We start from the raw sequence: 230,686 nt of genomic DNA, 5'->3' as shown, positions 1-230,686 counted from the left end.
AGCGTTGCCGCGGTGGCGCAGCCGAACAGCAACAGACAGGTCAAGCTTGTGTTGATAGTCCCCATGACTTCGTTCCTTCTGCACTTGGCGCTGGCCCTAGTCAGCGTTGCGAGGAGCGGAGCAGGTGTTGTGCCGGATTTGGAAAAGCGCGGGTTTTCAGTAAGTTGCGGGAATGACCAGGCGAGCGTCAGGCAGTCTGTTTCATCGATGAAACATGCCTGCCGACGGGCTACCGGCCACAGGCCACTGTTTGGCCCCAGAATCGGGGTTGGGAGAAGGTGTATCAGTGACTTGACAGTCAGGCTGCCAAACCCTTGAGGCGGCGGTGGATCCGCGTTTGGCGAGAGCGGGATGTATCAGGGATGAAACATCACGCTTGGAGCAACCGGGAGACGGCAGCCAGAACTTGCTCGCGGCGCTGCGCCCAGTCACCTTCGATTTTCAGGAAGGGTTGCCGGTGGCGAACCAGCCAGTCTTCAATGGCATCAAAAAAAATCACCCGTTCGGCGAGGGCAGGCTGACAGCGCAAACCGTCGCCGATCCATTCGACCTGTTCGGGGCTGAGGAGCAGGTGTAAGTCGTAATGGCGTGCCAGCAGGGCCGGTTCGAGCCAGGCCGGGCAGTCGCCGAACAGCGTCTGGCTCCAGAGGATATTGCTCAACAGGTGCGTGTCGAGGATCAACAAGGCCGGTTGTCGCGCCCGGGCCGCATCTTCCCAGGCCAGTTGCCCCGTGGCGATAGCGGTAATGTCGTCCAGGGACGTCTCGCGTTGGGTCTGTTCCATGAAGTGGCGCACGTATTCATCCACCCGCACGCCGCCGAAATAAGTCTGCAACTGGGCCGCCAACCAGCTCTTGCCGCTGGATTCCGGACCGGTCAGCACCACCACCTTCATGTGCGCAGCGCCGGGTCGGCACGCCATTCCCGCCAGCCTTGCACCGCCAGCAGGGTAAACAGGGCGTAAAGGGCGGCGGTCAGGTACAGATCCTTGTAGATGAACAAACCCACGAAAGTCACGTCGAGGACAATCCACAACGGCCAGCACTGCACGCGTTTCTGTGCCATCCACCACTGGGCAACCAAGCTGAACCCGGTGAGCGCCGCGTCGAGCCAGGGTTGCGCGGCGTCGGTCCAATGGGCCATCGCACCGCCCAACATCAAGCTACCCGCCGCACCGATGGCAAGGCCGAGCCACACCGACGGCGTGCCCAGGCGAGTGACCTGGCGTCCCTCGTGATCGCGCCCGGCGCGGGTCCACTGCCACCAGCCATACAGCTGCAGAACCGCGTAGACCACCTGCAACAACATGTCGGAATAAAGCTTCACTTCGAAGAAAATCCAGCTGTACAGCAGCACCATGACCAGGCCGATCGGCCAGCACCAGGGGTTCTGCTTGACGGTCAACCAGACAGCGATCACGCCGAGGGCTGCGGCAAACAGTTCAAGCCCGGACATGGCGATTCCTTGGGGAAGTCGGAGAGGGCGGGGATTGTAAACGCTATGGGGCGCAGAGCTCCAACTTCAGCGCTGAAAGCCTTGGCGCTATCGCGAGCAAGCTCACAAGGGATTACGGTGTAAATCCGCACTCCAGATCATCTCGCAACCCTGTGGGAGCGAGCTTGCTCGCGATGGCGCCGGGTCAGCTGGCATCCATGTTGGATGTGCTAGCGCATCGCGAGCAGGATGCATCTCAGACCCGGAACTGCTTGAGCAACCCGTTCAGCTGTTCGCTCAAGTCTTTCAGGCGCGCGCTCGCCAGGCTCGACTGCTCGGCGGCCACGGCGGTGCTGTGGGAGAGGCCGGCGGCCTGGGTGACGTTCTGGTTGATGTCTTCCACCACATGGGCCTGTTGAAGAGTGGCGCTGGCGATGGAAGCGTTCAGGCTGTTGAGGTTGCGCAAGGCTTGGCCGATGGCGTTGAGGCTGGCACCGGCCAGGCCCGCTTGTTCGATGGTCAACTGCGAGGCCCGGCTGCTGTCGCTGATGACTTTCACCGCGGCTTCGGAGTGGTTTTGCAGGCGTTCGATCATGGCCTGGATTTCCGCCGTGGATTTCTGCGTGCGCTGGGCCAGCAGACGCACTTCGTCGGCCACCACGGCAAAGCCGCGGCCTTGTTCGCCGGCGCGGGCGGCTTCGATCGCGGCGTTGAGCGCCAGCAGGTTGGTTTGTTCGGCGATGGAGCGAATCACCTCCAGCACGCTGCCGATCTGGGTGCTTTCACTCGCCAGGGTGCGGATCACTTCCACGGCCTGGTCGATGGTCTGCGAAAGCCGGTCGATCTGTTGCAGGCTGCCGTCGATGTTGACCTGGCCTTGCTGGGCCTGGGATTCGGCGTCGCGCATTTCGCTGGCGGCATGTTCAGCGTTCTTGGCGACGTCCTGCACGCCATAGGTCACTTCGTTGATGGCGGTCGCCACCAGTTCCATCTGTTGGGATTGCTGCTGGCTGCGCTGCTGCGCCTGCGCGGCGTCGTTGCCCAGTTCGCTGGATGATTGCCCCAGCGCGCTGGCAGAGCTCTGCAACTGGCCCACGACTTGCCGCAGTTTTGCGGTAAAGGCGTTGAAGTGTCGCGCCAACTGGGTGACTTCGTCCTGACCGTGGGTGTCGAGGGTGCGGGTCAGGTCGCTTTCACCGCTGGCGATGTTGGCCATGGCGTTGACGGTGTCCTGAAGCGGACGGACGATGCTGCGCACGATCAGCGTCAGCAGCAGGCCCATGACCAAGGTAATCGCCAAACCGATCAACGCGGCCTTGATCACCTGGGACTGGAATTCTGCCTGGACGTCATCCACATACACACCGGAGCCAATGATCCAGCCCCACGGTTCGAAAAGTTTGACGTATGACGTCTTGCCGACCGGCGCGTCGGCGCCCGGCTTGGGCCAGAGGTAGTCGACCATCCCGGCGCCCTTGGCCTTGGCGATGGTGACCATCTCGTTGAACAGCGCAAACCCGTTGGGGTCGCGGATCGCCGAGAGGTTCTGGCCTTCGAGTTTGGGATTGGTGGGGTGCATGACCATGACCGGCGTCAGGTCGTTGATCCAGAAGTAGTCGTTCTGGTCATAGCGCAGCCCGCGGACCGCGCTGAGGGCCTGCTTCTGCGCCGCATCGCGCGTCAGCGTGCCGGCGGTTTCCAGGCCATGGTAGTAGCTCAACACACCGCTGGCGGTCTGGACCACGTGTTGGGTCTTCTGCACCTTGGCCTGATACAGGTCCGTGTGGATCTGCTTGAGCATAAACGCGCCCAGCGTGAACAACATCACGATGGCCACGACCAGGATGAGCCACAAGCGTCGGCTGATCGATACACTGCGCAAGCTATTCATACGCTGTCACTCCGGTTCTTATTCTTGTCATTTTTAACGACGGCCGGCACTTTAACGCTCGGCAGGTACGCGTGATGGACCTGGGTCATGACGCGGCAGCGTTATCAGGGCTTGTCTGATAGGATTTCGGCCCCGCAGCGTAAAACCTGAGCCGGTTCTGCTTTTTTCATTGGTTTTTTTTGCAAGGTCGCGGTTATCGTGCAGCCCGCTGCGCTCGCCGCGTAATGTTTGAATATAGATAAGGCCTGGATAGACAGGCTTTTTTTTGGGGGATGAATGGATTTGTGGACTGCCTTTTCGGCATTGATTCTTGGCGTGGTAGAGGGCCTGACGGAGTTTCTGCCGATTTCCAGCACGGGGCACCAGATCGTTGTTGCGGATTTGCTCGGGTTTGGCGGCGAACGTTCGATGGCGTTCAACATCATCATCCAGCTCGGCGCGATCCTGGCGGTGGTCTGGGAGTTTCGGCGCAAGATTTTTGATGTGGTGTTGGGCCTGCCGACCCAGCCCGGCGCCCGTCGATTCACCGCCAACCTACTGATTGCCTTCTTTCCCGCGGTGATATTGGGCGTGCTGCTCGCCGACTGGATCCATCATTACCTGTTCAACGCCATTACCGTTGCGACGGCGCTGGTAGTGGGTGGGTTGGTGATGCTGTGGGCCGAGAAGCGCCAGCACACGGTGCACGCCGAAACCGTCGATGACATGACATGGAAGGACGCCCTGAAAGTCGGCCTGGCCCAGTGCATCGCGATGATTCCCGGCACCTCCCGCTCCGGGGCAACCATCATCGGAGGGCTGCTGTTCGGCCTGTCGCGCAAGACCGCCACGGAATTCTCTTTTTTCCTGGCGATGCCGACCATGGTCGGCGCGGCGGTTTACTCCGGCTATAAATACCGCGAATTGTTCGTTCCGGCGGATTTCCCCGTGTTTGCCATCGGCTTCATCACCGCGTTCATCTTCGCCATGATCGCGGTCAAGGGCCTGCTGCGCTTCATCGCCAGCCACAGCTATGCAGTCTTCGCCTGGTATCGGATTGCGTTCGGCCTGTTGATCCTGGCGACCTGGCAGTTTGGCTGGGTGGACTGGACAGCGGCCAAGCCATGAACGATTCAGGCCGGCGCGGCGCGCGTCACCCCAGCGGGGCCGTGCAGAACCTGCGGCTCAAGCTGGGCGTGTTCGCGCTGCTGTGCGCCTTGCCGCTCGCGGGTTCGCTACTGCTGGGGCTGCAAGGCGAGTCCTGGGTGCCGATGACGGCTTACGGCGTCGTCAGTGTCGTGGCGTTTTTGCTCTACTGGAGCGATAAGCGCAAGGCGCGTTCGGACGCCTGGCGCACGCCGGAAAATGTGTTGCACGCCGTCGAGCTGGCCGGTGGCTGGCCCGGTGCGTTGCTGGCTCAACAGGTGTTTCGCCACAAGACCCGCAAGGTTTCGTTTCAGGTGGTGTTCTGGTTCGTCGTGTTATTGCACCAGGGGTTCTGGGTGGATCAGTTGTTCCTGGGTGGGCATCTGCTGGCGTTGTTCTAGGACGCTACAGCAACAACCCAACCTGCGTCCGCTTCGGCAATTTGCTGACCACCAGTTGATGGGAGCGTTGCAGCAACCCCCGCAATTCGTCATCGCCCAGCGGGTAGGGCACGTTCATGATGATCCACTGCGCCCGGGCCAGATAAGGCGCGGGGTGAATGCCGGGCCGGTCGCAGTGGCCTAGAAACAGGTCCTTGTCGACCTTGAACGCCAACGAATCACTGCGCAGGCCCTGCAAGGCGAACATCTTGTTTCCAGCGATGGAAAATACCCGCACGCCGCCCCACTTGTAGTCTTCCCTGACCCCAGGCAGGCCCAGGCAAAACCGTGCGACATCCTCTTCGCTCAAGCTCATAGCGTTTTCTCTCCACATTGTTCAAACGCCGCCACCAAATGATCGATCCAGGCGCGCACCGCCGGCAGCATACCGCGCCGGTGAGGATAAACCGCCAAGAGCCAGCCATCGGGGGATGACCAGCCAGGCAACAACTCCACCAACCTGCCGTCGCGCAATTCCTCTTCGCAATACATGCTCGGCAGCAGGGTAAAGCCCAGGCCGGCGAGGGCGCAGGCGCGGCGCACGATGAAATCATCGATGCCCAGGCGCGCTTCCAAGGCCAGTTCGGTGCTTTGGCCACGGCGGTCAAGCAGGCGCAGGTGAACCTGTCGATCTGCTTCCAACGCCCCCAGCACCGGCAGTTGCCGTAGATCCTCCGGAGTTTCGATTCGCCGCCCCTCGGTAAAGGCGGGGCTGGCGACCATGATCAACCGGGCCTGGCGCAAGCGGCGGGTCATCAACAGTGGGTCCTCGTCACCCAGGTCTCTCACCCGCAGCGCCACGTCGATGCCTTCGCTGACCAGGTCCACCCGCCGATTGAGCAGAATCATCTCCAGTTGGACCTGCGGGTATTTCGCCAGGAAAGTTTCGATGATCGATGGCAAAAACTGGTGCGCCAATCCCACCGGGCTCGACACCCGCAGCCGTCCACGGGGCTCGCTGGACATGCTCGCCACGGCCTCGTCGGCCATCTCCGCTTCCAGCAACATCGCCTGGCAGTGGCGAAGGTAGCGTTCACCCACGGCGGTCAGCTTCAGTTGGCGAGTCGTACGTTGCAACAGGCGAGCATTGAGACGCTCTTCCAGCTCGGCTATACGCCGTGACAGCCGCGACTTCGGTATGCCGAGCAAGCGCCCGGCCGCCGCGAAGCCACCGGCCTCGACCACCTTGGCGAAGTAATAAAGATCGTTGAGGTCCTGCATGGCCAGCTCAATTGTCCTGTCAGTGGAACAAACTATCGCATTGTTGGTATCTTATCGGCTATTGGTTTCATCGATAGGATTGTTCTCAATTGATCGCCTGGTCGCGATCCTCACTTGGAGAGCACTCACATGAAACTGTTGCACATCGATTCGAGCATCCTCGGCGACAACTCCGCTTCGCGCCAATTGAGCCGTGAACTGGTCCAGGCTTGGACGGCCGCCGAGCCGGGCATCACCGTCACTTACCGCGACCTGGCGACCGACGCCATCAGCCACTTTTCCGCCCAGACGCTGGTCGCCGCCGGCACCAGCGCTGAGCTGCGCGATGCTGCCCTCAAGCACGAAGCCGACCTCAGCGCATCGACCATGGCCGAATTCCTTGCGTCAGACGCCGTCGTGATTGCAGCCCCGATGTACAACTTCAGCATTCCGACCCAGCTCAAGGCCTGGATCGACCGCATCGCCGTGGCTGGTCAGACGTTCCGCTACACCGAAGCCGGCCCCGAAGGCCTGTGCGGCGGCAAGAAGCTGGTAATCGTCTCGACCTCCGGCGGCCTGCATGCCGGGCAACCAAGTGGCGTAGGCCATGAGGACTACCTGAAGCAAATGTTCGGGTTCCTGGGCATCACCGACATCGAATTCGTCCGCGCCGAAGGCTTGGCCTACGGTGATGACATGCGAAGCAAAGCGATAAGCGAAGCCAAGCTGCAGATCGGCCAGCAATTCGCTGCCGCGTAAGGCTTGCGTAAAGGCGCCAGGCGCTTCGGGCAACCTTTGCAAAACCCTGTATTCTCGTCGTCATGAAGCGGCTGGAATACGGGGTTTTTTCGTATGTCGGCGCTGGGCTGGATGGCGCAGGATATGCACGGCCAGAACGCTAACGACGGGGCCTTCCCCGTGCGTGCGAAGGTGGAAGATTCGATGACACGTGTTGGTGCAGCATTACTGCTTTGTCTGTTTGCCAGCCTCGGTCCGGTGCAGGCCGCGCCGGCGCCGCATCCGCATTGGAGCGCCGGTTTCCATGAGTTGGATTTTCTCGATCCGCTGGACCAGCAGCCGATGCATGCCATCGCGTTCTATCCGTCCACCGCCAAGGATCAGTCCAGCTCCCTGGGCGGCTATCAGATCGACGCGGCGCAGGATGCTCAGATCGCCATCGGCCGGTTTCCATTGCTCATGCTCTCCCACGGCAACACCGGCACGCCCTTGGCCCTGCATGACCTGGCCACGTCGCTGGCACGCAAGGGGTTCGTGGTGGTGGCGGTGATACATCCGGGGGACAACGCCCAGGATCACAGCCGACTCGGTACTTTAAGCAATTTGTACGGGCGGCCGATCCAGATCTCCAAAGCCATCACCGCAACGTTGAACGACCCCATGCTCTCGCCATTCGTCAATGCCGGACAGGTGGGCGTGATCGGTTATTCGGCGGGCGGTGAAACCGCCTTGATTCTTTCCGGCGCCACGCCGGACCTCAATCGCCTGCGGCGCTATTGCCAGGAACGGCCCGATGACCGTGACGCCTGCAATACCCAGGGTGAGCTGATTGCCGATCGCGATGACCTGTCACCGGTGGCTGATCCCAGGGTTCGCGCATTGTTGCTGATGGCGCCATTGAGCCTGAAATTCGGCCGTCACACGTTGGCCGACGTCCATGTGCCGGTGCTGCTCTACAGTGGCGACGGCGACAAACTGGTGGCGTTCGACAAGAACGCCGCGGCCCTGGCGCGCAAGCTGCCCACCGCGCCGGACTTCAAGACATTGGCCGGCGCCGGCCACTTCGTCTTCATGGCCCCATGCACCGACGAGCAGATCGCGGCAATGCCGGCGCTGTGTACCGATGCCGATGGGGTCGATCGCAAGGACATCCACCGCACCATGATCTCCGAGGCCAGTCGCTTCTTCAGCCAGGCACTGGGCAAGCCGACCCGCGCGGGCATGAGGACGGCCGATCAGTGATCGCTACGCTCGGCCCGCCGGCGCAGCAGTAGCGCCAGGCCCAGGCCGATAAGCGACAACAAGGCCGCGAAGAAAAAGATCGACGAGTAGCCGAGGTTCAACGCCACCGCGCCCATCAGTGGGCCGGCAATCGCCAATGCCAGGTCGAAGAACACCGCATAGGCGCTCAACCCGGCACCTCGGCTGCTGTTGGGCACCTGCTTGATGGCTTCCACGCCCAACGCCGGATAGACCAGCGACAAGCCGAAACCGGCCAGGCCCGCGCCCACCAGGGCAAACGCGGTGGAGGGGGCGAGCCAGAGCATCACCAGCCCCACGGTCTCGATGCTCATGCAGACAATGGCCGAGCTGAAGCCACCGAAACGGGCGATGCTGGAAATGAACAATAGCCGCGACAGGATGAAGCAGATGCCGAAGACCGTCAGGCACCACGCCGCGCCGGTCCACCCGCGGCTGACATAGAACAGCGTAATGAAGGTGGTGAGCGTGCCGTAGCCGATCGAGGCCAGGCACAGGCTCGCGCCAAAGGGCGAAATGCGCCCGAACACGGCCCAGAAGGGTAGGCGCTCGCCACGCACGACCGGTACCGACGGCTTGTTGCGAATCAGCAGCAGCGCCATGCCGGCCAACAAGGACAAGGCGATGCCCAAGCTGTCGAAGCCGAGGCTGCCGACCATCACCACCCCCAGCGGCGCACCGATGGCGATGGCGCCGTAGGAAGCAATCCCATTCCATGAAATCGAGCGGGCGGTGTGCTCCACGCCGACCTGGCCCATGCACCAACTGATCGTCCCGACACCGATCAGCCCTTGGGCGACCCCCAAGAGCAAACGTCCCGCGATCAGGATCACCAGGCTTGGTAGCGGGAAATCCTGCAGCAATGTCGAGATCAGCGTCAGCACGCCGCTGAGCAGAATCCCTAGCAAACCATACACGATGGCCCGCTTGGTCCCGACGCTGTCCGACAGCCTTCCGGCCATGGGGCGGCTGAGCAGGGTCGCCAGGTATTGCGAGCCGATGGTCAGCCCCGCGATGACGGCGCTGAAGCCCAATTGATCGTGGACATAGCCTGGCAACACGGCGATGGGCAGTCCGATGCAAAGAAAGGCGATAAAGGTGTAGAAAACGATGGAGACGATCTGCAAGGTGATCGACAAGGAGCTGGGAGCGGGCTGGGCTGTTGGCATGGTGGCTCGTTCGCGGGCAGCGGCAGGAGTGCTTCATCATGGCGCGTGGCGGGGAGAAAAGGAAGCTGGCTAACGGTTGTTGAGCGGGATGGCTGTGCCAACGCCATCGCGAGCAGGCTCGCTCCCACAGTGTTTGGGTGTACTTGAGCCTTGGGGCAGGCCACAAGTGCCCCGTGGGAGCGAGCTTGCTCGCGATGGCGGTGGGTCAGGCAATGGGATGCTGGCAGGAGTGGCCATTCCGCGAGCAGGCTCGCTCCCACCGGTTTTTGGGTTTAGAACGAAAAAGCCCCGTCACATGGACAGGGCTTTCGCTTGCAGCTTGAGGCTTACGGCTTGTGGCTGTTCTTAGAACATCACGCCCTGGCTGCGCAGGTAGTCATCGTAGGTGCCGCTGAAGTCGACCACGCCATCGGCGCTCAGCTCGATGATGCGGGTCGCCAGGGACGATACGAATTCGCGGTCGTGGCTGACGAAGATCAACGTGCCCGGGTAGTTCTCCAGCGCCAGGTTCAGCGCTTCGATGGATTCCATGTCCAAGTGGTTGGTCGGTTCGTCCATCACCAGTACGTTCGGCTTTTGCAGGATCAGCTTGCCAAACAGCATGCGGCCCTGTTCACCACCGGAGATGACTTTGACTGACTTGAGGATCTCATCGTTGGAAAACAGCATGCGACCCAGGGTGCCACGGATCATCTGTTCGCCCTGAGTCCACTGGCCCATCCAGTCGAACAAACTGACGTCGTCCTCGAAGTCGTGGGCGTGGTCCTGGGCGTAGTAGCCCAGTTCCGCGCTTTCGGTCCATTTGACCGAGCCGGCGTCCGGTGTCAGCTCGCCCATCAAGGTACGGAGCAGGGTGGTCTTGCCGATGCCGTTGGGGCCGATGATCGCCACGCGCTCGCCGGCTTCGACGGTGAAGCTGAAGTTCTTGAACAGCGTCTTGCCGTCGAAGCCCTTGGACATGCGCTCGATGGTCACGGCCTGGCGGTGCAGCTTCTTGGTCTGTTCGAAGCGAATGAACGGGCTGACGCGACTCGATGGCTTGACCTCGGCCAGCTGGATCTTGTCGATCTGCTTGGCGCGGGAAGTGGCCTGCTTGGCTTTCGAAGCGTTGGCCGAGAACCGGCTGACGAACGTCTGCAATTCGGCGATCTGGGCTTTCTTCTTGGCGTTGTCCGACAGCAACTGCTCGCGGGACTGGGTGGCCGCGATCATGTATTCGTCGTAGTTGCCCGGGAACAGGCGCAGCTCACCGTAGTCCAGGTCGGCCATGTGGGTGCAGACGCTGTTGAGGAAGTGCCGGTCGTGGGAAATGATGATCATGGTGCTGTTACGCGCCGTGAGGATGTTTTCCAGCCAACGGATGGTGTTGATGTCCAGGTGGTTGGTCGGTTCGTCGAGCAACAGCACTTCCGGATCGGAGAACAATGCCTGGGCGAGCAACACACGCAGCTTCCAGCCTGGGGCGACTTCGGTCATCGGGCCGAAATGCTGTTCCAGGGGAATGCCCAGGCCCAGCAGCAGTTCACCGGCGCGGGATTCGGCGGTGTAGCCGTCCATCTCGGCGAACTCGGTTTCGAGCTCGGCCACGGCCATGCCGTCTTCTTCGGTCATCTCCGGCAGCGAATAAATGCGGTCGCGCTCGGCCTTGACCTTCCACAGCTCTTCGTGGCCCATGATCACGGTATCGATCACGGTGAATTGCTCGTAGGCGAACTGGTCCTGGCGCAGTTTACCCAGGCGCACGTTCGGCTCCAGCATCACCTGGCCGCCGGATGGCTCGAGGTCGCCTCCGAGGATTTTCATGAAGGTCGACTTGCCGCAACCGTTGGCACCGATCAGGCCGTAGCGGTTACCCGCGCCAAATTTGACAGAGACGTTTTCGAACAGCGGCTTGGCGCCGAACTGCATCGTGATGTTAGCTGTAGAAATCAAAGGTTTATCCTGCGGAACATTCAGAGTAGCTAAGGGTGCGGCAGTACCTGTTCAGTACCTGTTTGCGCCGATCCGCACCGCGCTGGAAGCTTCGCGGTCGCAAGCGCAAGGGTCCATCCGGCATAAGAGGACAGCTGCATACGGAGCGCCTCGCCCGAATGGATAGGCGCCGAGGTCGGTTTTCCGGCATCGGCCAAAAGGGGGCGCGTGATATTGGGCGGCGATTGTACTGATCTGGACGCGTTAACGATAGGGTATTGCCCGGGCGAGACAGTTTTTCACAACTGAGGATAACTTTCAGTTACAAAGTCTGGCTAAAATGCCATCTCACTCGACGCCCTCTACCTCGCCGCTTGGCTGGCCAGGAGACGCCGCCTGTCAACTCTTGCATTGTGACGGACTCCGTGAAGCTCATCATCGTTGCGATCTATATCCTCTCCATCGGCTATGTGCATCTGCGTGGGCGCGTGCGGCATAAGCTCGGACGCCAGCTGAGCGACCACTCGTCCTTCCTCGCGCCGGTCAATTGCCTGCTCTACCTGTGCTCGAAATTCCCCAACAAGCCGTTCCTCAGCCCAGGCGAGTTCCCGGACCTGAGCCCGTTGCAGGCCCATTGGGAAGAAATTCGCGCCGAGGGTCAGAACCTGTTGCAAGCAGGCGAGATCAAGCGCTCGAACCAATATGACGACGTGGGCTTCAACTCCTTTTTCAAGACCGGCTGGAAGCGTTTCTATCTCAAGTGGTATGGCGACAGCCATCCGTCGGCCATGAAGCTGTGCCCACGCACCACCGAGCTGGTGCAGGGCATCGGCTCGATCAAGGCGGCCATGTTCGCTGAACTGCCGCCGGGCTCGAAACTGGTCCGACATCGTGATCCGTACGCCGGCTCCTATCGCTACCACCTGGGCCTGCAGACGCCCAATGATGCCGGTTGCTACATCGATGTCGACGGCCAGTCGTATCACTGGCAGGACGGCGAGGCGGTCATATTCGACGAGACGTTCATCCATTACGCCGAAAACACGACGCCAGATAACCGCATCATCTTGTTCTGCGACGTGGAACGGCCCATGAAGTACCGTTGGGCCACGGCGTTCAACCGTTGGTTCAGCCGTACCGTGATGTCCGCCGCTGGAGCGCCGAACGATGCCGGTGACAAGACTGGCGGCCTGAACCGGGCGTTTTCACGGTTGTACAAGATTCGTCTGCAAGGCAAAGCGCTGAAGAAACGCAACCGCAAGTTGTACTACTTGCAGAAATGGGCGTTCTTCGGCGCTCTGCTGGCTATTTTCGTCTGGATCTGAAAGGTTCAGGAACCGGGCTTTTCAGCCTCCAGCTGTGTCCACATCCTGGTGGTGATCCGCTGGCGATGGCTATAACCTTCCCACGGATCGGCGCCCAGGCCCTTGGCCCGCTCCAGCGCCGTCTGGATGTCCCATTGCTGGGCGTTGCGCAGGCCGTCCAGTTCGTCCCGTGCTATCGGGACCGAAACCGGCAGGCCTGGTCTTGCGCGCACCGAGTAGGCGGCCACGGTGCTGGCGCCACGGGCGTTGCGCAGATAGTCGACAAACACCTTGCCCACTCGGTTCTTCGGCCCCATGGTCGCGGTGATTCGTTGCGGCATCTGCCGGGTCAGGAATTGTGAGATGGCCTTGGCGAAGGCTTTGGTGACATCCCACCCCTCGCTGCGCGCCATCGGCACGATGACGTGCATGCCTTTGCCACCGCTGGTCTTGAGAAATCCTTGCAAGCCCAGTTCGTCAAGCACCGACAAGGTCATGCGTGTCGCTTCCAGCATGGCGCTCCAGGGCAGCGACGGGTCGGGGTCCAGGTCCAGGACGAACAGGTCGGGTGTCTCGATCCGGTCATGGGTCGCCGTCCAGGTGTGCAACTCCACCGCACCCATCTGCGCGGCGCCGACCAGCGCATGGACGCTGTCGATCTCCATCAGCGCCGCGTGGCCTGGGTCCAGGTCCGGGTCCAGCTGTTTGATATGAGGGATCTCCAGGCGGTCGGCATGTTTCTGGAAGAACAGTTCTTCGCCGATCCCCTCCGGTGCCCGCACAAGCGCGACCGGGCGCAACTTGAGGTGGGGCAGGATCCACGGGGCGATGTCCAGGTAGTATTGCGCCAGCTCTGCTTTTTGCACGCCGCTGACGCTGTCGACGACGCGGTCGGGGTGGGTGATCACCACGCCGTCGACCTTGGCGGCGTTGGCCTTGGTCCGACGCTTGGGCTTGGGGGCCGCCGCTTTTATCGGCATGGGCTGTTCGCGCACAACGCGACTGGCTTGCCCGTCGCCCGGTAGCTCAAGGAATACCGCCTGGCGGACCAGGCCGTCGCCGGTCCATTCAGCGAATTCGACTTCGCAGACTTGCGTCGGCTCGACCCAATGCACGCCGCGTGCCTGTGCGCCGCTGAGCGGTTTGTCCAGCGGTGAGGTTTCGCGCTCCTGGGCGCAGAGTTGTTCATGCAGTTGCTTGAGTTGGGACTGGCTGAAGCCCGTGCCGACCCGACCGGCGTACACCAGCCCCGACGGCCCGTTGACCGCCAGCAACAGTGCGCCAAAACCGCTGCGTTTGCCTTGCGGACGCGTGAACCCCACGATAACGAAGCACTGGCGCAGCCGACACTTGAGCTTGACCCAATCGGGATTGCGGCCGGAGACATAGGGGCTGCCCAGGCGCTTGCCGACCACACTGTCCAAGGAAAGGGCGGTGGCACTTTCGAAGATGTCGTGTTGGCTGGCGGAGAATGCCTCTGAAAACCGCAGGCGCTTGCTGGTGTTGTTCTTCAGGGCGTTCTTGAGTGCGGCGCGGCGTTCTTCCAAAGGTTGTTGGCGCATGTCGATGCCATTGAGAAACGGCGCGTCGAAAAGAAAGTAGACCATGTCGACGCTACGACCGATCTCGAAGGCCTGGCGCAGGGCAGGGAAGTCGGAATGGCCGGTGTCGTCGAGCAGCACCAGTTCCCCATCGAGCCAACAGTCACCCAGGTCCAACTTCGCCAGGGCGTCGGCGTGCAGCCTGAGCCGTTCGGTCCAGTCCGTGTGGCTGCGATTCAACAGGCGTACTTCGCCGTTCTCGATTCGCGCCAGGAGTCGATACCCGTGGAATTGGACTTCATAGCGCCATTCCCCCGCCGGTGGGTGCTCCACCGGCGTGGCCAGCGGTGGTGACAGACGTTCCGGGAGCCGGCCGTTGTCCACCTGTTCGCCCCGTCGGGCACGGGTACGAGTCGTTATTGGGTCCGCTTCCACATCGGACAGACGGGCAGATTCACTCTCGGCCTTGGCCATGACAGATTCCCTTGTATTGCAGGCGCCCGGGGTTTAGCCCTGGGAGGCCTTGGTGGCTTTTTTAGCTGGAGCGGATTTACGCGTCTTGGTCGATTTTGCCGCAGTCTTTTCGGCTGGTTTTTCCGGGGCCTTGCCCTTGCCGCCAAGGCTGCGCTTGAGCAGTTCGGTAAGGTCGATGACGTCGGCGGTCTTGCGCTGTTCTTCGCCAGGGTCGGTTTCCACCGCTTCGAGCCGGCCTTCGGTGGCCTTTTTCTCCACCAGCTCCATGATTTTTTCCTGGAAACTGTCGCGGTACTCCTGGGGCTCCCAGTCACCACTCATGTCTTGCACCAGGCGTTTGGCCATCTCCAGTTCGCCTTTCGCCAACGTGGGGTTGGTCACTTCGTCGCCCAGTTCCAGTACATCGAGTTCGCGGACTTCGGCAGGCCAGCGCAGCATCACCAGCACCAGGGCCGATTCCAGCGGCATGAGCGCCGCCAGGTGCTGGCGGGTATGCAGCACCACATTCGCCAGGGCGACTTTGTTGGTCTTGAGCAGGGTCTCGCGCAGCAGCGCATAGACCTTGCCGCCGCGCTTGTCCGGCGCCAGAAAATAAGGCTTGTCGATGTTCTGTAGCGGGATCTTCTCGCTGTCGACAAAAGAGAAAATGTCGATGGTCTGGGTGGACTTGGGGTGGGCTGCGCGAATTTCCTCCTCGCTGATCAGCACGTATTGACCCTTCTGGTACTGCACGCCTTTGACGATGTCATCCTTGGTCACTTCCTTGCCGGTGACCTTGTTGACACGCTTATACCCCACCGGATCCATGCTGCGTTTGTCCAGCCAGTCGAAATCCACGCCTTGGGACGCTGTGGCCGACACCAGCGCCACGGGAATGTGGACCAGTCCGAAACTGATTGCGCCTTTCCAGATTGCCCGTGCCATGGTGCATTTTTCCTTACCGGTGAGTGGTCTCTCTGGTGACCCCACTGGCTTGGGAAAAGTTTCCGCCGGGCGCCGGCTGGCTGCGGTTGACGTCCATGGGAGGCCGCAGGCGGAGATGCCTCGTTACATCTTCAGTGGGATATTTCGCTTAACAACAACGAACCTGCGGCGTAGCGTGCTTTCGATATGCCGGTATCGTCTCGTGTTGCAGGGAGGTTTCCATGAACAGGCGGGTGCTCGCCTTGATAGCGCTTTTCATGAGCGCTACGGCCCAGGCCGTTACCCCGGTCACCGGGCCCGTGTTGCTAGCGCAGAACGTGCCGGGCTACAACAATCCGTACAACAGCCCGATCCGCCGGGCCAACCCCAACAGCATGCAGGGCACCCAGCCCAACGTGCCAACCATTCGCAGCAACCCGACGGTGCCGGTGCCGCGGCCCCCGACCCTGGAAAATGGCGGTATCGGCAACGGCTATCCTCGGGCTGGCTCGCCAGCCGGTTCGCCACGGCCGACGATCGAATCTCCGACACCCCCCAGGAACACGAACAACGGCAATCGCTGAGGCGCCGTCCTGATCCATGTCACCACAGAAGGAAGTGTGCATGTTGCGTAAAACATTCCGGGCCACCCTGTTTGCCAGCGCGATGGTGGTCTTCGCTACACCGGTCTTCGCCGCGCAAGTCCAGGCATTGAAGAGCGAGGAGGGCACCCTCGAAGTCACGACGGTAGCAAGGGGGCTCGAGCACCCTTGGTCCGTGGCGTTCCTGCCTGACCAGCAAGGCATGCTGGTGACGGAGCGCGCCGGCAACCTGCGGTGGGTTAGCACCGATGGAAGATTGTCTGCACCGCTGAACGGTGTTCCGCGGGTCTGGGCCAAGGGACAGGGCGGTTTGCTGGATGTGGTGCTGTCTCCGGACTTCAAGCAGGACCGCACGATCTACCTGTCCTACGCCGAGGCCGGGGAGGACGGCAAGGCCGGCACTGCCGTGGGTCGGGGGCAATTGTCCAAGGACTTGAAAAGCCTTGACGGCTTCGACGTGATTTTCCGACAGCAGCCCAAGCTCTCCACTGGCAACCACTTCGGTTCCCGCCTGGTGTTCGACCGGGATGGCTATCTCTTCATTACGCTTGGGGAGAACAACGACCGTGCCACCGCCCAGGACCTGGACAAGCTGCAGGGCAAGATCGTGCGGGTCTACCCCGACGGCAAGGTGCCTGACGACAACCCCTTCATCGGCCAGAAAAACGTACGCCCGGAGATCTGGTCATACGGCCTTCGTAACCCCCAAGGCGCTGCGCTGAACCCCTGGAACGGCACGTTGTGGGAAAACGAGCACGGCCCCAAGGGTGGTGACGAGATGAACATCATCGAGCGAGGCAAGAACTATGGCTGGCCGTTGGCGACCCATGGCGACAACTATTCCGGCGCGCCGATTCCCGAGGCCCAGGGCAAGACTGTCGAAGGCACCGTAGGGCCGCACCACGTCTGGCAGGTATCGCCGGGGCTCAGCGGCATGGCGTTCTACGACAACGATCGTTTCAAGCCTTGGCAGCGCAACGCGTTTATCGGCGCGCTGGTGTCCAAGGACCTGATTCGCCTGGAGTTCGAAGGTGACAAGGTCGTTCATGAAGAGCGCTTGCTGGGTGAGCTCAAGGAGCGCATCCGCGATGTTCGCCAGGGCCCGGATGGTTTCCTCTACGTATTGACGGACGAAGATGACGGCGCGTTGTACAAGGTCGGACTGAAGTAATCGCGATGCGATGAAACTAAAGTTGTGGCGAGGGGATTCACCCCTTCGCCACAAGATTGCAGCGACTTGATTTCCGTTGACTTACCGCTTCGTCGCGGCTAATTTCCAGCCATGACTTCCACCGTATTGCGCAGCCAGCCAAGCATTATTACCGCCACTCCTGATTGGCGGGCTAGCTGACGGCTGCACCGAACCCGCCCTAGAGGCGGGTTTTTTCTTTCTGTCTCCAGGGCTTCTTCAGAACCAGGAGACCGCCATGACCCCGACCAGTGCCGAGCTGGATTTGCTGGAACAGTATGTAAAAAGGATCCTTGCCGCCCCGGTCTACGAGCTGGCGGTGGCCACACCGTTGCAGGCGGCACCCGCGCTATCCCAGGCCCTCGGCAATCAGATCCTGCTCAAGCGTGAAGATCTGCAGCCGACCTTTTCTTTCAAGATCCGCGGTGCTTACACCAAGTTGGTGCAACTGACCCCGGAGCAGCGCAGCCGTGGGGTCATCACCGCCTCGGCGGGCAATCATGCCCAGGGCGTGGCGCTGGCGGCGCGGGAGCTGGGCATTTCGGCCTGCATTGTGATGCCGCAGACCACGCCGCAATTGAAAGTGACAGGTGTACGCAGCCGAGGCGCCGAGGCGTTGTTGCACGGTGGAAGTTTCCCGTTTGCCTTGGCGTTCGCGTTGGAACTGGCTCGCCGCAGCGGGCGGGAGTTCGTTTCACCGTTCGACGATCCGGATGTTATCGCCGGGCAGGGAACCGTTGCGATGGAGATCCTGCGCCAGCATCCAGGCCGATTGGACGCGATTTTCGTTCCAGTGGGCGGCGCAGGGCTGATCGCCGGGGTGGCGGCATACGTCAAATATCTACGCCCCGAAGTCCGCATCATCGGCGTTGAATCAGAACACTCCGCCTGTCTTCAAGCCGCGCTGGCAGCGGGTGCGCGGGTGACGCTCCCCAGCGTGGGCACTTTTGCCGATGGTGTGGCGGTGGCGCAGATCGGCGCCCACGGTTTCGATATCTGTCGCTTCTGTGTCGATGATGTGATCACCGTGACCAATGACCAGCTCTGCTCGGCGATCAGAGATATTTACGACGATACACGTTCGATCACCGAACCCTCCGGTGCACTGGCGGTAGCGGGAATCAAGCAACACGTGGCGCAAAGCGGAGCGCAAGGGCAAACGTTCGTTGCTATCGATTCTGGTGCCAACATTAACTTCGACAGCTTGGGCCACGTGGCGGAACGTGCTGCCGTGGAAATCGCTTGATGTTGAACCGTCAGGCGAACTTTTTTGAATCAGCCGACGGACGCCCGGCCATCAAGTCGAAACAGTGGCTACTCTGAGCGTGGCAAGTCGAACTGACTGATTGCAGTTTGCATGGAAGAAAGGCCCTCGCCATGCATTTTGCATGGTCCTTCCAGGGGCGTTACTGGCTAAGTCATTGATTTGTAACAGTCTGGAAGTATTCAGACATGGGCATATTAATTGCGGGTAAATACAGGAGCCCGATCTACGGGCCCCAACACCAGAAAACGCCAAAATGAACGAACGGCACGGCATTCACAGTCCAGTCCGCAGGGAAGAAACGGACGAAAATACCGCCGTCGTGAACATGAATTGGCTGGCTCAACAGGAGAGAGTTGCCATGTTTTTATCTGCCCTCGAAATGCGAAACATCATCGAAAGCAGCCTGCTGCCCAAGCGGTCGCAATGCACCTTGTCACCGGACTTGTCCATGACCGTCAAGATCTACGACGATCATGAAACCGATCGCGTAGCACTGGTCAAGAGCGACATCGATGCCACCAAGCTCACGGGCTGCCGGGCGATCAATGATCTGATTGCCGAGCTGCGAACTGAACTGGATCACGGTCACGGTTCAGGCAATTATTTTCATCAGCAGCACCGAATGAACGGGCGCTAACCCCAGCCCAACCTAAGCAAGCCTGACGCCCGGGTCCGATGTGTTCGAACCCGGCGTCGAGTCATTCCTTTCTAATCAAGCTGCTGGCGGTACGGCAAATCCGGTCCGGTTTTGGCGCAGGTCAACGCAGCAGCGCGCATCGCGAAGTCGAGCATCTTGCCGATTTGCCCAGCGTCCAGCGAATGCAAACCCTCCACATTATCCAATCGCTGTTCGGTCAGCCAAGCGATCAACGCCGCCTGGAACGTGTCGCCTGCGCCCACGGTATCGGCAATTTGCACCGGGCAAGCGGGGAGCGACCACACCCCATGCTGACGGCTGAACACCGTCGCGCCCTGGCCCCCACGGGTCAGGAACGCCAGTTGGCAGCGGTGTTCCAGCCAACCTGCGATGACATCCTGTGGATCGCGGTCGGGATAAAGAAGGCTCAAGTCCTCGTCACTGACTTTGATCAGGTCGGCGTACGGTACCAGTGTCGCTATTCGCGAACGCCAGAGCTCGATATCCGGTTGCGGGTTGAGCCGCACGTTCGGGTCCAGGCTGATCAGGCGTTTGCCGCTCTCGCGTTGCACGAGCGCAAGCAATGTATCGCCAACGGGTTGCACCACGAGGGAAAACGAGCCGACGTGCAAACCGCGCACCTCCGGGCCCAGGGTCGGCAGATGGTCGAGGCTCAGTTGGCGGTCCGCGCAGCCTTCGCCACGGAAGCTGTAATGCGGCGAGCCGTTGGCCCCGACAGCTACCATCGCCAAGGTCGTTGGCACATCGAAGTCGTGGGCGAACCGGGTGCTGACGCCTTCGTCGACCAGCACTTGGTGCAGACGACGACCCAGATAGTCGGCGGAAAGCCCGGTAAACAGCGCTGATTCGACCCCCAACCGCCGCAGCCCCACCGCCACGTTGAAGGGCGAGCCGCCGGCAATCGCTTTGTAATTCACTTGGGAAGCCGGGGTTCGTGCTTCATTTGCGCTGAAGAAATCAAACAGCGCTTCACCACACACCAAATACATAATTGCCTGCTCTCAAAGGGTTGCGACGTGTTGCCGGTAACGTTCGTAGGCGTGTTGCGACGCCGCGACATGCTCGATGACGGGGCGGGTTTCGCTGGCCGGGTCGAGCGTGACGCAGCGTTCGCACAGATCGGCCAGGGATTCTTGCGCGCCGCCATGGCACCACGCAGCCTGGATTGCCCCGCCCAGGGCCGCCGCCTCGCTCTGCTCGGTGCAGATGACGGTGGTGTCCATGATATCCGCGACGATCTGCCGCCAGACCGCGCTCTTCGAGCCGCCGCCGATCAGGCGGATGCTCTGGGCCTTGAGGCCATTGGCACGCAACAGGTCCAGGCCGTAGCGCAGGCCGAATGTCGTGCCTTCGACCACCGCGCGGCACAGGTTGGCCCGGCTCAGGTTGGTGGTCGTCAGGCCCAGCAGGGCGCCAGTGGCGTGGGGCAGGGCGGGGACACGTTCACCGTTGAGGAATGGCAGCATCCAGACGCCCTCGGCGCCGATCGGTGCCTGGGATACCAGGGTGTTGAAGGTGTCGATGTCCAGGTCCAGCAGCTCGCGCACGGCCCCGGTGGCGTTGGTCAGGTTCATGGTACAGATCAGCGGCAGCCAGCCGCCGCTGGAGGAACAAAAGGTCGCTACCGATGGCTGCGGACTGACGGTAGGCTCCGCTCCATAGGCGTACACGGTGCCGGAGGACCCGAGGCTCATGGTAATCACGCCGGGCTGGATGTTGCCGGTGCCGATGGCGCCCATCATGTTGTCTCCGCCACCGCTGGACACCACCGCCTCGGGGTTCAGCCCCAGGTGTGCGGCGATCTCCGGTAGGATCCTGCCGACAGGGTGGTGAGCCTCGATCAGTTCGGGCAAAGCCGATTGCAGCCGGCCGCTGGGGTCGATATGCCGCAACAGCGCCACGTCCCACTGACGGGTGCGTACGTTGAAATAACCCGTACCCGAGGCGTCGCCATATTCGCTGCAATGGCGACCGGTGAGCCAGTGGTTGAGGAAGTCGTGGGGCAGCAGGACGCTGGCGATGCGCTCGAAGACCTGGGGGTGCTGCTCTTGGGTCCAGAGCAATTTGGATACCGTATAGCCCGGCGCGATCACAACGCCGAGGCGTTCGAGGCTGCCGCTTTCACCGCCCAGGTGCGCCAGCAGCCGATCGTTTTCCGGGGTGGTCTCGGTGTCGCACCAAAGCTTGGCCGGGCGCAGGACCTGGCCTTGGTCATCCAGCAGCACCAAGCCATGCTGCTGCCCGGACACGCCGATGCCGAGAATCGCCTGGCCATCGACCCCGGCGGCGGCCAATGCCTGGTGCGTCGCCTGGGTGAATGCGTCGAGCCACTGCTGGGGCTCTTGTTCACGGCGGCCGTTGGCGCCGCTGATCATGCTGTGGGCCGCGGCGCCCAGGCCGAGTACCTGGCCGCTGGCCGCGTCGAGGATCAGCGCCTTGGTGCCTTGGGTGCCGCAGTCGATGCCCAGGAACAGTTGTTGGTTTGCCATGGAAATCCTCGGATCAGCATCACATTATCGTCGGGGACATACAGAACCTGTGGCGAGGGAGCAAGCTCCCTCGCCACGAAAGGCGGGCCGTACCTAGTCTTGATCCGCCAGCACTCGCTCAAGCGTCCGCGTTACCCCATGCTCGCGCAAGCTGTTGCAACACCATTCGAAGGCTGCCACGAATTCAGGTGAGCGAGGTATAGCCGTGCCGAAGATTTCTTCTACTTCCAACATCCGCTGGGTCACCAGGGCATCGTCAGCCACCAGCGCCTGGCAGAAAGCCGCGCGAGGGTCGGGAATTGAATAGACCGCGCCATTCTCGTCCACACCCTTTAGATACACCGCCCAGGCCGCCACCACCAACGCCGCGCGGCGGGTCTCGCCGCCGTCGGCAATCAGGCGATTGAGGGTCGGTACGGTGAACTTCGGAAATTTCGACGAGCCATCCGAACACACCCGTTCCAGTTGGTCGGCGATGGCCTGGTTGGAGAAGCGCTCCACCAGGGTGTCCTTGTACAGCGTCAGATCGATGCCGGGTACGGGCGCCAGTTGGGGCGTGACGTCCAAGTCCATGTAGGCGCGGATGTAGCGCACGAACAACGGGTCGTTCATGGTTTCGTGGACGAAGCGATAACCCTTGAGGAAACCCAGGTAGGTCAGGGCGAGATGGCTGCCGTTGAGCAGCTTGATCTTCATTTCTTCGTAAGGCGAAACGTCGTCGGTAAATTGCACGCCGACATTCTCCCAGGCCGGGCGACCGTTGACGAACTTGTCTTCCAATACCCACTGCACGAACGGCTCGCATACCACCGGCCAAGCGTCATCGATGCCATGCTCGTCATGCAACTGCAAGCGGTGGGCGCCACTGGTCATCGGGGTGATGCGGTCGACCATGGCGTTGGGGAAACTCACGTTGCGGTCAATCCATTGCCCCAGCGCCGGGTCACGCAGCGCGGCGAAGGCCAGCAGCGCCTTGCGCGTCACCGCGCCGTTGTGGGGCAGGTTATCGCAAGACATCAAGGTAAACGCCGGCGTCCCCTCGGCGCGGCGCTTGGCCAGGGCTGCGCACAGAAATCCAAACACGGTCTTCGGCGCGTCGGGGTGGGCCAGGTCGTGCTGGATCTGCGGCAGGTGGGCCATGAACTCGCCGTTGCTGTCGTCGATGCAGTAGCCACCTTCGGTGATGGTCAGCGAGACGATGCGGATCTGCGGGTCGGCCAGCTTGTCGATCAATGCCTGGGTGCTGTCTTCGGCCAGCAGCATGTCGGTGATGGCACCGATCACCCGGACTTCGGTGTCGTCGGTGTCGCCCAGTTCATAGAGGGTGAACAGGAAGTCCTGGCCGGCCAGGTCGTCCCGGGCGCGGCGATCTTCGGGGCGCAGGCCTACGCCGCAAATGGCCCAGTCGAGGCCTTCGCCGGTGTTCATCAATGCATCGGTGTAATACGCCTGGTGCGCACGGTGGAAGCCACCGACACCGATGTGGGCGATGCCTTGGCGCCGGTCGTCCAGGTTATAAGCGGGCAGGACGACCTCTGCGTTGAGGTTGTGCAGGTTCTGTCGGTTGAGTTTCATCGCAAAATCTCGGCAATCAGGCGGCAGCGCGCAGCGCGCGGGAAACCGCTACGCCCTCGGCATCGAATAAGTGGCAGTGTTCGGCGTCCAGGTGCAGGTCCAGTTGCTCGCCGAATCGGCTCGCCAGGTCACCGCGCACGCGCATGGTCAGGGCTTCGCCGGAAGCGGTGATGACGTGACAGAAGGTGTCGCTGCCCAGGCGCTCGCTGACATCGGCGGTCACCCGCAGCGTGCAATCGCCCGGCTGGGCCAGGTTAAGGTGCTCCGGGCGAATCCCCAGGGTTACCGCGCCGCCGATGCTCAAGTTCGAGCCAATTCGCGGCAGGCTGATGCGAGTGCCGGCGTCCAGCAGCACTTCACAACCCTGGTCGTCCAGGCCGGTGACCTTGCCCTTGAGGAAGCCCATCTTCGGCGTTCCGAGGAAGCCGGCGACGAACAGGTTCGCCGGCTGATGGTACAGCTCCAGAGGCGAGCCCACCTGCTCGACGCGCCCGCTGTTGAGCACGACGACCTTGTCGGCCAGAGTCATGGCTTCGACCTGGTCGTGGGTCACGTAGATCATCGTCGCTTGCAGTTCCTTGTGCAGACGCGCCAATTCCAAACGCATCTGCACCCGCAGGGCGGCGTCGAGGTTGGACAGAGGTTCGTCGAACAGAAAAATCTTCGGATTGCGCACGATGGCCCGGCCGATCGCCACGCGCTGGCGCTGTCCACCGGACAGTTGCTTGGGCTTGCGCTCCAACATCGGCCCCAGTTCGAGGATGCGCGCCGCTTCGTTGACTTTCTTCTCGACGTCGGCCTTGGGCACGCCGGCCAAGTCCAGGGCGAAGGACATGTTCTTGCGCACGCTCATGTGCGGGTAAAGGGCGTAGGTCTGGAACACCATCGCCAGGTCGCGCTTGGCCGGGCTGACTTCAGTGATGTCGCGGCCGTCCAGTTCGATGGTGCCGTCGCTGACTTCTTCAAGGCCGGCGATCAACCGCAGCAGCGTGGACTTGCCGCAGCCCGACGGGCCGACGAACACCACGAACTCGCGGTCGTTCACTTCAAGGTCGATGCCCTTGATGATGGAGAAACCTTCGAAGCCTTTTTGCAGATTCTTGATTTTCAGGTTGGCCATGATGATGGGCCTCCACTTCTGATAACTGTGTAAGGCGCGTTATTTCACCGCGCCGAAGGACAAGCCGCGCACCAATTGTTTCTGGCTGATCCAGCCGAAGATCAGGATCGGCGCGCAGGCCAGGGTCGAGACGGCGGACAATTTGGCCCAGAACAGGCCTTCCGGGCTGGAGTAAGAGGCGATCAAGGCAGTCAGCGGCGCCGCTTTGGACGAGGTGAGGTTCAGCGACCAGAACGCCTCGTTCCAGCACAGGATCAGCGACAGCAGCACGGTAGACGCCAACCCGCCCTTGGCGATGGGCAGCAGCACACGAACCATTTCCTGCCACAAGGTGGCGCCGTCCAGCCGCGCGGCTTCGAGGATGTCGCGAGGGATGTCCTTGAAATAGGTGTAAATCATCCAGACCACGATCGGCAGGTTGATCAGCGTGTAGATGATGATCAGCGCAAGGCGCGTGTCCAGCAGGCCAAATTGCTTGGCCAGCAGGTAGATCGGCATCAGTACGCCCACCGGCGGCAGCATCTTGGTGGAAAGCATCCACAGCAGCGTGCCTTTGGTGCGCTGGGTTTCGTAGAACGCCATGGAGTAGGCCGCCGGCACCGCGATCAGCAGGCAAAGAGCAGTGGCGCTGAAGGAGATCACCACCGAGTTCCAGGCGAAGCTGAAGTAGTTGCTGCGCTCGTTGATGTGCAGGTAGTTCTCCAGCGTCGGCGCGAAGATGAACTGCGGCGGCGTGGCGAAGGCGTCGATTTCGGTCTTGAAGCTGGTCAGCACCATCCAGAAAATCGGGAAAAAGATCAGGATCGCGATGGCCCAGGCCAGCGTGCCCAACAGCAGGCTTTGCAGTCGACGGGATTGTTGAAGAGTCATGGCGACGGCCTCAGTGCTTGTCGGTGAGGTTTTTGCCGATCATCCGGACCAGGATGATGGCTGCGATGTTGGCGATGACCACGGCAATCAGCCCGCCGGCCGACGCCATGCCGACGTCGAACTGCACCAGTGCCTGGTTGTAGATCAGGTACGCAAGGTTGGTCGAGGCATAACCAGGGCCACCGTTGGTGGTGGTGAAGATCTCGGCGAACACCGACAGCAGGAAAATGGTTTCGATCATCACCACCACGGCAATCGGGCGGGCCAGGTGTGGTAGGGTCAAGTGCCAGAAAATCGCGATGGGGCCGGCGCCGTCCAGGCGGGCAGCTTCTTTCTGTTCCTGGTCCAGGGACTGCATGGCGGTCATCAGGATCAGGATCGCGAAGGGCAGCCATTGCCAGCTGACGATGATGATGATCGACAGCAGCGGGTAGTGCGCCAGCCAATCCACCGGTTGGGCGCCGAAGAGCTTCCACACCGAAGCGAGGATCCCGGAGACTGGATGGAAAATCAGGTTTTTCCAAATCAGCGCACCGACCGTGGGCATGATGAAGAACGGCGAGATCAGCAGCACGCGGACGATGCCGCGCCCAAAAAACTCGCTGGCCTCCAGCAACGCGCTGATCAACACCCCGAGGACGATACTGATCAACAGCACGCTGCCCACCAGCAACAGGGTATTGGTGGCGCCGGGCATGAAGCCCGAGTCGGTCAGGAAATAGGTGAAGTTTTCCAGCCCGACGAATTCGTTTTCGCCGGGGTACAGCAGGTTGTAGCGGATCATCGAAAAGTAGACGGTCATGCCCAGGGGCACAATCATCCACAGCAGCAACAAGGCGACCGAAGGGCTGACCAGGAACCAGCCGGGGTTGGCCAGGCGGATCTTGCGGGCCGGCGGGGCTATTTCGATGGGGGCTTTGACTGTCGTTGTTGAAGTATTCATGAGTGCTTACTCTTATGCGACGCGTTTCCCTGTGGCGAGGGAGCTTGCTCCCGCTGGACCGCGTAGCGGACCCATATCGATAGGCAATCTTTCAGATCGCCAGGGCGGGCTTCGCCCGCCAGCGGGAGCAAGCTCCCTCGCCACAAATGGATACCTACAGGCCTTTACTTGGGATACCCGGCGCGCTTCATCTCGCGTTCGGTGGTGGATTGCGCGGCGGTCAACGCCTGGTCCACGGTTTGCTGGCCGGTCAGTGCGCCCGAGAAGAACTTGCCTACCTGGGTGCCGATGGCCTGGAACTCGGGAATGGTGACCAACTGGATGCCGATGTAGGGCACAGGCTTGAGGGTGGGGGCTTTCGGGTCGGCGACTTTCAACGATTCCAGCGTTACCTTGGCAAACGGCGCGGCCTTCATGTACTCGTCGCTGTAAGTGGAGGCGCGGGTGCCCGGTGGTACGTTGGCAATGCCATCAGTCTTGGCGACCAACTGGCCGTACTCCTTGGACGTTGCCCAAGTCGTAAACACTTTGGCGGCTTCCTTGGCTTTGGAACTGGCCGGGATCGCCAGCGACCAGGAGTACATCCACGACGTGCCTTTTTCGGTTTTCTCGTGGGGCGCGAAGGTGAAGCCTACGTGATCGGCCACCTTGCTCTGGGTCTTGTCGGTCACGAACGAGCCCGCGACGCTGGCATCGACCCAGACCGCGCACTTGCCGCTGTTGAACAGGGCCAGGTTTTCGTTGAAACCGTTGCTGGAAGCGCCCGGCGGGCCGGATTTCTTCATGTTGTCGACGTAGAAGTTCAGGGCATCCTTCCACTCGGGTCCATTGAATTGCGGCTGCCACTTCTCATCGAACCAGCGCGCGCCAAAGCCGTTGGCCAGGGTCGTGATCAGCGCCATGTTCTCGCCCCAACCGGCCTTGCCCCGCAGGCACAGGCCATATTGTTCCTTGGATTTGTCGGTGAGTTTTTGCGCGAACTCTCCGATCTGGGTCCAGGTCGAGTGCTCGGGCATGGTCAGCCCGGCGTCCTTGAACAGGTCCGTGCGGTAGTAAGTGATCGAGCTTTCGGCATAGAACGGCAGGGCGTATAGCGAACCCTTTACCGACAAGCCATCGCGCACGGACGGGAAAATGTCGTCCAGGTCATAGGCGGCCGGCAGGTCTTTCATCGGTTCCAACCAGCCTTTGGCGCCCCAGAGTGCGGCTTCGTACATGCCAATGGTCAGCACGTCGAACTGACCGCCCTGGGTGGCGATGTCGGTGGTCAGGCGCTGGCGCAGGACGTTTTCTTCAAGCACCACCCAGTTCAGCTTGATGTCCGGGTGCTCGGCCTCGAAGGTCTTCGAAAGCTTTTGCATGCGGATCATGTCGCTGTTGTTGACGGTGGCAATGGTCAGGGTTTGTGCGCCGAAACTGACGCTGCTGAGGGTCATGCAGGTGGAGACAAGCAGAGCTTTTACCGAAGGTTTCATCGCGCACTCCTTTTCCGCGCCCACGGGCTGCAGAAGGACAGTTATTGTTTTTGTGTCTTCCGGATGAGAGGAAGAATGTGCGCTGATTACAGCCCTCAATGGACGGCATGACAAATCATCCGTCGCACTTTTACTGATACTTTTTTGCACTGAGTGAAATTCGCGAAAAACCTGTGGCGAGGGAGCTTGCTCCCGCTGGGCTGCGCAGCAGCCCCATTTTGGGGCCGCTTCGCGCTGGAGCGCCAGCCCGGCCCAGCGGGAGCAAGCTCCCTCGCCACGGGGGGCGGTGAAAATTCAGCCCTGGTTCTGCTCGGTCAACCGCTGCACCGCCAGCCGCCGATAATGGGAAGGCGTCATGCCCTTGAGTTGCTGGAAGCGTCGGTTGAAGTTGGAAATATTGTTAAAGCCCGACTCAAAGCACACATCCGTCACCGGCTTGTCGCCGTCGGCGAGCAGCTCGCAGGATTTGCTGATGCGCAGCCGATTGACGAACTCGATGAAGCAACGCCCGGTGGCTTGCTTGAACACCCGGCTGAAATAGGTGGGTTTCATCCCCAGGTGCTCGGCCACTTCTTCCAGGGGCAATTCCCGGGCGTAGTGGGCAAAAATATAGTCCACCGCGCGGTTGGTGCGGTCGATGCTGTGCTCATCAGCCGCTTGTGGCGCGGTGGCGCCAGAGAGCAATTGATAGTCATCGCAGCTGGCCAACAGCTCCATCAGGATGAAAAAGTAGCCGAGCCGGCTCATGCCCTGCGCGTCGGCGATGCGCTGCATCAAGGTCATGGCCTGGCGGACGGTGCGCTTGCAGCGAAACTCGATGCCGTGTTGAGCGCGTTCGAGCAGCGGCGCGAGCGTCTTGAGCTCGGTAAATACCTGGTGCCCACTTTCAAACAGCTCATCGGTGAAATTCACCAGCATGTCGCGCTTGGCCACCACTTCGTCCTCGGCGACCTGGCTGATCCAGTTATGGGGCAGGTTGGGGCCGGTGAGGAACAGCGATTGCGGGGAGAAATTGCCGATGTAATCGCCAATGAAAACCTTGCCCGAGCTGGCGACGATCAGGTGCAGCTCGTATTCCTTGTGGAAATGCCAGCGCACCAGCGGACAGGGAAAACCGTGCTGGCGGTAGATGATGGACAGCCCGTTGTGGTCGTCCATCAACTCATAGGAAGGGTCGGTGACTCTGGCTGTGCGGGTCATGGGTTTGGCGCTTTTGTTGTTATCGCCGCTGGATAATGCCCCCTTCGCCGCCCGGGTTCCAGCCCTCGGAGCGACGATTGAGTCAGCTGTTGCGGTTCTTTTCCTCGATCCATTGGGACATGTACTGGGTGCTCTTGTGCTGGTGGTGGCGCAGCATGCTGCCGGTGAAATTGTCCCGACGGCGCCGCGCAAGGTCGACGCGGCAGGCATTGATACTGTCAATCAAGGCAGGGCCGTGGACCTGCCTGCGAAAACGTTCCGCGAGCAAGGCCAACCCGGCCCCCTGGGCATGGGTCCAGCGCGCCTGGTCGGTATACAGCTGTACGGCGGCTTCGGCGATGGCCTCGGCGCTTTGCGCGATCACCCCGGGCCAGGGCATGCCGCCGTGCATGGCTTCGGCACCTATGGGCGTGGTGATACTGGGCGTGCCGCATAGCATGGCTTCGATCAGCTTGCCCTTGATGCCGGCGCCGAAACGCAGCGGCGCCAGGCAGATACGTGCCCCGGACATGACCTGCAAGGCGTCCTCGGCCCAGTTCATGATATGAAACCCTTGGGCTGGATTATGCAGTGCCGCTGCCTTGGGCGGGGTGTAGGCCCCGTAGAGATGCAGCTGCGCACCCGGCAATCGTTGGCGAATCAGTGGCCATATAGCGTTTTTCATCCAGAGCACGGCGTCCCAGTTCGGTGCGTGGCGGAAATTGCCGATGCTGAGAAAATGCGCTCGGTCTTCGAAGGGCACGAACGGCTCGGTCGGCAAGTCCAGCATCAACGGGCACCAGAGCAACAGCTCGCGGGGCACCTTGAAGTGTTCCACCAGCAGCTCGATCTCGAACTCAGATACCATCAGGTTCAGGTCGCAACGCAAGAGGGCTGCAATTTCCCGCCTTGCCATGTCAGTGTCCGCCATCAGCTCGAATTCCTCGCGCAAGGCCGGGGCGAACAGGTCGCTGAAGTCCTGGGAGGACTCATCGGACTTCAAGCGGTCTTTCAGTCGCTGATGCCGTGCATGGCGCAGGCTTTGCAAATCCGAGGTTTCGAGCACGCGCAGGGCGTCGGGGCAGTGCTTTTCGACCCGCCAGCCAAACTGCTCTTCCATCATGAATTGGTCGAACAGGACGATGTCCGGCGCCAGCTCACTGATAAACACATCAAAACTGCTGCTATTGAGCTCGATCGGTACTTCCCGGATGCCCAGGCCAATCAGGTCGGCGCGGTTCTCACCGGGTCTGGCGGGGCTGCTGAAGGTGATGTCCCAGCCTTGTTCGAGAAAGGCTTCGAGCAGTTGCATGACATGCCCGCCGGCCGCCGATGAGCGTGGCTCGGGCCAGACGTAGCCGATAACCAGGACTTTGGTGGTGGGGTGAGGCATGACGGGCAATCCTTGGAGCATTTTCAGGCGCAATCGGCGCGCGGGGCGCCGATAGTGACCAACAATGCGTCCACGCTCAAGAAAGAATCTTTTGGACCTTGTCGCGCAATTGATCGATGGAGAACGGTTTGCCGATGACGCTCATGCCTTCTGGCACGTCGATGCTTTCGGCGTAGCCGCTGGCGAACAGGATGGGGAGTCCGGGGCGCACTTCGCGTGCTTTTGTTGCCAACTCGCGACCGTCCATGGGCAGCATGCTGACATCCGTCATCATCAGGTCGATGGAACGGTCCTTCTCCTCCAGGAGCTTAAGCGCCTCTTCGCCACCTTCTGCCTCCAATACCTCGTATTCCAGTTCCTCCAGCACGTCGACAATCAACATGCGCACGATGTTGTCGTCTTCGACGACCAGGATGGTGGGAGGGGTGACAGGGGCAGGGACGGACATAATGGACTTCTCGGAAGGTGGAATCGTAAGGGCTTGGTAATAACCGGCCGTAATGCATGAGTAAGTCGAGAGGCGGCACAAGTTCCCGAAGCTGTACAAGAAAGGATCTATAGTACAAGAGCTGACAAGGATAGTCGCATCCTTACAACCGGGGTACAGCGCCTTGGATTTGCGACCTTGAATCGTCAGAAATGTGGATCCAGTCCGTATTTTTGGGCAAACTCCATGATTTTCAACTGCTCACCAAGGCCTTTTCCATGACTCCTTCGTCTTCGGTCGACGAACAAAGTTTTCGCAAGCTTCTGAGCCGTAACATCAGCCTCCCCTTGGGTATCGGTGCGCTCAGCGCGGTGTTTTTCATCGTGCTGATCACCTACCTTCTCTCGGTGATCCAATGGGTCGGGCACACCGACCGGGTGATCAATAACGCCAACGAAGCGCTGAAGCTGAGCGTTGACCTGGAAACAGGCATGCGCGGGTTCCTGCTGAGTGGCGACGAGCACTTCCTCGACCCCTATGAAGTGGCCAAGCCCCGGATTGCGGTAGCACTGGACACATTGTTGGAACTGACAGCCGATAATCCGGTACAGACCGACCGCTTGCGCCGGATCGAGGCACTCCAGGTGGAATGGGCCAATTACGCCCAAGGCATGATCGATCTTCATCGCAGCGGCGGCGACTATCGCGGTGCGCTCAAGGCCGGGCGGGGCAAGCGGTTGACCGACGAAATACGCAAGACCTTCGAGGATGTCGTCGAGACCGAGCAACAACTGCGCGCCGAACGTAACGAACAGGTGCGCACCACCACGGTCTGGAGCATCGCTCTGTATCTGCTGTTCGTCGCCGCAGTCAGTGGGCTGCTGGCCTATGTTGGCCGTCGGGATCTGCTGACTCTGTCTGGCAACTACAGCGCCAGCCTGAAAGTCCAGCAGGAGAGTGCCTTGCACCTGGAGAAACAGGCCTGGTTGCGCAATGGCCAGACCCAGTTGGCGGAACAGGTCCTCGGTCAGTTGAGCTTGAATCTGCTGGGGCGCAACATCTTGCAGTTTTGTGCCCAGTACCTGGGCACCGTGGTCGCCGCCCTTTATGCACGGGAAGAAAACGGCACGCTACGGCGTATCGCCACCTATGGCATGTCCAAGGAGGATGACGAACTCCAGCAGGTCATCATCGATGGCGAGGGCATCGCCGGGCAGGCCGTGCGGCAGGGGCGTCTTATCCGGCTGGACGATGTGCCCCAGGATTATCTCAAGGTCAGCTCGGGGCTCGGCGAGGGACTGCCCAACTGCGTGCTGGTGGTGCCGACCCGTGACGATGACCGCATCAATGGTGTCGTTGAACTGGGCTTCCTGCGGCCGTTGACCGCGCGCGACATCGAGCTGCTGGAGCTGGTGGCCGGGAACATCGGCACGTCCATCGAAGCGGCCCGCTATCGTCAACGCTTGCAAGAAGTGCTGGCCGAAACCCAGCAGTTGAACGAAGAGTTGCAAGTGCAGCAGGAAGAGCTCAAGACCGCCAACGAAGAGCTGGAGGAACAGTCGCGCATCCTGAAGGAATCCCAGGCGCACCTGGAAGCCCAGCAACAGGAACTGGAGCAGACCAACGAACAACTGGCCGAGCAGCGCGACGCCATGGACCAGAAGAACAGCGAGCTGAACCTGGCCCAGATCCAATTGCAGGAACGCGCCGAAGAATTGCAGCGTTCGAGCAAGTACAAGTCCGAGTTCCTGGCCAACATGTCCCATGAGCTGCGCACACCGCTCAACAGTTCGCTGATCCTGTCCAAATTGCTGGCGGAGAACCCTCACAATAACCTCAGCGATGAACAGGTGAAGTTTGCCGAGTCGATCTACTCCGCCGGCAATGACTTGCTGAACCTGATCAATGACATCCTCGACATTTCCAAGGTCGAGGCCGGCAAGCTGGAAGTGCGGCCGGAAAACACCAGCGTGGCGCGTTTGGTGGAAGGGCTCCAGGATACGTTCAAGCCGTTGACGGCTGAAAAGGGACTGGACTTCGAGGTGCAGTTGCTGCCGGACGCGCCGTCGATGCTGTACACCGACCGCCAGCGCCTCGAACAGATACTCAAGAACCTGCTGTCCAACGCGGTGAAGTTCACCGAACGGGGTTCGGTCCAGGTGTCCGTAACCGGCCAGCCGGGCTCGGGCATTGCCTTCATGGTGCGTGATTCGGGCATCGGCATCGCCGCCGATCAGCAACAGAGTATCTTCGAGGCGTTCCGCCAGGCCGATGGCACCACCAACCGCCGCTATGGCGGCACCGGGCTGGGGCTGTCGATCTCCCGAGACCTGGCGACCTTGCTGGGCGGTTCGATCTCGGTGACCAGCGAGCCAGGGCAGGGCAGTGTCTTTACGCTGGTCTTGCCGGAGCGTTACGTCGAGCCCGGGGAAAATCCGGTGAATCCAGTGACCTTTACCCCGACCGCAACCGTGCCTGCAACGACCCGTGCCCCGGCACCCGTGCCGCTGATTGCCGAGGTGGACGCACCCCTCCCGCAATTCGCCGACGACCGGGACAAGGCGCCGTTCGATTCCCGTTGCATCCTGGTCATCGAGGACGAACCCAAGTTTGCCCGCATCCTGTTCGACCTCGCCCATGAGCTGGGCTACCAGTGCCTGGTGGCCCATGGCGCCGACGAAGGCTTTGATCTGGCCCTGCAACTGAGTCCCGATGCCATTCTGCTGGACATGCGCCTGCCGGATCACTCCGGGCTTACCGTTTTGCAACGCCTGAAGGAACAGGCCCAGACCCGCCACATCCCGGTGCACGTCATTTCCGTCGAAGACCGCGTCGAAGCGGCGATGCACATGGGCGCCATTGGTTACGCCGTCAAACCGACCACCCGGGAGGAGCTCAAGGACGTGTTTGCGCGCTTGGAGGCCAAGCTGACCCAGAAGGTCAAACGGGTGCTGTTGGTTGAAGACGATGACTTGCAGCGCGACAGCATTACCCGTCTGATCGGCGACGACGACATCGAGATCACCGCCGTAGGCCTGGCGCAGCAAGCCCTGGACCTGCTGCGCAATAACGTCTACGACTGCATGATCATCGACCTCAAGCTGCCGGACATGCTGGGCAATGACTTGCTCAAGCGCATGTCCAGCGAAGAGATCTGTTCATTTCCGCCAGTGATCGTCTACACCGGGCGTAACCTGACGCGGGATGAGGAAGCGGAGCTGCGCAAATATTCACGCTCGATCATCATCAAGGGCGCCCGCTCGCCGGAACGCCTGTTGGACGAAGTCACTCTCTTTCTGCACAAAGTCGAATCCCGGTTGTCCCATGAACGACAGCGCATGCTCCAGACCGCCCGCAGCCGCGACAAGGTCTTCGAAGGCCGCAAGGTGCTGTTGGTGGACGACGATGTGCGCAATATCTTCGCTCTGACCAGCGCCCTGGAGGCCAAGGGGGCGATCGTGGTGATCGGGCGCAATGGGTATGAGGCGATTGATCGCTTGAATGAAGTGGAAGACATCGACCTGGTGCTGATGGATGTGATGATGCCCGAGATGGATGGCTTCGAAGCGACCACGCTGATCCGCAAGGACCCCCGCTGGCGCAAATTGCCGATTATCGCCGTGACCGCCAAGGCCATGAAGGATGATCAGGAGCGTTGCCTGGCGGCGGGCTCCAACGATTACCTGGCCAAGCCGATTGACCTGGATCGCCTGTTCTCACTGATTCGCGTGTGGTTGCCGAATATGGAAAGAATCTAGTGGAACGAAACACAGACATTGAGCTTCGTTTGTTGATCGAAGCGATCTACTTGAAGTACAGCTACGACTTTCGCGACTACTCCGGCGCTTCCATCAAGCGCCGGGTGCTGCATGCGTTGAACCAATTCGAATGCAAGACCATATCGGCCTTGCAGGAACGTGTGTTGCACGACCCTGGCGCATTCATGCAACTGCTGCAGTTGCTGACGATCCCTGTCAGTGAGATGTTTCGCGATCCTGCGCATTTCCTTGCCATCCGCGAGGAAGTGGTGCCGCTGCTCAAGACCTACCCGTCGATCAAGATCTGGATCGCCGGTTGCAGCACAGGGGAGGAGGTCTATTCCATGGCCATCCTGCTAAGAGAAGAGGGGTTGCTGGATCGTACGTTCATTTACGCCACGGACATCAACCCGCGCTCCCTGGAAAAAGCCAAGCAGGGCATCTTTTCCCTGGAAAATGTCCGGGCCTACACCCAGAATTACCAGCTCGCCGGCGGTAAGCGTTCGTTTGCCGACTACTATACGGCCGCCTACGATTACGCGATGTTCGACAAGACCTTGTGCAAGCATGTGACCTTTGCCGACCACAGCCTGGCAACCGATAGCGTATTTTCAGAAACCCAATTAGTTTCATGTCGTAACGTATTGATCTATTTCAATAAAAAGCTGCAAGATCGCGCTTTCGGGTTGTTTCATGAGTCCCTTTGCCACCGTGGGTTCCTGGTGTTGGGGAGCAAGGAGACGCTGGATTTTTCGGCGTTCAGTGCGCAGTTCGAACCGCTGGTCAAACAGGAACGGATCTATCGCAAGTTATGAATCCACTGACGGACAGATCCAGCCACTTGATCGAAGCAGTCGTCGTCGGCGCATCCGCCGGCGGCGTCGAAGCGTTGCTCAAGATTTTCAGCCACTTGCGCAAAGGCTTCAGCCTGCCTGTGCTGGTGGTGTTGCATTTGCCCGATGAGCGGGACAGTCAGTTAGCCCAGGTATTGCGTCATCGCCTGGCGATACCCGTTGAAGAAGCCCGCGACAAGCAAGACATCCTTCCGGGCACCTTGTACGTTGCAACCCCTGGTTATCACCTCTCGATCGAGGCCGACCGTAGCCTGTCGCTGAGCCTCGAAGAGCCGGTTCACCATTCGCGGCCGTCGATCGACGTGCTGTTCGAGTCAGCCGCCGATGTCTATGGCCCTCGTCTGCTGGCGGTGGTATTGACCGGCGCCAACAGTGATGGCGCCCTAGGCTTGGCCAGGGTCAAGGCGCTGGGCGGCATCACGGTCGTCCAGGACCCGAAGGAGGCGCAGGTTTGCACCATGCCTGAAGCGGCCCTTAGCTTGCACGAGCCTGACCATATCCTAACTTTGCAGGGCATCGGCCAATTGCTGGCCGGGCTGGAATGAACTAAATGCCAAGAGATATTCAAGCCAAACTGCTGATCGTCGACGATCTGCCTGAGAATCTGTTGGCCCTGGAAGCGCTGATCCAGCGCGATGACCGCGAGGTGTTCAAGGCCTTGTCGGCGGACGAAGCGCTGTCGCTGCTTTTGCAACATGATTTTGCCTTGGCGATCATCGATGTGCAGATGCCGGGCATGAACGGTTTCGAACTGGCCGAGTTGATGCGCGGCACGGAAAAGACCCGCAGTATCCCGATCATCTTTGTCAGCGCGGCCGGCCGGGAGCGCAACTACGCGTTCACCGGCTACGAAAACGGCGCGGTGGACTTCCTGCACAAGCCGCTGGATACCCATGCGGTCAAAAGCAAGGTCAATGTGTTCGTCGAACTTTATCGCCAGCGAAAGGCGATGAAGGAGCAAGTGCTTGCCCTGGAGCAGAGCCGCCGGGAGCAAGAGCTGTTGCTTGAGCAATTGCAAGCCACTCGCGGCGAGCTGGAGCAGGCCGTGCGCATGCGCGATGACTTCATGTCGATCGTCGCCCACGAAGTCCGCACGCCACTCAACGGCCTGATCCTGGAAACGCAGTTGCGTAAAATGCACTTGGCGCGGGACAACGCCGCCGCCTTCACCCTGGATAAAGTGAAGGCGATGGTCGAGCGCGACGAACGCCAGATAAAGAGCTTGATCCGTTTGATCGAGGACATGCTGGACGTATCGCGGATCCGCACCGGCAAGTTGTCCATCCGTCCGACCCGTTTCAATCTGACGGCGCTGGTTCAAAACCTGCTGCACAACTTTCAACCACAGATCAGTGCCGCCGAATGCACCGTGACTTGTACCGCCGAACCTTCGGTGGAAGGGCATTGGGATGAGTTTCGTATCGAGCAGGTGGTTTCGAACCTGCTGACGAACGCGTTGCGCTATGGCTGCAAGAGCCCGATTGAGGTGCGCGTTTACCAGACGTCGGAGCATGCCTGTATCGAGGTCCAGGACCACGGGATCGGGATCAGCGAAGAGAACCAGAAGCGTATTTTTCAGCAATTCGAACGGGTGTCGTCCAAGGCCGCCGCCGCCGGCCTGGGCCTTGGGCTGTTCATTTCCGAGCAGATCGTCACCGCCCACGGCGGCATCATCACGGTCAACAGCCGCCTCAACGAAGGGGCGTTGTTTCGCGTTTGTCTGCCTTTTCAGAAAACTGGCGAACGGACGCAACCTCTGAGCGACCCCAGGGTCGTATCAGCAGCTATTGATTCAACAAAGGCTTCTCATGAGTGAAGATGCGCAAGACGTTGTATTGATCGTCGAGGATGACCCTTCGATCCTGATGGTGCTGTCGGCCTATCTTTCCGGGGAGGGGTATCGGGTGCTGCAGGCTGAAAACGGCGAGCAGGCGTTCGAGATCCTGGCGAGCAAGCCTCATCTGGACATGATGATTACCGACTTCCGTCTGCCCGGGGGTATTTCCGGGGTGCAGATCGCTGAGCCGGCGGTGAGGTTGCGTCCGGACCTGAAGGTTATTTTCATCAGTGGCTACGCCCAGGAAGTGCGCGAGACGGATAGCCCCATTACCCGCAAGGCGCCGATTTTGGATAAACCGTTTGATTTGGATGTGTTGCAGGGGATTATGCAGGGGATGTTGTCTTAGTTTTGTTTCTGCGGTTGACTGGGGTATACGGCTGATTGGGTACATATCCGTTTCTGTGGTAATTGCTGCTGGAGGTTCCGCCCTTACGGCGGCTTACTTTTTTTCAGACGCCAAAAAAAGCAAGCAAAAAAGGCTTCGCCCCACCACTCGGCACCTCGCCGAGGCTCGGTGTGCCCTCACGCAGGCCAGCGTGGTTAACGGGGCGTTAAGATCAAGATCAAGATCAAAATCAAAAGCGGTGCCACGCCTCAAACCTTGATCATCTCCCGCACCTTCGCCGTCAACAAATCAAAGGTAAACGGCTTGGTGATCATTTGCATGCCCGGGTCAAGAAAACCACCGCGCACCGCCGCGTGTTCAGCGTAGCCAGTGATGAACAATACCTTGAGGTCAGGGCGGATCTGGCGGCCTATTTCGGCCAGTTGTCTTCCGTTCATGCCGGGGAGCCCCACGTCGCTGATCAGCAGGTCGATGCGCTGGTTCGATTGCAGGATCGGCACCGCGCCGTTGGCGTCGCCGGCCTCGACGAAGGCGTAGCCCAATTCGCTGAGCACCGCGCTGACCAGGACCCGCACCGCTGGGTCGTCTTCAACGATCAATACGGTTTCGCCATCTTGCGCATAAGGCGCCTGTGGGACGACGACTTGCGGTTCGTGCATTTCTTCGCCGATGAAGCGCGGCAGGTAGAGATTCACGGTGGTGCCGTTGCCGACCTCGCTGTTGATGGTCACGTGTCCGCGTGACTGCTTGCTGAACCCATAGATCATCGAAAGCCCAAGGCCCGTGCCCTGGCCGATGGGCTTGGTGGTGAAGAAGGGGTCGAACGCGCGATGCATCACCGCTTCGGGCATGCCGCAACCGGTGTCCTGAACGCTCAACACCACATAGTCGCCGGGCTCGAGGTTGCTGTAGGCATCGGTAAAACCGGTGTCCAGGTATTTATTGAAGGTCTGTACCACCAGCTTGCCGCCGCCGGGCATGGCATCGCGGGCGTTGAGGACCAGGTTGAGCAGGGCGCTCTCCAGTTGGTTGGGGTCGGCTTCGGCGATCCATAGGTGTTCGTCGAGGCGCATTTCCAGGGCGATGCTTTCGTTGAGGCTGCGCTGAAGCAGTTCGCCCATTGACAGCACCAGGGTATTCATCTGCACGGCCTTGGAATCCAGCGACTGGCGGCGGGAGAAGGCCAGCAGCCGGTGGGTCAGGCCCGCGGCGCGATTAGCCGAGGTCACGCCCAGGTCGATCAGGCTGTCGAGATCTTCGGTGCGACCTCGCGCCAGGCGTCGACGCAGCAGTTCGAGGCTGCCGATGATGCCGGTGAGCATGTTGTTGAAGTCGTGGGCGATGCCGCCGGTGAGCTGGCCGACCGCCTCCATTTTCTGCGATTGGCGCAGGGCTTCCTCGTTGTGACGCAGTTGGGCGGTACGCTCCTCGACTTGCTGTTCCAGCGTTTCCAAGGTGTTCTGTAGGCGTTGTTCGCTGGTGCTCAGGTCGATCAGGCGGTCCCGGGCTTCGTATTGCCTTCGGCGGCCGCGCAGGGCGGTGGTCACCAGGCTGACGAGCGTCACCGGGTGGAACGGCCGCTCCAGGAAGGTCACATTGCCCAGTTGTGTGCCGATACGTGCGACTGGGTTGTGCTCCGGCCCCCCGTGGTGCGTCAGCAGGACGATGGGCAGGTCGGACCATGCCGGTTGCTGCTCGATGTATTGGAGCAGGTTCTCCAGGTCGGGCCCTACCAGCGCTTCCGAGGAAATCACCAGCAGGCCCGCCCCGTGTTCCAACTCTTCACACAAATGACCCAGATGACTGCATACAAGGCCATTAAAGCCGGCCTCGTTGAGAATCATCAGGGCAATCTGGCTGTCCCGTCCCAGGGGCGCGAGAATCAGCGCCCGCTCGGACAGTGGCTCGCCCGACGTCACTGGGGATCATCCTCAAGCAACGGGTGTCCCGCTCCCATATAGGTTGGCACTCCGCGCAATACGCCTTGGAACGCTTCCAGCGGTTCACCGATGGTCATGCCCTGCTTGTTGATGCGGTATTCGCGGATGGTGGATTCATGGCTGCCGGTGCGTTTCTTGATGATGGAAATGGCCCGGCGAACCTTGCCCAGCGCCTCGAAATAACGCAATAAGATGACGGTGTCGGCCAGGTAGGTGATGTCCACCGGCGCTTGCATGTCCCCCACCAGGCCGTGTTGGGCGACGGTCATGAACGTCGCCGCGCCTTTGCGGTTGAGGTAGAGCAACAGCTCGTGCATGTGCAGAACCAAGGCGTTTTCTTCCGGCATGGCGGCCTGATAGCCATTGATGCTGTCGATGACCACGGTCTTGATGTCGCCTTCATTGACGCAACGGCGTACCCGGTGGGAAAACTCGCCGGGCGAAAGCTCGGCCGCATCGACCTGTTCGATCAGCAGATTGCCGGTATTTTGCAGTTCCAGCAGGTCGATGCCGATGTGCTTCATGCGCTCGAACAGCAGCCCCAGCTCTTCATCGAAAATGAACAGTGCGGCTTTTTCGCCGCGATGCACCGCTGCCGCCGCGAAAATCAAGGAAATCAAGGATTTGCCGGTACCCGCCGGGCCAAGAATCAGCGTGCTAGAGCCGGTCTCGATGCCGCCCCCCAGCAGGGCGTCCATTTCCTTGATGCCACTGGACAGTTGCTGGCGCACGTACTGGCCACGGTGTTCGGCGGCCACCAGGCGAGGGAATACATGCACGCCATCGCCCATGATGGTGAAGTCGTGGTAGCCGCCACGGTATTTCTGCCCACGGTACTTGACCACCCGTAGCCGACGCCGCTCGGCACCGTAGCTGGGGGTCAGTTCTTCAAGGCGGATAACGCCGTGGGCGACACTGTGTACGGTCTTGTCCAGGGACTCGGTGGTCAGGTCATCCAAGAGCACTACCGTAGCGTCGTAGCGCACGAAGTAGTGCTTGATCGCCAGGATCTGCCGGCGATAGCGCAGGGAACTCTGCGCCAGGAGGCGGATCTCCGAGAGACTGTCCAGCACGACGCGGGTCGGCTTGACGCGCTCGACCACTTCGAAGATCTGCCGGGTCGCTTCGCCCAGCTCCAGGTCCGAGGAATACAGCAGGCTTTGCTGGTGCTCGGCATTGAGCAGGCTCTCGGGCGGGGTCAATTCGAAGATATGGATGTTTTCATCCAGGGTCCAGCCATGGGAGGCTGCGCCCTGGCGCAGTTCACGCTCGGTTTCCGATAGCGTGATGTACAACAAGCGCTCGCCGGCCTTTGCGCCGGCTAGCAGGAAGTGCAACGCGACCGTGGTTTTGCCAGTGCCCGGTTCTCCCTCCAGGAGGAACACATGGCCTCGGGACAAACCACCGGAAAGGACGTCGTCCAGCCCTTCGATACCGGTGGCGGCTTTTGCGCTGATCAACTCGTTAGATGTAATCAAAAATAACCCTCTCATGACTAGGGAAGTAGGCAGCTGGCGGGTTAGCGCCTGAAATGAACTGCCTGAACACTTGACCTTCGGCAGTCATGGCGGTTCCGCTTCCTTTGACAAAACGCGTACTGTTGCACAACTTTCGGTATACGCCTATTGCCCTATAAACCTTGTTGTATTGCCGGGTCGTCGGGGTTCAGTTGTTCCAGCTGGGCCAACAGCACCTGGACATGCTGCAACTGACCGGTCTCCTTCCAATAGTTGATCAGCAACACCCGGGCGTTGCGGTCGGCGGGGTAGCGCTGGACGATTTCCTGCAACTGTTTCTGCGCCGCTTCCACTTCCTGCTCTTCATGCAGCGTAGTCGCCAGATCAAAACGGTATTGCCGGTTATCAGGCTCCAATTCCACCGCTTTCGCCAAGCCTAGCACCGCGTATTCACTCTGGCCGTGCTGCAACAGCCACATGCCCAGCGCATGTTGCAGATAAGCCGATGCCGGCTGCGCTTGCAACTGCCGAGCGAGCAACTGGCGGGCGGCTTCTCCCTGGCCTTGTTTATCCAGCACATCGACCTGCATGACCAGCGCCGGCAGGTTGTCGGGTTGCAGGCGCAGAAGATGCTCCAATGCCTGTTGGGCTTTTTCCAGTTCGGCGTCATGCCTGTACAGCCGGGCAAGCTGAAAGAGGGATTCGGGGGAGGGTGGGCTGTCGTTCAACGACTGCTTCCAGGTATCGACGGCGATCTGCATCGCACCGAAATACAGCCCAAGTTCATCGGGTGACAGCCCCAGCAATGCATTTACGGCGGCGAACCGGACATCCGGGTCGTTTTCATCCAGGAGCGGGCCGAGCAGCAGGCTGCGCTGGGCATTCGGCACCAGCCCGACGATGCTGCCGATCGCCGCGCGGCGGACCTGCGGCGATTCGCTGTGTAAATCCGCCTGCGCCAGTTTCAACGCTTGGGGGCTTGGATAGTTGGGCAGTTCGCCGTGCAGCCATACCCGGCGCTTGGGAGAGAGGTCCGGACGTCCCAGTTGCTGGTACAGCATCCGCGCCGCTCCTGGCTGTCCGTTGCGGGCGCTTTCCAACGCTTCGCTGTAACCACGCTTGATGGCCTCGGGAATCTGCGGTGTGGCATTGCGCAGCCATATCGCGACGAGACCGATTGCCAAGACAACCGCAAGCGTGAACAGCAGGTAGCGGCGAGACGAAGACATGCAGGTAATCCATAACCAGGAGCGTGAAATGCCGCAAGCTTCGGTCAGGTCCGCGTTTGAGTCAAACCTGTAATCGCGGTGAGGGACCTGCGGGTGCGAGCCTGCTCCCACAATGGATTCTGACATCCATAAAAAAGCCCCGCGTCCGAATGAGGCGCGGGGCAAACAATTGGTTGGTTGCGGCCAACCAAAGGAGCTCGGTTGGGAAGGGTGTCAGTTGCTGGCGACGGTTTCCGGTTGCCAGCCGCCGCCCAGGGCCTTGTAGATCGCGACAATGCCGCGATACAGGTCCACTTCGGCTTGGGCCTGACTGTCTTCGGCCGCCAGGCGTTCACGTTGGGCGTCGAGTAGCACGAGGAAGTCCTCGGTGCCTTCGCGATAACGGATCTCGGCCAGGTCGGCGGCCGCGCGGCTCGATTCGCTCTGGCGGATCAGCGAGATGAGGCGCTGTTGGCGTTTGCCGTAATCACTGAAGGCGTTTTCCGATTCTTCCAGGGCCAGCAGCACTTGTTGTTCATAGTTCGCCAGTGCTCCGTCGGCGTCGGCGCTGGCGCCGCGTAAGCGAGCCCGCACGCTGCCCAGGTCAAAAGCGGCCCAGGTAATGCTCGGGCCCAGCGCCCAGGCGTTGGCGGCCGAGGAGCCGATCTGCGAACCACGTCCGGCGGTAAACCCGAGGAAACCGCTCAGACTGACCCTAGGGAACAGGTCGGCCTTGGCCACGCCGATGCGCGCCGTGGCGGCTGCCAGTTGACGCTCCGCGCTGAGGATATCGGGACGGCGTTGCAACAATTGGCCCGGATCGCCAATCGGCAGGGCCTTGGCAATGGCTGGCAGCTGTTTAGGACTCAAGTCCACGCTCAGCTTGTCCGGGCGCTCGCCCAGCAATGTTGCGATGCGGTTGCGCTGACGCGCCTGTTCGGCCTGCAGTTGCGGCACGCTGGCTTCCACCGCGGCCAAGCGGGCGTCGGCACGCACCACGTCGAGCTGATCGCCGACGCCGGCATCACGCAGGCTTTCGGTGATCTTGCGGGACGCCTGCTGGTTCTCCAGGTTGGCCAGGGCGATTTTCTCCCGAAGCTGCGCGCCACGCAGTTGGCCGTAGGCGTCCACCAGCTCGGCGATTATGGTCACCTGCAGTTGGTAGAGATCGGCTTCGACGGCCTGCTGGTCGGCATCGGTCGCTTCCAGGTTGCGCTGGATGCGTCCGAACAGGTCCAACTCCCAGGCCATGTCCAGGCCCAGGTCATAACGCTCGGAGTTGACCCGATCGTCCGTCTGCCCCATCGGGTTCTGGCCTTTGCCCAGTTCGCTGCTGGCGCGGCTGGTGATGGTCGGCATGGCGTCATTGCTGGCGTCGTCGCGAATCGCCCGGGCAGCCCGCAGGCGGGCGAAGGCCACGCGCAATTCCCGGTTGCCTTCCAGAGAACGCGTCACCAGCGAGTTGAGGGTCGGATCGTCGAACTGCTGCCACCAGACGCCTTCGAAGCGGGCGCGGTCGAAGTTCTTCTGGCCGGCGGCGCCGTCGGTGGCGGTGGTGATATTCGCCGCCTCCGTTTGCGGTGCCTTGTAGTCCGGGCCTACGGCGCAGGCACTCAGTGCAAGCACCAGCAGGCTCGGCAGGAACGCTTTCAAACTCATTGTTGCGCCTCCAGTTTCAGGGCCCGGGCCGCTTTGCGGGCCTCGCTGCGCTCGACGAAATTACGGATCAGTACGTAGAACACCGGGGTGAGCAGCAGGCCGAAGAAGGTCACGCCGAGCATGCCCGAGAACACCGCCACACCCATGGCGTGACGCATTTCCGCACCGGCGCCGCTGGAGAACACCAAGGGAACCACGCCCATGATGAAGGCGAAGGAGGTCATCAGGATCGGCCGCAGACGCAGGCGGCACGCTTCGAGGACCGCCGCCAGCGGGCTCATGCCTTCGAGCTGTTTATCCTTGGCGAACTCGACGATCAGAATCGCGTTCTTACAGGCAAGTCCTACCAATACGATCAAGCCAATCTGGGTGAAGATGTTGTTGTCGCCACCGGACAGAATTACCCCGGTAATTGCCGACAGCAGCGTCATCGGTACGATCAGGATTACCGCCAATGGCAGGCTCCAACTTTCGTATTGCGCGGCGAGCACCAGGAACGCCAGCAATACGCAGAGCGGGAACACGAACAGCGCAGTGTTGCCCGAGAGGATCTGCTGGTACGTCAGGTCGGTCCACTCGTAGGTCATGCCATTGGGCAGTTCGTCATTGAGCAGTTTCTCGATGGCTTTCTCGGCCTGGCCGGAGCTGTAGCCAGGGGCGGCGGCGCCGTTGATTTCAGCGGTGATGAAGCCGTTGTAGTGCATCACGCGGTCAGGCCCCGAGGTGTCGCTGACCTTGATGAAGGTCGCCAGCGGGATCATCTCGCCACGGTTGTTGCGCACCTTCAGTTGGCCGATCTGGTCCGATTCGAGACGGAACTGCTGCTCGGCCTGGACATTGACCTGGTAGGTGCGGCCGAAACGGTTGAAGTCGTTGGCATACAGCGAACCCAGGTAGATCTGGAGGGTGTCGAAGATGTCGCTGACGGCCACGCCATGGGTCTTGGCTTTTTCACGGTCGATGGCGGCATCGACCTGGGGTACGTTCACGGTGTAGCTAGTGAACAATCCGGCCAGTTCCGGCACGTTGTGGCTCTTGGCGATGATGTTCATGGTTTCTTTGTACAGCTCGTCGTAGCCCAGGTTGCCCCGGTCTTCGATTTGCAGGCGGAAACCACCGATCGTGCCCAGGCCTTGCACCGGCGGCGGCGGGAAGATCGCCATGTAGGCTTCCTGGATTTCCGAGTACTGGCCGTTCAAGGCACCGGCGATGGCGCCGGCCGACATGCTCGGGTCCTTGCGCTCGTCGAAAGGCTTGAGGGTCACGAACACGATGCCGGCGTTCGGGCTGTTGGTGAAGCCGTTGATCGACAGGCCAGGGAAGGCCACGGCGCTTTCCACGCCAGGCTGCTTGAGGGCCAGGTCGGACATGCGCTTGATCACATCTTCGGTGCGGTCCAGGCTCGCGGCGTCCGGCAGTTGGGCGAAGGCCACCAGGTATTGCTTGTCCTGGCCAGGCACGAAACCGGTCGGCGTGTTGGAGAAGCCGAAGAAGGTCAACACCATCAAGCCTGCGTAGACGATCAGGGCAATCCCGCTGCTGCGGATCACCCGAGCGACAGTACCCACGTAGCCATGGCTGGCACGTTCGAAGAAGCGGTTGAACGGACGGAACAGCCAGCCACCGAAGACCCGGTCCAGGAATCTGGAGAAACGGTCCTTGGGTGCGTCATGCCCCTTGAGCAAAACTGCGGCCAGGGCCGGCGACAGGGTCAACGAGTTGATCGCCGAGATCACCGTGGAGATCGCAATGGTCAGGGCGAACTGCTTATAGAACTGACCGGTCAGGCCGCTGATGAATGCCGCAGGAACGAAGACCGCGCAGAGCACCAGGGCGGTGGCGATGATCGGGCCGGTCACTTCGCCCATGGCGCGCTTTGTCGCCTCCACGGGGGTGAGGCCCAGTTCGATGTTCCGCTCGACGTTCTCCACCACCACGATGGCGTCGTCCACCACGATACCGATGGCCAACACCAGGCCGAACAGCGAAAGGGCGTTGAGGGAGAATCCGAACAGGTGCATGACCGCGAAGGTACCGATCAGCGAAACCGGTACGGCCACCAATGGGATGATCGAGGCGCGCCAGGTCTGTAGGAACAGGATGACCACCAGCACCACGAGGATCAGCGCTTCGAACAGGGTATGCACCACCGCTTCGATGGAGCCACGGACGAAGATCGTCGGGTCATAGACAATGCTGTAGTCCATGCCGGCCGGGAAGCCTTTCTTCAGCTCGTCCATTTTCTCCCGCACATCGTTGGAGATCTGGATGGCATTGGAGCCAGGACGCTGGAAGATCGGGATTGCCACCGCCGGCTGATTGTCCAGCAGCGAGCGCAGGGCGTATTGGCTGGAGCCCAGCTCCACCCGAGCGATGTCCTTCAGGCGAGTGATTTCACCGTTGGCGCCGGAACGAATGATGATGTTCTCGAATTCTTCCTCATTGACCAGGCGGCCTTGGGTATTGATCGAGAGCTGGAAGGCCTGGGCATTCGGTGCCGGCGGCGCACCCAGGGCACCGGCAGCGACCTGGCGGTTCTGCTCACGAATCGCGGTCACCACGTCGGTGGCGGTCAGGTTGCGCGAAGCGGTCTTGTTCGGGTCCAGCCAGACCCGCAGGGAATAGTCACCCATGCCGAACAGCTGCACATCACCCACGCCACCCAGGCGCGCCAACTCGTCCTTGATGTTGAGCAAGGCGTAGTTGGACAGGTAGAGCATGTCGTAGCGTTTGTCCGGCGAGGTCAAGTGCACGACCATCGTCAGGTCGGGCGACGCCTTGTCCACCGTGATGCCGATGCGGGTCACTTCCTCCGGCAGCTTGGGCTCGGTGCGGGTGACACGGTTCTGCACCTGCACCTGCGCGTTATCCAGGTCGGTGCCCAGAGCGAAGGTGATGGTCAGGGTGATCTTGCCGTCGGCGGTGGATTGCGAGGACATGTACAGCATGTTCTCGACGCCGGTGATGGCTTGTTCCAGGGGCGCGGCGACGGTTTCGCCGATGACCTTGGGGTTGGCGCCCGGGAAGTTGGCGCGCACCACTACGGTAGGCGGCACGACTTCCGGATATTCGCTGATCGGCAGTTGGAACAGCGAGATAGCGCCGGCGATCAGAATCAGCAGCGAGAGCACCGCTGCGAAGATCGGCCGTGAAATGAAGAACTGGGAAAATTTCATCTTGAGTTCAGTCCCTTAACCGCGTGGGGACGCAGAGGCCAGTTTGCCTGCCGCTCCGGACGCTGCCTTGGAGGGCGCGACCTGGGGCAGATTGCTGGCTTCGAGCGCTTTGCGTTGTTGTGCCAGGGCGGCGAGGGTCTGCTCGCTGGCCATCGGCACGGTTTCAGGCGTAACCGGCGAACCCGGACGGGCCCGTTGCAGCCCCTTGACGATAATGGTGTCGTCCTTGCTCAGGCCGTTGCGCACGATGCGCAGGCCTTCGATCTTTGGCCCCAGCTCGACAGCGCGGTAGGCCGGCTTGTTCTCGCCATCCATCACCAGGACGAATTTCTTGCCCAGGTCGGTGCCTACGGCTTCGTCGTTGATCAGCACGGCGGAATAGGTGCCGCTGCCCACCAGCTTCAGTCGGGCATAAAGGCCTGGCGTGAAGGCGCCGTCTTTATTGTCGAACACCGCGCGACCACGGATCGTGCCGGTCTGTGGGTTGACCTGGTTGTCGACGAAGTTCATCTGGCCCAGGTGCGGATTGCCGTCTTCGTTGGACAGGCCCATGTAGACCGGCGTGGCTTGGCCGCGCTGGCCTTGGCGGGCAAGTTGGGTGTACTTGAGGAACACACGCTCGTCGGCGTCGAAGTAGGCGTAGACCTTGTCGGTGGACACCACACTGGTCAACGGCGTGACGTCGGCGGTCACCAGGTTGCCGGCGGTGATTTCCGCCCGGCTGACACGACCGTTGATGGGCGAGGTAACCCGGGTGAAGCTGAGGTTCAGCTTGGCCAGGTCCAGCTGCGCTTGAATACCTGCCACGGCGGCGCGGGCTTCCTGTGCAGCGGTCGTACGCGAATCCGCCAGTTCAGCGGAAATCGCATTGCTCAGACGCAGGCGTTCGCCACGTTGGGCCTCGTTCTCGCTGCGGGTCGCGGTGGCGCGGGCCTGGGCCAGTTGCGCTTCGAGACGACGCACTTCCGCCTGGAAGGGGCGGGGGTCGATCTGGAACAACAGGTCGCCTTTCTTGACCAGGGCGCCTTCGGTGAAAGCAACTTGATCGATCTGCCCCGAAACCCGCGGGCGAATCTCGACGGTTTCCGGCGCTTCGAGGCGCCCGGTGAATTCATCCCATTCGTTGACGGGCTGCTCCAGCACCTTGGCCACGCTGACTTTGGCCGCCGGCATCGAAGCTGCCGTATCGGGAGTCTTACCGCAAGCGCTGATCACCAGCACCGCCAACAGTGCGAGGGGAAAGCGCAATTTAGAAAGTGAATGTTCCATGGATAGCATCCGCCAAGTGTATTGAGATGGGCGGATGATGCGTGTCGAGGCGCAGAGGAACGAATCGAATGAAACAAAGGTAACTATCATCCGGAATGATATAAGTCATCGACGAGGCCTCTATCGCGGGGCTTTCGTTAGTTGGCTATCAATCCAGTTGATATCCCTTCAGGTGGTTCGCAAGACTGATGCCATCGCCTGCTCGGCGATGTCACGGGACATAAAGATCATGGATACGCTTGATCGCCCCTTCATTGCGCAACGCTTCCACCGCGCCGCGCAAATCCTCGACGAGTTTCGCCGAGCATTGCCTGGAGCACGCGAGATAGAGGTCGGCACTGCTGCCCACTGAACTCATGAGCAGCTTGCGCTTGGAAACTTTTGGCCAGATATATCGGCTTTCGGGCACGCCGTTGAACCAGGCATCGATGCGCCCCATCAGGAGCATTTGGGCAGGGTTGTCGCCGATGGCCAACGGGTAGATCTGGTCGTCCCGGAAGCCCTCGGTGCGCAGGATTTCCTCTTGCGCGCTACCCAGGCCGACGCCCACCTTGCGAAAGGTTTCTTTCGCTTGGGCAAAGCTGCCGACCTTATGATCGAGGCTGAAGAACGCGCGCTCCATGGGCATGATCGACGAGATCCAGGTGAAGCGGGTTTCTCGCCCCGGAATGCGCGACAGCGGCGCTATCAAGAAGTCATGCTCCTCACTGACGTGCTTTTGCGCCCTGGCCCAGGGAAGCACATGGATCTTTACCGCATACCCGGCGCGGGTGATCGCCTTCACGGCGACATCGCCGACAATGCCGTGGCCCCTGGGGTCGTTGAGCAGTGTCAACGGGGGCGCGTCGAGGATGTGCAGTTCAATGACCCGGGGCTCGCCGCACGCGCTATCGACAGCCAGGAGCAGGCAGAGCAGCGACAATACGCTGGTACGGTCATTCAATACGCGGGTGATCCGGCTCATGATCGTTACTTCAGGCATTGAAAGGCGCGCCATTCTATTGAGGGAGGCGGCGCGCAAATAGCCTCCTGCTGTCCAAAGCAAGCAGCACCCGACCGAGGGCACGACATTATTATTGGCTACACGTCGGCCTGTCCCTTGGCCTGACGACGTGTACCTGAAGGTATAGATCATCCGGAAGACAAAAGCCTTGAACTTCGCATGGCGGCAACCGCTCCCAAGATAGACGCCGCGAAACCCGGCTTGAAAATGGGTTTGCGTCATTCCTCGTTTGTAAGCCTCTCCCTCGCGTCTCGGGTGTCAACCGCGCACCGACGTCGGCAACGCTTCGTTGTAAACCGTATCTGTAGGCCATTTTCCGACAGCTTGTGAGTCCATTCTCTTTCGTAGAAATGGCCTGGGTTTAGACCTGTCCGGCTCTGCGCCGCTTCGCTATGTTTGTACAGCGAACACTTAACATCCGGTTTGAGAGGAATAGGCATGGCTTCATACAGTTTCCAGAATGAAGTACCCAAGAGCAGGATCAATATCAAACTTGATCTGCACACTGGCGGCGCGCAAAAGAAAGTTGAGTTGCCACTCAAATTGATGGTGATGGGAGATTACAGCAACGGCAGCGAACAGCGCCCTTTATCCGTCAGAGACAAGATCAATATCAACAAGCACAACGTCGATCATGTCCTGGCCGAGTTTTCGCCAACTTTGACGATCGCTGCGCATAATACATTGGCGGACAACGGGGAGGATATTTCAATCGAACTGCAGTTTCATCGCATGAAAGACTTTGAGCCGGAACAAGTAGCCAGGCAGATCCCTCAATTACGGGCGCTGCTGGCCATGCGCAATCTTCTACGCGACTTGAAGTCGAACCTGCTTGATAACATGGCCTTCCGTCTAGAATTGGAGCGCATCCTCCAGGATGATGCGCTCAGCAATGAACTGCGGGACGAATTGGCGGCCTTGGCGCCAAAAGACATTCGCTAATCAAATACGGGCGGCAGCCCAAAGAGTAAATTCATATGTCTACTGAAAGTAATAACGTGCAATCGCGCGGCGCTACAGTATTGGCTGAAGATAAGGGAGTTTATGCAGCCCTGTTCAGTAAGATCAATTTGAATCCCATCGCAGAGTTGGGAAGCATCGAAACTTTCCAGCATGCCGAGGCGCTGTCCGAGGCCTCGGTTGACGAGCGCGTCACTGCCGCTGTCAGTGTGTTCTTGAAGTTGCTCAAGGAATCGCCGCACAGAGTGGAACGATTGGACAAAGTGCTGCTGGATGAGCATATAGCGTTGCTCGACATGCAAATCAGTCGTCAACTTGATGCGGTCATGCATCACGCCGAATTCCAAAGGATCGAATCAACCTGGCGCGGCGTAAAGTCCCTGGTCGACCAGACCGATTTTCGACAGAACGTGCGAATAGAACTGCTGGATATCAGCAAGGATGATCTGGTACGAGACTTCGAAGACGCCCCCGAAATCGCCCAGAGCGGGCTGTACCTGCATACCTATACCCGTGAATACGACACGCCGGGCGGAGAGCCGATCGCGGCAGCGATCTCCAACTACGAGTTCGATCGTAGCCCGCAGGACATCGCCTTGCTGCGTAATATCTCGAAAGTCGCCGCGGCAGCCCATATGCCTTTCATCGGTTCGGTGGGGCCGGCATTTTTCGGCAAGCGATCCATGGAGGAAGTGGCTGCCATCAAGGACATCGGCAACTATTTCGATCGCGCCGAATACATCAAGTGGAAGGCGTTTCGCGACAGTGACGATGCGCGATACATCGGCCTGACCATGCCGAGGGTCCTGGGTCGCCTGCCCTATGGCCCGGATACCGTGCCAGTGCGCAGCTTCAATTACATCGAGAGCGTCAAGGGCCCCGATCACGACAGGTATTTGTGGACCAACGCATCCTTTGCCTTTGCCGCCAACATGGTCAAGAGCTTCATCGCCAATGGATGGTGCGTGCAGATCCGTGGGCCTCAATCGGGCGGCGCAGTCACCGACCTGCCGATCCACTTGTATGACCTGGGCACTGGCAACCAGGTGAAGATTCCTTCAGAGGTGATGATCCCGGAAACCCGCGAATTTGAATTCGCCAATCTCGGTTTCATTCCCTTGTCATATTACAAGAACCGCGACTACGCCTGTTTCTTCTCCGCCAGCTCGGCTCAGAAACCTGCGTTGTACGACACCGCGGATGCTACCGCCAACAGCCGGATCAACGCACGGCTGCCCTATATCTTCCTGCTCTCGCGCATTGCCCATTACTTGAAGTTGATCCAACGCGAAAACATCGGCACCACCAAGGATCGTCGTTTGCTGGAGCTGGAACTCAACAAGTGGATCGGCGGACTTGTCACCGAAATGACCGATCCGGGCGATGACCTGCAGGCTTCGCACCCTCTTCGTGACGCAAAGGTGACGGTGGAGGACATCGAGGACAACCCCGGTTTCTTCCGGGTCAAGTTGTACGCAGTGCCGCACTTTCAGGTCGAGGGCATGGACGTCAACTTATCCCTGGTCTCGCAAATGCCCAAGGCGAAAGCCTGACTCGCTTTCAAGGAAATGACGCCATGAAAATAGATCGTCCCTTATGGACGTCCGGCACCCTGTTGTCTGCGCAACAGTTTCAACAACAGGCGCGCTGGGAAGCGTGGGCCAACGAGCAACGCGCCGGCTTGGCCTTGGCGCATCCCTGGGGCGTGACGGCCGTCGAGTTCGATACCGACGCATTGGGCCTTGGTAAGCTCAAGGCAACCCGGCTAAGCGTGTGCATGCCCGACGGTACCCTGCTCGACAGCGAACGGGTGGATCGTCTTCCGCCTGGGCTGGAGTTGTCGCGGTTATTGACCGACGACACCCGGGAGGCGCTCGTGCTGCTGGCCCTGCCCCTGGAACAGGCCAACGGAAACAATTGCCTGATGGAGGAGGGCCGCGCCGATCGGCCCACCCGTTACCGTCAAGACTGGCGTAGCGTGCAGGATCTCTATGCGCAGGAAGTGCAGTCGATCGCCGTGCTGGAGCACAACCTGTCGCTGCGCCTGGACAAGGACGACAACGGTGATTACCTGGTCTGTCCCATCGCGCGCCTGATCCGTGAAGGGCATGGCAAGTGGCGTCTCGATCCGGCCTACGTACCGCCATTGCTCAGTTTCGCCGCGCACCCGGGTCTGTTGCTCCAGCTGGACAACCTATTGACGCAGCTGTCGGCCAAGCGGCAGCGCCTGATGGGCATGCGCCGGGAGAGCAATCAACGCATGGCTGACTTCGCTGTAGCCGATGTGTCGTTGTTCTGGTTGCTCAACGCCTTGAACACCTACGAGCCGGTGCTGGCTGATATCAAGTCCTATCCCCAGCGACATCCCGAGCAGGTCTATCTGGAGCTCGCCAAGCTGGCCGGGGGGCTGCTGACGTTTTCGCTGGAACACGATATCGACAGGATTCCAGCCTATCGGCATGAGCAACTGGAGACGGTGTTTGCACCGCTGATGCGTTGTATCGCAACGTTGCTTGAAGCCAGCCTGCCTTCGCGCGTCATAGCACTGGTCCTGGAGAACACGAGCGCCAATCGCTGGCAGGTAACGCTCAACGATGCCCGGCTACGTGAACCTGACGGCGCTGATTTCTACCTCTCGGTGCGCTGCCAGTTACCGGCGGCACAGTTGCAGGAGCAATTTCCTCGCTTGTGCAAGGTCGGCGCGCCGGCCGATGTCGACAACCTGATCAATGCGGCGCTCGACGGCGTCCCCCTGAAGCCCCTCAGCCATGTGCCCGCGGCCATCGCGCTGCGCCTGGAAAACCAGTACTTCGCCCTCGATCTCGGTCACGCCAAGGGCCAGGCCATGCTGGCCGCCGGGGCTTTTGCTTGCTACGTGCCCAGCACTTTGTCGCAAGTCCAACTTGAACTGTTTGCGGTGTTACGCACATGACGCTGAACTTCACGAAACAAACCCACGCAATGGCGAAGCATATCGACGCCTTGCTGCAGGACAGTTATTTGCTGGTGGTCGAGTTACGCCATGGTACTTCGGTACACGACACCCATGCGCTGCAGCAGCTTTGCCTGGAACAGGTCGAGCAGGTTCGACGGCAGCTCGAACAGCTCGCGGTGGAACCGCGCAGCATCGAACACATCAGTCATGCCCAATGTGCGCTGCTCGACGAAGCCATCCTCGTCTGCACGAAGGGCCCGATACGAGCCGAATGGAGCCGCGAACCCCTACAGGCCAAGCTGTTCAACCGGCACCAGGCCGGTGAGTTCCTCTACGAGGAAATGCGCCTGGTATTGCGCGAACCATCACCGGATCCACGGGTGCTTGTCGTGTTCCATCGGGTACTCATGCTGGGTTTCGGAGGCCGCTACACGGACCCTGACGACCCTGAGCGCGAGCAAGTGCTTGCCGCCCTCGACGCTCAGGTCCCGCCTTTGAATATCAGCCAGAACCTTGCTACGCGAAAGGGCGGTCGCCTGGGTCGGCATCAATCCCCATGGTTCCATGGAATAGCGGTGGCGCTGCTGCATGCCGGTGCCTGGTGGACAATGGATCACTGGCTGGCCGGCGTGGTTGTTTCCCTCATGCCCGGCCAGGCATGAGGGGCCCTATGACGATTCCATTGAAACGAGTCCTTTGGGCATGGGCCGGGATGCTTGGCGTGATATTGCTGTTCATCCTCCCGCTCGACACCCGGATACGCGTGATCGCGGTGTTGGTCATGATCGGCGTTGCGACGGTGGTTTGGGCGATGGCCAATCATCGTGCGGCTCGATTGCGCCAGTCGGTAGAGTTCGCCGCCGATGTGGCCATGCCACCCTCGTCGTTTCGTCAACCGGTGGTCCTGGTCTGCGGCGACGCCCTGGATGGCCTGTTCGGCACCGTCCCCGACGAGCGATGGGCGCTACGCGTCACCCATCAAGGTTGCTATGTACGGGTGCCGAGTGTCGAGCAGTTGCCGAACGTGACCGAGAGCCTGCTGGCCTTGCGTCCGGGGTGGGGTGCTCAGCTCAGCGTGATGTTCGTCATCAACCCTGCGGCACACGGGAATGAAGCTGAACTGGCGGGGCGGATACGAGCGTTTCGTCACCAAGCCGCGCTGGCAGGCAGGCAGGGGGCGTCCATGCCAATGATGCTGGTGAGTTATGTCCGCGCACCTCAGCGCGTGGACCCATGGTTCTGCTGGGTGGATGGTCCTCCCAATAATCCTCGTGTTCATGATGCCGGAGCCTGTGTCGATCTGGCTGACTGGCTGCAACAGCCCACCCGTTCGGCGCTGCGGGCGACACGGTTGCATGCGGGCGTGCAGCTGAACAATGCGGTGGCGTGGCTGCACGAGGAGGTGCTGCCGCATTTCAATTCACGCGGTGACGGGCGAGGCTCGGCGGTGTGCTGGTCGATAAAGTTGGTGCCGGCAATACCGCAAACCGTGGAGGGGAATCTCTGGGAGCAGCGGCTACGTAGCAAAGTGGCGCTGGTCGACACCAGGACAGGGGAGATGCAAGCGGTGCTGCCGTTTCCGGATCCTCTGCTGAACCTGATTCCACTGCGGGCCCAACGTACCTCGATGCAGCGTGCCGCCATCATCGCCGTGTGGATGTATGCCCTGGCCGGCGGGATCGCCCTGGTCAGTTCCGCATGGCAGAACAACTTGTTGGTGCGCCAGGTCACTGATGACCTGCGCCGCTATGCGCCGCTCCTTGAGATGGAACCTCAGGAACAACCAACATCTCGCTGGCGCCAGCAAGCCGAGGTCAACCTCCGTGAGACCGCGCATCGGCTGGAGACCTACCACCGACGGGGTGAACCCCTGGCGCTGGGCATGGGGCTATATCGCGGTGACCTTTTGCGCGAGCCATTGAGGGCGGCGCTTTCCAGTCGTCTGACGTCGCCCGGGCCAATGCCTGCGCAAGCGTCCGAACCCGTGAGGCTAGACAGCCTGTCGCTGTTCAGCCCGGGCAGCGCGCGGCTCAAGCCGGGTTCAACCAAGGTACTGGTCAAAGCGTTGGTTGGCATCAAGGCACGATCCGGCTGGCTGATCGTGATTGCCGGGCACACCGATGCCACCGGCGAAGCCGCGCACAACCTCAAGCTGTCCCGAGCCCGTGCCGCCGCCGTGCATGAATGGATGCTGCACGTGGGCGGCATGCCCGACACGTGTTTCGCCGTGCAAGGGTTTGGCGCAAGCCAGCCGATCGCCAGCAATGACACCGAGGCGGGGCGTGCGGCCAACCGCCGAGTCGATATCCGTCTGGTACCTGAAGTGGGCGCTTGTGCGTTCCCCACGACAGGGTCGGACAGTCAACCCCCAGTCGCATTCAGCGACATTCAATCTTGAAAAGGAGCTTCACATGGCAATTCCCGTTTACCTCTGGCTGCAAGATGATGGCGGCGCGCAAATCAAAGGTTCCGTGGATGTACAAAAGCGCGAGGGCAGCATCGAAGTGGTTGCTCAGGATCACAGCCTGTACATCCCGACCGATAACAACACCGGCAAGCTGACCGGCGCGCGGGTTCATACGCCGTTCCTGTTTTCAAAGGAAATCGACGCCTCCAGTCCCTACCTCTACAAAGCCGTTACCACCGGGCAGACGCTCAAGAGCGCCGAATTCAAGTGGTACCGCATCGATGATGCCGGGCAGGAGGTCGAGTACTTCATCACCAAGCTGGAGAACGTCAAGGTGGTGAAGGTCGCGCCAAAAATGCACGACATCAAAGACCCGACCAAAGAGAAGCATAACCACCTGGAACAGATTGAGTTGCGCTACGAAAAGGTCACCTGGACCTACAAGGACGGCAACATCATTCATTCCGATTCCTGGAGCGAACGCCAAAGCGCCTGAGGCGAATAAGCCCAAAGGCCACCGCGGCGCCGCCGATTGCCGGTGTGCTGGGTTGAGCGTCCGTTCGCGGGCGTTCAGCCAAGAACATCTGTTTTCCCCACCGTTTACCCGACCTGTACCGGAACCCGAACAAGGATGCTCCCCATGGCACAAAGCCCCTCGCGTCTGCTTCGTCGTTTGAATCCCTACTGCGCCCAGGCCCTGAGCGACGCGGCCTCAATGTGTCAGAGTCGCGCCCATGCCCACATCACCATCGAGCACTGGTTGCTCAAGTTGCTGGGGCAGGGCGAGGGCGACTTGACCGTCATCGCCCGTCGTCACGAACTGGACCTGGAGGTGCTTTGGTGCGGCCTGCTCAACCACGTCGATAACCTGCCGCGCAGCGTACAGGCCAAGCCACAGCTGTCTGAACCGTTGCAAAAACTGATCAAGCATGCCTGGCTGCGGGCCTCGCTGGATGACGACAACGACCGGCTGCGCTCCGCCCATCTGCTGGGTGCGCTGATGGACGACCCCGGGCTGCTGGTTTGCGAAGCGGCCTGGCCGTTGCTCAGCCTCGGCGAGCTCCAACTGCAACGCCTGTTTGCTTTGCTGGATCAAGTCTCCGAAGAGCGTCCCCAAGGGCAGGAGCCTGTTGCGATAAGCGATCCCATCGCCGCCTTGAACGGAGACGCCAAGCCTGATGCACGCACGCTACTGCTGGACAGATTCACCCAGGACCTGACCGCCCGGGCTGGGGAAGGGCAAATTGATCCGGTGTTCGGTCGCGACGATGAGATACGTCAGGTCATTGACATACTCAGTCGCCGGCGCAAGAACAACCCGATCCTGGTCGGTGAGCCGGGCGTGGGCAAAACCGCGCTGGTCGAAGGCCTCGCCCTGCGCATCGCCCAAGGCGACGTGCCCGACAGCCTGAAGTCCGTCTGCGTGCGCGCGCTGGATTTGGGGTTGCTGCAAGCCGGTGCCGGGGTCAAGGGCGAGTTCGAACACCGCCTCAAAAGCGTCATCGACGCGGTGCAGCAGTCCGAAACGCCGATCCTGCTGTTCATCGACGAAGCCCATACGCTGATCGGCGCCGGCAACCAGGCGGGGGGCGCCGACGCGGCAAACCTGCTCAAACCCGCCCTGGCCCGTGGCGAATTGCGCACCATCGCCGCGACCACCTGGGGCGAATACAAGCAATACTTCGAGCGGGATGCGGCATTGGAGCGTCGCTTCCAGCAGGTCAAGGTCGACGAACCGGACGATGCCAATGCCTGCCTCATGTTGCGCGGCCTCAAGGCCCGCTACGCGAGCCACCACGGCGTCCACATCCAGGATGCGGCGGTGCAGGCGGCCGTCATCCTGTCGCGGCGCTACCTCACGGGCCGTCAATTGCCGGACAAGGCCGTCGACCTATTGGACACGGCCTGTGCAAGGGTGCGCATGAGTGTCGATTGCGAACCCCAGGCGTTGGTCCACGTCAAGGCGCGGCAGGCTGCCCTGGAACTGGAGCGACAGGCACTGGAAGCCGACCAGGGCCTGGGCAGTCGCGTCGACACCGAACGCCTCGGGCAGATCGCTGCGCAACATGCCGAATTGGAACGCGGCCGAATCGAGCTGCTGAGCCGATACAGGCAGGTGCTCGATCTCTCTCAACAATTACTCGATGCTCGCGAGGCAGAGCCGCCGCGCTGGGTGGACTGTGTCCAGTTGCAACAGGAACTGGATGCGATCCAAGGCAATCAGCCGATGTTATCCCTGGATGTCGACGCCCGCAGCGTAGCTGAGGTGATCGCCGATTGGACTGGGGTGCCCCTGGGCAGTTTGCTCAAAGATGAACAAGCGCACCTGCTGGAGCTTGAACAACAATTGGCGGAGCGCGTCGTCGGCCAGGCCCCAGCCCTCGAAGCGTTGGCTCAGCGCCTGCGTGCCGCCAAGACCGGGCTCGCCGATGACAAAGGCCCCCTGGGCGTTTTCCTGCTGGTGGGCACCAGCGGGGTAGGCAAGACCGAAACCGCCCGGGCCTTGGCCGACGCCCTGTTCGGCGGCGAAAAGGCGCTCGTCACCCTCAACCTTTCCGAGTATCAGGAAGCCCACACTGTCAGCCAGCTCAAAGGTTCGCCGCCCGGTTACGTCGGTTACGGACAAGGTGGTGTGCTGACCGAAGCCGTGCGTCAACGGCCCTACAGCGTCGTGCTGCTCGACGAGGTGGAAAAAGCCCATCGCGACGTCCTGAACCTGTTCTACCAAGTGTTCGATCGTGGCTTCATGCGTGATGGAGAAGGGCGAGAGGTCGATTTTCGCAACACCGTCATTCTGATGACCTCCAACCTGGGCAGCGACGCGTTGCAGGCCTGCCTTCACGTTCAACCCGACGCGCCGGACGGCACGTTGCATGAATGCCTGCGACCGATCCTGCGCGAACACTTTCAGCCGGCCTTGCTGGCGCGTTTCCAGACCCTCATCTATCGCCCGCTGCAAGTCGGTGCGCTGCAATGCATCGTTGCGATCAAGCTGGGCCAGGTTGCCCACCGTTTGCGGCGCCACTATGGCCTGGACTGCGAGTTCGACGATGCCCTCGGCGAAACGATGGTTGCCGCTTGCCTGCTGCCCGATACCGGGGCGCGCAACATCGATAGCCTGCTCAACGAACAGATTTTGCCGGTGCTGAGCCAACAGTTGTTGCAACGCCGGGCCGCGCAGATACGGACAAACGGGGTGCGCCTGGGTTATTGCCAGGAGGAGGGCATCACCCTGTGTTTCATCGATGTCGCGGACACGGCCGGGACCGGCACCGTCGCCATGGAGCCTGCCCGATGAACATGGCCACCTTCTTCGACCACAGCCGCCACACCCTGAGCGTCTGCGACCTCACAGCCCATCTCGACGTCCTGGCCTTCACCGGCGAGGAGCACCTGAGCCGGCCCTACCACTACCGCATCGAATTCACCTGCACCGAGCGCGACCTGGTGGCCACCGACCTGCTCAACCGGGATGCCTACTTCAGTCTTTACCCGCTGCCGCCACCGCCGACGCCCAAGGGCTTCGCGCCGCCGGAGATCAAGCCGCTGCGCACGTTCAATGGCGCGATCACGGCGTTCAAGCGCCTGTCCGGCTCCAACGACGAAGCCCGCTACGAAATCACGTTGCAACCGCGTTTCGCGCTGCTGGCGCGGGGCAAGCAGTTTCGGATCTACCAGCACCAGTCGGTGCCGCAGATCGTCGAACACATCCTGCGCACGCGCCATGATTTCCGGGGCCAGCATTTCTATTTCAATGTGGTGCGCGACTACCCCCGGCGTGAACAGGTCATGCAATACGACGAAAGCGATCTGGCCTTCATCGAGCGCCTGCTGGCTGATGTCGGCATCTGGTACCGGGTCGTCAGCGATGACCGCCTGAGCATCGACGTGGTGGAGTTTCACGACGACCAGCGGCACTACCAGCGCGGCGTCAAGTTGCCGTGTCGCCCGCCGTCCGGCTTGTGCGCCAACGAGCAGGACGCGGTCTGGCACCTGCAAACCGCCCACCAGGTGGTGGAAAAAAACATCAACTTTCGCGCCTACCACCATCGCGAGGCCTACGCGTTCCTCGACGGCGAGGTCGACCATACCCGCCGCGCCAAGGGCACCTACGGCGAGGCCTATCACTACGGCGAACCCTACACGGTGCTGGGCGAGCGCTACGCCCTGGACGAGGACCTGCAAAGCGAAAGCGGTTTTTTCTACGCGCGCCTGCGCCATGAACTCTACCTCAATGACCAGACCCGCCTCAGCGGCACCACCAGCAGCGCCACCCTGGCCCCGGCCCAGATGCTCGAAATCACCGGCGGCGCGCCCCAGGCCTTCGAGTTCGGCGCGGTGATCGTCAGCCTGCGCACCGAAGCGGCCCGGGACCGCAGCTTCATCGCCACCTTCCAAGCGATTCCTTACTCGGAAACCGTGTGCTTTCGCCCACCGCTGCCGCCCAAGCCGCGCATCAGCGGCACCATTCCCGCCCGCGTCAGTCACCCGGAAGTCAACCCGCCGTACGCTGACCTCGACTTCGAGGGCCGCTACAAGGTGCGCTTCCTGTTCGACCGCGACACCTGGCAAGCCGGCCGCGAAAGCGCCTGGCTGCGCCTGGCCCGACCCTACGGCGGCGACACCCACGGCCTGCATTTCCCGCTGCAGGCCGGCACCGAAGTGGCGGTGGCTTTCGAGCACGGCGACCCCGACCGCCCCTACATCGCCCACGCCCTGCACGACGACCGGCACCCGGACCCCGTCACCGCCCGCAACGAGCGCCGCAACGTGCTGCGCACTCCGACCAACAACAAACTACGCATGGACGACACCCGCGGGCAGGAGCACATCAAGCTCAGCACCGAGCACAGCGGCAAGAGCCAGTTGAACCTGGGGCATCTGGTGGATGCCGAGCAGACGAAGCGGGGGGAAGGGTTTGAGTTGCGCACCGATGGACATGGCGCCCTTCGTGCGGGCAAGGGGGTGTTTATCAGTGCTGATGAGCAAACCCAGGCCAAGGGCGACGTCCTCAGCATGGACCCGGCCACCGCCCAGGTCGAAGGTGCCAGACAGCAGATGGCCGAATGGCAGGACATCGCCCAGGCCCACCACAGCCGCAAACCCGACCTGCGCGGCTTGGAACAACTCCAGGCCGACGCAAAAGACCTTTCGGCCGCCGCCATCCTGCTCAGCGCCCCCCAGGGCATCGGCGCCGTCACCCCGGCCAGCCTGCTGCTCAAGAGCGGCGACGCGCTGTACCTGCAAAGCCACAACGAAATCAACCTCGCCGCCGCCAAGCGGCTATCGGCCCACGCCAACCAGGGCATCTCGCTGCTGGCCCAACAGGAAGGCCTGCGCCTGGTCTCCGGCAAAGGTCCCCTGGACATCGAATCCCACGGCGATGGGCTGGGCATGAAAGCCCAGCAGGACATCACCGTGCAGTCGGTGCAGGGGCATGTGCAGGTGACGGCGAAGAATGGCCTCACCCTGGCGTGTGGGGGTGGGTTCATTCGGATTACAGCCGAAGGCGAAATCCAGATTCATAGTCCTGGCCTAGTCAGTATCAAAGGGAAGCACAGACTCGACCGCCCCGGTGGCGAGACGTTTCCGCTGCCTGAGTTACCCGGTTCGGTGTGCAAAGAATGTTTGAAAAGAGCTAGGGCAGCCGCCCAGGGCTTCATGCCCAGGGGGGCATCGATATGACTTCAATGCAACGCCATGTCTGGCTTGACTTGCTAGAGGCCTCTGGTGCCAGGAGCGGCTTGTACCATCTCGATGTAGTTGTGGATCAGGCTGGCAGCAACGCCCCGTTATTGCCCAGCGTATTGAGCGTCGAGCCGCCGTTGCAATGGCGTTCGCTGTTCACCGGTCTGCCCGAGGAAGGCGCTAGCGAACTGGCGCCGTTGTTGCTGCGTATCGACCTGACGCAGCCACTGCAACGGCAGTTGCTTGGCTGCCTGATGCACGAGGTACGCGATCGTTCGCAATTGATGGTGTTGGCCTCGCCTTGGCTGTTCCCAGCATTGGCCGAACACCTCGGTCGCTGCTTGGAAGTGTCCAACGGCGGCTGTACGGGGCTGCTGCGCTATTACGACCCGCGTCTGTTTCCGCTGCTGTTCAGCCACGTATTGGAGCCTGCACAACAGCAACTGCTACTTCGTCCCGCAGTGTTCTGGAGCTGGCTTGATCGTGACGGCGTTCCCGGCCACTTGCCTGGCGCTCCTGGCGAACCCTTGGGCTCGGAGGATTTTCGCCCCTTGGACCTTAGCGACAGCCAGTTGGAAGTTCTTGGTTGCGCAAGTGATGCGACGTTGGCAATGAGCAAGCTGCTTGCTGCACGCCCAGCGACATATGGGAATGAACAATTTTTTCACCAGTGTTACGCGGCGATGCTCGACGCCACCGAAGCGGGATTGCTTCTGGGGCCCGAGCGGGAAGCGTTCGTTCTCAAACGATTGCTCGCGCCCGAATCGACAGCATTTAACAGAGGGAAGTGACTTTATGCCCACGTGTTTGATAGCCAGACGCGTCGTTGGGATTGCCGCAGGTTTGACCGCCATTTCAATCACTTCAAGTGGGGTGGCGAACACCTTGGAAGCGATCAATCACACTCATTGGGCGATCAACCGATTCAGTGTGGATGGGCGTTCGGGGATTGACGTTATCGGGCCTTACCAGGGTGGCGGGGGCGGATGTTGTTACGTCGCGCCGTCGCGTTGGCAGCAGGGAATGACGGTGCGGGTTGAATGGGAGGCAGGTGTGGCTTACCCCGATGGGTTTCCTGGGTATGCCGACTGGCCTAGATATTTGGCTTGGGAGAAGCAAATAAGCGCGCAAACGCGGCAGCACCGCAAACAGGTGCCCGTCCCAGACTACACCGGCCAAAAAGTCTGCGGCCTGACCGTGCACTTCCTGCCCTGCGACGACATCCAGGTCACCACGTCCTGCTACGCCTATGGCAGTCCCGAATACCCGATCAAGACCCCGCTCAACTTACCGGAGCCCACCTCATGTCCGAGCTGAAGCACGCCCCGATCTGGTATCCGCCGGCATTCCCGGTCCAGGGCCGCTTACCCAGAGATGTCGGGCTGGTTTACCAGAACCTCAATCGCCAATGCGCTCTGGAGCATGACTATCACGACTCCCTGTGCGTCGCCGCTGGGCGCAGAGTGATGCCTCCATGCTGCAAGACCGTGCACATCAGCCTGTTGCAGCCCGGCCAGGTCACGTTGCTGGGATTGAAGCTGTATGTCTACGGTTTTTCCCGCGGAGCGACGGCGGCCCGGGGTTTTGTAAGTTGGCTGTTAACAGAGGGAAGTGACTTTATGGCCACGTGTTTGATAGCCAGACGCGTCGTTGGGATTGCCGCAGGTTTGACCGCCATTTCAATCACTTCAAGTGGGGTGGCGAGCACCTTGGAAGCGATCAATCACACTCATTTGGCGATCAACCGATTCAGTGTGGATGGGCGTTCGGGGATTGACGTTATCGGGCCTTACCAGGGCGGCGGGGGCGGATGTTGTTACGTCGCGCCGTCGCGTTGGCAGCAGGGTATTACGGTGCGGATCGATTGGGAGACGGGTGTCGCTTACTCCTATGACAATCCTGGCTATGCGGACTGGCCTAAGTACCTAGCCTGGAAACAAAAGCTAAAAGCGCAAAAGCAGCAGCATAGCAAGATGGTAGAGGTCCCAGATTATACGAACCAAAGAGTCTGCGGCCTGACCGTGCACTTCCTGCCCTGCGACGACATCCAGGTCACCACGTCCTGCTACGCCTATGGCAGTCCCGAATACCCGATCAAGACCCCCCTCAACTTACCGGAGCCCACCTCATGTCCGAGCTGAAGCACACCCCGGTCTGGTATCCGCCGGCATTCCCGGTCCAGGGCCGCTTACCCAGAGATGTCGGGCTGGTTTACCAGAACCTCAATCGCCAATGCGCTCTGGAGCATGACTATCACGACTCCCTGTGCGTCGCCGCTGGGCGCAGAGTGATGCCTCCATGCTGCAAGACCGTGCACATCAGCCTGTTTTTCGACGGCACCGGCAATAACCTGAACAACGACCTGTACGAGTCCTCGACACCGCACCCGACCAATATCGCCCGGCTGTTTCGCGCCAGCATTGGCGCCGGCCATGCCGGCGGTACCGCCCACAGCGACAAGGCCGAGCGCCTGGTCGATGCGCCGGGTAATGGCAATGGCCAGTATTTCAAGTACTACATGCCCGGCGTGGGCACACCTTTCCCGGAAGTCGGAGACCTTGATTACAGCGAATCGGGCTTGGCCACCGCCTGGTACGGTGAAGAGCGGATCAACTGGGGGTTGATGATGCTCATCGATGCCCTGCGCCGCACCTTGAACCAACCACGCCTGGACAATGCCGCGCTGCAGGTGGCGGTCAAGGCCATGGGCACGGCGCTCGGCCTGGGTTGGGGGACCGGCCACGCCAATCGCAGCCGCGAGTTTCGCAAACAGTTGCAGGCGTTGGCCAAGCCCCTGCAACTGGCCCTGACGCAGCCGCAGCCCGGCCAGGTCAAGTTGCTGGGATTGAAGCTGTATGTCTACGGTTTTTCCCGCGGAGCGACGGCGGCCCGGGGTTTTGTAAGTTGGCTGGATCGATTGTTGTCCGACTTGGCGCTGACGCTGCCGATGGCGGATATACGGGTGCCCCTGAGCGTGGAATATCTGGGTCTGCTGGACACCGTGGCCTCTGTGGGTATCGCCGACATTATTCCAGGCGCCCAGGGGCACATGAGCTGGGCCGATGGCAACCAGCACCTGCCGGAGAGCGGATTGGTGAAGCGTTGCCTGCATTTGGTGGCAAGCCATGAGCAGCGGTTGTGTTTTCCATTGGAATCGATTCGCCGTGAAAACGGGGAGTACCCGGCTAATAGCCAGGAGGTGATCTATCCGGGGGTACATTCGGATCAGGGTGGGGGGTATCCGCCAGGTGATCAGGGGAAGGCGATGGGCGAGAGCGATGGTTTGCTGCTGTCGCAAATAGCCTTAAACGATTTGTATGCAGATGCCTTTGCCTATGGTGCCCCATTGAAGGTCTCGCCTCTTTCCTTGCCGTCAGAGTTGGGCCATGAGCTTTGGAGGGCAATGGCGGATGACGTGGCCGAAGCGTTTGAAGTCGCTCCAATAACCGCAAGTCGATTCAACGCCTGGCGCCAAGTCACCTTGGACCTGCCAGCGGTAACGCAACCGTTGCCCATCGAACAGATCGAAAGCTACCAACCCTTACCGACCACCCTCAGCCTGGAAGAAGCCCTACGCACGCAACTGGACTGGATCACCGCCTGGCGCATCGACCGCTACGCCTTTGCCAGCCTTAAACAGACAGGCTTCTACCAACAGGCAAGCGATACCGAAGCCGACAAGACTGTCCGTGAAGCTGCCGAACACAAGCGTGATGCAGAACAACAAGCGATCGAAAGGCATCGCAAACTGCAGATGGTCGCCGAACGTATAGGCCGTGTCCCGAAAAAAACACTGAAACCCGGCGTAAAGGATTTCGACGCGGACATGGCGAAAACCCAGCTGCGCGAAGCGGCCGAAGAGTTCGCTGAGGTTTACCGGAGCGAGGGTCGCCAGGATCCGTTGGCCCTGCTGGCGCTTGGTCTGGTTGCCGGCCCAGAGCCGTTCTGGGTTGCCACCCAGATCCGTGCCGAGCGTGAACGAATGAAAGCGGCCGGCCAGAAGTTGGTCAGCCAATTGTTTCCACCCCCTCGGTCCCAGATAAACCATCAGAACGAAACCTTTCGCGGCAACGTCGACGAAAGCCGCAATGCCGAACAACCCGAAGGGTTGTTGCGTGCGTTATTCGACGACCACGTGCACGACTCCCGCGCCTGGTTCCTCTACAAGCTTGGGCGCGAACCTTGGGGCAGCTTCTTGCGAGACCGCATGGTGTTCTTCGGCGAGAGCGACAGCCGGGCGCTGGCGCTCTACAGCGAAAACGCCCAAGGCCAGTGGGCCCAAAGACAGCCAAAGTCAACCAGCGACCCGGTGCCGCTAGACATGGATGTTGAACGCCTGGCCCAGGTGCAGAAGGACATCGATGAGCTTTGGAAGGATTTTTATGCAAAGGCCAGGGAGACGAACGATGCGCCGAGCTGAACCTTTGCTTCGCCACCCTTCAAGAGGCAACGCTCCGATGCTCAGGCCCAGCCCGTGGCATACGCTATTGCTAGCCTGGTGTGGTTTGTTGGGCGCGGTGCTCGCGCCCAACGTCTCTGCCAGTACGCTCGAAGCCATCAATCACACTCACTGGGCGATCAACCGATTCAGTGTGGATGGGCGTTCGGGGATTGACGTTATCGGGCCTTACCAGGGTGGCGGGGGCGGATGTTGTTACGTCGCGCCGTCGCGTTGGCAGCAGGGTATTACGGTGCGGATCGATTGGGAGACGGGTGTCGCTTACTCCTATGACAATCCAGGTCTTGCTGATGAAGCCAAATACGACGCCTGGCTCGACAAGATCGTCGCGCAAAAGAGGCGGCACACCAAGCAAGTCCCCATCCCCGACTACACCAACCAAACAGTCTGCGGCCTGACCGTGCACTTCCTGCCCTGCGACGACATCCAGGTCACCACGTCCTGCTACGCCTATGGCAGTCCCGAATACCCGATCAAGATCCCGCTCAACCTGCCGGTGCCTACGTCGTGCCCGCAGTCCTGACCCCATTCATTACAAGGAGTTGAAATTATGAAAGCCATCATTCGCCAAGGCGACACCCTCAAGGAATACGGAGGCGAGGTATTGGGGGGCCACTACCTATGCGACGGCCTGTCCATTGCCTGTCAGGGGGATGCGGTGCGCTGCAACCTGCACGGCCGTACCGAGATTGCCGAGGGCAGTGACCTGATGGAAGTCGACGGGTGCCCCGTGGCGCTGGATGGTCACCGCTGCGGCTGCAATTGCACGTTGGTCAGCTCCGGGCCTGATACGCTGGTGGCCTCATGATCCCGGCGCCGGAGTTCGCGCCTTACCCTGCGTCACGGGCGCCCGGATACAGGCGCTGGATAGCCGGAGTCGCGGGGCTGCTGATTTTGTTGGGCGGCGCCAGCGCGCTCCTGGATGGGGTCGTAGAGCCGCGCTTGATGGTTGTCGGCGCGATCACGACGTTGCTGGCATGGTTGCTCGTGTTGCTGTTGCGTGTGTTGCGCTACCGATTCAACCGACACAACGCTCGTTGTTATGCCGAGGCGGCGCAACGGATCCAGCGAACCTGGTGGGCGCATCATCGGCAGAAAGCCGCGTTGGTGGACACTGTCTTGCTCGGGCCCGCCTGCCTGACCCAGGAACACAGGCAGAATCTGCTCAACCCGGATCAACCTGCGCCCATACCGCAAGAAACGCCCGAAGGCCTGGCGCTTCGTCTGCTTCAGGTATTCGGTGACGACCTTACCGAGCGCGAGCGGCAATTGGCCGTTTTGCTCGCCCTGCAATGGTGTGAGCAACAAACCGAGCCCATCGTCTTGCAGCCGGTGCGTTGCTATTGGCAGGGTTCCGTCGAGTCCTGGGCGGCGTTCGTCGAGCAAATGGCCGAATCCTGTCCCCAGGTTGAACTGCCGGAGCGACCTGAGCCCTGGCAGGGCATTCGCAGCCTGGACTCAATCATCAACCAGCTGCAGAGCGCCCCTTCGGATGCGCGCGTTCTCTGCGGCGGTTGCCAATCCTCGTCACCACAAAAAGACAGCCGCTTACCGGCCGGCGAGGCGGCGCTGCTTTGGCTGCTGGGCCTTGAGCAAGGCATGGGTTTGTTGCGGGGAGAATGGTTCACCGATCAAGAGTCGGTGGTAAAGGTGGCCGAACGAGCCGTCCAACAAAGCGAACTGCAGGCGCCCGCCAAAGTGTGTGTGTCGTTCTCCCAGCCCGACATAGTCGACCTGTCTGCCATTGGCTGGAACACCAAGCAAAACGTGCAAGACCACAATTTCGGCACGCTGGCGAATCTGGAGGCCATGGTTGCGCAGACCCTTGCCGCCTGGCACGCCGAGCAACACGGTGAGCCCTGTGCCTGGCTGGCTTGCGATTCCCATTACACCTTGGCCCTCGGAATTGTGAAACCCCATGACTCAAACAGATGAACCTCAAAAAATCTCTTCCTGGCTTACGGCGCTTCTGTTGGCGTTGATCTTGGCCGTGTTTGTTGCCTTGGCAGGCGGGGGGTGGTGGTTATGGACTGGGCAACCCGTCGACCGCGTTGTGCTGTCGGACCTGCTGCTCAAGGCATTTTTTTGCTGGGCATTGTTGTTCGCGATGGCGATATTGATGTGGCAAATCATGCAGAACGGGATCAGAGTTCTGGTGCGTAGCACCCAGGTGACCTCATCACGACCTCAGGCCAGGACGCCTGAATCGATACTGGGCGCAGAGCTACGCGAAAACCTCCGCTTCCAATACGGCCCCCTCTGGCGCCACAAGGTCCGTCTGCTGCTCATCGTCGGCGAGCCCACCCAGATCGCCGCCATCGCCCCGGAGCTGGCGAAAAAGAAATGGCTCGAAGGCGAACGCACCGTGCTGCTATGGGGCGGCAGCGTCCAGGAAGAATTGCAAACCCCGCTGTTGAACCCATGGCTCACCCTACGCCGTTGGCGGGCGCTGGACGGGGTGGTCTGGGCGCTGGACAAACCGCAAAGCACCGATGCGGTGGCGCTGGCCAAGGGCATGCGGCAGTTGCAGGGGCTGGCTCGGCGGCTACGCCGACGGTTGCCGTTGCACTTGTGGCAGGTGTGCGAGAGCGGCTGGTCCCAGGACGGGCGCGAGAGCCAGCCGGTGGGTTGTCTGTTGCCGGCCAAGGTGACGCCGTCGCTGCTGGAGGCGTGCCTGGAGGATCTGGTCGAGCCGTTGCGTTGCCAGGGCTTTGCCCAGATGAAGATCAAGAAGCGGATGCACCACGATTTCCTGCTGCGCCTGTCCCGGGATTTGCAGGCCGAGGGCATTGCCCGTTGGCGGCAGGCGCTGGCGCCGTCGTTGAGTGGGTTCAACCCGGGGGTGATGCTGCGAGGGTTGTGGTTCAGCCTGCCACTGCGCGTGACGCAAAGCGCTGACGGCGAGCACTTCTGGTGGCCGGACCCGGCGTGGCACGGCGTGCAGCGCGACAAGGCCGTCGGCGCGCGGTTGGGGTGGGGCGCGCCGCGAGTCGTCTATGGGCTGTTCATGGGCCTGGCGCTGGTGTGGGGCGCGGGGATGGCGCTGTCCTTTGTGAGCAATCGGGCGCAGATCGTCGAGGCGCAGGCCTTGTCGACGGCGTTGCAACAGTCATCCACCCAAGAGGAGCAACTGTTGGCGCTCGAAGCGCTCGTCCACGTGCTGGCTCGCCTGGATCACCGTGTCGTGTCCGGTGCGCCGTGGTACCAGCGCTTTGGCTTGAACCGCAATGAAACCTTGCTCGAACTGTTGTGGCCCCGGTATGTCGAGGCCAATAACCGCCTGGTGCGCGACCCGGCGGCGGCGAGGTTGCGCGGGCAACTGGAGGCGCTGGTCAAGCTGGCGCCGGGCAGCCCCGAGCGCGTTGAGCGTACGCGTATGGCCTACGATCAGCTCAAGGCTTACCTGATGATGGCGCGCCCGGACAAAGCCGAGGCGCCCCTGTTGGTCAAGACCCTGGGCCACGCCGAACCCACGCGTGACGGAATTTCGCCAGGGCTCTGGCAGACCCTCGCACCGAACCTGTGGCAGTTCTACGCCGAGCAACTGGCCGCGCACCCGGATTGGCGCATCGAGGCCGACCCGCGGTTGGTGGCGCAGGTGCGCCAGGTGCTGCTCGACCAATTGGGCCAACGCAACGCCGAGGCCAGCCTGTATCAACGGGTGCTGGACGACGCCACCCCGCACTATCCAGCCCTGGGCCTGCAACAGATGGTGGGCGACACCGAAGCCGCCGGGTTGTTTTCCAGCAAGGCCAGCGTGCCGGGAGTGTTCACGCGCCAGGCCTGGGAGGGCCAGGTGCGCCAGGCCATCGATGACATCACCCAGGCGCGCCGCGAAGAAATCGATTGGGTGCTCAGTGATCGCCCCGGTGACATCGATGTGCGCTTGACGCCCGGCGAGCTCAAGGCGCGCCTGACCGAACGCTATTTCAAGGACTACGCGGGCGCCTGGCTGGTGTTTCTCAACAGCCTGCGGGGCAATCAACCCAAAAGCCTGGAACAGGTCATCGACCAGTTGACGCTGATGAGCGACGTGCGCCAATCGCCGTTGCTCGCGTTGATCAATACCCTGGCCTATCAAGGGCAAGCGGGCACCCGCGCCCCGGCCCTGGGCGACTCGCTGATGAGGTCCGCGCACAAGCTCATCGGCCCGGACAAGGCCCCGCCCATAGACCCGCTGGCCGACCTGCCGAGCGGCCCGCTGGATCCGACGTTCGGCCCGTTGTTGGCCTTGCTGGGCAAGGGTGGCGCTGACCATTTGAGCCTCCAGGCCTACCTCACCCAAGTGACCCGCGTGCGCCTGAAACTGCAACAGATCAACACGGCCAGCGACCCCATGGAAATGACCCAGGCCCTGGCGCAGACGGTGTTCCAGGGCCGGGGCATCGACCTCACCGATACCCAGTCCTATGGCCGTCTGATGGCCGCCAGCCTCGGTGCGCAATGGGCCGGCGTGGGCGAAACGCTGTTCGTGCAACCGCTGGAACAGGCCTGGCAGCGAGTGCTGCAACCGTCGGCGGCGGGCCTCAACAGCCAATGGCGGCGTTCGATCGTCGAGCATTGGAACGCGGCCTTTACCGGGCGTTATCCCTTCGCCGCGACGGCCAGCGACGCTTCGTTGCCGATGCTGGGGCAAATGATCCGCGCCGACACGGGGCGCATCGAACGTTTTCTCCACAGCCAGTTGAGCGGCGTGTTGCGCAAGGAAGGCAACCGCTGGGTGGCCGATCCCCGCCACGGTCGCGGTTTGCGCGTCAATCCCCAATTCCTGGAAGCGGTCAATCAACTGAGCGATCTGGCCGACGTGCTCTACACCGACGGCGGCCTGGGCTTGAGTTTTGAACTGAGCGGCAAAGGCGTGCGCGATGTGGTGCAAACCACCTTCATCCTCAACGGAGAGAAACACCACTACTTCAACCAGAAGGAGCGCTGGCAGCGCTTCGGCTGGCCGGGACGCAGCGACTACCCCGGCGTCAGCCTGACGTGGACCAGCGTCCACACCGGCGAACGGTTGTTCGCCGACTACGCCGGCGCCTGGGGGCTGATCCGCTTGCTGGAACAGGCCACGTTCACCGCGCTGGACGATGGCGACAGCCGCTACCGCATGGTGCTCAAGGCGCCCGATGGTCTGGGCCTGACGTGGCACCTGCGCACCGAACTGGATGCCGGGCCGATGGCGCTTCTGAAGTTGCGAGGGTTTACGTTGCCGGGGCGGATATTTTTGGCTGAGGGCGGGCCAGCGGTGCCTCTGGTGCGCAATGAGGTGCTCCGATGAGCCTGCAAAACCTGATCACCCATTGCCTGGGCAAGCGCGACGCCTTGGCCATCGCCCGTGAACAGGCCGCACGCTGGCAACCCTGGCTGCAGCCCATCAGCGAAGCGGCACCCGTTGGGCACGACCCTGGCTATGACGATGATTTTCAATGCATGCGCGAAGAGGTTGGCAAGCTGTCCGGCGCCGATGCTGAACGAGTGGCCCAACTGGGTGAAAAGCTACTGACCCGCAAATGTAAGGATTTACGCGTCGCCACCTACTACGTGTGGGCTCGCTTGTGCAGGGACGGCGAAGCCGGGCTGGCCGACGGTTTGAGCCTGTTGGCGGCGCTGGTGGAGCGGTTCACCGATACGGTACTGCCCGTGCGACCGAACAGCCGCAAGATGGCGTTGCAGTGGCTGGCCGGCGAAAAGCTGCTCGATACGCTGTGGCGGTATCCGGAGGTGGTGAAAACCGAGGCCGAGCGCACCGCCGCGGCATTGGCCTGGCTGGAGCAGGGCCTGACGGCATGGCCTGACGATCAACGTCCTTGCCTGGGGGCCCTGTATGCCGCGCTATCCGCCCGATTGGCTCGGTCCGAAGGCATGGAGGCGCTGGTCCCGCAGAGTACCGCCAGCCAGGAATCGCAAGCCCAGGCCGGGGCTTCGGCTGCTATCGCGATCAAGTCCGGTCGGGATCTGTTGGACCACGGCCGGGCCTTGGCTGGTTATCTGCGTGATCAACCTCAGGGTTGGCTGGCGGCCCACCGCGTGATGAAGAGCCTGCGTTGGGACACGGTGCAAGAGGCGCCGCCCGAGGACGCCGATGGCAACACCCGGCTGACGCCGCCCAGGGCTGACTATCGGGCGCAGCTCAAGCGTTTGTACTTGCAGCAGGGCTGGACCCAGTTGCTCGATCACGCGGAACGAATCTATGCCGAAGGCGTGAACCATTTCTGGTTGGATTTGCAGTGGTATGTGTATCAGGCACTGAGTCGACAACCGGCGCCGCAGGTGTGCTGGGCTGATGTCGTCCGACGTGACCTGGGCATGTTTTTGGATCGGTTGCCGGGGTTGGAGCTGCTGCGCTGGCGCGACGGCACGCCTTTCGCCGATGAGACCACACGTGAGTGGATTGCCCAGCAAGCCAGCGCAGACCGCCCGGAGCAAGGGTTGGCCGCGCCATCGTCGGCACCGGTCATCGGCGATGCCGACATCTTGTCGTGGGAAACCGAAGCCCTGGCGCAGGCCGACAAAGAAGGGGTCGAGCAAGCGCTGGCTTGGCTGGCGGCGCGCCCGGACATTGTTTGCGCACGCCAACGATGGCTGCTGCGCCTGCTGATGGCGAGGGTGGCAGAACAGTTCGGCAAAAGTGAGCTGGCCATCCACCTGCTGGGGGAACTGGACACCGCTTCACAGCACCATGACCTGTGCGCGTGGGAGCCCGAATTGTATTTCGAGGTCAAGGCTCGCCTGCTCAGGTTGCTGAGGGTCAAGGCCCAACGCAACGACACGGACAAACCTGCCCTGGTCCGACGCATGGAACCTTTGTTGGCGGCGCTGGTGGCCATCGATCCGGTACGTGCCGCTGTGCTTTGCGGCTGACACTCATTTCAGGACTTTTATGGACATGGAAAATCTGACATTGCGCTATTTCGACGCCGAGATGCGTTATTTGCGCGAGGCCGGCAAGGAATTCGCCGAGGCGTTCCCGGACCGGGCGGCATATCTCAATCTCGACAAGCCGGGGGCGCAAGACCCTTACGTAGAACGTTTGTTCGAGGGCTTTGCATTCTTGATGGGGCGCTTGCGGGAGAAGCTCGACGATGATCTGCCGGAGCTCACCGAAGGCTTGGTCAGCCTGCTGTGGCCGCATTACTTGCGGACCATACCGTCCCTGTCGATTATCGAGCTGGCGCCGGATCTTGCCTTGATAAAGCGCAGCGAACGGATCCCCAGAGGGTTCGAGATCCTGTCGCGCCCCATCGGGCCGCAGCACACCTGCTGTCGCTACACCACCACGCAAGACGTGACGTTACAGCCGCTGGCGTTGACAGTCGTGGCGCGCGACCACGAACCGGATGGCCGCTCGCTGCTGCGTTTGCGTTTTGTCCGAAGCGCGTCCGTCCCTTGGTCACAAATCGACCTGAGCCGCTTGCCGCTGTACTTGAATGCCGATGCGCCACTGGCCAGCGCACTGCACCAAGCCCTGACCTTGAACAGGCAGGCAATGTATGTGCGCTTGCCAGGACAGTCGGATCGCAAGCCGGTGGACGGGTATTTCACCCCCAAGGGCTTTGGCGACGAGGATCGCCTGTGGCCCAAGGGCGACAGCGCTTTCAGCGGCTATCAACTGCTGCTTGAGTACTTCACGTTTCGTGAAAAATTCATGTTCGTCACCCTCTGTGGCCTTGAGCAACTGCCGCTTGAGTCCGGCGCGCCCTGGTTCGAGCTCGAAGTGGTGCTGTCCAAGCCCTGGCCGCAGAACTTCGACCTGAACCGTGAACATATTCGTCTGCACTCGGTGCCGGTGATCAACTTGTTCGTACTGGAGGCCGACCCGTTGGCGCTGGACCCCTTGCAAACCGATTACTTGCTGCGTCCGATGCGCTTGCAGGATGGCCATCTGGAAATCTATTCGGTGGACCAGGTGACCGCATCCAAAGGCGCCGAGCGCATGGACTACGTGCCGTTCACCAGTTTTCGCCATAAAGGCGGCATGCTGCGTGATGAGGCGCCGGAACGTTATTTCCATAGCCGCCTGAAGCGGGCCGCCAATGGGCTGTATGACACCTGGTTGATCCTGGGCGGAGAAGGCTTCGACGAGGATCGGCTGCATACCCACGCCAGCCTGTCGTTACACCTGATCGGCACCCACGGACAGCTGCCACGCAAAGCGCTGCAGAGCACGGTGCTCGATACAGCGGTGCAAACCACCCAGTTCGGCCTGCGGGTGCGCAACCTGTGTGCGCCGACGTTGCCGTGCTATCCGCCAAACCGCGACCGTTTCCACTGGCGCATCCTGAGCCACCTGGGCTCCAATTTCTTGCCGATGCTCGACAGCGCAGAGGTGTTGCGCGGGACGTTGGCGTTGTATGACTGGACCGGCAGCGAGCAGAACCGGCGTCGCCTGGCGGCGATTGTCGAGGTGAACCATCACCTGGTCCAACGTTTTGAAAATGGCTTTTTGCTGCGCGGGGTGGATATTGAAATCACCTTGGATGCCCACGGCTTTTCGGGGGACGGCGATATCAGTCTGTTCGGTGAAATGCTCAACCGCTTTTTTGCGCTCTACGCCGACATTCATTTGTTCACCCAGCTCACGCTGATTCTTCAACCTACCGGAGCGTGCCTGCGATGGAACGAGAACCACAGCCAGCGCATTCCCGGTTGAACGCCGACGGTTTGCTGGACGCGTTGCGAGTGCGGGTGGCCGAGGCCAGCCTGTATCGTTTCTGCCAACTGTTGGAACAAGCGCTGCCCGGCCGTCCTCTGCTTGGCAGCACCGCGCATCCGGCAGACGATCCCGTGCGCTTTCGACCCGATCCCGGCATGGGGTTTCCCGCCGGTGAGCTGAAGGCGATCGAAATCGACACGAACAACCCGCAACGTCCGGCTACGGTGCGCACCCGTCTGATGGGTTTGTACGGCCTAGATTCGCCAATGCCGACGGGGTTTGTGGATGACATCGCTCAACGCCGGGAGGGGCATGAGGCCCTGGAAGCTTTCCTCGACATTTTCAATCACCGGATTTTCACTCAGTTCTATCGGATCTGGCGCAAGTACTCTTATCCAGCGACGTTTGCAGCGGGCGGCAGCGATGCGACATCGCAGTGCCTGTTCGGTTTGATCGGGCTGGGCATTCCCGGAACAGCGGAACGCGTCGCTACCCAGTCTCCCGTTTCCTCGCGTTGCTCAGCGTCATGCGCCTGCCTACCCGCAACGCCGAAGGCATCGAGGCGCTCGTCAAGCTGCTGGCCGTCCATACCCAGGCACGGATAACCCCGCACCGGCCGCAGAAGATTCCCTTGCCGCAACCGGCCAGCCTGTGTCCGTCTTGCCCGGTACGCTTGTCCAAGGGCACGCCGCTGGGCAATGTCGGGCAAGACGTCAACAGCCAGCTGCACTTGGTGCTGTCCACCGACGACGCGCAGGAGGCCAATGACTGGTTGCCCGGCGGAGCGCTTCACCGCGACCTGCTTGTACTCCTGCGGGTGTACCTGGGATGGCGCTGCACCGCGACGCTGCAATTGACCATCGCGGTAAGCAGCCTGCCAACTCCGATACTGGGGCATCGGCAGATACGACTGGGAATGACCGGTGTGCTGGGCTTGGGTTCAGACACCTGGCAGCCGCGAGAACAGGACACCCTCACGATCAATATGGGCCGCTACCAGGGCCTTTCGACCAACCCACGGATCAGGGAAACACAACATGTCACATACCTTTATTAACCGGTTGGCACTGACAGTGCTGGTCGCTGCGCTTGGCGGGTGTGGAGCGGCGCAGACCGTCGAGCCGAGCACGGGGTTCACCACCGGGACGATGTTCCGTAAACAGGTCAAGACCTTGCACCTGGATTTCAACGCACGACCCGCGCTCAACACCGAAACCGCGGACATGAACGCCTTATCGCTGCCCACCTTGGTGCGGGTTTACCAGTTACGCGACAGTGCCGCGTTGGAGCAGGCCACCTACGACGGGCTGGTGAACACAGACGACAACCTGTTCGAAGGTGCATTGCTGGACAAACGCGCCGTGGTGGTGAAACCCGGGGCAGGGGCGCTGTTGAGCGTGCCCATGGACCCCCGCACGCGGGTAGTGGCGCTGGTGGGCTTGTTTCGAAGTCCAGACGCCGCGTTAGGCTCCTGGCGCCTGGTGCTGAGGCGCGAAGACCTGGACCCGGATCGGGCACGGCTCATCGAGATGGGCGCCAACCAACTGACGTTGCGCCCGTTGGCGAAGGACTGATCCATGACCGAGCCCAACCCTTCGCTCTATGAAATGCTGCTGCAAAACTTCAATGGTGAACTGGATTTGCATCGCGTCAGCGAGCAGGACCAGCACACGCTGTCGGTCCTGGACAACCTGCAACGCATCCTCAACAGCCGGGCCGGCAGCCTCAGCCATTTACCGGATTATGGACTGCCCGACATGGGAACCATTTTGCAGGGGCTACCGGCAACCGCCCATACGTTGATAAAGGCCATGACCCATACCCTGCTCAAATACGAACCGCGATTGACGGCGCTCGCCATCGAGCTACTGCCGCAATTACTGCCGGGGCATTTGGAGTGCGCCCTGGACGTGCAGTTGAAAGGAGGGCGCCGGGTAACTTTCGGTACCACGTTGGGACCGGAGGGCAAAGTCCTGATGCGTCACCTGAAGCGACAGAACCATGTGGCGGCAACGGGAACGGATAACGCAAGGCAAGCGCGATGAGCGCGTTGTTTGAAGTGCATGTTCGAATCGGTGGCGATCCGCGCGGCTATGCTGAGTTCGTCGCTTTGCGCGACGAGTTGGCCAGATTGGGCCATGGCGCCTGCCCAGACGTGGATTGGCAAAAAGTCGAGCAGTTATGCCTTGTGCTGCTGCAACTCAACGGTGCGGAGCTGCAAACCGTCAGCTTCTATGCGCTGGCTCGAAGCCAGCGTCACGGTTTGGACGGCATGGTCCAAGGCGTTCGATTGTTGAAGACGCTCTGCGGTCAATGGCCCAGCCTGTGGCCGCCGTCGGTGCGGGTGCGCCTGGATACGTTGGGGTGGTTGTTCGCACAGCTGCAAACGCTGCTGCGTGGCCTGGCGCTGACGACCAACGATCAGCGCGCGTTGCTTGAGCTCGATGGTGCGTTGGGCTGCCTGACTGAGCGGCTGGCAAGCTACGCATCCACGCCGCTGCCGGCTCTCCAGTCTCTGCGCCAGCAGGTCAACCAGCTGATCCAACGTTTGGAACGATGCGATCAACGTATCGAAGCGGCACTGCTTCCCATGGGAATGACAGAGCCGGCATTGGCGATACCCATTGTGGTCCTGCCCCCGCCGGACATGACCCATCGTAAGGGGCACTTTTCGCCATGGCTGTGCGGCGCGGCGCTCGTCTTCGCTCTCGTCGCAGGGGTTGTCGGATGGCGGATGAGCGCGAGGTCAGCGTTGGTCTTGCCCGCTCCGGTGCAGTTGGACAGCCTGTCGCTGTTCGATGTCGGCAGTTCGCAGCTCAAGCCTGGTTCGACCGATACCTTGGTCAAGGCCTTGGTGGATATCAAGGCCCAGCCAGACGGGTTGATCGTCATTTCAGGCCATACCGACGGGACAGGTTCATCGGAACAGAACCTGCAACTCTCAAACGCCCGTGCTGTTGCAGTGCGGGACTGGATGCAGCACGTGGGCAAAATCCCCGCCGGTTGCCTAGCCGTCCAGGGCGTCGCCGCCGGTCAGCCCATAGCTGGAGACGACACCGAAGCTGGGCGAAGGGCCAATCGGCGTGTCGGTATCCGCGTGGTGCCGCAAGTGGTGGCTTGTGAGCTTTCGGGGAAGGTTGGACAAGAGACGCCGCTTTGAACGTCCTCCTTGAAACCTGCTTCGGCCTACAGACGCAGCGTGGCAAATCCACTTTGGCGAGCATTAGGTTCCAGTGCATGAATGCCAAGGTAACCTCGAAGCGACGGACAGCATCAGGCTGGATCTAAATTAGATGTCAATCAAAATCAAAACTGTTGACGGCTATGATTATGCTCATCATCATAGAGCTGCCCCGACACGTATCGATGTCGGGCCCGACCCAGTTGCCGAGGAACACTCCATGACGATCCACAAACCCGTAGCCTTGGTGACCGGCGCTTCTTCCGGTATCGGCGAAGCCATTGCCAACTCCCTCGTAGCGGCCGGCTATCAGGTGTACGGCACCAGCCGGCGAGGAGCCCGGGCCGATCATCAGGCGTATGAGATGCTGGCACTCGACGTGACCGACGATGCCTGCGTCGAGGCCGCGGTTGCGCAGTTGATGCGGTTGGAAGGGCGTATCGACCTGCTGGTCAACAACGCTGGTTTCGGGCTCGCCCCGGCCGCGGCCGAAGAAAGCTCGATCGACCAGGCCAAGGCGATCTTCGATACCAATTTCCTCGGTGTTGTGCGAATGACGCGCGCCGTTGTGCCGCACATGCGGCGCCAGGGTGTCGGTCGCATCATCAACATCGGTTCCATACTCGGCGTGGTATCCGTGCCCTATGTGGCGCTGTACGTGGCGAGCAAACACGCGGTGGATGGCTATTCCCAAGCCCTTGATCATGAATTACGGACCCATGGCATCCGGGTCGTCGTCATCGAGCCCGGTTATACCAAGACATCATTCGAGAGCAACAGCCTGCAGGCTGACGCTAAGCTGGACCTGTACGAGGATATCCGGGGTAAGGTAACCAAGGTCGTCAATCACGCAATGGCCACGGCCGAGGGGCCCGATGTGGTCGCTGACGTGGTGCTCAAGGCCGCTCGCGCCGAGCGTCCGAAGTTGCGTTACACCGCCGGCAAGGCGGCAGCCCAATTGCAGTTCATGCGCCGCTTCGCGCCGGCGGGCATGCTGGATACCGGTATCCGCAAGGCGATGCAACTGGCGTGAATCTGCTCAACCGGGCCCACGACATTCGCCGCTCAAATGCACAGGAAAACAACCATGACCTTCAAAGCGCTGCTTGCCACCAAAACCGATGAAGCCATATCGACCGGCCTGGTCGACTTCACCGAAGAGGACCTGATGCCCGGTGATGTCACCGTCGCTATCGAATATTCCACGGTGAACTACAAAGATGCCATGGCCCTCAGTGGCCGCTCGCCGGTGATCCGCCAGTTCCCGTTGATTCCCGGCATCGACTTCGCCGGAATCGTTGAAAGCTCCAGCCACGCAGGTTTCCAGGCTGGCGACCGGGTACTGCTGAACGGTTGGGGGCTGAGCCAGACGCACCACGGCGGTTTCGCCCAGAAGGCCCGGGTGAGTGGTGACTGGCTCGTGAAGGTTCCGGACGTATTCTCGACCCGCCAAGCCATGGCCATTGGCACGGCGGGCTACACCGCGATGCTCAGCGTGCTGGCGCTGGAACACGGCGGCCTGGCGCCCGACGGGGGCGATATCCTGGTGACCGGCGCCAACGGCGGCGCGGGCTCGGTGGCGATAGCGCTGTTGTCGGGCCTGGGCTATCGGGTGATCGCGTCGACTGGACGCCTGGAAGAAGCCGACTATCTGCGTGACCTGGGCGCTGCAGAGGTGATTGATCGGCGCACCCTGTCGGAGCCGGGCGCACCGATTGCCAAGGAGCGTTGGGCGGGCGTCATCGACTCGGTCGGTAGCCATACCTTGGCCAATGCCCTGGCCCAGACCCGATACCGCGGGGTCGTCGCCGCCTTCGGCCTCGCCCAGGGCGCGGATCTGCCGGGGTCGGTGCTGCCTTTCATCCTGCGCAACGTGACCCTGGCCGGTATCGACTCCGTGAATGCGCCCCAGGCTGTCCGTTTGCAGGCATGGTCGCGTCTGGCCCGGGATCTGGATGTGGACAAGCTTGCTCGCACCACGCAGCTTGTCGGCCTGGCGCAAGTGCCGGAAGTCGCGGCTCGGGTGCTGCAAGGGCAGGTTCGCGGGCGCACGGTCGTGGATGTGAATGCTTGAGCGAAAGGACAAGCCAGCATCTATTAGCGGAGCGTTACAAGCATTCGGATGCCACACGCTGTAGCGGCTTCGCGCAAAAATTAATGAACATTTGCAGCACTGGGATATCGATTCTGTAACTGAACATTTCCGTGTGGGCATTCGGTCTCTAGCTTCGTTGGGCCACTGTCCGGGCGGTCAGTCGGCCAACGGGGCGAATTTCCATGAATGGCAGATACCAGTGCAGCGTCGAGTACAACGGTCGCACCCTCAGGGGTGACGCTGACCAGCCGCTGATCGATTTCTTGGCAGAGCAGGGCATCGACCTGCCTCACGTCTGCTATCACCGCGCCCTCGGGCCGATCCAGACCTGCGATGTCTGTTGGATCGAGCATGATGGCGAGTTGGTCCGCGGGTGCGCGCTGCGTTCCGCCGACGGCATGAAGCTGGTGAGCGAAACGCCTCGCGTGAAGGCGGCGCAGGAAGAAGGCATGGACCGGATCCTTGCCAAGCACGAGCTTTATTGCACGGTCTGCGAGCACAACACCGGTGACTGCACGCTGCACAATACCGTCGCCGACATGAACCCCGTGATCCAGCGCTACAAATACCAGCGCAAGCCCTACAGCAAGGACCACTCGAACCCGTTTTATACCTACGATCCCGATCAATGCATCCTGTGCGGGCGTTGCGTGGAAGCGTGCCAGAACGTCGAGGTCAATGAAACGCTGAGCATCGATTTCACCCAGGAGCATCCAAGGGTGTTGTGGGATGGCGAAACCAAGATAGAGGGTTCCAGTTGTGTGAGCTGCGGTCATTGCGTCACGGTTTGCCCCTGCAACGCGTTGCTCGAAAAAACCATGCAGCCGGATGCCGGACCGTTGACGTCGATGCCCGAGGACATCAAGCGGCCGCTCATCGACGCGGTGAAGACGATCGAGAATACGATCGGTGCGCCGCCCATTACCGCTATTTCCGTCATGGACATGCACTGGCGCCAGCCTGAAATCAAACGCACCAAGACCGTGTGCACCTATTGTGGCGTGGGCTGCTCGTTCGAAATGTGGACTCGCGACCGCACGCTGCTCAAGGTGCAGCCAGTGGTGAACGCACCGGCGAACGGCATTTCCACGTGTATCAAGGGCAAGTTCGCCTGGGATTTCGTGAACAGCGAGAAACGCCTGACGACGCCGCTGATCCGGGAAAACGGCCGGTTTCGTGAAGCAAGCTGGGACGAGGCGCTGACCTTGGTCGCAGGCCGTCTTCTGGCCATAAAACGTGAGCACGGCGCCGATGCCATCGGCTTCATTGGCTCCAGCAAGGCCAGCAATGAAGAAGCTTACCTGACGCAGAAAATCGCTCGCCTGATCATCGGCACCAATAGCGTCGACAACTCCTCACGCTACTGCCAGAACCCCGCGACACAGGGGTTGTTCCGCACGGTCGGTTACGGCGGCGACGCCGGCACGATCGCCGATCTTGAACAGGCGGACCTCATCGTCCTGGTGGGCAGCAACCTGGCGGAGAACCATCCGGTTATCGCTTCGAAAATCAAGGCCGCGCGCAAGCATCGAGGGCAAAAACTGCTGGTGGTCGATCCACGCAAGCATGAAATGGCGGAGCGCGCCGACCTGTTTCTGCAGATCAGGTCGAGCACCGACATAGTCTGGGCCAGCGCCATGTCGCGTTACCTGTTCGATCATGGCATGGCGGACGCGGCATTCCTGGAAGCGCGGGTGAATCAGGTGGACGAGTACCGACGCTCCCTGGAACCCTTTACCCTGCCATTCGCGTCGCAGGTCACCGGGTTGTCGGAGGCGGATCTGGTCAGCGCCGCGAACATGATCGGCAAGGCCAAACGGGTCTGCCTGCTCTGGGCAATGGGCATTACCCAGCATAGCCATGGGGCCGACACGAGCACCGCACTGTCCAATCTCTTGTTGGTTACCGGCAACTATGGCCGCCCGGGAACCGGCGGTTATCCGATGCGCGGCCATAACAACGTCCAGGGGGCCAGCGACTTCGGGTGTTTGAAGAACGTCTATCCCGGTTATGAAAAAGTCACTGACGAAGCGGTTCGAGCCAAGTGGGCGAAGGCCTGGGGTGTGGCGCCGGAACGACTGTCCAACAAGGTCGGTGAAGACAACTTCCTGATGGTTCAGCATGCCGCCGAGCAGAAGATAAAAGCCATGTATGTGATCGGTGAAGAGACGGCGTTTTCCGACGCCGACACTGAAAACGTGCATGAGGCTTTCAGAAAACTCGATTTCATGGTCGTGCAGGACATTTTCTTCAGCCGCACCGCGCAGTTCGCCGACGTCGTGCTGCCAGGCTGCCCAAGCGTTGAGAAGGAGGGCACCTTCGTCAACACCGAGCGGCGGATCCAACGTTTTCATGAGGTTTTTCCGCCGCTGGGCAACAGCCTGCCGGACTGGCGCATCCTGACCGATCTGGCCAAGCGAATGGGCCATGACTGGGGATACGAGCATCCCTCGCAGATCTTCGCGGAGGTGGCCGGTATCGCCACCCTGTTCGCCGGCGCCAGCTATGAGCGCCTGGACGGTTGGAAATCTCTCCTCTGGCCAGTAAAGCCGGATGGCACCGATACCCCGTTGCTCTATACCGACCGGTTCCACACCGACGACGGCAAAGCCGTGTTGTACCCGCTGGAGTGGAAACCTCCGGCGGAAGCGCCCGACAGCGAATTCGACCTGCTGCTGGACAACGGACGCATGCTGGAGCATTTCCAGGGCAACAACCAGACGGGACGTGGCGACCGTGTCGATTCGTTGTCACCGCATTGGTACGTCGAAATCAGTCCCGAGCTTGCAGCCGAGCGGGGTATCCAGGATGGGACCCAGGTGCGGATCACTTCTCGCCGTGGTTCGGTCACGGTGCCGGTTCTGATCACCGATCGAGTGTGCGGCAAGGTGCTGTTCATGCCGATTCACCAGGGCAAGCCCGGCATTAATGAACTCACCGGGGAACATCATGATCCAGACGTCAACACGCCGGCCTACAAGGAAACCGCTGTGAAGATGACGATCCTGAGCGATCCCCCTCCGCAATCGGCATTGCCGCGCGGCAATTTCCGAAACGGCCACAGGACACCGAACAATGGCGTGGCTGTTGAGGTGAAGTGGGCCAGAGACGACTACGCGCCGATCGACGCACCGGCGCCCCATCCGGAGAGGTTTTGATGGCCGAACCTATTGATTACAACGTAAAACCAAGCAAGACCGAGCCTGACGCGCAGGATGAACTCGATCGTCTGGTCCAGAGCCTCCATGAACACGGCGTGCTGCGCATGGCCAATGACCTGGTCTGTGCCAACACGGCGATTGCCAAAGTGCTGGTTGATGGCCTGAACAAGGAAGGCACGCTCAACGTCATTCAGAACCTGTCGATCCTGGCGATGGCACTGTCCCGCGTGCCGCCCGATGAATTCTATCGGCTGGCCTTCGCGCTGAAGGATGCCGGCGCTGCGGTCAGTCAATGGACCGCGCCCAACAACGACGACGTCGCGCCAGGCGTGCGGGGCTCATACCGTTTGCTGCATGACGAATCGCTTTGGCGCGCGATCTTGCCGCTCCTGGAGGGCTTGAAAGCGATGGGTGAGGGCATGAAGAGGCCGATCGATAAACCGATCAGTCAATTCTGCGGCAAACCCAGCGGCGCTTGAGCGGGGCCTGCCCATGGAATCGATGGATTCGGCGTTGGTGCTGGCGCGCTACCAGTTTGCGTTCACCATTAGCTTCCACATCGTGGTTGCCGCATTTTCCATCGGCCTGGCCAATTACCTGATGGTGCTGGAAGCCCTCTGGCTGTGGCGAAAGCGTCAGGTCTATATGGACGTCTACCGATTCTGGCTGAAGATATTCGCCTTGACGGTCGCCGTGGGCACGGCATCAGGGCTGGTCATGGAGTTCGAGTTCGGGACCAACTGGAGCGCGCTGGCCAGCCGGGCGGGGGGCATCCTCGGGCCTCTGATGTTCTATGAAGTCATGGTCGCGTTTTTCCTGGAAGCAGGCTTCATCGGGGTGATGCTGTTTGGCATGAACAAAGTCGGGCCGCGCCTGCATTTTCTGTCCACGTGCGCGGTGGCCGTCGGCTCGTTGTTCAGTGCATTCTGGATACTGTCAGCCAATTCCTGGATGCATACCCCTGCGGGCTTCAGCATTGCCGGCGATGGCCGGTTCGTGCCCGAAGACTGGCTGCAGATCATATTCAACCCCTCGTTTCCCTACCGTATGGTGCACATGAGCATCGCCGCGTTTCTCGGCACCGCCACCCTCGTGGGCGGCGCGGGCGCGTGGCACCTGCTGCGCAACAATACCCACGCGCCTGCGCGAGTGATGTTCTCAATGGCACTGTGGATGGCGGCCGTGGTCGGGCCTATCCAACTCGTCGCGGGGGACCTGCACGGCGAAAATACCCGAGATCACCAGCCGCAGAAGCTGGCCGCGATGGAAGGTTCCTGGCGACGCCCGGAAGCCGGCCAGGGCGAGCCGCTGAGGTTGTTTGCGATACCGGACCAGGCCAACCGCAAAAATGATTTCGAACTGGCGATACCCCATCTCGGCTCGCTTTATCTGCGCCACGACTGGACCGGCACCATACAGAGCCTTGATGATTTCGCGCCCGAAGACATCCCGCCCGTGGCCGTGGTCTTTTTGGCGTTTCGTATCATGGTGGGCATCGGCTTGCTGATCGTGGCCATGGGTATCGCCAGTCTCTTCTTGCGTTGGCGCGGCGGTCTGTTCGAGTGTCGATGGCTGATGCGCTGTGCGGTGTTCATGGCCCCGGCCGGGTTCGTAGCGATGGTTTGCGGATGGGTGGTTACCGAAGTCGGGCGCCAGCCATTCACGGTCTATGGCTTGATGCGCACCGTTCACAGCAGCTCGCAGCAACCGCTCTCATTCGTCCTGGGCAGCACACTCGCCCTGGTGATCCTGTACCTGCTGGTTTTCGGCCTGGGGCTGTTTTACCTGATACGCGCCATCAACCGACTGCCGGCAACTTCAACGGATGCCGACGATCAAGCCAGCGCAACGCGGAGGAAATCGTGATGTTCATCTCTGAAGCGCTGTTACCCAATCTGTCGGCCGCCGCAATTGCCTTTACGATCATCACCTACGTGATTCTGGACGGCACCGACCTGGGCGTCGGCATCCTCTTCGCGACCCGCCAACACCCCGACGATAAGCAGATCATGGTCAACTCCATCCTGCCGATCTGGGACGGGAACGAAACCTGGCTGGTGCTCGGTGGCGGCGGTTTGCTCGCGCTTTTTCCCGTGGCTTACAGCGTCTTGTTTTCCGCCCTGTATATCCCCGTGATCGCGATGCTGCTGGCATTGATTGTCAGGGCCGTCGCGTTGGAGTTCCGGGCCGACGCGCCTGCACGAATGAAGCGCTGGCTCGACGTCAGCCTCGTGACTGGCTCGTTGATCGCAACGCTTTGCCAGGGTGTCATCATGGGCAGCGTGGTACAGGGAATCGATCACCATGAGGGCCGGTTCGCCGGAAACGGTTGGGAGTGGTTGAGTGCATTTGTGCTGGCGTGTGGCCTGGTGCTGGTGATTGGCTACGCACTGCTTGGCAGTTGCTGGCTGTTCTGGCGAACCGAAGGCGCGCTGCAAGCGGCGGCCAGAAGGCAGGCGCGATGGCTGGGGTGGCTGACACTGGCAGGCATTGCAATCATTGTGGTGTGGACCAGCGAGTTGGCGCCGTCCTATCGAGACCATCTTCTTGAATCAAACCTGAGCCCGGCGCTTCTGCTTGTTCAGTGCGCGTTGCTGGTCGGGTTTTACCGGGCTTTTTCCAGCCGATACCATTTCCTTCCGTTGTTTGCGGTATTGGGATGGTTTGGCACGGCGTTCGCTGCCGCGATCATTACCCTCTATCCGTTGATCCTGCCGCCGTCGCTGGCGATCAGCCAAGCGTCTGCTCCCGCTTCGAGCCAAGGGTTCATGCTCGTGGGATTCGCGGTGCTGGTGCCGGTCACGCTGGCCTACAACACGTGGGGGTTCTGGGTGTTTCGCGGTAAGGTCAAGGCGCAGTACTTCCCAGATCGATAAAGCCTGTCTTCATTTCCCGTCTCCGAATGGTGTGTCGACTAGTTTGTAGACATGTCTGTCGAGCGCGGGATTGCTACGGCATCGCCATTGCTGCACTCTCACTCTTCATTTTTGCATCGGGGCGGAGCATGGATTGGAGTGATGTGCGGGTCTTTCTCGCGATTGCCCGCAGTGGGTCATTGGGCGCTGCTGCCAAGCTGTTGGGTGTTAGCCATCCGACCGTGGGGCGGCGCTTGCAGGTGCTTGAACAGTCCAGCGGCCAGCCCATTTTCCTGCGTACCACCCAAGGTCTGATACTGACCGAGAGCGGAGAGAAGCTACTCAGCCTGGCGCAGCAAATGGAGCAAAGTGCGTTGGCCATCGAGCGGCGCCTTGCGGGCGACAGCGCGCAGCCAGAAGGTGTGTTGCGCATCTCCTGCGCTGACTGGTTTGCCTGTTACGTGCTGGCCCCGGTTCTGAGCGAACTGGGGCGACGTTATCCGCTGATCGTGCCCGAGGTCATCGCCGGGCATCGATTGTTCGACCTGGCCCGTCGCGACGCCGACATCGCGTTTCGGATCGTTCCTTTCACCGAACCCGATATTGTTCACCGCAAACTCACTTCCCTGAGCTATGGGCTGTACACCGCCGTCGGATCTCCTGACCTCGAGCCGCAGGGCGAGGGGGTTGGCTTGATTACCATGAGTGTCGCCCAATCACATTATCCCGATGTGCAGTGGCTGCGGCAGCGTTACCCTCTGGCCCGTACGGTGTTCACCAGTAGTAGTCGCACCGTCCAGGCGCAGATGTGCGCGCAAGGGCAGGGCATCGCTGTGCTGCCCCGCGCCCTGGGCGACCGGTTAACGGCGCTGCGCCTGATTGATCCGCATGAGGCGCCACCGGGCCGCGACATATGGATGGGCTACCACCAGGACATGCGGCAGATGGACAGCTTGCGTGCTCTTGCCGACCTTGCTTCCATCATGATCGGCAACCAGGCAGGCGGTTGACTCACTCCGCTGGGTGCATGGCTGTCGTTTGCAGTTGCGCAGCAGGTTGGCGCGCCAGGGTAAGGCTGAGTCCCGTGCCTACGACCAGGCATGCCGCGATACAGAGTATTGAGACGGTGAAGGCGTGTGTGATGGCAGCCGCGTCTGTGTCCGTGCCTAGAAGGGCGTAAAAAACTCCGCCTATTATCGCGACACTCAGTGATGTGCTGATTTGCAGAGTAGAGCTGGTAATGCCCGCAATCATGCCGGAGTACGCTGGCGCCACGCGCCCTGTGATCATGCGCATCAATGTCGGAAGGGCCAGTCCTTGTCCGAAGCCGATCAGAAACAGAATGACGGCAAGGGGCAGCGCAGCGGGGCTGACGGACATCGGCGTGTGCGCCACGAGCCAGGCCAGGAGCATGAGCCCCAACACTTCAAGTCCCATCCCGACCGGATTGACGTACGCCCCCAGCAAATGCCTGAAGTGAGGAGTGGAGAGCGGTCCCAGCAAAAAGCCCGCGCCGAAAGGAAGGAAGACGAGGCCTGCATTGAGTGGGCTCATATGCAGCGCTCCCTGTAGATAAATAGAAAACAGCAGAAAAAACACGCCGATCGCGTAAAAGGTCAGAGCGACGAACAGTGCCCGGCCCAACCCAGGCGCGCGCAGTACGGCAGGATTCAGCAACGGCGCGCCTTGCGCTTGGTGCAAACGGGCTTCGTAGCGCCAGAACAGCCAGGCCAGCAGCGGCACCGCCGCAAGCGACAGCCAGGCCCACAAAGGCCAGCCCGCTTCACGCCCCTCGATCAGCGGCACGATCAGCGCTCCCAGCGTCACCATGGACAGTACCGTTCCGCCCAGATCAAGCTTGCTTGTATGTGGTGCGCGGGTTTCCTTGACCACCGCAATGGCGATCAGAATCACCAGTAACGCAATCGGTAAATTCACAAGAAATATCGCCCGCCACCCCAAGCCCATCAAGTTGAGCGATATCAATATTCCGCCAAGGGCCTGGCCGACTACCGACGCCAGACCAAAGACTGCGCCATAGAGGCTCAACGCCAAAGGTTTTTCGGACTCAGGGAATATGGCCTGCACTGAAGCGAGTGCCTGGGGCGCCATGACCGCTGCCGTCACGCCTTGCAGCGAACGTCCGGCGATCAACATCCAAGGTGACTCGGCGACACCGCAGATCAATGAGGCGATTGCAAAGCCAACCAGGCCAACGAAGAACATTCTCATGCGGCCGTAGATATCGCCGAGCCGACCCCCGGTGATCAATGTCACGGCATAAAGAGCTGCATATGACGAGATGACCAACTGTTCGGCGGAGGAGGCCGTGCCCAGCGATTGTTGAATCGAGGGCAGTGCTACGTTGACGATGAAAAAATCCAGCGGCGGTAAAAACGCACCGACCAACAAGATGGCGAACATCAACCAGCGCCGCGGTTCCGGGGGGGCGATTTTAGTCTGAGGCATAAGGTCTCCTTCCTGAAACACTTCGGTTCCAGATATTCTCGATTGCGGGTCATGCTCTGAATCAGCTGACTCGAATCTAAACGATCAAACCTTCGCTGACGCCTCACATAACTGAACGGCCAATGTTCATTTTTGGCAGTGCCGCTTAGCCCCTGACTCATCTCAAAATGGCCGTACTGTGGTTTCAATCGAGCCACACAACCGAGGCTGAGGAGTCAGATATGTCAGGTAAATTCGCCAATCAGGTTGCAGTTGTCACCGGCGCATCCACCGGGATCGGATTTGCGATTGCGCAGGGTTTGATTGCAGAGGGAGCCAAGCGTGTTTACATCACGGGTCGTTCTGCAGCCACGCTGGAAGCTGCGGTGGCAAAGCTGGGCGACAGAGCCGTCGCGGTCATTTCGGATGTCGCGCGCCAGGCTGATCTCGATAAGCTCAAGGCGACCATTGTGGCCCGTGACGATCAATTGGACGCAGTGTTTGCCAACGCGGGCATTTGTGAAAAAAACCCGGTGGGCGAGACCACGGAGGCGGCTTATTTCAATATGTTCGACATTAACGTAAAGGGCGTTTTTTTTACCGTCCAGACGTTAATGCCATTGTTGAAAGATGGCGCTTCGATCGTGTTGACGGCCTCTATCTGTTCCAGCAACGGGATGGAAGGGCTGAGCCTTTACAACGCATCCAAGGCCGCGGTGCGGTCCTTCGCAAGGACTTGGGCCAACGAACTCAAAGGTCGCAGGATTCGAGCGAATGTCCTGAGCCCTGGCTTCACCCGCACGCCTCTGATGGATAACGGCTTGAAGATGAGCGAACGCGACATCGCCGCGCTGCGACAACATGTCGAGCAGATCACTCCGCTGGGGTATATGGCCCAACCTGAAGAAATCGCCTCGTCGGCGCTGTTCCTTGCATCCGCCGATGCGAAATACGTCAACGGTGTGGAGCTGATGGTCGACGGCGGCCTGTCGCAGATCTGAACACTTGCTTAACCGCAGCGCAGCCCTCGCAGAGGGTTGCCTTTTTCGCTTTTGCGAAGTCTCAGCAGGAAACCCCATCATGAACATTGAAGAACTGAGCACCCGACTGGACGCCCTGGAAAGTCGCGCCGCAATCGAGTCGCTGATCAGCGCCTACGCCAATGCCTTCGATCGCGTTGACGTGTTGCTCCTGAGCGCAATCTGGCACGAAGAATCGACACTGGACTTACCGGGTTTCGGTAAGGCCGGAAACCGTGACGAAATCCTGGCGATGGCGCAAAACAGCTGGCACCAGATGCCTTATATGCACCACTGGATGGCCAACCCACTGATCGAAATCAAGGGTGACAGCGCGGCGGGTACGGTGGCCGCGGATTGCCTGTTCCATGACATTGAAAAAGGTCCGGTTCAAGCCAGTGGGCTGTACCACGACAGGTTTGAACGTCGCGACGGAAAATGGGCGTTCCTGTCACGTCGTTTTGAACTGCACTTTCTGACACCTTTAAAGGATTGGGTACCTGTAGCGGGCGATGAAAAGTACACAGTGGATCAACATCAGCGCCTGAACATGCTTTCACAGAAATGACGTGTTTGCATGACGTCCAGTGAGTAGTGAGTGGCGCGAACGACGAGCGCTGCCCGGTGTGAATGGATCGCCACGGCCGGTGAAAAGTCAGAAATGATCAGCTAAACAGCCTGCCGGACGAAACCTAAAGACTCTCAGGGTCGCCAAAAAACATCTGGATCCGCGACCGCAACCAGCGTTCTCCCGGGTCATTATCCTGTGATCCCCGCCAAGCCATGTGCAGTTCGAAGCTTCGCACCGGGATGGGTGGGTCTTCGGCGCGCACGCCGCCGGCGGCGGTCAATGCGTCGGCGGTGTAATCGGGTACGGTGGCGATGATGTCGGTGCCCGATAACAGTGTGCTCAGGCCGTTGAATTGCGGAACCGCCAGTACCACATGGCGCTTGCGGTCGAGTTTTTCCAGTTCTTCATCGATAAAGCCGCTCAAATCCCCGGCGAATGACACCAGGGCGTGGGGCCGGGCGCAGAATTCGTCCAGGGTCAGCCGTCCCGGCGCGGTGTCGGCCCGTAGCACTTTCGGCGAACTGCGACGCAATACCTTGCGTTTGGCATTGGCCGGCAAGTCGTCGGTATAGCTGACGCCGATGGAGATTTCCCCCGAGGCCAGCAAGCCCGGCATCAGGATGTAATTGACCCGGCGCACCACCAGCACAATGCCCGGTGCTTCGGCTCGCAGGCGCTTGAGCAGCATGGGCAGGAGGGCGAATTCGGCATCGTCCGACAGGCCGATGCGAAACACCGAAGTGCTGGTGGCCGGGTCGAATTCCGCCGCCCGGCTGACCGCGGTGGAGATTGAATCCAGGGCCGGAGAGAGCAGGGCGAAGATTTCCACCGCTCGGGCGGTGGGTTCCATGCTGCGCCCGGTGCGCACGAACAAGGGGTCATCGAACAGGCTGCGCAGGCGCGACAGCGCGGCGCTGATGGCCGGCTGGCCGAGAAACAGCTTCTCGGCGGCGCGGGTCACACTGCGTTCATGCATCAATGTTTCGAACACGATCAACAGGTTCAGGTCGACACGACGCAGGTCATTACGATTCATCTGGGGTCCTGGCAGATTCGGCAAGCTTGACGTGGGCGGCCATATGGGAACAATGACCGGCATGAATCTTACGGGGAAAGGCTGGTACTCTGCATCGGGTAAATGCATTTTCTTAGGGATAAGTCCTACAGGACTGGTTAGGTTTTCTTGCTGCGGAATCAATGACAGGCATGTCGACTATTAATAGCCACTGGTGGTCTTGGCTACAAAGCCCGGATAGAGTTCATGGCATTAGAGGTTACTTTGACGAGGTTTGCGATGTCCCGCACGATCCGTTTTCACAAGTTTGGTGGTGCCGAGGTGCTCAAATGCGAAGAGCATGCGGCGGCTCTTCCTGCGCCGGGAGAAGTGCAGGTCCGCGTCGAAGCCATCGGCATCAGCTGGTATGACACCCTGTGGCGCCAGAACCTGGCGTCGTCCCAGGCGCGCCTGCCTTCGGGGCTGGGCCATGAAATGGCTGGCGTGGTCACCGCCATCGGCGACGGTGTCGACGGTCTGGCCGTCGGCGACAAGGTCGCCAGCTTCCCCGCAGAGAGTCCGAACGATTATCCGGTGTATGGCGAGGTCATCGTGCTGCCACGCACCGCGCTGACTCGCTATCCCGATGTGCTCAGCCCAATCGAGGCCGCGGTGCATTACACGCCGCTGTTGATCGCCTACTTCGCCTACATGGACCTGGCACGGGTCAAGCCTGGGCAGTTTGCCCTGGTCACCGATGCCAGCCATTGCGCCGGTCCGTCGTTCGTGCAGCTGGGCAAGGCCTTGGGTGTGCGGGTGATCGCAGCGACCAAGACTGCCGACGAGCGCGAATATCTGCTGTCGCTGGGCGCCGAAAAGGTGATCGTTACCGAGGAGCAGGACTTGCTGATGCAAATCAACAAGCTGACGGACAATCGTGGCGTCGACGTCGTGTTCGACGGCCTTGGCGGTCCGCAGATGTCGCTCCTGGGTGACGTGCTGGCACCTCGTGGCAGCCTGGTGCTGTATGGCTTGCAGGGTGGCAACCAGACGCCATTTCCGGCTTGCGCGGCCTTCCAGAAGAACATCCAGTTCTTCGTGCACTGCATCGGCAATTTCACCGGCAAGCCGGAACTGGGGATTGTCCAGGACCAGGTGGCCTTGCAGCGCGCATTGCGTGATATCAACCAGCTCACCGCCGATCGTGTCGTGTTGCCACTCAAGACTCGGGTCTTTCCCTTCTCCGAGTTCGTCGAGGCCCACCGCTACATGGGCGAATGCCCTTGCCGCGAACGTGTTGCCCTTCAGGTGGTCGACCCCGCCTGATTCCCCTCCTTGCGCAAGAGCCAGCGGTTTCGGCTCTTGCGCGGCCCTGGCCTGCCTGGCCACGCGCCTTTTCATTGCGTCTTGCCTTATCCAAGGCGGCCCTGCGCCTGCTTGTGCGCGTTACCTATGCCGCTTTTCCCCGCGTTAAAAACCGAAGTCGCGCAACTGAACTGGTTTTTGGCGCCAATCTGTATCTTCTAATCATTATTTAAGTGCTGATAATTGAACGCTTGTTTCCAACTCAAGGAAGAAGTCGTGGCGCAATACAGACTTTACTCAGGTTTCGACCCTTCAGCGAATATTCAAAATGGCCCGAATGGTAGTTGCTTTGGTCCTGCCCGTCGATCATGGGGAAAATCGAGTTGGTCAACAGGAGAGTTGCTTTTCGGCATGTTCTTTATCTGTTGTCTCTCTAGTCTGTGGGAAGTTGTAAGAAATCTCCTAGGACGTAACGATTGTTCAGCGAGGGGCAATGATTGCGGGGTTTTCCTGGGTTCTGATGAGGCGGCGGGGTCAAGGTGCCTCGTATGTGTCAAATGATTGCCCAAGGCAAACATGGAGCGTATTGCCAATACTGTTGGCAATAACAAAGCAATATTCAGAACTGCGTCGCGCAATCGGCTTGGTGCGGGCGCGACGCCGATAATCGAATTTCCAGGTAAATGGTTATGAGTGCAATTCATGAACAGGCAATGACTTACGTTTACCAGCAAGTATTGCAACGCTTGCTGGATTTTTATTCCCGAGCGGAACGGACTGCACTGCAGCTCCTGATCCAACGCTTGATCGTCGCCGCTGGGGGCATCGAGCGAATCGGCGATTACCGGGTGCTGTCGGTGCAGAATGGGAGCCGGGAGGGGTTCTACGTCCTGACAGCCTTGCGAGCGGCGCAATTGAGCATCGCCGGTCGGCACCCGGCGACGTTTGATCTTCGCGTCGCCACGCCTCGCCTGGGGGAGACGACCCAGGCCAGCCTGGAGAATATTCATCGCTGCTACAGCGCGCTGTTCCTCTACGACGACCCCAGGGTGGAGCTGCTCATGGCCGACAACCGTGAGGTGGTGCCATTCGACCATCGCAAGGCACCTTCGGAGGCGTGGTATGAGTCCAATCGGACCCACATGCTGATGCTGGGCCACCTGCGTCCGTCCGACAGCCTCTTGGGCCTGGGGGATGAGGGCTACCTGGCAATGGCGGAATTCTACAGGCATGTGGCGCGCTGGGAGTCGGGCGTCGATTCATGGGTCAGCAGCGACACGCCACGCCAGCAGAAGCAATTCATGGCGGGCCTTCATCGTGCGACCCGCAAGGTTGGCCAGCCGGTCGATCCGAGTTGTGGCTTCGACGGCCTCTTCATGCAGCTCGACACGATAGGCGGCGATTTCTTCCAACAGTTCTATGGCCGGGCCCGCCTGGGGCCGTGGCGGCCCGAAGGTCAGTTCGAGGCCTGTCGGCGGATAGGGCATATCAGCATCGACGACCTGATCGTCGATCGCCTGGAGGAAAACAACTGGCCTCTGTTCAGTGAATTTCTGCGGGTACGTCCCGATGGGCTGGTTGCGCCAACGATCGAGCATGAGTTCCTCAGTCCGTTCCTGTCCGCTCACCTGTACGGCTTGCAGGCCTGCTATCTGCAAGGCCGCAGCTATGAAACCGGCTATGGCGACTATGTGCAGCGCACTGTCATGCTCATGCATCGCAAGCAATTACCCCTCCATGTCTGCCAACAGGTCCAGGAACTGTTCGGCTCGCCGGCGGCCATCCCCGAGCGTCGCGCCCAGGCAGCCAACGAGGTGCAAAACACCCTGAGGCTCAATGAAACCCAACTGGTGTGCATGCTGTTTGCGCCCTTCGTGGACAATGGCGCGGGGCTGGAGCATTTCCTGCGCTGTAGCCATCCGGGCATGCTGGTGGCGATGCCGGACCTGCACAAAGCCTTGCAGGGAGGGACCGTCGCCGATCAGGTTGCGCAATGGATGGTGGATGTCAGCGGCCTGTCTATCCCGATGCTTGGCAAGTTGTACCGCGTCCGACTCGTCCCCGCGGAACGGGGGGCGGTTTCGGTGGTCGGCCCGCAATCAGTCGAGCAAGGCTTCGATACGGATGAAGATGAGCAGGGTACCGATGGATTGCGCGAACGCTCGGCGCGACGCTGAGGAACGGGGTTTGAAGGGGTTGGCTTTTCTCGTCCCCGCACGGCTGGCCATGGCTCGTATCGTTGGCGCGGGCTCATGAAGGTAGGCCGGGAAACAGATTTCGCCTACCAGGCGGTCTACCGATACCTGACGAACCTCATCAATGAGCTTGGCGCAGACGCCAAGGTGCGATTGCCATCGTTGCGGCAGTTGTCCGAGCGCCTGAGCGTATCCATCTCGACGATCCAGTACGCCTACTCCCTACTGGAGAAGGAAGGGCGCGTGTATTCGATCGCCAAGTCCGGTTACTACGCGTCGCCGGTGCCCTGCGTTGCCGACCTGGGCGACGGTGAGGATTTGCTCGAAACCTTGTATGTCAACGCCCGCAGGCCTGGCATGCTGGTGCTCAGCGATGATGAGCCGGCTTCCCTGCAGCCGCTGGACAGCCCGCTGCTTTTGCTTGAGCGCGAGTTGCTCCGCCAATACCCGCGCGCTTCACAATTGCCCTCACAACCCTGGGGCGAACAGGAGCTGCGAACGGCCCTTGCGGCTCGCTATACGTCTTCGCCGGCCCGATGCTGGAATGCCGACGACGTTTATATCGGTGCCGACCTGCGAGGTGTCCTGGAGATCCTCATCGCGGTATTGGCCCTCAAGGGGGCGACGGTGCTGATGGAGTCACCCGGCGACTGGACTGTCCTGCGCCTGCTGCAAGCGGCCGATGTGCAAGTGATCGAGCTGCCATCACCGGCGGGCGGGGACATGGACGTCGAGCAACTGGAGCGATTGCTTGCGAGCGAAACGGTGAGCCTGGTGGTGCTGTCCTCGGTCTTGAGCATGCCCAGGGGGACGCGCGCGAGCGAGGGTAATCGCCGCGCCGTGGCGCGGTTGCTCGAACGATACGGTACCTGGGTGCTGGAGAACGATAGCTACACCGACTTGGTATTCGAGCCAGGGAGCACGCCATTTCGGGATCTGCTGGACCCGGATCGTCTGATTGTCTACTCCACCTTCGAGAAAACCATCGGTGCCGAGGCGCCCTACGGTTACGTGCTGTCCAGGCAACTGACGTTGACCTTGCAACGGCACTTCCTGCTGCGCGCATTTCGCCTGTCGCCGATTCGCCAGAAGGCGATTGCACGCCTGTACAGCAATGGAAGGATCGACCAGCACCTCCTGGTCTTGCGCCGCTTGCTACGGGAAAGCGCCGCGTCGACCTCGCAATTGTTGCGCGAGCGGGTGAGTGATTGCCTGCAATGGGTGGAGCCCGAAGGAGGGGCGACGGTCTGGGCGCGAACTTCGCGCCCAGCTGACATGCGCCGGGTCTTTCAGCGCCTGCTGGCCCGTCGAATCGTCATCGCGCCGGGAGAATTGTTCAGCATCCAGGGGATGTACGGCCAGCATCTGCGCCTGACCCACGCATTCAGCTCAGTGGACGATCGGCAGGCCGCCCTATCTGCATTGGCCGACGCTTTGAAGCTCGAGCAATCTTGATCGCTGGGCCAGGGATCGAACCCATCGCGTGATGGTCGAACTGTCAGTAAACTGCATCCATTTTCGAGCCACTCCATTCCGAGGTTTTGCATGACAGTCAGTCCATTTGCGGGCAAGCCGGCACCGGCAGAGTTGTTGATCGATATCCCGCGACTGGTTACGGCCTATTACACGGGCCGACCCGATGCCTCGGTCGCGACCCAGCGCGTCGCTTTCGGCACCTCGGGGCACCGCGGCAGTTCTTTCGACCTGGGCTTCAATGAATGGCATGTGCTGGCCATCAGCCAGGCGATTTGCCTTTACCGCGAAGCCCAAGGTATCGATGGGCCGCTGTTCGTCGGCATCGACACCCATGCGTTGTCGACCCCCGCGGCTGCCAGCGCCCTGGAAGTGCTGGCCGCCAACGGTGTCACCGTGATGATTGCCGAAGGCGATGAATACACCCCTACGCCGGCCGTTTCCCACGCCATCCTCTGCTACAACCGAGGCCGCACCACTGGCCTGGCCGATGGCATCGTCATCACGCCGTCCCATAATCCGCCGCAAAGCGGTGGCTACAAGTACAACCCCACCAACGGTGGCCCGGCGGATACCCATATCACCAAATGGATCGAAGCCAAGGCCAATGAGCTGCTCGCCAACCAGCTGGCCGGCGTCAAGCGCATCAGCTACGAACAGGCGCTCAAGGCCGACACCACCCACCGCCATGATTTCCTCAATACCTACGTGGCAGATCTGGTCAACGTCATCGATTTTGATGCCATTCGCAATGCCGGGTTGCGCTTGGGCGTCGACCCGCTGGGTGGCGCGGGCGTGCGCTACTGGCCGGCCATCGCCGAGCACTATCGACTGGATCTGGACGTGGTCAATACTCACGTCGATTCGACCTTCCGCTTCATGACGGTCGACTGGGATGGGCAAATCCGCATGGACCCATCCTCCAGTCACGCCATGCAAGGCCTGATCGGCCTGAAAGAACGGTTTGACGTGGCGTTCGCCTGTGACCCGGATCATGACCGCCACGGTATCGTGACTCCGAGCGGCGGCCTGCTGGCGCCGAACAACTACCTGGCAGTGTCGATCGACTACCTGTTCCAGAACCGCCCGCAATGGCGTGCCGATGCCGCTGTCGGCAAGACTGTCGTCAGCAGTGGCCTGATCGATCGCGTGGCCAACCGTCTGGGACGACGCCTCTATGAAGTCCCGGTGGGCTTCAAGTGGTTTGCCGATGGGCTGTTCGACGGTTCCCTCGGTTTCGGCGGCGAAGAAAGCGCCGGCGCCTCGTTCCTGCGCAAGGACGGTGGCGTCTGGAGTACCGACAAGGACGGTCTGATTCCGGCGTTACTGGCTGCGGAAATGACCGCTCGCACGGGTCGCGATCCAAGCCAGGCCTATCGCGCCCTGACGGATGAGTTGGGTGAACCGTTCTCGGTGCGGGTCGACGCCAAGGCCAGCCCGCAGCAAAAAGCACTGCTGAGCAAGTTGTCGCCGGACCAGGTCCAGTCCACCGAACTGGCCGGGGAGGCGATCAAGAACATCCTCAGCCATGCGCCAGGCAACGACCAGGCCATCGGCGGCCTGAAAGTGATGACCGAGAACGGCTGGTTCGCAGCGCGTCCGTCGGGCACTGAAGACATCTACAAGATCTATGCGGAAAGCTTCGTGAGCGACGAGCACCTTAAACAACTGGTGGTCGAAGCCCAGGCGCTGGTGGACGGGGCCATTTCCGGGCAGTAACCGAACGTTACGCTCCACCCCTGTATTGGCAGCGATGCCAATACAGGGGTGGGTGACCCTGCTCGCGAAGCATTGCCATGCCAGCAAACCTTGCGATACCAACCTGCCATGGCACTTTCATTTCATCGCCTAAATCCATGACTTATAAGCTTTTGGCTGGAATCCGCCGGTAAATCCAGACACCATAGTCGCCATGGTTCTGAACTCCGGAGACTCCAAGCGTGCCGCAACACCGTCCCGATCTTCCCTCCGACCTCTTGCCCCTGGCCCAGATGCCCTGGTTCAAGCGCCTGGCCGCGCGTTTATTCGGCCACGGCCTGACACGTTTGCGCGCCCAACACCGGGCGTCCTGGCTGCACGGTCAGGCCGATGGCTTTCGAAGCGGCCACACCGCCGGGTTTGACTATGGTCTCAGTGAAGGCAAAGCTGAGGGGTTGGAAGAGGGTCGCCAGGTCCTGTTGATCCGGGATTCGCGAAGCACTGAACATCCCGCTCCCCAAGTCGATGACCTGCTGTTCGATGACTGGCGCTTCCCCCTGACGGCCGAGCTGAAAAAACGCATGAAGGCTGACGTTGCCCGGCTGTTGCCGGCGCAGGCGCAACCCAGCAGCGCCCAATGGAAAATGATCTTCAGCGATACGCCGGCGACGTCGGTCGTTGCGGGCGCGGGCGCGGGCAAGTCCACCACCTTGGTGCTGCGCATCGTGCTGCTCTCACAGTACCTGGGCTTCGAGCTGGGCTCGATGACCGTGGTGACATTTACCCGGGAGTCGCGCAAGGATTTCATCGAGAAGCTCATCTCGGTCTTTGCGCTTTGGGGGCGGGCGATCGGGTTGAAGGAGGCGCGCGAACTGGTGCGCACCTTCCATTCTCGTATCCTGCCCATGGTCCGCAGTTTGCCGGGATTCGAGCGGCTCCAGGCGTTCGAGACCCTGAGCCATCGAACCGGGCCTGATGATGAGGACGGCCAAGGCAATCCGTTCGATCTGCGCATCAACGATGCCCAGCGCCAGCAGCTCAACGCCTGCTATCACGGGCTTTATCAGCGTGACGAGCGGTTCCGTGCGCTGATGACGTCACTTTCCCGTCACGCCTTGCAGCTCAAGGAACTGGAGCGCGACCACCCGGATGTGCAAAAGCGCATCGCTGTGACCGAGCTGGCGGCCCAGCGCGACGAAGCGTTGTGCGATGCGATCGAAGACCTCTGGTTTCGCGCGGGCGCCTGGCCGATCAAAGGGGTTGAGCCCAAGCGCGAAACGTTTGAGATCAATGGGTCGAGGTTTCATTGCCACGGCTACATACCGACCCTCGATGCCTGGGTGATGCTAGGGTTCGATCCGCGAGAAAATACTCAACTGAGTCGGCCCGGCGCCAAGCTCAGCCTGCGCGCCGAATGGGCAGTTAAGCGAACCCTCTTTCAAGCTTTCTGCCGTAAGCCGTTGATTTGGCTCGAAAGCTATGAAGAGGCCAGGCGGGTCCTCGCCTCGCTGGCGGGCAACGCCACGGCGGGCCCCGGCTTTGATTACAAGATAAAGGGCGAGTTGGCTTCGGCACCGTTGCTGGATTGTTTCGTTTCGGCGGCGGGCTTCATCGAAAACCTCGGCCTGGATGTCCCGGACGCCGTGGGCAGGCTGTGTTTCTCCAAGGACGACCCGGATCGGTATTTTTTCGAGGCGCTGAGCCGTTTCTGGCGGGCTTTCGAGGACCATTTGCTTGACCAGTCCCCTCCGGTCATGACCTACAACCGGATGTTCTCGCTGTTCAGCGAGCATTCGCCGGAGAACTTCAAGCTGCTCGATGACGCGCTGCTGAGGTCGATGTCACATTTGATGATCGATGAGTTCCAGGACGTTTCGCCACAGATCGTCTCCTGGCTGCGAGCGACCCTAAGTGAGGTGCGCAAGCGCGGGCCCGCCATGCATGTGGGGCGGGGCGCCCAGCGGTCGTCGTTGCTGTGCGTGGGTGACGACTGGCAGTCGATCTACGGGTGGCGTGGCAGTTCGCCGAGTTTTTTCGTGGGATTCAACAAGCAATTTCCGTCACCGGCGAATACGCGGGTCATGCTCACCGAGAATTACCGCAGCCACCAATACATCATCGACGCGGCCGAACATATCGTCGGTACGACGCCTTCCATTCCCGGCAAAAAAGCCAAGGCCAGTGGAGAGCCTCGTTCGCCGAGCCCGGTCAATGTGCTGGAGCGGGACGACGAAGGCTTGGCGAGGCGGCTCGGCGAGCACTACCGCAACGGCGATTCGATCTTGATGTTGTATCGAAAAAGCAGCGATAAGCTATTGATACAAAAGTATATTGAGCCAACAGTTAATGTGGATTCTAGCTTGCCGTATTCTCAAAGGCGCCTCAGGCAGATGACCTACCATAGCGCCAAGGGTCTCCAGGCGGATGCGGTGTTCTTGATAGGCGACTGCCAACATTTGACCCGTTCGCCGTACAAAAACCAGGTGTATCGAATGGCTGGGTTGGGCCAGGAAGGCGACGCCGAACCTTACGACTCGGCGCAGCGCGATGAGATCCTGCGCTTGGCGTATGTGGGCATTACACGGGCGGTGCAGCATTGCTACTGGTATGTCGATGGTCAGGACAGCCAGGCGGCTAACGCACCGAAGGCCTCGGACCGGGTCGGGGTAGGCAAACCTTTTTTCGCTGATCACCGCCGTGCGCGCGGCTGAGCTGCCTTGGCAAAACTCTTAACGACAAAAAAGCCCACATGAAAATGTGGGCTTTTTTCGTCACGAGGCGAATCGTCGCAAACCAACCGGGGGGACGAAGGCTTCTAGCTCGGCTTCCACCGCTTCGATGATTCGCTCGACGTCGGGGGCGTTCATCACGGTCGCGCAGGGAATGCCTGCAATCGCGATCATGGTTTCGCCGCTCGCGCGGTCAAATAACCGGGCAACCATACTGCCCGGGGCGTCCATGCTGGCTTCGAAGCCCATGGGATGGAAGTGCCAGCGCATCAACTGGCAGGCGTTGGGGAACGTTACCTTGCTGAAAGATCCTTTATTCATCTGTAGCCCGCCTTCTTCATCAAGCGCTTCCTTTTGCTCATGTCAGGAAGGAAGAGCCATCTTGGCTCTACCAGTGAGTACTAAAAATAGCATTTGAAAATGAACGGCACGTGGATTTTTTCAGTCCGTTTAGCGATTGGTTCAGTTTTTTTGATCTGCGTCATGACCTAACGCTAAATGTTCAGAACGCCATCACCGTTTGCTGGTGCGCTCCGCGCCTTGCTTCAACCGCTCTGGCACGCGGGTTGCGGCGCTTATCAACCACGCCAGGGCGGTCAGGGCCAGGCCGGCGGCAAACGTGAGATGCATGCCGTTCGTTACGTCTTCCGGACTTGCGACAGAGATACCGTTGGTCGGCAAAACCGCGGCAAAAACCGCACCGAGCACTGACGCGCCAGAAAGGAAGCCAAGATTGCGCGATAAATTGAGCAGGCCGGCAACCACGCCACGCTTGTCATCGGGGACCGGCGCCATCACCGCCGCGTTGTTCGCGGGTTGAAACAGCGCGTAGCCAAGGGTAGTCACCGCAATGGCAAGAACATAGCCCGCAATGCCCTGCGCGGGGGGAATCCGCGACAAGAGCAGGGTGCCGAGGACCATCGTCGCCAGCCCGGCTAGCCGCATTGGACGTACCCCGAACCGATCAGCCAGGCGTCCGGCGGGCACACCGGCGAGCGCGGCCACGCAGGGGCCCGCCGCCAGTACCAGGCCGACGATTGCCGGAGGCAGACCGAGGGTGATGGACAAGTAGAACGGGCCGACCAGCAAAGTCGCCATCATGACCGCCGCGACCAATGCACTGGCCGCCAGGCCTGACACCAAAGGGCGGTCGCGGAACATCGCCAGGGGAATCAGTGGCGAGTCGAGCCTACGTTGCACCTGGACGAACAGCCCGCCGCTGATAACCGCTACCAATAACAGCCCGCTGTTCAGCCAGCCGAAGCTTGTGCGTCCGACGGTCATCGCCAAGGTATAGGCGCCCAGCCCGGTGGCGAGCAACAGCGTGCCCAGGCCGTCGAAGCGCAAGCGCCCGATGGCAATCGGCCTGGGCACTACAGGCAGGAATCGCCAAGCCAACAGCAGCGTCAGCAGGCCCAGGGGCACGTTGATCAAGAACAGTGCGTGCCAGCCAAACCCTGTGATCAGCAGGCCGCCCAGGGACGGGCCCAAGGCGGTGCCCACCGCCGACAGCGTGGCAAGCAGCCCCATGGCGCTGCCAGTCCTGCTCTTTTCCACCGTTTCGCCGACCAGGGCCAGCGTCAGGGTCATCATGATCGCCGCCCCCAGGCCTTGCAGGGCCCGGGCCGCGACCAACCACCAGAGCGACGGCGCCAGGGCGCACAGCGCCGACGCAAGGGTAAACAGCGCAATGCCTGCCAGCAGCAGCTTGCGTCGGCCCAGCAAGTCGCCGAGCCTGCCCACGCTCACGATCAGCGTGGTAATCGCGAGCAGGTAGGCCAGCACGACCCATTGGACTTGCGCGAACGAGGCCTCGAACGCCTCGGCGAGCACCGGCAAGCCGACGGTGGCTACGCTGGCACCCAGTGACGCCAGCAGTGTCGAGAGTGCGAGGCTGGTCAGGGCCCAGCGCACCGGGGTACTCGGCGAGTGAGCCGCTGTCGTTGGCAAGCTTTGTTCTGCATTGGCTGGCTTCATCATGTCTCCGTTGTTTGCAACCTGCTGTTACAACAGTACGTCGAGGCTTAACATGGCGGAAGACGCATGAGTTGCAGGTTATAGCTGCATGTGACGCCATCCAACCCAGCCAAAGGCCCGCCAATGTCTGCAATCGACCTGAATCTACTCGTCACCCTGGATGCGTTGTTGTCCGAAGGCAGCGTGGCCGGTGCGGCCCGGCGGCTGGGGCTAAGTGCCTCGGCCATGAGCCGAGCGTTGGCGCGGTTGCGGCAGGCGACGGGGGACCCGTTGCTGGTCCGGGCGGGGCGCGGCCTGGTTCCAACGCCCCGGGCCATGGAACTGCGCGAGCAAGTCAGCCAGTTGGTGCACGGCGCCCAGGCCGCCTTGCGTCCGGTGCAGGCTCCGGACTTGCGCCGTATCAATCGGACATTTACGTTGCGCACCCGCCAAGGATTCGTGGAGAACTTCGCGATCGACCTGATCGCATACCTAAGCGAGCACGCCCCAGGAATACGGTTGCGTTTTGTCGAGAAGACCGACCGGGACGGCACGGCGCTGCGCGAGGGCAGCGTGGACCTGGAGACCGCCGTCGTCGATGAGGACACGCGCCCGGAACTGCGCACCCAGGCGTTGTTCGTCGACCGCATCATAGGCGTGGTGCGTGCGGGGCATCCGCTGAGTCGGGCCGAGGTGGATGTAGCTGGTTACGCGGCCGGCAGGCATGTCGGCGTTTCCCTGCGCGGAATCGAGCATGGCCCGATCGATGAGGCCTTGGGGGCGTTGAATCTATCCCGCGACATCGTGACTTGCGTCCCGGGTTTTTCCACTGCCCTGGGGCTCGCGCGGTCCAGCGATTTGATTGCCAGCGTGCCGGAGCGCTACACCACGCGCCTGCGCCACGGCATGCACAGCTTCGCGCTGCCAGTCCCGATTCCTGAATTCACTGTCGCAATGCTCTGGCATCCGCGAATGGATGCTGACCCCGTGCACCGTTGGTTGAGGGGCTGTCTGCGGGAAATATGTTCGGGGAAAAAACCGATATAGCGAAGCCAGCGAGGCTAGGGCCATGGACTGGCGGGGGGCGGTCCGGTACAGGTGGACAGACCTGCCGGCCCTCCAAGGGGAGGGCCCGGGATCCGTTCAGTCTTCCTTGCGAATCGTGGCGACTTCATCGGCACGAACGCGGACTTTCTTGCCTGAAATGTCTTCGAATTCGTAGAAGCCATCCGCCGTGCGGGTATTGGGGGTGTCCTCGGTCAAGTATTGGGTACCGTTCTGCAACGTCACCACGGTTGGTGATGCACAGCCGGCCAGCGCCAGGAATGCCACGGCGACCCAGGGCAGGCCCAGAAACCTGATGTTCATATCCATAACCTCTATGCATAGGGGTGAAGCCCAGCTGATTCGACCGGGCCATCACTGAGTTAACCGCCATTGGTCCCGCTTGTTGTAGGAAAGTTCATCGCCGCTTGAAGGTTTTCCCCTTTAAATATAGGAGACCGCTCATCTTTTGCAGTTGCCTGGGCTGCGACTAGCTGCTATCTGTACGCATAACCAGTACTTCAAGCACCGTGGCGCTATTTTCCGTGACAGCCAACCCCCTCGACGATCCCTTTTACTACCTGAACAATTTCCAGCGGGTGCTCGCCTGGCTGGCGCAACGCTACGCCGATGTACTCAGCGTCGAGGAACAACGTTTCATCGAGGATTTCGCCGCACTGCCGCGTGCCGCCCAAGGCCTGCTGGTGCGGATGGTGATGCGCAAGGGGCGGCACTTTCGCCACGGCAAATTGCATTACCCCGAGATCGGCGACATCGGCACGGCGGTGCAACCCCTGATCGCCTTGGGCTGGGTGGAGGAAGAGGCTGAGCTGAGCCTGGAAGAATTGTTCGAAGTGTTGCTCAAGCCTGAAATCCTGCTCTGCCTCGGCCATGGTATCGAGCAGCCCAAGGCAAAGAAGGCTGACTGGCTGTTGGCGTTGAGCGAGGGGTTCAGCCAACCCCAGCCATTTCGCGCCTGGTGCCCTCAGCTCCAGGATCGGTTGTTCAGTCTGACCGTCATGGCGCTGTGCGACCGCTTGCGTTTGATGTTCTTCGGCAATCTCTACCAGGATTGGTCGGAGTTCGTGCTGGCGGATCTGGGTATTTTTACCTACGAGGCCGTTGAGTTCAGTGTCGAGTCCCGGGGGCTGCGCAGCCGGCAGGACATCGATGCCTGTCTTTTCCTGCATGAATGCCAGCAGTGCTTCGAAGCCGGTGAAGCGCTTGAGGCGATCGTCGCCCGGATCAATACCCTGGAATTGGATAATCCTTGGCTGGAGCAGCGTCGGGGCAAGCTGTTGTTCCAGATCGGCCAGCACGCTGAACGTATCGGCGACTTTGCCACGGCCCTGTGCATCTATCGCGATTGCACCTATCCCGGCGCGCGGTTGCGCATGATCCGGGTGCTTGAACGCGTCGGTGAATATGCCTTGGCTCTTGACCTGGGCGAAGCCGCGGCGCAGTCGCCGCAAAGCGCCGCCGAACAACAAGCCCTGTTGCGGATCGTGCCGCGGCTGCGGCGCAAACTGGGCGGGCCACCCGTGCCGCGCCCGATGGCCCGGAGCGTCGAGCGGCTGGATTTGCACTTACCCCGGGTCGATCCGGCATTGTCGGTGGAATATTGCGTCCAGGCCCATTTGCATGACGACGCCGCGCCGGTGCACTACGTCGAGAACAGCTTGGTCAATTCCCTGTTCGGCCTGCTGTGCTGGCCGGCGATTTTCGCGCCGTTGCCAGGGTCGTTCTTCCACCCGTTCCAGCGCGGCCCGGTGGACCTGCTCAACGAGGACTTTCACGACCGTCGCGCCGAGCTGTTCGCGGCGTGCTTCGCCGAGCTGGATGACGGGCGCTACCGTGAAACCATCCGCCGTCGTTATTCAGAAAAATGTGGCGTGCAATCACCTTTCGTGTTCTGGGGGGCGCTGTCCGAAGCGCTGTTGGACCAGGCGCTCGACTGTCTGCCGTCAGAGCACCTCAAACACTGGTTCAGTCGTTTGCTATTGGACATCAAGGCCAACCGCGCGGGCATGCCGGACCTGATCCAGTTCTGGCCGCAGCACAAGACCTACCGCATGATCGAAGTCAAAGGCCCTGGCGATCGCCTGCAGGACAACCAGCTGCGATGGCTGGACTTCTGCCATGAGCACCGTATGCCGGTGGCTGTCTGTTACGTGCAATGGGCGGAGCAGGGCGCATGACCGAGGCGCCGGGCTACAGCATCGCCGTGCGGGCATTGTGTGAATTCACCGCCAAGGTCGGCGACCTAGATTTGCGCTTTACTCCGTCACCCACCGCGCTGGAAGGGATTGTCGGCCACCGGACCGTGGCATCACGGCGCAGCGAGGGCTACCAGGCCGAGGTCAGCCTGGAAGGCACCTACCAGAGCCTGAAGGTCAAGGGCCGGGCCGATGGCTACGATCCTGCGACCAACCGCCTCGAAGAAGTAAAGACCTACCGCGGCGACCTCAGCAAGCAACCGGACAACCATCGGCAGCTGCACTGGGCCCAGGCGAAGATCTACGCCTGGCTGATGTGCCAGAAATTGGAGCTGCCGCGCATTGACGTTGCCTTGGTGTATTTCGACATCGTCAGCGAGAAGGAAACCTGCCTGGACCAGCGTTTCGAAGCGTCGCAACTCCAGACGTTTTTCGAGCAGCAATGCGCACGGTTCCTGGCCTGGGCAGAGCAGGAAATGCGCCATCGCCAGGCACGCAACCAGGGCGCACAGGCCCTGCTTTTTCCCCACGCGACCTTCAGGCCGGGGCAGCGCCACCTGGCCGAGTCGGTTTTCAAGGCCGTCAGCACCGGTCGTTGCCTGATGGCCCAGGCGCCCACTGGCATCGGCAAGACGGTTGGCACCTTGTTCCCCATGCTCAAGGCCTTGGCGCCGCAGCGCCTGGACAAGGTGTTTTTTCTCACGGCGAAAACCCCAGGACGCAAACTGGCATTGGACGCCGCCCGGCTGCTCACCATCAGCACGACCGCGATGCCGCTGCGGGTGCTGGAAATGATCGCCCGGGACAAGGCTTGTGAACATCCGGATAAAGCCTGCCATGGCGAATCCTGCCCGCTGGCCCGTGGATTCTATGACCGCCTGCCCCAGGCCCGGGCAGCGGCGAGCCAGGTAACGCTCCTCGATCAAGCCGCGTTGCGTGACATCGCCCTGCACCACGAGGTCTGCCCGTATTACCTGAGCCAGGAAATGGCCCGCTGGGCCGACGTGGTGGTGGCAGACTACAACTATTATTTCGATTTCAGCGCCTTGCTTTTCGGCCTTGCCCAGGCCAATGGCTGGGCGGTCGCGACCCTGGTGGACGAAGCCCACAACCTGGTGGAGCGAGGGCGGCAGATGTACAGCGCGACCCTGGATCAGGCCACCTTGTCGGCGGTGCTCAAAACCGCGCCCGAGCCCCTGAAGAAACCCCTGCAAAAGCTCAATCGCCAGTGGAATGCCTTGCACGCACCACAGGTAGCGGCTTACCAGGCTTATGGCCGCCCCCCGGAAAAGCTGCTCCTTGCGCTGGGGTCCTGCGCCACGGCCATGGGCGATTACCTCAACGACCACCCCCAAGGCCTGGACAGCGGCCTGCAGGCCTTCTATTTCGACATCTTGCAGTTCGGGCGCGTGGCGGAGTCGTTCGACGAGCACTTCCTGTTCGATATCCATAAGCGAGAAACCGGTCGCCAGCGCAGCCTGTCCACGCTGTGCCTGCGCAACGTGGTCCCGGCCGGTTTCCTGCGGCCCCGGTTCACGGCGTCACGCAGCAGCGTGCTGTTCTCCGCGACCCTGAGTCCACGGCGCTACTACGCTGACTTGCTGGGTACGCCGGCGGACACGGTATCGATCGACGTTGAGTCACCGTTCCAGGCCCAACAATTGGACGTACAGGTGGTCAGTCGCATTTCCACCCGGTTCGCCCGTCGCCAGGCTTCCCTTGAGCCGATCGTCGAGTTGATGGGCCGCCAGTTCGATGAGCGCCCTGGCAACTACCTGGCGTTCTTCAGCAGTTTCGATTATTTACAGCAGGTGGCCGGGCTGTTCGCCGAGCGATATCCGCACGTCGAGACCTGGGCGCAATCGCGCGGCATGGGCGAGGCCCCACGACAGGCGTTTATCGAGCGATTCACGGAGCAGGGCCAGGGCATCGGCTTCGCCGTGCTGGGCGGGGCGTTCGGGGAAGGCATCGACCTGCCGGGCTCGCGCCTGATCGGCGCCTTCGTCGCCACCTTGGGACTGGCGCAGTTCAACCCGGTCAATGAACAGATCAAGCAGCGAATGGCGGCGATCTTCGGCGATGGATACGACTACACTTATTTGTACCCCGGCCTGCAGAAGGTCGTGCAAGCGGCTGGGCGCGTCATCCGTACCCAGCTGGATCGCGGAGTGGTGATGCTGATCGACGATCGCTTCGGCGAGGCCAAGGTGCAGCAGTTGCTGCCACGGTGGTGGTCAATCAATCCTGAGCATCCCAAGGCACCTGCGGGAGCGAGCTTGATCGCGATGGCGCCTGCATATCCTGCCTCTTCTTAGGCGGATGCACCGCTGTCACAAGCCCAACAGCCTATAGCCCCACGAAAATCAGGTTTTTCCCGGCGGGTCAGTTGTTCCATACTCCACCCAAATTCCCTTGGATGCCTCGGCCACATGCTTGAGAAGAACCCAAAGACCGCCCGTATCGATGAAGATCAGCGCTTTAGACTGTTGATCGATGCGGTGGTGGACTATGCCATCTACATGACCGATCCGTCGGGCATTATCATCAGTTGGAACTCCGGTGCCCGGCGCTTCAAAGGTTATGAAGAATCGGAAATCCTGGGCCAGCATTTTTCCCGTTTCTACACCGACCAGGACCGCGCCGCCGGCCTGCCGCACCGGGCGCTGGACACCGCCGTGCGCGAAGGACGCTTCGAAGGCGAAGGCTGGCGAGTGCGAAAGGATGGCACGCTGTTCTGGTCCCACGTGGTGATCGACCCGATCATCGACGCCCAGAGCGGCGAGCTGCTCGGTTTCGCCAAGATCACCCGTGACCTGACCGATCGCAAGATGGCCGAGGAAACCCTCAAGCAAAGCGAACAGCAATTTCGCCTGCTGGTGCAAAGCGTCACCGACTATGCCATCTACATGCTCGATCCGGATGGACAAGTCACCAACTGGAACCAGGGTGCCCAGCGCATCAAGGGCTATCTGCCGGCTCAAGCCATCGGCCAGCATTTTTCCATGTTCTACACCCCTGAAGACCGCGAAGCCGGGGAGCCGCAGCGCGCTCTGAGCATCGCCGCCACGGAGGGGCGTTTCGAAAAGAAGGGCTGGCGCGTGCGCAGGGATGGCACGCGATTCATGGCCCACGTGGTTATCGATGCGATTCGCAGCGATACCGGTACGTTGCTGGGGTTTGCCAAGATCACCCGGGACATCACCGATGCCACCCAAGCGCAGCAGGCCCTTGAACAGGCTCGCGAGGCGTTGTTCCAATCCCAGAAATTGCAAGCCATCGGCCAGCTCACCGGCGGCATCGCCCATGATTTCAACAATCTGCTGACGGTAATCCTTGGCAACCTGGAGATCGTGCGCAAGCGTATGCCCAGCGAGCCGAAGCTGACCCAACTGCTGGACAACGCCACCCAGGGCGCGCTGCGCGGCGTGTCGCTGACCCAGCGCATGCTCGCGTTTGCCCGGCGGCAGAAACTCAGCGCCGAACCGGTCGAATTGTCGGCGCTGGTGGACGGCATCAGCGGTTTGCTGCAAAGCTCCATGGGCCCTTCGATACACATCCAGACCCAGTTTGACGAGGCGTTGTCGCCGGTGCTGGCCGACGTCAACCAACTGGAACTGGCGATCCTCAACCTGGCGACGAATGCCCGGGACGCGATGCCCCAGGGCGGCCGGATCTTGATCCAGGCACAGGAGCGACAGGGGAGCGATGCTCCGACGGCAAGCAAGCCGCTGGCGACCGGACGCTACATCTGCCTGACCATCAGCGATGAAGGCGAGGGCATGGACGAGGAGACGCTGGCTTCGGCGGTGGATCCTTTTTTCACCACCAAGGGCGTCGGCAAAGGCACTGGCCTGGGTCTGTCCATGGTGCATGGCCTGGCCGAGCAGCTGGGCGGCCGGCTGATTCTCAAAAGCGAGAAAGGCGTCGGCACCAGTGCCGAGCTGTGGTTGCCAGTGGCCGACGATTCGGTCAGGGACAAGCCACCCGCCACCGAGATACCAACGCAACACGTCCAGAAACTGACGGTGCTGGTGGTGGACGATGACAGCCTGGTGCTGACCAGCACCCGTTTGCTGATCGAAGACTTGGGGCATCGGGTCTTCTGCGCGTTGTCTGGCGCCCAAGCGCTGGAGCTGTTCGAGCGCAATGAAGGGATCGACCTGGTGATCACTGACATGGCCATGCCCCAGATGGATGGCGCGCAGCTGGCCAGATTGCTGCGCGAGCGCCAACCGACCCTGCCGGTTATCCTCGCCACTGGTTACGCCGAGCGCCTGGAAGGGTTTGCAACGCAATTGCCGCGTTTGACCAAGCCATTCAAGCAGATCGACCTGGTGCAGATCATCGGGCAGACGATGGGTTAAACCGCCAAGTCGTCATGTGCGACCGCTGTGGCGAGGGGATCAAAACCCCTCGCCACGATCAGATGGTGTGTCATTGGGTATTTTTCTTGAAGCCCCGCAGGTTCATCGCGCACAGGCAGAACTGCAAGACGATCAGCGCGTAGGCATCCGTGTGCAAGCCCCAAATGACCCACAGGATATTGCTGAGAATAAAACAACTGAAGCCCGCCACTCGCCGACGGGGCTGGCGCGATCCGATCAACCATGCCGCCAATACCGTGATCGCCATTGCTGGCCATTGCACCCATCCAAGATAATCCACGCTTTTTTCCTCTTGCCTTCAATCCTTTAAAGACCCCGGCGGTGCAGCAGCGTTTCGTTGACCTTTGGTCCATCGGCTTGAACTTGCCCGGCTCTCATCCTTCTAGATGTACCCCAATCAAACCGAGGGAAAACCTGAGCAATGCCCAGAATCCTCACCCGTCTGACCCCTGAAGAAGAACTGACCGAACACAACGCCAAAATGTTCGGCTCGCCCAAGGAGCGGCTGGACTTTTATCGTCGGGAAATCCAGTACGAAACCAGCATTCTGGCCAATCGCACCGACGCCTACCTGACCGCCCAGTCATTCCTGGTGATCGCGTTTGCATCCTGCATGGCCAATCTGAACCCGGAGTGGGGCAAGCTCTTCACACTGATCGTGCCGCCATTTTTGGCGTTGCTCGGCGTCTTGAGTTCCCTCAATGCATGGCCGGGCATTCGGGCCGCCTACGACATCATCGACCACTGGCATTTCAAACAAAGCGAATTGCTGCGCAGCGAGCCGCTGATGGGGCTGGCCTACGACGAATCGCCGCTGTTCAGCGAGCGAGAGTCGACCCATAAGGGCTACCGTAAATCGCTGCTGTTTTCGGTGCGCACGCCGTGGATATTCGCAGCGTTCTGGGTGCTGTTGGGCATTTACTCGGTGTTTATCCAAGTGACCGATCCGGGCGGCTAGCCCGCGCGACCGTCTTTGCGGCGCTCATACCACGCCAGGGCGGGTTGGGTGGTGACACCGTGGACAAGGATGCTCAGCGCCACCACCGACAGCGTGAGGTTGATGCACTGCTGCGCCACTTCCGATTGCACGTCGTGATTCAAGGCGTAGAACAGATAAAACAGGCTGCCGATCCCGCGGATACCGAACCAGCCGATCAACAGCCGTTGCGGATGGTCCAGCAACCGCCCCCAGGGCATCACCCACACACTCAACGGGCGAATGACCGCGAATAACAGGGCGCCGACGGCGAGGGCCCGCCAATCCCAATGAGTGGCAAGGACGACGCCCAGCAGTGTCACCAGGAAAACCTCCATGGAACGCTCCACCAGGCTGCCGAACGCCAGCATGTCGCTCATCATCACGCCAGCCGCCACTTGGCCGTCGTCCAAGGCCTGGGTGTCGCCGACCACCGCCTGCTGAGGCTCGACCGTTTCGTGGCCCACCACCGGCTGTACCAGGTGTTCTGCCGGTGGCGAGTGTTCGTCGGTGGACTCGACCTCGGCCTGGCGCAGCCCCAGGCCAGCGGCGAACACCGACAGGAAACCGTAGCCGTGGATCGCTTCTGCCGCCACGTAGGCGAGGGCGATCAGGGCCAGGGCCAGATAGTCATTGGGTGACAAGGTGCTGTCGGCATTCTTGATACGCATCGACAACGTCAGCCCGCCGATGCCGCGCCCCAGCCAGTAGCCCACCAACAAACCCGCCGGCACCGCCCACAGGACGTCCCGCAACGCCCATTCGCCGAGGAATCCGCTGCCTTCCTCGCTCAGCATGAGCAAGCCAAGGATGACGAAGGGAAACGCCGTGCCATCGTTCAGCCCGGCTTCACCGGACAGCCCGAACCGCACCCGGTCGTCGTCGCGGGCATCGTTGACCTGCACCAGGGCCGCGAGCACCGGGTCGGTCGGCGCCAGTATCGCGCCGATCAGCATCGACATGCCCCAACCGAGGCCAAACAGGTAATGCAGCGCCAGGCAGAGCCCGACGATCGTCAGGATCATCACCGGTCCGGCGAGCCCGTAAGCCACGCGCCAGCTGCGGTTCTTGAGGGGCAGGCGCAGCTTGAGACCGCTGACGAACAGCGAAAACACGACGGCGACTTCGGTCAGGTGCTCCATCCACCCGGACGAGTCATTGACATCGAGCCTTAGCAGCCCCAGCCCAGCCGGCCCGATGGCGACGCCCAGCGCCAGGCACACGGCGGAGGTGGTGACGGGCATCCAGCGCAGGTAGGAGGAGGTCAGGGCCAAGGTCAGCAAGACAGCGCCGAGTACGGCTACCCACACGGTAAAGATCATGATTGCTCCTTGGGTAATGAAAAGGCGCCTGTCCAACGTTCGAGGGCGATAGCGAAGCGAGGGTTCCGCCGCATATCAGGGCGATTCCGTTTATCCGGGCGCTTTTCGATCCAGGGGAATTTTTTGCCCTGCGCGAGGCTCTGCAAAGGAAGAGACGTGCCGATTCGAGCGTCCAGCCAAGAACCCAAGAGGCCTATATGACTGCGCTGACACCCCTCCAATCCAGGCCTGCCACCGCGCAGCCATTCACAAGTGCTGGTAACGTTCGCCAGTGTTACGAGCGGCTGTTGCAAGGCGCCGACGATGCCGACAAACAAGCGGTTGCCCAGGCCTTCCTGCAACCGTGTCTCGAACAAGCGAGCGCATTGCCTCAAGAAATGCCTGACGACCCTGGCGCGTTGCTTGCCTGGGTAGAACAGCACAGCGCCGGCGTGGCCCGGCAATATGCCGACTACCTGGAACGGCGCAAAAGCGGCGGCGGTCGGGAGTTTTTCCAGACCAAGGCCCATGCCCTGTATTTTATCCAGGCCGTGGCGCCGACTAAGCTCGTGGACGGCGCCTGGCTGTACGGTGTGCTCAAACACTGGCATGACCATCGCTTCGAGGGGCTGCTGTGCACCTATCTGGAAGAGCTTGGGGATGGCGTTCCGGCCCAGAACCATGTCGTGCTCTACCGCAAGCTGTTGGCCGAACACGGCTTACAGGACATGCCCGACATCGATGACGAGCGCTACCTGCAAGGTGCTGTTCAATTGGCCCTGGGCTATGCCGGCGACGAATACCTGCCCGAGGTCATCGGTTACAACCTGGGTTATGAGCAACTGCCCCTGCATTTGCTGATCAGCGCCTATGAGCTGAGCGAGCTGGACATCGACCCGTATTACTTCACGCTTCACGTGACCATCGACAACGCCAGCACCGGGCACGCCCACAAAGCCGTGCAAGCGTTGCAACAACTGATGCCGATGGAAGCTGACCGCGAGTCGTTCTGGCGCCGGGTCACACTGGGCTATCGCCTCAACGACCTGGGGCAGGGCAGCCGGGCGGTCATCGAGTCGTTCGACCTTGAGCGCGAAGTCCTGGACATGCTTGAGCGCAAGCGCCCGTTCGGCCAGCACATGCATTCCGATTACTGCAAGTTCGAAGGCAAGACCGTCAACCAATGGCTGGCGGAACCGGGGCAGTTGGAGGGTTTCCTCAAGGCCATGCAAGGCAAAGGCTGGATCCGACGCCATGAAGATCCCCAGAACAGCCGTTTCTGGACCCTGATCGAAGGCCCGGGCGCGGCGATGTTCGGGGTTTTCAGCCCTTACGAAAAACAGCTGCTGCATGACTGGATTGCCGGCGACTGGCTGGACCAGCGCGGTCGTCCCGGCGCCCGCCGCAATCATGGCGCGGCCCATGAATCGCCGGCACCGGCCCAAGACCCGGATGTGCAGAACCTGCAGCAAACGCTGCGGGGCAAGGCCCCCGATGAGCAGATGCAAATTCTGATGCCCTGGCTCTCGGCCCGCTGCCACAGCCACCCGGCCGGGTTGTTGGCGACCCGCCGGTTCATCGAACTCAAATCCGCCCTTCGCTAGGAGCCCTGCATGAATCAGGAAGACCGCCTGTCCGAACCCGACCTGGCCCTGCTGCAGCTAGGTCGCCGCCTGCACGCTGACGGCTACCGTTTCATCACCCCAACGCCGCTTACTCACGAGCGCGTCAACCAGCGGCCAGGCAACGAGCGCTCCAAGACCTTGCGGGATGTTTTCGGCTGGTCCAGGCCCTTCGCGCCGGGGCTTATTTCCGCCGACGAGCAGCGTCAATTGCAAGAAGCAGCAGTGTTGGAAGAACACGACGGCCTGCTGCGCAGCCGCGTGCGCTGGTCAAGCTTGGACGGCATGCTGTTCGCCCATTCGCAATTTCCGACCCAGGCCAACGACGCAGTGTTCTTCGGCCCCGACAGCTACCGTTTCGCGCACCTGATCCATACCCATCTGCAACAGAACTTCACGGCCGTGCATCGCGCGGTGGACATTGGCTGCGGCGCCGGTGTCGGGGCGATGGTGATTGCCCGCGCCCGACGCGAAGCCCAGGTACTGGCCATCGACATCAACCCGATGGCCTTGCGGCTGTGCGCCGTCAACGCGGCGCTGGCCGAGGTGGCAAATGTCGAGATCGCCCGCAGCGACGTGCTCAAGGACGTCGAGGGCGACTTCGACCTGATCGTCGCCAACCCCCCGTATATGGCCGACCCCGCCGAGCGTGCTTATCGCCATGGCGGCGGAACGCTGGGCGCGGGATTGTCGCTGCGTATCGTCGAACAGGCATTGCCACGGCTGACACCCGGCGGTTCGCTGGTGCTCTACACCGGCGTGGCGATGGTCGACGGTCGTGATCCGTTTCTGGAGGCTCTGGGCCCTTGGCGCGATTCACCGCAGTTCGCCTGGACCTACAGGGAATTGGACCCGGATGTGTTTGGCGAGGAACTGCTGACACCCGGTTATCAGGACGTGGAACGGATCGCCGTGGTGGCGTTGGTTGTCACCCGCACGGGTGCGGGTATCGGAGGGAATATCGATGAACAGGCGTCTGAAGTTCGGCATTGAAGAGGAATATTTCATCACCGACCTGCAAACCCGCCGCATGCCCGATCAACCGTCGGCGGCGGCGGTGACGGCGTGCCGGGAAGAGCTGGGCAAGCACTTCGCCCATGAAATGTTCCAGAGCCAGGTGGAAATGGCTTCGCCCATCTTCCGCAGCCTGGCCGAGGCGGCCGATTACCTGGCCCAGGTGCGTAACGGCCTGACTCAGCGCTTGGCGCCCCATGGCCTGGGATTGCTGAGCGCAGGATCCCATCCAATGGCGACCGTTGGCTTGCAACCCACCGACGAGCTGCACTTCCAGCAGTTGTTCGACGACTACCAGCGCGTGGCGCGCCGCAGCGTCCTGTCGGGCCTGCACATACATGTGGAAGTGCCGGGCGATCATGACCGGGTCAAGGTGATGAATGAGGTGCTGCCCTGGCTGCCGATGCTGTTGGCGCTCAGCGCGTCATCGCCGTTCTGGAACGGCGCCTACAGTGGCTTCAGCAGTTATAGGCAAGTGGCCTGCGATGAATGGCCGCGGATGGGCGTGCCGGAATTCTTCGAGGACGAATCAGCCTTCAATGGCTACGTGGACATGCTCACCCGCACCAGCTCCATCCGCCAGCCCAGCGATTGCTGGTGGGTGGTCAGGCCTTCCTCGCACTATCCGACCCTGGAGCTGCGTATCTGCGATGCCTGCCCGCGGACCGAAGATGTGCTGTGCCTCGTCTCGCTGTTTCGACTGATGATTGCCCACGCCGTCGCCCAGCCCAAGCCAGGCGCCCACTACAGCTTGATGTCCCACTGGATCCTCAAGGAAAACCGCTATCGGGCCAAGCGCCACGGCATCCTCGCGGAATTTATTGTCGAAGGCCAGGAGCAGCCGATGCTGATTGGCGAGTGGCTGAACCTGGCCGAGCAGACCTTCGGCGACACCGCGACGGCGCTGGGCGTGCAGGATGTGTTCAAGCAAGCGCGCCGGATCATCCAGGAGGGCACCAGCGCTGATCGACAAGTGGTCCTCTACGAGCAAGGCCTGCTGCTGGGCGATACGACCGAAGAGGCCCTGGGCCGGGTGGTCGATCAGCTGTTGTCGGAAACCGCCGGTTTGCCGGTGGCCGATCCCACCCTCGCGCAAGTTGCAGGTGGCCAATGACCAGCAAAACCCTCGACGACTACAACCGCATGCGCGATTTCGGCGCCACCCCGGAGCCGTCGGCGAAGCGCTCTCGCAAATCGGCAAAAACCACCCACGCGTTGCAGTACTGCATACAGAAGCACGATGCGACGCGGCTGCATTACGACTTTCGCCTGGAGCTGGATGGCGCGCTCAAGAGCTGGGCGGTGCCCAAGGGGCCGTCCCTGGACCCGAAGGTCAAGCGCCTGGCGGTTCACGTTGAAGACCATCCCATCGATTACGCGACGTTCGAGGGCAGTATCCCGGAGGGGCACTACGGCGCGGGCGACGTCATCGTCTGGGACCGGGGCGTGTGGATTCCACAGGGTGACGTGCACGAAGCCTACGAAAAAGGCCGGCTCAAGTTCGAGCTGCGGGGGGAAAAGCTCGCGGGGCTGTGGAACCTGGTGCGCACCCATATGCCGGGCAAGCAGGAACAATGGTTTCTGATCAAGCATCAAGATGACGCCGCCCGGCCGGAAAGCGAGTACGACGTGGTGCAGGCCGAGCCCGACAGCGTGCTCAGTGACCGCACCATCGTGCCCAAGCGGCGGGGCAAGGCGGCCGCCGCCAAGGCTGTAAAGCAGCCGGAAAAACCCGCCAAGGCGAAGCCATCCAAAAAGAGCGGCAAGACCACCCTCAGCGGCGCCGTGGCCGGGCCCATCCCCGAGACCCTCAAGCCGGAACTGGCGACCCTGGTGGAAAGCGCACCCGATGGCGAATGGCTCTACGAAATCAAGTTCGACGGCTACCGCGTCATGGCGCGCATCGATAATGGCGACGTGCGCTTGATTACCCGCAACGGCCATGACTGGACCCACAAACTGCCGAAACAGGCCGAGGCTCTGGCGGGGCTGGGGTTGGAATCAGCCTGGCTGGACGGTGAAATGGTCGTCGCCGACGAGCAAGGCGTGCCGGACTTCCAAGCCCTGCAAAACGCCTTCGACGCTGGCAGCAGTGGCAAGATCGCTTATTACCTGTTCGACCTGCCGTACCTCAACGGCATGGACTTGCGCAAAGTGCCGGTGGAGGAGCGCCGGGCGGCGTTGGCTGCGGTGCTGGAACCCAACGAAGATCCCTTGCTGCGTTACTCCGACTCCTTCGAAGAAACCCCGCAAGCATTGCTCAACAGTGCCTGCCAGATGCGCATGGAAGGGCTGATCGGCAAGCGCCAGGGCAGCGCCTATGTGTCCCGGCGCAGCAGCGACTGGATCAAGCTCAAGTGCAAGAACCGCCAGGAATTCGTCGTGGTCGGCTTCAGCGAGCCGAAGGGCGCCCGCAGCGCGTTTGGCGCCTTGTTACTGGGCCTGCATGACGTCGACAGCGGCGAGCTGCGCTATGCCGGCAAGGTTGGCACCGGTTTCAACGAAACCACGCTCAAAAGCATCCATCAGCAGCTGTTGCCCCTGGAAACCAAAAAGGCCGCCGTGGTCAATCCGCCCACAGGGTATGACGCCAAGGGTGTGCACTGGCTAAAACCGGAGTTGCTGGCGGAAGTGGCGTTTGCCGAAATGACCAAGGAAGGCTCGGTACGCCATGCCGTGTTCCATGGCCTGCGCAATGACAAACCGGCAAAGGCGATTACCCAGGAATTGCCCAAAACCGTGAAAAAAGCGGCGGCCAAGGACAATGCTGAACCGGCGCCGGCCGAGCCGAAAGCCAAATCCAAATCCAAGGCCACGGCCACGGCCACGGCCAAGACCACGGCCAAGACCACGCAGTCGCCAACCTTGGAAGGCAAGGTCCGCATTACCCATCCGGATCGGATTATCGACGCGAGCAGCGGCACCACGAAGATGCAACTCGCCGAGTATTACGCCAGCGTTGCTGATTTTATCCTGCCGGAGCTGGCCGATCGCCCGGTGGCGCTGGTACGGGCGCCGGATGGCATCGCCGGCGAGTTGTTCTTCCAGAAGAACCCCGAGCGCCTGGCAATTCCCGGCATCACCAGCCTGGACAAGGACCTGACCGGGCAACCAGTGATGATCATCAACAACGCCGAAGCGCTGATCGGCGCGGTACAGATGAGTACCGTGGAGCTGCACACCTGGAACGGGACTTCTGCCGATCTGGACAAGCCTGACCGCTTCGTCCTCGACCTTGACCCGGACCCGGCGCTGCCGTGGAAAAGCATGGTGGAAGCCACGCAATTGACTTTGTCAGTGCTGGATGAGCTGGGCCTGAAGGCGTTTCTAAAGACCAGCGGCGGCAAGGGCATCCACATTGTCGTGCCGATTACTCGCAAGTTGGGCTGGGATGAGGTGAAAGGCTTCAGCCATGCCATCGTCAGCCACATGGCCAAGCTGTTGCCCGATCGCTTCTCGGCAGTGTCGGGTCCCAAGAACCGGGTAGGGCGGATCTTCATCGATTACCTGCGCAACGGTTTGGGCGCAACCACCATTTGTGCCTACGCAGTGCGTACCAGGGAAGGGCTGCCGGTGTCGGTGCCCATCTACCGGGAAGAAGTGGCCGAGCTCAAGGGCGCCAACCTTTGGAACGTGAACAACGTCCACGAGCGGCTGGCGGAGGTGGGGCATGAGCCTTGGGCTGACTTGCCCAAGACCCGCCAGAGCATCACCGCCGACATGCGGCGGCGGATTGGGATGAAGAAGACTGCGAAGTAGCTTGATCGGCCTCGCTTTTTTGGCGAGGCAATGAGTAGCTAAAAATAACCCGCCTCTGTGGTGAGGGAGCAAGCACCCCCGCTACAGAGGCTGTTCTAGCCAGCCCCAGCTAGTAAACCCGCGAACGCCGCAACTGCTCGATCGTTTCAATCAACTCGTCATAGGACACCGGCTTGCCGATGTGCTGGTCGAAGCCCGATTGTTGTGATTTATGCAGGTCGATGGACGCACCGTAGCCCGTCAGGGCGATGGCCGGGATGTGTTTGATGTGAGGCAGCTCGCGCAGCGCCTGCATCAATTCATGGCCATTCATCACCGGCATGCCCAGATCGGAGATCACCACGTCGAAACGGGCGTCCTTGGCGGCCTGCAAGGCTTGCAGCGGCTGGTCGAAAGCGACCACGTTGGCGTCTTCCATTTCCAGCAGCAACTTGAGGGTATCGAGCACGTCCGGGGAGTCGTCCACCAGCAACACCGTCAGGCCGCTCAGGCGTCCCGACTGTTCCTCGCAAGCCTGCGGTTTGGGCACGATCGCGGCATTGCTCAGGGGCAGGCGAATCGTGAAGGTGCAACCTTTCCCCAGCCCCTCGGACTTGACCTCGACGCTGCCGCCGTGGGCTTCGGTCAATTGCCGGACCAGTGACAGGCCGATCCCCAGGCCTTCGCGCTGGTGTGTCGCGTGTTGGGTCTCGGCCTGGCCGAACAGGTCGAACACTTCGCTCAGGTGCTCCGCCGCGATACCCACGCCGGAATCCTTTACGTCCAGGCGCGCCATATGGTCGTCGTGGCTGGCGACCAGTTGCACGCGGCCGCCGCTAGGGGTGAATTTCAGCGCGTTGTTCACCAGGTTCCAGATGATCTGTTCCAGCCGGGTCGGGTCGGCATTGACGATCAGTTCTCCATTGGAACCCTCGGGCAGGTCCAGAGTGACCTTGTTGGGATGATTGTCGTTGATCACCACGGTGTAGATGTCTTGCAGCACCCGCGCCAGATCGACGGCTTGGCGCTTGAGCTTGAGCTTGCCGGTGCGGACACGGGCCACGTCCAGCAGATCGTCAATAATGCGTGCCTGGCTGTTGACCGCATCGCAAATGGTATTGACGGCCCGGGCCGCGGTGGTGGCGGCCTTGGTCACCGGCAGGCGGCGAAGCAATTCGGCGTTTAGCTGGATCAGGTTCAGCGGGTGCTTGAGCTCGTGGGACATGACGGCGAAGAACTCATCCTTCAAATGGCTGGAGTTCTGGGTTTCCAGGAGCCGCTGGGTCTGTTCCTCGTGCAGGCGCTTGTGGCCGGTGAGGTCACGGGCAATCTTCACGTAACCCTGCAGACATTCGCCGCTGAGCAGTGTGACTTCGCCGCTGCAGAAGAAGCGGCTGCCATCCTTGCGCTGGTGCCAGCGCTCGTCTTCGCAACGGCCTTTGGTTCGAGCGGTGCTCAATTCTGTTTCGGGTACGCCAGTGGCGCGGTCCTCGGGCGTGAACACGAAGTCGTAGTAACTGCCTTCGGCTTCGCTCTTGGTATGCCCGAAGATCAGCTCCGCCCCGGTGTTCCAGCTGGTGATCACGCCGTGCTCGTCCAACAGGATAATCGCGTAGTCGCGGGTGCTTTCAGCCACAAGGCGCATGCGTTCCTCGCCCAAGCGCAGCTCTTCTTCGGCCGCGCGACGCTTGGTGATATCGATGAAGGTCAGCACCGTGCCGTCGATATGATCTTCGCTGGAGCGGTATGGCAGCAGCCGGGCAATGTACCAGCGAGCGTCGCTGCTAGTGACTTCGCGCTCGATCATGTTCAGGGATTCGAATACCTGGGTGGCGTCCGCCGCCATGTCCGGGTAGTCCAGCCGATGGGTGATGTCCAGCAACGAACGGCCGGTGTCCACCGGCAGCATGCTGAAAATCTCCGTGGCCCGAGGCGTGAACCACTTGATGCGCATGCTGCGGTCGACGAATACCGTGGCAATATCGGTGGAGGCGATCAGGTTGGTGAGGTAGTCGTTGATCTTGTCGGTTTCCTCCACCTTGGTCTTGAGCTCGTAGTTGACCGTCAGCAGTTCCTCATTGATCGATTGCAGCTCTTCCTTGCTGGTCTCCAGCTCCTCGGTGGCTGATCGCAACTCCTCGTTGATGGCCTGCATTTCTTCATTGGAAGCCTTGAGCTCTTCGCTGGAGACTTCTGCCTGCTCGATGGTGTCCTGCAGGTGCGACTTGGTGCGTTGGAGTTCGCGTTCCAGGTTGGCAAGCACCTGGTTTTCGGTCTGGCTGGTAATGGCGGCAACCTGCTGGACGGGGTCGATTTCTTCCTCTTCGAAGACGACGAGCACAAAGTCGCCATCGGACTGTTCGTCGCGATAGGGCTGGACCAGGAGGTCCACCAGGAAACGCCGTCCGTCGCGTTCCATGTTGACTTGGCGTGACTTGACCGGTTGGCCGTTCTGGTTGACCTGAAACAACGCCGTGCGGATTTCCAGGCGCAGTTGCGGATTGATCAGCGTCAGCAGGTTGCGCGACATTTCGCCGCCGACATGGCGCAGGTAGCGGCCGGCACTTTCGATCATGTGCAGGATGTCGCCATTGTTGTCGACAATCATGCTGGGCGGCGCGGCACGCTCGATGGCGCGCAGGTGGATATCGGCGAACGAGACTTTGCGTGGCACCGCGACCTGGGGCGGGACCAACGCCGAGGTACTGCGCACATAACCGCCACGGGGCATGGTCGGTGTGCGGCGGCTGCTGGCGGTGCCGTACTTGGCGCGGAAGATCCGGTTGCGCTTGTCCACCGGGCTGAACAATTCGCTGCAGGCGTCGGCCGATTCCGAAGAGCCGAGGAACAGATAGCCGCCCGGCCGCAGGGCAAAGTGGAACATTTGCAGGATTTCACGCTGCACCTCGCGGTCGAGGTAGATCAGCAGGTTGCGGCACACGATCAGGTCGATCTGCGAGAACGGCGGGTCCGAGAGTAGGCTGTGCTTGGCGAACAGCACCCGTTCGCGGACTTCCTTGCGCACACGGAATGTCGAGTTTTCCTTGACGAAGTACTGGCGCAGGCGGGTGGGCGGCACGTCGGTGATGATCGCTTCGGGGTAGCCCCCGCTGCGGCCCACGGTTATTGCCCGCTCATCGATGTCGGTGGCGAATATCTGCAGCTTGGCGTTGCTGGCGTCGTGTTGCAGTTGATCGCTGATCAACATCGCCAGGGTGTAGGCTTCCTCGCCGGTCGAGCAGCCGGCCGACCAGACCCTGATTTCCTCCGGCGGGACGCTGCCCGGTTCCACCGGCTTGAGCAGGTTGGGCAGTACGTCGCGCTCCAGGGCTTCGAAGGCCTCACGGTCCCGGAAGAAGTTGGTCACACCGATCAGCAGGTCACCGAGCAGGGCCTTGGTTTCCTCCGGATGATTCTGCAGATAGCTGTAGTAGGCGTTGAGGTCCGGTTGGGCGGTGACTTGCATGCGTCGTTCGATACGCCGCAGCACGGTGGCCCGTTTGTAATGCTTGAAGTCATGGCCGGTGCCTGCCCGCAGCTGCACCAGGATGTCGTGCAGCGATTGCTCGGCGGCAACGGCTTCTCGCTCGGATGTCGGCGGCTGGGCATGTATCTCAGGGTCGTTGGCGGTCGGCAGGCGGATGGCCTGGGAGTTTTGCCACAGCTCCAGGAGTTTTTGCGGCATTTCCGCCACCGGTAGCACCAGATCGACCATCTGGGTGTCGATGGCCGCCTGTGGCATGCCATCGAATTCGGCGTCCTGGGGCGACTGAGCGAGGGTCACCCCCCCTTGCTCCTTGATTCTTGACAGACCCACGGCACCGTCGGAACCGGTGCCCGACAGCACCAGGCAAAACGCGCGGTCCTTGTGCACATCGGCCAGGTCACGGAAAAACAGGTCGATCGCCACGTGCCCACCCTGGCGCGGTTCGGCCGGGGTAACCTTCAGATACCCGTCGTTCATCGATAAATGATGGGCCGGGGAAATCACATAGACATGGTTCTTCTCGATCGGCACCGCCTCGGTCACCTGCAATACAGGCATCTTGGTGGATTCCTGGATGATCTTGTCGGCGATGCTCTGATGATCCGGCGCCAAGTGAAGTACGATCACGAACGCCATGCCGTTGTCCTTGGGCATGTGCTCGAAAAACTGCTTGATGGCTTGCAACCCACCCGCCGAGGCGCCGATGCCCACGACGGCGAAATCCAGGTGACTGGGGCTCAGCTCCTTTCGTTGTGGAACGTTGGGAGAGCGTTTGCTTGGAGATGACATATTAGGTTAGGCCTTAAAGGGCGGCGGGGCGGTCCAGCGCTGCCGACTCGATTTCAGGATGCAAAGCCGCAGGATAGTCGTGTTACACGAACATTGCGAAATTGACGCTTCGCAACACCGCCGCCACCGTTATTGTGTACCTCAAAACCCGTTCAGCCTACCGGAACCCGCAAATACTCCGGCTGCAAATAGTTGAACCACAGCAGGATCATCTCCACCAGAATCGTGACCAGCACCAGCAGGCCGACGCCCCAGACACTGGCCGAATACAGTAGGCCCTGTTCCTTCTTCAAACCCATGAACTTAGGCAGGCCGACGAACAGCAGGAAAGTCGAGTACACCGAAGCCGCCAGCAGGACGGCCACTGCCAGCCATCGGCTGGGGTACACGCCGAATATTCCGGCCAGGAAGTAGGGGGTCGCGGTGTAGGCAGCGAAACCGATGCATTGGTTGACGGTTGGCCGGGCCTCGAAGGTGCGCGACATCCAGCGGATGAACAGCCCCATCAACGTTACGCCGACAACGATGGTCACATACAGCAAGACGCACAGCTGCAGCGCACTGGCGTGGCTGAGTCGCACGGTTTCGTTTTCGGCCAGACTCCAACCGGTCCAAGTGGTACCGACGAACAGGCATACCGCCGGAATCAGTGCGAGCAACAGAAGATGCGCCAGGTAATGGTGGGGATGGGCCTGTTCCTGCTCGCGAATGTCCCCCCAGGCGAATTCCGGATGGGTGAACAGTTTGACGAAAAGCACGGACATAACGACCTCCTGATCAAGACAGCCTCTGCATGAGGCTCATACCGTTATGAGGTACAGGAATGACCAGGGGTTTCATTTATTTGACCGCTTGGCGCGACGGCGCGATAAAGGGAATGATTCGAGGCGGCGGGGGTCAACCCATCAGCATCCATGAAGGACTGTATGCCATGACTGTTGCCCATTCCCTGATCGAGTACATGCGTGAACATGAGTTGCGCCTGACCACTGCCGAGTCCTGCACCGCAGGGCTTATCGTCACGCTGTTGGCCGAAGTGCCGGGCAGCGGTTCGCTGATCGAAAGCGGTTACGTGGTGTATTCCCCCGAAGCCAAGCAGCGGCTGCTGGGTGTCAAGCCGCGGACCATCGATACCTTCAACCTGACCAGCCGCGAAGTCGCCGAGGAAATGGCTTTTGGCGCATTGCGCGACGCCAACGCCAACGTGGCGGTGGCCACCACCGGCCTGCTCGGGCCCGACGACAAGGACGGTATTCCCGCCGGCACGGTGTGTTTTGCCTGGGCGTTCGAATTGAACGGGCAGCGCGCGCTGTTCAGCCGCCGAGAGCGTTTTTTCGGCGATCGGCGCCAGGTGCAACGGTTATCCAGTGAATACGCCTTGCAGCAATTGCCCAGCTATCACCGGCGCGCCATGGCGGGTGAACGTCGATAGGAGGACCCCATGACCGACCAATGCGAACAGGACGATCATCGCAGTCGCCAGTACCCGGTATGCGAGGACATGGCGTTCCAGCACAAGGTCTGGCGTTTCGAACGGGTGGGTTGGTATGCGTTGGTGCTGCTGGTCTTGTTGACGTTGCTCGGGCTGTTTTCCCATGGGCCACTGAGCAATAGCGAGATTCACAGTGCTGACGGCAGCATCGGGGTCGAATACGAGAGGTTCCATCGCAACGGCTCGACCAATCCCGTGATCGTGCGCTTGAAGGGAGCACCCAATGCAGTGCTGGAAATCGAGCTCGGGGGCGACTGGCTGGAGGGATTCGACGTGCAAAGCGTGCAACCTACGCCCATGCGCTCGGCCGCCGCGGGTCCGGGCATGAAGCTCTGGCTCCAGGCGGATGGTCAGGGGCAGGCGAACCTGCACCTGTCATTGCTCAGCGAAGGCCTCGGCACGTACCAGAGCCGCATCGCAACGCCCAACGGCGCCGTGGTCACGTTCAGTCAATTCATCTTTCCTTAGGTGACATATGGATTCGGTACTGCGAGCCGCCGCGATGTATGCGGTGCTGATGGTGTTGTTCAAGATCGCCGGGCGTCGTTCGTTGGCGGAAATCACCACGTTCGATTTCGTGCTCTTGATGATCATTGGCGAGGCGACCCAGCAAGCGCTGCTGGGGGATGACTTTTCGATGACCAACTCGTTCATGGTCATCGTCACGCTGATCGCCATTGATGTCGGATTTTCGTTGCTCAAGCTGCGCTCCGACTGGGTGTCCCGGCTCATCGACGGCGGCCCGACCATCATCGTCGAGGACGGGCGCATCCTCCAGGGCCGTATGCGCCACGCGCGGCTGGTTGAAGCGGACATCATGGAAGCGGCACGCTCAAGCCAGGGCATCGAGACCCTGGACCAGATCAAATTCGCGATCATCGAGCGCAACGGGAAGATTTCGGTGATTGCCAAGGAGTGATCCGAAGGGCGCTTTCCGTGGCGAGGGAGCAAGCTCCCTCGCCACGGAATATGTGCCTGCGCTTACAGGATCGGCTTGCCCCCTGTCACCGCATACCGCGAGCCGGAGATGTAGCTGGACTCATCCGACGCCAGCAGCACGAAGATCGGCGCCACTTCCACCGGTTGGCCGGGGCGGCCCAGCGGCGTCTGGGAACCGAAATTCTGCACTTCTTCCTCGGGCATGGTGGCGACGATCAGCGGCGTCCAGATCGGCCCCGGCGCAACACTGTTCACGCGAATACCCTTGGGCCCGAGCATCTGGGCCAGACCGCCGGTAAAGTTGGCAATGGCGCCCTTGGTCGTAGCATAGGCCAGCAGCGTCGGCTTGGGCATGTCGGAGTTGACCGATGTGGTGTTGATGATCGAGCCTCCGGCCTTCATGTGCGGCACCGCGGCCTGGCAGATCCTGAACATCGCCGTGATGTTGATATCGAACGTGCGCACCCATTCTTCATCGGGAATTTCTTCGAGGGTTTCATGGGTCATCTGGAACGCGGCGTTGTTGACCAGGACATCGATACGCCCGAAGCGCGCCACGGTTTCATCGACAACCTTGCGACACTGGGCCTTGTCGGCAAGATCGCCCGGCAGCAACAGGCACTGGCGACCGGCCTGTTCAACCCAGCGCGCGGTTTCCTTGGCATCTTCGTGTTCGTTCAGGTAGGAAATGGCCACGTCCGCGCCTTCACGGGCGAAGGCAATCGCCACGGCGCGCCCGATGCCGCTGTCGGCGCCGGTGATCAGGGCGATCTTGTTCGCCAGGCGTCCTGAACCTTTGTAACTCTGTTCGCCGCAGTCTGGATAAGGGTCCATTTTCTGCTGGCTGCCAGGTACGGGTTGGTTTTGCTTAGGGAAGGGTGGGGTTGGGTAATCGGCCATTTTCGTTCTCCATTTCCAGTGGTTGCGATGGAGGGTGGACCCTGGGGTTTTGGCCGGAGTTCGGTCGGATTTTCCTGTCGGTCGATAAGCGTGACCACGAGCGTTTCATCGACCGATCACCGATTAAGGTGAACGTGGGCGAAGCCGCCTTTTCCAATCGAATAAGGTCTCAGAAGGAGAAGGGCATGTTCAGTCATATACAGATCGGCGCGCGCGACCTACCGAAGATGGTCGCGTTTTATGATGCGGTCCTGGGCTGCCTTGGCCTGGTGCGCATGGACAGCGAGGACGACTCTGGCCCACCCGGCGAGGGCTGGCATCAGCCCGGCAGGCATTGGCCGCAGGTGTTCGTCCAGGTGCCCATCAACGGGCTGCCGGCGACCTGGGGCAATGGGATGCAGGTCAGCTTTGCCGCTGAATCACAGCAAGCCGTACGCGAAGCCTGGAAGATGGCGATGGACATGGGAGGTTTCGACGAAGGCGAGCCGGGCCCGAGGCCCCAATATTCGAAGGATTACTTCGGCGCCTATTGCCGGGATCCGGAGGGAAACAAGCTGTGTTTTGTGCATACGCCGGATATGCATGACTGACTTCGGCATGGCCGGTGGTGGAGGCTTTTGTGGCGAGGGAGCTTGCTCCCGCTCGGTCGGTCCGACGCTTCGGGCGCAGCGACCGCAAGGTTTTGGGGCCGCTCGCAGCCCAGCGGGAGCAAGCTCCCTCGCCACAGGGGATCCGGTCAGGTTCGGGATTTCAGGCTACGCTCCATCCGCGCAATCCCTTCCTCCAGCAACGCCCGTGGGCAGCCGAAGTTCAGCCGCACGAACTGCCCCGCGTCGTCGCCGAAATCCAGCCCGGCGCTCAGGCCGACCTTGGCTTGCTTCAGGAAAAAGCCCTGTGGGTCGTCCAACCCCAATCCGGAGCAATCCAGCCACGCCAGGTACGTTCCCTGCGGCACGGTCATGGTGATGCCCGGCAAGCGGGTCTTCACCGCCTCGACCAGGTAATCACGATTGGCCTGCAAATACTGCTTCAAGGCCTCCAGCCACGGTCCCGCTTCGCTGTACGCGGCGCGGGTGGCCTCCAGGCCAAGGGCGTTCACACTGTCGACCATGCCGGCCCTGGCGCCGTTGACCCGCTCGCGCAGCTTGGCGTTCTGGATAATGGCGAAGGAGGTTTTCAGCCCCGCGATGTTATAGGCCTTGCTGGCGGACATCAGGGTGATGGTGCGTTCGGCAATGTCCGCGCCCAGGCTGGCGGTGGGGATGTGCACGCGGCCATCGAAGCATAGCTCGGCATGGATTTCGTCGGAGATGATCCAGGCGTCCTGCTCGACACAAATATCCGCCACCGCCTTGAGTTCGTCGCGACCGAATACCTTGCCCAGTGGGTTATGAGGGTTGCTCAGCAACAGTGCACCGCCGCCTTGAAGGGCATCCCGTAGTTCGGCCTGCGGTGTGCGGAACTCGCCATCGACCGTGTCGAATGCCAATTCCACCTTGTTCAGGTTCCAGTTCCCAGGCGCGTTGCGTAGCGGTGGATAGTTGGGCACCTGCACCACGACGTTCTGCTGCGGTTCCACCAGCGCATGCAGTGCCATGTTGAAACCCGGCTCGACCCCAGGCAGGAATAGGATTTGCTGGGGCTCGACGCGCCAGGCGTATTTGCTCCAGAGATCGGCGACGATGGCCGCGCGCAGATTGTCCTGGGCAACGCTGTAGCCGAGCATCGGGTGCTCCAGGCGTTTGCGCAGCGCATCGACGACGACCGGTGGCGCGGCGAAATCCATATCGGCCACCCACATTGGCAATACATCCGCCGGGTAGCGGCTCCACTTGGTACTACCGGTGCCGTGGCGCTCGAACACCAGGTCGAAATCGAAAGTCATGGTCGTTCCATCAGGTCAGGGAATGGGGATGGCGCCATGATAAAGCGTGAACGGCATGATTGTATCGCTGTGTATCCAGACCCTTTGCCGATACGCACTGATTCCTTTGGGCCTGTCGATGACACATCCCAGATACCTCGCCGGCGTCAAATGAGCCCATCGAGACAGCACAAGCCGTCTCAGCTACTCACTCAAACGTCGGAGACATCGCCATGAACGTCAAGAATCTCAGCATCGCTTCACTGTTCGCCGTCCTCAGCCTCGGCGCTCTGGCAGCCAACGCCCAGGACGCCGTCAAGCCGCATACCTACATGTACGGTGATCACCTGGACATCGCCCAGGTGCTGTCGGTCAAGCAAGGGATGGGCTCAGGCTGCGGCGTCGTCGAGTCGCGAATGACCTACCTGGATTCCACCGGGGCGATCCAGGCGCTGGACTACAGCGCGATCGAGCAGGATTGCGGTCAGGGCAATTGAAGAAACGGGTGTCCCATGTGGCTGTGGCGAGGGGATAAAACCCCTCGCCAAGGTTTGGCGTTCGCTCCCAATCAAGCCAGGCTGAACGGCAACTGCCGCAGGGGTTTGCCCGTCAGGCTGGCAATGGCATTGGCAAACGCCGGGGCCAAGGCGGGCAGGCCGGGTTCGCCCATGCCGGTCGGTGGCTCAGCGCTCGGGACGATGTGGACGGCAATTTGCGGCATGTCGGTGATACGCGGCACGCTGAAGTCGGCAAAGTTGCTTTGTTGCACGACACCGTCCTTCAAAGTCACGGCGCCACCAGGCAGGCACATCGACAGGCCCATCAGCGCAGCGCCTTGGACCTGGGCTTCGATGCTGCGTGGGTTGACCGCCAGATTGCAGTGCACGCCCGCCGTGACGTTATGGAGCACGGGACGGCCATCCTGCACCGAGGCTTCGACCACGTAGGCCACCACCGAGCTGAACGACTCGTGCACCGCCACGCCCCAGGCTTGACCGGCGGGTAACTGGCGCTTGCCGTATCCGCTGCGGTCGACCGCCAACTGTAGCGCGTCGCGATGACGCGGGTTCTGGTCGCCAAACAGCTTCATGCGGTACGCCACCGGGTCCTGCTTGGTCGTGCGGGCGATGTCGTCGAGCAGCGTCTCCATTACGAAGGCGGTGTGGGTCGAGCCGACGCTGCGCCACCACAGTACGGGCACATTGAGCTTGGGATGATGCACCGTCAATCGCATCGGCAGCGGATACGGATCGCGCAGGCCTTCGGTGGCGGTGGGGTCGATGCCGTTTTTCATCTGCCCGGCGAACAAGGTGCCGGTCAAGATGGATTGCCCCACCAGCGCGTGGTCCCAGGCCAACACGTTGCCGCTGTCGTCAAAGCCGATCCGCGCGCGGTGAAGGTGCATGGGGCGGTAGTAGCCGCCCTTGATGTCGTCTTCACGGCTCCAAAGGGTGCGGATGGGGGCATCGAGCCCGGCGGCGCGGGCCGCCTTGGCCACTTCGCAAGCCTGTACGACGAAATCATTGGTGGGCACGCCGCGCCGGCCGAAGCCACCGCCCGCCGTCTGCACATTCACCTGGACCTGCTCGGGCTTGAGATTGAGCACCTTGGCCGCTGCCGCGCCGTCGCCCCCGGGAAACTGCGTACCCACCCACAACTGCGCACGGCCCTCGGACAACTGGACGGTGCAGTTCAGCGGCTCCATGGGCGCATGGGCCAGATAAGGAAATACGAACTCGGCTTCCAGTTGATGGGGCGCCGACGCCAGGGGCTTCATGTCGGCATCGAAGTGGAGCGGTCCGGATTGGCCGGCCAGTTCGCGGTACTGGGCCAGTTGTTTTTCCGTGTCGACTTTTTCGACCTTGGCAACGTCCCATTCGACCTTCAGCGCATCACGCGCCAGCTTGGCCTGCCAGTAGCCGTCGGCGATCACCGCGACGCCTTCGGCACCGCCGTCCAACGGCACGCGCAGCACGGCTTTTACACCTTTGGTCGCGCGTGCGGCGCTGTCGTCCAGGGAGGCGATGCGGGCGCCGAATACCGGTGGATGGGCGACCACGGCGGTCAGTTGCCCCGGCAGATGCACGTCGATGCCGAAATCCTGTTGGCCGCTGCTCTTGGCCTTGGCGTCGAGGCGGGTGGTGGCCTGGCCGATGAGGCGGAAGTCCTTGGGGTCCTTGAGCGTGACCTTCTCCGGCACGGGCATCGCCATGGCGGCTTCGGCCAACTCACCGTAGGTGGCCTTGCGACCGCCAGGGCCAAGCACCGCGCCGTTTTGCGTGGTCAGGCTGGAGGCGTCGACATTCCAGCGCGCCGCTGCGGCGGCCAGCAGCATCGAACGGGCCCGGGCGCCCAGTTCGCGGTATTGGGTGTAGCTGTTTTTGATCGAATTGGAGCCGCCGGTAAGGTGAATGCCAAAGGCCGGATCCATGTACGCCGCGTCGTTGCTGCCGTTGCGCGTGCGCACCAGGCTCCAGTCGGCGTCGAGCTCTTCGGCGAGGATCATCGGCAGGCCGGTCTGCACGCCCTGGCCGAACTCAAGGCGATTGATGGTCACCGTCACCTCGCCGTTAGGCGCGATCTGGACGAAGGCAGAGGGTTGCTGGGTCGGCTTGAGTGGGCCTTCGCCCGCGCCGTTGGCCTGTTCGGCCAGGGCCAGGTGAGGAAAAGCCCCCAAGGCCAGGCCGCCGATGCCGACGATCTTGAGGAAGCTGCGGCGGGGCAGGGTCGCGGGACCGTCCGCGTCATCGCGTTCGAGCAAGTGCTGCAAGGCTCGCGGAAGTTCGGTTGGAAAAATCTCGTTCAGCATGGCGCAACTCCCTGTCAGGCGAGGGCTTTGGCGGCGTCGGCCACCGCGGCGCGGATTCGTGCGTAGGTGCCGCAGCGGCAGATATTGCCGGCCATGGCCGAGTCGATCTCGGCCGGTGTCGGCTGCTTGCCCTTGGGCTGGGCCTTGAGAAACGCGGTCGCGCTCATGATCTGCCCGCTCTGGCAGTAGCCGCACTGCGCCACGTCATGCTTGACCCAGGCTTCGTGCACCGCGGTGCCTACCGGGTCGCTGCCGTCGGTGGCCGCCTCGATGGTCGTGATCTTCCTGCCGACCGCCGCGGCTATCGGCGTCACGCAGGAGCGAATGGCCTGGCCATCCAGATGAACGGTGCAGGCGCCGCACAAGGCCGCACCGCAGCCGAACTTGGTGCCGGTCATGCCCAGCGTGTCGCGCAGGGCCCAGAGAATAGGGGTGCCAGGGTCTACGTCAACCGTGTGCTCACGGCCATTGATATTGAGGGCGCTCATAGTCGGACCAGCTCCAGATGGTTGGGCACCGATTACTATAGAAAGCATTGGGCGCGATAGCTTGCACGATCCGGTCCGATGATTGCCCAATCTTGCAAATCACCCAGCCGTTCGTTTGAAACGACCACGCCAAGATGTGGGCACGGCATACCCGCGTATGATATCGGGCGCGCCATACCGCGATGCACACTCATCCTCCAGGTGATCCGTTGTTCTACCAATGGATACGGATTCGCCTCATCCAGCACAGGAGAGCGATCATGACGATGCATCTGCAAGACACGCCGCAAAAAACCATCCAGGGAGTATCCGCGACCGAGGAACTGGTTCCGTCGCGCTACGCACTCAAGGTCGGCGACATCGATGTACTGGTGGTGAGCGACGGCGTGCTGCCGCTGCCGACCTCGACCATGTCCACCAATGCCGACCCCGCCGCACGTGCTGCCTGGTTCAAGGACATGTTCCTTGGCCCGGACGCGTTCGATTGGGCGTTGAACGTGCTGGTGGTGCGCAGCGGCGAGCAAACCCTGCTGGTCGACGCGGGGCTGGGCGGGCAGTTCCCCGGCTTCCCACGTGCAGGGCTGTTTCCAAAGCGGCTGGAGGCGGCCGGCATCGAGCTTTCCTCCATTACCGACGTGGTCATCACCCACATGCATATGGATCACATAGGCGGCCTGCTCGTCGACGAGGTACGGACCCGCCTGAGCCCGGACGTGCGGATCCATGTTTGCCAAACCGAGGTCGATTTCTGGGCGGAGCCTGACTTCTCCCGCACCGTCATGCCCGCGCCGATACCGGACGTGCTGCACACGACCGCGCGGCAGTTCATGGAGGCATACCACGACAAACTGCACACCTTCGAGCAGGAGCATGAAGTGGCGCCGGGTGTCGTGGTCAAACGCACCGGCGGGCATACCCCGGGGCACAGTGTGGTGCATGTGACGTCTGGCCGCGAAAAGCTCACGTTTGCCGGCGACGCCTTGTTCCCGGTGGCTTTCGACCATCCCGATTGGCAAAACGGCTTCGAGCATGACCCTGAAGAAGCGGTGCGCGTTCGCGTACGGTTGATGCAAGAGGCCGCGGCAAGCGGGGAGCTGTTCGTGGCGACCCACCTTTCGTTTCCTTCCGTGGGCCGTGTGGCGGTGGATGGCGACGCGTTTCGTTGGGTGGCGGGGTCCTGGGATTATTGAGTGCTGGCTGGGCTTGGATGTCAGTTCGGGCCCAGCGTAACGAACCAAGTCGCGACGTTGTCACTTCGAACTCAGTTGCACCGGCGTCGTCTCGATCAGCCCTCGCGAGCGGATCATCGACTTGGTTTGCTCGACGTAAAGCTTGAAATGTCGATCTCAAGTTGCGCGATACGGACCACGACCGTGGAAGGGAAGCTTTGCGCCGATGCCCAGCCACCAGCAAAGAGACCCGGTACTAACGCGCATGCGAAAAACAGGCGATGGATTTTCATGAACTCTCCTGACTGCTATTTATACTCGGTGAATCGGTGACAGGCGGGGACAAACAAAACGCCAATCCCGGTTGCGCCCTGTGCGCAACCAGTGTCCACCCGTGTGCGCGAGCGATCTCCTGGCAGATGGTCAGCCCCAGTCCCGCGCCGTGATCGCGCCGATGGGCGCCGCGCCAGAAACGAGTGAATATGTAGGGCAGTTGCGCTTGCTCCACGCCGGGGCCCCAGTCGCGCACGGTTAACTTGTCGGCGGTACATTGCACCCGCACCTGCGTGCCTTCAGGCGCGTGCTGGATGGCGTTTTCCAGCAGGTTTTTCAGCAGCGTGAACAGGGCGCTGCGGTCGGCCTGCCAAGGCGTTTGCGTGGCCGTATGCCCTGTCAGGACGATGCCGACCCGCGCGGCGTCGGCCATGCGTTGCAGGTAGTCTGCGGCTTGCTGCACCACTTCCCCGACGTTCACGGCGGCAAAGCTGTAGTTGTGGGCCTCGCTGGTCTCGGCCAGCAGCAGTAATTGTTGAACCTGGCGTGTCATGTGCTCGACGTCATTGAGCAGCGAGTCGCGGGTCTTGTCTGGAGCCATCAATTCGATTTGCGCGCGGATCAGCGCCAGTGGCGTCTTCAGTTCATGGGCCGCGGTCGCGAGGAACTCCTGCTGCACACGGTATCCCTGTTCCAGGCGTTCAAGGGCGCTGTTGAAGCTGCTGACCAGTGGCGCGACTTCCGACGGCACGGTTTTGCTGTCCAGGCGTGAATGCAAGGATCGAGGGGAAATGGCCGCCGCTGATTCCGAGACTTCGCGCAGTGGCTTGAGCGCATACCCCAGCGTGAAATAGGCGCAAGCGCCGAAGACAAAAAGCAGCACCAGGCTGAACAGGACGATACCGGCCCCCATGAAAGGCCAGGCGAAACCCTGATGAAGCAGTTCCATCAGTCGTTCGCTGACGGCGAATTGCAGATACCAGATCGTGCCGTCGCGCTCCACCGGGGCGGTGGCGGCGTACATCAGCATGCCCTCACGCTCGAACTTGAAGCGCCCTTGGTCCGAAGGCGGTGATTTGGCGACCGGCGACCAGAATGCCTCGTCGGTGGAGGCCAGGACGACGTTTGCCTGCGAGTCCAGCACGCGATAGCCGATTTCCACCCCCAGGCTCTTGAAGGTCCAGACGCGATCACCTTCGCTGTCATCGAAGCCGGTAGGATGGCCCGCCGCGTCGAACATCAGCTTGCCGGCGAGTTCATGGGTGCGTTCGGCGACGTCGGTGGTCAGGAGGATATCGCTCCTGGACGTAATGAGCGCGACAGCGCCCAGCGCAATCAGCAAGATACTCAAGCCCACGCCGGCGACGTAGGCGAGCAGGACCTTGAAACTGATGCTATTGCGCCAGGTCGTCTTGACGAAGGGCATAGCCCAGGCCTCTTAAGTTGACTATCCGTTGGTGGGAGCCGATCGCCAAAAGCTTGCGGCGAATACGATGCAAGGCCACGTCGAGGGCGTTTGGCGTCACGGCTTCGCTCAAGCCCCACGCAGCCGCCTCGATGGCGCTGCGACGGACGATTTCACCGGGCTTGCGCAGTAACAACAACATGATCTGCATTTCCGCCGGCGCCAGTGGAACGCTGCCTTTGACGCTGCACATGACCCCTGCGTCGGGTTGCACGCTGAGGTCGCCGTGTGACGGCGCCAAGGGGCGGCGCTCCACGGGGCGGCGCAACAAGGCCCGCACGCGTGCGACCATTTCGTCCATGGCGAATGGCTTGGGCAGGTAGTCATCGGCCCCGGCGTCCAGGCCTTCGATCCGGTCATGCAGCGCGTCGCGGGCCGTCAGCACCAGGCAGGGCACGCCCAACCCGGCGTTGCGCAAGCGTTCGAGCAGTAGCAGCCCATCGCCATCCGGCAAACCCCGGTCGAGAATCAACGCCTGGTAGGGCACCTGTTGGATGGCCGCCCATGCCGCATCGATGCGGCTGATGACGTCGACGGCGATGCCTGCGCTCGACAAACCCTTGCACACCAGTTGCGCCAGACGCTCATGGTCTTCGACCAGCAGTATGCGACTCATCAGAAACGGTACAGGTAGCCGAACAGCGCGCTGTTTTCCGTAGATCGATCTACCAGCGGGCTGTCCTTGATTTCATCGGACAGGCTCGTGGCCTTGAGGTCCAGAAACACGGAGTGATGATCATCGAACATATAGTTTCCACGTAAGCCGATTTCGGTGTTCATGCCGGACTTGCCATCATAGGCTGCCCGATCGGCGCGAGCTTCATTTTCCCGGACGCCGAAGTAGTAGTCGACGTAGTTGTCGTCCTGCCAGATGGCGGCCAGCCGTGGCGTGAGCCTGATGTGCTCGCCGAAATTCCACGACCGTTCCAGGCCCAGGGTGAAGCGCTGGCCCTTGCTGTTGCTCGAAACGTCGCCCAACCACTCGGCGCTGACATCGGCCAGGTCGTTGCGCCACTGCACCTTGCCCCCCGCCCAAAAGCCGCCCTTGCGGTCGCTCATTCCGTCCAGGATGCGGGCGTCATCGTCATCATAGCCACTGAAATCGTACTCACCGACGAGGCTGAATTCGAGTTGCTGGGTGTCGCTGATGTCCAGGCTCGGCAATTTGATCTCGGCGGTTGGGCCAAAGACGCGCACATATTCGTTTTCAAAATAGATCAGCGGCAGGACCTCGCTGTCACGGTCGATGCCTTTGTAGGGCTGTTGGCTGCTGGCTGCACCCACGCCGAGGCCCCAAGCGGAGCCTTCAGACTCGTCGGCACTGGCCGCGATCGGTGAGCACACGCCCAGCACAAGCGCGGAGCTGGCGATGGTCAGCCGGATCGCAAGGTAAGGTTTCGATAAGGTCAAGGCGCGCATGGAAGTCTCCGGATCGGTGGGATGAATGCATGCCTATCGTTGAGAACTTCTTCTTACTGAACACTTACGGTTCGGCATGGCTAACCGCCTTTTGCCGGTAAGTGTTGCGAAAGACTGCCTGTCGCATAGTGACCGTCTCGAGCAATCGCGCCATGTGGATGTATCGGCACCCGCGAGCGATGCGAACCCTGCGCAGGAATCCGATCCCCCATGAAAAGAAAAACCCTCCACGTCGTTCTGTTTGTCGCGACCATCGCCTGCACCGTTGCATTGGTGATGATGGGCCTGTCGCCGGACCCGCGACCGCCCGGTCCTGAACATCACCCCAAACCGGCACTGACCGTGGCCGTCACCCGGCTTGAATCGGCCATGCTGCCGGTTCGCATCCAGGCCAATGGCAACATCATGGCGTGGCAGGAAGCGAGCGTCGGCACCGAGGCCGATGGCTTGCGGTTGGCCGAGGTCATGGTGAACGTTGGCGATGTGGTGCGGCGTGGCCAGGTGCTCGCAACGTTCAGCTCCGATACGGTGGCCGCCGAACTCGCGCAACGTCGCGCGGCCACCGCCGAAGCACACTCGGCCCTGGCCGAAGCCCGGGCCATCGCGCGGCGTGCCCGGCAGTTGCAGTCGAGCGGGGCGCTCTCGCAGCAGCAGGTCCATCAACATGTGACAGCCGAACGCACGGCGCAGGCAAGGCTTGAGGCGGGCGAGGCCGCCGAACGATTGCAGCACCTGCGCCTGGCCCAGACCCGCGTCCTGGCGCCCGACAACGGAGTGATATCGGCGCGCAGTGCCACGGTGGGCGCCGTATTACCCGCCGGCCAGGAGCTGTTTCGCCTGATCCGCGAGAGCCGGCTCGAATGGCGCGCCGAGGTCGCGGCAGCGGATCTCGCGAAATTCCATCCCGGCCAGCTTGCGCGTGTGGTGCCGGTCAACGGCGCGGCGATCGAGGGCAGGGTGCGCAGGGTTGCGCCCACGGTGGACATGCAGACCCGCAATGGCCTGGTGTATGTCGACCTGCCCGCCGACACGGCGGCGCGTGCCGGGATGTTTGCCCGTGGCGAGTTCGACGTCGGGGCCGAGCGGATGGCGACGCTGCCGCAAACTGCCGTGCTGCAGCACGACGGCTTCAGTTACGTCTCGCAGGTCGGCGCGGCGTTCCAAGTGACCCAGGCCAAGGTGACAGTAGGGCGCCGCGTCGGCGATCGAATCGAGATCACCGCTGGCATCGACAGCACCGCCGCCGTGATCGAAGCCGGAGGCGGTTTTCTCGCTGAAGGTGACCTTGTCCGCGTCGTCCAGGGGCGCACCCAACCGATACACAATCTCACCAGCGGGAGCGCGCAATGAGCCTTAACGTGTCGTCCTGGTCGATCCGCAACCCGACGCCTTCGGTGCTGTTGTTCATCCTGCTGACATTTGCCGGCGCGATGGCCTTCTGGAAGATGAAGGTGCAGAACTTTCCCGACATCGACCTGCCCATGGTCGCTATCTCAGCCGAGCTGCCGGGTGCTTCGCCGGTCCAGCTGGAAAACGATGTGGCCCGCAAGATCGAGGATTCTCTCGCCACCGTGCAGGGCGTCAAGCATATCCAGAGCACCTTGACCGACGGCAACGCCGATATCACGGTTGAGTTCCGCCTCGGCAAACCCACCCAGGAAGCGCTCGATGACGTTCGTGATGCGGTTTCCAGGGTTCGGGCAGACCTGCCCGCCGACCTGCGCGACCCGGTGATCAGCAAGATCGAGGTTGCTGGCACGCCGATCCTGACCTATACGGTGTCGGCCGCGGGCCTGGACGAAGAGGCGCTGTCATGGTTCGTCGACAACACCCTCAGCAAGGCCTTGCTGGCTGTCCCTGGCGTGGGCGCAGTCGAGCGTGTCGGTGGGGTGACGAGGGAAATCCGCATCGATCTGGACCCGGCACGCCTGTTGGCCTTGAATACCACGGCGCTGGATATTTCCCGTCAACTTCGCCAGATCCAGCAAGAGGCCTCCGGCGGGCGCGTGGATCTGGGTGGCATCGAGCAAACGGTGCGTACGCTTGCCACGGTACGGTCGGCCAATGAAGTCGCGATGCTGGACGTGACCTTGAGTGACGGCAGGCGAGTGCGGCTCGACCAGGTCGCGACGGTATCCGATACCGTTGGCGAGCGACGTTCGGCGGCGCTGCTGGACGGCGAGCCGGTGGTCGCGTTCGAAATCGTACGGGCAAAAGGGGCCGGGGAAATCGAGGTCGATGAAGGTGTACGCGCCGCCCTTGAGCGGCTCAAGAACCGACATCCTGGAATCACGTTCAACCAGGCGTTCAGTTTCGTCGAGCCGGTGATCGAAAATTACCAGGGTTCCCTGCACCTGCTCTACGAGGGCGCGGCACTGGCGGTGCTGGTGGTGTTCCTGTTCTTGCCGGATTGGCGAGCGACCTTCGTCTCGGCTGTCGCGCTGCCGCTGTCGGCGATACCGACATTCGCGGTGATGCACTGGATGGGGTTCACGATCAACACCGTTACGCTGCTGTCGCTGTCGCTGGTGGTCGGTGTGCTGGTGGACGACGCCATCGTCGAAGTGGAAAACATCGGGCGTCACTTGCAGATGGGCAAGAAACCCTACCAGGCGGCCATGGATGCCTCTGAGGAGATCGGCCTGGCGGTGGTCGCCACGGCGTTTACGTTGATTGCGGTGTTTCTGCCCACCGCGTTCATGAGCGGCACGGTCGGCAAGTTTTTCGTCCAGTTCGGCTGGACGGCGGCCACGGCGGTATTTTTCTCTCTCGTTGTCGCGCGCCTGCTGACGCCCATGATGGCGGCCTACCTGATGCGCGCCCCGAAAAAACCCGAGCCCAGGGTGGCCGGATGGGTGACGCACTACTTGTCCTGGGCCCGCTGGTGCCTGCGTCATCGAGCCGTGACCGCTGTTGGCGCAGCGATTTTTTTTGTCGGCGGGTTGATGCTCGCGGCAGCGTTGCCTGGCACCTTCATGCCGCCCGATGACGACTGGCAAACCCAGGTCACCCTCACGCTTGCGCCCGGTAGCAGACTGGGCGACACCCTGGTGCTGGCCGAGCAGGCGCGGGGGATAGTCCGGCACAACCCCCAGGTGAAAAAGGTCTACACCGCCGTCGGGGACGGCAATGCCGGCACGGACCCTATAGGAGCGGGCGGCAACGTCAAAAATGTCCGCACGGCGGTGCTGACACTTAACCTGACGCACCGCAACGATCGACCCGGACTGAGTAAGCAACAGATCGAGAAACAATTGCGCGAAGCCCTCGCGATACTGCCCGCAACGCGGGTGAAGGTGGGCATGGGCGAGTCGGAGAACTACGTGCTGGTGCTTGCCGGCGAAGACGGCGCCTTGCTCACCCGGCATGCGCAGCTGGTGGAGCGCGAACTGCGCGGCGTGCCTGGCGTGGGCGCGGTGATTTCGACCGCGAGCCTGAAACGCCCCGAACTGCTGGTGCGACCCGATTTCGCCAGGGCGGCCGACCTTGGCGTGACCTCCGCAGCTATCGCCGACACCCTGCGCGTCGCCACCTTGGGTGACTACGACCAGGCGCTCGCCAAACTCAATTTCAGTGAACGGCAAGTGCCTGTTGTCGTGCGCTTGACCGACGCCGCTCGTCAGGATTTCGAGACGCTCAAGCGCCTACCGGTGCCCGGCGCCCGTGGTCCGGTGCCGCTGGAAAATGTCGCGTCGCTGGAGATCGCCAGCGGCCCGGCGCAGATCGAACGTTTCGACCGCATGCGCAACGTCAACATCGAAATCGAGACAAACGGCCAGCCATTGGGCGACATTGAACAGGCAGTGCTTGCCTTGCCGAGCCTGCAAGCACTGCCGCCCGGCCTGGTGCGCACTTCGGTGGGAGATGCCGAAGCCATGGGGGAGCTTGCCTCGGGATTCGGCGTGGCGATGCTGACCGGGGTGTTGTGCATCTATATGGTCCTGGTCCTGTTACTGAAGGACTTCCTGCAACCGCTGACCGTTCTCGCCGCCCTGGTGCTCTCGGTGCCAGGCGCCTTCCTGGCGCTGTTCGTCACCGGCTCGACATTGTCGATGCCGTCGATGATTGGGCTCATCATGCTAATGGGGATTGCCACGAAGAATTCGATCCTGCTGATCGACTACATCCTCCTCGCGCGCCGAGACCACGGACTGACGCGCTCTGAAGCGATCATCGATGCCTGCGGCAAGCGTGCGCGGCCCATTGTCATGACGACAATCGCCATGGGCGCCGGCATGATGCCCATCGCACTCGGTTGGGGGGCTGACCCGAGCTTCCGCGCGCCGATGGCCATCGTGTTGATTGGCGGGCTTATCACTTCGACAGTGCTGAGCCTGCTGGTCATTCCCGTAGTGTTTTCCTTGGTGGACGACGGCGCGCAGGGAATATATGCGCGTATGCGTAACATCACGGGTAATGAAACGGTGGGGGGTCACTCCGAGCACTCATGAAGCCGACCCAAGCCCCTGTTGCGCGACAGGGACAAGGCGCTCTGAGAAACAATGCGTCAGCGTCCTGGCGCCTTGTTCTCGACCAAGCGTTGTGGTGAGCGAGTATGGCATCGATTGGCCGGTGCATAGCGTTGGCCTCTACTGTGGCCACTGCTCCAGCAGGATCGAGACGAATTTTTCCGCAGCGGGGGAAAGGGAGGCACCGCGTCGATAAACCAGACCCAGCGACCGATTCACCACCGGCTCGATCAGCGGTACGCTGACCAGCGTCGGATGATCGACCGCCGGCATCGCCAGGCTGGGCATCGCCGACACGCCGAGGCCAGCCTCGACCAAGCCCAAGGATGTGGACAGGTGCTGCACTTCGTAGAACCACTGCGGACGCCAGCTCAGGCCTGACAAGGCGTGGTCAAGCAGCATGCGGTTGCCACTCAAGCGACCGACACCGATCAGCCGATAGTCGCTGAGCTCCGACCAGGTGACCGCACTGCGGCCAGCGAGCTCATGGTCTCGTCGGCAGGCCAGCACAAAGGGCTCGTTGACCAGGGGCACGAACTCGATGTCCGGGTGCTGGCCACTCATCATGTTGATGCCGAAGTCTGCTTCGCCACGCAGTACAGCCTCCAATCCTTCGTTGGCACTGAGATCGAGCAGACGTATGCGGATCTTCGGGTAGCGTTCGTTATAAAGCCGGATCACCGAGGGCAGAAAATAGAACGCCGCCGTCGGGATGCAGGCCAAGGTGACTCGGCCGATCTGCCGCTCGGCCAATTCGCGGATATTGAGAATGGAATCGTCAAAATCATCCAACAAGCGCCGCGCCTTAGGCAGGAAATCACGCCCAACGCTGGTCAGGCTGACCTTTCGCGTCGTGCGGTCGAGCAAGGCGGTGCCTAATCCTTCCTCAAGCTTTTTCATCCGTCGGCTGAGGGCGGGCTGGGATAGGTGCAGTGCATCGGCGGCTTCATGGAAACTGCCAAGTTCGGCGATCTTAACGAAAGATCGGATGTCCTGAAGTTCATATTCCATAAATTTTTCTCGCTACCAGGTTCCAAAGAACGCCAAAATAATTCTTTTGTGAAACGCAATAATAACTCCGATATTTGCATTGGAAACACTTTTTAAACCCTGCCACTCTTGTGCACAGAGCATCAATTGTCCAGATTGATCAACAAGAGTTAGTGGTCATGCAACGAATTCCTTGTGTACTCATGCGCGGCGGCACTTCCAAAGGTCCGGTTTTTCTCGCCTGGGATTTGCCGGCAACGATTCCCGAACGTGACGAGTTGCTGCTCAACCTGATGGGTTCTGGCCATGAGCTGGAGATCGACGGCATCGGGGGTGGTAGTCCGCAAACCAGCAAGGTGGCGATCGTCAGCCCATCGCTGCACCCTGAAGCCGACGTGGATTACCTGTTTGTCCAGGTCATGGTTTCCCAGCGCCGGGTCGACACTGCACCCAACTGCGGCAACATGCTCTGTGCCGTCGGCCCGTTCGCCATTGAGCAAGGGCTGGTCAAGGCCACAGGCGATCTGACCCGCGTGCGGATCCGCAACCTCAATACCGGAACCTTCGTCAATGCCGAGGTCCAGACACCGAAGGGCAAGGTCAGCTACGAAGGCGACACTGCCATCGACGGTGTGCCGGGCACGGCCGCTCCAGTGCAACTGACCTTTCTCGACGCAGCCGGCAGCAAGACCGGAAAACTCTTCCCCACGGGGCAATCCGTCGACTTGATCGATGGCATCCCGGTGACTTGCATCGACATGGCCATGCCGATGCTGATTGTCGAGGCCGGCCAGCTCGGCAAGCGTGGCGACGAAAGCCCCGCCGAGCTTGATGGCGATACGGCGTTCTTGCAGCGTTTGGAGTCCTTGCGTTTGAAGGCCGGCTTGGCGATGGGCCTGGGCGACGTCAGCGACAAAGTGATTCCCAAGCCAGTGCTGGTCTCGACGGCCACGTGTGGCGGGACGATCCAGGTGCGCTACTTCATGCCGCATAGCTGTCATCGCGCCTTGGCGATTACCGGTTCCATCGGGCTGGCGACGGCCTGCGTGACCGACGGCAGTGTCGCGGCCAACCTGCTTGGCGGCGTCAGCGAACCACGCCTTCAACGGGTGCGCATCGAGCACCCCAGTGGCGGTATCGATGTCGTGTTGTCCTACACCGGCGAAAAGGGTGAGACCATCCGCGCCTCGGTGGTCCGTACCGCCCGCAGGCTTTTTTCAGGTTTTGTCTACGCCACGGTTCCCCAGCGCCTGGCCGGATGACCCGGGCAGACTTTGTCATTGCATCAGCGACTCATAACAACAAGAGAACTGACTTATGCTCGCTTTACTTGGCTTGGCCATGGTGGTGGTCTTCACCTTTCTGATAATGACCAAACGGCTGTCGCCGATCGTCGCCCTGACGATCGTGCCGATAGTCTTCGCGGTGATCGGCGGCTTCGGTGGGACCACTGGCAAGATGATGCTGGATGGGCTGAAGATGGTTGCACCGTCGGCGGCACTGCTGTTGTTCGCGATTCTTTTTTTCGGTCTGATGATCGACGCGGGCCTGTTCGACCCGCTGATCCGCAAGATCCTCAAGCGGGTCAATGGCGATCCGATGAAAATCGCCGTGGGCACCGCACTGCTGTCGCTTCTCGTTGCACTGGACGGTGACGGCACGACGACCTACATGATTACCTGCGCCGCGATGCTGCCACTGTACAAGCGCATCGGCATGAATCCGATGATCCTGGCGACCGTCGCGATGCTTTCGCTGAGCATCATGAGCGGCATGACGCCTTGGGGCGGGCCGGCGACCCGGGCCATCGCGGCACTCGGCCTGGATGCCGGCGAGTACTTCGTGCCTTTGTTGCCGACTATGATCGGTGGCGCGATGTGGGTGGTGTTCACCGCGTTCCTGCTGGGTCGTGCCGAGCGCAAGCGTATCGGCAACATTCAACTACAGAGCGGAGGCGGCGATTGCTATATCAAGGCCATCCTGGAGGACACGCCGCACAAGCGTCCGAAACTGGCCTATGTCAATTTGCTGTTGGTCGTCGCAGTCATGGTCGCGCTGGTGATGGGCCTCATGCACTCGGCGATTCTGTTCCTGATCGGTTTCGTCCTGGCGCTGGTGATCAACTATCCGCAGCTGGACATCCAGAAAGAGCGCATTCTCGCCCACTCGGGTAACGCCATGACCGTGGTCCTGCTGGTGTTCGCGGCGGGTATTTTCGCCGGAATTTTCTCCGGAACAAAAATGGTCGATGCCCTGGCGCAAACGCTGGTCGACTGGATTCCGCCTTCCTGGGGCCATTTGTTCCCCCTGGTGGTGGCAATTACCAGCATGCCGCTGACGTTCGTATTGTCCAACGATGCCTATTACTTTGGGGTCGTTCCTATCCTGGCTAACGCCGCTGCCGCCTATGGGATTCACCCGGTCGAAATAGCTCGGGCGTCCATCCTCGGTCAGCCTGTGCACCTGATGAGCCCATTGGTGGCCTCGACCTTGTTGCTGGTGGGCATGGTCGATCGCGACCTGGGCGATTTCCAGAAAGCCACCATCAAATGGGCGGTGCTCACCTCAATCGTGATAACGGCGCTGGCGCTTCTGACCGGGGCGCTGACGCTGTTCTCCTGATTCACCCGACACCCTTTAGTCCTTGCCTGACGCTCCCCGCATGGGGAGTGCGCTGGCCTGCGCGCCAAATAACAACAACGAGACACTCGACATGAGTATTTACCTGATTCGCGGGGTTCTGTTTCCGATCCTTGGTCTGTTGCCGTTGACCAACGCCAGTGCAGAGGGATTCGTCGACGACAGCAAGCTCAAATTTCAGCTGCGCAATGTTTACTTCAACGAGAACTTTCGCGATGAACATGGCGTGAGTGCGCGAGCGGCGCGGACCGCCAAAAGCGAGCGCACCGAATGGGCTCAGGGCTTTCTGTTGGATTATCAGTCAGGCTACACGTCAGGCACGGTCGGTTTCGGCGTCGATGCCCTGGGCCTGCTCGGATTCAGGCTTGATTCGGGGCGCGGTCGTAGCGGCACTGGCTTGCTACCGGTCCATGACGACGGTCGTGCCGCAGAAGAGTTCGCCAGCGCGGGGATGACCGCCAAGGCCCGACTGGCAAAAACCACGTTCAAATACGGCACGCTGCTGCCCAAGAACCCAGTACTGATCTACAACGACGCGAGGCTGCTGCCCCAGACCTATCAGGGGGGGCAGGTCAGCAGCAACGACATCGACAACCTCACCCTGACGGGGGGGCGGCTGGAACGTTTCAAACTGCGCGATTCAAGCGACAGCATGCCGATCGTGCCCGACGGCTACAGTGGCAACGAGTCAGGCGACTTCATTTATGCCGGCGCCGACTACAAGCTGGGAAAGAACATTCGCTTGAGCTATTTCTATGGCGAACTGGAAAACTTCTACCGGCAGAACTTCGCCGGTGTCCAATATGACCTACAGCTCGGTCCCGGCGTGCTCACCAGCGACCTGCGCTACTTCAACAGTGCCGATTCGGGCTTGGCCCATGGCGGTAAAGTCGACAATGACATGTTCAGCGGCTCGCTGTCGTACGTTGCCCTCGGCCACACGTTCAGTGCCGGTTACCAGAAGCTCAGCGGGGAAGGGGGCTTGCCATACATCAGCGGCGCCACGGTCTATTCCTTCAGCAACGTTGGGATCGGCAAGTTCATCGAGGAAGATGAAAAGACCTGGATGCTCGGCTACGGCTACGATTTCGCTCGCCTAGGCGTGCCCGGCCTGACGTTTTCCAGCCGCTACCTCAGTGGCGCCGATGGCAAATCCAACAGCGTCGTGAACGAGTGGGAGCGCGACGCCGAAGTCGCTTACATTGTGCAGCAAGGTAAGTTGAAGGGGTTGGGTGTCAAATTGCGTAACTATGTCTATCGCTCCGACTTTTCACGGGGACGCGATAGCAACCGTGTCTACGTCACTTATGACGTCGCGCTTTGGTAGGGTCTGGGTTCGCGGGGGGGGCTTTCTGACAAGAATGTCAGCAAGCCGTCAGCCTCCGGACACCTTCTGCGTCTAGACTCTTCTGGTTGCCCCGCTTTCGTAGAGGAGTCACCAGATGCGCTTGCTGATCGTCGAGGACGAAGAAAAAACCTCCTCCTATGTCCACCGCGGCTTGAGCGAGCTCGGCTACATTGTCGATGTCGCGACGAACGGCATCGATGGCTTGCACTACGCCCTGGAGCTTGAGTACGACGTGGTCATCCTCGATGTCATGTTGCCGGGCAAGGACGGCTATGCCGTGTTGCAGGGCCTGCGCCTGCACAAGAAAACCCCGGTGATCATGTTGTCGGCCAGGGGCACGGTGGATGATCGCGTCCGGGGGTTGCGCGAGGGTGCTGACGACTACTTGGGCAAGCCCTTTTCGTTTGCCGAGCTGGTGGCGCGCGTCCAGGCGTTGATCCGCCGTCGCGCCGATGACGCGGCCGATCCCACGCATCTGCGCATCGACGACCTGGAAGTCGACCTGCAAGCTCGCAAGGTCACCCGGGCCGGTTTGCGGCTGGACCTCACGGCGAAGGAGTTCTGCCTGTTGAGCCTGCTGGCGCGACACCAGGGGGAGATTCTTTCCAAATTGATGATTGCCGAGCAGGTCTGGGACATGAATTTCGACAGCGATGCCAACGTGGTGGAGGTCGCGATCAAGCGTGTGCGCGCCAAGGTGGATGCGCCATATCCACGCAAATTGCTGCATACCGTGCGCGGAATGGGCTATGTATTGGAAAGTCGTGAAGCGGACGACAGGCACGTTGGGATGGTGTGATGAAAGGATCGATCTCCAAGCGGCTCGCCCTGATGTTTGCCCTCGCGGTCATGCTTATCACCGCGGTCAGCGCAACGCTGCTGCGCTGTTCCTTGAAGCAATCGCTCGAAGACCAGATGCAGAACGAGCTTATCCTGCGGCATTCGGTTCTCGATCCGGTGCTCGCGAAATATGATTCACCGGAATTCTGGGTGGGGCTGCGGCAAAAGCTCGACGGCCTGACACCCACCGATGAGCGCGTGCGTTACTGGGTCCTGGTCGATAACCCGGCCTACAGCTATGGCGGGGCGATGCCGGACGGCCAGGATTGGTCAAAGCGTCCGGATGGGTTTTCCACGGTCGCCATCCCTGACCGGGATCGCCCCATGGTGCTGATGATCGAAACCATCGCGGCCATGGGCAGCCGGCCGGAGGTGCGTTTTATCGTGGGGCTCGATTCGACGCCGTTCATGAAGACCCTGAATAATTTCACCAAGACGTTGATCGTAACGTCCGCGTTGGGTGTCGTGCTGGTCGCGCTGCTGGGGTATTGGATCGCGCGTTTTGGTCTGGGACCGGTCCGGCGCCTGAGCCGCCAGGCCAACAGCCTGCCGCCGGGGGATTCCAAGCAACGGCTGGACACCGAGGCGTTGCCTGGTGAGTTGCAGGAGCTGGCGGTGTCGTTCAACGGCGCCCTGGCTCGCCAGGAGGCCGCCTGGTGCCAGCTCGAAGGGTTCAATGCCAATGTCGCCCACGAATTGCGCACGCCCTTGACCAACCTGATCGGCCAGACCCAGGTCGCCCTTGCCCACGGCCGGGACGTGAATGAGCTTCAAGATCTGCTGCAATCGAACCTCGAAGAGCTGGAGCGGATGGGCACCATCGTCAATGACATGCTGTTCCTGGCGGGTGCCGAAAGCGGGCAGCGAGCCACGGAGCTGAGCGATGTCTCGCTCTATGAAGAGGCGTCCAAGACAGTGGACTACCTGGAGCCGGTCTTGCACGACAAGCAGTTGAGCGTGGTGATTCAAGGCGACATGCGGGTGTGCATCGACCGACGTCTGTTCCACCGTTCCCTGGCCAACCTGATCCAGAATGCTGCGCGATACGCGGTACCGACCAGCACGATCACGGTAAGCCTGGTCAGCCATGGCATGCAGGCCGAGGTGAGCGTGTCCAATGCTGGCGAGCCGATTGATAACGTTCATCTGCAGCGTCTGTTCGAGCGCTTCTACCGGGCCGACGCCGCCCGGGCCCGCAGTGACGCGCATCATGGCTTGGGGCTTTCCATCGTACGGGCGGTGGCCTCCATGCACGGCGGTCGCGTGTTCGCCCACAGCAAGGACGGGCTCAATACCTTCGGGTTCTCGTTGACAAGCCAGGCAGCGCGTTAGTCCGCCTTCAGTCCCCGTTGCCCGTGATACAGCCATCGCGAGCAAGCTCGCTCCCACATTGGATCTGCGGCTGACTTGAATCCCAAGGGCAACCCAACCCCCTGTGGGAGCGAGCCTGCTCGCGAAGACGCCGGCACATTCAGCATCTTCCTCAACTGAAACACCGCCATCGCGAGCAGGCTCGCTCCCACATTGGATCTGCGGGTGACTTGAATCCCGAGGGCAACACACCCCTGTGGGAGCGAGCTTGCTCGCGAAGACACCGGCACATTCAACATCTTCCTCAACTGAAGCACCGCCATCGCGAGCAGGCTCGCTCCCACACCGGATTCGCGGCTGACTTGAATCCCAAGGGCAACCCAACCCCCCCTGTGGGAGCGAGCTTGCTCGCGAAGACGCCGGCACATTCAGCATCTTCATCAACTGAAGCACCGCCATCGCGAGCAGGCTCGCTCCCACATTGGATCTGCGGCTGACTTGAATCCCGAGGGCAACACACCCCCCCTGCGGGAGCGAGCTTGCTCGCGAAGACGCCGGCACATTCAGCATCTTCATCAACTGAAGCACCGCCATCGCGAGCAGGCTCGCTCCCACACCGGATTTGCGGCTGACATGAATCCCAAGGGCAACCCACCCCCTGTGGGAGCGAGCCTGCTCGCGAAGACGCCGGCACATTCAGCATCTTCATCAACTGAAGCACCGCCATCGCGAGCAGGCTCGCTCCCACATTGGATCTGCGGCTGACTTGAATCCCGAGGGCAACACACCCCCCCTGCGGGAGCGAGCTTGCTCGCGAAGACGCCGGCACATTCAGCATCTTCCTCAACTGAAGCACCGCCATCGCGAGCAGGCTCGCTCCCACACTGGATTCGCGGGTGACTTGAATCCCAAGGGCAACACACCCCCCCTGTGGGAGCGAGCCTGCTCGCGAAGACGCCGGCACATTCAGCATCTTCATCAACTGAAGCACCTCCATCGCATTGGCGTTTGACATGTTCCTGACAGGCACCGGTCACCTTGACGTCAGCGTCCCGCTCTTAAAGTTCAACCACCATCCCGGTCAGGACAGTGGAGTCCACCATGAACATTCAAACCTTGTCGGTCGCCAGTCTGCTGGCAGTGATCACGTTGAGCGGTTCGCCTCTGTTTGCCAAAGAGCAAACCCCTATTCCGGCTTATGAATACGGCATGCCGCTGGACGTTGCCCAAGCCCTGCGTATCGAGGAGCCGAAATCAGCCGTATGCGAGGTCGCGCAGGCAAAGATGACCTACGTAGACACCCAAGGACAGATCCGGCACGTCAGTTTCCTTCAGCAGACTGACGCCTGCGCCATTCAGTAAGCCCGGTCGCGCCGGTTGCCACCCAATCAAGGAACTCAATCATGTGGAATAGAACGATCACCCCCGCCGTTGGCTTTTCATACAACATCAGCAAGCTCATGAGGCTGGCCCGTACGTTGACGGCCGGCGTCGCGCTCCTCAGTGCGATGAGTCTTGAAGCATCGGATCGTGCCGCGCCGAAACCCGACTGGTCGACCCGTGACATGCCCTCCCAGAAGGGCCGGATCGTGCTGGTGACCGGCGGCACCAGCGGCATGGGCTACGAAGATGCGCTGGCGTTGGCGCGCGCCGGCGCCGAAGTGATTATCGCGGCGCGTAACCCGGAGCGGGGCGCGGAGGCCATCAAGCGTATCCGCCAGGCCGTACCCGACGCCAAGTTGCAGTTCGAGCCCGTCGACCTGGCCAACCTGTCATCGGTGCGCGGCCTGGCCGAGCGGCTCAACCAGCGATTGCCGCGCCTCGACGTGCTGATCAACAACGCCGCCATCATGGCGCCGCCCGAGCGGGGCACCTCCGCCGATGGCTTTGAGCTTCAGCTGGCGACCAATTACCTGGGGCACTTCGCGCTGACTGGCCTGCTGGTTCCGCTTCTGCGCCAAAGCGACGACGCGCGAGTGGTAAGCCTTTCCAGCATCGCGGCCACGCGCGGCGCGGTGAATCTCGATGACTTGCAGTCCGAGGAGAAATACGACCCTTATGCAGCCTATGCCCAGTCGAAACTGGCTGTGCTCCAGTGGTCTTTCGAATTACAACGGCGTAGTGACGCGCAAAAATGGGGTATCCGCAGCATTGCCGCCCATCCCGGCGTGGCCGTCACTGAACTGATCGCCCGCGGCCCGGGCGTCAATAGCGTGTTCGGCCAGCGCTGGGCGAAGGACCTCGATGCGTACCATTCCGCGGCACAAGGTGCGCTGCCCACGCTCTACGGAGCCACCGCCGAGCAGGCCGTTGGCGGTGCCTACTACGGTCCGACGGGCGATGAGGAAAAACGCGGCCCGCTGGGGTTCGCCAAGACACCGCCAGCCGCGACCAACGAAGCGGACGCCGAACGGCTCTGGGCCGCCTCCGAACGTCTAACCGGCGTTACCTATCGCTGAACCGGTCATGGCGCGAATGTCCGTCTCGCGCCTGCTCTCTAGCCTGCTGCCGCCTCCCTCTGGAGTTTTCATGAGTACGACTTCCTACTTGCATCGGCTGAGTCTCGCCCTCAACGCCCGCGACGGCGAGCTGCGTCCGGCGCTGTGCGGGTTCCTGCTGTTTCTTTGCCTGTTTACCGGTTACTTCATGCTGCGTCCGATCCGCGAATCGATGGGCATTGCAGCAGGCGTCGAGAACTTGCAATGGCTGTTTACCGCGACCTTCCTGGTCATGCTCGCGGCCGTTCCGCTGTTCGCCTGGCTCAGTTCCCGGGTGCCGCGATTGCGTCTGATCGACTGGGTCTACGGCTTTTTCGGCATTAACCTGTTGATGTTCGTCGAGTTCTTTCAATTCCAACCGGACAGCGTCTGGCTGGCCCGGGTGTTTTATGTCTGGATATCGGTTTACAACCTGTTCGTCGTGTCGGTGGCCTGGAGCTTGATGGCGGATGTATTCGACAGCGAGCAGGCCAAGCGCTTGTTCGCGTTCATCGCCGCCGGCGCCAGTGTCGGCGGCCTGTTGGGGCCGGCCCTGAGCGCTTTGCTTATCGACATCGTGGGTGCGTCAGGCTTGATGCTGTTGGCGGCGGTGTTGCTCGGTGCGACGCTTGTGTTGAAAAGGACCTTGATGAACTGGCGTGAAGAAGGTGGGGCGGGGCGGCCCGGTGCTGCGCCCACGCAAAGCCCTCGACAGCCGTTGGCCGGCAATCCGTTGAGTGGGATGGTTGCCGTGCTTCGCTCGCCTTACTTGTTGGGCATCGCCGGTTTCGTGGTGTTGTTGGCGACGGTCAGTACGTTTCTCTATTTCGAGCAAGCGCGTCTGGTGGCCGAACACTATCCGGACCGCGCCTCGCAAGTTCGCATCTTCAGCACCATCGACATCATCGTGCAGGCCGGTGCGTTGCTGTCCCAGCTATTCATCACCGGCAGAATCGCACCGAGGCTTGGCGTGCGCGCGTTGCTGGCTATCGTCCCGTTGCTGATGTGCATCGGCTTCCTGGGCCTGGCCCTGGCGCCTGGGTTTGCGCTGCTGGCGACCCTGATGATTGTGCGACGCATCGGCGAATACGCATTCGTGCGGCCGGGCCGGGAGATGCTCTTCGCACCGCTGGATGCTGAAAGTAAATACACGGCCAAGAACTTCATCGACACCGTGGTCTATCGCGCCGGCGACGCCATGAGCGGCTGGGCCAAGAGCCTGCTCGACCAGCTGGGCCAAGGGGCAGGGGTGGCGGCGATGGTGGGTGCGTGTTGCGCGTTACTGTGGGGTTACCTGGGCTGGCAACTGGGGCGACAGGCGGATTACGCCGCATCAAGGGAACTGCGCCTGGCGGCCATTTCGGCCAGGGCATGACGCCTGTGCATTTGCATCGCGGCGTGGCGCTAACGACTTGAACGTCTACCGCGATGCAGCCTCTGACAATAATGCAGGGCGGATGCATTTCGCCCATTACCGATCGGAGGAAAGGTGTACATGAAAATTTTGATGGTGCTTACATCTCATGATCAGTTGGGCGACACCGGCAAGAAGACCGGTTTCTGGCTGGAAGAATTCGCGGCCCCTTATTACGTGTTCATCGACGCCAATGCCGCGGTGACGCTGGCGTCCCCGAAGGGCGGGCAGCCCCCTCTGGACCCCAAGAGCGATGAGGAACAAGCCCAGACCGACGCCACGCGGCGCTTCGCCACCGATACCAGCGCCCAAGCGGCACTGGCCGATACCGTGCCGCTGGGCGAGGTCGATCCCTATGATTTCGATGCGGTGTTCTATCCTGGCGGCCACGGCCCCCTGTGGGATCTCGCCGAAGACACCGACTCCAAGACCCTCATCGAAGCCTTTTATGCATCGAACAAACCCATCGCCGCGGTCTGCCATGCGCCTGGGGTGTTCAAGGATGTCAACGCACCGGATGGCGAGCCTGTGGTGAAAGGTAAAAAAGTCACCGGATTCACCAACTCCGAAGAAGAGGCGGTGGGCCTGACGCAAGTGGTGCCGTTTTTGGTGGAGGACATGCTCAAGGCCAAAGGCGCGCAATACTCCAAGGGCGCGGACTGGGCGAGTCATGTGGTGGAGGATGGGCACCTGATCACCGGCCAGAATCCGGCCTCATCGCAAGCGGCCGCCCATGCGTTGCTCAAGCGGCTGAAGCAAGAGCAGAGCGCTTGAATCCGGCTTTGGGGGGTGACCGATCAAGTCGCTCCCGTTGGAGGAGCATCAAACATGCACGACCCATACAATCTCGCCCGTTTCGTTGATGCGCAACACCCGGTATTCAGTCGCGTCATGGATGAGTTGCGTGCGGGCCGTAAGACGAGCCACTGGATGTGGTTCATATTTCCGCAATTGCGCGGGCTTGGCCGTTCCGAAATGGCCAGTCGCTTCGCCATTTCCGGCCTTGCCGAGGCCCGCGCGTATCTGCAACACGATGTGCTCGGTCCGCGACTGGAGAGCTCTGTTGAAGCGGTGTTGCAACACAGCGACGTCAGCGCCGAGCGCATATTCGGCTCGCCCGATGATATGAAGTTTCGTTCCTGTCTTACGCTGTTCGTCAGCGCCCAGTCGGGCTCTCCTTTGTATCAACAGGCGCTCGACCAGTTCTATTCCGGCGAGCCGGATCGCAAAACCCTCGCCCTGCTTGAGCAACAGGTATGAACGGCGGACGCGTCACACCGACCTAATCAGCAGGCCCCTGAGGCTGCGAGGACATCGGCTTCAGAACGCCCTGTATCAATGCCGTGAACGCTTCGATCACTTCGTCCTCGCCATGTCGCCCCCTAACCAAGGCGCCGGAGAGCGCTTCTCCCGCGCCAACCAGGCCGATGCAGCACCGCTCAAGTTCGGCTTCTGCCAGACGGGCGTGGGGCTTGAGAACGGCCATGAACATCTTTACGCAATTGTCGAGCAATTCCTGGAATGCCGCCTTTTCGTCACTGCCGGCCAAGGCCGCGCCCACCGCGTGAAACTCGTCGGTATGGTCCGCCGCGCACTGGATGTAGGCGCTGGCCAGGGCCTGGGCGGTTTGCTCAAGGCTTAGGGTGGTGCTGGACATCGCGTCCCGGAAAGCGTTGACACGCTCGGTATCGATCCACTTGTAGAGCTCGATCAACAGCCCCGAGCGTGTGCCGAAATGATCATAGACGACGGGCTTGGACACCCCGGCGCGGACGGCCAGGTGGCCCAGGGTCAGTCGGTCGGCGTTTTCCTCGCGCACGATCAACAAGGCAGTGTCCAGTAGCTGGCGTCGCCGTTCGGCTTTGGAAAGCCTGCGGGGCGGAGCGCTGACAGGGGGCGGCTCGATTTCTTTTTGCACGTTGTCGCTTCCAATTCAAAAAAACCTACCAATGGTAGGTAACTGTCGGTGATGGTGTGCTAGGTTACCTACTAACAGTAGGTTAACCCGGAAACAAGGAGAACAAACAATGTCACTCAATCCTATCTTGTTCATGGGCGGTTCCGGCGCAATCGGCCGCCACACAGCCCGAGCGCTACGCGCCGCTTATCCAGACGTGCCGCTGCTGATTGGTGGGCGGGACCTTGCGAAGGCCCAACGGGTCGCAGCGCAGATGGCCGGGGCGCAGGCCGTGGTGATCGATTCCAGCGCAGACGACCTGGGCCTCGGCGATCGTCCGGTCAGCGCCGTGGTGGTTTTCTACATGGACCACGCCCTCGCCGGATTGCGCTATGCGCAAAAGCGCGGGGTGCCGCACCTGAGCATATCTTCCGGGGTCTTCGAGATCGCCCCCGAAATCGCAATGTACATGCATGCGCCAGGCGCCTCGCCCATTGTTCTGGGTTACGAATGGATGGCCGGCGCAACGACGGCGGCGACGTTGAGCGTGGCCCGGGAATTTGGCCAGATCGATGATATCCGCATCGATGCGCTGGTCGATGAGCAGGACACTGGCGGGCCGACCGTCGCCAGCGATTTCGAACACCTCAACAAGATGCTCCCCGCAGCGCTGACAAGGCGCGACGGGGTGTTCGTATGGCGTGAAGGCGAACATTCCAATACGCAGTTCCAAGCCGTGGACGGTACGTCAATCGACGCCGGCGGCTTCTCATCCATTGATGTCGCCGGCCTGGCGGCTGCGACGGGCGCGGCCAATGTCCAGTTCAACATTGGCATCGGGGTGAGCTCCAGTCGGCGACAAGGACAACCGATGTCCACCGAGATCATCATCGAGCTTGCCGGCGCGGACCTGAAAGGCGAACCGCTGCGCACCCGTCACGCCGTCGTTCACCCGGCGGGCACGGCGCCGCTGACCGGCCTTAGCGTCGCCATGCTTCTTGAACGCCTGCTTGGGTTGGATGGTCAGCCGGTGACGTCGGCAGGGCTTTATTTTCCCTATCAGTTGTTGGACGCTGCGGCGTACCTGAAACGCTTGAAACAAGAGGGCGGCGAGTTGCGCCGGTTGCAGGTGCAATGATGCTGCGAATCAGCGCTCCCTAAGCTGGCGCCTGGCAAAACCTCGCCGCAGGGCAGACTCTTGCCCCAGGCAACGGCTCAACGTTCGCCGGCCTTTTCGAGCACCTGGCTGCTGAGCCGCGCGTCGCTGGCTCGGTTGTCCGGGCCCTGGCAAATTGCGCTGCAAAGGGCCCGGACGACCGGTACGTAGCTCACCTGACTGGGCTGCCCGACATTGACAGCACCCGTTGGGTTGATCAGGTGCACGGCGATTTCGCCTGGCAACCATGGAACCAGTGGCCAACTCGCACGGTTGGCCAGTATCGCGCAACGATTGCCCATCGCGGGCCCGATATCACAAGACGTCACCAGAGCCACGCCCATCAGCCAGGCGCCTTCAAGCTGCGAGCGCACACGGCCTGGGCTCTCTACATAACCCAGGTCCGCCACTACGACCGCGTGATGAACAATCAAGCGGCGCTCATCGCTCATCTCGATATCGACGACGATCGCGGCGCAGCCCTGGGCATCGTAATGAGCGGCGATCCCCTGAGTCCGGCCACGTTCGCCTGCCTTGCCCCAATGGCCCCTCGCGGCCGCCTCGGTAATGACGCGACGCATTCGATGGGCATCGAAGGGGGAGGGTTGGCCTGCGCCTTCGCTCACGGCCGATGCCGAATCAATCAGCGCGAGCAGATAGTCCCGATGATCCATATTGCGGGCTCGCAGCTGCGCGACCACGAACTGCTGTTCGGCGAGCATGTGAAGCAACAGGTCTTTCTTGTCCAGATTGCGGTCAAGGGTCGCCCGCCAGGTCAATTGATCGAGTGTGCTGTCGTGCCCATCGGGATGGCTCATTAGCGTTTCTCCTTCCGCTGATGCGTGAGGCCAGCAATAAACGACGTCCAACCGGGCCTGTTGCTCGCGCAACCACCTCAGAGAGATCAAGGCCTACCTTAGGCGCAGGGAACTGACGTCAGGGTGACGGGCCGCTGACAGGAACATGTCAGGTCGAAAAAAGCGACGTTGCCATTCGATCTTCATAAAAACGTAACAACTCTGTTGCAGAGTTCCTCAGCCCGTCATCACAAGGAGTTTCCTTTAATGAAAAGTTTGATGAAGTCTGCTGCGCTTGCTGTTACGGTTTCTCTTTGTGCCAGCTCGGCATCCTTCGCCGCAGAGAGCGTCCGCCTGACGGGCTCTGGCGCCAGTTTCCCCGCGCCGATCTACCTCACCTGGTTCAAGGATTTCAGCAAGAAGTCCGACGGTGTCACCGTGGATTACCAATCCAAGGGCAGTGGCGCCGGGGTTCAGGATTTCCTGAACAAGACCGTCGATTTCGCCGCCAGCGATTCGGCCATGAAAGACGAAGACATCGCCAAGGTCGCCGAAGGCGTGCAGTTGCTGCCGATGACGGCCGGTGAAATCGTCCTGGCCTATAACCTGCCGGGCAATCCCAAGGGCCTGAAGCTGCCAAGGGACGTTTACTCCAACATTTTCCTGGGCAAGATCACCCGTTGGAACGATCCTCAGATCGTCGCCGCCAACCCGGACCTGAAACTGTCCGATACGCCGATCACCGTCGTTGTGCGTGCGGATTCCAGCGGTACGACTGCGGTGTTCACCAAGCATTTGGCGACCATCAACCCTGAGTTCAAGCAGGCGCTGGGCGAGGGCAATACGGTCAACTGGCCGGCCAGCGACAAGTTCATCAAGTCGCCCAAGAACGATGGTGTGACGGCCACCGTGCGCCAGACCCCGGGTGCGATTGGCTACATCGAATACGGCTTCGCCAAACTCGCCAAGGTCGACTTTGCCCAGTTGCAGAACAAGGCCGGTCAGTACGTCGTGCCGAACGCCGAAAGCGGTGCCGAGGCCTTGGCTGCGGTGAAGATGCCGCAAAGCCTGGTGTCGTGGCTGCCTGATCCGGACGGTGCCAAGTCCTACCCGATCACGTCCTACACCTGGATGATCTTCCGCAAGGACAACGGCAATCCGGCCAAGGCCAAGGCCATGCGTGAAATGGTCGAATACAGCCTGACCGAAGGCCAGAAGATTGCCGACTCGATGGGTTACATCCCACTGCCGGCCTCCGTCGTCGAGCAGGTCCGCAAAGCGTCCGCCAACATTCAGTGATGCATGAGACCTCTCCCGGTGCGTGCGCGATCAGCCGCGCCGGGAGAGCTTTTCCCTTGTTCGGACTTAGCCAATGAACAAACCTTTTGTCGTACCGGTTAATCCGGACTCTGCCTGCCAACCACCATCGGCGAAGGACTTCCTGGTTGATCGCACCTTCCGTGCGCTTGCACGCATAGGGGTGGTTCTGATCCTGGCGCTGGTATTCGCGCTGGTGTTCGAGGTGGGGCGCAAGGCGCTTCCGGGCATGGAGAAGCATGGCACGGATGTGCTTTTCGGCACTGTCTGGGACGTTAACCAAGGTAAATACGGCATCCTCCCGGCGATCTGGGGCACGCTCTACAGCGCCTTGATCGCATTGCTCATTGCAGGTTTCTTCGGCGTCAGCATGGCGATTTTCCTGACCCAGGACTTTCTGCCCCCCAAGCTCGCCGCCATTTTTCGCACCATCGTCGAACTGCTCGCGGCTATCCCCAGCGTCGTCTACGGCCTATGGGGCATCTACGTGGTCATCCCTGCGATCCGTCCGCTGACGACTTGGTTGAACAGCGAACTGGGCTGGATCCCGTTCTTTGGCACTTCCTTGAGCGGGCCGGGGCTGCTCCCTGCGGCGCTGGTGCTGGCCATCATGATCCTGCCAACCATTGCCGCCGTTTCCCAGGATGCGCTCACGGCCGTACCGATGAAAACCAAGCAGGCCGCCTACGGCATGGGCACCACCCACTGGGAAGCGATTCTCAAGGTGATGGTGCCGTCTGCCGCAACCGGCATCTTCGGCTCGCTGGTCCTTGGCTTGGGCCGGGCGCTGGGTGAAACGATGGCGCTGGCCATGCTGGTCGGTAACGCCAACACGCTTTCGCTCTCGCTGTTCGCACCGGCCAATACCCTCGCGGCGCTGTTGGCGCTGAACTTCCCCGAGGCCGGGCCGAACGAGATCGAGGTGTTGATGTATGCCGCGCTGGTGCTGATGTTCATCACGCTGCTGGTGAACATCATCGGTTCGATGATCATGATGTACGCCCAACGGGGTAACAAGTGATGACTGATCTCACTGCTGCAACAGATTTGACGGCTCCAGCGGGCGCGATGCCCAGCCTGCAACGCAGGTTCGAGGGCCGGGCCCTGCGCAGCCTGATCTTGACCACCCTGGTCTGGGCGGGGGCACTGCTGGCAAGCGTACCGCTGATTTCGGTGCTGTACATGCTGATCACCCGCGGCGGTGCGCGCTTGAACCTGGAAGTGTTCACCGAGCTGCCACCGACTGGCTTCGAGATGGGCGGCGGCTTCGGCAACGCCATGGCAGGCACCTTCGTAATGGTGGGTATCGCGGCGGCCATCGCGGTGCCCGTCGGCATCATGGCAGCGATCTTCCTCGCAGAGCTGGGGCCGGACAGCAAACTGGCAAACGCCGCGCGTTTTGCGGCCAAGATGCTCACGGGTCTGCCATCGATTCTTGCCGGTGTCTTCGCTTATGCCCTGGTGGTGATGACCACCGGCACGTATTCGGCACCGGCCGGTGGCGTGGCGCTGGCGGTGCTGATGCTGCCTATCGTCGTGCTGACGGCGGAAGAGTCGATGCGGATGGTGCCCAAGATCATGAAAGACGCCGCCTATGGCATGGGCTGCACCCGCTCGCAGGTGATCTGGAAAATCATCTTGCCCACCGGCATGCCCGCGATCCTCACCGGCGTGATGCTGGCGGTAGCGCGCGCCGCCGGCGAAACCGCGCCGTTGCTGTTTACCGCGCTGTTCAGCAACTACTGGATCTACCACCAAGGCAACCTGGAGGTCATGAATCCGACGGCATCGCTTGCCGTGCTGATCTACAACTTTTCCGGCATGCCTTTCGACAACCAACTGGAGCTCGCCTGGGCGGCCTCGTTGGTGCTGGTGATGATCGTGCTGGTCGTGAACATCATCAGCCGTATTTTCGGCAAGCCCAAGTATTGAGAACGGGAGCATCTGATCTTGAACGTATCCACTGCGCAAATAGCCGCTCCGTTTGTCACCCAGGCGCCTGTAGTCATGGACTGCAAACTGGACAAGATTTTCTATGGCAACTTCATGGCGGTGCGTGACAGCCACGTACCGATCGAGAAAAACAAGATCACCGGCTTCATCGGCCCATCCGGCTGCGGCAAGAGCACCGTGCTGCGCAGCCTCAACCGGATGAACGATCTGGTGAAGGGGTTCCGCTTCGAGGGCCACGTGCATTTTCTTGGCCAGGACGTCTACGGCAAGGGTGTCGACCCGGTGGTGGTGCGCCGTTATATCGGCATGGTGTTCCAACAGCCGAACCCGTTCTCGATGAGCATCTTCGACAACGTCGCGTTCGGCCTGCGCCTCAATCGCTATAAAGGTGACATTGGCGACCGGGTCAAGCATGCGCTGCAAGGCGCGGCGCTGTGGGACGAGGTCAAGGACAAGCTCAAGGTCAGCGGCCTGTCGCTCTCCGGTGGTCAGCAACAACGGCTGTGCATTGCCCGCGCCATCGCCACCGAGCCGGAAGTGTTGCTGCTGGATGAACCCTGTTCGGCGCTCGACCCGATCGCTACCCGGCGGGTCGAGGAACTGATGGTCGAGTTGAAAAAGGACTACACCATCGCGCTGGTGACTCACAACATGCAGCAAGCCATCCGCGTCGCAGATACCACAGCTTTTTTCTCGGTGGACATCTCCCAGGGCACACGCACCGGCTATCTGGTGGAGATGGGCCCGACGACGCAGATTTTCGATAACCCCCGTGAACAGATGACCGGCGATTACATCAGCGGCAAGTTCAGCTGAGCCACATCCCCGGTCGAGGCCGCATCCCTGCAGAAGCCAAATGGATTTGGCGGGCATCCGGTAGACATTTACCAAGCGTTTCCAAGGAGCACCAATGCCTGCTACGCATCGCCTTGATTTGCCTGCGATTGAGCGCGCACTGCGCGAAGTGCAAAAGAGCTTCGCCGCGCTGAGCCGGCACTTCACGGAGCCGCGGGACCCCCTGACGGATGAAGTGCTGCAAAATGTGCTTGAAGGCTATGGGCTGATTGACGACTATGTGGCCCGCGGCGTCGACCTGTTCGATCTCCAGCAACTGAACCTGATGCTCGAGATCAACGCCACGGTGCTGTGTGGCCGAGACCCCGTACGCCGGCTGGAATACGCCCAGCACCTGGCGGCGACCGAGGCGCATTTCTTCAACAACGTTGAGGGCGGCATCAAGGACTTGTACAACTGGTATTGCGCGTATCGCAGTGAGTCGGTGTGGAAGCGTGCGGCCGGCGTCTATGTACGCATTCTCAGCAAGCCGCAGTTGTTCATCGAGGGCAACAACCGCAGTGGGTCGCTCATCGTCAGCTATCTGCTCATGCGCGCGGGGCTTCCTCCTTTTGTGCTGTCTTTGGAAAACGCCGAGGGCTACTTCAATCCGTCCTCGGTCATACGCAACTCCGCCAAGCATGGCGTCAAGGCTTTGTATGAATTGCCCAAGATCAAGAAGAAATACGCAGCGTTCCTCGAAGAACAGGCACCGGACCCAATGAAATTTTTCCTCGAGGGCAAATCCTTGCCCGTCTCACAGGGCCGCCACTGATGAGCAGGGCTCTGGTGCTCGCCGGATGCAAAACCTTAGGTGGCCGGGTAGGGCAGGCTATCCGCAGCGTCAATCCGACGCGGCTGCTCCTACGCCAGCGCATACGCATTTCGTTCGACATCGACGACACGCTCGCCTGCCAACTCCACCACTGCGATGTCGAGCGAAGCCGGTTGCCGGCCTGTGTTCACCGCTGGCTGGGAGAGCCGCTGCGCATGGGTACGCGCTCGCTGATCCGGGAGCTGCGTCGCCAGGGTTGCAGTATCTGGGTCTACACATCGTCTGGGCGCACGCCGTCCTACATCAGGCGTTGGCTGCTGCTGTACGGCATCCGCGTCGACGGTGTCGTCAACAGCGTGCTCCACAACCGCGCCCTGACGACACATGGGCTGTCCAACTCACCCTCCAAGTACCCGCCGGCGTTCGATATCGACTTGCACGTCGATGATTCCGAGGGTGTGCAGATTGAAGGGGATGACCACGGGTTTCGCGTTGTCGTGGTGCATCCGGAGGATGAAGGCTGGGCGCAGAAGGTGCTGGATGCGGTGGCCATGGTCCAGGCGCAGCTTGATTGGCAGCAGAGGCCGGTCCAGCGGGCTCCGTTGCGCCGGGTTACGACCGGCTAGCAAGTCAGGCTGTCATCGTGCGATTCAGGGCCACAATCTGCTCATGGGTAAGCTGACTGCCGGGATCCATGAACCTGGCGATCAGTGCGTCGCGGTTTTGCGGTGCCCGTGCCTTTTCTGCCGCGTCCAGCGCCGTTTCCAGCTCCGGCAGCGTCAATTCAGTGCAGTAAGCCGGTGTGCCTGGCTGCTGACGCCATGAGGCTTCGAGGCTACCGGCGGCAAAAGCGGTAAAGCCTGTCTGCTCGACAAGATCCTGCGCTAGCGCCACAGCGGCGGCATCGTTCCCAGCCACGGGTATCGCGATGCGCGTTGAAGCTTCCGTCGGCTGGCCTTTGTCGGCAAGCGTGGCGGCGAGCAGGGCATTCCATGCCTTGACCACCGGGCGACCAAGCTGTTCGCTCACCCAGACGCTCTCGGGCTTGCCGTCCTCAACTTCCTTGATTGCCCCGTCACGACCCGGATAGTAATTGGAAGTATCGATGACGACGGTCTTCGGGGAAGCATTGCTCAACGTCTGCTTGAGGTCAGGGTATCTAGCAAATGGAATCGACAGGATTACAGCGTCCACGCCAGACACCGCATCATCCTTGGTCACGGCATGCACGCCGATTTCGCTGGCAAGTTTCTGGATGCTTTGAGGGTCTTTCGAGTTCGCCAGTTTGACGTCATGGCCGCACGCCGCGAGTTTGCGGGCAAGGGTCGCCCCAATGTTGCCTGCGCCGATAATTCCGATTTTCATTTCAGTCACCTCGCTTGTGGACAGTCTGCAAGTTTCATCATTCCTGCGCCGGCCTGTATCCGGCCAGCAAACTTAGAATCTCGTCATGTGAGCCGTTGGATTCGGCAAACCGTAATGGCTTGGCGCGCTCGACGACAAGTACCTGTGGAGTCGATTTCGAGCAATTCAAGAACGTCATGCAGGAACTCGTCCAAGGGCATGGCGTTTTTCTTCATTTTTCGTATTTCAGCGGGAGCCGGAGAAATTCCGGCCCTCTGCGGGTAAAAATTCTGAGCAAACGGCACTGTCTGCGCGTCCAAAACCCTCAACGCATCCTTTAAATGCGACTATCTATGCGTCAGATCGTTTTGGAAATCACCATGCTTCGCCTATTTGAACAACGGCTAGACCCTTTCCCACCCGATGAAGTCCCCCCGCCACCCGACGGTCTGGCGCGGTTCCTGTGGGCTTGCACGCGAGGCGCACGCGGTTACATTCTCGCATTCGCGCTGCTCAGTGCCGGTGTGTCGATCTACGAAGCCTGGCTGTTTTCTTTCCTCGGTCAGGTCGTGGACTTGCTCTCGACCTGGCAGGCAGGCGGCGATGCGGCAGCGCAAGAGAGTCGGGTGCTGTGGGGCATCGGCATCATCCTGGTGGCCAGCGTTGGGCTGGTCGCGTTGCGCACGATGGTGCAGCACCAGATTCTAGCGATCAATTTGCCGTTGCGCCTGCGCTGGGATTTTCACCGGCTGATGCTGAGGCAAAGCCTGTCGTTCTTTTCGGATGAGTTTTCCGGCCGGGTCACCACCAAAGTGATGCAGACGGCGCTGTCGGTGCGTGAGGTGCTGTTCACCATCATCGAGATCGTTCCCGGGATCGGCGTGTACTTCATCGCGATCATCGCCCTGGCAGGCGGTTTTGACCTGAAACTGATGCTGCCTTTCATTGCCTGGATGGTCTTGTTCGGTGTCGCCATGCGCTACTTCGTGCCGCGCCTGGAGAAAGTAGGGCAGGAACAGGCCAATGCGCGGTCGTCGATGACCGGGCGAGTTTCAGACGCCTACACCAACATCACCACGGTAAAGCTGTTCTCCCACTCCAAGCGCGAAGCGCATTTTGCGCGCGCCGCCATGGAGGATTTCAAGCAAACCGGCTTTCGCCAGATGCGCTTGGTCAGCCAGTTCGAGATCGTCAACCAGGCCTTGGTGGTCGGGTTGATCATGGGCTCGGGCGGTTATGCCCTTTGGCTATGGCACCAAGGCGAAGTCGGCACCGGTGCCGTCGCGGCGATTACCGCCATGGCGTTGCGCATCAATGGCATGTCGCACTGGATCATGTGGCAAATGACCTCGCTGTTCGAGAACATCGGCACGGTGCAGGATGGCATGGCGACCCTGACCCGCGGCCCCAAGGTGCAGGATGCGCCAGACGCCGGCGTGCTGGTCACCACGGGCGGCGCGGTGACCTTCGACAAGGTGCGCTTCAACTATAACGGCGAACGCCAGGTGCTCGATGGTCTGAGCCTGAGCATCCGCCCGGGAGAAAAGATTGGCCTGGTAGGCCGTTCCGGCGCCGGGAAATCCACGCTGCTCAATCTGCTGCTGCGTTTCTACGACGTGGACAGCGGCGAGATTCGGATCGATGGGCAGAATATCGCCCACGTCACCCAGGACAGCTTGCGCAGTGCCATCGGCATGGTCACCCAGGACACGTCGCTGTTGCACCGCTCCATCCGCGACAACATCGCCTATGGCCGCCCCGATGCAACCGACGCGCAGATCCGCAGCGCCGCGATCAGCGCTCAAGCCGATGGATTCATCAGCCAACTGAGTGACAAGCAAGGTCATTGCGGCTACGACACCCTGGTTGGGGAGCGTGGGATCAAGCTTTCGGGAGGCCAGCGACAACGCATCGCCATTGCCCGGGTGATGCTCAAGAACGCCCCGATCCTGCTGCTTGACGAAGCCACCAGCGCACTGGATTCAGAAGTCGAGGTCGCCATCCAGGAAAGCCTCGATGAAATGATGAAGGGCAAGACCGTGATCGCCATTGCCCATCGGCTGTCGACGATCGCGGCCATGGACCGGCTCATCGTCATGGATGAAGGCCGCATCATCGAGCAGGGCACCCACGCCGAGCTGCTCGGGAAGAACGGGACCTATGCGCGATTGTGGCATCACCAGAGTGGCGGTTTCCTGGGGGAGGATCAGGGGGTGGTTGAGGCGGTGGAGTAGGCTGGCTCAGTATCGGAACAACACACGATTTCGGTTCCGTGTAATCGCGCAAACCGAAAGACCCGCGCATTTCAGGGCTTGTTCCAGGGAAGCGATTTTCTCGCAGGCGGGGTTTTGCAAGAATGTACCCTCTGCATATGACAGCTCCCCCTGAAGGAACCTCCCCGGTGAACGTCAATGACGCCAGCTTCGAAGAACTGCTCAACGCTCTCCATGACGGCGTCTACATCACGGATGGCGACGGCAAGACGCTAAAAGTAAATCAAGCCTATGAGCGCCTGACCGGGCTAAGTGGTGCGGATCTCGTCGGTCGATCCATGCAGGAGCTGGTGAAGGAGGGCGTCATCTCGCAATCGGCCACATTGCGCGTGTTACAGGGTGGTCGGCCGGTATCGGTGATGCAGAGCCTGAGCCATGGCAAGAAATTGCTCGTCAGCGCCACGCCAATTCTCGACGCTGGAAAGCGAATTTCATACGTGGTCAGCACCGTACGCGACATGACTGAACTGCTGCGCATGAAACACGAGCGCGATGAGTTGCAACAGCTCAAACAACTGCGCAACAGCACCGCCAAGCTTCATGCCGGGCAACGGGACAATCTGCTGCGTTCTCCGCTCATGGCCGATCAGGAGGTTTCCGGCCGCGTCCTTTCGCTGGCCCGGCAGGTTGCGAGCAGCTCGGTGAAGGTGTTGCTTCAAGGCGAAACCGGCGTCGGGAAGACCCTCGTCGCGCAATTCATCCATAACGCCAGCCCCCGTGCCAGCGAACCCTTCCTCGCGCTCAACTGCGGCGCGCTGCCCGAGAATCTGATCGAAGCCGAGCTGTTTGGCTATGCACCTGGGGCGTTCACTGGCGCAGGTCCCAAAGGCAAGCGTGGCCTGCTGGAACTGGCGCATCACGGCACGTTGTTTCTAGATGAGATTGGTGATCTTCCGCTGCCGGTGCAGGTCAAGCTGCTCAAGGTCATCGAAGAAAACCGCTTCATTCCTGTCGGCGGCCTGGAATTGAAGGAGGTGGATGTGCGCATCATCAGCGCCACCCACCATGACCTCAAGCAGCGGGTGACGGAGGGGCATTTTCGGGCTGATTTGTATTACCGGCTCAACGTGGTGCCGATTCACATACCGGCACTGCGCGAACGTCGGGAGGAGATTGCGCCACTCCTGCGTTACTACCTCGACCGATTCAACGTTCGTTATGAACGCCAGGTCCAGTGGAGTCTGGATGCCCTCGACTTGATGTGCGAATACGCCTGGCCCGGCAACATTCGCGAGTTGATCAATGTCGTCGAACGGCTGGTGGTGACCAATCAGAGCGGGACTGTCGAGGCGCTTGATATGCCGGAAGAGATCCTCAACCTTAATCCGTCGAAAACCAATGACGCGGGGCTGCCACTGCGCAAGGTATTGGAAAATGCCGAGCGCAGCGCGATTCGCGCCGCGCTGCTTGCGCACAAGACCACGCGCCTTGCGGCCAAGGCGTTAGGGGTGAGCCAGGCGACTGTGGTGCAGAAAATGAAACGCTGGGAACAGTCTGATTAGGATTCTGATCAATGTAGGGTAAAACGATCAGAAAACTAATCGGAGCTCACCGGTAAAAAAGCCCATAATCCACGCAAAGTCCCGTAGGACGGGGCTTCCAGGGCATTGGCACGTCTTTCGCTATCCCATTTGGCACGTCTTCCATAAAACAACATCAACTGGACGAGCCCGATGAACATTTCTTCTTTCAAAATCGCCAATAAATTAATCACCGGACCCGGCGCAATCGAGCAGCTTTGCGCTGAGCTGACGCGCCTTGAGATCAAGAACCCACTGATCGTCACGGACACCGTCCTGGTGAACTCCGGCACTGTGGACCTGGCGCTGGCGCAACTCGGTGATCGTCACTACGGCGTTTTCGACCAGGTCAAACCGGAGCCTGAGGTGGCCATCGTGGAGGAGTGCACTCGCGCCTATCGCGAGGGTGGACACGACGGATTGATTGCGGTGGGTGGCGGCAGTGCCATCGATATTGCCAAGGGCGTCGCGGCGTATGCCGGTCATGCAGGTCCGCTGACGGAACTGTTCGGTGTCGATTTGGTGAAACGCAAGGGCCCGCCCTTGATTGCTATCCCGACAACTGCCGGCACAGGTTCGGAAGTGACCAACGTCGCGATTTTCTCCGACAAGCAAGCACAGCTGAAAAAAGGCATCGTCAGTGACTACCTGCTACCGGACGTGGCGCTTGTCAGTCCGACCATGACGTTGACCTGCCCACGCAGTGTGACGGCGGCCAGTGGCGTCGATGCGCTGGTGCATGCGGTCGAGTCCTATCTTTCAGTCAACGCTTCGCCAATCACCGATGCCATCGCGCTCGGTGCGATCAAGTTGATCAGCAAGGCGCTGCCGAAGGCTTATGCCAACCCAACCAACCTGCAAGCCCGGGAAGACATGGCCACCGCGAGCCTGATGGCCGGCATGGCGTTTGGCAACGCGGGGGTAGGGGCGGTGCATGCGCTGGCGTACCCGCTCGGCGGACGGTTCAACATCGCCCATGGCGTCAGCAACGCCTTGCTGCTGCCGTACGTAATGGAGTGGAACAAGACGGCTTGCGTCGAGCGTTTCCGTGACATCGCCGAAGCCATGGACGTGCGCGTCGCGAACCTGAGCGACAGGGACGCAGCGGACCAGGCTGTGAAAGCCATGGCGGATCTGTGTGCTGGCGTTGATATTCCCTCCGGGCTGCGCAGTTTCAACGTGCCCGAAGAGGCCATCCCAGCGATGGCGGAGGAGGCCAGCAAGATCGACCGTTTGATGCGCAACAACCCGCGCAAGCTGACGGCCGCCGATATCGAGAAGATCTATCGCGCCGCCTACTGATCCATAAAGCCATGGCTCCGGTTTCCCGGAGCGTGCGCCCGTCACTACAAGACCAATAACACAGGTGAACCCAATGTCTGACACTCCTGCGCAGCGGGGCGAAAGTCCATACATCCCGCTCGGTCCTTTCAAGGTCCGGTTGCCGTTTCTCCATTACAAATTCGAACTTCCAGACTACCTCCAAGGCTTGTTGATGTGTGCCGTGGACCTGGCCGCGATCCCGCTGATGACCGAACTGCTGGGCATGCCTTTCGAAGTCGCGCTTGCCGTGGTGATGCTCAACGGCTTGCTTTACCTGGCGCACCATTTGCTCGGTGACCCGACCGTTCCTGGCTGGATCACGCCGGCGGTTCCTCTGTTGATGGCTTACTGCGCGCAGTTCCCAATGGGCCCGGAGCGTGTCCATGCCTTGATAGCCTTCCAACTGATGCTTGGCGTATTTTCAATTGCCCTGGGGGCGACTGGAATGGCGAAAAAGGTTGTGGAATTCGTGCCCTCGGCAATCAAGTCCGGCATCATCGTCGGGGCTGGCTTGAGTGCCGTGATCGCGGTGTTCCAGGTGGGCGGGAAATTCAATGTACTGCCCTGGACCATCTCCATTGCGGTGGGCATAGCCTTCTACCTGATCTTTTCCCAGCACTTCAACGAGCTCAAGCAACGCAACCGCTTCTGGTGGAACTTCGCCAAGCTCGGCATCCTGCCGATCATCCTGCTGGCGGTGGTGATTGCACCGTTGTTTGGTGAGGCGCCATGGCCGACGATTCAGTGGGGAATCAGCCAACCGGACTTTGCCGGATTGTGGAATGACTACACCGTCTTCGGTCTGGGCATGCCGCCAGTCTCCATGTTCATCTCAGCGTTGCCAACCATGCTGGCGGCCTACATCATCGTGTTCGGCGACGTGCTCAGCGCCAAATCGCTCCTTGATGAGGCAGAAACCGTGCGCACCGACGAAGTCGTCGACTACAACGCCGATCGCGCTCACCTGATCTTCGGCGCGCGCAACGCGTTCATGAGCATCTTTGGTCCCGATGTCGCCATGTGCGGGCCAAAATGGGCCGCGATGCTGGTGGTGGTGATCGAGCGTTTCAAAGGTGGACCGAAGGCAATGAAGTCGATCATTGGCGGCGTCGGGTCGTTCCGCTGGGGTACCAACAGCGGTCTACTGTTGTTGCCGGTCGTCACGCTGGTACAGCCGATTCTCGGTGTCGCCTTGTCACTGACGCTGCTGATCCAAGGGTACGTTAGCGTACGCCTGGGCATTCTCGAAGCCCGAAGCCAGCGTGACCTGGGCATCGCGGGCGTGATTGGCGCGGTGCTGGCGATCAAAGGCGCGAGCTGGGCATTTGGAATTGGCGTTGTGTTGTGCTTGCTGATCTACGGCAAGAACTTTTTCAAGGGGGAGGTGGATGGGACGTTTGCCAAGGACCTGAAGGCGCCGGGCGACAACCCTGTCAGAGATGTCGGGTCGGCCCCCGCGATCAAGCGGGTTGCAACGGAGAATGTGCTTTAACCTGGGCGACGTGTCCGTCGATATCAGCCGGGCCGCAGCTGCAAAGCTCCGGCCCGGCATCTCCCTCGCTTGGACGTTAGGAAAATTCTGGTAGCGAGCGTGTGAGCCGGAAACAGTCCAAGCCGTTAGTGAGCGCCGATGTCGAGAGGTGGATTATGAATGTGGGTCAATCTTCTGATTTTCGAGATGTGAACGTTGAAATCTAAGCGGACAATAAGAATATTTAGAGATTACAGGTAGTTAGCGAGAATGTCGCTCTATTACCGGAAAACAGAAATCTTTTTTCCGGCAATGAAAAGAACATTATCTTTTTTCCGGCAATGAAATGTACAGGCCATCCAGGCAGTTTTCGGTACGGCTGGATGGCTAACCTTTCTCCTTCTACTGTCCTCGGTCGCCCGATATGTCCACGTTGATTGGTGAAGTATCACCCCCACAAGCGGTGAAGGCTGCATCGCTGACGCTCATATAGCATACCCGGTGTACCTGTATAAAGGTAAAAGTAGATGACGGTCTGCATCGATTGCTTACCGATCGAGGGAGAACTTCTATCGTGCTGGCTTTACAGGCAGAGTAGGGTTTCTAGATACACGCCGCTTGGGCGTGAGGAACTCAGCCAAATGTGGTTGGCCTCGGCCCCGGCTGCTGATTTCGATCCGGACTTCTCGCTGAACTCCAGATTCGCGAATGCGGCGTGTGAGGCCGTACACATGAGTCCTGAACTCAGGGCAAATTTTATTCAACCGCCTAGCAATTGGCTAATACCGCGCTTTTACAGGCGCACGTTTTGCTATCAGTGTTTGACTGAACAAGTTCGTGTGTGCGAACTTCCTACTTCGCTAAACTATTGGTGCGCCGTGGGTACAGTGATTTGCGCACGTCATAATATGCCTTTGATCGATGCTGCAGAGGTGTTCGGGCCTAAGCTGAGCATGGCCATGAGATTTTTCCAGATGCAGGTTGTACATAAAGAAAGGTATCTTTCAGCGTCCCGGTTTCAAGATGGAGTGCGCTCTATCAAGTCCTTGCAGTCGGTACAGGACATGCTCAAAAACTTTGAGATGAAGGCTATTCAGGGCGAGCTGGGCAACAACGCTCACGAGTCCTGGGAATGGGATTTCTCGAAATTCCTGATCTGCTTGATGCTCTATCCAAGGTTTGGCCTCATCAATCGTTACATGCGTAACGACGCTGCTTATCTTCAACTTCCGATGTTTCAACAGACGTTCACTCTCGGCCCTTTGATAGCCAGTATCGCTCACCGAAGGGTCGCGCTACTTATACTCGGCTGGCTTTACGAGGTCTTGCCAGCGGATGAGTCGAACGTGATTGAGGCTCTGTTGGACGCAATAGGCCGCGCGATTGGATTTGCTGATGCCAATGGTTTGGGCTCATCGTGCAATGGTTTCTCGCCAGAACATGCTGCAGTCATTGCACGCCGACTTGTGCAATGGCATCCATTAATAGCCTCCAGCAGGGCTCAACAATTCATCGAGGGATTCACTGCCTCCACTGGAAAGTGAAGTGCGGATGACCTGCTGTCTGCGAATCGATATATGGGGCTAGGACAGGTCGCATGGATACTAAGTTTTGCTTGCTAACCGAAATCTCACTACCTTTGGGCCCTATCTGCCTAGACTGCTTACATGGCGATGCCTGGATATGGGTTGATTTCCTGGTAGCCATGCCAGGCGTACGCGTTCTCCAATACTCGATACGTCAGAGCACAGAACGGGGGGCTCCTACATCAGCTCTTTGCACAGGCCTGGGGGGAGGGCACTCGCTAAGCGTAAAAAATCGTCGAATCAATTTTTCCTGTACAACATTATACTCACCATGGCCAGTGGGGAAGGAACTAAATAATGCCCGTGATTTTTGTGATCTATTTTTATCCAGATTCTTTCAGTGGTCTGCAGAGATCTGTAGCAACCGTTCTGATGTTTTCAAGAGTTCTTTAACTTTAATCGTTGAGCAAGCTGAAACAACTATCGCATCTATGCAAGGGATCATCTTGTGTCCATCGCTGCTGTCCAATAGTAAGTCTTCGAATAGCCCTAGATGATATCCACTGAATCTCAGGATGCAGTAGGCGCCAAAACGCGGCGCTGCTTAAGGCCCGCGTCAGCGAGAAACTCCGGTTTCCCTGCATACCTGACCCTCCATTCAATCTTCCAAATGTGGTTGATGCTGTTCGCACAGATATCTAAGCGTATAGGTAACGCGATCACATTGTTCGACGCGGCCCTGCGTCTCGGTTTCTTCAATTCTCATGCTCGGTCACCCCACATCACGACCCAGCGGACGTAGAGCTATTTCAGCAACCCTAAGATGGGTTCAAGGAGCTGCTGACCTGGCGACCTTCACGTGTCCGCTCGGGTGATTCGCGCTACGGGTTTCTCAGCGATCAACCCATCTTCTTCAGATGGTTGATTACCGTATGCCTGGATATTCCCAGTCGCTTGGCAATCTCCGTCTGCCCCAGCCCTTGGTCTGCGAGCGCTTTGATTTGTGGTCGCAGCTCTTCTGACGCAGCAACCATAGGATGAGGCGCTTTGGAAGCTTGTAAAGGGATCTCGCTGGTCAACAAGCCCGAAACGGTTAGGTCTTCTCTGAGGTGTTCCAGAATCTGTTGGGGAGTTTCGCCTCGTTCTGAAGCGTAGGTCAGCAAGAGGAGCGTAAGCGGGTCTACTCCAAGGGCTTTCGCAAGATCATCGCTCACTTCAAGCGTGACCGATCGGGCGCCGGATTCGAGCCGGCTGACGTATGATTGATCGGCAGCCTGGCCCAGTTCCTGCTGCAACGAAGCTTGGCGCATCCGAAGGAATTGCAGAGCAGCAGCGAAAGATGTGCGCAGTGACATAAGCGTTCCTGTGTAAACGGAACGATATGCGGCATTTGCTTTGTATAAAACAAATGCCTATAGTCATCCACTCTCTACACTCGGCGAGCCCAGCCCCAGCGTTCGGCCCAGCCAGTCGTTTCCTCAATTTACGTCCAAATCGAAATCCAGCCCTGAAGCAAAGCAAGCCAGATTTTGACCTGGCAAGCCGTGGCCGGGCAGCAAGGCCCTGAGCATCAACATCATGCAGATACTTCTCTACTCTGACCTCCATGTCGAGTTCACACCTTTTCATCCACCAGAGATGGTGGCTGACCTCGTGGTGTTGGCTGGTGATATCAGCCTCCAAAGTCGTGGGGTTTTGTGGGCAAATGAGACCTTCAAAGCTCCAGTCGTGTACTGCGCTGGGAATCATGAGTGCTACAAAGGGCATATCGATCGAACAATCGAGAAGATGCGAGCAGCAGCGGCCCCTCACGTTCACGTGCTTGAAAACGAGTCGTGGGTCTTCGGGAATGTCAGATTCTTGGTGGGTACTGCATGGACGGATTTTTCGGCCACGGGGGATACGGTCGCCGCATCCGTGACCTGCGGCCGGGTGATGAACGACTTCAAAATGATTAGGGCCGACTCGAATTATCGGCGCTTGCGGCCGGCCGACCTCGTAGCCAAGAACCACGCCACGCGGGAGTTTCTTAGCCAGGAGCTGAGCCGGCCATTCACGGGGAAAACATTTGTCGTCACTCACCATGCCCCAATGGCTGAGGTAGCGGGCGATGAGCAGGATGGGCATGTCAGCGCTGCGTACTACAACAGGTGGCACTCCTTGGTGGAGCGGGCCGACTATTGGGCGTTCGGCCATACCCACTTATCCGTCGACACTGTCCTGGGTGGATGCCGTCTGCTGTCAAACCAGCGTGGTTATCCAGGTGAGGACTGCGGATTTGATCCGTTCAAATTAATCGAAATCAATTGAGGGATGGTGAGTAGCGTGAGTGCTTGTGAATTGGTCGGACTTCCACCGCTAGTTGTCCAGGCAGCCGGCATCGATTGGGGAGTCACGGTTGACGCGTACCTCATGAACGCGGCCCGCGTGGGTGATCGCATCACGGCAATGGTCTATTGCGATCTGTCGGGCGTCGGTAGCGATGGCATGACCGTTGTGACCCCGAAACTACGCATGGTGAAGCAGGAGGGTGGTTACACCTTAGTGCAAAGCATGACTGGCCTCGATCATTACGTGATTGTATCTGAGCTATCGGAGCGTTCTCAAATTGGTGCGTGAATTGTCATCGCCTGATTATCCGCTGGGTTTTATCAAAGCTCGGCTGAGCTTTTACCTCGAAAACCTGTGGCTTTGTTAACTGAGTAAGCCTGCCAAGACCGGTGGTATACAACGGTTGAACTAGTTATTCCCGATCGGTGAGCACAGCCCTGCTCACCATGCTCCTTCGCATCCACTACTCAAGGAAAGGTATGTCCGACCTAAAAAAGATGACCCTCACGGTCAAGAACTACAACGTCAAGGCGAGCGGTGATATCGACTCAATCTACGACAATGTACGTTGCGAAGATAGTGAGGGCAAGACGTTCCACTTTAAAGAAGTGGCGATGTTGGACTACTTAAAACGTCATGGCGCCATTGTGACTGACAGCCCGAGAACTTGGTATTACAAACATTTGAATAAAAAATCAATTGTTCTCGTGGCTTTTGAAAAGGGTAACGGAAAGGTCGAGTATGACCTAGATCATATGCGGCTGGTCGCTAGATCAAGCGTTCTGAAGGGTGTTGTGTTTGGGCTTGCGGCGATCCCCGCGGGTCTGATCATCGCGACCGCCACGTACGGAGTCGGGCTCTTGTTCATCCCTGTCTGCTTTTTCTACAGCTACAGAAGCCTGTTCAAAATCCCCAAAATGCTTCGTCGTAAGACGCTGGTAGACGACCTGGCCACTCACGGCGTTGTCGTTCGTTAGCCATCGGCGGCTACCTGGCTGGCCTGGCGCAGGTCGCCAGGTTCAGGCTTATGGCCACAGCCATCGGGATCAGCGCTACCTGAGCGGTATCGTAAAACCTCAATCGGGGATGATCAAAGGTCTATCGAGGATGGCGGATGAGAGAGCTGAAAATCATCGCGCCCTGCGCTCATTGGTCATTTTCTGGATGGAGTGGTCAGCATCGCTGCTTTAGGAACCGATACAACCAGATCGCGATGATTGCGCTGCAGGTATTCGGAAATTCGAAGATCGCGCAAGACTGGCTGGAGAGGCCTGTGCGTGGGCTAGGCTGTCGAGCCCCCTGCAGCCTGCTGTGCACGCTTTCAGGGTATGACGAGATTTATGACCTACTCATGCGTCTTGACCATGGCATCTTCACCTGAGCGTTAGCTCTGATCGGCACCTGGTCTGCCTAACCTCAAGAGATGGATCATAGCCATCCTCCGCCGCAGCCGCACTACAGCCGCTTGCATGCCTGCTGCCATCATAGTGATGTCAACTCCAGCGCTTGGTGGTAGTCTCCCTGCATTTCAAAGCCTCCGCTGCTGGACGGCCTCGCTTTTGATGGCCACAGCAGCCCCGTATGCAGCCCTTCGCTGAGGCTGGGATGCCGGGGCAGGGGGTGCTAACGAACGGGAGCAAGGGATGGCACGGAGAACGTTTTTTTCCTTCCATTATCAGGAAGACGTGTGGCGATGCTGGAATGTCAGGAATTGCCTGGTGGTCAGCAAGGATCAAGAAGCCCAGGGCTTCTTTGATGGCAGTGTATTCGAGGCCTCCAAGAGGGAAGGCGATGAAGCGCTGAAGACCTTCCTTCGCAACGGTCTCAACAACACTTCTGTAACGTGTGTACTCGCTGGCCAGTACACCGCCGGCAGGCGGTGGGTGCGGTACGAGATCGTGCGCAGTGTCCTGAAGGGCAACGGGCTGCTCATCGTTGATATCCATGGCGTGAGAAACAACGACAAGCAGCTCGGGGTGAAAGGCACAAACCCTCTGGATCAGGTGGGGCTGTATCTCGCCAACGGTAAAATTCTCTTCGCGGAAGTCAAGGGCGGAAAGTGGGTGAGGTATGAGGATTACACCCATGCCATTCCGGCCGCTGATCTCTGGTTCGATGCTCCTACCAGCAACGCGGTAGTCCCCCTTTCCAAGCACTGCATGCGTTACGACTTCGCCGCTCAGAATGGCAGGGACAACATCGCTGGCTGGATCGAAACGGCGGCTGGGCTGGCTGGTCGTTAGAAATATAGTTCTTGGCGCGGTGGCTTACAGCAATCGACATTTCAGATCACTCAGGTATTGCACATGGCAGTTACACAGCGCCTGGCCGGCGTCAGGATCCACCTGTCCGGATCAAATAAAGAATCGAAACCAGAGATCGCTGCTTTCGTACAGAAGCTCGCAGCAAAGGTCTTCAGCGAAGGAGGCTCCATTGTCCATGGAAGTCATCCCTCATTCACTGCGCCCCTGCAGAAGGCAGCAGAAGACTTCATCGAGGCAGGCGGTAGCAAAGGTGCGCTCACGCTTGTTCGAGCGAAAAGCTTCTCGACCGACCAGTACACCGCTGAAATTGAAGCGCAGAGAGCATTTGCTTCTGTTGAAATCGTACCAGCAGATAATAGCAATGGCATCGCAGCAGACGGTCTGACCCCGATGCGTGATTGGATGGCGGATCGTTCTGACGTCGTTGTCTGCGTGGGGGGCGCTTGGTGGGACGTCAACAAAGCAAAAGCGGGCGTTCCCAATGAGCTTGATGCAATGCTTGAGCTCGGTAAGCCTGGCTTTGTTGTGGCTGGCTTCGGCGGGGCAATCGCAGGCTACCTCAAAGAAGACCCTTCGTTGTTATCTCGCCTGCGCAACGGCTTGTCTGAGGATGCCAATAAGGTCATTGCCGAAAGCACGTCCGAAGACCAGGTCGTGGATCTGATTGTCGAACAGCTGAAAAACCTGCCACTGAACCGGCGAAATATTTCGCGGGGTCGCAACTTCCGTATCTTGGCCCTGGACGGAGGAGGGCTCAGAGGTACCTTCACAGCGGCAGTCTTGGCCAAGTGGGACGACATGCTGAAGGCAGGTGGCGGGAACGATCTGATCTCGCACTTCGATCTGGTGGCTGGCACATCCACGGGCGCGATCTTGGCAATAGGGCTCGCCATGGGTTTGAAGCCACGTCAAATACTAGAGTTTTATGAAAAAAAGGGCCCTCAGATTTTTCCGAAGGATCGGAAGCTTCGGCACTGGCTCAAGTCCAAGCATGACTCGGCCACCCTACGCAGTCTGCTGACGGAGGTGTACGGGGACAAAACGCTGGCTGCAGATTCCCGCTGCCGTTTAGTGATTCCGACTGTCAGGGCCAAGCAAGGTCAGGCAGAGGCGATCGTCACCCCGCATAGCCCAGATCGCACCGCTTACCGAGATATCTCAGCCGTTGACGCTGCACTGGCGTCCTCCGCTGCCCCTACCTATTTTGACGAAGTTACCTTCAATGGGCCTGTCGCGTTGGAGACGTTCCTCGATGGTGGCGTATGGGCAAATAACCCCATCCTCCCGGCGCTGGCAGAAGCAGTTCGTTACCTGAAGATCCCTCTGGACAGGATCGATGTGCTTAGCATTGGCACACTCAGCAGTGAAAGCGATTTTACCGAGCAACTCGGAAAGGGCAAGGCAGGTTGGGCACCTCACAGCGTTGATCTCTTTTTCGCCGCCCAGGAGCATGGTGCTCTGGTACTTGCGGAGAGCTTCCTGGGCCCAACACGTCACGTGCGCGTTAACCAACAGACGCCTGACGAAATCAAGATGGATGACGCCGAGGCTATCCAGGAGATGGCGCGACGCGGCAATGAGGCTGGTAAAGATCATTTTGCAGAGGTGCGCTCCAGATTCTTTGACGGCCAGCATGTTGATCCGTGGGAGCTGTTTTAAAACGGCATGGGCGCTTGGGAGATAGTCTCCCGACGCCCGTTTGGTTACTGACGTTTAATCGACCCTGATTGCGAGGCGGTCATGTCATTCATCTATCAGCTTGCTGTTTTGGGAGCGCCATCGGCCGAGCAACTCTCTGAGCTTGAAGCCGCCGTAGCCGATGCGGTTTCAATGTTTGGCTTGGGGTTGGGCCATGAAGTTGGCTGGGAAGTAGCTCCTGCTGCTTTCATTCCTCATCAGCAACGATCGGCCGCAGTCGTATTTTTCGGTGGTGTGGGCGCTGATCATCCCAGCCTGCCAAGCCTACTGCGTGGCGGCGTGCCTGTTGTCCCCGTCGTGTCCGATCTTGGTCGAGTCGCGACGGAAATCCCGGAAATCCTACGGCCATTGAATTGCTTAGCGTACCGCAATGGTGGGGCGAAGCGGGTAGCTGCCGCGCTTTTGGAGTGCGCAGGTCTGCTTCCGAAGCAACGTCGAGTCTTTGTCAGCTATCGGCGCGACGAGGCTCGGCAGGCTGCCCTGCAGATGTTCGACGCGTTGTCTGCCAGGCATTTCGATGTTTTCCTCGATACCCATAGCATCGCGCCGGCTGAAGATTTCCAGACCATGCTATGGCATCGGCTTTGCGACTCTGACGTGCTCTTAATGCTCGACACGCCGGATTACTTCAACAGTCGATGGACGGCTGCCGAATTCGGAAGGGCGCTTGCCAAGGGTATTAGCGTTCTTCGTGTAGGGTGGCCTGAAGCCCAGCGCTCTACACGTCTTGGCACCGCAAGCTTGGCTGAGCTTGATGCGAGTGAGTTGGATGCCGCTTCTGGGCGGATTAGTGATCAGGCCATTGACCGTATCTGTCTTCAGCTCGAAGAGGTACGCAGCAAAAGTCATGCGGTGCGAACCGTTAACCTCGTGAGCAATCTGCGGAACGGCATCGAGCTCATTGGGGGCGAGGTGATTGGCATGGGCACCGGCCGCGGGATCCGGGTACGTCTGCCTGATGACCGAATGGTTGTGGTTTATCCAACAGTCGGAGTGCCGACTTCGACGACTATGCACGAAGCTTCAATGAACTCACCTGACGAATCCGTGGCCATACTCTATGACCATGTAGGGTTGCATCCCCAGTGGATGACTCACCTGGATTGGCTCGGGCAGCACATCCGAGCGACACGCTGGGTTAAGGCCACTGAAGCGGCCTGGCAATTTGCAGACTGGAGTGCATAGAAATGGGTGCGATTTTCCTTTCAGCCAGTATCCCTGTAGTCGAAAGGGGGCAGTATTACGAGACCGCTGATCCATTCCTGATCCAGTGCGCCGTTCGTGAGATGGCCATTGCTACCGTTCGCAAGCACAAGATTGTCTGGGGTGGCCATCCTGCCATTACCCCGATGATTTGGAGTATCTGCGAAGACTTAGGGGTTGAATACACAGAGTCTGTTGTTTTGTATCAAAGCCGCTTTTTCGAAGGCCGCTATCCGGAAGAGAACCAGCGGTTTGATAACGTCGTTTATACCGATCCTGTCCCCGGCGATATTCAAGCTAGCTTGCAATTGATGCGGGAGGAAATGCTCTCTCGTGAGGATTTGATTGGTGCTGTATTCATTGGTGGTATGGATGGTGTTGAGGTCGAATACGAGATCTTTAAGCGGTTCAATCCTGAGGCTTTCGTTCTCCCAGTTGCTGCTCCAGGCGGTGCAGCGCTCAATCTTGCTCGCGACAAAGGTTACTTTGATGGGCCGGAGCTAGATGACATAGATTTTGCCACACTCTTCAATCGTTATTTGCCAGTTTAATCGAAACGGGGGAGAGTTGACCTACGAAAATTGCGACTGGCTCAAGGCGTGTAATCGATATGCCTATGGAAAATGGCAGTGGCCGGTATCTACGCCCATTTGTCATCTGGAATAGCTAAAATTGGTCAAGGAATATCATGTACCTCGGATTTGAACTTGAAGACTACAAGCCACTGGAGCACGTGTCGCAGAAGGAGATAGATGAATACAAAGCGCGCGCACGCAACCTCAATATCCAGGATCTGGCAGAATTCGTAGTGACTCGACTACAAGGCCATGATGTTCTCGATGCCAAGGGACTCGCGGACATACTATTTCCAGCGAAGCAGGCTCACATTTTTCTCTCTCATTCCCATAGGGATGAAGACAACGCGATAAAGTTCGCTATCGCGATGGAAAGGCGAGACGTCAAGGTCTTCATTGACTCATGCGTGTGGGGATCTGTGGACGCTGTTTTAGACGTTGTGAATGAGAAATACTCTGACTCCGAAGTCGTTGGCGATCAGAAATATTTCTCGCACAGAAAGTGTGATTTGGCGTCAGCAGCTGTGCATATGCTGCTGACGACTGAGCTTAATAGAATGATCGATGATACCGAGTGCTTCGTGTTTTTTAATACGAAGCAATCTGTTCCGATAAGGCAGCAAGGGCAGGAGAATGGCAGGATGCTAACACTGTCTCCTTGGATCTATTCGGAACTGTCTTTCAGTGCGCGGGTGCGTAGTAGAAAGCCCTCTAGAAAACGGTTGCCGAAGCCCAGTAAGTTTCGTGTTGCTGAAGATTGCATGCAGAGTGTATTTCATCTTGCGAGATCCGCTGTCTTTGGATTCGACGCAGACTCCGATCATCTTCCCACGATCACAGGTGAAGAGTTAAGGACGCACTTCCGGCATACGCGTTATCGAGGAAGTTTTTATCTTGACTCACTCTATTACCAATACGAGCTTGAGGAAGCGTTTTCCGAAAGGGCAGTTGACTCTGCATTAATAGATTAGCCTTGAGGCGAGCGTGAGGGGTAGCTGGATCCTTATGGTATTATTCGCTTAAACTGATCTGCTAAGATCGGCTAAAGTGAGCCGTGCATCCCAGTTTTCTGCTGCGATAGAGTGGGAATTGAGCAATGGATTGCGATCAACTGGTAAACGACCTCCGGGACTACATGGCTTCTGAGCAAGGTTCTCGCGAAGCTGCAATCCAGTCGCTATTCGAAGGGCTTGTTAGAGACAGTGAGCTAGTAGGGCTCGCCGCACATCTTCAATTGTCTGACGATACGGCCTTAAAGTCAGTGATCAGGGAAATCTCTGGGCGACAAGGCGTAATCAATCGGCTTCAGGAGCGCCTCCGGAAGCTGCGCGACGAGCGGCAGGTTAGCCAGGCGGTACCAATGCGACCAGGCAAGAACAAGGGCTCGCTTTTGAGAGAGCTCACCACTCTTGTCGCCGCTGCTGACCTGCAAGCTGCGGAGCGCTTGCTTCTGACTGCGCTGGAAGAGGGGCAAGACCCGGATTATTTGACCCTGTTGGGGCGGGTCTACACACTCCAGCATCGTCCCGTAGAAGGGGCTAGGGCCATACAATCAGCTGATGCAATTCGGCGTCAACAAGGTGCGTTCGTCCTTGATCGCACTATGAGCCCAGACCATCACAACCCAAGCGCAGCCGATTTGGATTTCGTCCAAGAGAATGCGCGCCAATTCGCTCCTCTGGAAGACGAGACCTTTGAGTTTCGGCATTTTCAGACTGACAGCGCTAGTGTCCGGGTGGAGCCGACCGCTAGACCGAATGATCGTGATGCGGATGGCGCCGGCAGCGGGGAACAGCCGCATCGAGCGAATTGCACGAAGGAGCCCAAACGCCGGCTTAGCTTAAACCCAGCGGGGGTTAACTCGCTTAATCGCGATGCTAGTACACAGACCCACAGCGCGAGCGTCCGGGTGGACTCGGCCATTCGACCAAATGGCCGTGAAGTAGATGGTGCCGACAACGCACAACAGCTGCATCGAGCAACTGGCACGAAGGAGCCCAAGCGACGGCTCAGCTTAAATCCAGCGCGGGTTAACTCGCCTAAAAGCGATGCCAGTACACAAACCCACGACGCGGGCATCCGGGTGGATGGCAGTAAACAAGCTCACACTCTCGGCACGCCGGATCCTTCCCCGTGGTCGACTTCATCAGTCGACAGCACCCAAAAAGCACATATAGATCTCTCTGCGGAGCCAGCCCCGGAGGTCGAGGTAGACGTCTCCGCAAAGATATTGAGCCGTTTCCTGGCCGACGAACCGGTGCCTGGTGCGTTGTCTGATTCCCGCGACGTTGATGCGTTCTACCTCGACCAGATTGAAGATGATGGCTCTATAGGTATGGGGGACATACCGTACTCGGAGGATGCCGACTTCGACCCAAACCTCGCAGCGGAATTGGCTGAGCTAGAACTGTACGGCACCACGAGAGCGCGTGAAGACAAATCCCAAAGGGACAGTGAGTACCTGAAGGACGCTGATGACGAGTTCGCTTTCTATGCATTCGATCCAGACACTGTATTCGACAATGACAAGTATCAGGTCGAGCCCGTTGGGGGCAATTCAGAGAATCGGATAACGCGTGAGGAGCGTGCGAAGCAAAAGGCCGTAGAACTTGTGTACAGGTACGATTGGCCGCATAGAACGCTTCCCCTGATTCAACAGATTTACATCATGAGCGGATGGGGCGCGACCCGGGTGGCATTGGAACGAGCGATCGATGAAGGGCTGACTCCTGAGGAGCTCGTGCTCGCTGCGCACATCAAGGTCATCTGGGCTGACAATGATTTGTATTGGATTGCATTCGACAGTACTGGCAGCACCCGCCTGTCCTACCATGCGTTGTCTTGGCGCACGGCGCTGATGATTGTCCGTTCATTTGAGTCGATACCACAGGTGGAGGAGATCGATGTGCTCTTGGAGCAGCTTTTTGAGTATTGGTACGAAAACGCCACGCTGAGGCGTGTATTCAAAGCCTTCGCGAGGTACCTGTGGTACCGGTTTGGTGATATCGACGGTGCCCTTCCCGCACGTCAGATGGGCGATTTTGACTCGCCCTATCAGCGCCCTGGAGAAGAGTACAGCGACCTTGGTATTCCGAATGATCTTGAGACAGCAAGTCTTCGGGAACTTCAGGCATATGGCGTACCGCAGATCAAAGACCCGCAAGAACCGAGCTGCTATTTCAGCGATCTCCCCGGTGGTACGGAAGAAGGTGAAGACGTCGCGTCGACTAAACAGCAAAACGATCAGCCAGCTGAACTGAATGGCGGCGAGGTTCGCTCCGATGCCCAGGTAGACACTCCTACCTCGGAGCTGGCCGGGGAAGACAATCGCGGATGACCAAGACAGCAATGGTCAGCTGCGCTACGCAAACAGACGATACAGGCTTGTCCTGCCCGACCACTCGTAAATTGGACTCACAGGGAGTACCGCATGAAGCCGCTTAAACTTACTCACGTACAGGGTTGTTGGGTTAAGCGCTTAAGCCCCGGTGGCCAAGAGGAGATTGGTGTCGTCAAGATGGCAATCCCTGAGACTGGAAAGACTCAAGTTCACTGGATTCGAGCGGGTAGTGCGAGCATCGTTGATTCTGATGCCCTGAAATCGGGATTTGTGAATGGCCAAGACGTTCTGGACGCGATGCCCGGGACAGGTGTTCGCTCGCTAGGCCTAGGCGCGATCATGCAGCTCAGAGACTTAGCTGGGAGCGAGCAGGCGCTCGTGGATTTCCCTGAAAAGGGAGAGCGACACTGGTTGCCGTACCAATACCTACGTCAGGTTAAGGGCGTCAGGCATCGGTTTGTGACCGCTCAGATGGGGGGCGAGCCTGACGCTGAGCGTGTGCGACTGCGGTTGCTCGCTCACGCCATCAAAGTATGGAATGAGAATACGGGATCCCTGTCTCACCTGGAAATTGACCCGCTGCCGCATCAAATCAACTTGGTGCATCACATCCTCGCGTCGAACAATCTGAGTTGGTTGATCGCCGATGATGTTGGTCTGGGCAAAACGATTGAAACGGGCATGTTGCTCCACGCGCTGATCCAGCGAAAGCGTGTGAAGCGCATTCTCCTGATCACGCCCGCGGGGTTAACCAAACAATGGCAAGATGAGCTGTACTACAAATTCAAGCTCGAAGACTTTGAAATCTATCATGAGGATTTCTTCGTCAACGAGCCGCGCCAGTGGAAGATGCACGACTGCGTAATTGGGTCGTTGGATCGCCTCAAGCAGCCTGATCACCTCGAAAGTCTGCTCCAAGCAGAGCCTTGGGATTTGGTCATCTTCGATGAAGGTCACCGTCTCAGTCGTCGCCAGTACGGCCTGAAGTACGAAAGTTCTGAGCGCTACGATCTCGCCAAAGCGCTTCGGAGTCGCACAGAGCACATGCTGCTTCTCAGTGCGACTCCTCACCAGGGTATGCAGGACAAGTTCGTAGCGTTGCTTGAGTTGCTGCGTCCGGAACGGCGAGAAGAGCTTCAAATGCTCAGACTCAAGCCCGAAATTCTGCGTGACATGGTTTACCGCAATCACAAGGCAGACGTTACCGATGCTGAGGGACGCTTCATTTTTGAAGGAAAAATTACCTCTGCGCTGCAGGTATCCAGCAGCCAGGAATCGATTGACTTCGACCATACCCTGCAGCACTACCTGCGCAAAGGGTATGCCGCAGGCGAGGCTTTAGGTCAGACGGGGAACGCTATTGGCTTTGTGATGACGGTGTACCGCAAACTCGCCGTGTCTAGTGCAGCTGCGATCCACCAGGCTCTTCGGAATCGACTTCAGCGATTGCTGGACAACTTTGGTGAAGACAGAATATCCAGTGCACCGGCTGATCAGCGCTATATAGGTGAGTGGGAAGAGCAGGTCAGTGGTGAGGCAGAAGAGTTCTTCGCAGGGGAGATTCAGCTCCTCAAGCAGCTCATCGATGACGCTGCGCTGCTCATGGCGAATGATTTGAAACTCACGGAGTTTCTCGACAAGGTCATCGGGGCAATCAATGCGAAGAACCTTGAAGAGAAGGTGTTGATCTTCACCGAGTATCGAACCACACAGCGCTATCTCAGGGATGCACTGGCGGCCCGGTTTGGTGGGGACAAAGTCGCGCTCATCAATGGCTCCATGCAGCACGTGGAGCGTCGAGAAGCGATCGCTCAATTTGAGACGCAGGGTCGGTTCCTTATTTCCACCGAGGCGGGTGGTGAGGGTATCAACCTACAGAGACAGTGCCACATGATGGTGAACTATGACCTGCCCTGGAACCCCATGCGCCTTGTCCAGCGGATTGGTAGGTTGTATCGCTACGGGCAGAAGATGAAGGTCGTTGTGTTCAACATCCAGCAGTCCGATAGCCTTGATCAGGAGATCGTTGACCTGATGTACCAGCGGATCGATAGCGTTGTTGATGACTTGGCCGAGGTTCAGCATCATGAATTCAACGAAGGTCTGAAGGACGAAATACTCGGCGAATTGGTGGATCTAATCGATGTGGATGACATCCTTCAGCAAGCAACGAAGCTAGGTATCGAGCGTACCAGCGAACGCATTGACGCTGCCCTGGAGGAGGCCAAGCGGGCTGCTGAGAAGCAGAGGGAAATCTTCGCCCACGCCGCGACAAATGACATCAACGAATTGGGGGATCAAGTGGCAATTACCATCGATCATCTCCAAAGCTTCGTCACAGGCATGTTCGGCCAGCTCGGTGTTGAAATTTCTGTTCCTAGCAACGAGCCGCGGCTCTTGCGAATTCGCTTGCCAGACCTGGTCATGCAAGAGCTGGGACGCAGCAGAAAAACTTCGTCGCGTATGGATGTCACCGTTGACAGGGAGCTCGCTGCTCGTCGCCCAGAGATCCAGATGTTGGATTTGACCTCGCAATTGATGCAGTACCTGCTTGCCAAAGCATGTTTGTATGACTTTGACGGCCTGGCAGGATCTGTTTGCTCACCAAGCCTAGGGAGGGAAGATGGCGCATTGCTAGGAGCGATGCTTCGCTGGCAAGGCCCGCAGGGAAATCGTGTGCGCCAGGAGTTTGTAACTATTTTGGCCGGGCAGGGGGAAATCAAGGTCAACTCTCCAGAGGCCAGTAATTGGCTGATGACGCCCGCGCGTTTCAGTGCACAAACGACATCAGCACCCTTATCGAAAGCTCTTTTTAATGCAGCCGATGAGGTGGCCAACAAACGGCTGGCTGAGCTAAGCAATCAGTTCCTGATACCTGAAAACCTCGATTGGGCAGGAGCGGCCTGGACGTTTCCCCGCTGAATGCAGGAGCCCATGTCCCGCGCAATCCTACGAACTGGGTGCCGGCGGTTTCAAGGTGCCGGCACGCCAATTCCAGTCGCTACTCGCTCACATGAAACCTCGGCCGATTGACCTGGGAAGTGCAGTCTGTTAACACCTTGGCCAGCAAGAGTTTGAGGGCAAAAGAAAGCCCGCTGCTAGGCGGGCAAGGTCTATCACACGTAGGGATGACTTTAGGTTCACTCGCGCACCGTGAAAATTAAGTGGAAGAGAAGTCCCTGGAATGTGATGGTCGCATCGCTAAGGCGGTTCGTTACTGAACCATTCGTGCAGGTGAAATGGGTGGCCTTGCAGAGCAAGGCAGCAGGTCTGTTAAGAAAGCAGATTTTGGATAGAGCCAAGCAGGGCGCTGAGGGCAGAGGTTGACGCTGGGCGTAGCATCAGTTTGAAGGGGAGCAGACCATGCTGCCCTCCGAGCTGCAGCCAGAGAAGCTCGCAGTGATAGAAATCAGGACACCCAGGACTCAACGGTCTCTGCGCCGTAATCCGATTTCCATTCCTTCAGTGTCTTGTGGTTCCCGCCCTTGGTTTCTACCCGCTCGCCGGTGTGGTTTTTTTTGCAGACTTTGAGCTGGCGAGGCTTACGTGTAGCTTTCTCCACAACTGGGGCAGAGCGGCGTGAAGCAGGCGGATCCAGCAGGTCAATCACATTGCGCAGGCCGTAGCCGTACTCGCCGAGCAAATTGCGGAGTTTGGTCTCAAACTCAATCTCTTTTGAGGCCGTCGTCATTCTTAATGCTTTCCAGCTCGGCGAGCTGCTGGGCCAATTGTTGTTCGAGGTTTCTAAATTCTGCGAGAGGGGACATGTCTCACCTCAACAAGAAAAAAGCAGTGTACATAAGGATGACCTAGATTTCCTTCGACTCTGAAGAACAGGGGGGCTCAGCGCTTACACTGATAGCTAATCTCATCACCAATCGACTCTTGTCGGTACTTATCGACCAGTGCCTCAGTCAGTTGAACCTGCTCAAGAATTGATTTCGCATGAGGTAGGAAGGCACGGCCGGCAGGCGTTAGCCTTTGACTGCGGGTGGTACGCTCCAGCAGACAATTGCCCAGATGCGCCTCAAGCTCGCGCACGAGCTTAGCTACCGCCTGAGGGGTACAGCCGAGCGGCGCGGCTGCGGCAATGAAGGATTCGAGTTCGACCGTTTTAACGAACGTCAGCATGCTGGTTAGACGATCTATTTTCCTAACCTTGAGCAGTTTCTGTATCTGGCGAGCTCGCTTGGTCACCGCTAGGTGGAGCATCGACAGATTGAGGCCTTAAGATTTTTCGCCAATCCAATGTTTCGTCACCCGTGAATAACTTCTCGATGGTAAGCAGGCCTGCATGACCAGGAAAGTTGCTGACTGCAGAGCTAAGTAGTGCGCGGCTTTGCTCGACGTTAGCCAATTTTCGATAGCGCTCGGCGAGAGTGAGACTGATGGCTGCCTCGAAAAGTCTTGGCACTCGCAGACCACTTGGCTTCGATCTTTTTTTGAAGAAGTCGTCGTGGGCTTGGTGGTGAACCTGAAGATCCCAATGTTCGGCAGGGTCGATAGCGTAAGAGAGCAGCACAAGCGCTTCACCTGACGGCGTTTCCAAGTACTTCTGCATCGTCTGGTGTACCGCCTCGTAGTAGGGAGTGCGGCATTCTTCGGGAACGTTAATGTTGAATAGAATATGCAGGGCTGCCATCGCTGGGAGATCGTTCTTCGAGGCTTGCGGTATGAGGCGTTCGATCTCCAGCAGCACTGGACGTAGGTCGGTAAGCTGGGCTCCTTCACTACGTGTTTCGATGGCGGCTAACTGCACAATGAATCCCTCAAGGCGTTTACGCGACTCACTGGCAGATCCTAAAGGATTTGCAACCCAGTACTCTGGTGCCAGCGGCATCACAACTACACCAGCTCGCTCCAGGCGGTAGTCATAGATTTCCCGATCAAGCTTGGTGCTTTGATTAATGAAGGATCTGATGACATGGCGGGTCAGACGGGCTAGACCTTGGAAGGTCAGAGTGGGCTGCCGGTCAACATAACTGACCTCTGCATGGCCATGAGGGAGTGTGAGTTCGTCGGGCAGTTCAAGCACCTGGTGGACGTACTTTGATCGCAAAAAGTAAGCCTGCCGCAAAGCCTCCACAAGGTCGCATTGAGCAATAGCATAACCTACCAATGCGTCACCCGTTCTGTAATAGCTTTCGTCAACATGGCTCAAGACGAACTCTCGATACCGGCGGCCGAGAGCAAGATGTTCCGTCGTCAATATTGCAGCCCTGACCTCCAGTCCCACCTCCGATTCAACGCATTCAAGCGCTTCGTCAATGGGGACGCGTTTGCGCACGTCCACGTCCTCCCATGTCGAGCTGTAGCCATCAAAATCCTGTGCGAGGGATTCTATGGCTGAGACCATCAAGGTGTAAGCAAGGCCTAGATCGTCTCGGATCCGATGGATGCCGGCCACATAGGTCTTGATTGCTCTCATCGCGCCTAGGTAGACCCGGCGTTCAACGCCCACCAGCTGTTCACAAAAGTCGACCAGCTCCTGCGCGTCTAAGTCCGTGATATAGAGCTCAGGGTCAAAGCAGCGTCGAATGAACTGTGAAGGTGGATGATATGAGCTAAGCCCAGGCTCTCCATTAGTCAGTTGAGCAGTGAGCTCTGGATCGGGCGTGACGATCGCATTGAGCGCGAACGAGGCCACGGCTGAAAAGTCTTGTATGTAGGGCTGGACGTTGTGGGAAACCAGTATTCCCGAAGCTTCACCGGCCTGCTCCATATTCTCCAGCAGCTCATACACCAAGGCTTGGCTTCCCTTCCTACCGTCGGTGCTGCGCAGCGTCCCAGCTTTAGTGACGATGTCGTCACGCCAAGGAAGCTTCAAATTTGTGTAGAGCACACCGCGTAGCTGGTTGGTTCTTCCAATGCCCATCGAAAACAGCTTACCGGTGTTGATCTGCAGCATCGAAAGCTCCTAGCAATCCTATGAGGGGCAGTCAGCCCCGGCTCACGCTGATCATACCCTGGCCTCGCGTGTTGGGCTTTGTTTCGATCTGAATACCAGTCCTGTCCGGTTACGCGCATTTATTCGAGCGGTGCGCTTTGGAAGAATGCAATACATGCATCCGTACCTCTGGCCTCCTACGTATTAACGCGGGTGAGCGGGCGGACAGGACTTCCAGAGCAACCGCAAGATGACTGCCAAGGTATTGAGGCAACTGATCGACAAGACTGACATCCCGTGCGTGACCACTCAGATGGGTAAGTCGTAGTGGACGAGCTTCACACTCGCTTCTTGGGTAATGCCGCACTGTCTGCAGGCGACTTCGTTCACCGCGCGGTGGAGGCCGGGGATTTAATCGTCAACATCGGCCACGACGTGATCGAGAAGCCACCGTTCTCCATGATGCGCGGCGGTACTGAGGTCGTTCATGTCAGCTTTCGCTCTGCCGAAGTCGATGCCGTGTACTTTCCCCAGATTGAGGTGGTGGGCGACATCGCCAACGCGGTATGGCAAATCAGCGAAGCGCTGGACGATACATCCCCTTGGGACTTCACCCGCTTGATTACCATTCGTGAGGCCAACGAAGCCCAGATTGTCGAAGGTGCGGACGATGATTGCTACCCTGTCTACCCACAGCGGCTGGTAGCCCACATCCGAAAGGTAGTCATCTCGCTAGGCCAGTAACTCCGCTTGATCAAAAAAGGAAGCGGCCTCGGGGTTGCTTCCTTTTTTGCGTTGAGATCACAAGCTCTGCTCTTCGATCGATTCGGAGGCTGGCCAAGTGCTACTTCTTGGTTGAATTTGAGTATAATCCCCACCTCTATCGCTGGCTCGTCCAACTGCCACTGAGCCAGACGCATAGCGGTAGCCCTCCGTGATGCAGCGCCGCCGCTTGGCGCTATGAAATTCGATTAAGGATGATTCGATGTACGTAGGTTTTGAGTTAAATAGTTATGAACGTCTGACCGAGCCGTATCAATTTGAAATTGAGAATTTTCGCCGGCAAGCGAAGGGGCGTTACGATGGACTATCCGAATACCTGATTGGTGTATTTAAAAATAAGGACGTCATTGATGCTCAGGCAATAGCTGAGCACATTTTTCCTGATCAGGATGCTGATGTATTCTTGTCTCATTCTCATGGTGATGAGGATAAGGCGATAGAGTTGGCAGTGTCACTGCAAAACAAGGGTTTAAAGGTATTTGTTGACTCTTGCGTCTGGAGGCATTTTCACGAACTACTTGATGACCTCAATCAACACTATGCCGAACCTGTGGTTGATGGAAAGCGAACGGTTTATAGTTATCGTAAGGCAACAGACATGGCGGCGGGGGTGCATATGATGCTGAACGGTGCTCTTCATAAAATGATCGCTCGATCTGAGCTCTTTATTTTTTTGGACACCGAACAGTCAATCCCCCTTGAGGACTATGAGAGCTATGATAGAACGTTTTCTCCGTGGATTTACTCTGAACTGGAATTTAGCTCCCGCGTGAGATATACCACGCCAGAGCGACGCTTCACTCTTTCAGCTGAGTCAGTCAACGGCCTTGAGCATCTCATAAAATCAAGCGCGTCGGCAAAAAAGGATGTTCTGCTCGCATATAAAGCGTTCAATCGCCATCTACCTAAAGTCACAGGAGCTGAACTCCAAAATTGGTATGATCAGCGTGACGTCCAAGTTGAAGAATTGACACGTGCCGAGACGACACTGAATGCCCTGTACGATACGTTAGCCTTGGAAGAGAGGTTTAATGACTTAAAATACAGGATGAAAGAGGAAGAGCAAGCTAGCCGTGAACAGTAAATCTTGCCATAGGCTGGGTGAACGCCGCTCGAGTCACTACGGAGATCGAAATGTCGTATTTCACACAAGCAGAAGCACGGAAGGTCGGACAGCAGGCTCTACGTGGCGGCCGTAGTGCCATTGATGCAATTAAGAATGCCCAGAAGAACTACAAGGTAACGGAACGATTCGACATCTTCCTCTCCCACGCTATGGTGGATGCGGAGCTTGTCCTTGGGATCAAAATTCTGCTGGAGGAGGAAGGCAAGAAGGTCTATGTTGACTGGATTGATGACCAGGCTCTGGATCGCAATCGCGTTACGGCCGACACCGCCGAAGTCCTGCGCCACCGCATGCGGCAGTGTGAAAGCCTTCTCTACCTCGCCACTGAGAACGCTCCTAAATCCAAGTGGATGCCATGGGAACTCGGATACTTCGATGGTTACAAGAATGGCAGTGTATCTGTTCTACCAGTAATTGACGAATCGGACTCCCCCTTTGAAGGCCAGGAGTACCTGGGACTTTATCCAGTTGTCACAAAAGAGATGGTCATACAGAGCAACACGAGGCCTGCCTTAGGTCGCGGAATTCGCCGTCCTTACGGCTCACCTTTAGACGTTGGATTTCCGTTTTCACCTGAATTGCCAGACTTGCCTAACTTTCCCTTTGGAGGGCCCAAGATTTTCTGAGGGAGCTGGTGGGCAGTCGAGCTCGCTAGAGGCTGCAATCAGCAGCCTCTAGCTGGCAACCAGGTAAACAGCGGAAGCACAAACTCGCCGAGCTCCTCCATGGTTTCTTTCACAGGCCGGCTCGACACCCGCATGTTTAAGGCGACATGCGAAAAGCCATCGCGCAGAGGGAGCACGATACCTGCGGTACTGATCGCAATGTATCGCGTCGCCGCGGCAAGCCAGCCGGCATAGACACAGGATCATAGATCTGGCCCACATCGCCGAAAGCAGGATCCCGGAAGGGCACATCTCTGAGCCAAAGCGCCGCAAACCGAGCTCATCAGCCAGTGTGGCCAGCGCAGTGAGGTTTCGCATCGTCGGGGTGTCGCTGCGCGGGTAGCCTTCAAGGGGGGTAAGCAAGCCCAAGGTCAGCTCACCTGGCTTGAATACCTTGTCGAATACGCTAGCTGCCGGCGTAGCCGCGAAATTTGAATAGTCGAGCATGGGCTTACGTCTTGAATGTGTTCAGCGCAACCCGCTTACGTTTTTTCAAGGGTATCGATCGTTTGGGATTGTGCTGCCAAGCTGCCGAACGAGTTACTGGCGTCCACATACCTCAACGCAGATTTCATATCCCGCCATCCTACATAGCTCATCAGGCCTTTGATGTCCCAGCCGTTCGCCGATGCCCAGGTTGCAAAACCCCTGCGCATCGAGTGGCTGCTGTAGGTCGAGGCAGGGATGCCCGCAGCTTCCAGAATTCGTCGCAGTAGAGGAATCATGCTACTGGCCCTGAAGCCTGTATCAGAAAGGTTTCCCCAGCGATCAAGCTTGCGGAACACAGGCCCATCCGCAATGCCTGCAACGGTGATCCAGTTGATATAAGCCTCAACTGGGCAGAGCTGCTTCAGCGCCGGCGTATGGAAGGTGCTGCCATGATGTTCGCGATCGGTCTTGGAATAGGGCAAGTAGAACGTGATCCCCACGCCGGCTTCTGCCTGGGTCGTCTCGACTCGCAGCCTTGCCAGCTCATCGCTACGAAAGCCCCGCCAAAAGCCAATAAGCAGTAATGCGGTATCGCGACGGTGCCGCATCAGGCTGCGGTAATCACCTGCCTCAACTGCCAGGCCGGCTTGCTTATCCAGCCAGTTAACCGCTTTCTGCAGATGGCGCAGTTGCAGGGGAGCGGCCTGCTTCTGCTGCGCAGGATGAACGACGCGAATACCTTTGAGCATCTGCCGAACCTGAGGCGACTTGGTCGGGTCGGGGAAGCCTTGTGTGATGTGCCATTGAGCCAGGGCGGCAAGTCGCTGCCTCAACGTGCTGAGCGCGAGCGTCTCCGCATACTCCGCCAGATAACGAACGATCCCCTCGGATGTTGCCGGCAGAAAGCCGCTCCACGTTGATTCGTAGTGCTCTACCGCTGCTCTATAGCTTTTGCGGGTGTTATCCCGCGTACCCGCCGTCAGGTATCGCTGAGCCTTGTCCATCTGTCATACCTGCCATTCGCACCCCGCCTAGGCACGATTCTGAGCTATTTCATCCCATAAGAACACATAACTATCCATTATTTACTCTTGAATTTTAGATTTATGTTGATCATGAGATGAGCTAAGATGTCATGTATGAACGTGTTATGTAACACGTTACGAAATCGTAGGAGAGACCATGGCCCGCGGCGGCATTAACAAGGCTCTAGTGCAGAAGGCGCGCGCTGCGCTGCTTGCCCGCGGGGTAAATCCAAGCATCGACGCAGTGCGCGTCGAACTTGGCAATACAGGGTCGAAAACCACTATTTCGCGGTATATGCAGGAGCTGGAGTCCACAGATGTGCGCCCCCAGTCTCATCCAGACCGTCTGAGTGACGAGCTATCTGCAATGGTCAGCCAGCTCCTAAAACGCGTGCTGGAGGAGGGCAATGTGGCCCTGGCGCAGGAGAGGCTGATTCATGAGCAGAGCATCGCCGCCACAGATCAGCGTGTTAGCGAGTTGGAAGCTGAGCTCAAGAAAACCAAGCAGGTCGTAGCTAGCCGAGACGTGGCATTGGCGGCCCAGGCTGAAGAATTAAAAACGTCCCAGTCTTCACTCCAAGCGGAAATCACACGAAACGCTCGTATCAGTCAAAGCTGCGCCGATCTGGAGCTGCGGATACAAGAGAAGGATGAGCAGATACGGTCACTGGAGGAAAAGCACGCACATGCCCGTGATGCGATGGAGCATTACCGCTCTGCGATCAAGGAGCAGCGCGAACAGGATCAGCGCCGTCATGAAACCCAGCTACAGCAATTGCAGCATGAGACCCTGCAACTCCAGCAGACCCTGATGGTTCGCCAAGACGAGCTCACTCGGCTCAATCGTGACAATGAGCGTCTTCTTGGCGAGGCGCGCCAGCAAAGCAAGCTGGCGCTGCAAAGCCAAGATGCGATCAAGCAGCTGGAAGGGGGTCTGGGGCTGGCGAATATGGCTACAGCCAGGGCTGAGGGTGCGAAGGAAATGCTCCAGGAGCAGTTCACGGCCGTGAGACGTAGCAACGAAATGCTGTCAACCGAGGTCACCGAGCTTCGAGCCAATGCTGTGGTACTTGGCGAGGAATTGTCTGAGGCTAATAAGGCACTGGAGACTTACCGCAGTCAGGAGGCTAACGTGGCCACACGTCCCGAGCGACCTCAAGGTGAGTCGGGCAGAGAGGGTGATGATTCGGTTTGATTCTGCTGGCGCCTTAATCGCTCGGCGACCGAGAAGACGTTGTCTGCTGGATCCGGACGCTCGCTCTCATAGCTATTGCGCGCCAGGGCTGCAAATGACTCCTCTACGGCCTTTTCTTTTGGATTTCGATCGAGAAAGGATTTCATAGCTCTCGCGCTCACAGGAGTTAATAAACAGCTAATTACATCCTGGCCATCTTGGGTGGGTCACAAACTGTTTCGAAGAGGTAATCAAGTGTGCGCTGAGCAACCTCGCTTGCAAGCGGAGCTGCGGATCCGCGCAGCACCTGGCTCACCTCCCCAACGGCGAGGTCAGCACCATGGTGGCGGTGCTGATTATGCCTGGGGTCGATTATCCGGCAATGGATCACTATGAGCCATCCATACGGGGCTGTTCATGAGGAAGCGAAAATACCTAGAGACTCACGTCGCCGCCGGTATTCACTCGCTAAGTTGAACTGGCTATAGAGCGAGTCCAGTGCAGCTTCACCTTGTACTTTCGTAGGCAGGCTAGTGATCCAACCGTGCAGACGATCGCCCGGAACGGGAGGCAAGTGCTCGTTAAACGCCCTGAAGGCCATAAGGTGCTGCATGCTCTCAAGGCTCATGTTGTTGAACCCTTTGACGTTGTCCAACGTAGCGCCCTGTAGCCTATCTCGAATTCGTTTCGGAGTGGCATGCTGAACCTGAAAGCTGAATTGCAGCTCCGAGAACAACCAAGGAGACAAGGTTCTGGCCTTGTCACCGAAACTCAAGGGAACAGATTTTTCCGATCGGACGAATACGAACATTTCGGCTTGTGCAATGGTGCGGTGAAGGGCTCCCGCCAGCATCATATGAACATCCGCATGGACGCGACTGACGTGTTCTTCCGTTGTTTCTTCATCCAACGGGCGTGTCTGGGAGATGATTTTTCGCACCAATTGACCGTAGAAGCCCCAGACAGTCGAGTCTACGAAGACTTTCAGCCCGTGCTTTTCAAGCGCCAGCGCTAGATCGACAGCGTTACGCTGATCGGCGTGCGAGTGGGAGAGAAAAACGTCGTAGTGCGCTTCAGGGAAGATGGTAGAAGCCAGCGCCTCAGCGTCCAGAACGCTAGAGCGATTGTAGGTTCCCACGATGAAACCTGCGAGATCATCGATCCGCTTCTCAGCGTCGCGAAGATACAAGTGCGCATAGAAATCAAGGAAATAGCTGACCGGTTGGTACTGTTCGACTTCGAAACCTAGGTACATCAGAGAATCCCTATTCTGAAAACAGAGGCGCCATTCGGCGCCTCGCCGGTGTTACGCCTTGCCTGCCGCCTTCGCAGCAGCTTCGACCCACGTGCCTAGATTTTCACGCCCGTTATCTTTGTACCAAAGGTAATGAGTTTTACCAGGAACACGCAGGCTGCAGCACGTCGTCGTCTTCCCGTTGAGATCGGAAATTTGGCTGATGTCGATGGTCAGGATGCCATTGCCACGCGCGATGCTCTGATCGATCTCGTACTTCACATACTTGCTCTCGTTCGTGGTTGCCCCGACGAGAACAACAGTAACGCTCGTGCCGTGAAGCTGATCATCAATCCATTTCCTGATAGCGGCCTCACCCTTACGTTCGACCTCCTCGAAGTCAGCCTTGTCGATGAAACCCACCTTTTGATCCGAGGCGATGACGTTGCTGTTACGCACGTTCATCGCGCGATGCACGTCCTCGTACTGAAAGCTGAAAAATACCTTTCTTGCCATGACGATCTTCCTTTAGATGAGTGGCAGCAGGTTTGGGATGACGACTTGCGCCCGCGTCAGGTTGGTACCTGCCGCGCCAAGTTCCTGCAGCAGTGGGGTGAATTTCTTGCCGTGTTCATACCTCGTCTCTTTATCGACTGCTATCACCTTTCCTCTTGCGCTACCGGACTTTGAGCTAGAGGTTCCGTACCCACGTGCCATTGCCTCTGGTATCAAAGAGCGCAAGGCCATAGCCGTGTTTGTCGAAATCAATTTTGTTGTAAAGGCTCAGGTACTCGTTGCCATGAAAGTGGCCCTGATTGTCCGAGGTAGGAATGATGGCGATGCGGTCATGGGCATTTTTCCCGTCAGCGAAACCGATTTCCCAAGGGCACCATCTCGACGCCATGGAGTTCTGGGTCGCCAAGAAGAGAAACCAGTCAGCTCGAACGATTGCGACCTTGATGTTAAACGCGGTTTCACCGTCCGGGATCGCAGGCATCGTGTTGTCCTGCCAATCGATGTAAACGTCCCATCCCGCTTTTTTGAGCATTTCCTGTAGTCCCAAGGCAAGCTGTGCGTCCTGATGGCTGTGGCTCAGGAATGCAGTAGGTTGCCCAGGACGCCGACTGGAGTAGGCTTGAGCAGAGCGACTAAAACTTGTATTGCGCAAATCTGACTGGCGAATCGGCATAAGGCTTCCCTTGCGTTGGCCAGCAAAATGCCATCTTTCTGAAGTTACCTCAAGCATGCGTAGTGGCTGGGTCAGCACTTGAGTAGGCTGAAACATGCAACTAAGCACAGAGGAAAGCCATGTGCTTCGCGGGTTGGCGGCCAGACCACCAGTTGCGGTGATAATCGCCCTGCGACCAAAGTATTAGACCCCACTATCCGCTAGCCTGGTGGGGTCACGAATGCATTCCCCGAACTGATGAACGTAGGCTACATTGCCTACCGTATATCTTTGTCATTTCAACAATCTACCGCCCACGACCACCCATTCTGAAAGGACTCACATGTACCTGCGTAGGCTAGACGTCAGCGGTTTTAAGTGTTTCGGTGAGCCGTTCACCATCGAATTCAACGACGGGTTAAACGTCCTAGTTGGCGAAAACGGCGCAGGGAAGACAGGCGTTATCAGCGCCGTAAGGCAGCTGTTCAACGACTCTGAGTCTGGCAAACGGATGATCAGTGAGCGTGACTTCCATCGCGGCTTTGACGCCGGCGCTGTCGCATCGGAGCAAATCCACATCCAGGCCACTTTTAGCGATCTGGATGCGAATGATGCGGTGGCTTTCGAGGATTGGTGTGGACACCACGACGAAGCGAAGCTGACATTCGAAGCCCGGAACCAGGAGTCCAGGGGGCGTTTCAAGCATCACTCGTACGGTGGTCACGAATATACCAACCCACTACAAACCGAGACACTTGACCTCATACACTGTATCTACCTGCCACCGCTGCGTGACGCTGAAACCAAGCTGAGAGAGGGGCGGCAGTCTAGGCTAGCTCGCCTGCTCAAAGCCCTGTGTCGCAAGGATCTGGACGCTGCCCGCAAATCGCAAGAACTTCACCCCTTGGAAAAGAGAGTAGGGGAGTTCAACCGTGAGCTTGCTGAGAGCGACGAATTTGCCATCAAACTTGCCAACCAGCGCATCGGAGAAAGCCTGAAGGCTGCCCTGGGCCTGCACCTGTCCCAGGGAACGGTAATACAGTTCTCGGAGGTGAGCTTCTCGCGAATCGTGGAAGGGTTGCGATTGCTCTACTTCCCGGATCTCACTCAGGTGGATCCTGCACAGTTCCGCTCGCTTGAGGAAAACAGCCTCGGCTACAACAACCTCCTGTACATCGCATCGATTCTGGCAGAGCTGATCCTTGAAGAGGACGAGAGGCAGGGCGAAAAGACCTTCCTGCGGCTGCTACTGATCGAGGAGCCGGAGGCACATTTGCATCCGCAGCTCCAACTGCGCCTGCTTCGACATCTCAAAACCGTCGCAGAGAGACGGGGCATCCAGGTCATCATCACCACCCATTCGACCGTGCTTTCGGCCGCCGTCTCCGTCAATCACATACTCCACATTTCCAACGAGGACAGACCTCGGGCAGTGTCGCTGCAGGGCTGTGGCCTGCCCGATCCCAGTCGGCGCTTTGTCGATCGGTGGCTGGATGCAACCAAGTCGAATCTGCTGTTCTCCAAAGGCGCGATTCTGGTTGAGGGCATTGCCGAGGCGATTGTCGTGCCAGAGCTCGCACGCTTCGTTCTGCGCCAATACGGCGAAGGCAAGGACTCACTGGACGATTACGGTGTCTCCGTGATCAACCTCGGCGGCATCTATTTCAAGCATTTCATGCAGCTCTTCTGTGACGTCACTGGTGAGCAGCCTGGCGAGAACGTGCCAATCAGGTGTGCCGGACTGACAGACAATGATCCTCCCAAATCCATTGTGTCCATCGATGATGGCAAAGGTGGGAAAAAGGATGTTCCCTACCAGCCTCATGCCGATGATTACCAGCTCGGTGAGAATCCTGCGCTAGGGCTCCAAGCCGTCATCAACGAGTCCGAATTCGGCCGTCTGTTTGCCGGTAAATACAAAACGTTTGAGTACGACATTGCCCTGGAGGGCAACAACCTCCAATGGATGATGCCCGTTGCAGCCAACCTGTGGCCGGTTGCGGACGGGCCAGTGGTCAGGGCGCTCAACAGTGACGCCGAACTTGATTTCAATTCAATGAAGCCAGAAACGAAAGCACCGTATGCGCACGCGCTACTGGGTCGGATTGACACGGACGAAATCGGCAAGGGTGTCTACGCGCAAGCCTTTGCCGACAAGCTTGAAACCCTCGAAGGCGAGTTCGTAGTACCGGATTACATCCGCCAGGCTGTTCTCTGGGTTTGCGGCCTGCAGGAAAGGGTGGAGTAATGACTGTGATCGATGACGGGGGACAGTCCGCAGTTGCTGATGAGTTGAATTTTACGCGCGAGCAACTGGATTACCTTGATGCCCCTCTAGATCGACACGCGTACCTGAAGGCGTGTCCCGGAAGCGGTAAGACCGAGGTGGTTGCTGCCATGGTGTCCAAGGTCGTGAGCGAATGGTCTCACTTCCCCTCGGGTATCGCGGTGCTGACCTTTTCGAACAGTGCAACGGACGAGCTCAAAGCTAGGGTACACAAGCATCTACGCGAGCCCATTGGCTACCCGCATATCATTTCCACCTTCGATAGCTTCGTCTTCACCCGGCTCGTAGGGAAGATCGCACGCGACCTCACTGGCTACAAAGGGAAGGAGGGGGATTACCGGATCCGTATTCTTGAAAAGTCAGCGAAGATTATCCCTACGCGCAACCCTATTTGCGGTCGACGAATCCCTGCGTGCCGGTACAACTATGACCTGGATTCAGCTCGGTTTGTTTTCTCAACCGGGGAGCGAGCGCTGGATCAGCAGCTCAATGGCGTCAACATCGACGAACCTACCCGTAAAGACCTCATAGCTACCAAGAGAAGGCTATGGGAGGCAGGCTTCGCAACCTACGGTGATATCGACATGCTCGCCCTGATGGCGCTGAGGGAGGGCAAGTACGACGCCTATTTCACCCGGGTAGCCCGCAGGTTCCCGTTGGTGATAGTGGATGAATGCCAGGATCTCTCAGAGGAGCAGCTCAGGATCGTCGAAAAGCTCCACGATCGAGGGGTGAAATTTCATTTTGTCGGGGATCTTAATCAGTCGATTTATGGCTTTCGGAGATCAAACCCGGAAAGGGTCGAGAAGCTGATGGCCAGGCTCGACTTTAAGCCGTACGAACTTACAGCGAATTGGCGAAGCGGGCAGGCGATCGTTGACTTATGCAGCAACCTACTTGGGATCGGCCGAATCAAAGGCAACCCTAAGATAGCCTCAATACCCCCGCAAATTCTCGAATACCAGCAATGTCCGTCGGAGCTGCTGCCCACCATTCGCGACCTGACCCGGCAGTACCAGAGAGTCGTGCTGGTTGCCCGCGGGCATAACACCCTCCAGCGTTTACGCAGTGGCGATGCCTTCGAAGGTATCGAGGTACTTGCAGTCTCGTTCATTAGCGCCAGCACCGGATCACTCAAGGACATTAAGGAGAGCCTTCGGACGTTCGCCAAATGGCTGACCGGAAAACTGGAGATGCAGGTAAGCCGGGCAGGGCCTTATTGCCCCGTCGCAATGGAGTCCAAGCTGGCGTGGCGGCAGTTCATCTACGAAAGCCTCAAGTTCATGGCTGCCAATGGAGCAGCCGATCCGGCAATGACATGGTCTGCCTGGGCACGGAATGCCAAGCTTGCGCTGCGCCAGTTACCTGATCAGGCATTCGTGCCCGCAGAGATTCGCGAGGATCTGGAAGGCCTACGTGAGCTGAATATAAGTGCCCGGGCCGGAGAGGGGCAAAACCAGGTCTCAGTTCGCCTTATGAGTCACGAACGCCAGGAGTACCACCCGGACAGCCTACGTTACGAGACCATCCACCAGGTGAAAGGCGAAACTCACGATGTCACGGTGCTCGTTTCATCACAGCAGCCAGGTGTTCATCTCTCGCATTGGCGTGACTGGTTACGCGATCGCAGTACGGAGGCCGCGCGGTTCGCCTACGTTGCCAGTTCGCGGCCACAACACAGATTATTCTGGGCTGTGAAAAAACTAAAACCCAAGGAACGGGAAGCGCTGACACAAATGGGGTTTGAGCTCCCGTAGCCGGAGCGACTGCCGCTCAGGAAGGAATGGGTTCGCAAGCTTAGACCAGATAACAGATGGAGTACAAATATGCTCCAGCGTCTCGAAGCAAGGGATCACCCCAGAGGGGGCGATCCTTCCAGACACTAACATGAGGAGATAACAATGGCGGACGGTGAGCAGCAGCACCACACCCGTTGGACTGATGATGATGTCCTGACTCCCTCCTTCTATCTCGCTCGACGCCCCAACGAGAATGGTTTCTCGGCCAACCTCTATCTCCAAATCTTCGAGCAGGTGGAAACAGGGTCATGGCGATCCCTGCCGGAGGATCAATGGCATCTGTTGGCCTCCATTGATCCTGGCTGGATCACCATGTACCCGATTTACACGAATCCGCATACTCAGCGCTACCGAAGCCCCAGGCACGGCAACGTACACTGCATCATCTATGAGGCCAGTCATGCTCATAATGTCCCAGATAATATTGATGATGCCCTGCTTCATATCGATCTTAACCTCCCTGGCAAGCTGTTCAACTCATGTGATGAAGGCTTAGGACTAGTAAAGCAACTAGCTCCATTGTGGCGGGGCTTGAGGTTGATTCCCCGCGCCCACACCCTTGTTATTTGCAGTGATGGGGACACATCTGAGGAAGGGGGGGCCGTATTTGTGCGGGAGACCGAGGTCGATCAGTGCCGAAGGGCGTGCATGAGGATCTCCAGGGCCAAGCGCAGAAGTGAAACCTCGGCTCAGCTGCACTGGGTCATGCAGGAGGTCTTCGCTGGCCTTGTCCCTAATCTGATCTTCACCGGCCAGCGTATCGAATCACCGAGCAAAGGAGCCGGGGCGGTTAAAAGCGCTGTGACGTACGCTGCAAGGCAGGAGCGTCGTAGCCAGCTCAACCAGGTCAAGAACAGCGTAGGATTGCTGGCGCAAGAGGCGCCTCGGGAGCTGTATGAGCTGCATGCCGAGATTGAGCGGGTAACCTTGGCCAAGATGATCGAGCGGTATCAGCAAATGCTTGGGCAAGAATTGCCCGAGAGCCACTGGCAGCGTTTCTTCGAAGACAACATGTTCATCCTGAGCATGGTGTTCGCACGCCCTGTTTCGCTTTTGCACACGCAATTTCATGCCCGCGGATCCATGATTCACGGTGCTGGCGCTCACATTGGTGACCTGCTAATAGCGCAAGGCCGTGAACTGGCGATTGTGGAAATCAAAAAGCCGTCAACGCCGCTCATGCAAAGCAGGCCATACCGCAACCAGGACGTTTACGGGCCGCATCTGCAGCTCAGCGGCGCCATCACCCAAGTGCTGCACCAACAGGGCCTCATGCGCTCGAATTGGCTCTCACACCTTCAAGATAGGGCCATGCGCGATCTGCATCCAGACACCGCCAGGTGCGTCGTGATTGCTGGCACCAAACCCACTGAGGAAAGTCGCCGTCACAGCTTTGAGCTGTTCCGCAATGCTTGTAAGGATGTGGAAGTGGTGACATTCGATGAGCTGCTGGGCAAGCTGCAACTGCTCGCTGAGCACCTTGTACCTGCGGGGCCCAAACCAGTCCCAGATGTGTTTTGAACGGGAGCAGGGCTGAGTGCTAACGCCCGGCCCGGGGGCTCAACGCGACGCAGTCCTTTGTACGAACTCATCCATATAGGATCGAACTGAAGGGCGAATCGATGCGCAGGCGTGTGACGAAATTGACGGCGGAAGGGACTTCAGACTAACAATGCAAACCTGCGTCGCTGCGCGACGACTGCCTGTCCGAATGAGCGTGGAACGAGTGTCCGGATGACGTGGAATCCGCAGTTTATCTGGCAGGTATCTACAGCTCCCCCCAGGTTGGTGCTCTCGCTGACAAATACGGCCGCCGCCCCACTTTCGTCGTCTCGATTCTCGTCATGGCAGAAGGGCTATTGCTGACCATGGCGCCGCCAGTCGCGATCATTCTGCCTGGAATGGTGCTGTCACGTTTGGATTCTTCGGCTCCCACTCGGTTGCGAGCAGTTGGATTGGACGTCGGACGGTACGCGCGAATGGTCAGGCCTCATCCCTCTACTTCTTCTCTTACTACGCCGGATCCAGCGTAGTCGGCACCCTGGGCGGTTTTGCTTACCACGCGGGTGGATGGAATGGGGTAGTCCTGTACATAGGGGGTTCCTATTGCTCGCCATGCTTGTGGCCATGAAGCTCCGGAAGTTGCCGGCCACTTCAACTGATTTGAGCTAGACCGTTTCCATGGTCGGGGCGTACCAGTCCTTCCAATTCAACTTATGACTACCTAGCCACCTGGGATGGTTCGATGAAGGAATAGACTGAACTGGTTAGGAGTACTTATGTACCCCATCGCCAGCACTGGCTGATAATGATCCAGGTTCCCCAAATCCGAGGAAGGCGATATTATTACGCCATCAAACAAGGACGCGACGAGGATTTATCCTCTCGAAAGCAGGGCACGACTGGAGCCTCAGCATGGATCAGCGGAACCACCAATTTTCGATACAGCTAACCAATGGGTTCATCCTGAGTGAGATGCTAGGGGTGGCTTCGTTGCGCCTGAAATTTTATGAGCAAAATTTCTTCTGAACCTCTTAGGAACATCGCATGAGTGAGCGTCAACAGGAATACGCCTTTCACCCCGCTGATTTAGTCGAATATGTGAAGGATAAGCCTATCGGTGCAGCACGCGCTGCATTGACCATGGTGCTGGAGGAAACCGATGTTTATCCAGACGTTATAATCGGTGAACTCTCAGACAACATGGAGTTTAATCAGCGCCTCCTGAAGCAACTTTCTGACGCCTTAAGGAATAACCCAAAAAAGGTTGTCAGCGGTATGTCGAATCGTATAAAGGGTGTTCAATTTGAGCGCGAACTCGGATTATGAATTTCCTTACCTATTTCGTGGGTTCTAGATTATTTGCGGAGGAATGTAGCCAATGTCTATAGGTGAAAACTCCATCGAGCTTCCACCGGAACCGGAGTTCATGCTAACAGCTCTCGACGCTCAGAAGGGAGAACCAATTCAACCCTTAGATCGTCTACTGATTATGTCAGCAGACGAGTGGGAGGTTTTTACCTTAGAGCTGGTCTATCACCTAGGTAAAGACTATGAGGTTGTTACACGCTGCGCTGGCGCGGGGGACAAAGGCCGTGACATCATCGGTCGATTTTCGACTGGCTGGGATAACTACCAGTGCAAGCATTATGGCGACAAACTAAACGTCGCCGATGTTGTGGCTGAACTTGGCAAGTTGGTATATTACAGCTGGAAAGGCGATTACATGCTTCCACGTGAGTATCGCTTCGTAACGCCGAAGGGGTGCAGCTCTGACTGCATTGACATGTTTGCCAACAAATCTCGCATCAAAATAGAGCTCATCAGTCGATGGGATAAAGCCTGCCGAGACAAAATTACCAAGACTCAGTCAATCCCTCTAGAGGGGGAGCTGCTGGATTACATCAACGGAATTGACTTCTCGTTTGTCGATGAAATGTCCTCACTTGAGCTCGTGGAGAGGCACTCCAAAACACCTTATCACTCGATGCGCTTTGGTACTTACCATTTAAAGCGCCCTCTGGTTAAAAAGTCCGCCCCGGAAGCGGTCGGCGACAATGAAAGAGTCTACATTGAAGCTCTGTTACACGCATTTTCTGATGTGACGGGCACCAAATACACACTAGCAAACATTAAGGGGGTTGAATACAAAGAAGACCTAGATCGAGCAAGAATAAACTTTTTCAGCGCTGAGTCTCTGGAAATATTCTCGCGCGACGCATTTCCTACCGGGTGCTATGAAGATCTCAAAGATGAATGCTACGAAGGCATTCACAGTGTTATCCGTCAAAAGCACGATCACGGTTATGATAGGTTCCTCGCTGTGAGTTCACAGGCCGCCAGCCTTCCCTACAGCGCTCATCCATTGTTCCACTACATTCAGGCTTCCGACCGAAAAGGCCTGTGTCACCAGCTAGTGAATGATCAGAAGTTTAAGTGGATCAAGAGATAGATTATGAATTCAAAGGATTTGTTTAATAGTCCCGTAGAAAATGGTGCAAGGATCGTTATCCTGCTTGCTGGACTTAATCGTGAGATCGATTTAGACGAACTTATATTTCTGGATTACGCGGCGATTTATAGCGATGACTTCCAGGGCGGCCCAAGCTTGCACCCAATGCTCATGAATCGTCTTGCCGAGCTTGTCCGCAGGCGAGAGGTGTTTCCCGGCGCTATGAAGCTTTTCACGTCAAAAGGGATGATCACCTCCAATGTGAATGAGCAGGGGGTTCGCTATCGTATTACACCAGCGGGACGCGATTTCGCCGAAATGCTATCTACTGATTACCATACAGATTTTCGGCGGCGTGTGTCATGGGTAAGTAACAACATCGACTATCTCACCACCCAACGCCGCACCATCTACAAAGTTGACAGGGCAATCTAATGTTTATTGAGAGTGTTGTCGTTAGCGGCCCTGATCTTCCAGACGCTGCAGTTTACTTTACCAAGGGCGCCAACGTTGTACAGGGCGGTTCTGACACCGGAAAGTCCTACATCGTTCAATGTATTAAGTTTGCGCTCGGGTCGTCGAAGCCCCCAAAACCGATAGAGGTCTCAAAAGGCTACACCACCGTTAGGGTGAAATTCGAGAACGACGACGCAAGCACGTTCACCATCGAAAGACCGCTTGCAGAAAACTCTAAGGCAACACTGATTGACGAACAGGGCAGGGTTTCAGTCCTGGGCACCAAGCACAGTGCCAATAACAAATCGACGCTCTCAAGCCATTTCCTGGACAAGCTAGGACTGGATGGGAAGCTGTTGCTTCTGGGCTCTGAATCGCTGAGAAACGGCGCTTTCTCTCTTCGTGACCTTGAGAAAGTTTTCCTGATCGATGAGTCGAGGATTGTCGCCGAATACTCTCCACTGGGTACTGGCCAGGTCATGGAAAAGACCAAAGAAAATTCGATTTTGAAGCTGCTGCTAACAGGTCGGGATGATTCAGCAGTTAAGTCAGCCAAAAAAGACTTGGAGTCAAAAGGGGCCCTGAAGCACAAGGTCACGGCTGTCGAAGAAATCATCAGCAAGTTTTACCCAGGCGAGGATGCCTCCCAACTTCTGCAGCTCCAGAAGTTGAATTCGTTTAACCATCAGGTCGCCGGCCGATTGGAGCAGGCAGAGGCAGACCTGAAAAGCGCGTTCCAGTCAAGTAAAGGCCTGTTCCAACAAAAGGCCCTCCATACCTCAGAACTGGAGCTCGTCGACGTTAAGATAGCTGAAGACAAAGCCCTTCTTGGTCGATTCGACATGCTTGGCAAAAAGTATGAATCTGACCGCCAACGCCTTCTCGGAATCGAACAGGCAGCGGTTCTTCTGGATGCATCCGACTCAATGCTTTGCCCAACCTGTGGCAATCACTTCGACTCTGAGTCTTGCACGGCCAATGTTGAAGACATCAAGAAGGGCGTTACCTTTGAGCTGAACCGTATTTCCCAGAACATCCAGGAGCTTGGGGAAGCCCAAGGCGCCTTATCAGCCGCCATAGAGAAAAATACTTCCAGTGCGCTGGCGATCAAGGCAGCCATTGCAGTGTTGGAGAAGCAGATCGCCGCAGAGCTTGAAGAGTCGGTGCAGGCAGTCAGCGACCTTAAAGAGCTCTCATCGAGTATCAGATTCGACCTATCCACCATCGATCAACGAGTCGCTGATAAAGCCAAGCTCAGCGACGAACTGAAACGGCTAGGGGCTTTACTGCTCGAAGAGCAAGCAGGCTACACAGCAGAAAGCTTTGAAGAGGCTGTGACACCTTTGGTGGCGGAAATTCAGTCTATCTTGGAGCGCTGGGGTTTCCCTGGCTACCTCCCAGTCGACTTCGATTTCAAGGCAAGAGACATCACTATCGGTGGCAGCGCCCGTGGTAATTTCGGGAAGGGCTATCGCGCCGTCGCCTTCTCTGCATTCGTGCTGGGCTTGATGAACCTGCTAAAGCTTTCAGGACGCCATCCTGGTTTCGTCGTGTTGGACTCGCCGCTGACTACCTACAAGGAAGGGGATGACCAGCCTGAAGATGAGGCCGATGCCATCACCGGCGACCTGATTTATGGATTCTATCGAGACATTGCAGATAGCTTTAGGGACTCGCAGATCATCATCTTCGAGAACAAAGAGCCGGATCCGTCTGTGATCCCGATGCTCAATTACCAGCATTTCACGAAAAATCGGAACAACGGTCGATATGGTTTCTTCACATTGAGGGACTAAGCACCTTGCTCCCGTAGTGATTGATCACCACGATGCAACGTGGTGGTTGATCCAGGGGCCGAGCAGGCAGACGTCAAGCGGCGCCACCTCTGCCGTCTTCGCGAAATAAGCACAGGGTGGTGTCTTCATGTAGGGGGAATACCTGGATTCCCCATTAAACAGCGTCCTTTCCTTCGCTTTTCAGCCACAGGGTGATCCTTAGCGATCAGCCGTGACGTTTGAAGCGGGGAGGGAAGCCGCAGAATACCGTCCCACTGTATTCTTGAGTCAGTACCCAGCTTGCAGTGCCCGCTGACCCTTGTTCGCAAACTTCCTTCCTGGATCATCACTCCCTCAACCTACTGCTGCCGCGAATCCTTGAACTGCGACCAAGTGACGTCATAGCGCGTGTGGTAGCCGTGAGAGCGCAATCTACTGAAGGTTTCGGAGTAGGGCGTGAAGTAGTACACCAGCTCCTGGTGATGAGCTTGGTGAACACCGATCCGATAGCCGATATAGGAGCCAAGTACCAATGTACCTTGGTGCGAGTCCAGCTTAGAAATTCTCCTTCTCGTCAGGTCGCTCAAGGAGACCGCATGTATAAGAACGTGAGTTTTACGGCTCGCGAGCTATTCGATCGAGCCTGGTCTACACCGGTTCTGAGGCTGGCGCGGGAGATTGGTGTTTCAGATGTCGCGCTGAGCAAGGCATGCAGGAAGGCTGGGATTTCACTGCCGGCTCGTGGACATTGGGCCAAGCCCGCCGAGAACCGCCCCAGCAAGCCCGCTCCGCCGAACTCTACCGAGCTGATTACGTTTCGCGTATTGGACAGGACGATGCTACCTCCAGCGCCGCCCAAACCACCCAGCACTCCCAAGCTAGAGAAACTCAGTGTGCCGGACAAGTTAATAGACCCCCACCCGCTGGTGCGTAAATGGCTCCAGGCGGTCAGGGCTGCGAAGGATGTTGAAGGACGGGTGGAGCTACGGCGCGAGCGGGTGTTGTATACCCGTATTTCGCGTGACATGGTCGATCGCGCTGCATTGCTTCTGGACGCCTTGATAAAAGACAGCTCAAAACGCGGATGCATTTGGGCGGTGGATGATCACAACCGAACCACGGTAACGTTCGACGGGGAGATGGTTTACGTGACCCTGCGAGAGCGTATTGCAAAAGCAGTGAAACCTCCGCCACCCCCAGAGCCCCAGCCCAAGCGGCGCCGGATGCGTGAGCCGGTGATGTGGTTGGGGCGACGGGAAATCTACGTCTATAGCTCGACTGGAGAATTGACGCTGATTGCTCAAGAAAAGCCAGACGTAGGGTCGCAGAGGTGCTGGACAGACAGTAAGACGGGCCACCTGGAAGACAAACTTCATCAGTTCTGCACAGGTCTCGCCAAAGTAATAGAGCGGATGAGGGCGTATCGGGCGAGCATGGAGGAGTGGCGCCGTCAGCGTGAGAGTGAAGAAGCCATTCGACGCCAAGCCATCATGAAAGCAGAGCACCAGCGAGCGCTGCAGCTGCGTTTAGTGGAGAACATGGAGAAGTGGGAGCAAGCGGTACGCCTGAGAAGGTTCATTGATGCCGTAGCAGCTGGCATTGGCGAGGTCAGCGAGGAGGAGGGGCGTCATGTGAAGGCGTGGGTGGAGTGGGCGAGGGAGCACGTCGATGTACTCGACCCTCTGGGCAAAGACGCCACCACCTCGCTTGACTGAGCAACCCAGAGGGCCGCTGCTCTTTTGAAAGAGCGCTCATAGGTGGCGCCCTCAGGCGGCCGAGCTTGCTCCGCGCCTGGTTAGGATGATTGTCGGAATGGCAAGTCAGATTGACTGTAAACCACTTTTTCACACTGTAAACCAAGCTGGTTAACAGTATAGAATGCAGGTTTACAGGTCTACGATTGGCTTCGGTTCACGGGTGGCTTGGCTGGCCGGCTAGCATCGCCTATCTGCGAAAGAGCTCCAGTACCGACTCATCGCAATCCGCAGCATCTGGTCGCAAAGCAGTCGACGACAATCAATGCTAGGCACAACCTCATGCCACGAGCTGAGATACAGCCAGAAAGAAGCGATCTTGCACGGCTCGTGCCGGCGAAGGGCAAACACCGATGTTCAAACTCAGGTCGGCGCTGCTACAACACCCGCTAGCGCAGCCTCAGTCGGTCTCCCATGGCCGACTACGCGACGCCCAACAGCTTTTCCAGCTGCGCATGTTCCCAGGTGCTCAGCAGCTCTACAGGATCAGTGCTGTACGACTGCATCGAGTCGAAAACGTAGGCTCGCCCCTCTGGGCTGTAACAGCTGTCGCAATAGTCAAGCGTGTCGCAGTCGTTATAGAACGTGAGCACCCAGCCATCGGCCTCGACTGTCATCAAACCGCAGTAGATTTCAGCCCACGACTGCTGACCTAGTCGTCTCATGCTACGAACCCCGAGAGCGATGTCCCGCAGGATCTGATAAGCCTCGCGGGCTGTCAGTGGTTTTGCTTCCAAAAGAGCGGTACCTGTATCTGGGTGTTGTCGGTCTATCCGTGTCCGACCTGGGCTGACCGAATGGTAAATGAAACCTTGCGTGTTGAGCATGTTGCGCGGACATCAATTTGGTAGCCTTCGGCCCTTTGGAGCCTACTCATGACAGCCAATGCCCAGTCCAAGCTCAACGCCCGGTACGGCGCCCCTGACATTCCGCCGGTAACGCAATGGAATGAGGTCATTGAGCAACTGCTGGATCACCGGAGCGTCCGGGCATTCACTGATCAACCTCTGCCCGAAGGCACGATCGAGACACTGGTCGCAGCCGCCCAGTCCGCATCGACATCTTCCAATCTCCAGGTCTGGAGTGTCGTCGCCGTTCAAGATGTCGATCGTAAGAAGCGACTGTCAGACCTGGCCGGCAATCAGGCCTATATCCATCAAGCCCCACTGTTCCTAGTATGGCTTGCAGACCTGTCTCGGGTCTCGCGCATCGCGGAGCATGCAGGGGTAGAGCTGGAGGCGCTGCCGTACCTGGAAAGCTTGCTGCTCGGCACGATCGACGCAGCTTTGGCAGCTCAGAACGCTGTGGTTGCTCTGGAGTCGTTGGGGCTTGGCAGCGTATACATCGGCGGCATCCGTAATGACATCGAAGGTGTCGCCAAAGAGTTGGGGCTGCCGCCACAGGTCTATCCCGTCTTCGGCCTGTGCGTCGGCTATCCATCACCTGACCGTCCTGCAAAGGTAAAGCCGCGGCTGCCGCAGCAAGCCGTACTGCATCATGAAACCTATACGATCGCCGGCGAGGAGGGCGTCCTCTCGGAATACGATGCGCGCCTGGGTGCGTTCTATCAGCGTGAAGGCATGAAGGCCTCGGGCTGGTCGGAGCAAGTGGTCAGCAGACTGCGGAATGTTTCGAGTCTGCATGGGCGTGAGGAGCTTCTGGGTGAGCTGGCGCGGATGGGCTTTGGGCTGCGGTAAAGCTCATCGTAGGCTTGCTGAACCCTTCAGCTGGTGTGCCGCTCGCTAGGTTTTCTGGTGTGGCCGCGAGCGGCTCAAGACGGTTCTTCATCGTATGGGCGCCGGTCTCAGGTTTTGAGGTCGTCCGGGTAGTCTTCAACTGGTAAATGGCCAACCGGGCCGTCAGGCTTATGCTGCGATTCCTCAAAGTGCATTGCCAGGCACAGATAGATCAGCGCAGCCCTGGACAGCTTCAGCATCAACAGGCTCTTCGCGGCGAGGTCATCCCTGTCGAGCACAAATGCCAAGTGATCAGTCCAGAGTTCTGAGGACTCGCCAATCCAATGGCAAGAATCCACGATTTTGGCGTACTTGTGCTCAAGGTGGTTTCTCAATTCATCAAGCGCCTGAGCATCAGGTCGAGCTACATCCTTCAGCTCCTTGGAGTAGATGTCTTGGGATACCCAATAGAGCGCGCGAAGCGGAAGATTCCGGGTGAACATGAATTCATCACGCACAACCCGCGGCTGGAGTAGACGACCATTTTTGTCCGATTTGAACCATACAGTCCGAAAGCCTACCGCCTTTTCGGGTATGCCCAGCTTCCAATAGGCATTGATAAAGTAGGCAACCTTATCCAGCAACGAATAGGCGCTGCGATAGGCAGTCTTGATCTGCTCCAGACCCATGCCATAGAGCGCGTAGTCGCAATTGAAGGCAAGTGCCATGCCCCTGTCTGCTACATGACCGGGTTTGGCGTGTTCTCCTAGGTAAAGACAATGACGGGCGAACCCGTACTCCTGCTTCAGCTGGTTGTAAAAGCCTAGGTACGTGATTCCAGCGTCGGCGTCATGATCGGGTAACCTCAGTACGTCTTGAGCGGCGGCGGGAAACGCTCCCAGGTCGTTCATGGGATTGAGGAATAACTCTTCCTCAAGGCACCATCGCCGGTAATGCCGCTCCTCCTTCGAGGAACCGAGGCTGTGCTCTAACAGCTCTGCATCATCATCGTCGTCGACGGATTCGGCTAGCCTGGCGTGATGCCATTTGAAAAACTCTATCGCTTCAGGATAGGTAGCGCCATCACGGCCCACTCCACCCGCGATGGCTAACCCCAGATTGCGCCGTGCATGCACAAGGAGCCAATACGTATGACCAGGGTCGTATAGCGCCTTGCCATATTGAGCCAAGCCAAGGCCAAGGTTGCCCAGGGCCATACCCAGGATCGGATTATCCTCCAAGGCCTTGCGCCATTCCCCAAGCGCCTCGATCCATCGTCCACACACCTTGAGCGCATTGCCTAAGTTGCAGTGGATTCTGGAGCGAAGGATTGGTGACAGCTCTTTAAAACCTGTGTGCTGTATAGATGCGCGCAAGAAATAAAGCTGTTTGAGCAGAGCAGGGTGGTCAAGGGTATCGTCCTCCCATGACTGCACCTCCAGCTTCCTCAGCGCGGCCCATGCATTGGAACATGAGTAGAAAACGAGGCATCCGTTCTCCGGCTCGATGCGCGAAGCCACTAATTCCACTAGCTCCGTCGCACGCCGCAAGATACCTTCATCGGCGCCGTCATCTGCAGCATCGATCAATGAGTCATAGAAGCGTAGAAGACGAGGAGAGTCGCCTGGGTTGCGAAGCTGTTCATTCAATGCCTTCAGAAGGTGAGAGCGGTCGTCTGCATGGGGTTCATAACCCTGCTCAGCAAAACGACGGGCGAAATCGTCCATGGGTAATCACCGCGATGAGAAGCTGACTATCTTAGCTGCCTTGAAAACATTCAGCGCCTACAACCGCGTAGTCAAAAGGTTGCCATGTCAGCATTAATTGGATGGCTCATGCACGAGCATCGCTCGTCGAGCAGGACGACCCGCAACATTGATCCTGAGGCGCTCACTGCTTCCACAGTTACCAGCCCCGTTGAGCACCGATCGGCGGGCTAAGATCATTCAACGTGTGAAAAATTAAGAGGCGCAACTATGGCAGTAGTGTTCTTTCTACCCTGGGTGGCTGCTGCCGAAGAGCTGCGAATCGCAGATATGCGCCTGATCCCGTACGAAAGGGGCCGTTTGCCTGGTGAGGTCTTGGGCATCCCGCAAATAGCTTTCGACGGTGTCCTTGGCAATTACGGCGACCGGGGATTCGGATCTCACCCCTCTCAACCGATACATCAGGCGGCACTCATCATCTGGGATGATGACACACCTGGACTGGAGGTTTCAGACTCTCAGATCCAACAGCGATTGCTAGAGAGCTCCTACCTCGCATTCTCTGCCATGGCAGCCCGCTCGCTATGTTCAATGTTCGGGTACTACAACGCCGACACTCTCCAAGTCGTGGCGCAGCGGTTCGATGTCGCCTCACCGGGTCATTCCTGTATGACCACGCGCCGGCGTGACGGTGGAACACAAAACATGTTGGCGGGGAGTGGGGGGCTCAAGTTCATTCGGCCTTACCACGTCGACAATCGCACGCAGATCTCGCTCGACACGCCACTGCTCGAAGCATTACTCAAGCTACCTAATGGGGAGCTTAAGGAACGCATCGACGAGGCGGTGGTTTCCTTCCTCAGAGCAAACACCGATGCCACATCCATGGATGAGCGATCTGAGCTGATCCTGATGAGGATTGCCATAGACACGTTACTCAACGTCCCACATGACAAAGCCGCCTTCCGCAGGGCTATTAACGAACACTTCGATGAGCTACCGAACCCGCCCATTTGGCATAAAGGGAGCCTAGACGAATCGCGGTGGCGCGAGCACTGGGACAAACACGTCAATCGCCCAGTCGACGCTTGGGTTCACGATTTCTGTGCCGCTCGTAACGCCGCAGCTCATGGCCCCGCAAATGGTGAAAAAGGGAGTATCTGGCCCCGCCATAATCACCTCATTTTTTCCGCCTGGTTGCTGCCCCTAATCGTCAAGAAGCTGCTCGCTCAAGCGGGGATTTATAAACTCAGCGCCGAGAACAAGGTCGCCCGGGCGGGATTTGAGGTTTTTCTGGCCCACGACCTGCTGGCTGTCACCGAGGAGGAGGGTACAAACGTTTGGTGGCAAATAGCGGAGTCTGAGCTTTTTCAGCCTCTGCTTGCTGAGCAATTGCAGCAGGCGCTGAGTGAGACGTCTGGAGAGTGAGCGAGCCTTATGGCTCTAGGCCCTAAGCTCTCGCAGTCGTCGTGTGTGGCTAGCCGCTGAGCATCGGGTACACTATTCGGAATGTGCGTCCGCATCCCAGCACGCTCAAATTTCCAAAGGAGTAGGAGATGGGCATTTTCAGCTGGCTGTTCAACAGGCCCAAGGCCGTCAAATCCAATACCGCAGCAAAGCACCAGCCCGCTCAGGCTCAATCCCAGGTCGCTCAGCCAGATCTCCAAGCTATCCCTCAGATCCAACGTGACAAGCATTTCCTCAGAGTCGATTCGCTCAGTTTCTCAGGCGTCTATCAACTGTCTAAGTCCAAGAAGTGGGCGATCGCCTGGAGAGACTCCGATCCGTCAGCGGGTCGGGGAGGTCACAGAGAATCCGGTTTAGGGGCCTACGTGCTTGCAGATGCGAGCAGCGGTACCGTTGCCTGTCATGGGAGTATGCCTAGGCCAAACAATGGCCACGTGTGTGACACCGGCGTGTTTTGCCTGGAAGATTGGCATTTTGGTAGCACCCTGTCTGGGACGTTCAGCGTTTTCGATCCCAGCGGTTCTGTGATCTTAGCTAAAGAGCTGACGGCAAATATTTTCACCAGTGGTATTTCCAGGCACGGGAAATACGCATTCTGCGCAACCGCCAACAGCCCAACCGATCATGGCAACAAGGTGTTCCTGTTTGACCTGGTCAATCGGGTCGAAATGTACAGCGTCACTCCGAAGGCCGGATGGCCTGATAGCTATGAAGTGGACGAGAGTACAGGAGAACTCATGGTGTTGTTCAAGGACATGGGGAGCTTCCGGTACAACGTTCACGGCCAATTCATCGATGCTGATCAGCTCGGCGATGCCAACCTCAATTCCTCCCGTTACGACCGCATCATCCTCGCCGCAGAAAAGATTTTAGGGGAGGGCGACCTGACAGACGAGCGCACGCTGGAAGTCCTGACCGCTGTACGCCGTGCCCGTACACTCGGCGCAGATGAAAACCCTGCCTGGAGGCCCACAGCGCTCAAAGTCCAGGGGCTTGCGCACGAGCAGCTAGGCCAGTACCCCGAAGCAGTCCAAGTCTATGAGGAGTCGCTGGCTTTGAATCCAAAAATTGGCGTTAAGCGCAGGCTGGCATCGGTGACCAAGCGGATCAAGGCTGAGTAGCTGGAGTGAGCCAACTCCTGTAAAACACGGTTTTTAGTTAATCCAAAATATAACCGGCCAGATCAATCCGACTCCATCCCGGAATTTGAGATGGTAAGGCTTGGTCTCTTCTGGGAGAGGTCACTCCTGCTGTCGCTACCATCATCATTCACGAGTCAAATAAGGTTAGAGAGCGTTGAGCATTTCCTACACCAACCCTTCAGATGAAACTAAAGCTAAAGAGTCCGCAGTCCGTGCCTTATTCGGTGTGAGCCTAGTGATCTGCGTTATGTTTGCCATCGCAATCGCATGTAATAACGGTACTGATCCAGAACCCGACAAATTCGCCATTTATATGTGCGGCGTCGTGCTGGGCTCGATTTATGTGTTTTTGGGCTTGGTTGAAGTAACCCTAATGAATCGCCTCATCAATCTGAAGTCTAGTTTGTTGTTATGGGCTTTCTTTGTTGCATGCCTAGGTTACGTCGCCAGGGCAAAGGCATCAGTGGATATCAACACTATATTCCACATGGAAGCCAGTGCTTTTCCGATGACCTTGATGGCGAGCACTCTGTTGCACATGATCAATTTCCTGTTTTTATTTTTCGTCGCCTCAGGCATAGCGTGCTTCGTCTTGGCAGCCCTTTCGGTGATGCAAGGACACCATCATGGTAAAGAGTTCATGCTTATATTCTGCCAAGTTGTAACAGGGCTCACATTTATAATCATAACCCTATTTTCGCATTTCAGGATTGACAAAGATATTCAGAGGCTTCAAATGATCTACAGGATCGCTCAGTCTGTAGATTTCAATGCGCACTCTCCTTGCGCGAATATCGATAGCTCCACAACAACCATGGTATTTCTGGACGCCGATAAACGCTTGGCTCTTGTTGCTCCAACCCTAGATGAGTTTGCAGGGTTCGAGTGGAGAAAAGTGTCTTATCTGCGCTCGGTGGCTATCCCAGAAGGCTTCAAGACCGTTACGTGTGAATATTCGGCCTTAAGCGAAAACCCGACATCAGTTTGGGTTGAATGAATGGCATCAGTCGAGTACTTTTTTTGACTTAAGCCTAGCCGGTCACTGCATCCACGTCCGGCCAAGCCCTAGAGCATCAGCTCGCTGCAAGCCGGCGGGGGTTAGCCTATTTCATCAGGAGCTCTTGTTGTACCCCTATCAAGGAAAGATTGGAGTAGGGCGCATCTGCCTGGCAGACAACGTTGACCTTCCTTGTAGACCACTGAGCAAAGCACCTGCCTTGCCCAATCCATAGTTCTCCAGCCTGGTTTCAAAAGCAGGCAAAAAAATTGAGCCTCCATCAAAGAATCAACCCCAGGCGGCGCTGCAAGAAGCGCAGAACCTTGGCCGTGCTCATTGTTTTTTTCAATTTATGATTCGACCGTAAAATATTAGCGCTATCACACCATTCAGGCCCTTAGAGATACAACCGCTCAATAGGAATTAAGTACACTTAGTCGACTAATTCTTGTGATGCTTGCCGACTGCTCAGTAATGCATTGATTCCGCAAGAGGATTTAGGGCAATCTATTAAGTGTACTTAGTATACCATTGAGGCAATTAACAATATATTGTCTAAGCCTTAGCCTTGAAAAGTTCCATGCTGCGTTTTTAATTGAGATCACTACCCACTGACGAACGATGAAGAACCACCTTGACAAGATTAGCCGACGTCCTACTCTCAATCCCACGACGCCAATGAGCAGGTTTGCTACATGGCTTCAATAAAGCGGGGAGAAGATCAGATGAAAAATGACCCCAGAGTTGTGCAGGTGGACTACACGGTCATAGATTGTCTGTTCGCCGACGAAGCCCCCTCTGCAGTAGAGCAGAAATACAAACTGGTTACTTATCAAGACTCCAAAGCTGGCGTCCTCCTTAATTATAACCTGGAGCCTATTAGTCCAGACGACCTGAGCGAAACGGATGATGAAGGGCAGCTGCCCAAATAGCTGCTCAAGTATCCCGTTACTCACCATATGACCTTATCTAACCCTGGAGAGCCGTTCCCGGTTGAAACATCAATCTGGAACGGCTTTGGCTGGATGAAAATCGGCGACCAGTGAGATCTACGACCAGGGCACCGAGGGCAGATCATGCACCACGCCCTTCAGTTTGCTGCCCATCCGAACCAAGTGCAGGTACCTCACTTCCGGTCTTTACCTCGGTGGCAGTCAACATGGACGGAGCTACTTCTGACCAGAATGGGACTACGAAGGCGTAGGTGATCTCCGCATTCAGCTTCACCAGCTTGCATGGACGCTCCGCTCGCTGTTCAGCCGCTTGCAGGCTTTGCTCAATAGCTCGACGAGCCGCGGGACTGATTCTGTAGCTGCGGAATTTGAAGAAGACCTGCTCACTGTCCAGCTGGCGGAAGCCTTCTGGACAGTGAGGGTGTCTGAACAACGGCTCGAAGCAGAACTCAATATCCAGATCATGAGGGAAAAACTTGAGGTGGAGCGCAAACTGCCGCAAATCTTCGTCCGCGACAGGCGCTTCGTTGTAGTGCTCAGCAGCAGCTCTAATAGCCGCGTACGCAGCCCTGTTCCGTTCATTGCTCCCTTCAGCATGAACGCGGGCGTACCAGGTGTCGTGCGACAGTGAGCCGAGCGCAAGTCTCACAACCTCGACAGCGCTTTCCATGTGCGACGAGCTTGCTACGTGATAAACGATCAGGTTGTCGTCGACTCCTCGCTGGAATGGCGGCGCAATGAAGTCGAGCCATGCAAGACCCACGGACTCTTTGAAAGCTTCGTTACTTCGATCGCCCGAGGCGACCGCTTCATCTGCATTCTGATGGTAGCTTTCTGGCCGGAGCTAGGAGATACAGAGCGGCTCGGATGCTTACCCCATGGAGCTATTTTCGTGCAGGGAAGAACGAAGAGGAGGGCGGATGTAACGATCATGCACTCGATTTTTCGTTGGCCGGGGCGTCCAGGTTTAGGGGGGGGGTCGTCCAGAAGTGGCGAAACGCTGACACCGGCTCTTGGGCACTCAAGGATCATGAAATCAGATGGACTGAGGAGGGCGGTCTTGCTTCGCTGCTTGAGTAGACTTGCGTAGTTTTAAACATCTAACTCCCTAGTCCAGCAAATTAGAGAAAATGTTTATCTTGATTGATTCGATCTTGAGTAATGAATCACAAACGTTATCGCACCAGTCTATGATTCGAGCTGCTCGCACAACCATGTCGTGATCGCCACCGGAGATGCGGACAAATGGAGCCCACTTAGGATTTGGTATCACGCTCTTAATTTCCACATGCAGCCTTGCCTGGGCATACCTAGTCGTCCAGCTAGCAGGCGGCGAAAGACAAAACTCGTAAAACTCCCGACCATCAAGCGGTCTCAAAGAATGAAGGCATTTTTGTTTAACGTAGATTGACCACAAAAGCAGTTTTTCAAGCGCCACTAGCTTTAGCCGATCCGCACTGCACGATCGATACGCTCGAATTACCTCAAACGAGTCCATCGCGACGGTGAAGCATTTTTTAGGAAAGCAGCTTTCGACATAGGCTTGGGCCTGTGGCTTCGTAAAAACTAGTACGTCTCTCTGGTGCATGCCAAATAATGGAGGCGGGCGATTCTGTTTGTGGTAATGCGTGTCCAGATCCGCAGTATCTTGATGATGAATGACTCCGCGTGCTTTCGATAGCTGCTTACGCGTCCATCCCAACCGGTACTGGCGCGACGTTTCGCTGGGTGACGGGCGAATCGGTGCTGGCTGATCGAGCAGAGTGACGCGAAAACCCACGGCTCGATCAAGCAACTCACTCGGAGAACACTCCAAGCCAGGCATTTTGGGGAGTCTCCACATTAACTTATTGAGCAACGCCTCCGTGAGTATTGGATCGACTTCGTCCACTGATGGAATGGCGCTCATACCCAGACCGTGCCTGTATCTGGCTATCGTGTCTATAAGGGTTTGAGGAACGGGGATACTGTAGTCCCGAAGATGACCTCGCATAGTGAAGCGCGGATCGTCCGAGCCTATTGATGAGAAGCACGACATCGAAAAGTGAAGTCGCGCTGAGCGCCACTCCTTGAAGCTGAGGCACAGGTGATAGCAGACCGAGCATACGAACAAACTACGCTCAGAAACCTTGGTGGACGGCGTCAGGTTGGCTAGGTATTGAAGGTACGCCTGGGCTTGGGAGTCGTCTTGCTCACTGAAGGGAATTCGGGGAGCTCTATACAAATCGCAGCTCGCCAGCTTGGGCTGTACACCCAAGTCCATGCTCAAAAACTTAAAAAATCGGTTTAGCACGTACCCAGATTCAGGGTCTGTTATTGGTTGGACGAATGGCTTCCAGTCTTCGCTAAGGCGCTCTGTGCCTTCATTAATGTCGAATCTCGCATCCCGAACGCCAATCCAAGTTTCTGGAGGCCGCGCGGAGAACGCGCTGAAGACCCTGAGATCTGCTGCCGTGAATTCAGCCAGTGGCTTCCTTGCAATGCAAATTGCCCAGAGGACGAATTTTTCTAGGAAGGTCACGATGCGAGGCTTGCTTCGCATGTAGGGAGGAAGGCTTTCGACGTACCGGCAAAAATAATCGTAGGTTTCGATTGCGTGTGTCTTTGCCGGGAATGAGGCTAGGTAGCCGAAGATCAGAGACGACTGGGTTACAAAACGCCCATCGGCTTCGATGACGTTAACGTCGGCTTCAGTACGGCGTGCGGTTTCACCGTGGTCGGTGAGGATTGATCTCGGGAACACCATGACGTCCTTGATGAGACCGATTGGAGCATGTACCAGCCCAATGTAGCTGAGTATCTAGGCTTGGCAAACCTTGAAGACAAACGCCTTGCGCAGCGTATCTTTAATCCGATTTGGCTCTGACAGCGATTAGTTGGAGTGAACAATGCGCTTTAAAGAAAGGCATATATTTCAAAAGGTTAGGTGCGGAGCAGACAGAGGTCTTAACATTTTTCCGTTTTGGTTCCGACAGGCTTGGACACAATAAAAATGACCCCAAACACCTTACCATTCCGTTCTGGATTCGACAGTGGTCGGCCGTAACTCAGGTTGCGCATGAACTGTCGAGGGCAAGGCATTGGGAAAGGGCTGTTTCCGGTGACGCGACAGAATTCCGTTTTTGTTTCAACGCTCACACGAGAAGCGGGGTTACTGGAAGTGGACAACAGGAAGGGAGCGGATACGTAAACATCGTGTTTAACATAATATACATTATGTGAACCTTCGTATGGAGCTACCTGGGGCGTGGGCAGACAGATTTGAAGCCACGATCGCCACCTCAGCACGTTCACACTGAGCATGAACGGTCACAGCGTCATGCAACCGGACAGCAACTGTAATGAGCTGCATTGCAAGGACTGCGGACTTGAACAGTCAGGATTTTCGACGGACACATGACACGCACTGGTCGGCACATGGATCTGCTCGGTCCACAGTACGAAGCCCCATCGGTCATGCTCGGCCTGCGTTATCGGCTCTGAGGCAACAGGATGTAGCAAGCGACTATAGCCATTTACCTGATCACCGGAAACGATCAAAATCGCCCCCATTCGTCTACCCTCACAACGCGCCCGGCAAGAATGCCAGGTGATTGAACCTTTTTGCTTTCACGCACCGGAGATTTCCATGCTCAAGCGTTCCCTGGCTTTGGCCGTCGGTCTCACCCTGACCCTGAGTTCTGTCCTGGCGCAGGCCGCCGACACCCTGAAAGTCAGCGCGATTCCCGACGAAGCGCCGACCGAATTGCTGCGCAAGTTCAAGCCGCTGGGTGCTTATCTGGAGCAGCAGATCGGCATGAAGGTCGAGTTCGTACCGGTGAGCGACTACCCCGCGGTGGTCGAGGCATTGGCCACCGACCGCATCGACATGGCCTGGCTGGGCGGTTTTACTTTCGTCCAGGCTCGCCTGAAGACCGGCAACGCCATTCCATTGGTGCAACGTGAGCAGGACGCGCAGTTCACCAGTAAATTCATCAGTGCCAACCCGGCCGTCAAATCCCTGCGCGACCTGAATGGCAAGACCTTTGCCTTTGGCTCTGTTTCGTCTACTTCCGGCAGCCTGATGCCGCGTTACTTCATGCTCCAGGATGGCATCAAGCCGGAAATCTACTTCAGCCGCGTGGCCTACTCCGGTGCCCATGACGCGACGGCGGCGTGGGTTCAGGCCGGCAAGGTCGATGCCGGCGTGCTCAACGCCAGCGTCTGGGAAAAACTGGTGGCCGCCGGCAAGGTCGACACCAGCAAGGTCAAGGTCTTCGCCACCACCCCAGCGTATTTCGACTACAACTGGACGGTGCGCGGGACCCTCGACCCGGCGGTGGCCGCGAAGATCAAGGCCGCGTTCCTGGCGCTCGATCCGGCGAACCCAAAGGACAAGGAGATCCTTGATTTGCAAGCCGCCAGCCGCTTCATCGAAACCAAGCCTGAGAACTACAAGGGCATCGAAGAAGCCGCACGCGCCGCTGACCTGCTCAAATGACATTGCGTTTGACCCAGGCCAGCGTCATCCACGCCAACGGCGCCCAGGCGTTGCGCGGCGTGGACCTGCACCTGCGCGCGGGGGAACAGGTCGCGATCATCGGCCCGTCCGGCGCTGGCAAGTCGAGCCTGCTCAACGTCCTTGCCACCGCGCTGCGGCCAGGCAACGGTGAAGTAGAAGTGCTGGGCGAGCGGGCCTGGCAGCTGTCGGCGCGCCAGCGCCAACGCCTGCGTGCGCGCATTGGCTTGATTCATCAAGCGCCTCCCCTGCCCCCGCGCCAACGTGTGGTCACCGCAGTACTGGCCGGCAAGCTGGGGCAATGGGGTATCGGCAAAAGCCTGCTGAACCTGTTCCATCCGCTGGACGTGCGCGGGGCTCGGGCAGCCTTGGCCCGTCTGGACCTGGGGGAAAAACTGTTCGTGCAATGCCAGCAATTGTCCGGCGGGCAGCTGCAACGCGTCGGCATCGCCCGCGTGCTTTACCAGGCGCCGGAGGTGTTGCTGGCGGATGAACCGGTATCGGCGATGGACCCGGTGCTCGCCGAGCACACGCTCTCGGTGCTCTGCCAGCATGCCCGGGAGCAACAGGTCACCCTGGTGACCAGCCTGCATGCGGTGGACCTGGCGCTTGCGCATTTTTCGCGAATCATTGGTTTGCGTGACGGCCAGATTCTCTTCGACTTGCCGACCGAAGCGGTTGATCGCAAGCAGCTCGATGCACTTTATGCCAATGAGCAACTGGAGTCGCTGTCGAGCCCACCGCCGCCGTCGAGCGTGCAGATTCCCCGATGCTGACGCGTGACGCTCGGGACCCCGCCGCCCTCCCTCGCCTGTTCCTTGGCCTGCTGGCCATTGCCCTGCTGTGGCCGGGTATCCATTTCAGCGAATTGGACCTGGGTGTGCTGCTGGCCGGCGATAGCCAAAGCGAGATGGGCCGGTTCGCCGCCGCGTTCTGGCCGCCGGCCCATGACGAAACGTTTGTCGAATTGCTGCTGCAAGCCACGCTGCAGACGCTCGCCATCGCTACCGCCGGCATGGCCTTGGCACTGCTGTTGGCGGTGCCCGCGAGCCTGTTCGCCAGCCGGGCGCTGTCGTTGTCGGCCGCGTACCGCGCAGGCAGGCCTGGCCTTTGGGGTCAGTGGCTGCGTTGGCCGGTCCGTGGCCTGCTCATCTTCCTGCGCAGCGTGCCGGAGATTGTCTGGGCGTTGCTCTTCGTCCGGGCCGTCGGTCTTGGCCCCACCGCCGGGGTATTGGCCATCGCCATCACCTACAGCGGCATGCTGGGCAAGGTCTACGCGGAAATCTTCGAGTCGGTTGACCAGCGCCCCGCACACGCGCTGATGCAAGCCGGAAGCGGTCGGCTCGCCGCCTTCTGCTACGGCATCTTGCCCAACGTCGCCGCCGAGCTGCTGTCGTACACCGTGTACCGCTGGGAATGCGCCATCCGCGCCTCGGTGGTGATGGGCTTCGTCGGCGCTGGTGGACTGGGCCAACAGATGGACCTGTCGTTGCGCATGTTCGCCGGCGGTGAAGTCGCCAGCCTGCTGCTGACTTTCTTGATATTGGTGCTGCTCGCCGACCAGCTCAGTCGCGTGCTGCGCTGGAGGTTGGCATGAGTCGCCTGCTCAACGCGCTGTTGCTGCTGTGCATCGGCGCGGCCGTGGTTGCCTCGTTCGTCTATCTGGGTATCGACCTGGACGCCCTTGGCGAAAACTCGAATCTCAAGCAAATGGCCGCTTATGCCCAGCGTTTCCTGACCCCTGACCTGAGCCCGACCTACCTCAAGGCGATCGGCCATGGCGCGCTGGAAACCATCGCCATGTCCGCCCTTGGCACACTGCTCGCGGCAGTGCTGGGTTTGGCCTTGGCGCTGCCCGCCGCCGGGCGCCTTGGCTGGCCGTTGCAGAGCGTGTCGCGCCTGTTGTTGAACGCCTTGCGCGCGGTGCCGGAGCTGGTATGGGCCGCGCTGATGGTGCTTGCCGCCGGGCTTGGCCCCAACGCCGGTACGCTGGCGCTCGCCCTGCACACGGTCGGCGTGCTCGGTCGATTGTTTGCCGAAGCCTTTGAAAACACTCCGTCGCAACCCGCCGATGCCCTCCGCCTGCAAGGTGCCAGCGCCCTCTGGGCGTTCTGCTACGGCACGCTGCCCAACCTGATGCCGCAACTGTTGGCCTACACCTTGTACCGCTGGGAAAACAACATCCGCATGGCCAGCGTTCTAGGGTTCGTCGGCGCCGGCGGCCTGGGCCAGATGCTCTACGTCAGCCTCAGCCTGTTCCAGGAAGCCCAAGGCAGCACGGTGATCCTGGCGATGTTGCTGCTGGTCTTCACCGTCGATACGTTGAGCAGTTGGAGCCGTCAGCGTTGGGTCAAGGCTTGACGGCCTGGGGACTCACCACAACGCCATCGTATAGCTGACGATCAAACGGTTCTCATCCAGGTCATTGCCGAAGTTCGAACGCACCGTTGCATTGCGCCATTTGAAACCCAGCCCTTTCAAAGTGCCGTCTTGGATCACATAGGCAATGTCGGTGTTGCGCTCCCATTCCTGGCCCTCCCCTGGCGCGCTGCGTTGCACGTTGTCGCCACTGATGTAGCGGGTCATGAATGTCAGGCCCGGCACACCGAGGGCGGCGAAGTTGTAGTCGTAGCGGGCTTGCCAGGAGCGTTCGTCGGTGTTGGCGAAGTCGCCGATCTGCACGAAGTTGACCAGATAAGGATCGCTGCGGGAGATGTAGGGGAACGGATCGTCGCCGCTCATGCGCTGATAGCCCAGCCCGAACCCGTGGCCAGCGAGGCTGTAGGTGAACAGTGCGCCGAACGCTTGGTTATCGATCCCGCGGAAACTGCCGTCCTCGGTGCTGCGCGAGTAACGCACGTCGCTTTTCAGTGACTGGCCATCGCCCAGGTCCAGGGTGTGGACGAAGCCGAGGTAGTTCTGCTGGTAGATATCCTCGAGCTTGCCGTAGCGGTACTGCGCCGTGAGATTGGGCAGAAGCTGGTAGTCCGCCCCGGCGAACTGGAACCTGTCGCTGGTGCCGCCGATGCGATTGGCGGTCATGTCTTGATAGTCGGTGGAATCGACGAAATTGATCTGGGAGAGCTGCCCGGCGGTGAGCTTGAGGCGGTCGATTTCCTGCACGTTCAACAGCCCGCCCTTGAAGGTGCTCGGCAATAGGCGCGTGTCGTTGGAATTCACCACCGGGTCCTTGATCTGCAGCGTCCCGGCTTTCAGCGTGCTGTTGGACAAGCGCATTTTCGCGGTGAGGCCGACTTCGCCGTAGCGATCCTGGGAGCCACCGGACAGGTCCGCGGGCAAAAGATTGGTACCCGCCGTGCCGCCGCCCGAGTCCAGCTTGATGCCGGCCATGGCCAAGGCGTCGAGACCAAAACCCACGGTGCCGGCCGTGTACCCCGACTCCAGGCGCAACAAGAACCCTTGCGCCCATTCCTCGGCCTTGTCCCGAGCGCCCTCCTGCCTGAAATCGCGGTTGAAATAAAAATTGCGAGCTTCCAGGCTGGCCTTGCTGTCGCCAATGAAATCGGCATGGGCCACCGGCGCGCCGATCAGGCCCAGGCCGAGCAAGGGACCAATGGGCGAACGGCTCCAGTGGGTATCGATGAAACAGGGCATGGCGTGCTCCTTTTTGTGGGCGCGAACGATCCCTTCGGGGACGGCGTACGCGCCTCGCTTATTATTTGGGGCAGTGCGGATACTGTGGCGAGTGAGCTTGCTCCCGCTGCGCCGGTCCGACGCCTCGGGCGCAGCGGCGCCATTCACGGTGAGCGCTGCGCGCTTAAGCGAGCAAGCTCCCTCGCCACGGGGCGGATTCTTCGCAGTGGCGCGATACAGCGTCAAACGGGAAAAACCCAGGCGCGTACATAAGAAAATTTGATGCGCGCCGAAGCCCTATCTGGAGTAACAATTGCAACGATAAGAACGATAAACGCCAAGAGAGCCACCATGAACCTCAAGTTCCTCGAAACCTTCGTCTGGGTCGCTCGCCTGCAAAGCTTCAGCCTGACCGCCGAAAAGATGTTCAGCACCCAGGCCGCGATTTCCAGTCGGATCGCCTCGTTGGAAGACGAGCTGGGCCTGCGCCTGTTCGTGCGTGATTCACGGGGCGTGTCATTGACCCCGGAAGGCACCAAGGTCCTTGAATATGCCGAGCGAATGCTCGACGTCCAGCGCGAGTTGAAGCAGTCCCTGGACAACAGCACCCCACAGCAAGGCCTGGTGCGCATCGGTGTGATGGACACGGTGATTCACACCTGGCTGAGCCCGTTGATGTCGATGCTGATGCAGGCGTTTCCCGCCGTGGAGATCGAAATCACCGCCGACGCGGCGCGAAATCTTTGTGAGCAGCTGCAAAAAGGTTACCTGGATATCGCCTTCCAGACCGACCTGGTCCGCCACGAAAGCGTGCGCAATCTCGAGCTGGGGCATTACCCGATGCACTGGATCGCCGCCAGCCAATCGATTTACGCCCGGCCCTACGCCTCGCTGGCGGAAATGGCGAGCGAGCGCATCATCACTTTCGTCAAGCATTCACGGCCTCACCAGGATGTGCTCAACCTGCTGTATGCCCATGGCGTCGGTACGCCGAGGGTCAGTTGCGTCAATTCGGTATCGGCGATGACGCGACTGATACGCGACGGTTTCGGCATTGGTGCGCTGCCCGCGGCGCTGGTGACCAAGCCGCTGGCCCGTGGCGAGTTGATCCAGCTGGAACCGGGCGCGCCCCTTCCCCAGCTCGATGTCGTCGCATCGTGGCGGGCCGGCGTGGGGCTCGAACTGATCGAAAGCATCGTGCACATGAGCCGCCAAGTGGTCTGCCAGTACGCCACGGACGTCGGACCGCAACGCATGGTCGCGGTACCGGGGCTGTCGACGGTCGAATAACTTTTACTTGTCAGGGGGTAGCAATTTTCCTTGTTGGACGCCATCGCCGGGATTTTCTAAAAAGGACTCACTCAGAAAAAGAACCCAACGGAGCCCCTTGCGATGAGTCCATCAGCCCTGTCCCTCGAGCAACTGCAGCAGTGTTCACCGCAAGCCTTGCGCCAGAAAATCGCCGCCGGGCAATACCACGGCCATACCAGCGGCCTGGGCCAGGGCCGGGTCCAAGCCAATATCGTGATTTTGCCGGGAGACTGGGCCGACGAGTTCCTGCGCTACTGCACGCTCAACCGTCAGGCTTGTCCGGTGCTGGACGTGACGGAACCGGGTGACCCCTTCCTGCGCAACCTGGGCGCTCCCATCGACATCCGCCACGAGGTCCCAAGCTACCGGGTCTTTCACCACGGAGAGATAAGTGAGGAACCTTCGGACATCGAACACCTTTGGCGCGATGACCTGGTGACTTTCGCCCTCGGCTGTTCGTTTTCTTTCGAGCAACCGTTGCTTGAGGCCGGAATTCGAATGAGGCACATCGACCTGGGTCGCAACGTCGCCATGTTCCGCACCAACATCGACACACGCCCCACCGCGCGGCTGTCTGGCAAAATGGTCGTGAGCATGCGCCCGATGAAAGCGGCGGCGGCGATCCAGGCGATCCAGATCACCGGGCGCATGCCCGGCGTCCATGGCGCCCCGGTACACATTGGCGATCCATCGCTGATCGGCATTGAGTCCCTGGAGACGCCGGACTACGGCGATGCGGTACCGGTCGAAAGCGATGAAATACCGGTATTCTGGGCCTGTGGCGTGACGCCGCAATCGGTGGTCCAGGCGTCGCGTCCGCCGCTGTGTATCACTCACGCGCCGGGTTGCATGCTGGTCACCGATCTATGGAACAGCGCATTGTGATGTATCGACCCGGAGACGGAGATTTGATGAACAGCCCGCGACGATCGATCGAGCAGTACATCCGCGCCAAGGACGGCAACCGCCCCCACCTGCTGGACCAGGCGTTTACCAATGACGCGACCCTGGACATGGTGGTATGCACCGGATCCATTTCATTCCCCGATCATGTCCAAGGCCGTGGCGCCATCGGTGATGTGCTGGTCAGCCGATTCAACCAGACCTTCGAGAACGTCTACACGTTTTGCCTGGATGCTCCTCCTGCGTCCAGCGCCGAGACGCTACAGTGCCGTTGGATGGTCGCCATGGCGGACAAGCACAGCGGTGAAGTCCGGGTCGGGTGTGGCCGGTATGACTGGCGATTCAGGCCCCAGTCATGGTTGGCTGAGGGACTCACCATCACCATTGCACACATGAAAACCTTGCCTGCAGACGATCTATCGGCAGTCATGGCCTGGGTGTCGCGTTTGGCGTACCCGTGGTGCAGCGTTGATGACGCCATGGATGCGGTGCCGGATTCAAGCGCGCTCAAAGACGTGATCCAATACCTGTCAGTCAGGCATGATCGAACGGTTTGATCGCCCTTGGATTTCCCTGCCTCTTCGTTTCAAGGAGCTGCCCGACATGAATATCAAGTTCCTGGAAACCTTCGTCTGGGTCGCCCGCTTGAAAAGCTTCCGGCTGACGGCGGAAAAGCTCTTCACCACTCAGGCGTCGATTTCCAGCCGTATCGCGGCCCTTGAAGATGAAATGGGCGTGCGCTTGTTCGTCCGCGATCCCAAGGGCGTGTCGCTGACATCCGAAGGCCTGCGGGTACTCGAATATGCCGAGCGCATCATGGAAACCATGCAAAGCATGAAGGCGGTGATCAAGGATCCCCGTCAGGTGCGCGGTCGGATCCGCATCGGCGCGATGGACACGGTGATCCATACCTGGCTCAGCCCGTTGGTGACACGGCTGATGGAATGCTACCCGGCCCTGGAAATCGAGTTGTCGGCCGATACCGCGAGCAACCTGTGCTCGCAGCTGGAAAAAGGCTATCAGGACATCATCTTCCAAACCGACATCCTGCGCCTGGACAGCGTGCGCAATACGCTTTTGACCCGTTATCCGATGCATTGGGTGGTGCGCACCGGCTCCGCCTATGACCGCGATTATGCTTCGCTGGAAGAATTATCCCAGGAGCGCATCGTGACCTTTTCGCGCAACTCGCGTCCGCACCAGGACGTCCTCAACCTGCTGCACTCGGCCAATATCGTCTCGCCGCGCATCAATTGCGTGAATTCGGCGTCGGCCATCACGCGGCTGGTGCGCGACGGCTTTGGCATAGGCGCCATGCCCGCGGCCCTGGTTCAAGGCGAACTGGCCCAGGGCACGTTGAGGCTGGTGGATGGCGTGCCGCTGCCCTCGGTGATGGACGTGGTCGCCAGCTGGCGCACCGGCGCGGGCATGGAGCGGGTCGAAGACATCGTCACCCAGACCCGGGAGGTGGTTGAAGAATTCAGCGCGCAACTGCCTGCCCAATACCGGCTGGCGGCGGACCCTGCCCCGGCAGGCTGTCAGTGAACTGCAACATCCCCGCCCTATCCTGAAACGAGCGCACCGCGGTGTACCGCTGGGTGCGGCCGCTCGGGATGGTCCAGGGAGTTCGCCATGAAGATCAGCGTGTTCGGCAGTGGTTACGTTGGATTGGTGCAAGCCGTCGTCTTGGCCGAGGTCGGTCATGACGTGGTGTGCATGGACATCGACGAGCAAAAGATCGAGAACCTGCGCCAGGGCCAGGTGAGTATTTTCGAACCCGGCCTGGCGACGCTGGTACGCGAGGGGCTCGATGCCGGGCGCTTGCGTTTTACCAGCGACGAACAAATGGCCGTCCGGCATGGGCAGGTCGTGTTCATCGCCGTCGGCACGCCGTCCAGGGAAGACGGCTCGGCGGACTTACGCCAAGTCCTCGCCGTCGCTGAAGCCGTTGCCCGCTACGGCGAACAGCCGCTGGTGGTGGTGGAAAAGTCCACCGTGCCGGTGGGCACTGGCGATATCCTGCGCGCCCACATCGATAAGTGCCTGCTCAAGGCCGGGCGCCTGCTGCAATTCGATGTCGTGTCCAATCCCGAATTTCTCAAGGAGGGCTCCGCGGTCTCCGATTGCCGGCGTCCCGATCGCATCGTGATCGGCTGTGAGCGCGAGGAAGTTCGGGAAACCATGCGCGAGCTGTATGCGCCATTCAACCGCAACCACGACCGGATCCTGTTCATGGACGTGCGCAGCGCCGAGCTCACCAAATACGCGGCCAACGGCATGCTGGCGACCAAGATCAGCTTCATCAACCAGATCGCCGAACTGGCCGAACACCTTGGTGCCGACATCGAGTCGGTGCGCCAGGGCATAGGGGCTGACTCGCGCATCGGCTATCACTTCATTTATCCCGGTTGCGGCTACGGCGGTTCGTGCTTCCCCAAAGACATGCGGGCCTTGATCCATACAGCGCAGCAAGCCCATTGCGCCAGTGACCTGCTGCAGGCGGTGGAGTCCATCAATCTGCGGCAGAAACACAAACTGTTCGAACGCATCAATGCTTACTACCAGGGCGACTTGCACGGAAAGACCTTTGCCCTGTGGGGCCTGGCCTTCAAGCCCAACACCGACGACATGCGCGACGCCCCCAGTCGCATGCTCCTGGAAGCGTTGTGGGCGGCTGGGGCCAACGTCCGCGCGTTTGACCCCGAAGCAATGCAACAGACCCAGCTGCTCTACCCCAACGAGCCGAAACTGATGCTGATGGGAACGCCAGAGTCAGTCCTGGCCGGCGCCGATGCGTTGATCATCTGCACCGAATGGCAGTCGTTCAAGGCCCCCGATTTCCAGCTGATCCGGCAGCGCCTGAACGCACCGGTGATTTTTGATGGGCGAAACCTCTATGAACCGGAACGCATGGCGGACAGAGGTTTCGTCTATTTCCCGATGGGCCGCGGACAGTCATGCAGCTTGCCCATTGCCCACCAGCCTTGGTTACAAGCCAGAAGCGCTTGATCAAACTGCAAAATAAATGAACTCAACCAGCATTAATATGAATTTGTAAGCAAGAGAGCCGAGCGGCACACTGTGCTCCGTTCCTCCCCCAAATGTTGGAACACTTAAAGGGCTTTCTGGGATTCTCCCGTAAGCCCCTTTTTTTGTTGGCTTTTTGGATCTCCGCTTAATGTTTTCTCGCTGGTTCCCCGCTGCTATCAATACCCGTCCCACCGAATGGAGCCGTGCCGCGATCGGCATGGCTTTAGGAACAATGTTCAGTGTCTGGCTCTGCGGCCAGGTGTTTGGCCTCGAAGTGGCGCAACACCTGATCGGCCCTCTCGGGGCCTCGGCGGTATTGTTGTTCGCCGTGTCGTCGGGCGCCCTGGCCCAGCCTTGGTCGATTTTTGGCGGTTACCTCTGTGCTTCAGTCGTGGCGTTGCTGGTCGCCCATGTGCTCGGCCGAACACTGGGCAGCGCTTGCCTGGCGGCGGGCATGGCGCTGGTTCTGATGTGCTGGCTGCGTTGCCTGCACCCGCCGGCGGGGGCCTTGGCGGCCACGCTGGTGCTGGCGGATCATTCGATCATTGCCCTGGATTGGCAGGCGCTTGGCGCTTCGATGCTGGCCGGCTCCGGTCTGCTCGCCTTCGCATTGGCCTACAACAACCTGACGCGCGTACGCTACCCCAAGCGCGCCAGCGAGCCGGTCGCCGCCATTCCGGCCGACCACCCGCCCGTGGATCGCCAGGCCATCACCGCCGAAGACTTGAAGCTTGCGCTCGAGGAAATGGAAGCGTTCTTCGACGTAACTCCCGAGGATCTCGAACAATTGATCCACGCCAGCGAGCGCCATGCCAAGCGCCGCAGCATCACGGAGGTGCTGTCGGGTCGCGGTTGAGCCTGTGGCTGCTATAAATATGCAGACAGGACCTGCACGTATTCCGGTTGTGCAATGCAAATTTGCACTGTTACGATCCCGACCGGGTACGCGCGACCTTATTTATAAAGACAATAAAAGCAGGGAGTTAGCGATGACAGCTCAGGTTTCATCCCAAGCTGCGGACGGCGTCGAGACCGCGCCATACGAGGTGCTGTTCGAAGTCCGCAACCACATTGGCCACTTGACCCTGAACCGCCCCGCCGGCCTCAATGCCCTTACCTTGGGCATGGTGCGCAGCATGCAACAGCAACTCGATGCCTGGGCGCAGGATGCGCAGATTCGCGCGGTGGTCCTTCGCGGTGCCGGCGACAAGGCGTTCTGTGCCGGCGGTGATATCCGCTCGCTGTACGACAGCCACAAGCAGGGCGATACCCTGCATGAAGACTTCTTCGTCGAGGAATACGCCCTCGACTTGACCATCCACCACTATCGCAAGCCCATTCTGGCCCTGTTGGACGGTTTCGTGCTGGGCGGCGGCATGGGCCTGGCGCAAGGCGCCGACCTGCGGGTAGTGACCGAGCGCACTCGCCTGGGCATGCCTGAAGTGTCCATCGGTTATTTCCCGGACGTGGGCGGCAGTTATTTCCTGCCGCGCATTCCCGGTGAGCTGGGGATCTACCTGGGCGTCAGTGGTGTGCACATCCGCGCCGCCGACGCGTTGTACTGTGGGCTCGCCGACTGGTACCTCGATAGCCGCAAGCTTGCCCAGCTCGATGAGCGTCTCGATCGACTTGAGTGGCGCGATACCCCACTCAAGGACTTGCAAAGCCTGCTGGCAAAAATGGCGGTTCAACAGCTACCTGCCCCGCCCCTCGCCGATTTGCGGTCCGTCATCGACCATTTCTTCGCTCTGCCCGATGTGCCGAGCATGGTCGAGCAGTTGCGTCAGGTCACGGTTGCCAACAGCCATGATTGGGCGATGGAAACCGCCAATCTGCTGGAAACCCGCTCGCCGTTAGCCATGGCGGTGACCCTGGAAATGTTGCGTCGCGGCCGTCACTTGAGCCTGGAAGACTGTTTCGCCCTCGAGCTGCACCTGGACCGCCAATGGTTCGAGCGCGGTGACCTGATCGAAGGCGTACGCGCCTTGCTGATCGATAAAGACAAGCGCCCGCGCTGGAACCCGCCGACCCTGGAGGCGCTGGACGCCTCGGTCGTGGCGAGTTTCTTCGACGGCCTCGACTACCACGGGAATTGATCATGCAAGACCTTGAGCTGACCGAAGAACAAGTGATGATCCGCGACATGGCCCGTGACTTCGCCCGCGGTGAAATCGCGCCCCACGCTCAGGCCTGGGAGGAAGCCGGGTGGATCGACGACGGCCTGGTGGCGAAGATGGGCGAGTTGGGCCTGCTGGGCATGGTCGTGCCGGAGGAATGGGGCGGCACCTATGTCGATTACGTGGCCTACGCCCTCGCCGTGGAAGAAATCTCCGCTGGCGACGGTGCCACGGGCGCATTGATGAGCATTCATAACTCGGTGGGGTGCGGGCCGGTCCTCAATTTCGGCACCGAAGAGCAGAAGCAGACGTGGCTGGCGGATCTTGCCAGCGGCCAGGCGATCGGCTGCTTTTGCCTGACCGAACCCCAGGCCGGCTCCGAAGCCCACAACCTGCGCACCCGCGCCGAGCTGCGGGACGGCCAATGGGTGATCAACGGCGCGAAGCAGTTCGTCAGCAATGGCAAACGGGCGAAGCTGGCGATCGTCTTCGCTGTGACCGACCCGGACCTGGGCAAGAAAGGCATCTCGGCGTTCCTGGTGCCGACCGATACCCCGGGCTTCAACGTCGATCGCTGCGAACACAAAATGGGCATTCGCGCTTCCGACACCTGCGCGGTGACATTGAGCAACTGTACCGTGCCCGAGGCCAATCTGCTGGGTGCTCGAGGCAAAGGCCTGGCCATTGCGCTCTCCAACCTCGAAGGCGGTCGCATCGGCATTGCCGCCCAGGCACTAGGCATCGCCCGCGCAGCGTTCGAAGCGGCATTGGCCTACTCCCGCGATCGTGTTCAGTTCGACAAGCCGATCATCGAGCACCAAAGCATCGCCAACCTGCTGGCCGACATGCACACCCGCCTGAACGCCGCCCGCCTGCTGATCCTCCACGCCGCGCGCCTGCGCAGCGCTGGTAAACCGTGCTTGTCGGAAGCGTCGCAAGCCAAACTGTTTGCTTCGGAGATGGCCGAGAAAGTCTGCTCGTCGGCGATACAGATCCATGGGGGGTACGGGTATCTGGAGGATTATCCGGTGGAGCGCTACTACCGGGATGCGCGGATTACCCAGATCTACGAAGGATCTAGCGAAATACAACGCATGGTCATTGCCCGCGAACTCAAGCACTACCTGGCGTAACGGCGGGAAAAACATCGCGAGCTAGCTCGCTCCCACAGGGTTTGGAGGCGTACGCAATGGCGCGTACACCTCAGATCCACTGTGGGGGCGAGCTAGCTCGCGATGGGGTCAGTCGGAACGCCGCTTTACTTGTCCTGGAACGCCGCCGCACGCTTGGCCACGAACGCCGCCATGCCTTCCTTCTGATCCTGCGTCGCAAACGCGGCGTGGAATACCCGCCGCTCGAAACGCACGCCTTCGGACAGGCTGACTTCAAAAGCGCGATTGACGCTTTCCTTGATCATCATGCTGATAGGCACGGAC

At 59.5% G+C, this 230,686-nt stretch carries 188 protein-coding genes and 5 pseudogenes (2 of these 193 only partly in view); 130 read left to right on the top strand and 63 right to left on the bottom strand.

The features are described 5' to 3' along the window. The 4 genes from J3P90_RS14085 to J3P90_RS14070 all read right to left on the bottom strand — a co-directional run. Nucleotides 1–65: the 5' portion of a hypothetical protein gene (locus J3P90_RS14085; RefSeq protein WP_420766841.1), read on the bottom strand. 382 nt of this gene lie to the left of the window's left edge; 65 of the gene's 447 nt are visible here — the first part of the coding sequence; it begins with the start codon at nucleotides 63–65; its stop codon lies beyond the left edge, outside the window. A gap of 305 nt (nucleotides 66–370) precedes the next feature. Beyond that, the gene (locus J3P90_RS14080; protein WP_420766842.1) at nucleotides 371–895 is read right to left on the bottom strand and encodes an AAA family ATPase; all 525 of its coding nucleotides are present in this window, start codon (nucleotides 893–895) and stop codon (nucleotides 371–373) included. After that, on the bottom strand, nucleotides 892–1,455 hold the full coding sequence (pnuC, locus tag J3P90_RS14075) for a nicotinamide riboside transporter PnuC (protein WP_434674907.1): 564 nt from the start codon (nucleotides 1,453–1,455) through the stop codon (nucleotides 892–894). Before pnuC ends, J3P90_RS14080 begins: the two co-directional genes overlap by 4 nt. Before the next feature lie 235 nt (nucleotides 1,456–1,690). Further along, entirely contained in the window at nucleotides 1,691–3,325 is a 1,635-nt protein-coding gene (locus J3P90_RS14070; protein ID WP_434563908.1) for a methyl-accepting chemotaxis protein, read from the bottom strand. Between the two features lie 276 nt (nucleotides 3,326–3,601). Between J3P90_RS14070 and J3P90_RS14065 the strand changes: the two genes are divergently transcribed. Both J3P90_RS14065 and J3P90_RS14060 read left to right on the top strand, forming a co-directional pair. Further along, nucleotides 3,602–4,432: an undecaprenyl-diphosphate phosphatase gene (locus J3P90_RS14065; protein ID WP_420766845.1), complete on the top strand. Its 831-nt coding sequence runs from the start codon at nucleotides 3,602–3,604 to the stop codon at nucleotides 4,430–4,432. Then, on the top strand, nucleotides 4,429–4,851 hold the full coding sequence (locus tag J3P90_RS14060) for a DUF1294 domain-containing protein (RefSeq protein WP_434674906.1): 423 nt from the start codon (nucleotides 4,429–4,431) through the stop codon (nucleotides 4,849–4,851). Before J3P90_RS14065 ends, J3P90_RS14060 begins: the two co-directional genes overlap by 4 nt. A 4-nt stretch (nucleotides 4,852–4,855) precedes the next feature. On the opposite strand, the gene J3P90_RS14055 is transcribed toward J3P90_RS14060, so the two are convergent. After that, on the bottom strand, nucleotides 4,856–5,206 hold the full coding sequence (locus tag J3P90_RS14055) for an MmcQ/YjbR family DNA-binding protein (RefSeq protein WP_420766847.1): 351 nt from the start codon (nucleotides 5,204–5,206) through the stop codon (nucleotides 4,856–4,858). After that, nucleotides 5,203–6,111, bottom strand: a complete 909-nt coding sequence (locus J3P90_RS14050; protein WP_420766848.1) for a LysR substrate-binding domain-containing protein — start codon at nucleotides 6,109–6,111, stop codon at nucleotides 5,203–5,205. Before J3P90_RS14050 ends, J3P90_RS14055 begins: the two co-directional genes overlap by 4 nt. A gap of 129 nt (nucleotides 6,112–6,240) precedes the next feature. Between J3P90_RS14050 and J3P90_RS14045 the strand changes: the two genes are divergently transcribed. Further along, nucleotides 6,241–6,849, top strand: coding sequence for an FMN-dependent NADH-azoreductase (locus tag J3P90_RS14045; protein ID WP_434674905.1), 609 nt, complete (start codon nucleotides 6,241–6,243; stop codon nucleotides 6,847–6,849). A gap of 183 nt (nucleotides 6,850–7,032) precedes the next feature. After that, nucleotides 7,033–8,070 (top strand): alpha/beta hydrolase family protein, encoded by a 1,038-nt coding sequence (locus tag J3P90_RS14040; RefSeq protein ID WP_434674904.1) that lies wholly within the window; start codon nucleotides 7,033–7,035, stop codon nucleotides 8,068–8,070. Here the strand turns inward: J3P90_RS14040 and J3P90_RS14035 are convergent. Beyond that, nucleotides 8,064–9,257 carry an MFS transporter gene (locus J3P90_RS14035; protein WP_420766851.1) on the bottom strand — a complete coding sequence of 398 codons (1,194 nt, stop codon included), beginning with the start codon at nucleotides 9,255–9,257 and terminating at the stop codon, nucleotides 8,064–8,066. The genes J3P90_RS14040 and J3P90_RS14035 overlap by 7 nt on opposite strands. Nucleotides 9,258–9,602: 345 nt before the next feature. Beyond that, on the bottom strand, nucleotides 9,603–11,189 hold the full coding sequence (locus J3P90_RS14030) for an ABC-F family ATPase (RefSeq protein WP_420766852.1): 1,587 nt from the start codon (nucleotides 11,187–11,189) through the stop codon (nucleotides 9,603–9,605). A 404-nt stretch (nucleotides 11,190–11,593) separates the two neighbouring features. Here J3P90_RS14030 and lpxO point away from each other — a divergent pair, with 404 nt between their 5' ends. Then, complete coding sequence (lpxO, locus tag J3P90_RS14025) at nucleotides 11,594–12,493, top strand: lipid A hydroxylase LpxO (protein ID WP_434674903.1); 900 nt, start codon at nucleotides 11,594–11,596, stop codon at nucleotides 12,491–12,493. Between the two features lie 5 nt (nucleotides 12,494–12,498). On the opposite strand, the gene ligD (J3P90_RS14020) is transcribed toward lpxO, so the two are convergent. Together ligD (J3P90_RS14020) and J3P90_RS14015 are read right to left on the bottom strand one after the other, a co-directional pair. Then, entirely contained in the window at nucleotides 12,499–14,487 is a 1,989-nt protein-coding gene (gene ligD / locus J3P90_RS14020; RefSeq protein WP_420766854.1) for a DNA ligase D, read from the bottom strand. 33 nt (nucleotides 14,488–14,520) lie between these two features. Further along, on the bottom strand, nucleotides 14,521–15,411 hold the full coding sequence (locus J3P90_RS14015; protein ID WP_420766855.1) for a Ku protein: 891 nt from the start codon (nucleotides 15,409–15,411) through the stop codon (nucleotides 14,521–14,523). Nucleotides 15,412–15,632: 221 nt separating this feature from the next. Between J3P90_RS14015 and J3P90_RS14010 the strand changes: the two genes are divergently transcribed. From J3P90_RS14010 to J3P90_RS13995, 4 genes are all read left to right on the top strand, one after another. Continuing rightward, nucleotides 15,633–15,974: a hypothetical protein gene (locus J3P90_RS14010; protein ID WP_434674902.1), complete on the top strand. Its 342-nt coding sequence runs from the start codon at nucleotides 15,633–15,635 to the stop codon at nucleotides 15,972–15,974. Nucleotides 15,975–16,014: 40 nt separating this feature from the next. Continuing rightward, complete coding sequence (locus J3P90_RS14005) at nucleotides 16,015–17,163, top strand: PQQ-dependent sugar dehydrogenase (protein ID WP_434674901.1); 1,149 nt, start codon at nucleotides 16,015–16,017, stop codon at nucleotides 17,161–17,163. Between the two features lie 256 nt (nucleotides 17,164–17,419). Continuing rightward, on the top strand, nucleotides 17,420–18,427 hold the full coding sequence (gene ilvA, locus J3P90_RS14000; RefSeq protein ID WP_434674900.1) for a threonine ammonia-lyase, biosynthetic: 1,008 nt from the start codon (nucleotides 17,420–17,422) through the stop codon (nucleotides 18,425–18,427). A 379-nt stretch (nucleotides 18,428–18,806) separates the two neighbouring features. Then, a complete protein-coding gene (locus tag J3P90_RS13995; protein WP_420766886.1) occupies nucleotides 18,807–19,085 on the top strand; it encodes a DUF1652 domain-containing protein in 279 nt (92 codons plus the stop codon). A gap of 71 nt (nucleotides 19,086–19,156) precedes the next feature. Here the strand turns inward: J3P90_RS13995 and J3P90_RS13990 are convergent, their stop codons facing one another. The 10 genes from J3P90_RS13990 to J3P90_RS13945 all read right to left on the bottom strand — a co-directional run bounded on the left by J3P90_RS13990 (nucleotide 19,157) and on the right by J3P90_RS13945 (nucleotide 30,598). After that, a complete protein-coding gene (locus tag J3P90_RS13990) occupies nucleotides 19,157–20,095 on the bottom strand; it encodes a carbohydrate kinase family protein (protein WP_434674899.1) in 939 nt (312 codons plus the stop codon). Between the two features lie 12 nt (nucleotides 20,096–20,107). Further along, nucleotides 20,108–21,595 (bottom strand): xylulokinase, encoded by a 1,488-nt coding sequence (gene xylB, locus J3P90_RS13985; RefSeq protein ID WP_434674898.1) that lies wholly within the window; start codon nucleotides 21,593–21,595, stop codon nucleotides 20,108–20,110. Between the two features lie 93 nt (nucleotides 21,596–21,688). Next, nucleotides 21,689–23,170 (bottom strand): mannitol dehydrogenase family protein, encoded by a 1,482-nt coding sequence (locus tag J3P90_RS13980; protein WP_434674897.1) that lies wholly within the window; start codon nucleotides 23,168–23,170, stop codon nucleotides 21,689–21,691. A gap of 16 nt (nucleotides 23,171–23,186) precedes the next feature. Further along, nucleotides 23,187–24,290: an ABC transporter ATP-binding protein gene (locus J3P90_RS13975; RefSeq protein ID WP_434611291.1), complete on the bottom strand. Its 1,104-nt coding sequence runs from the start codon at nucleotides 24,288–24,290 to the stop codon at nucleotides 23,187–23,189. Nucleotides 24,291–24,329: 39 nt separating this feature from the next. Beyond that, a complete protein-coding gene (locus J3P90_RS13970) occupies nucleotides 24,330–25,160 on the bottom strand; it encodes a carbohydrate ABC transporter permease (RefSeq protein WP_014338173.1) in 831 nt (276 codons plus the stop codon). 10 nt (nucleotides 25,161–25,170) lie between these two features. Then, complete coding sequence (locus tag J3P90_RS13965) at nucleotides 25,171–26,103, bottom strand: carbohydrate ABC transporter permease (RefSeq protein ID WP_030142680.1); 933 nt, start codon at nucleotides 26,101–26,103, stop codon at nucleotides 25,171–25,173. Between the two features lie 164 nt (nucleotides 26,104–26,267). After that, nucleotides 26,268–27,578 (bottom strand): ABC transporter substrate-binding protein, encoded by a 1,311-nt coding sequence (locus J3P90_RS13960; protein WP_434674896.1) that lies wholly within the window; start codon nucleotides 27,576–27,578, stop codon nucleotides 26,268–26,270. A gap of 294 nt (nucleotides 27,579–27,872) precedes the next feature. Further along, complete coding sequence (locus J3P90_RS13955) at nucleotides 27,873–28,778, bottom strand: AraC family transcriptional regulator (protein ID WP_420766863.1); 906 nt, start codon at nucleotides 28,776–28,778, stop codon at nucleotides 27,873–27,875. An 82-nt stretch (nucleotides 28,779–28,860) separates the two neighbouring features. Beyond that, complete coding sequence (locus tag J3P90_RS13950; protein ID WP_434674895.1) at nucleotides 28,861–30,150, bottom strand: glycosyltransferase; 1,290 nt, start codon at nucleotides 30,148–30,150, stop codon at nucleotides 28,861–28,863. A 76-nt stretch (nucleotides 30,151–30,226) separates the two neighbouring features. Continuing rightward, nucleotides 30,227–30,598: a response regulator gene (locus J3P90_RS13945; protein ID WP_420766865.1), complete on the bottom strand. Its 372-nt coding sequence runs from the start codon at nucleotides 30,596–30,598 to the stop codon at nucleotides 30,227–30,229. 257 nt (nucleotides 30,599–30,855) lie between these two features. Between J3P90_RS13945 and J3P90_RS13940 the strand changes: the two genes are divergently transcribed. From J3P90_RS13940 to J3P90_RS13920, 5 genes are read left to right on the top strand one after another with little or no spacing between them, the layout of a single operon-like run. After that, the gene (locus J3P90_RS13940) at nucleotides 30,856–34,335 is read left to right on the top strand and encodes a response regulator (RefSeq protein ID WP_434563934.1); all 3,480 of its coding nucleotides are present in this window, start codon (nucleotides 30,856–30,858) and stop codon (nucleotides 34,333–34,335) included. Then, complete coding sequence (locus J3P90_RS13935) at nucleotides 34,335–35,150, top strand: CheR family methyltransferase (RefSeq protein ID WP_420766867.1); 816 nt, start codon at nucleotides 34,335–34,337, stop codon at nucleotides 35,148–35,150. The genes J3P90_RS13940 and J3P90_RS13935 overlap by 1 nt, the downstream gene beginning before the upstream one ends. Further along, nucleotides 35,147–35,734, top strand: coding sequence for a chemotaxis protein CheB (locus tag J3P90_RS13930; protein ID WP_420766868.1), 588 nt, complete (start codon nucleotides 35,147–35,149; stop codon nucleotides 35,732–35,734). Before J3P90_RS13935 ends, J3P90_RS13930 begins: the two co-directional genes overlap by 4 nt. 5 nt (nucleotides 35,735–35,739) lie before the next feature. Then, nucleotides 35,740–37,005, top strand: a complete 1,266-nt coding sequence (locus J3P90_RS13925; protein WP_434611303.1) for a hybrid sensor histidine kinase/response regulator — start codon at nucleotides 35,740–35,742, stop codon at nucleotides 37,003–37,005. Then, nucleotides 36,998–37,375 carry a response regulator gene (locus J3P90_RS13920; protein WP_030142671.1) on the top strand — a complete coding sequence of 126 codons (378 nt, stop codon included), beginning with the start codon at nucleotides 36,998–37,000 and terminating at the stop codon, nucleotides 37,373–37,375. The genes J3P90_RS13925 and J3P90_RS13920 overlap by 8 nt, the downstream gene beginning before the upstream one ends. A 248-nt stretch (nucleotides 37,376–37,623) precedes the next feature. Here the strand turns inward: J3P90_RS13920 and J3P90_RS13915 are convergent, their stop codons facing one another. The 7 genes from J3P90_RS13915 to J3P90_RS13885 all read right to left on the bottom strand — a co-directional run bounded on the left by J3P90_RS13915 (nucleotide 37,624) and on the right by J3P90_RS13885 (nucleotide 49,048). After that, nucleotides 37,624–39,294 carry a response regulator gene (locus J3P90_RS13915; RefSeq protein WP_434611306.1) on the bottom strand — a complete coding sequence of 557 codons (1,671 nt, stop codon included), beginning with the start codon at nucleotides 39,292–39,294 and terminating at the stop codon, nucleotides 37,624–37,626. After that, nucleotides 39,291–40,793, bottom strand: a complete 1,503-nt coding sequence (locus tag J3P90_RS13910; RefSeq protein ID WP_434674894.1) for an ATPase domain-containing protein — start codon at nucleotides 40,791–40,793, stop codon at nucleotides 39,291–39,293. The genes J3P90_RS13915 and J3P90_RS13910 overlap by 4 nt, the downstream gene beginning before the upstream one ends. A gap of 152 nt (nucleotides 40,794–40,945) precedes the next feature. After that, nucleotides 40,946–42,001, bottom strand: a complete 1,056-nt coding sequence (locus tag J3P90_RS13905; RefSeq protein WP_434674893.1) for a tetratricopeptide repeat protein — start codon at nucleotides 41,999–42,001, stop codon at nucleotides 40,946–40,948. A gap of 213 nt (nucleotides 42,002–42,214) precedes the next feature. Further along, nucleotides 42,215–43,639, bottom strand: coding sequence for an efflux transporter outer membrane subunit (locus tag J3P90_RS13900; protein WP_420766873.1), 1,425 nt, complete (start codon nucleotides 43,637–43,639; stop codon nucleotides 42,215–42,217). Further along, on the bottom strand, nucleotides 43,636–46,815 hold the full coding sequence (locus J3P90_RS13895; RefSeq protein WP_420766874.1) for an efflux RND transporter permease subunit: 3,180 nt from the start codon (nucleotides 46,813–46,815) through the stop codon (nucleotides 43,636–43,638). The genes J3P90_RS13900 and J3P90_RS13895 overlap by 4 nt, the downstream gene beginning before the upstream one ends. 15 nt (nucleotides 46,816–46,830) lie before the next feature. After that, nucleotides 46,831–48,084: a multidrug efflux RND transporter periplasmic adaptor subunit MexE gene (gene mexE / locus J3P90_RS13890; protein ID WP_420766875.1), complete on the bottom strand. Its 1,254-nt coding sequence runs from the start codon at nucleotides 48,082–48,084 to the stop codon at nucleotides 46,831–46,833. A 211-nt stretch (nucleotides 48,085–48,295) separates the two neighbouring features. Continuing rightward, on the bottom strand, nucleotides 48,296–49,048 hold the full coding sequence (locus J3P90_RS13885) for a substrate-binding periplasmic protein (RefSeq protein WP_434651121.1): 753 nt from the start codon (nucleotides 49,046–49,048) through the stop codon (nucleotides 48,296–48,298). Nucleotides 49,049–49,525: 477 nt separating this feature from the next. Between J3P90_RS13885 and tssB the strand changes: the two genes are divergently transcribed. From tssB to J3P90_RS13740, 29 genes and pseudogenes are all read left to right on the top strand, one after another. Then, on the top strand, nucleotides 49,526–50,029 hold the full coding sequence (gene tssB, locus J3P90_RS13880) for a type VI secretion system contractile sheath small subunit (RefSeq protein WP_434674892.1): 504 nt from the start codon (nucleotides 49,526–49,528) through the stop codon (nucleotides 50,027–50,029). Nucleotides 50,030–50,064: 35 nt separating this feature from the next. Then, complete coding sequence (gene tssC, locus J3P90_RS13875; RefSeq protein ID WP_434628511.1) at nucleotides 50,065–51,600, top strand: type VI secretion system contractile sheath large subunit; 1,536 nt, start codon at nucleotides 50,065–50,067, stop codon at nucleotides 51,598–51,600. Nucleotides 51,601–51,623: 23 nt separating this feature from the next. Further along, the gene (gene tssK / locus J3P90_RS13870) at nucleotides 51,624–52,979 is read left to right on the top strand and encodes a type VI secretion system baseplate subunit TssK (RefSeq protein ID WP_434611317.1); all 1,356 of its coding nucleotides are present in this window, start codon (nucleotides 51,624–51,626) and stop codon (nucleotides 52,977–52,979) included. After that, complete coding sequence (gene tssL / locus J3P90_RS13865) at nucleotides 52,976–53,644, top strand: type VI secretion system protein TssL, short form (protein ID WP_434674891.1); 669 nt, start codon at nucleotides 52,976–52,978, stop codon at nucleotides 53,642–53,644. Before tssK ends, tssL begins: the two co-directional genes overlap by 4 nt. Before the next feature lie 8 nt (nucleotides 53,645–53,652). Continuing rightward, nucleotides 53,653–55,380, top strand: a complete 1,728-nt coding sequence (locus tag J3P90_RS13860) for an OmpA family protein (RefSeq protein WP_434674890.1) — start codon at nucleotides 53,653–53,655, stop codon at nucleotides 55,378–55,380. 13 nt (nucleotides 55,381–55,393) lie between these two features. Continuing rightward, nucleotides 55,394–55,885: an Hcp family type VI secretion system effector gene (locus J3P90_RS13855; RefSeq protein WP_420234474.1), complete on the top strand. Its 492-nt coding sequence runs from the start codon at nucleotides 55,394–55,396 to the stop codon at nucleotides 55,883–55,885. A 144-nt stretch (nucleotides 55,886–56,029) separates the two neighbouring features. Further along, the gene (tssH, locus tag J3P90_RS13850; RefSeq protein WP_434674889.1) at nucleotides 56,030–58,687 is read left to right on the top strand and encodes a type VI secretion system ATPase TssH; all 2,658 of its coding nucleotides are present in this window, start codon (nucleotides 56,030–56,032) and stop codon (nucleotides 58,685–58,687) included. Further along, nucleotides 58,684–61,074, top strand: coding sequence for a type VI secretion system Vgr family protein (locus tag J3P90_RS13845; protein WP_434674888.1), 2,391 nt, complete (start codon nucleotides 58,684–58,686; stop codon nucleotides 61,072–61,074). The genes tssH and J3P90_RS13845 overlap by 4 nt, the downstream gene beginning before the upstream one ends. Before the next feature lie 59 nt (nucleotides 61,075–61,133). Beyond that, on the top strand, nucleotides 61,134–61,868 hold the full coding sequence (locus J3P90_RS13840) for a DUF4123 domain-containing protein (protein ID WP_434674887.1): 735 nt from the start codon (nucleotides 61,134–61,136) through the stop codon (nucleotides 61,866–61,868). Nucleotides 61,869–61,920: 52 nt separating this feature from the next. After that, the gene (locus tag J3P90_RS13835) at nucleotides 61,921–62,394 is read left to right on the top strand and encodes a DUF3304 domain-containing protein (protein ID WP_434674886.1); all 474 of its coding nucleotides are present in this window, start codon (nucleotides 61,921–61,923) and stop codon (nucleotides 62,392–62,394) included. 302 nt (nucleotides 62,395–62,696) lie between these two features. Further along, a complete protein-coding gene (locus J3P90_RS13830) occupies nucleotides 62,697–63,218 on the top strand; it encodes a DUF3304 domain-containing protein (RefSeq protein ID WP_434676578.1) in 522 nt (173 codons plus the stop codon). Next, the gene (locus J3P90_RS13825) at nucleotides 63,206–65,497 is read left to right on the top strand and encodes a T6SS phospholipase effector Tle1-like catalytic domain-containing protein (protein ID WP_434674885.1); all 2,292 of its coding nucleotides are present in this window, start codon (nucleotides 63,206–63,208) and stop codon (nucleotides 65,495–65,497) included. The genes J3P90_RS13830 and J3P90_RS13825 overlap by 13 nt, the downstream gene beginning before the upstream one ends. Nucleotides 65,498–65,534: 37 nt before the next feature. Next, nucleotides 65,535–66,059 carry a DUF3304 domain-containing protein gene (locus J3P90_RS13820; RefSeq protein WP_434674884.1) on the top strand — a complete coding sequence of 175 codons (525 nt, stop codon included), beginning with the start codon at nucleotides 65,535–65,537 and terminating at the stop codon, nucleotides 66,057–66,059. 27 nt (nucleotides 66,060–66,086) lie between these two features. Continuing rightward, nucleotides 66,087–66,344, top strand: a complete 258-nt coding sequence (locus J3P90_RS13815; protein WP_420767927.1) for a PAAR domain-containing protein — start codon at nucleotides 66,087–66,089, stop codon at nucleotides 66,342–66,344. Then, complete coding sequence (locus J3P90_RS13810) at nucleotides 66,341–67,471, top strand: hypothetical protein (RefSeq protein WP_434674883.1); 1,131 nt, start codon at nucleotides 66,341–66,343, stop codon at nucleotides 67,469–67,471. Before J3P90_RS13815 ends, J3P90_RS13810 begins: the two co-directional genes overlap by 4 nt. A 34-nt stretch (nucleotides 67,472–67,505) precedes the next feature. Continuing rightward, nucleotides 67,506–70,811, top strand: coding sequence for an ImcF-related family protein (locus J3P90_RS13805; protein ID WP_434676577.1), 3,306 nt, complete (start codon nucleotides 67,506–67,508; stop codon nucleotides 70,809–70,811). Further along, complete coding sequence (gene tssA, locus J3P90_RS13800) at nucleotides 70,808–72,394, top strand: type VI secretion system protein TssA (RefSeq protein ID WP_434674882.1); 1,587 nt, start codon at nucleotides 70,808–70,810, stop codon at nucleotides 72,392–72,394. Before J3P90_RS13805 ends, tssA begins: the two co-directional genes overlap by 4 nt. 19 nt (nucleotides 72,395–72,413) lie before the next feature. Continuing rightward, a complete protein-coding gene (gene tssF, locus J3P90_RS13795) occupies nucleotides 72,414–74,183 on the top strand; it encodes a type VI secretion system baseplate subunit TssF (RefSeq protein WP_434611343.1) in 1,770 nt (589 codons plus the stop codon). Next, a pseudogene (gene tssG / locus J3P90_RS13790) lies at nucleotides 74,147–75,243 on the top strand (type VI secretion system baseplate subunit TssG). The gene tssF and the pseudogene tssG overlap by 37 nt, the downstream one beginning before the upstream one ends. Beyond that, the gene (gene tssJ / locus J3P90_RS13785; RefSeq protein ID WP_434674881.1) at nucleotides 75,224–75,760 is read left to right on the top strand and encodes a type VI secretion system lipoprotein TssJ; all 537 of its coding nucleotides are present in this window, start codon (nucleotides 75,224–75,226) and stop codon (nucleotides 75,758–75,760) included. The pseudogene tssG and the gene tssJ overlap by 20 nt, the downstream one beginning before the upstream one ends. A gap of 3 nt (nucleotides 75,761–75,763) precedes the next feature. Further along, the gene (tssE, locus tag J3P90_RS13780) at nucleotides 75,764–76,231 is read left to right on the top strand and encodes a type VI secretion system baseplate subunit TssE (protein ID WP_434674880.1); all 468 of its coding nucleotides are present in this window, start codon (nucleotides 75,764–75,766) and stop codon (nucleotides 76,229–76,231) included. Further along, the gene (locus tag J3P90_RS13775) at nucleotides 76,228–77,346 is read left to right on the top strand and encodes an OmpA family protein (protein ID WP_434651017.1); all 1,119 of its coding nucleotides are present in this window, start codon (nucleotides 76,228–76,230) and stop codon (nucleotides 77,344–77,346) included. Before tssE ends, J3P90_RS13775 begins: the two co-directional genes overlap by 4 nt. A 241-nt stretch (nucleotides 77,347–77,587) precedes the next feature. Next, nucleotides 77,588–78,400: an oxidoreductase gene (locus J3P90_RS13770; RefSeq protein ID WP_420764019.1), complete on the top strand. Its 813-nt coding sequence runs from the start codon at nucleotides 77,588–77,590 to the stop codon at nucleotides 78,398–78,400. A gap of 54 nt (nucleotides 78,401–78,454) precedes the next feature. Continuing rightward, nucleotides 78,455–79,441, top strand: coding sequence for an acrylyl-CoA reductase (NADPH) (gene acuI / locus J3P90_RS13765; protein WP_420764018.1), 987 nt, complete (start codon nucleotides 78,455–78,457; stop codon nucleotides 79,439–79,441). A gap of 203 nt (nucleotides 79,442–79,644) precedes the next feature. Next, on the top strand, nucleotides 79,645–82,620 hold the full coding sequence (gene fdhF, locus J3P90_RS13760) for a formate dehydrogenase subunit alpha (protein WP_434674879.1): 2,976 nt from the start codon (nucleotides 79,645–79,647) through the stop codon (nucleotides 82,618–82,620). Then, nucleotides 82,620–83,102 carry a DUF1641 domain-containing protein gene (locus tag J3P90_RS13755; protein WP_434674878.1) on the top strand — a complete coding sequence of 161 codons (483 nt, stop codon included), beginning with the start codon at nucleotides 82,620–82,622 and terminating at the stop codon, nucleotides 83,100–83,102. Before fdhF ends, J3P90_RS13755 begins: the two co-directional genes overlap by 1 nt. 13 nt (nucleotides 83,103–83,115) lie before the next feature. Further along, the gene (locus tag J3P90_RS13750; protein WP_434674877.1) at nucleotides 83,116–84,489 is read left to right on the top strand and encodes a cytochrome ubiquinol oxidase subunit I; all 1,374 of its coding nucleotides are present in this window, start codon (nucleotides 83,116–83,118) and stop codon (nucleotides 84,487–84,489) included. After that, nucleotides 84,489–85,499: a cytochrome d ubiquinol oxidase subunit II gene (gene cydB / locus J3P90_RS13745; RefSeq protein WP_434674876.1), complete on the top strand. Its 1,011-nt coding sequence runs from the start codon at nucleotides 84,489–84,491 to the stop codon at nucleotides 85,497–85,499. The genes J3P90_RS13750 and cydB overlap by 1 nt, the downstream gene beginning before the upstream one ends. Nucleotides 85,500–85,627: 128 nt before the next feature. Further along, nucleotides 85,628–86,488 carry a LysR family transcriptional regulator gene (locus J3P90_RS13740; protein ID WP_434563984.1) on the top strand — a complete coding sequence of 287 codons (861 nt, stop codon included), beginning with the start codon at nucleotides 85,628–85,630 and terminating at the stop codon, nucleotides 86,486–86,488. Nucleotide 86,489: 1 nt separating this feature from the next. On the opposite strand, the gene J3P90_RS13735 is transcribed toward J3P90_RS13740, so the two are convergent. Next, a complete protein-coding gene (locus tag J3P90_RS13735) occupies nucleotides 86,490–87,947 on the bottom strand; it encodes an MFS transporter (protein ID WP_434674875.1) in 1,458 nt (485 codons plus the stop codon). Nucleotides 87,948–88,168: 221 nt separating this feature from the next. Between J3P90_RS13735 and J3P90_RS13730 the strand changes: the two genes are divergently transcribed. Both J3P90_RS13730 and J3P90_RS13725 read left to right on the top strand, forming a co-directional pair. Next, on the top strand, nucleotides 88,169–88,927 hold the full coding sequence (locus J3P90_RS13730; RefSeq protein WP_434674874.1) for an SDR family NAD(P)-dependent oxidoreductase: 759 nt from the start codon (nucleotides 88,169–88,171) through the stop codon (nucleotides 88,925–88,927). Nucleotides 88,928–89,006: 79 nt separating this feature from the next. Beyond that, nucleotides 89,007–89,513: a nuclear transport factor 2 family protein gene (locus J3P90_RS13725; RefSeq protein ID WP_434674873.1), complete on the top strand. Its 507-nt coding sequence runs from the start codon at nucleotides 89,007–89,009 to the stop codon at nucleotides 89,511–89,513. A 124-nt stretch (nucleotides 89,514–89,637) separates the two neighbouring features. Here the strand turns inward: J3P90_RS13725 and J3P90_RS13720 are convergent, their stop codons facing one another. Next, on the bottom strand, nucleotides 89,638–90,552 hold the full coding sequence (locus tag J3P90_RS13720) for a LysR family transcriptional regulator (RefSeq protein ID WP_420764013.1): 915 nt from the start codon (nucleotides 90,550–90,552) through the stop codon (nucleotides 89,638–89,640). A gap of 258 nt (nucleotides 90,553–90,810) precedes the next feature. Between J3P90_RS13720 and J3P90_RS13715 the strand changes: the two genes are divergently transcribed. The 5 genes from J3P90_RS13715 (at nucleotide 90,811) to J3P90_RS13695 (ending at nucleotide 99,892) form a co-directional block, all read left to right on the top strand. Continuing rightward, complete coding sequence (locus tag J3P90_RS13715; RefSeq protein WP_434674872.1) at nucleotides 90,811–91,836, top strand: zinc-dependent alcohol dehydrogenase family protein; 1,026 nt, start codon at nucleotides 90,811–90,813, stop codon at nucleotides 91,834–91,836. 668 nt (nucleotides 91,837–92,504) lie between these two features. Continuing rightward, the gene (locus tag J3P90_RS13710; protein ID WP_420764011.1) at nucleotides 92,505–93,992 is read left to right on the top strand and encodes a hypothetical protein; all 1,488 of its coding nucleotides are present in this window, start codon (nucleotides 92,505–92,507) and stop codon (nucleotides 93,990–93,992) included. A gap of 75 nt (nucleotides 93,993–94,067) precedes the next feature. Then, the gene (locus tag J3P90_RS13705) at nucleotides 94,068–95,465 is read left to right on the top strand and encodes an aminotransferase class I/II-fold pyridoxal phosphate-dependent enzyme (RefSeq protein WP_434564005.1); all 1,398 of its coding nucleotides are present in this window, start codon (nucleotides 94,068–94,070) and stop codon (nucleotides 95,463–95,465) included. A 90-nt stretch (nucleotides 95,466–95,555) separates the two neighbouring features. Further along, nucleotides 95,556–97,202, top strand: a complete 1,647-nt coding sequence (gene pgm / locus J3P90_RS13700; protein ID WP_434611371.1) for a phosphoglucomutase (alpha-D-glucose-1,6-bisphosphate-dependent) — start codon at nucleotides 95,556–95,558, stop codon at nucleotides 97,200–97,202. Between the two features lie 221 nt (nucleotides 97,203–97,423). Next, a complete protein-coding gene (locus J3P90_RS13695) occupies nucleotides 97,424–99,892 on the top strand; it encodes a UvrD-helicase domain-containing protein (protein WP_434674871.1) in 2,469 nt (822 codons plus the stop codon). Nucleotides 99,893–99,952: 60 nt separating this feature from the next. Here the strand turns inward: J3P90_RS13695 and J3P90_RS13690 are convergent, their stop codons facing one another. Both J3P90_RS13690 and J3P90_RS13685 read right to left on the bottom strand, forming a co-directional pair. Beyond that, on the bottom strand, nucleotides 99,953–100,231 hold the full coding sequence (locus J3P90_RS13690; RefSeq protein ID WP_003201764.1) for a DUF1652 domain-containing protein: 279 nt from the start codon (nucleotides 100,229–100,231) through the stop codon (nucleotides 99,953–99,955). 192 nt (nucleotides 100,232–100,423) lie between these two features. Continuing rightward, a complete protein-coding gene (locus tag J3P90_RS13685; RefSeq protein WP_434674870.1) occupies nucleotides 100,424–101,887 on the bottom strand; it encodes an MFS transporter in 1,464 nt (487 codons plus the stop codon). A gap of 123 nt (nucleotides 101,888–102,010) precedes the next feature. Between J3P90_RS13685 and J3P90_RS13680 the strand changes: the two genes are divergently transcribed. Continuing rightward, nucleotides 102,011–102,913 (top strand): LysR family transcriptional regulator, encoded by a 903-nt coding sequence (locus tag J3P90_RS13680; RefSeq protein WP_434674869.1) that lies wholly within the window; start codon nucleotides 102,011–102,013, stop codon nucleotides 102,911–102,913. A gap of 96 nt (nucleotides 102,914–103,009) precedes the next feature. On the opposite strand, the gene J3P90_RS13675 is transcribed toward J3P90_RS13680, so the two are convergent. Further along, nucleotides 103,010–103,234 (bottom strand): YgdI/YgdR family lipoprotein, encoded by a 225-nt coding sequence (locus tag J3P90_RS13675; protein WP_420764005.1) that lies wholly within the window; start codon nucleotides 103,232–103,234, stop codon nucleotides 103,010–103,012. 221 nt (nucleotides 103,235–103,455) lie between these two features. Between J3P90_RS13675 and J3P90_RS13670 the strand changes: the two genes are divergently transcribed. The 3 genes from J3P90_RS13670 to J3P90_RS13660 all read left to right on the top strand — a co-directional run bounded on the left by J3P90_RS13670 (nucleotide 103,456) and on the right by J3P90_RS13660 (nucleotide 109,490). Continuing rightward, nucleotides 103,456–105,108, top strand: a complete 1,653-nt coding sequence (locus J3P90_RS13670; protein ID WP_434674868.1) for a VRR-NUC domain-containing protein — start codon at nucleotides 103,456–103,458, stop codon at nucleotides 105,106–105,108. Next, a complete protein-coding gene (locus J3P90_RS13665; RefSeq protein WP_434674867.1) occupies nucleotides 105,105–107,441 on the top strand; it encodes an ATP-dependent DNA helicase in 2,337 nt (778 codons plus the stop codon). The genes J3P90_RS13670 and J3P90_RS13665 overlap by 4 nt, the downstream gene beginning before the upstream one ends. 114 nt (nucleotides 107,442–107,555) lie before the next feature. Further along, nucleotides 107,556–109,490 carry a PAS domain S-box protein gene (locus J3P90_RS13660; RefSeq protein ID WP_434674866.1) on the top strand — a complete coding sequence of 645 codons (1,935 nt, stop codon included), beginning with the start codon at nucleotides 107,556–107,558 and terminating at the stop codon, nucleotides 109,488–109,490. Nucleotides 109,491–109,560: 70 nt separating this feature from the next. On the opposite strand, the gene J3P90_RS13655 is transcribed toward J3P90_RS13660, so the two are convergent. Further along, entirely contained in the window at nucleotides 109,561–109,791 is a 231-nt protein-coding gene (locus J3P90_RS13655; protein ID WP_434564014.1) for a hypothetical protein, read from the bottom strand. A gap of 141 nt (nucleotides 109,792–109,932) precedes the next feature. On the opposite strand from J3P90_RS13655, the gene J3P90_RS13650 reads away from it, so the two are divergent. Then, on the top strand, nucleotides 109,933–110,469 hold the full coding sequence (locus tag J3P90_RS13650) for a hypothetical protein (RefSeq protein WP_420764000.1): 537 nt from the start codon (nucleotides 109,933–109,935) through the stop codon (nucleotides 110,467–110,469). Here the strand turns inward: J3P90_RS13650 and J3P90_RS13645 are convergent. Further along, nucleotides 110,466–111,809, bottom strand: a complete 1,344-nt coding sequence (locus J3P90_RS13645; protein ID WP_434674865.1) for a cation:proton antiporter — start codon at nucleotides 111,807–111,809, stop codon at nucleotides 110,466–110,468. The genes J3P90_RS13650 and J3P90_RS13645 overlap by 4 nt on opposite strands. Nucleotides 111,810–112,006: 197 nt before the next feature. On the opposite strand from J3P90_RS13645, the gene J3P90_RS13640 reads away from it, so the two are divergent. Genes J3P90_RS13640 through ligD (J3P90_RS13625) form a run of 4 tightly spaced genes read left to right on the top strand, consistent with a single transcriptional unit; the run spans nucleotide 112,007 to nucleotide 118,183 of the window. Next, entirely contained in the window at nucleotides 112,007–113,392 is a 1,386-nt protein-coding gene (locus tag J3P90_RS13640) for an iron-containing redox enzyme family protein (protein ID WP_434611385.1), read from the top strand. 9 nt (nucleotides 113,393–113,401) lie between these two features. Further along, the gene (locus J3P90_RS13635; RefSeq protein WP_434674864.1) at nucleotides 113,402–114,403 is read left to right on the top strand and encodes a methyltransferase; all 1,002 of its coding nucleotides are present in this window, start codon (nucleotides 113,402–113,404) and stop codon (nucleotides 114,401–114,403) included. Further along, entirely contained in the window at nucleotides 114,375–115,538 is a 1,164-nt protein-coding gene (locus J3P90_RS13630; RefSeq protein ID WP_434674863.1) for a carboxylate-amine ligase, read from the top strand. The genes J3P90_RS13635 and J3P90_RS13630 overlap by 29 nt, the downstream gene beginning before the upstream one ends. Next, complete coding sequence (gene ligD / locus J3P90_RS13625; protein ID WP_434674862.1) at nucleotides 115,535–118,183, top strand: DNA ligase D; 2,649 nt, start codon at nucleotides 115,535–115,537, stop codon at nucleotides 118,181–118,183. The genes J3P90_RS13630 and ligD (J3P90_RS13625) overlap by 4 nt, the downstream gene beginning before the upstream one ends. Before the next feature lie 109 nt (nucleotides 118,184–118,292). Here ligD (J3P90_RS13625) and J3P90_RS13620 read toward each other — a convergent pair whose 3' ends face one another. After that, nucleotides 118,293–122,438 carry a CheR family methyltransferase gene (locus J3P90_RS13620; protein ID WP_434611390.1) on the bottom strand — a complete coding sequence of 1,382 codons (4,146 nt, stop codon included), beginning with the start codon at nucleotides 122,436–122,438 and terminating at the stop codon, nucleotides 118,293–118,295. Between the two features lie 152 nt (nucleotides 122,439–122,590). After that, a complete protein-coding gene (locus tag J3P90_RS13615; RefSeq protein ID WP_420763993.1) occupies nucleotides 122,591–123,202 on the bottom strand; it encodes a Yip1 family protein in 612 nt (203 codons plus the stop codon). Between the two features lie 167 nt (nucleotides 123,203–123,369). Here J3P90_RS13615 and J3P90_RS13610 point away from each other — a divergent pair, with 167 nt between their 5' ends. The 3 genes from J3P90_RS13610 to J3P90_RS13600 are packed head-to-tail and all read left to right on the top strand — an operon-like array spanning nucleotide 123,370 to nucleotide 124,849. Continuing rightward, nucleotides 123,370–123,870 carry a CinA family protein gene (locus J3P90_RS13610; protein ID WP_420763992.1) on the top strand — a complete coding sequence of 167 codons (501 nt, stop codon included), beginning with the start codon at nucleotides 123,370–123,372 and terminating at the stop codon, nucleotides 123,868–123,870. Nucleotides 123,871–123,879: 9 nt separating this feature from the next. Next, nucleotides 123,880–124,398: a hypothetical protein gene (locus J3P90_RS13605; protein ID WP_420763991.1), complete on the top strand. Its 519-nt coding sequence runs from the start codon at nucleotides 123,880–123,882 to the stop codon at nucleotides 124,396–124,398. Nucleotides 124,399–124,405: 7 nt separating this feature from the next. After that, nucleotides 124,406–124,849, top strand: a complete 444-nt coding sequence (locus J3P90_RS13600) for a DUF421 domain-containing protein (protein ID WP_420763990.1) — start codon at nucleotides 124,406–124,408, stop codon at nucleotides 124,847–124,849. A 62-nt stretch (nucleotides 124,850–124,911) separates the two neighbouring features. Here the strand turns inward: J3P90_RS13600 and J3P90_RS13595 are convergent, their stop codons facing one another. Continuing rightward, on the bottom strand, nucleotides 124,912–125,769 hold the full coding sequence (locus J3P90_RS13595; RefSeq protein ID WP_420763989.1) for an SDR family oxidoreductase: 858 nt from the start codon (nucleotides 125,767–125,769) through the stop codon (nucleotides 124,912–124,914). A gap of 185 nt (nucleotides 125,770–125,954) precedes the next feature. Here J3P90_RS13595 and J3P90_RS13590 point away from each other — a divergent pair, with 185 nt between their 5' ends. Beyond that, on the top strand, nucleotides 125,955–126,359 hold the full coding sequence (locus J3P90_RS13590; RefSeq protein WP_434564019.1) for a VOC family protein: 405 nt from the start codon (nucleotides 125,955–125,957) through the stop codon (nucleotides 126,357–126,359). Between the two features lie 146 nt (nucleotides 126,360–126,505). On the opposite strand, the gene J3P90_RS13585 is transcribed toward J3P90_RS13590, so the two are convergent. Continuing rightward, nucleotides 126,506–127,654, bottom strand: a complete 1,149-nt coding sequence (locus J3P90_RS13585) for a MalY/PatB family protein (protein ID WP_434611394.1) — start codon at nucleotides 127,652–127,654, stop codon at nucleotides 126,506–126,508. A gap of 212 nt (nucleotides 127,655–127,866) precedes the next feature. Here J3P90_RS13585 and J3P90_RS13580 point away from each other — a divergent pair, with 212 nt between their 5' ends. Next, entirely contained in the window at nucleotides 127,867–128,130 is a 264-nt protein-coding gene (locus J3P90_RS13580; protein ID WP_434611396.1) for a DUF2790 domain-containing protein, read from the top strand. A 71-nt stretch (nucleotides 128,131–128,201) separates the two neighbouring features. Here J3P90_RS13580 and J3P90_RS13575 read toward each other — a convergent pair whose 3' ends face one another. Further along, nucleotides 128,202–130,442, bottom strand: coding sequence for a molybdopterin cofactor-binding domain-containing protein (locus J3P90_RS13575; protein WP_434674861.1), 2,241 nt, complete (start codon nucleotides 130,440–130,442; stop codon nucleotides 128,202–128,204). Between the two features lie 14 nt (nucleotides 130,443–130,456). Further along, the gene (locus J3P90_RS13570; protein WP_420763984.1) at nucleotides 130,457–130,930 is read right to left on the bottom strand and encodes a (2Fe-2S)-binding protein; all 474 of its coding nucleotides are present in this window, start codon (nucleotides 130,928–130,930) and stop codon (nucleotides 130,457–130,459) included. 260 nt (nucleotides 130,931–131,190) lie between these two features. On the opposite strand from J3P90_RS13570, the gene J3P90_RS13565 reads away from it, so the two are divergent. Continuing rightward, complete coding sequence (locus tag J3P90_RS13565; protein WP_434611400.1) at nucleotides 131,191–132,120, top strand: MBL fold metallo-hydrolase; 930 nt, start codon at nucleotides 131,191–131,193, stop codon at nucleotides 132,118–132,120. 113 nt (nucleotides 132,121–132,233) lie between these two features. Here J3P90_RS13565 and J3P90_RS13560 read toward each other — a convergent pair whose 3' ends face one another. From J3P90_RS13560 to J3P90_RS13545, 4 genes are read right to left on the bottom strand one after another with little or no spacing between them, the layout of a single operon-like run. Next, nucleotides 132,234–132,392: a hypothetical protein gene (locus J3P90_RS13560; RefSeq protein WP_434611402.1), complete on the bottom strand. Its 159-nt coding sequence runs from the start codon at nucleotides 132,390–132,392 to the stop codon at nucleotides 132,234–132,236. After that, nucleotides 132,389–133,798, bottom strand: a complete 1,410-nt coding sequence (locus J3P90_RS13555) for a sensor histidine kinase (protein ID WP_434674860.1) — start codon at nucleotides 133,796–133,798, stop codon at nucleotides 132,389–132,391. Before J3P90_RS13555 ends, J3P90_RS13560 begins: the two co-directional genes overlap by 4 nt. Next, nucleotides 133,767–134,453, bottom strand: coding sequence for a response regulator transcription factor (locus J3P90_RS13550; RefSeq protein WP_434564026.1), 687 nt, complete (start codon nucleotides 134,451–134,453; stop codon nucleotides 133,767–133,769). The genes J3P90_RS13555 and J3P90_RS13550 overlap by 32 nt, the downstream gene beginning before the upstream one ends. Further along, entirely contained in the window at nucleotides 134,453–135,256 is an 804-nt protein-coding gene (locus J3P90_RS13545; protein WP_434564027.1) for a MipA/OmpV family protein, read from the bottom strand. The genes J3P90_RS13550 and J3P90_RS13545 overlap by 1 nt, the downstream gene beginning before the upstream one ends. Before the next feature lie 210 nt (nucleotides 135,257–135,466). Here J3P90_RS13545 and J3P90_RS13540 point away from each other — a divergent pair, with 210 nt between their 5' ends. Both J3P90_RS13540 and J3P90_RS13535 read left to right on the top strand, forming a co-directional pair. After that, nucleotides 135,467–136,606: an efflux RND transporter periplasmic adaptor subunit gene (locus tag J3P90_RS13540; RefSeq protein WP_434674859.1), complete on the top strand. Its 1,140-nt coding sequence runs from the start codon at nucleotides 135,467–135,469 to the stop codon at nucleotides 136,604–136,606. After that, a complete protein-coding gene (locus J3P90_RS13535; protein WP_434674858.1) occupies nucleotides 136,603–139,707 on the top strand; it encodes an efflux RND transporter permease subunit in 3,105 nt (1,034 codons plus the stop codon). Before J3P90_RS13540 ends, J3P90_RS13535 begins: the two co-directional genes overlap by 4 nt. Nucleotides 139,708–139,845: 138 nt before the next feature. Here the strand turns inward: J3P90_RS13535 and J3P90_RS13530 are convergent, their stop codons facing one another. After that, entirely contained in the window at nucleotides 139,846–140,736 is an 891-nt protein-coding gene (locus J3P90_RS13530; RefSeq protein ID WP_039588554.1) for a LysR family transcriptional regulator, read from the bottom strand. 158 nt (nucleotides 140,737–140,894) lie between these two features. Here J3P90_RS13530 and J3P90_RS13525 point away from each other — a divergent pair, with 158 nt between their 5' ends. The 10 genes from J3P90_RS13525 to J3P90_RS13480 all read left to right on the top strand — a co-directional run bounded on the left by J3P90_RS13525 (nucleotide 140,895) and on the right by J3P90_RS13480 (nucleotide 152,005). Next, complete coding sequence (locus tag J3P90_RS13525; RefSeq protein WP_434674857.1) at nucleotides 140,895–141,977, top strand: 4-oxalomesaconate tautomerase; 1,083 nt, start codon at nucleotides 140,895–140,897, stop codon at nucleotides 141,975–141,977. 55 nt (nucleotides 141,978–142,032) lie between these two features. Beyond that, nucleotides 142,033–143,337 carry a CitMHS family transporter gene (locus tag J3P90_RS13520; protein ID WP_420763976.1) on the top strand — a complete coding sequence of 435 codons (1,305 nt, stop codon included), beginning with the start codon at nucleotides 142,033–142,035 and terminating at the stop codon, nucleotides 143,335–143,337. A 91-nt stretch (nucleotides 143,338–143,428) separates the two neighbouring features. Beyond that, the gene (locus J3P90_RS13515; RefSeq protein ID WP_434674856.1) at nucleotides 143,429–144,682 is read left to right on the top strand and encodes an OprD family porin; all 1,254 of its coding nucleotides are present in this window, start codon (nucleotides 143,429–143,431) and stop codon (nucleotides 144,680–144,682) included. A 115-nt stretch (nucleotides 144,683–144,797) separates the two neighbouring features. Beyond that, the gene (locus J3P90_RS13510; RefSeq protein ID WP_420763975.1) at nucleotides 144,798–145,502 is read left to right on the top strand and encodes a heavy metal response regulator transcription factor; all 705 of its coding nucleotides are present in this window, start codon (nucleotides 144,798–144,800) and stop codon (nucleotides 145,500–145,502) included. Beyond that, nucleotides 145,502–146,875 carry a heavy metal sensor histidine kinase gene (locus tag J3P90_RS13505; protein ID WP_420763974.1) on the top strand — a complete coding sequence of 458 codons (1,374 nt, stop codon included), beginning with the start codon at nucleotides 145,502–145,504 and terminating at the stop codon, nucleotides 146,873–146,875. The genes J3P90_RS13510 and J3P90_RS13505 overlap by 1 nt, the downstream gene beginning before the upstream one ends. A gap of 1,080 nt (nucleotides 146,876–147,955) precedes the next feature. Then, on the top strand, nucleotides 147,956–148,216 hold the full coding sequence (locus J3P90_RS13500; RefSeq protein ID WP_434564033.1) for a DUF2790 domain-containing protein: 261 nt from the start codon (nucleotides 147,956–147,958) through the stop codon (nucleotides 148,214–148,216). Between the two features lie 41 nt (nucleotides 148,217–148,257). Beyond that, nucleotides 148,258–149,313 (top strand): oxidoreductase, encoded by a 1,056-nt coding sequence (locus tag J3P90_RS13495; RefSeq protein ID WP_434674855.1) that lies wholly within the window; start codon nucleotides 148,258–148,260, stop codon nucleotides 149,311–149,313. Nucleotides 149,314–149,383: 70 nt separating this feature from the next. Then, nucleotides 149,384–150,706, top strand: coding sequence for an NTP/NDP exchange transporter (locus tag J3P90_RS13490; protein WP_434674854.1), 1,323 nt, complete (start codon nucleotides 149,384–149,386; stop codon nucleotides 150,704–150,706). A gap of 120 nt (nucleotides 150,707–150,826) precedes the next feature. After that, on the top strand, nucleotides 150,827–151,519 hold the full coding sequence (locus J3P90_RS13485) for a type 1 glutamine amidotransferase domain-containing protein (protein WP_434611422.1): 693 nt from the start codon (nucleotides 150,827–150,829) through the stop codon (nucleotides 151,517–151,519). Between the two features lie 54 nt (nucleotides 151,520–151,573). Next, nucleotides 151,574–152,005, top strand: a complete 432-nt coding sequence (locus J3P90_RS13480; protein WP_420763969.1) for a DUF1810 domain-containing protein — start codon at nucleotides 151,574–151,576, stop codon at nucleotides 152,003–152,005. A gap of 22 nt (nucleotides 152,006–152,027) precedes the next feature. Here J3P90_RS13480 and J3P90_RS13475 read toward each other — a convergent pair whose 3' ends face one another. Beyond that, a complete protein-coding gene (locus J3P90_RS13475) occupies nucleotides 152,028–152,663 on the bottom strand; it encodes a TetR/AcrR family transcriptional regulator (RefSeq protein ID WP_434674853.1) in 636 nt (211 codons plus the stop codon). Between the two features lie 109 nt (nucleotides 152,664–152,772). On the opposite strand from J3P90_RS13475, the gene J3P90_RS13470 reads away from it, so the two are divergent. Continuing rightward, nucleotides 152,773–153,780 (top strand): NAD(P)-dependent oxidoreductase, encoded by a 1,008-nt coding sequence (locus J3P90_RS13470; RefSeq protein WP_434674852.1) that lies wholly within the window; start codon nucleotides 152,773–152,775, stop codon nucleotides 153,778–153,780. 77 nt (nucleotides 153,781–153,857) lie between these two features. Here J3P90_RS13470 and J3P90_RS13465 read toward each other — a convergent pair whose 3' ends face one another. Next, nucleotides 153,858–154,616, bottom strand: a complete 759-nt coding sequence (locus tag J3P90_RS13465) for a hypothetical protein (RefSeq protein WP_434674851.1) — start codon at nucleotides 154,614–154,616, stop codon at nucleotides 153,858–153,860. Nucleotides 154,617–154,862: 246 nt separating this feature from the next. Between J3P90_RS13465 and pstS the strand changes: the two genes are divergently transcribed. The 6 genes from pstS to J3P90_RS13435 all read left to right on the top strand — a co-directional run bounded on the left by pstS (nucleotide 154,863) and on the right by J3P90_RS13435 (nucleotide 160,100). Then, nucleotides 154,863–155,894, top strand: coding sequence for a phosphate ABC transporter substrate-binding protein PstS (pstS, locus tag J3P90_RS13460; RefSeq protein ID WP_420763965.1), 1,032 nt, complete (start codon nucleotides 154,863–154,865; stop codon nucleotides 155,892–155,894). A gap of 73 nt (nucleotides 155,895–155,967) precedes the next feature. After that, nucleotides 155,968–156,933, top strand: coding sequence for a phosphate ABC transporter permease subunit PstC (pstC, locus tag J3P90_RS13455; protein WP_420763964.1), 966 nt, complete (start codon nucleotides 155,968–155,970; stop codon nucleotides 156,931–156,933). Beyond that, the gene (gene pstA / locus J3P90_RS13450) at nucleotides 156,933–157,844 is read left to right on the top strand and encodes a phosphate ABC transporter permease PstA (RefSeq protein WP_039588462.1); all 912 of its coding nucleotides are present in this window, start codon (nucleotides 156,933–156,935) and stop codon (nucleotides 157,842–157,844) included. Before pstC ends, pstA begins: the two co-directional genes overlap by 1 nt. Nucleotides 157,845–157,919: 75 nt before the next feature. After that, the gene (gene pstB / locus J3P90_RS13445) at nucleotides 157,920–158,681 is read left to right on the top strand and encodes a phosphate ABC transporter ATP-binding protein PstB (RefSeq protein WP_025214260.1); all 762 of its coding nucleotides are present in this window, start codon (nucleotides 157,920–157,922) and stop codon (nucleotides 158,679–158,681) included. 94 nt (nucleotides 158,682–158,775) lie between these two features. Then, a complete protein-coding gene (locus tag J3P90_RS13440) occupies nucleotides 158,776–159,474 on the top strand; it encodes a hypothetical protein (RefSeq protein ID WP_420763963.1) in 699 nt (232 codons plus the stop codon). Then, nucleotides 159,474–160,100 (top strand): hypothetical protein, encoded by a 627-nt coding sequence (locus tag J3P90_RS13435; RefSeq protein ID WP_434674850.1) that lies wholly within the window; start codon nucleotides 159,474–159,476, stop codon nucleotides 160,098–160,100. The genes J3P90_RS13440 and J3P90_RS13435 overlap by 1 nt, the downstream gene beginning before the upstream one ends. A 4-nt stretch (nucleotides 160,101–160,104) precedes the next feature. Here J3P90_RS13435 and J3P90_RS13430 read toward each other — a convergent pair whose 3' ends face one another. Further along, nucleotides 160,105–160,839: an NADPH-dependent F420 reductase gene (locus tag J3P90_RS13430; protein ID WP_434674849.1), complete on the bottom strand. Its 735-nt coding sequence runs from the start codon at nucleotides 160,837–160,839 to the stop codon at nucleotides 160,105–160,107. A 359-nt stretch (nucleotides 160,840–161,198) separates the two neighbouring features. Between J3P90_RS13430 and J3P90_RS13425 the strand changes: the two genes are divergently transcribed. From J3P90_RS13425 to J3P90_RS13405, 5 genes are all read left to right on the top strand, one after another. Further along, entirely contained in the window at nucleotides 161,199–163,052 is a 1,854-nt protein-coding gene (locus tag J3P90_RS13425) for an ABC transporter ATP-binding protein (RefSeq protein WP_434674848.1), read from the top strand. 167 nt (nucleotides 163,053–163,219) lie between these two features. Next, nucleotides 163,220–164,593, top strand: a complete 1,374-nt coding sequence (locus J3P90_RS13420) for a sigma-54 interaction domain-containing protein (protein WP_434674847.1) — start codon at nucleotides 163,220–163,222, stop codon at nucleotides 164,591–164,593. A 171-nt stretch (nucleotides 164,594–164,764) separates the two neighbouring features. Continuing rightward, nucleotides 164,765–165,913: an iron-containing alcohol dehydrogenase gene (locus J3P90_RS13415; RefSeq protein WP_434564043.1), complete on the top strand. Its 1,149-nt coding sequence runs from the start codon at nucleotides 164,765–164,767 to the stop codon at nucleotides 165,911–165,913. A 73-nt stretch (nucleotides 165,914–165,986) separates the two neighbouring features. Continuing rightward, on the top strand, nucleotides 165,987–167,426 hold the full coding sequence (locus J3P90_RS13410; protein WP_434674846.1) for a hypothetical protein: 1,440 nt from the start codon (nucleotides 165,987–165,989) through the stop codon (nucleotides 167,424–167,426). Between the two features lie 887 nt (nucleotides 167,427–168,313). Next, nucleotides 168,314–168,949: a hypothetical protein gene (locus J3P90_RS13405; protein WP_434674845.1), complete on the top strand. Its 636-nt coding sequence runs from the start codon at nucleotides 168,314–168,316 to the stop codon at nucleotides 168,947–168,949. Between the two features lie 881 nt (nucleotides 168,950–169,830). Here J3P90_RS13405 and J3P90_RS13400 read toward each other — a convergent pair. Further along, nucleotides 169,831–170,286 (bottom strand): helix-turn-helix domain-containing protein, encoded by a 456-nt coding sequence (locus tag J3P90_RS13400; protein WP_145015859.1) that lies wholly within the window; start codon nucleotides 170,284–170,286, stop codon nucleotides 169,831–169,833. A 223-nt stretch (nucleotides 170,287–170,509) separates the two neighbouring features. On the opposite strand from J3P90_RS13400, the gene J3P90_RS13395 reads away from it, so the two are divergent. From J3P90_RS13395 to J3P90_RS13345, 11 genes are all read left to right on the top strand, one after another. After that, on the top strand, nucleotides 170,510–171,241 hold the full coding sequence (locus J3P90_RS13395) for a metallophosphoesterase (RefSeq protein WP_145015861.1): 732 nt from the start codon (nucleotides 170,510–170,512) through the stop codon (nucleotides 171,239–171,241). 102 nt (nucleotides 171,242–171,343) lie between these two features. Continuing rightward, complete coding sequence (locus J3P90_RS13390; RefSeq protein ID WP_306108833.1) at nucleotides 171,344–171,550, top strand: hypothetical protein; 207 nt, start codon at nucleotides 171,344–171,346, stop codon at nucleotides 171,548–171,550. Between the two features lie 191 nt (nucleotides 171,551–171,741). Then, a complete protein-coding gene (locus tag J3P90_RS13385; RefSeq protein WP_304997357.1) occupies nucleotides 171,742–172,239 on the top strand; it encodes a hypothetical protein in 498 nt (165 codons plus the stop codon). Nucleotides 172,240–172,376: 137 nt separating this feature from the next. Next, nucleotides 172,377–172,643 carry an antitoxin Xre/MbcA/ParS toxin-binding domain-containing protein gene (locus tag J3P90_RS13380; protein WP_145015867.1) on the top strand — a complete coding sequence of 89 codons (267 nt, stop codon included), beginning with the start codon at nucleotides 172,377–172,379 and terminating at the stop codon, nucleotides 172,641–172,643. A 262-nt stretch (nucleotides 172,644–172,905) separates the two neighbouring features. Next, nucleotides 172,906–173,505 (top strand): TIR domain-containing protein, encoded by a 600-nt coding sequence (locus J3P90_RS13375; protein WP_145015869.1) that lies wholly within the window; start codon nucleotides 172,906–172,908, stop codon nucleotides 173,503–173,505. Nucleotides 173,506–173,568: 63 nt separating this feature from the next. Continuing rightward, a complete protein-coding gene (locus J3P90_RS13370; RefSeq protein WP_145015871.1) occupies nucleotides 173,569–175,185 on the top strand; it encodes a CBASS cGAMP-activated phospholipase in 1,617 nt (538 codons plus the stop codon). 81 nt (nucleotides 175,186–175,266) lie between these two features. Beyond that, on the top strand, nucleotides 175,267–176,409 hold the full coding sequence (locus J3P90_RS13365; protein ID WP_145015873.1) for a toll/interleukin-1 receptor domain-containing protein: 1,143 nt from the start codon (nucleotides 175,267–175,269) through the stop codon (nucleotides 176,407–176,409). Nucleotides 176,410–176,411: 2 nt separating this feature from the next. Continuing rightward, a complete protein-coding gene (locus J3P90_RS13360; protein WP_434674844.1) occupies nucleotides 176,412–176,978 on the top strand; it encodes a hypothetical protein in 567 nt (188 codons plus the stop codon). 137 nt (nucleotides 176,979–177,115) lie between these two features. Next, nucleotides 177,116–177,973: a hypothetical protein gene (locus J3P90_RS13355; RefSeq protein WP_434674843.1), complete on the top strand. Its 858-nt coding sequence runs from the start codon at nucleotides 177,116–177,118 to the stop codon at nucleotides 177,971–177,973. Between the two features lie 125 nt (nucleotides 177,974–178,098). Next, nucleotides 178,099–180,339 (top strand): hypothetical protein, encoded by a 2,241-nt coding sequence (locus tag J3P90_RS13350; RefSeq protein WP_434674842.1) that lies wholly within the window; start codon nucleotides 178,099–178,101, stop codon nucleotides 180,337–180,339. A gap of 93 nt (nucleotides 180,340–180,432) precedes the next feature. Then, on the top strand, nucleotides 180,433–183,264 hold the full coding sequence (locus J3P90_RS13345; RefSeq protein WP_256676671.1) for a DEAD/DEAH box helicase: 2,832 nt from the start codon (nucleotides 180,433–180,435) through the stop codon (nucleotides 183,262–183,264). A gap of 487 nt (nucleotides 183,265–183,751) precedes the next feature. Here J3P90_RS13345 and J3P90_RS13340 read toward each other — a convergent pair. From J3P90_RS13340 to J3P90_RS13330, 3 genes and pseudogenes are all read right to left on the bottom strand, one after another. Continuing rightward, nucleotides 183,752–184,109, bottom strand: a pseudogene (locus J3P90_RS13340) (histone-like nucleoid-structuring protein, MvaT/MvaU family). A gap of 76 nt (nucleotides 184,110–184,185) precedes the next feature. Beyond that, nucleotides 184,186–184,473, bottom strand: a complete 288-nt coding sequence (locus J3P90_RS13335; RefSeq protein ID WP_256676673.1) for a LysR family transcriptional regulator — start codon at nucleotides 184,471–184,473, stop codon at nucleotides 184,186–184,188. A 22-nt stretch (nucleotides 184,474–184,495) separates the two neighbouring features. Further along, the gene (locus J3P90_RS13330) at nucleotides 184,496–186,250 is read right to left on the bottom strand and encodes a hypothetical protein (RefSeq protein WP_434674841.1); all 1,755 of its coding nucleotides are present in this window, start codon (nucleotides 186,248–186,250) and stop codon (nucleotides 184,496–184,498) included. 217 nt (nucleotides 186,251–186,467) lie between these two features. On the opposite strand from J3P90_RS13330, the pseudogene J3P90_RS13325 reads away from it, so the two are divergent. From J3P90_RS13325 to J3P90_RS13315, 3 genes and pseudogenes are all read left to right on the top strand, one after another. Next, nucleotides 186,468–186,967, top strand: a pseudogene (locus tag J3P90_RS13325) (acetolactate synthase large subunit); the annotation flags it as partial. Between the two features lie 247 nt (nucleotides 186,968–187,214). Further along, complete coding sequence (locus J3P90_RS13320; RefSeq protein WP_145015882.1) at nucleotides 187,215–188,096, top strand: toll/interleukin-1 receptor domain-containing protein; 882 nt, start codon at nucleotides 187,215–187,217, stop codon at nucleotides 188,094–188,096. Nucleotides 188,097–188,146: 50 nt separating this feature from the next. Next, a complete protein-coding gene (locus J3P90_RS13315; protein WP_145015884.1) occupies nucleotides 188,147–188,764 on the top strand; it encodes a toll/interleukin-1 receptor domain-containing protein in 618 nt (205 codons plus the stop codon). A 161-nt stretch (nucleotides 188,765–188,925) separates the two neighbouring features. Here J3P90_RS13315 and J3P90_RS13310 read toward each other — a convergent pair. Both J3P90_RS13310 and J3P90_RS13305 read right to left on the bottom strand, forming a co-directional pair. After that, nucleotides 188,926–189,250: pseudogene (locus J3P90_RS13310) on the bottom strand (LLM class flavin-dependent oxidoreductase); the annotation flags it as partial. 35 nt (nucleotides 189,251–189,285) lie between these two features. Beyond that, nucleotides 189,286–190,236, bottom strand: coding sequence for a site-specific integrase (locus J3P90_RS13305; protein ID WP_145015886.1), 951 nt, complete (start codon nucleotides 190,234–190,236; stop codon nucleotides 189,286–189,288). Nucleotides 190,237–190,414: 178 nt separating this feature from the next. Between J3P90_RS13305 and J3P90_RS13300 the strand changes: the two genes are divergently transcribed. Further along, on the top strand, nucleotides 190,415–191,452 hold the full coding sequence (locus tag J3P90_RS13300) for a DNA-binding protein (RefSeq protein ID WP_434674840.1): 1,038 nt from the start codon (nucleotides 190,415–190,417) through the stop codon (nucleotides 191,450–191,452). Between the two features lie 394 nt (nucleotides 191,453–191,846). On the opposite strand, the gene J3P90_RS13295 is transcribed toward J3P90_RS13300, so the two are convergent. The 3 genes from J3P90_RS13295 to J3P90_RS13285 form a co-directional block, all read right to left on the bottom strand. Further along, on the bottom strand, nucleotides 191,847–192,686 hold the full coding sequence (locus tag J3P90_RS13295) for a toll/interleukin-1 receptor domain-containing protein (protein ID WP_051661080.1): 840 nt from the start codon (nucleotides 192,684–192,686) through the stop codon (nucleotides 191,847–191,849). A 51-nt stretch (nucleotides 192,687–192,737) separates the two neighbouring features. Next, nucleotides 192,738–193,181, bottom strand: a complete 444-nt coding sequence (locus J3P90_RS13290) for a TIR domain-containing protein (RefSeq protein WP_038450110.1) — start codon at nucleotides 193,179–193,181, stop codon at nucleotides 192,738–192,740. Nucleotides 193,182–193,356: 175 nt separating this feature from the next. Then, nucleotides 193,357–193,854 (bottom strand): toll/interleukin-1 receptor domain-containing protein, encoded by a 498-nt coding sequence (locus J3P90_RS13285; RefSeq protein ID WP_038450113.1) that lies wholly within the window; start codon nucleotides 193,852–193,854, stop codon nucleotides 193,357–193,359. 322 nt (nucleotides 193,855–194,176) lie between these two features. Here J3P90_RS13285 and J3P90_RS13280 point away from each other — a divergent pair, with 322 nt between their 5' ends. From J3P90_RS13280 to J3P90_RS13240, 9 genes and pseudogenes are all read left to right on the top strand, one after another. Continuing rightward, nucleotides 194,177–196,081, top strand: a complete 1,905-nt coding sequence (locus J3P90_RS13280; RefSeq protein WP_434674839.1) for an ATP-dependent nuclease — start codon at nucleotides 194,177–194,179, stop codon at nucleotides 196,079–196,081. Between the two features lie 44 nt (nucleotides 196,082–196,125). Continuing rightward, nucleotides 196,126–197,877 (top strand): UvrD-helicase domain-containing protein, encoded by a 1,752-nt coding sequence (locus tag J3P90_RS13275; RefSeq protein ID WP_434676576.1) that lies wholly within the window; start codon nucleotides 196,126–196,128, stop codon nucleotides 197,875–197,877. Nucleotides 197,878–198,021: 144 nt separating this feature from the next. Continuing rightward, a complete protein-coding gene (locus tag J3P90_RS13270; protein WP_038450118.1) occupies nucleotides 198,022–199,440 on the top strand; it encodes a Shedu immune nuclease family protein in 1,419 nt (472 codons plus the stop codon). 224 nt (nucleotides 199,441–199,664) lie between these two features. Next, nucleotides 199,665–200,091 (top strand): annotated as a pseudogene (locus J3P90_RS13265) (MFS transporter); the annotation flags it as partial. 375 nt (nucleotides 200,092–200,466) lie between these two features. Then, nucleotides 200,467–200,748, top strand: a complete 282-nt coding sequence (locus J3P90_RS13260) for a hypothetical protein (RefSeq protein ID WP_038450121.1) — start codon at nucleotides 200,467–200,469, stop codon at nucleotides 200,746–200,748. A gap of 52 nt (nucleotides 200,749–200,800) precedes the next feature. Beyond that, entirely contained in the window at nucleotides 200,801–201,871 is a 1,071-nt protein-coding gene (locus tag J3P90_RS13255; protein ID WP_434674838.1) for an ABC-three component system protein, read from the top strand. Nucleotides 201,872–201,874: 3 nt separating this feature from the next. After that, nucleotides 201,875–202,306: an ABC-three component system middle component 2 gene (locus J3P90_RS13250; RefSeq protein ID WP_178098667.1), complete on the top strand. Its 432-nt coding sequence runs from the start codon at nucleotides 201,875–201,877 to the stop codon at nucleotides 202,304–202,306. Further along, the gene (locus J3P90_RS13245) at nucleotides 202,306–204,123 is read left to right on the top strand and encodes a hypothetical protein (RefSeq protein WP_434674837.1); all 1,818 of its coding nucleotides are present in this window, start codon (nucleotides 202,306–202,308) and stop codon (nucleotides 204,121–204,123) included. Before J3P90_RS13250 ends, J3P90_RS13245 begins: the two co-directional genes overlap by 1 nt. Nucleotides 204,124–204,698: 575 nt before the next feature. Further along, nucleotides 204,699–205,817, top strand: a complete 1,119-nt coding sequence (locus J3P90_RS13240; protein WP_434674836.1) for a hypothetical protein — start codon at nucleotides 204,699–204,701, stop codon at nucleotides 205,815–205,817. 461 nt (nucleotides 205,818–206,278) lie between these two features. Here J3P90_RS13240 and J3P90_RS13235 read toward each other — a convergent pair whose 3' ends face one another. Then, the gene (locus J3P90_RS13235; RefSeq protein ID WP_038450129.1) at nucleotides 206,279–206,593 is read right to left on the bottom strand and encodes a DUF7693 family protein; all 315 of its coding nucleotides are present in this window, start codon (nucleotides 206,591–206,593) and stop codon (nucleotides 206,279–206,281) included. Nucleotides 206,594–206,731: 138 nt separating this feature from the next. On the opposite strand from J3P90_RS13235, the gene J3P90_RS13230 reads away from it, so the two are divergent. Then, a complete protein-coding gene (locus J3P90_RS13230; RefSeq protein ID WP_434674835.1) occupies nucleotides 206,732–207,553 on the top strand; it encodes an NADPH-dependent oxidoreductase in 822 nt (273 codons plus the stop codon). Between the two features lie 107 nt (nucleotides 207,554–207,660). Here the strand turns inward: J3P90_RS13230 and J3P90_RS13225 are convergent, their stop codons facing one another. Next, a complete protein-coding gene (locus J3P90_RS13225) occupies nucleotides 207,661–209,259 on the bottom strand; it encodes an LA2681 family HEPN domain-containing protein (protein ID WP_038450132.1) in 1,599 nt (532 codons plus the stop codon). A 249-nt stretch (nucleotides 209,260–209,508) separates the two neighbouring features. Between J3P90_RS13225 and J3P90_RS13220 the strand changes: the two genes are divergently transcribed. From J3P90_RS13220 to J3P90_RS13205, 4 genes are all read left to right on the top strand, one after another. Then, nucleotides 209,509–210,666, top strand: a complete 1,158-nt coding sequence (locus J3P90_RS13220) for a hypothetical protein (protein WP_145015894.1) — start codon at nucleotides 209,509–209,511, stop codon at nucleotides 210,664–210,666. A 128-nt stretch (nucleotides 210,667–210,794) separates the two neighbouring features. Continuing rightward, nucleotides 210,795–211,826 (top strand): tetratricopeptide repeat protein, encoded by a 1,032-nt coding sequence (locus J3P90_RS13215; protein WP_256200701.1) that lies wholly within the window; start codon nucleotides 210,795–210,797, stop codon nucleotides 211,824–211,826. Between the two features lie 175 nt (nucleotides 211,827–212,001). After that, on the top strand, nucleotides 212,002–212,844 hold the full coding sequence (locus tag J3P90_RS13210; protein ID WP_145015896.1) for a hypothetical protein: 843 nt from the start codon (nucleotides 212,002–212,004) through the stop codon (nucleotides 212,842–212,844). A 695-nt stretch (nucleotides 212,845–213,539) separates the two neighbouring features. Then, on the top strand, nucleotides 213,540–213,776 hold the full coding sequence (locus J3P90_RS13205) for a hypothetical protein (RefSeq protein ID WP_145015898.1): 237 nt from the start codon (nucleotides 213,540–213,542) through the stop codon (nucleotides 213,774–213,776). A gap of 142 nt (nucleotides 213,777–213,918) precedes the next feature. On the opposite strand, the gene J3P90_RS13200 is transcribed toward J3P90_RS13205, so the two are convergent. Together J3P90_RS13200 and J3P90_RS13195 are read right to left on the bottom strand one after the other, a co-directional pair. Further along, nucleotides 213,919–214,560 (bottom strand): hypothetical protein, encoded by a 642-nt coding sequence (locus tag J3P90_RS13200; RefSeq protein ID WP_256676681.1) that lies wholly within the window; start codon nucleotides 214,558–214,560, stop codon nucleotides 213,919–213,921. Nucleotides 214,561–214,905: 345 nt separating this feature from the next. Beyond that, nucleotides 214,906–216,543, bottom strand: a complete 1,638-nt coding sequence (locus tag J3P90_RS13195; protein ID WP_038450144.1) for a hypothetical protein — start codon at nucleotides 216,541–216,543, stop codon at nucleotides 214,906–214,908. Nucleotides 216,544–217,425: 882 nt separating this feature from the next. Here J3P90_RS13195 and J3P90_RS13190 point away from each other — a divergent pair. Genes J3P90_RS13190 through phnE form a run of 4 tightly spaced genes read left to right on the top strand, consistent with a single transcriptional unit; the run spans nucleotide 217,426 to nucleotide 220,656 of the window. Beyond that, nucleotides 217,426–218,277: a putative selenate ABC transporter substrate-binding protein gene (locus tag J3P90_RS13190; protein ID WP_434674834.1), complete on the top strand. Its 852-nt coding sequence runs from the start codon at nucleotides 217,426–217,428 to the stop codon at nucleotides 218,275–218,277. Beyond that, a complete protein-coding gene (locus J3P90_RS13185; protein ID WP_434674833.1) occupies nucleotides 218,274–219,071 on the top strand; it encodes a phosphonate ABC transporter ATP-binding protein in 798 nt (265 codons plus the stop codon). The genes J3P90_RS13190 and J3P90_RS13185 overlap by 4 nt, the downstream gene beginning before the upstream one ends. Beyond that, nucleotides 219,065–219,892, top strand: a complete 828-nt coding sequence (locus tag J3P90_RS13180; protein ID WP_434674832.1) for a PhnE/PtxC family ABC transporter permease — start codon at nucleotides 219,065–219,067, stop codon at nucleotides 219,890–219,892. The genes J3P90_RS13185 and J3P90_RS13180 overlap by 7 nt, the downstream gene beginning before the upstream one ends. After that, entirely contained in the window at nucleotides 219,889–220,656 is a 768-nt protein-coding gene (gene phnE, locus J3P90_RS13175) for a phosphonate ABC transporter, permease protein PhnE (protein WP_434674831.1), read from the top strand. The genes J3P90_RS13180 and phnE overlap by 4 nt, the downstream gene beginning before the upstream one ends. A gap of 12 nt (nucleotides 220,657–220,668) precedes the next feature. On the opposite strand, the gene J3P90_RS13170 is transcribed toward phnE, so the two are convergent. Then, a complete protein-coding gene (locus J3P90_RS13170; protein ID WP_434674830.1) occupies nucleotides 220,669–221,910 on the bottom strand; it encodes an OprD family porin in 1,242 nt (413 codons plus the stop codon). Between the two features lie 330 nt (nucleotides 221,911–222,240). On the opposite strand from J3P90_RS13170, the gene J3P90_RS13165 reads away from it, so the two are divergent. From J3P90_RS13165 to J3P90_RS13130, 8 genes are all read left to right on the top strand, one after another. After that, a complete protein-coding gene (locus J3P90_RS13165; RefSeq protein WP_420763952.1) occupies nucleotides 222,241–223,179 on the top strand; it encodes a LysR family transcriptional regulator in 939 nt (312 codons plus the stop codon). Nucleotides 223,180–223,281: 102 nt separating this feature from the next. Next, nucleotides 223,282–224,085, top strand: a complete 804-nt coding sequence (locus tag J3P90_RS13160; protein ID WP_434674829.1) for a putative hydro-lyase — start codon at nucleotides 223,282–223,284, stop codon at nucleotides 224,083–224,085. A 26-nt stretch (nucleotides 224,086–224,111) separates the two neighbouring features. Further along, nucleotides 224,112–224,660 (top strand): hypothetical protein, encoded by a 549-nt coding sequence (locus J3P90_RS13155; RefSeq protein WP_434674828.1) that lies wholly within the window; start codon nucleotides 224,112–224,114, stop codon nucleotides 224,658–224,660. Nucleotides 224,661–224,706: 46 nt separating this feature from the next. After that, nucleotides 224,707–225,648 (top strand): LysR family transcriptional regulator, encoded by a 942-nt coding sequence (locus J3P90_RS13150; protein WP_434674827.1) that lies wholly within the window; start codon nucleotides 224,707–224,709, stop codon nucleotides 225,646–225,648. Between the two features lie 87 nt (nucleotides 225,649–225,735). Next, nucleotides 225,736–227,112 carry a UDP-glucose dehydrogenase family protein gene (locus J3P90_RS13145; RefSeq protein ID WP_420763949.1) on the top strand — a complete coding sequence of 459 codons (1,377 nt, stop codon included), beginning with the start codon at nucleotides 225,736–225,738 and terminating at the stop codon, nucleotides 227,110–227,112. Between the two features lie 169 nt (nucleotides 227,113–227,281). Beyond that, nucleotides 227,282–227,989, top strand: coding sequence for an HPP family protein (locus J3P90_RS13140; protein WP_434564052.1), 708 nt, complete (start codon nucleotides 227,282–227,284; stop codon nucleotides 227,987–227,989). A 133-nt stretch (nucleotides 227,990–228,122) separates the two neighbouring features. Continuing rightward, nucleotides 228,123–229,229: an enoyl-CoA hydratase/isomerase family protein gene (locus J3P90_RS13135; RefSeq protein ID WP_434564053.1), complete on the top strand. Its 1,107-nt coding sequence runs from the start codon at nucleotides 228,123–228,125 to the stop codon at nucleotides 229,227–229,229. Between the two features lie 2 nt (nucleotides 229,230–229,231). Continuing rightward, entirely contained in the window at nucleotides 229,232–230,383 is a 1,152-nt protein-coding gene (locus J3P90_RS13130; RefSeq protein ID WP_434674826.1) for an acyl-CoA dehydrogenase family protein, read from the top strand. 125 nt (nucleotides 230,384–230,508) lie between these two features. Here the strand turns inward: J3P90_RS13130 and J3P90_RS13125 are convergent, their stop codons facing one another. Then, a protein-coding gene (locus J3P90_RS13125; protein ID WP_434674825.1) for an enoyl-CoA hydratase crosses the window boundary here: on the bottom strand, nucleotides 230,509–230,686 show its final stretch. 596 nt of this gene lie beyond the right edge of the window; 178 of the gene's 774 nt are visible here — the last part of the coding sequence; its start codon lies off the right edge, out of view — the gene reads right to left on this strand; its stop codon occupies nucleotides 230,509–230,511.

Source organism: Pseudomonas sp. D3-10 (assembly GCF_051132175.1).
In the GTDB taxonomy this organism is placed as follows: Bacteria; Pseudomonadota; Gammaproteobacteria; order Pseudomonadales; family Pseudomonadaceae; genus Aquipseudomonas.
This window is presented reverse-complemented; position numbering and strand designations above follow the sequence as displayed.

What these genes read in the sequence shown, in the direction of transcription:
- J3P90_RS14080 (WP_420766842.1), bottom strand. Translation starts at nt 895, where the DNA reads ATGAAGGTGGTGGTGCTGACCGGTCCGGAATCCAGCGGCAAGAGCTGG.
- pnuC (WP_434674907.1), bottom strand. Translation starts at nt 1,455, where the DNA reads ATGTCCGGGCTTGAACTGTTTGCCGCAGCCCTCGGCGTGATCGCTGTC.
- J3P90_RS14070 (WP_434563908.1), bottom strand. Translation starts at nt 3,325, where the DNA reads ATGAATAGCTTGCGCAGTGTATCGATCAGCCGACGCTTGTGGCTCATC.
- J3P90_RS14065 (WP_420766845.1), top strand. Translation starts at nt 3,602, where the DNA reads ATGGATTTGTGGACTGCCTTTTCGGCATTGATTCTTGGCGTGGTAGAG.
- J3P90_RS14060 (WP_434674906.1), top strand. Translation starts at nt 4,429, where the DNA reads ATGAACGATTCAGGCCGGCGCGGCGCGCGTCACCCCAGCGGGGCCGTG.
- J3P90_RS14055 (WP_420766847.1), bottom strand. Translation starts at nt 5,206, where the DNA reads ATGAGCTTGAGCGAAGAGGATGTCGCACGGTTTTGCCTGGGCCTGCCT.
- J3P90_RS14050 (WP_420766848.1), bottom strand. Translation starts at nt 6,111, where the DNA reads ATGCAGGACCTCAACGATCTTTATTACTTCGCCAAGGTGGTCGAGGCC.
- J3P90_RS14045 (WP_434674905.1), top strand. Translation starts at nt 6,241, where the DNA reads ATGAAACTGTTGCACATCGATTCGAGCATCCTCGGCGACAACTCCGCT.
- J3P90_RS14040 (WP_434674904.1), top strand. Translation starts at nt 7,033, where the DNA reads ATGACACGTGTTGGTGCAGCATTACTGCTTTGTCTGTTTGCCAGCCTC.
- J3P90_RS14035 (WP_420766851.1), bottom strand. Translation starts at nt 9,257, where the DNA reads ATGCCAACAGCCCAGCCCGCTCCCAGCTCCTTGTCGATCACCTTGCAG.
- ligD (WP_420766854.1), bottom strand. Translation starts at nt 14,487, where the DNA reads ATGGCCAAGGCCGAGAGTGAATCTGCCCGTCTGTCCGATGTGGAAGCG.
- J3P90_RS14015 (WP_420766855.1), bottom strand. Translation starts at nt 15,411, where the DNA reads ATGGCACGGGCAATCTGGAAAGGCGCAATCAGTTTCGGACTGGTCCAC.
- J3P90_RS14010 (WP_434674902.1), top strand. Translation starts at nt 15,633, where the DNA reads ATGAACAGGCGGGTGCTCGCCTTGATAGCGCTTTTCATGAGCGCTACG.
- J3P90_RS14005 (WP_434674901.1), top strand. Translation starts at nt 16,015, where the DNA reads ATGTTGCGTAAAACATTCCGGGCCACCCTGTTTGCCAGCGCGATGGTG.
- ilvA (WP_434674900.1), top strand. Translation starts at nt 17,420, where the DNA reads ATGACCCCGACCAGTGCCGAGCTGGATTTGCTGGAACAGTATGTAAAA.
- J3P90_RS13995 (WP_420766886.1), top strand. Translation starts at nt 18,807, where the DNA reads ATGTTTTTATCTGCCCTCGAAATGCGAAACATCATCGAAAGCAGCCTG.
- J3P90_RS13990 (WP_434674899.1), bottom strand. Translation starts at nt 20,095, where the DNA reads ATGTATTTGGTGTGTGGTGAAGCGCTGTTTGATTTCTTCAGCGCAAAT.
- xylB (WP_434674898.1), bottom strand. Translation starts at nt 21,595, where the DNA reads ATGGCAAACCAACAACTGTTCCTGGGCATCGACTGCGGCACCCAAGGC.
- J3P90_RS13980 (WP_434674897.1), bottom strand. Translation starts at nt 23,170, where the DNA reads ATGAAACTCAACCGACAGAACCTGCACAACCTCAACGCAGAGGTCGTC.
- J3P90_RS13975 (WP_434611291.1), bottom strand. Translation starts at nt 24,290, where the DNA reads ATGGCCAACCTGAAAATCAAGAATCTGCAAAAAGGCTTCGAAGGTTTC.
- J3P90_RS13970 (WP_014338173.1), bottom strand. Translation starts at nt 25,160, where the DNA reads ATGACTCTTCAACAATCCCGTCGACTGCAAAGCCTGCTGTTGGGCACG.
- J3P90_RS13965 (WP_030142680.1), bottom strand. Translation starts at nt 26,103, where the DNA reads ATGAATACTTCAACAACGACAGTCAAAGCCCCCATCGAAATAGCCCCG.
- J3P90_RS13960 (WP_434674896.1), bottom strand. Translation starts at nt 27,578, where the DNA reads ATGAAACCTTCGGTAAAAGCTCTGCTTGTCTCCACCTGCATGACCCTC.
- J3P90_RS13955 (WP_420766863.1), bottom strand. Translation starts at nt 28,778, where the DNA reads ATGACCCGCACAGCCAGAGTCACCGACCCTTCCTATGAGTTGATGGAC.
- J3P90_RS13950 (WP_434674895.1), bottom strand. Translation starts at nt 30,150, where the DNA reads ATGCCTCACCCCACCACCAAAGTCCTGGTTATCGGCTACGTCTGGCCC.
- J3P90_RS13945 (WP_420766865.1), bottom strand. Translation starts at nt 30,598, where the DNA reads ATGTCCGTCCCTGCCCCTGTCACCCCTCCCACCATCCTGGTCGTCGAA.
- J3P90_RS13940 (WP_434563934.1), top strand. Translation starts at nt 30,856, where the DNA reads ATGACTCCTTCGTCTTCGGTCGACGAACAAAGTTTTCGCAAGCTTCTG.
- J3P90_RS13930 (WP_420766868.1), top strand. Translation starts at nt 35,147, where the DNA reads ATGAATCCACTGACGGACAGATCCAGCCACTTGATCGAAGCAGTCGTC.
- J3P90_RS13925 (WP_434611303.1), top strand. Translation starts at nt 35,740, where the DNA reads ATGCCAAGAGATATTCAAGCCAAACTGCTGATCGTCGACGATCTGCCT.
- J3P90_RS13920 (WP_030142671.1), top strand. Translation starts at nt 36,998, where the DNA reads ATGAGTGAAGATGCGCAAGACGTTGTATTGATCGTCGAGGATGACCCT.
- J3P90_RS13905 (WP_434674893.1), bottom strand. Translation starts at nt 42,001, where the DNA reads ATGTCTTCGTCTCGCCGCTACCTGCTGTTCACGCTTGCGGTTGTCTTG.
- J3P90_RS13900 (WP_420766873.1), bottom strand. Translation starts at nt 43,639, where the DNA reads ATGAGTTTGAAAGCGTTCCTGCCGAGCCTGCTGGTGCTTGCACTGAGT.
- J3P90_RS13895 (WP_420766874.1), bottom strand. Translation starts at nt 46,815, where the DNA reads ATGAAATTTTCCCAGTTCTTCATTTCACGGCCGATCTTCGCAGCGGTG.
- mexE (WP_420766875.1), bottom strand. Translation starts at nt 48,084, where the DNA reads ATGGAACATTCACTTTCTAAATTGCGCTTTCCCCTCGCACTGTTGGCG.
- J3P90_RS13885 (WP_434651121.1), bottom strand. Translation starts at nt 49,048, where the DNA reads ATGAGCCGGATCACCCGCGTATTGAATGACCGTACCAGCGTATTGTCG.
- tssB (WP_434674892.1), top strand. Translation starts at nt 49,526, where the DNA reads ATGGCTTCATACAGTTTCCAGAATGAAGTACCCAAGAGCAGGATCAAT.
- tssC (WP_434628511.1), top strand. Translation starts at nt 50,065, where the DNA reads ATGTCTACTGAAAGTAATAACGTGCAATCGCGCGGCGCTACAGTATTG.
- tssK (WP_434611317.1), top strand. Translation starts at nt 51,624, where the DNA reads ATGAAAATAGATCGTCCCTTATGGACGTCCGGCACCCTGTTGTCTGCG.
- tssL (WP_434674891.1), top strand. Translation starts at nt 52,976, where the DNA reads ATGACGCTGAACTTCACGAAACAAACCCACGCAATGGCGAAGCATATC.
- J3P90_RS13860 (WP_434674890.1), top strand. Translation starts at nt 53,653, where the DNA reads ATGACGATTCCATTGAAACGAGTCCTTTGGGCATGGGCCGGGATGCTT.
- J3P90_RS13855 (WP_420234474.1), top strand. Translation starts at nt 55,394, where the DNA reads ATGGCAATTCCCGTTTACCTCTGGCTGCAAGATGATGGCGGCGCGCAA.
- tssH (WP_434674889.1), top strand. Translation starts at nt 56,030, where the DNA reads ATGGCACAAAGCCCCTCGCGTCTGCTTCGTCGTTTGAATCCCTACTGC.
- J3P90_RS13845 (WP_434674888.1), top strand. Translation starts at nt 58,684, where the DNA reads ATGAACATGGCCACCTTCTTCGACCACAGCCGCCACACCCTGAGCGTC.
- J3P90_RS13830 (WP_434676578.1), top strand. Translation starts at nt 62,697, where the DNA reads ATGGCCACGTGTTTGATAGCCAGACGCGTCGTTGGGATTGCCGCAGGT.
- J3P90_RS13825 (WP_434674885.1), top strand. Translation starts at nt 63,206, where the DNA reads ATGTCCGAGCTGAAGCACACCCCGGTCTGGTATCCGCCGGCATTCCCG.
- J3P90_RS13820 (WP_434674884.1), top strand. Translation starts at nt 65,535, where the DNA reads ATGCTCAGGCCCAGCCCGTGGCATACGCTATTGCTAGCCTGGTGTGGT.
- J3P90_RS13815 (WP_420767927.1), top strand. Translation starts at nt 66,087, where the DNA reads ATGAAAGCCATCATTCGCCAAGGCGACACCCTCAAGGAATACGGAGGC.
- J3P90_RS13810 (WP_434674883.1), top strand. Translation starts at nt 66,341, where the DNA reads ATGATCCCGGCGCCGGAGTTCGCGCCTTACCCTGCGTCACGGGCGCCC.
- tssA (WP_434674882.1), top strand. Translation starts at nt 70,808, where the DNA reads ATGAGCCTGCAAAACCTGATCACCCATTGCCTGGGCAAGCGCGACGCC.
- tssF (WP_434611343.1), top strand. Translation starts at nt 72,414, where the DNA reads ATGGACATGGAAAATCTGACATTGCGCTATTTCGACGCCGAGATGCGT.
- tssJ (WP_434674881.1), top strand. Translation starts at nt 75,224, where the DNA reads ATGTCACATACCTTTATTAACCGGTTGGCACTGACAGTGCTGGTCGCT.
- tssE (WP_434674880.1), top strand. Translation starts at nt 75,764, where the DNA reads ATGACCGAGCCCAACCCTTCGCTCTATGAAATGCTGCTGCAAAACTTC.
- J3P90_RS13775 (WP_434651017.1), top strand. Translation starts at nt 76,228, where the DNA reads ATGAGCGCGTTGTTTGAAGTGCATGTTCGAATCGGTGGCGATCCGCGC.
- J3P90_RS13770 (WP_420764019.1), top strand. Translation starts at nt 77,588, where the DNA reads ATGACGATCCACAAACCCGTAGCCTTGGTGACCGGCGCTTCTTCCGGT.
- acuI (WP_420764018.1), top strand. Translation starts at nt 78,455, where the DNA reads ATGACCTTCAAAGCGCTGCTTGCCACCAAAACCGATGAAGCCATATCG.
- fdhF (WP_434674879.1), top strand. Translation starts at nt 79,645, where the DNA reads ATGAATGGCAGATACCAGTGCAGCGTCGAGTACAACGGTCGCACCCTC.
- J3P90_RS13755 (WP_434674878.1), top strand. Translation starts at nt 82,620, where the DNA reads ATGGCCGAACCTATTGATTACAACGTAAAACCAAGCAAGACCGAGCCT.
- J3P90_RS13750 (WP_434674877.1), top strand. Translation starts at nt 83,116, where the DNA reads ATGGAATCGATGGATTCGGCGTTGGTGCTGGCGCGCTACCAGTTTGCG.
- cydB (WP_434674876.1), top strand. Translation starts at nt 84,489, where the DNA reads ATGTTCATCTCTGAAGCGCTGTTACCCAATCTGTCGGCCGCCGCAATT.
- J3P90_RS13740 (WP_434563984.1), top strand. Translation starts at nt 85,628, where the DNA reads ATGGATTGGAGTGATGTGCGGGTCTTTCTCGCGATTGCCCGCAGTGGG.
- J3P90_RS13735 (WP_434674875.1), bottom strand. Translation starts at nt 87,947, where the DNA reads ATGCCTCAGACTAAAATCGCCCCCCCGGAACCGCGGCGCTGGTTGATG.
- J3P90_RS13730 (WP_434674874.1), top strand. Translation starts at nt 88,169, where the DNA reads ATGTCAGGTAAATTCGCCAATCAGGTTGCAGTTGTCACCGGCGCATCC.
- J3P90_RS13725 (WP_434674873.1), top strand. Translation starts at nt 89,007, where the DNA reads ATGAACATTGAAGAACTGAGCACCCGACTGGACGCCCTGGAAAGTCGC.
- J3P90_RS13720 (WP_420764013.1), bottom strand. Translation starts at nt 90,552, where the DNA reads ATGAATCGTAATGACCTGCGTCGTGTCGACCTGAACCTGTTGATCGTG.
- J3P90_RS13715 (WP_434674872.1), top strand. Translation starts at nt 90,811, where the DNA reads ATGTCCCGCACGATCCGTTTTCACAAGTTTGGTGGTGCCGAGGTGCTC.
- J3P90_RS13710 (WP_420764011.1), top strand. Translation starts at nt 92,505, where the DNA reads ATGAGTGCAATTCATGAACAGGCAATGACTTACGTTTACCAGCAAGTA.
- J3P90_RS13705 (WP_434564005.1), top strand. Translation starts at nt 94,068, where the DNA reads ATGAAGGTAGGCCGGGAAACAGATTTCGCCTACCAGGCGGTCTACCGA.
- pgm (WP_434611371.1), top strand. Translation starts at nt 95,556, where the DNA reads ATGACAGTCAGTCCATTTGCGGGCAAGCCGGCACCGGCAGAGTTGTTG.
- J3P90_RS13690 (WP_003201764.1), bottom strand. Translation starts at nt 100,231, where the DNA reads ATGAATAAAGGATCTTTCAGCAAGGTAACGTTCCCCAACGCCTGCCAG.
- J3P90_RS13685 (WP_434674870.1), bottom strand. Translation starts at nt 101,887, where the DNA reads ATGAAGCCAGCCAATGCAGAACAAAGCTTGCCAACGACAGCGGCTCAC.
- J3P90_RS13680 (WP_434674869.1), top strand. Translation starts at nt 102,011, where the DNA reads ATGTCTGCAATCGACCTGAATCTACTCGTCACCCTGGATGCGTTGTTG.
- J3P90_RS13675 (WP_420764005.1), bottom strand. Translation starts at nt 103,234, where the DNA reads ATGAACATCAGGTTTCTGGGCCTGCCCTGGGTCGCCGTGGCATTCCTG.
- J3P90_RS13665 (WP_434674867.1), top strand. Translation starts at nt 105,105, where the DNA reads ATGACCGAGGCGCCGGGCTACAGCATCGCCGTGCGGGCATTGTGTGAA.
- J3P90_RS13660 (WP_434674866.1), top strand. Translation starts at nt 107,556, where the DNA reads ATGCTTGAGAAGAACCCAAAGACCGCCCGTATCGATGAAGATCAGCGC.
- J3P90_RS13650 (WP_420764000.1), top strand. Translation starts at nt 109,933, where the DNA reads ATGCCCAGAATCCTCACCCGTCTGACCCCTGAAGAAGAACTGACCGAA.
- J3P90_RS13645 (WP_434674865.1), bottom strand. Translation starts at nt 111,809, where the DNA reads ATGATCTTTACCGTGTGGGTAGCCGTACTCGGCGCTGTCTTGCTGACC.
- J3P90_RS13640 (WP_434611385.1), top strand. Translation starts at nt 112,007, where the DNA reads ATGACTGCGCTGACACCCCTCCAATCCAGGCCTGCCACCGCGCAGCCA.
- J3P90_RS13635 (WP_434674864.1), top strand. Translation starts at nt 113,402, where the DNA reads ATGAATCAGGAAGACCGCCTGTCCGAACCCGACCTGGCCCTGCTGCAG.
- J3P90_RS13630 (WP_434674863.1), top strand. Translation starts at nt 114,375, where the DNA reads ATGAACAGGCGTCTGAAGTTCGGCATTGAAGAGGAATATTTCATCACC.
- ligD (WP_434674862.1), top strand. Translation starts at nt 115,535, where the DNA reads ATGACCAGCAAAACCCTCGACGACTACAACCGCATGCGCGATTTCGGC.
- J3P90_RS13620 (WP_434611390.1), bottom strand. Translation starts at nt 122,438, where the DNA reads ATGTCATCTCCAAGCAAACGCTCTCCCAACGTTCCACAACGAAAGGAG.
- J3P90_RS13615 (WP_420763993.1), bottom strand. Translation starts at nt 123,202, where the DNA reads ATGTCCGTGCTTTTCGTCAAACTGTTCACCCATCCGGAATTCGCCTGG.
- J3P90_RS13610 (WP_420763992.1), top strand. Translation starts at nt 123,370, where the DNA reads ATGACTGTTGCCCATTCCCTGATCGAGTACATGCGTGAACATGAGTTG.
- J3P90_RS13605 (WP_420763991.1), top strand. Translation starts at nt 123,880, where the DNA reads ATGACCGACCAATGCGAACAGGACGATCATCGCAGTCGCCAGTACCCG.
- J3P90_RS13600 (WP_420763990.1), top strand. Translation starts at nt 124,406, where the DNA reads ATGGATTCGGTACTGCGAGCCGCCGCGATGTATGCGGTGCTGATGGTG.
- J3P90_RS13595 (WP_420763989.1), bottom strand. Translation starts at nt 125,769, where the DNA reads ATGGCCGATTACCCAACCCCACCCTTCCCTAAGCAAAACCAACCCGTA.
- J3P90_RS13590 (WP_434564019.1), top strand. Translation starts at nt 125,955, where the DNA reads ATGTTCAGTCATATACAGATCGGCGCGCGCGACCTACCGAAGATGGTC.
- J3P90_RS13585 (WP_434611394.1), bottom strand. Translation starts at nt 127,654, where the DNA reads ATGACTTTCGATTTCGACCTGGTGTTCGAGCGCCACGGCACCGGTAGT.
- J3P90_RS13580 (WP_434611396.1), top strand. Translation starts at nt 127,867, where the DNA reads ATGAACGTCAAGAATCTCAGCATCGCTTCACTGTTCGCCGTCCTCAGC.
- J3P90_RS13575 (WP_434674861.1), bottom strand. Translation starts at nt 130,442, where the DNA reads ATGCTGAACGAGATTTTTCCAACCGAACTTCCGCGAGCCTTGCAGCAC.
- J3P90_RS13570 (WP_420763984.1), bottom strand. Translation starts at nt 130,930, where the DNA reads ATGAGCGCCCTCAATATCAATGGCCGTGAGCACACGGTTGACGTAGAC.
- J3P90_RS13565 (WP_434611400.1), top strand. Translation starts at nt 131,191, where the DNA reads ATGACGATGCATCTGCAAGACACGCCGCAAAAAACCATCCAGGGAGTA.
- J3P90_RS13560 (WP_434611402.1), bottom strand. Translation starts at nt 132,392, where the DNA reads ATGAAAATCCATCGCCTGTTTTTCGCATGCGCGTTAGTACCGGGTCTC.
- J3P90_RS13555 (WP_434674860.1), bottom strand. Translation starts at nt 133,798, where the DNA reads ATGCCCTTCGTCAAGACGACCTGGCGCAATAGCATCAGTTTCAAGGTC.
- J3P90_RS13550 (WP_434564026.1), bottom strand. Translation starts at nt 134,453, where the DNA reads ATGAGTCGCATACTGCTGGTCGAAGACCATGAGCGTCTGGCGCAACTG.
- J3P90_RS13545 (WP_434564027.1), bottom strand. Translation starts at nt 135,256, where the DNA reads ATGCGCGCCTTGACCTTATCGAAACCTTACCTTGCGATCCGGCTGACC.
- J3P90_RS13540 (WP_434674859.1), top strand. Translation starts at nt 135,467, where the DNA reads ATGAAAAGAAAAACCCTCCACGTCGTTCTGTTTGTCGCGACCATCGCC.
- J3P90_RS13535 (WP_434674858.1), top strand. Translation starts at nt 136,603, where the DNA reads ATGAGCCTTAACGTGTCGTCCTGGTCGATCCGCAACCCGACGCCTTCG.
- J3P90_RS13530 (WP_039588554.1), bottom strand. Translation starts at nt 140,736, where the DNA reads ATGGAATATGAACTTCAGGACATCCGATCTTTCGTTAAGATCGCCGAA.
- J3P90_RS13525 (WP_434674857.1), top strand. Translation starts at nt 140,895, where the DNA reads ATGCAACGAATTCCTTGTGTACTCATGCGCGGCGGCACTTCCAAAGGT.
- J3P90_RS13520 (WP_420763976.1), top strand. Translation starts at nt 142,033, where the DNA reads ATGCTCGCTTTACTTGGCTTGGCCATGGTGGTGGTCTTCACCTTTCTG.
- J3P90_RS13515 (WP_434674856.1), top strand. Translation starts at nt 143,429, where the DNA reads ATGAGTATTTACCTGATTCGCGGGGTTCTGTTTCCGATCCTTGGTCTG.
- J3P90_RS13510 (WP_420763975.1), top strand. Translation starts at nt 144,798, where the DNA reads ATGCGCTTGCTGATCGTCGAGGACGAAGAAAAAACCTCCTCCTATGTC.
- J3P90_RS13505 (WP_420763974.1), top strand. Translation starts at nt 145,502, where the DNA reads ATGAAAGGATCGATCTCCAAGCGGCTCGCCCTGATGTTTGCCCTCGCG.
- J3P90_RS13500 (WP_434564033.1), top strand. Translation starts at nt 147,956, where the DNA reads ATGAACATTCAAACCTTGTCGGTCGCCAGTCTGCTGGCAGTGATCACG.
- J3P90_RS13495 (WP_434674855.1), top strand. Translation starts at nt 148,258, where the DNA reads ATGTGGAATAGAACGATCACCCCCGCCGTTGGCTTTTCATACAACATC.
- J3P90_RS13490 (WP_434674854.1), top strand. Translation starts at nt 149,384, where the DNA reads ATGAGTACGACTTCCTACTTGCATCGGCTGAGTCTCGCCCTCAACGCC.
- J3P90_RS13485 (WP_434611422.1), top strand. Translation starts at nt 150,827, where the DNA reads ATGAAAATTTTGATGGTGCTTACATCTCATGATCAGTTGGGCGACACC.
- J3P90_RS13480 (WP_420763969.1), top strand. Translation starts at nt 151,574, where the DNA reads ATGCACGACCCATACAATCTCGCCCGTTTCGTTGATGCGCAACACCCG.
- J3P90_RS13470 (WP_434674852.1), top strand. Translation starts at nt 152,773, where the DNA reads ATGTCACTCAATCCTATCTTGTTCATGGGCGGTTCCGGCGCAATCGGC.
- J3P90_RS13465 (WP_434674851.1), bottom strand. Translation starts at nt 154,616, where the DNA reads ATGAGCCATCCCGATGGGCACGACAGCACACTCGATCAATTGACCTGG.
- pstS (WP_420763965.1), top strand. Translation starts at nt 154,863, where the DNA reads ATGAAAAGTTTGATGAAGTCTGCTGCGCTTGCTGTTACGGTTTCTCTT.
- pstC (WP_420763964.1), top strand. Translation starts at nt 155,968, where the DNA reads ATGAACAAACCTTTTGTCGTACCGGTTAATCCGGACTCTGCCTGCCAA.
- pstA (WP_039588462.1), top strand. Translation starts at nt 156,933, where the DNA reads ATGACTGATCTCACTGCTGCAACAGATTTGACGGCTCCAGCGGGCGCG.
- pstB (WP_025214260.1), top strand. Translation starts at nt 157,920, where the DNA reads ATGGACTGCAAACTGGACAAGATTTTCTATGGCAACTTCATGGCGGTG.
- J3P90_RS13440 (WP_420763963.1), top strand. Translation starts at nt 158,776, where the DNA reads ATGCCTGCTACGCATCGCCTTGATTTGCCTGCGATTGAGCGCGCACTG.
- J3P90_RS13435 (WP_434674850.1), top strand. Translation starts at nt 159,474, where the DNA reads ATGAGCAGGGCTCTGGTGCTCGCCGGATGCAAAACCTTAGGTGGCCGG.
- J3P90_RS13430 (WP_434674849.1), bottom strand. Translation starts at nt 160,839, where the DNA reads ATGAAAATCGGAATTATCGGCGCAGGCAACATTGGGGCGACCCTTGCC.
- J3P90_RS13425 (WP_434674848.1), top strand. Translation starts at nt 161,199, where the DNA reads ATGCTTCGCCTATTTGAACAACGGCTAGACCCTTTCCCACCCGATGAA.
- J3P90_RS13415 (WP_434564043.1), top strand. Translation starts at nt 164,765, where the DNA reads ATGAACATTTCTTCTTTCAAAATCGCCAATAAATTAATCACCGGACCC.
- J3P90_RS13410 (WP_434674846.1), top strand. Translation starts at nt 165,987, where the DNA reads ATGTCTGACACTCCTGCGCAGCGGGGCGAAAGTCCATACATCCCGCTC.
- J3P90_RS13405 (WP_434674845.1), top strand. Translation starts at nt 168,314, where the DNA reads ATGCCTTTGATCGATGCTGCAGAGGTGTTCGGGCCTAAGCTGAGCATG.
- J3P90_RS13400 (WP_145015859.1), bottom strand. Translation starts at nt 170,286, where the DNA reads ATGTCACTGCGCACATCTTTCGCTGCTGCTCTGCAATTCCTTCGGATG.
- J3P90_RS13395 (WP_145015861.1), top strand. Translation starts at nt 170,510, where the DNA reads ATGCAGATACTTCTCTACTCTGACCTCCATGTCGAGTTCACACCTTTT.
- J3P90_RS13390 (WP_306108833.1), top strand. Translation starts at nt 171,344, where the DNA reads ATGAACGCGGCCCGCGTGGGTGATCGCATCACGGCAATGGTCTATTGC.
- J3P90_RS13385 (WP_304997357.1), top strand. Translation starts at nt 171,742, where the DNA reads ATGTCCGACCTAAAAAAGATGACCCTCACGGTCAAGAACTACAACGTC.
- J3P90_RS13380 (WP_145015867.1), top strand. Translation starts at nt 172,377, where the DNA reads ATGAGAGAGCTGAAAATCATCGCGCCCTGCGCTCATTGGTCATTTTCT.
- J3P90_RS13375 (WP_145015869.1), top strand. Translation starts at nt 172,906, where the DNA reads ATGGCACGGAGAACGTTTTTTTCCTTCCATTATCAGGAAGACGTGTGG.
- J3P90_RS13370 (WP_145015871.1), top strand. Translation starts at nt 173,569, where the DNA reads ATGGCAGTTACACAGCGCCTGGCCGGCGTCAGGATCCACCTGTCCGGA.
- J3P90_RS13365 (WP_145015873.1), top strand. Translation starts at nt 175,267, where the DNA reads ATGTCATTCATCTATCAGCTTGCTGTTTTGGGAGCGCCATCGGCCGAG.
- J3P90_RS13360 (WP_434674844.1), top strand. Translation starts at nt 176,412, where the DNA reads ATGGGTGCGATTTTCCTTTCAGCCAGTATCCCTGTAGTCGAAAGGGGG.
- J3P90_RS13355 (WP_434674843.1), top strand. Translation starts at nt 177,116, where the DNA reads ATGTACCTCGGATTTGAACTTGAAGACTACAAGCCACTGGAGCACGTG.
- J3P90_RS13350 (WP_434674842.1), top strand. Translation starts at nt 178,099, where the DNA reads ATGGATTGCGATCAACTGGTAAACGACCTCCGGGACTACATGGCTTCT.
- J3P90_RS13345 (WP_256676671.1), top strand. Translation starts at nt 180,433, where the DNA reads ATGAAGCCGCTTAAACTTACTCACGTACAGGGTTGTTGGGTTAAGCGC.
- J3P90_RS13335 (WP_256676673.1), bottom strand. Translation starts at nt 184,473, where the DNA reads ATGCTGACGTTCGTTAAAACGGTCGAACTCGAATCCTTCATTGCCGCA.
- J3P90_RS13330 (WP_434674841.1), bottom strand. Translation starts at nt 186,250, where the DNA reads ATGCTGCAGATCAACACCGGTAAGCTGTTTTCGATGGGCATTGGAAGA.
- J3P90_RS13320 (WP_145015882.1), top strand. Translation starts at nt 187,215, where the DNA reads ATGTACGTAGGTTTTGAGTTAAATAGTTATGAACGTCTGACCGAGCCG.
- J3P90_RS13315 (WP_145015884.1), top strand. Translation starts at nt 188,147, where the DNA reads ATGTCGTATTTCACACAAGCAGAAGCACGGAAGGTCGGACAGCAGGCT.
- J3P90_RS13305 (WP_145015886.1), bottom strand. Translation starts at nt 190,236, where the DNA reads ATGGACAAGGCTCAGCGATACCTGACGGCGGGTACGCGGGATAACACC.
- J3P90_RS13300 (WP_434674840.1), top strand. Translation starts at nt 190,415, where the DNA reads ATGGCCCGCGGCGGCATTAACAAGGCTCTAGTGCAGAAGGCGCGCGCT.
- J3P90_RS13295 (WP_051661080.1), bottom strand. Translation starts at nt 192,686, where the DNA reads ATGTACCTAGGTTTCGAAGTCGAACAGTACCAACCGGTCAGCTATTTC.
- J3P90_RS13290 (WP_038450110.1), bottom strand. Translation starts at nt 193,181, where the DNA reads ATGGCAAGAAAGGTATTTTTCAGCTTTCAGTACGAGGACGTGCATCGC.
- J3P90_RS13285 (WP_038450113.1), bottom strand. Translation starts at nt 193,854, where the DNA reads ATGCCGATTCGCCAGTCAGATTTGCGCAATACAAGTTTTAGTCGCTCT.
- J3P90_RS13280 (WP_434674839.1), top strand. Translation starts at nt 194,177, where the DNA reads ATGTACCTGCGTAGGCTAGACGTCAGCGGTTTTAAGTGTTTCGGTGAG.
- J3P90_RS13270 (WP_038450118.1), top strand. Translation starts at nt 198,022, where the DNA reads ATGGCGGACGGTGAGCAGCAGCACCACACCCGTTGGACTGATGATGAT.
- J3P90_RS13260 (WP_038450121.1), top strand. Translation starts at nt 200,467, where the DNA reads ATGAGTGAGCGTCAACAGGAATACGCCTTTCACCCCGCTGATTTAGTC.
- J3P90_RS13255 (WP_434674838.1), top strand. Translation starts at nt 200,801, where the DNA reads ATGTCTATAGGTGAAAACTCCATCGAGCTTCCACCGGAACCGGAGTTC.
- J3P90_RS13250 (WP_178098667.1), top strand. Translation starts at nt 201,875, where the DNA reads ATGAATTCAAAGGATTTGTTTAATAGTCCCGTAGAAAATGGTGCAAGG.
- J3P90_RS13245 (WP_434674837.1), top strand. Translation starts at nt 202,306, where the DNA reads ATGTTTATTGAGAGTGTTGTCGTTAGCGGCCCTGATCTTCCAGACGCT.
- J3P90_RS13240 (WP_434674836.1), top strand. Translation starts at nt 204,699, where the DNA reads ATGTATAAGAACGTGAGTTTTACGGCTCGCGAGCTATTCGATCGAGCC.
- J3P90_RS13230 (WP_434674835.1), top strand. Translation starts at nt 206,732, where the DNA reads ATGACAGCCAATGCCCAGTCCAAGCTCAACGCCCGGTACGGCGCCCCT.
- J3P90_RS13225 (WP_038450132.1), bottom strand. Translation starts at nt 209,259, where the DNA reads ATGGACGATTTCGCCCGTCGTTTTGCTGAGCAGGGTTATGAACCCCAT.
- J3P90_RS13220 (WP_145015894.1), top strand. Translation starts at nt 209,509, where the DNA reads ATGGCAGTAGTGTTCTTTCTACCCTGGGTGGCTGCTGCCGAAGAGCTG.
- J3P90_RS13215 (WP_256200701.1), top strand. Translation starts at nt 210,795, where the DNA reads ATGGGCATTTTCAGCTGGCTGTTCAACAGGCCCAAGGCCGTCAAATCC.
- J3P90_RS13205 (WP_145015898.1), top strand. Translation starts at nt 213,540, where the DNA reads ATGGCTTCAATAAAGCGGGGAGAAGATCAGATGAAAAATGACCCCAGA.
- J3P90_RS13195 (WP_038450144.1), bottom strand. Translation starts at nt 216,543, where the DNA reads ATGGTGTTCCCGAGATCAATCCTCACCGACCACGGTGAAACCGCACGC.
- J3P90_RS13190 (WP_434674834.1), top strand. Translation starts at nt 217,426, where the DNA reads ATGCTCAAGCGTTCCCTGGCTTTGGCCGTCGGTCTCACCCTGACCCTG.
- J3P90_RS13185 (WP_434674833.1), top strand. Translation starts at nt 218,274, where the DNA reads ATGACATTGCGTTTGACCCAGGCCAGCGTCATCCACGCCAACGGCGCC.
- J3P90_RS13180 (WP_434674832.1), top strand. Translation starts at nt 219,065, where the DNA reads ATGCTGACGCGTGACGCTCGGGACCCCGCCGCCCTCCCTCGCCTGTTC.
- phnE (WP_434674831.1), top strand. Translation starts at nt 219,889, where the DNA reads ATGAGTCGCCTGCTCAACGCGCTGTTGCTGCTGTGCATCGGCGCGGCC.
- J3P90_RS13170 (WP_434674830.1), bottom strand. Translation starts at nt 221,910, where the DNA reads ATGCCCTGTTTCATCGATACCCACTGGAGCCGTTCGCCCATTGGTCCC.
- J3P90_RS13165 (WP_420763952.1), top strand. Translation starts at nt 222,241, where the DNA reads ATGAACCTCAAGTTCCTCGAAACCTTCGTCTGGGTCGCTCGCCTGCAA.
- J3P90_RS13160 (WP_434674829.1), top strand. Translation starts at nt 223,282, where the DNA reads ATGAGTCCATCAGCCCTGTCCCTCGAGCAACTGCAGCAGTGTTCACCG.
- J3P90_RS13155 (WP_434674828.1), top strand. Translation starts at nt 224,112, where the DNA reads ATGAACAGCCCGCGACGATCGATCGAGCAGTACATCCGCGCCAAGGAC.
- J3P90_RS13150 (WP_434674827.1), top strand. Translation starts at nt 224,707, where the DNA reads ATGAATATCAAGTTCCTGGAAACCTTCGTCTGGGTCGCCCGCTTGAAA.
- J3P90_RS13145 (WP_420763949.1), top strand. Translation starts at nt 225,736, where the DNA reads ATGAAGATCAGCGTGTTCGGCAGTGGTTACGTTGGATTGGTGCAAGCC.
- J3P90_RS13140 (WP_434564052.1), top strand. Translation starts at nt 227,282, where the DNA reads ATGTTTTCTCGCTGGTTCCCCGCTGCTATCAATACCCGTCCCACCGAA.
- J3P90_RS13135 (WP_434564053.1), top strand. Translation starts at nt 228,123, where the DNA reads ATGACAGCTCAGGTTTCATCCCAAGCTGCGGACGGCGTCGAGACCGCG.
- J3P90_RS13130 (WP_434674826.1), top strand. Translation starts at nt 229,232, where the DNA reads ATGCAAGACCTTGAGCTGACCGAAGAACAAGTGATGATCCGCGACATG.